This window comes from Gordonia insulae (assembly GCF_003855095.1).
In the GTDB taxonomy this organism is placed as follows: Bacteria; Actinomycetota; Actinomycetes; order Mycobacteriales; family Mycobacteriaceae; genus Gordonia; species Gordonia insulae.
On sequence record NZ_CP033972.1, the window covers coordinates 3962236 to 4192921 of the forward strand.

The window sequence follows — 230686 nt, forward strand, 5'->3', positions numbered from 1 at the left end:
CGCGGTACCCATCACCGCGGACGTCTGCGTCATCGTCGACGTCGAATCGCTCATCGCCCGGGCGATGCCGAAGTCCATCACCTTGACCGCGCCGGCCTTGTCGATCATCACGTTGGCCGGTTTCATGTCGCGGTGCACGATTCCGTTGCGATGGGAGAAGTCCATCGCGGCGGCGACGTCGGCCATCCACGTCATCGCCTGCCGCGGTGACACCGGGCCGTTCGACCGCAGGACATCGCGCAACGTCTCGCCGTCGACGTACTCCATCACGATGAACGGCAGCGGACCGTCGGGCGTCTCGGCCTCGCCGGTGTCGAAGACCTGCACGATCGTCGGATGGTTCAGCTTGGCGGCGTTCTGCGCCTCGCGCCGGAATCGCAGATAGAACGTGGGGTCGCGGGCCAGATCGGCGCGCAACACCTTGACCGCGACGTCACGATGCAGTCGGAGATCGCGCGCGAAATGCACCTCCGACATTCCGCCGAAGCCGAGTGTCTCGCCGAGCTCATAGCGATCGGACAGATGGTGGGGCGTCGACATCACCGTGCGCTCACCATCTTTCGCTGTTCCGATCGCGCATGGCGCCCGGCCACGCCGGACCGGGCCGTCTCTCGAACCGACACCTCACCCATTATCGCCAACTCATCCGCCCGGGAGACCGGGGATGGTGAACGTGGGGAACTGTGGCTGTTCGGCGGTCGGTGCGCCGGGGTCGGTGGTGTCCGGGACCTCGGTGGTCGTCGGCGCCTCCTCGGTCGTCGTCTCTTCCGTCGTGGTCTCCCGCGTGGTCGTGCGTTCGCGGGTCGTAGGTTCCGGCTGTTCCTCGGTGGTCTCCGGGGCCTGCGTGGTGGTCTCGGTGATCGTCGTCGTCGACGACGGTGCCGGCACCTCGGCGGGCGACGAGTTCAGGTTCAGCAGCCAATAGCCGATCAGGCCGAGCGCCGCGACCAGCAGCGCCGCGGCCACGCCGGCCAGCACCTTCTGTCCGGTGGTCCAGCTGTTGTCGTCGGCGGGTGGCACCGGCCGGCTGGGCGGACGGCTGGTGGTGCGCGCGGTCGACGGCCGTGACGCCGACGTCCCGGTCATCGCGCGGGTCGCCGACGGTCGCATCGCGGCGGCGGCCGCAGCCCCGCCCACGGCACCCGCGGCGGCGGCTCCGGCGATGGCACCCGGCCGTGGCGGACGATGACCTGCACGGATCGCGGCGACCGCGTCGGCGAACTCACCGCCGTTGGCGTAACGCTGACGCGGATCCTTCGACAGCGTGATGTCGATCAGCTCACGCACGTTCGCCGGAACCGTCGTCGGCAGCGGCGGTGGGGTCTCGCGGATGTGCTTCATCGCGACCGTGATGGCACCGTCGCCGAGGAACGGACGGCGGCCGGTAAGGGCCTCGTATCCGACCACACCGAGCGAGTAGACGTCCGACGCCGCGGTCGCCTCGTCGCCGGTCGCCTGCTCCGGCGAGATGTACTGCGCGGTGCCCATGACCATGCCGGTCTGGGTGACCGGCGCCGAGTCCACCGCCTTGGCGATGCCGAAGTCGGTGATCTTCACCTGTCCGGTCGGCGTGATCAAGATGTTGCCGGGCTTCACGTCGCGGTGCACCAGACCCTTGGTGTGCGCCGCCTGCAACGCACGTCCGGTCTGCTCGAGCATGTCGAGACTGTTGGTCAGTGAGAGCCGGCCCATCCGGGAGATCACCGAGTTCAGCGGCTCACCGTCGACGAGTTCCATGACCAGGTAGGCCAACGGCTCGCCGCCGCCGCGATCCGGCGTCTCGCCGTAGTCGAAGACGTTGGCGATACCCGGGTCGTTGAGCTTCGCGGTGGTCTGGGCCTCCGCGCGGAAACGTGCGGTGAATTCCGGGTCGTGCGAGTACTCGGCCTTGAGCACCTTCACGGCCACCCGCCGATTGAGCCGGGTGTCGAGTCCCTCCCACACCTGACCCATGCCACCGGTGGCGATGAGGCGCATCAGCCGGTAGCGGTCGGCGATGGTGGTGCCGCTCTGCAATGTCATCAGCTCGCACCTCCCACCAATGCGTTGATCACTGCTCGTCCGATCGGAGCCGCCACCGTACCCCCTGTCGATGCCGGTCCGGGATCCCCGTTCTCCACGATGACGGCGACCGCGATCTGTGCGTTCGACGACGGCCCGAACGCGATGTACCAGGAGTACGGCGTCTCGGACTCGACATCGGAGGTGGCCGAGTGTTCGGCCGTGCCGGTCTTGGACGCGATCGAGACGGGACCGCCGGCACCCTGGGTGCTGCGTTCGGACTCGATCATCATCGAGGTGAGGGTGGCGGCCTGATCCGAACTGATCGGCTCGTTGATGGTGGTCGGCTGGGTGGTCTGCAGGGTCCGCAGATCCGCCGCCTGCAGCTTGTCGACCAGGTAGGGCTGCATCCGGACGCCGCCGTTGGCGACCGTGGACGCGATCATCGCCATCTGCATCGGTGTCACCCGCACGTCGCGCTGACCGATGGAGGCCTGCCCGAGTGCCGCGCGATCGGGGATCTCTCCGACGGTCGAGCGCGAGACCGGCAGCGGGGTGTCGGGCTGCTTCTCGTCGAGGCCGAAGCGTTGCGCCGTCTCACGGAACACGGTGATCGGATCCTTCATCTTGCTCGTCGTGAGATCGACGAATGCGGTGTTGCACGAATACTTGAACGCCTGCACCAGCGACACCGTGCCGCCCGACGACCCGGGGCACGTCTGGCCGCCGTAGTTGGTCAGCGAGGTCTCCGTTCCCGGCAGCACGATCGACGGCGCCGCGGTGAGCCGGATGTCGGGAGAGATGTTGTCCCGCAACGCCGCGGCGGTGGTCACCACCTTGAACGTCGATCCCGGCGGATAGAGCTGGTTGATCGCCCGGTTCAGCATCGGGTTGTCCGTGTCACCCGGCTGATTCCAGGCCGCCCAGTTGCGTTCGCGCACATTCTGGTCGTGGCTCGCCAGTTTGTTCGGGTCGTAACTCGGTGTCGAGGCCATCGCGAGGATCTTGCCGGTGTTGGGCTGCAGGGCCACGACCGCGCCGCGGCAGCCACCCTGACATCCGTTGCGCAGTCCGTCGTAGGCGGCGCGTTGCAGCCGCGGGACGATCGTGCTGACCACGTTGCCGCCGCGCGGGTCCCGGCCGGAGAACATGTCCATGAACCGTTGGCCGAACAACCGGTCGTCGTTGCCGTTGAGGATCGAGTTCTCGTAGAGCTCCAGACCGGTACTGCCGTACTGGAACGAGTAATAGCCGGTCACCGGGGCGAACGCCTCGGCGCCGTTCGGCGGATACGTGCGCAGGAACTTGAGTCGGCTGTCGGTGGGCACCGAGACCGCCACCACGGAGCCGCCGTCGGCGGTGATCGACCCGCGTTGACGCGCGTACTCGTCGAGCAGCACCCGGTTGTTGCGGGGATCGGCACGCAGCGCATCGGCTTTGAACACTTGCACATAGGTGGCGTTGGCGAGGAGCGCGACGATCATCAGGATGACCGCCACGGACACGCGCTGGATCGGCTTGTTCATCGGGTCACCACCCGCGTGGGCGCCGAGTCGATGCTCTTGGGCGGCGGCCGTTTCCGCGTGGGGTCGGGTTCCCGGGCGGCGTTGGAGATGCGGATCAGCAACGCCAGCAGGATGTAGTTCGCCAGCAGCGACGACCCGCCGTAGGAGAGGAACGGTGTGGTGAGACCGGTCAGCGGGATGAGCTTGGTGACACCACCGACCACCACGAACACCTGCACCGCGATGGTGAACGAGAGCCCGGTGGCGAGCAGTTTCCCGAAGCTGTCGCGCACGGCGATCCCGGTACGCAGGCCGCGCATCACGAAGATCAGGTACAGCACCAGGATCGCGGCCAGCCCGACCAGACCCAGCTCCTCACCGATGGTCGCGATGATGAAGTCGGTGTTGGCGAACGGCACGATGTTGGGTCGACCGGAACCCAGACCGGTGCCGAACAGGCCGCCGGTGGCGAGCCCGAACAGGCTCTGTCCGATCTGGTAGCCGGCACCGTCGAAGTCGCTGAACGGATCCCGCCAGATCTCGACACGCACCTGCAGGTGCGCGAACAGCTGGTAGGCGAGCAACGCACCGACGACGAACAGTGTCACGCCGAGCACCAGCCAGCTCGCGCGTTCGGTGGCGACGTAGACCATGGTCAGCATCGTCGAGAAGATCAGCAGCGAGCTGCCCAGGTCCGACGAGTAGGCGAGCACGGCGATGGAGACGAACCAGGCGGCGAGCAGCGGTCCGAGGTCGCGGGCGCGCGGGAAGTCCATGCCCAGGAAGTGTTTTCCCGCGGTGGTGAACAGATCACGCTTGGACACCAGGAACGCCGCGGTGAAGATGATGATGAGGATCTTGGCGAACTCGCTGGGCTGGATGGAGAAGAACGGCGTGATGATCCAGTTCTTCGATCCGTTGATCTGCGACATCGACGACGGCAGGATCGCCGGGATGATCAGGAGGACAAGACCTCCCAGGCCCAGGGTGTATGCGTACCGCGACAGCGTCCGGTGGTCACGGATGAAGATCAGTACCGCGGCGAACACGATGATGCCCAGCACCGCCCACAGCAACTGCTGATCGGCATTGTGCGTGACGTCGGTCGTGTTGACGGTCTCGCCGGTGCGGCCGGTGCCCAGGTCGAGTCGGTGGATCAGCACCAGGCCCAGGCCGTTGAGCACGGCGACCACCGGCAGCAGCAGGGGATCGGCGTGCGGCGCGTATCGACGGACCACGAGGTGCGCCCCACCGAACAGGAGGATGTAGGCGGCAACGTATTTCGCGAGATCCCAGGTGATGCTCTGCCCCTGCGCGGCCTGCACGATGAGCAGGGCCACCGTCACCAGTCCGATGGCGAATCCGAGCAGCACGAGTTCCGCGGTCCGACCGGTCTGTTCCGGTGGCTGACGCGGTGGGGCGTGGACGGGACCCGACGGTTGGCTCATCTAGTGGCCTCGGCAGATCTTGTTGCCGTCGCTGTCGTACTGCGCGGGTGACTGCAGCGAGGTCGTGGTCGACCCGCTGGGGGAACTCGGCTGGGTCGGTCCGGTGCCGGGCGCCGGTGCGGTCGCGGGTGTACCGGGAGCGGGTGGCGTCGGCGATGCGGTCGCCGGGCTCGGTGCCGCGCCGGGTGCCGGGGCCGGTGCGGGTGCCGGCGCGGGCAGCGGATCCGGGCACAGCGGAAGGAAATTCAGCTGTTGTACCCGATTCTGCGCATCGGCGAGCGGCATGTTCCGGATCGAGTTCCCGGTGACGGCGTTGCGGTCGAGTTCGGCGAGGTCCGAGGTCTGCAACGGCGTGCAGGTGTCGGCGGCGTCGTGGTCGGCGAACTCGATCTGCGGGTCCGCCTGGTCGAGCCCGGTGACGCAGGCCAGCTGATTGGCCGAACTGAGGTCGAGGAACAGCACCTTGTCGGGTGATCCCTGATAGATGACCACGTCACCGTCACTGGCGCCGACGTAGTAGTTGTTGCGCACCATCGAGCGGGTGACGAAGAACCCGGCGATCAGCAGCGCGATCACCGAGACCGCGACCCCGCCCACGAGCCAGCGGCGGCGCGGATTCCGTGGCGGCGGCGTCTCATCGGCCATGATGGTGGGCCGCTGCGGCTCGGCCGCCGGCGGACGCAGCGCTGCCGCCCGTCCGGCCGCGGTGGACGGATTCGGGGTGTAGCCCTCGTCGTCCCCGCCGGCCGCACCGCCCACGATGGGCCGGGATTCCCCGTACTCGGTGTCGACCACGTCGGCGACGATGACCGTCACGTTGTCCGGACCGCCACCGCGCAGAGCGAGTTCGATGAGGCGGTCCGCGCACTCCTTGTGGTCCGGGATGGAACCGAGGGTGTCGGCGAGCGTCTCCTCGCTGACCACATCCGACAGCCCGTCGCTGCACAACAGGTAGCGGTCACCGGCGCGGGCTTCCCGGATGGTCAGGGTCGGCTCCACCTCCTGCCCCGTGAGCGCGCGCATGATCAGCGACCGCTGCGGGTGGGTGTGCGCCTGTTCGGCGGTGATGCGACCTTCGTCGACGAGGGTCTGGACGAACGTGTCGTCGCGGGTGATCTGGGCCAGCTGGCCGTCGCGGTAGAGGTAGCCACGCGAATCGCCGATGTGGCAGAGGCCGATCCGGCTCCCGGCGAACAGGATCGCGGTGAGGGTGGTGCCCATGCCGTCGAGCTCGGGGGAGTGTTCCACCTGGGCGGCGATGGCGGCGTTGCCGCTGTGGGTGGCCCGGTCGAGCTGTGCGAGCAGGTCGCCGCCGGGCTCGTCGTCGTCGAGGTTGCGCAACGCCTGGATCACCAGCTGGCTGGCGACCTCACCGGCCGCGTGACCACCCATGCCGTCGGCCAGGGCGAGCAGACGCGCGCCGGCGTAGACGGAGTCCTCGTTGTTCGAGCGCACCAGGCCCCGGTCGCTTCGCGCGATGTAGCGCAGCACGAGTGTCACGGGCGCAGCTCGATCACGGTCTTGCCGATGCGGATCGGCGTGCTGAGCGGGACCTTGACGGCCGTGGTGACCTTCGACCGGTCGAGGTACGTGCCGTTGGTGGATCCGAGGTCCTCGACGTACCAGTCGTCGCCGCGCCGCGACAGCCGTGCATGCCGCTCGGACGCGTAGTCGTCGGTGAGGACAAGTGTCGAATCGTCGGCGCGACCGAGCAGCACCGGCTGTGTGCCGAGGGTGATGCGGGTGTTGGCCAACGCGCCGTGCGTGACGACCAGATAGCGTGCCGACCCGCGGGCGGCACGCGCACCACCGGAACGCTGACGCTTCTCGCTGCGTGTGTAGCGCGCCAGACGCGAACCACCGGCCGTGGCAATGTCGGCGCGAAGGGTGCGGATGACGGCGTAGACGAACAGCCAGAGCAGCAGCAGGAACCCGATACGGGTCAGCTGCAGCACCAAGCCCTGCATTTAAGTGTTCACCTCCAGCGCCATCACGTCTCGCAGCCCGCCATGTTCCACCCCATGCGCCGGTCGTAGAAACGGACCCGACTGCATCTTATGGGCAGACCGTGCGTTCCCCGGCATTGAGATGTGACAGTTCAGTATCAACGCCCGGCCCCGACATGGGAGACCGGGCGGATGACCCTGGACTACTGGAACCGAACGGTGATGTCCGAGTGGCCGACGCGGATACGGTCGCCGTCGGCGAGCTCCCAGCTGCTGACCTGCAGGTCGTTGACCGTGGTGCCGTTGGTCGAGTTCAGATCGGTGAGCATCGCGGTGGTGCCGTCCCAGCGGATCTCCACGTGCCGGCGGGAGACGCCGGTGTCCGGGAGACGGAACTGGGCGTCCTGCCCACGGCCGATGATGTTCGATCCGTCACGCAGCTGGAAGGTGCGGTTGCTGCCGTCCTCGAGGAGCAAGGTGATCGACGCGGGAGCGTAGCCACCCGGCCGTCCGTAACCCTGGTCGTAGCCGCCCTGCCCGTAGCCGTAGCCGGGCTGCTGGGCGTAGCCCTGCTGGTAGTCGTAGCCGGGCTGCTGTGCATAGCCCTGCTGCTCGTAGCCGCCCTGCGGGTAGCCCTGCTCGTACCCCTGCTGGGCGTATCCCTGTTGGTCGTACCCGCCCTGGTAACCCTGGTCGTACCCGGGCTGTGCATAGCCCTGCTGGTCGTAGCCGCCCTGGTAGCCCTGGTCGTACCCCTGCTGGCCGTAACCGGGCTGTCCGTACCCCGGCTGTGCGTAGCCCTGGTCGTACGCCGGCTGTCCGGCGGGCGCTGCGGCGGGCTGACCGCGGTCGTAGCCGGCCTGCTGGTAGTCGTACCCACCCTGCTGGCCACCCTGGTCGTACGCCGGGTCGGTGCCCCTGCGCTGGTCGTATCTGGGGTTATTGGTCATCTCTGGGGCTCCTACTTGTCGTTGTGCACTTTGTGGGTGCTGCTCATGTGGTCGTTGCGGTCCGGGCGCGGCCGGCCGGGGCGTGGCGTCCGGGTTCACCGCGCCGCGGGTGCGGAACATCCCGGTGTGCAACGACGGCGACTGTTCGAACTCTACGACGACCCGCCCATATGTCTGCCAGCCGTTGTCCGAGATGAAGTTCTCCAGGTGTTTGGAGAACGTCTTGCGATTCAGCTCGTACTCCGCCGCGATGTGGTCGTAATCGGTGGGGCTGAACAACAACGTATAGCTGTTGGGAGCGAGAATTGCGCCGTCACCGAGATCCTCGAGCGCCTGCTCGGCCTCTCGTTGCAGACCGTTCTCGATCTCCTTGGGTGCGACCTCGCCCCCGAAGACACGTGCGAAGCCATCGTCGACGGCTCCTTCGAGTTTGCGTTCGATACGCTGCAGAATTCCCACCGGCGACCTCCCTTCGCGGCTTGGTGCACACGGCTCTTGGCGTGTCGCCGTGCGTATGGCCTTGATAGATGGTACCGAACATGCCCATTCGGCAGGGGATGATGTCAATGCAGCACCACGCGCAACATCACTCACCTGCGATGTCGTGCCGGCAATGCTACCCGTGTCGGAGTGTCTGACCTGCTGTTCTCGCTTCTTCGATCGCGTACCGGACGGCGGGCGGTGGGTGGCCGCCCGAGTGGGTTTTACTTCGGACGGCACGACTTGCTATCGTCTTCCAGTCTCATGCAGATGCAGACAGCCACGGGCGAGTGGCGGAATGGCAGACGCGCTGGCTTCAGGTGCCAGTGTCCTTCGGGACGTGGGGGTTCAAGTCCCCCTTCGCCCACCGAGTAACTGAACAACGAAGAAGCCCCGGCCGATGGTCGGGGCTTTTCTGTTCACCGGTCGACCCTGTTCCCCGGTCGACGGCGTGGCCGGATTCCCGATGCACCATCCACGGCTTGGTACCGTGCCGGTGCCCGACCACCGAGGAGTCCGATGCCGTCTATGTCCGCGACCAACACCATCATGGATCTGATGCAGCGTCGCACCCTGCTGCCGCCCGTCGTCGAGAACGCGGTGTCGGGCCGCGGTCGCGACGTCACCGGGCTCACCATCCTGATCACCGGCGCATCCGCGGGCATCGGCCGCCAGGCCACCCGGCAGCTCACCGGGCGCGGGGCGACGGTCATCGCCATCGCGCGGCGCGAGTCCGAGTTGCGCTCTCTCGCGGCGGAGACCGGATGCGAGTACCGCGTCTGCGACCTGTCCGATGAGGATGCGATCGCCGACTTGCTGGAGGATCTCGCCGGGCGTGAAGTCGATGTGCTCGTGAACAACGCCGGACACTCGATCCGACGTTCCGTTCTCGACTCCGCCGACCGGCTGCACGATTACCAGCGCACCATGCAGCTCAATTACTTTGCCGCAGTACAGCTCACACTGGGTCTGCTGCCGGGCATGGTCGAGCGCGGGCGCGGCCAGATCGTCAACATCTGCACCTGGGGGCTGATGGCCAACACGTTCCCACGGTTCTCCGCGTACGCCGCGTCCAAGAATGCGCTGGCCATCTTCGGGCGCAGCCTGAACGCCGAGAAACCTCATGCGGACGTACGCGCGACCAACGTCTACTACCCGTTGGTGCGCACCGAGATGATCGCTCCCACAGCCGAATACGACGGGGTCCACGCGCTGAGCGCGGACGAGGCCGGCCGATGGATTCTGCGTGCGGTCACCCATCAACCGACCGCGGTGGCGCCGGCAGCGCTGCGCGCGCTGCTACCGGCGATCGACTACTTCGCACCCACTGCGGCGGACAAGGCGATCGCGTCACTGACCTGACGCGCGCTCGGATCCGACACCCGCGCACGCGGAACGCTCGACCTCACACCGGGATGGCTTGACCCCGCACTGTCGACGGTGGCACAGCGGGATGACGCGGCCTCCGCCAACCACGAGCGGCGTTGCTCACGAAGGAGAAGTACAGGGGCACTCCGTCGGAGACAAACTGGTCGAGCTGTGTCCGGACGGAGGCGGGTGATCTCGCACGAGTGGCGAGTCGGGGTGAGGTCGAGCGTTCGCGCAACGGCAATCCGCGCTTACCAGAGGAAGTTTCCGACGGCTTTGAGGATGCCGGACACAAGTTCTGCGATCATCAACAACATAGGGAACACCTCCCTCCGACATCTGACGCATCGAAGACATCAGTGTAATCCAGATCACACTGACGGGTCGACGCTCTTGCTTCAACCGGATGACCCACGATCGTCGGAGAACTCACGATCGCCCGCCGGTTGCATCGTCGGAGGGAAGCGGTTCGTTACACCCCAATTCTTTAGTGCTGCAAACGAATTACATCAGCTCGCCGAATCAGCCCGCAGATGCGCCGACGACCGCGACCCGACCGGCTCGCTGCCGGACCGGATCGGGGTAGGGGACCGCCGCCAGCAGCGCGCGGGTGTACTCGTCTGCGGGCGCCGTCAGCACTGTGCGTGCATCGCCGGTCTCCACCAGCAGCCCGTCCCGAAGGACCGCGACGCGGTCGGCGACCCGTTCCACCACGGCGAGGTCGTGGCTGATGAACAGCGCCGCGAACCCGAGGTCGCGCTGCAACCGGGCGAAGAGTTCCAGGACTCGTGCCTGCACGGAGACATCGAGGGCACTGGTCGGCTCGTCGGCGATCAGGAGCTTCGGATCGACGGCGAGTGCGCGCGCGAGCGCGACGCGTTGGCGCTGCCCGCCGGAGAGTTCGTGTGGCAGCCGGGCGGCGAACGACCGCGGCAACTGCACGGCGTCGAGCAGATCGGCGACACGGGAGTTCTGCTCGTCGCGGGTGCCGATCCGATGGATCTCCAGCGGCTCGCGGACCGACTCCGCGACGGTGAAGCGTGGATCCAGCGACGCCGTGGGGTCCTGCGGCACGAAGGCGATGGAGCGCCGCAGCGCCCTGAGCTCTTTGCGGGACACCGCTGCGAGATCCTTGCCGTCCAGCAGGATCCGGCCCGACGTCGGGGTGATCAGGCCGCCGATCGTTCGCCCCAATGTCGTCTTGCCCGAACCGGATTCGCCGACCACGCCGACGACCTCGCCGGGGTGCACGGTCAGCGCCACCTTCGACAGCGCGGTGTGCGGGGCGTTGCCGAATCTCCCCGGGTACCGGACGGTGATGTCGTCGACACGGACAACGGCGGTGTCGGGCTCGGGTTCGTTGACCGTCGCGACGGCGGTGCCGGCCCCCGGCGACGGCAACGTGGGGACCGCCGCCAGCAGTTGCCGCGTGTAGGGCTGGGTCGGATTCGCGAAGATGTCGAACACGTCGCCGCGCTCGATCACCTCGCCGAGTTGGACCACGACGACCCGATCGGCGATGTCGGCCACGACACCGAGATTGTGGGTGATGAGGAGGATTCCGGCGTCGGTGCGCTCCCGCAGCCGCAGCAGGAGATCGAGGATCTCCCGTTGCACAGAGACGTCCAGCGCGGTCGTCGGCTCGTCCGCGAGCAGCAGCACCGGGTCATTCGCGAGCGCGAGTGCGATCACGACCCGCTGCTTCTGCCCGCCGGACAGCTGATGTGGGTAGTACCCGACGCGGGTCTGCGGATCCGGGATCTCGACGAGGCGCAGGAGTTCGATCGCCCGCTCCTGGGCGGCACGCCGGGACAACCGTTTGTGGGTCCGCAGGGCCTGGCGGAGTTGCCACCCGACGGTCTGCACCGGATTGAGGGCCGTCTGCGGTTCCTGGAAGATCATCGCCACGCGGGTGCCGCGCACGGCGTTGAGTTCCTTCTCCGATCTGTTCAGCACCTCGACGCCGTCGACCTTCACCGAGCCCGACGCCGCCGCGGTCTCGGGGAGCAGGCCGATCGCCGCCCGCGCGGTCATCGTCTTGCCCGAACCGGATTCGCCCACGAGTGCGAGGATCTGTCCGCGGTCCACACGCAGGCTGATCCCGGCGACGGCCGGACGCGGATAGTCGAAGGTGACCCGTAGGTCGGTGACCTCCAGCGCCGGGACGCCGGAGGCCTCGACGTCGGGGTCGGCAGCGGTCGGATCGGCTGGTGCGGACATCACTGCCTCCGGGTTCGTGAGATGGACTGTGCGATCAGGTAGAAGCCGAGGACCAGGGCCGAGATCACCACGAGCGGTCCGAGGGAGAACCACGGGTTGGTCTCCAGGTATCCGTTGCCGGCGGCCAGGATGGCACCGAGCGAGGGGGTGGGCGGCACGACGCCGATCCCCAGGTAGCTCATCGCGCCCTCGACGAAGACCGCGAGCGAGAGCGACAGCGCGAACTGGACACCCAGGGCCTCGACGGAGTTCGGCAGTACATGCCGGAGCAAAACATGTGTCGTGGTGGCACCCGAGACCCGTGCCGCCTCCACGTAGGGCATCTCGCGAACCTTGAGGACCGACGTCCGGGTGAGTCGCCCGAAGATCGGTATCTCCGCGAGCGCGATCACGATGACGATGGTCTGCGTGCCGGGGGACAGGACCGCGGTGAGCGCGATCCCCAACAGCAGCGCGGGGAACGCGAGGATCACGTCGAAGGTCCGCTGAGCCACGACGTCACTCCAGGGGTGGGTGACGGTGGCGAGACCGGCAGCGATGCCGAGTATGGCGCCGATCGGAACCGCGGTGAAGATGATCAGCAGGTCGATCCGGATTCCGTACAGCACGCGGGTGAGCAGGTCGCGGTTCAGATCGTCGGTGCCGAGCCAGTGTTCCCCGCTCGGAGGTAGCAGGTAGGCGCCGTCGATCTGCTGGTCCGGCCCGAAGGCGGTCAGCAGCGGGCCGAACACCCCGAGCAGTACGACGACCGCGACGAGAACCGTGCCGACCAGGCCGGACCCGCGGAAGAGGCTGTGCCACAGCGGTGGCCGTGTGCGGGCGCCGTCCTTGTCCGCCGGGAACTCCGGGAGCAGACCGGGTTCGACGTCCGGCACGGGGTCGACGCCGAAAGTGGCGGCGAGGGGATCGGAGGTCGTCGACGACGTCGTGGTCGTGTGTGTGGACATCACTGGCCTGCCAATCGGATTCGGGGGTCGAGCCACGCGTGCAGGACGTCGGCGGCCAACTGGAGGACGACGAACACCGTCACCGACAGCAGCACCAGCACCTGGACGAGGGGATAGTCGCGGGCGAAGATGCCCTCCTCGGTCAGCAGACCGAGGCCCGGCCAGCCGAAGATGGACTCCACCAGGATGGCGCCACCCAGCAGGCCACCGATGACGAGACCGAGTGCGGTCAGAGTGGGTGGCAATGCATTACGCAGCGCGTTGCGCACCACGATCGTGCGTCGGGGCACGCCGAGTGACCGCGCGGTGACCGCGTACGGCTGACGCAGCTCGGTGTGCAGCGCCTCGGTCAGGAACCGGGCGAGCACCGCACCGGCCGGGAGGCCGAGCGTCAACGCGGGCAGCAGGAGGTATTGGAGGCTGAACTGCAGGTTCTCCGTGTAGCCGCCGGGTGGTGTGCCACCCGCAGGCAACCACCGGAGCTGGACACCGAACACCAGGATCAGCACTGTGCCGATGACGAAGGTGGGGATCGCGATGGCGACCGCGTTGATGCCGACGAGAACGGCGTGTACCCACCGGTTCTCGGAGATCGTCGCGGCCAGGCTCAACGTGAGTGCCAGGGCCACCGCGATCACCAGTGCGGACAGGGTCAGCACCACGGTGTTGATCAGCCCGTACCCGATGAGGTCGCTGATGGCACCGCCCACCTGATAGCTCTGCCCGAAGTTCAACGTGAGAATCCCACCCAGCCAGGCGAAGTACTGCACCAGGAAGGGACGATCCAGGCCGAGGTCGTGGCGGATCGCGGCGAGCTGGTCAGGCGAGGCGTCGGGGCCGGCGAGTGCCGCCTCCGGGCCGCCGGGGATCAGTCGCAGGATCGAGAAGATGAGGATCGATGCGACCGCCAGCACGATGAGGGCGGTCGGGATCCGTCTGATCAGATAGCCGAGCATTACGAGTTCCGTCCGCTGGTGTCGAGGTAGGTGTCCTTGAGGTGCAGTTGGTTGCGGCGATCCCAGTCGACGTTGCCGACCGAGCTGGACGTCGCGATCTTCTGGAACACCACCCCGATCTCCACGAGGAACAGGTCGCGCAGCCAGATGTCGTCAAGCTTCTGATAGGCGGCGAGCGCAGCCGGTGACGATCCGTCGGCCACCGTCCACGCCGCGGTCGCGGCGGCGGCGTAGTCCGGGTTGATGTAGTTCGACGAGTTCTTGGCCGCGTTGAACGGGTACGCCGACACCGCCAGGGTCGACGGGGTGAACTGGGCGAAAGCGTGCTGCAACAGCCAGATTCCCTCGAACTTGCCGCCGATGAGCTTCGACGCCTGCTGGGTCTGGTCGTTGGGGATGAGGGTCACCGGGATGCCGACGTCCTTGAGATTGGACTGCACGATCTCGGCCACCACCCGGTCCACCCCCTGGGTCGAGTAGTCCAGCGGGATCGGCGGAACCGGCCCGTGTTCGGCGACGAGGGCCTTCGCCTTCTCGACGTCACGCCGGTACGTCGAGTTGGCGCCCGCGTCGTAGGCCGGGGACCACTTCGGCCACGGCAGGTTCACCACGTAGCCGCTCTGGCGGAAGACGTCGTTGATGATCCGTGGACGGTCGATCGCATACGCGATCGCGCGTCGCAGGCGCACGTCGGACAGCGCCGGATTGGTCACGTTGATGCCGACGTACTCCTGCGCCTCGGCACCGGTGAACGTCACGTCCTTGAACCCGTAACGTTGTGTGGCCAATTGCTGGTCGTGGTAGTTGAGTCCGTAGGCCACGTCGATCTGGCCGGTGCGGAGCCGGGTGTAGAGCGACTGCTGGTCGCGAATGATCGCGAAGGTCACCGCGTCGAGATTCGGCCGACCTCCCCAGTAGGAATCGTTGCGCACCAGACGCAGCGACGAATTGGGTTGCCAGGAATCGAATCTGAACGGACCGGTACCGACGTAGGCCTTACCCGCCTTCAGCGCAGGCAGTGTCTGTGCATCCAGGATGGGCGCGGAGTCGAGGAGGTCGAAGATGTTGCTGAGTGGGTGTGCGAAGCGCAACACCACCCGGTGCGGATCCCCGGTGTCATAGGAGGTGATCGCGGCTGCGGTCCGCTTGAACTGGGGCGTCCACGGGCCGGACAGGTAGGCCTTGAGGGATTGCTCGACGTCCGACGACACGAACGGTTTGCCGTTGTGGAAACGGACGTCGGAGCGCAGGTCGAGGGTGAGGGAGAGACCGTCTGGCGCCAGGCGCCACCCGGTGGCCAGGGACGGGCGGACGGTGAGATCGTCGCGGGAATAGCGGATCAGCGTGTCGAACACATTGCTGACCACCTGACCGGCCAGGTTGCCGGTACCGATCTGCAGGAACGTCTTCGGCGACATGTCGCCGAGCACGCCGACGCGCAGATCGCCGCCCTGCGGCGCGGCCTGGCCGGGGGCGAGTGACCGGGTGGCGGAATCCTGCTGCTGCGCGATCGCCGACTGACACCCGGCCACGAGGAGTACGGCGGCAAGCGCCAGGGTGAGTGCGCGCAGGGTGCGGGTACGTCGACGGGGCATGGTGGGGAACTCTTTCTTGCGCATCGGCTGAGGGGTCGGGCGTCACATCGGACGGCCGTCCCAGGTCACCACTGTGGGCAGAGAAACGGCCGATCGCCAAGCCGAGAGGGGGTTTGTGAAGGGCGTCGGCGAAACCCTTGACAGGCCGCTGTGATGTCTGAAAGGTGCTGTGACGCACGGTGTCACCAGCGCGATCACCCAGCCCGGTGTCGCGATGCGCCGGAAAGCGACGAAAGGTACAAGCCCATGCCGAAGTTCGACAGCCCACCCGACCATGCACGCGGTTACGCGGATTTCGGTGGGACCGTCGGCCGTACCTCGTCGGTGTCGGAGCCGTGGTGGCCGGCCGAGCGCACCGCCCCGCAGGGCGCGCCGAACATCGTGGTTGTCCTCATCGACGACATGGGCTACTCGGACATCGGGCCGTTCGGCGCGGAGATCGACACCCCGAACATCGACGCGCTCGCCGCGCGCGGGCTGCGGTTGAGCAACTATCACACCACCCCGGTGTGCTCGCCGGCGCGCGCCGCGTTGCTGACCGGTCTCAGCCCTCATCGTGCGGGTTACGGCAGCGTGGCCAACTCCGACCCCGGATTCCCGGGTCTGCGCCTCGAACTCGCCGACGATGTGCTCACGCTGCCGGAGATCCTGCGCGAGAGTGGTTACGCCACATACGCTGTCGGGAAATGGCATCTGGTCCGTGACGCGAACATGGGCCCGGGCCGCAGCCGGGACTCGTGGCCGCTCCAGCGCGGGTTCGACAGCTACTACGGATCACTCGAGGGGCTCAACTCGTTCTTCCACCCCAACCAGCTGATCGCCGACAACTCCGTCGTCGACGTCGACGAGTATCCCGACGACTACTACGTCACCGACGATCTCACCGATCGCGCCATCCGGCAGATCAAGTCGTTGCGGGCGCAGGATCGCGAGAAGCCGTTCTTCCTGTACTACGCGCACATCGCGATGCACGGCCCGCACCAGGTGAAGGACACCGATCTGGCGAAGTACCGCGGCCGGTACGCCGACGGGTGGGACACCATCCGACAGAACCGCTTCCGGCGCCAGGTGCAGGACGGGCTCTTCGATCCGGGCACGCCCATCGCCGAACGCAACACCGAACCCGGCTACGACGCACCCCCGTGGGAGTCACTGACGGACGACGAGAAGCAGCGCTACCAGCGCTACCAGGAGGTGTACGCGGCAATGGTCGACAGCGTCGACCAGAGCGTGGGCCGCATCGTCGACACGTTGACCGAACTGGGTGAACTCGACAACACGATCATCGTGTTCACCTCAGACAACGGCGGAACGGCCGAGGGTGGCCCGGTCGGGACACGCTCGTACTTCAGCCAGTTCGTGCACGGACCCGTGCCACCGGACTGGGAGCGCGACGTCCCGCACGACGAGGAGCTCATTGGATCGTCCGCGCTCGGCGTCCACTACCCACGCGGTTGGGGGCAGGCCTCGAACACGCCGTTCCGCTTCTACAAGGGACAGACGTTCGCCGGCGGCGTGCGCGTGCCGTTCGTCATCTCGTGGCCCGCCGGCCTGCCGCGCGCCGCCGAGGACAACGGCATCCGTCGTCAGTACTCCTACGTCACCGACGTGACACCCACCCTCCTTGACCTCGCGGGCATCTCGACGCCGACGGAGCGACTCGGCCGGCCGGCCCAGGACCGCGACGGCGTCAGCAGCGCGCCCTTCCTGCTCGACGGCGCGGCGAGCTCGGCACACATCGAGCAGTACGCCGAGTTCGGCGGACATCGCGGCTTCTACCGCGACGGATGGAAACTGGTCTCACTGCACACCGATCCGGCGCAGGTCGACGACCCGCGGTGGGAGCTGTACGACGTCACCGCGGACCCGGCGGAGACCACCGACCTCGCCGCGGAGCATCCCGATCGCGTCGCCGAACTCGCGCAGGCATGGGAGGACGCGGCCTGGCGCAACACCGTGTTCCCCCTCTACGACTCACCGGCCGACCAGGTGCGACGACGACCAGCCGAGGAGCGGCTGAGCGAACCGGTGCGGCTGCTCGCCGGTACGCCCACTCTCGAGCGCTACCGATCGAGCCGTCTGATCGCCTACCGGGACTTCGACGTCGAGGTCGAGCTCGACGGCTGGAGCAGCGAGGACGAGGGAGTTCTTGTCGCGCACGGTGATCCGCAAGGCGGCTACCTGCTCTACATCGAGGACGCATCCCTACATCTCGTCGTCAACAGTTATGGCAGATTCGCCCGCGTGTCGGCGCCACTCGCGCCCGGAACAACCGACGTCACCCTGCGTGCGGTGGCGACCCCGACGGTCCGCTGGGACTTCACGGTCGAGGCCACCGTCGACGGACAGGCCGCGGTGATCGCGAAGCTGCCCGACCAGTTCCAGCTGATCGGCATGGCGCCCTGGACGGGCATATCGGTGGGACTCGACGCCCGGGGGCCGGTCGATCCGGAGCTACGCGAGCGACGAGGAGTGTTCCGCTTCGGGCCGTCGCTGCGATCGGTGACCTACCGGCCGGGGCCGATCCGGGTGCCGGCATCGGTACGGCGTGCCATCGACGAGAGCGCTGAACATCACGCGGACTGACCCACGGCTTCTCCGGATCAGCGTGAGCACAAGTCTCGATTGCCGCACGCAATCGTGGGGCAATGGAATGAAGAGAACAGAAAGGATTGGCCAATGACATTGGCGCAGATCGAGCAGCGAGCCGATCGGGAGGCCCGCGCGCAGCAGGTCTACCGCAACGCCGGCATCACCGTCGACAAACTGGGCGAGCACATCGGCGCGAAGATCGGCAAGGTGCGCCTCGGCGGCGACCTGCCGGCCGAACAGGTGGAGGCGATCCGCCTGGCGCTGGTCACCAACAAGGTGGTGGTCTTCAGCGATCAGCAGCACCTCGACGACGATGCGCAGTACGCATTCGCGGAATTGCTCGGCGATCCGACTGCCCCGCACCCCACGGTCACGTCGCGCGGCTCCCAGTTGCTGACCATCGAGGGCGCCGCGAACAGCTGGCACACCGACGTCACGTTCGTCGACCGCATCCCGAAGGCGTCGATCCTGCGTGCGGTCACCCTGCCGCAGTACGGCGGCGCGACGACATGGGCGTCGACTGTCGCGGCGTATGAACAACTGCCGAAACCGCTGCGGGCGTTGACCGAGGAGCTGTGGGCCACCCACAGCAACCTCTACGACTACGTCGGGCTGAAGGAGCCGACCGGTGGCGTGGATGTCGCCGACAAGGCGGAGCACTACCAGGAGTTCACCAGCACCGAGTACCAGACGCTGCATCCGGTTGTCCGGGTCCATCCGGAGACCGGCGAGCGCAGCCTGCTGCTCGGACACTTCGCGAAGGAGTTCCGCGGCCTCAAGTCGTCGGAATTCGCGAGCCTGTACGAGCTGCTTCAGTCACGGATCATCAAGCTCGAGAACACCTTCCGGTGGAACTGGCGTCTCGGTGACGTCGCGATCTGGGACAACCGTGCCACCCAGCATTACGGCATCGCCGACTACGGCAACCAGAAACGCTCCCTTCACCGCATCACGCTGGCCGGCGATGTGCCGGTCGACGTGCGCGGTGAAAGGAGCCAGATCCTGCAGGGCGACGCCTCGCACTACTCAGTGGTCGAGGAGCCGAGCCGAATCCAGGTGTTCGCGGCCTGACGGCCCTATTGTCCTGAGGGTCTCAATTGTCCCGAGGGTCTCAACGTGGTGGGCGGCGTGCGTACTCAGTAGTAGTGCGCGCGACCGCCCACTGCGCGTCCGGTTGCACCGAGGATCGCCAGGATCGCACCGATGACGAGCAGGATGATGCCCAGGGTCCACAGGATCGGGATACCGAAGATGAAGCCGAGCACCAATAGGACGAGTCCGAGAATTATCATGTGTGCCTCCCCGCAATAGCGAGCCCGCACTCGACGCTGCTGCAAGTGCCTTCGGTGTCAGCCTAGTCCGACCGCGACGCAACAAGCGATTTCTTGATCACTTTGTGGTCCTAGGCAAACCCCGACGCCCGCCGACTTCCACCTTCCCCAAGCTCGCGTCCGCGCACCCGGACACTTGAACCTGAACGCAACTTCAAGTAGGTTCACACGAAATCCGACGGTGCAGAGGATGTGGTGATGCAGCTCGAGGGCAAGGTGGCCATCGTGACCGGCGGCGGGGGCGGCATCGGTGCCGCCATCGCCACAGCGCTGGTCGCACAGGGTGCGCGCGTGGTGCTGACCGATCTCGACGAGCGGTCGGTCACCGCTGCGGCGGCAGAGATCGAATCGACGACCCCGGGATCGGTGGCCTCGATCGCCGGCGATGCCGCGTCGAGCGCGCACATCGAGGCCGCCATCGACCTGGCCGAGTCGCGGTTCGGCCCGGTCGATCTGTACTTTGCCAACGCCGGAATCGGCGGCGCGCCCGGACTTCTCGCGAGTGACGAGGACTGGGCCAAGGTCGTCGAGGTGAATGTCATGGGACACGTCCGTGCCGCCCGACGGCTCGTCCCCGAATGGGTCGAGCGTGGCGGCGGCTACTTCATCGCGACGGCGTCCGCCGCCGGCCTTCTGACCCAGATCGGGTCGGCGACCTATTCCGTCACCAAGCACGCCGCCGTCGGGTTCGCCGAGTGGCTCGACGTCACCTACGGCGATCAGGGCGTTCGGGTGAGTTGCCTGTGCCCCATGGGCGTCGACACCAAGTTGCTGCGCCCGGACGACGCCCCCGCCGACGACGACGCGCTCCTGATGCAGCGTGCCGTCGAGACCGCGGGTCGGGTGCTGACCACCGCCGAGGCCGCCGACACGGTCATCGAGGCCTTGGGTGACGAGCGGTTCCTCATTCTGCCCCACCCCGAGGTCCTCGACATGTATCGGCAGAAGGGCGCCGACTACGACCGCTGGATCCGAGGCATGCGGCGATACCAACAGAGCCTCAAGCAAGAACCCGCTTCGTAAGGAGTCACCATGGATCTGCTCAACCCGTCCGAGCGCGCCGAACAGTACCGCGCGCAGCTGCTCGAGTTCATGGACACGCACGTGTATCCCAACGAGTCGGTCTACGACCAGCAGATGCGTGAGTCCGAGAACCCGCATGCCACACCTCCGGTCCTGCTCGAACTGAAGGCGAAGGCCAAAGAGGCCGGGCTGTGGAATCTCTTTCACCCCCATGCGGATTGGGGACCGGGGCTCAGCAACCTCGAGTACGCGCCGCTCGCCGAGATCATGGGCCGCGTCACCTGGGCATCCGAGGTCTTCAACTGCAATGCCCCGGACACCGGGAACATGGAGGTGTTCACCCTCTTCGGTACCGACGAGCACAAGGAGCGCTACCTCAAGCCGCTCCTCGACGGTGAGATCGCCTCGGCGTTCGCCATGACCGAACCCGAGGTCGCGAGCTCTGATGCCACCAACGTCGAGTTGTCCATGGTGCGCGACGGCGACGAGTACGTCCTCAACGGCCGGAAGTGGTTCGCGTCCAATGCGGTCCGTCCCGACTGCAAGGTTCTCATCGTCATGGGCAAGACCGATCCGACGGCGCCCACCCACCGCCAGCAGTCGATGATGGTGGTACCGACCGATGCTCCCGGGCTGACCATTCTGCGCAACCTTCCCGTGTTCGGCTATGTCGACCGGGAGAGCCATGGCGAGCTCGTCTTCGAGAACGTCCGGGTCCCGTCGAAAGACGTTCTCAAGGGTGAGGGCGAAGGCTTCGCCATCAGCCAGGCGCGTCTCGGACCGGGCCGCATCCACCACTGCATGCGGACCATCGGCATCGCCGAGCGTGCGCTCGAGTTGATGTGCGAGCGCGCGTCGCGGCGGGTGACGTTCGGGCAGCCGATCGCCGACCGTGCCAACATCCAGGACTGGATTGCCGAGGCGCGCATCGACATCGAGATGGTGCGGCTGCTCACTCTCAAGGCCGCCTACATGATGGACACCGTCGGCAACAAGGCGGCGGCCACCGAGATCGCCGCCATCAAGGTGGCCGCGCCGAACATCGCGCTGAAGATCATCGACCGCGCCATCCAGGTGCATGGTGGCGGCGGCGTCACCGACGACTTCCCGTTGGCGATGGCATACGCGCACATCCGCACCCTGCGCCTGGCCGACGGACCGGATGAGGTGCACAAGCGGGCCATCGCCCGACGTGAACTGCGCTCCTACCGGCAGGACGCCGCCGTCTCGGAAACGGTGGCCGGCGTGTCGGATCAGGCGCTCGTCTCTCGATGAGTCCGAACACCGCGCGGCCAGCCGCGACGATCCCGGACACCGACATGTCCGGGTTGGTCGGCTGGCTGCGCACCGTCGGTGTGCGCCCGGAGGGTGAGATCGGTTGCTCCCGAGTGGGTTTCGGGCAGTCCAACCTGACCTATGTGATCCATGACGAAATGGGTGGGCGCTGGGTGCTGCGTCGGCCCCCGGTCGGCCACCTGCTGGCCTCGGCGCACGACGTCGAGCGGGAGGCCCGGATTCTCGCCGGACTCGCGGGTACCGACGTCCCGGTGCCGCAGATCTACGGTGTGTGCACCGACGAGACGGTCAGCCCGGTGCCGGTGGTCGCGATGGAGTTCGTCGCGGGCACCGTGCTCACCGACCGGATCGCGGGCGAGTCGATCTCGCCGGACATTCGCCACGAGGTCGGGCAGTCGATGATCGACACCCTCGCGCACATCCACGCCGTCGACCTCGACGCCGTCGGACTGTCCGACCTGGCCAGCCACAAGCCCTACGCGGCACGGCAATTGAAGCGGTGGAGCGCGCAGTGGGAGCAATCCAAGTCTCGCGACATCCCCGAACTCGACGATCTCACGAGGCGTCTCGCCGCCAACATCCCCGAACAGCACGAGACGGCTCTGGTACACGGCGACTTCCACATCCGCAACGTGATGATCGACCCGACGTCGGGCGCGGTGACGGCGGCGCTGGATTGGGAGTTGGCCACGCTCGGCGACCCGCTCGCCGACATCGGCAGCACACTCGCGTACTGGCCGGCGGTCACCGACGTTCTCCTCGGAGAGCCCGTCGAGATCATGGACGGTTTCCCCACCCGTGCCGAGCTCGCAGATGCCTATCTCGCACGCACGGGGCGCGATCGCGACGCGCTCGCGTACTGGCAGACGCTCGGGCTCTGGAAGGTCGCGATCATCGCCGAGGGGGTGTTGCGTCGCGCGCAGGACAATCCGGCCAACCGCGCGGCGGCCGGGGTGCCGACACCCGCGCACGTGGACAACTTCGTGGCCCGGGCGGTCGCCGTGGCCGATGACGCGGGATTATGACCTCATGCCGAACACCTCCGACGACACCGTCCGATCCCGTCCGCTGACGGCGCGCGGGGCGCGGACGCGGGCGGCGCTGATCGTCGCGGCGCGAACGGTGTTCGAGCGTGACGGGTTCAACGATTCGCGGCTCACCGACATCACGGCGGAGGCCGGATGCGCGACCGGATCGTTCTACACCTATTTCGACAGCAAAGAGGACATCCTCGACGCCGTGCTCGAAGGAGCGCAGGAGGAGATGCTGCATCCGGGCATGCCCCACGTGCAGCCGGAGTCCGACGACGATCCGACCGCGGTCATCGAGGCGGCCAACCGTGCCTATTTCGAGGCGTACCGGCGCAACGCGCAATTGATGCTCGTCCGCGAGCAGGTGTCGGGTATCAGCCCCGAGTTCCGGGAGATCCGTCGTCGGCGCGGGCAGGTCTTCGCCGAACGCAACGCCAAACACATCCGCGACCTCCAGGCGCGGGGGCTCGCGGATCCCGATCTCGATCCGTTGCATGCCGCGCGCGCGTTGTCGGGCATGGTGTCCCGGATGGCCTACCACTGCTTCGGACTCGGCGACGACATCGACATGGACGAACTGGTGTTCACCGCAACTCGACTGTGGGTCAACGCGATCGGGTTGCGTAAGGAATGACCCCCGAACAGTGAGACGCTCGGCCACACCATGGATGGACGAGTACATCGCGTCAACGGGAGTCCGGGGGGGACCAACTCCCGACGTGCGATGGATTCGTTCAGATGGTGAGGCCGAGCGGCCACATGTCACGCGCGTACTAGACGCCCCAGAGTCCGGTGAGGAAACCGAGGGCAGTCTCGACGAAGGATTGCAGAATTGCGAACAGATCCATGCTGTTTCACCTCCTTTCCTGATCAATGCGGCCGTCATCAACCGAGCGAGGTACCGGTCGGCACCTCGGTCGGGCGATGTCTCCGATTCTTCGGAAGTCTTTGTGATCGCCTGTACTCGACGATCTCAATAGTGCTTTCGTTCGCGTGGATTCGATTGTTACACCGAACCGTACGGTTTGTTTCGCTGAATCTGAATCCGAGTGTACGACGACGAATCAGGGTGCGCGCGGAATTGGGACTCTTGACCGGAGTGATCGCCCAATGTTCACGAAAGGCCAGCTAAAGGCCACTTTCGGTTACCGGTGAATGCATATTGACAGCTCTCCAACATATGTTGAGAATTGGTTTCAACCATTGTTGAGTCGATTCTCCAACACGTGTTGAGAAAGCGCGCCGGAACAACCGGAGACCAGCAGGAATCGTCTGAAAATGCGAAGTCTCACAATTCTTCGCACACGATCAGTGCTCGATCCTACGCAGCGCGTCCCGATCGATCGCACGCTTGAGGATCTTGCCTGTCGCGCCCTTCGGCAGCGCATCGACGGTCTGGACGATGCGGGGGATCTTGTAGGCGCTGAGGCGCTCCCCCGCCCACTCCCGTAATCCATCGGCATCGAGTTGGGCGCCGGCCCGGGGTGTGATGACGGCGGCGATCTCCTCGCCGTAGTGATCGTCGGCGACGCCGACGACAGCCACCTCGACGATGTCGGGGTGTTCGTAGAGCACCTCTTCCACCTCGCGCGGGTACACGTTGTAACCGCCGCGGATGATGAGGTCTTTCGCGCGGTCGACGATGCGCAGGGCACCGTCGGCGTCCATGGTGCCCAGGTCGCCGGTGCGCAGCCAGCCGTCGGTGAGGTCGGCGGCGGTGGCATCGGGGCGGTTCCAGTACTCCTTCATCACCGTCGGGGCCTTGATGAAGATCTCCCCGATCACCTCGGGTGCCACGACTTCGCCGTCGGGATCACGCACCTCGATCGTGAAGCCGGGCAGGGCCGGGCCCACGGATCCGACGGCGCCGTCGGCGCCACGGAAGGTGGCGGCGCCGGAGGTCTCGGTGAGCCCGTACCCTTCCATGATCGCGCAGCCGAACCGCTCCTGGAAGGCGCGGATGACCTCGGCGGGCAGAGAGGCCCCGCCGGAACAGGCGAGACGCAGATCGGCGAAGTCCGATGGTGGATAGTCGCCGGTCACCTGGAGCATCGCATTCCACATCGTGGGCACGCCGCACGCGATGGTGATCCGCTCGTCGCGGAGGAGGTCCATGAACGCGGCGGGCGTGAACGGGCTCAGCAAGGACAGACTCCCGCCGGTCGACAACGCCCCGTTCATCACGATCGCCTGGCCGAACACGTGGAACAGCGGTAGCGCGGTCGCCCACCGTTCGGCCGATCCGAGATCGAGCACCTGCCGGAACGCGACGGGACACGCAGTGATGTTCCCGACGGTCAGCGCCGCACCTTTGGGGCGGCCCGTCGTGCCGGAGGTGTACAGGATCACTGCGACGTCATCGTCCGCACGATCGACGAACGACGTCACGGGAGCCGGACCGCCCTCCTCGTCGTCGAACGGTCCGATCTCGACGAACGGCAGGCCGGCGCTCTCGGCAACGGATCGGGCGTTCGTCGCGCACTCGTGCCACGCGACGATCAGTGACGTGCCGGAATCGCCCACGACATACTCGATCTCGGGCACGGTCGACATCACGTTCATGGTGATGATCGTCGCCCCGGCCGTCTGCAGACCGTAGTACGTGACCACGAACTCCGGCACCGACGGCGCGATGAACAGCACCCGATCCCCGATCTGCACGCCGAGTTCGGCACACCTCGCCGCGGAACCGGCGATGCGTTCGCGGAGCTCGCCGTAGGTCAGCGTCCTCGTTCCGCTGCCGACCGCCATCCGCTCCGGCGTCTCATCGGCGTTGCGCCACAGTTCCGCGACGATGCTTGCCATGGTGTCTCCCTCAGCTCACTCGAAGTACCGACGCGGGACGTCGACGAGCATCGTGTCGATGTCCTTGTCGCTGACCCCGCGTTCGCGCAGGGCGGGTAGCACGTCCTCGCTGATGTGCCGGTAGTTCCACTTCGGCACCGCCTGGCGTTTGGCCTCGGGGCCGAACCAATCGATGAAGCACGACGCGTCGTGTGCCAGCGCCATCCGGTCCGCGTACCCCTTCTCCACCAGCGCGACGACCGTGTTGATCCGGTCCTCGAACGGGAGCAGGACGTCGAGCCCGAAGCGATCCATGCCGAGGATCGAGCCGGCGTCGGCCAGCTTCATCAGATAGTCGAGGTCGGTGGAGTCGCCTGAGTGGCCGATGACCACCTTGGTGAGGTCGGCGCCTTCCTCCGAGAGCACCTGTTGCGCAACCAGTCCGGACTGCGTGTGCGGATTCGTGTGCACGGTGATGGGTGCACCGGTCTGCACGCTGGTCTGGCCGACCGCGCGCATCACCCGCTCCACGCCGGGCGTGAGTCCCTGTTCCTCGATCGCGCACTTGAGGAACGCCGCCTTCACCCCGGTGTCGGCGATCCCCTCGGTGAGGTCCTTCACGAAGAAGGTGACCAGCGGCTCGGACACGTCGAACAACAGCCCCGGGCCGGTGTAGTGGAACTGGAACGGGATGTCGTTGTACGTGTACAGACCGGTGGCGACGACGATGTTGAGGTCGATCTGTTCGGCGATCCGTTGAATCCTCGGGATGTAGCGCCCGAGGCCCAGCACCGTCGGATCCAGGATGGTGTCCATGCCGAGGCTCTTGAGTTCACGCAGATCGCGGGCCGCCTCCGCGATCTTCTCCTCCTCGTCCCAGTCGTACTGATAGTTCTCGCGGTATTCCTCACCCAGGACGAAGACGTGCTCGTGCACCAGGACGTTGCCCAGCTCGGCGGAATCGACGGGACCGGTGACGGTGTTGACGGTGCTCAAGGCGGCTCCTCCGGACAGTGCGGGTATGTGTTCTGGGTCACTCCGGCCAGACTGTATTTGAGGATGAGTTCAACTTCAAGAGCGGGTCGACCGCGCACCGCGCCGGGTTGCGCTCACGCTGATCGGAACTGTGTGACGAGCACGAGGTCGACGAGGCGCCGTTGTCATATCCGTGCAGGTGAGCGCGAGTCGTGCATGATGGACCAATGCCGACCACGCAATCCTTTGGCGCGGCAGGCGCTGAAGCGCAGAGCAGTGCAGCGCCGCGCGAGAACGTTCTGCTGATCCACTGGCACGACCTCGGTCGCCACCTCGCCTGCTACGGCAACGAGGGTGTGGACAGCCCGAACCTGGACGAACTCGCCGCGGACGGAATCCTGCTCACCGACGCCCACGCGACCGCGCCGCTGTGTTCACCCGCCCGGGGATCGCTCTTCACCGGCCGATATCCGCATCGCAACGGCCTGGTCGGCCTCGCCCACCACGGGTTCGAATACCGCGACGATGTCCGGACGCTGCCGGCCCTGCTGTCCGACGTCGGCTACCGGACCGTGCTGTTCGGGATGCAGCACGAGAGTGCCGACCCGACCAGCCTCGGATTCGACACCATCGACGTGTCCGACTCGCTGTGCGACTACGTGGTGGCCCGGTCTCAGGACTGGCTGCGCGATCATGTGCACGCCTCCGACGAACGCCCGTTCCTGCTGACCGCCGGATTCTTCGAGACCCATCGCCCGTATCCGGCGGATCAGTACAAGCACGCCGACCCCGCCTCGCTCGATGTGCCGAGCTTCCTGCCCGACACCGACGATGTCCGCGAGGATCTGGCCGGGTTGCACGGCAGCATCACCCAGGCCGACGCCGCGGTCGGTCGGCTGCTCGACACGGTCGCCGAGCTCGGCCTGGACGAGACGACGTGGATCGTCTTCTTCACCGACCACGGACTCGCCTTCCCCCGCGCGAAGTCGACGCTCTATGCCGAGGGCACCGGCATCGCATTCATCGTCCGGCCGCCGTCGCGGCGCGGCGTCGCCCCGCACACCTACAACGACCTGTTCTCCGGGGTGGATCTGACCCCGACGATCCTCGACCTGCTGTCGGTGCCCGCACCCACGGGGATCGACGGCGACTCGCATGCGAGCCAGTTGCTCGTCGACGACGCACCCCCGGTGCGCACGGAGGTCTTCACCGAGAAGACCTACCACGACGCCTTCGACCCGATACGTGCCGTGCGCACAAAGGAATTCAGCTACATCGAGAACTACGCCGAACGTCCGGGGCTGCTCCTGCCCCTCGACATCGCGGACAGTCTCTCGGCGAAGTCCCTGGATCCCGACCGCATCAGCGCCCCGCGACCCCGGCACGAACTCTACGACCTGACTGCCGATCCCGATGAGCGAAACAATCTCGCCGATGACCCGGCGTACGCGGCGACCCGCAGGCAACTCGAGCAACTCCTGTCCGAGTGGCGTTCGCGGACAGATGATGTGATCCCCGACGACCACGAGGGAACGGCGTTCGCGGAGCTCTTCATGTCGCAGTACTACGCGAAAGCCGAGGAAACCCGTCCGGACGAGGAGGCTCTGCCGTCTCGCCGACCGCGTGGCGAACGGCGCGAGCTCCACGGCGAGATCAGCACCCTCGGCAAGACCCGCCACCCCTGACGCCGGCCGCCAGCACACAACCATCGTATTGTAAATACTTTGCGCTGCCCTGACCGTAAATGCCCAGGTTGCGAGCGGTTTCCACGTGATTACACTGATCCGCGTGTCCGACGTCTCGAACTACCTCGTGTGCGCGAGTCAGCGCAGCGGCAGCACTCTGTTGGTGGAGTCGCTCGCCGCGTCCGGCGTCGCGGGTAAGCCGCAGGAGTTCTTCCAGTACTTCACGGCGTCGTCGCAGGCGCCGCAACCGCGGGAATGGTTCGCGGGTGTTCACGACCCCGAGATCCTGGACCTCCTCGCCCCGATCGACGACGGCATCGTCGACACCCGTGGCAGCGAGGAGTGGAAGGCCGACATCCTCGATCAGGGGCGGTCACCCAACGGGGTGTGGGGCGGGAAGCTGATGTGGAATCAGACTCCCCTGTTGATCGCCCGCAGCCGCGTGGCGTCGGGATCGTTGCGCACGGCCATCCGATCGATCTTCGACGGTGTGGACCCGGTGTACATCCACGTCTACCGGGAAGACGTGGTGCCGCAGGCGGTCTCGATGTGGCGGGCGGTGCAGACCCGGGTCTGGCGCGACGAGGCGGGCGTGCATTCCTCCGGTGAGGACGGCGCCGTCTACCACGCCGGCGGCATCGCGCACCTCGCCGGAATCCTCCTCGAGCAGGACCGCAACTGGCGTCGCTGGTTCGCCGCCGAATCGATCGAGCCGGTCGAGGTCGGCTTCGGTGATCTGGTGCGCAACCCCACCGACACCACGGCACGCGTGCTCTCGGCGATCGGCCAGGACCCCGACCTCGCGCCCCCGCCACCGCTCAAACCGCAGTCCAACGCCCGCTCCAAGGAATGGGCGGATCACTACCGCATCGACGCGACACGGAACGGATACCCACTATGAGTGCAGAACCGGTGGTCGACGACCTCACCGACGACCTCACCGACGACCAACGTGTCGACGATCAACCCGCCGAGGATGTCGATCACGTTGCCGCGCTGCGTGTTCTCGAGTCGGAGTCGGTCCACATCATCCGGGAGGTGGTCGCCGAACTCGAACGTCCCGTGCTGCTCTTCTCCGGTGGCAAGGACTCGATCGTGTTGCTTCGTCTGGCCGAGAAGGCCTTTCGTCCGCACCCGCTGCCGTTTCCGATCCTGCACGTGGACACCGGCCACAACTTCGACGAGGTCATCGAGTTCCGTGACCGCCGGGTCGCGCCGACGCCCGACAACCCCGGCGGCATCAGGCTGATCGTGGCGTCGGTGCAGGAATCGATCGACTCCGGTCGCGTCGCCGAGTCCACCGATCCGTCCGGCTCGCGCAATCGCCTGCAGACCCGCACCTTGCTCGACGCGTTGGAGGCGGGTGGCTTCGACGCCGCATTCGGCGGTGCCCGCCGCGACGAGGACCGCGCCCGCGCCAAGGAACGCGTGTTCAGCTTCCGCGACGAGTTCGGCCAATGGGATCCACGATCCCAGCGACCGGAGCCCTGGTCGATCTACAACGGCCGCATCCGGCGAGGGGAATCCGTCCGGGTGTTCCCGCTGTCCAACTGGACCGAGACCGACATCTGGCGCTATATCGAGATCGAGAACCTCGACCTCCCGCCGATCTACTATGCAAGCGAGCGTGAGGTTTTCGACCGCGACGGCATCCTGCTCGCCGTGTCACCGCACAGCCGGCCGCGCGATGGTGAACAGGTGAGCACGGAATGGGTGCGGTACCGCACCGTCGGCGACCTCACCATCACCGGAGCGGTGCGATCACGCGCCACCACCATCCCGGAGATCATCGCCGAGATCTCCGACGCCACCGTCTCCGAACGCGGCGAGACCCGCGCCGACGACCGCACGTCGTCGGCGGCCATGGAAGACCGGAAGCGCGAGGGATACTTCTGATGAGCACCACGATCGCACCGCAACGCTCCGGCCCCGCACCGGAATCCCGCCGACGGCAGATCCTGCGCCTGGCCACCGCCGGCAGTGTCGACGACGGCAAGTCCACGCTGATCGGGCGGCTGCTGCACGACACCGGCAGCCTCCCGACCGACCATCTCGATGCGGTCACCGACGACGAGGGGGTCGCCGACCTCGCCGCGCTGTCCGATGGTCTGCGCGCCGAACGTGAACAGGGCATCACCATCGATGTCGCGTACCGCTTCTTCTCCACCGCGAGCCGCAACTACGTGCTGGCCGACACCCCCGGACACGAGCGCTATACACGCAACACCTTCACCGGCGCGTCCAATGCCCACGTCGCGGTGTTACTGGTGGACGCGCGCAACGGATTACAGGTCCAGACCCGCCGCCACGCACGGATCGCGACCGTCCTCGGCGTGCCGCACGTGATCGCGGCCGTCAACAAGATCGATCTGGTCGACTACTCGGCAGAACGGTTCGCCGAGATCGAGGCGGACCTCGCGGAGCTCGCCACCCAGGTGGGCATCGACCATATTCTGGCGATCCCGGTGGCGGCCAAGGACGGCGACAATGTGGTGGACCGCTCGGTCAACACCCCCTGGTACACGGGGCCGACGCTGCTCGAGTACCTGGAGGGGGTGGAGCTGGTCGCGCCGTCACCGACCACCGACGAACTCCGGTTCCCGATCCAGTGGGTGTCACGACCGACGGATCTGCATCGTCGCCGCTACTACGGACGACTCGCCGCCGGTCGACTGCATGTCGGCGACTCGGTCACGATCCTCCCCTCCGGCAACAGCAGTGTGGTCACCGCCGTCGACACGCTCGACGACGACCGTGAGTTCGCCGTTGCGCCGCTGTCGATCTCGATCGAGCTGGCCGACGACATCGACGTCGGGCGCGGCGATGTCATCGTCAGCGCCGCGGAGACCGCGCACGCGCCGGTGCTGGCCCGCGAGCTCGACGCGACGGTCTGCTGGTTGTCGGACACGCCACTGCACGCCGGCGATCGGGTGGCGCTCAAACACGGCGCCGCCACGGTACGTGCCACCGTGCAGTCGTTGGAACGTCGGCTGGACCCCGAGACACTGATCGAGCAGGTGGGTCCGAGTTCGTTGGGCCTCAACGACATCGGCGTCATCACCTTGCGTACGTCGTCGGTGGTCGTGGCCGATACGTATCTCGAGAACCGCGACACAGGTGCGTTCATCCTGATCGACGAGTCGTCCAACGACACCGTCGGCGCGGGCACCATCACCCAGGCCCGAGAAGTGGTTCCCGGCAAGGCCACTCGCAACGACATCAAGTGGCATCCGAGTTCGCTGATCCGCTCCGAGCGCTGGCAGAAGACCGGCCAGCGAGGCGCGACGGTCTGGTTGACCGGGCTGCCCGCCTCCGGCAAGTCGACGGTTGCGGTCGCGCTCGAGCGGGAGTTGGTGAGCCGCGGCCGGGTCGCCTATCTGATCGACGGCGACAACATCCGCCATGGCATCTCCGACGATCTCGGATTCTCGCCCGGCGACCGCGCGGAGAACATCCGTCGCGTCGGACACCTGGCTCGCCTGTTCGGCGACGCCGGCGTGGTCTCGATCGCATCGATGGTGTCGCCGCTGCGGTCCGACCGGGAGATCGCCCGCCAACTCCATCACGCGGCCGACCTCGAGTTCATCGAGGTGCATGTCAGTACGCCGGTGACGGAGTGCGAGCGCCGCGATCCGAAGGGTCTCTACGAACGCGCGCGCCGCGGGGAGCTGAAGGGCCTCACCGGAGTCGATGCACCGTATGAGAAACCGGAGAACCCCGACCTGCGCTTCGACACGACCGGTGAGGACATCGAGGAGCTCGCAGGGCGTGTGCTCGCCGTGCTCGTGGAACGCGGCGTCCTCGACGGCTGACGTCTCACTCGGACGAGGCCGGGTCCTCGTCCTCGGACAGCGCGACGACGTCCGGGTCGTCGGCGAAGACGAGGGTCTGATCGTCGACCGCGATCCCCCACCGGCGTGGCTGCGCGCGGCGATGTTCGTCGATGCGCACGCTGCTGTCCCCGACCGGGATCATGTCGCTGAAGTCCTCCACGATTGTGCCGGTGACGGACTCACCCTCGGGCAGGTTCACCCGTACGCGGCTCGAAACGGCCAGGTCGTCGGGCGGCGGGTCGTGTTGTGGGTCTGATTCGGTAGACACGGTGCACCACAGTAAAGTGTCGATGCGCTATAGAGCAACAGTCGTTGACACATTCTGTGGCGATCACCACGTTGGCCGCGTCGGGCCGCGGCCCGATAGATTGCATCGTGTGACCAACGCCGAACCAGCCCCTACCGGAAGCGAACCCGCCGCCGGCCGCGGTCCGGTGTCGCCGCAACGCCCGGACATCGCAGCTGCGTTCTGGTGGGAATCCCAGCCGAACGACAAGCTGGACCGACTGGTGCATTACCTCCGCGAGGACGAGATCCTGTTGGGTGCCCGTAATGCGTGGTTTCGGCGGGCGTGGGGAATCATGGCCGTCACCACGCGCCGGATCCTCATGGTGAGCACGGCCGGGGACGGTTATGCCTTCGAGTTGCCCATCGACGCCGCACTGGAGATGACCGACGGCGGCGACGACGACGGGTATCGGATCTTCTATCTGCACGACTACGAGGCGTCGACGAAGCTCTTCTTCACCAACTCGCTGGTGGGCGATTCCGTGTACGACCGTCTTTACTGGTGCGTCTCCCGGTTGATGCTCGACCGACGTGACGGGGACCTCGATCAGGCCGACGACCAGGGTGTGATCGGTGAGTTCGACCGGTTCCGAAAAGTGAAGGACGCGTTCGAGGCCGGCGCGCTCGACGAGGAGGCGCTACGTAACGCGACGTTGCGGGTGTTCCTCGGGCCAGAGCGGCAACCGCCGCCACGGACTGTCTGACCGGACCAGCAGCGCATTCACCCAGTCGCCGGCGACCTGGGCCTTCTCGGCGGTGGTGCCGATGTCGGTGATCGCACTCCAGTACGCGCGACCGATCACGACGCCGTGCGCGAACTGGCGCCAGTTGGCGTAGTACCCACGCGCCGAGTCCAGTGCGGCGAAGAGCATCGGCCAGCACTCGTCCTCCTGCAGGTAGCCCGAGCGCAGGGCGGTCCGCACCACAAACGGCACCCGTCCGAGATCCCACGCGCGGATGTGCGTGGGAAAGTACTTGTCGGTCACCGAGTTCCGCAGGACCTTCGAGGTTCGCAGGGTGTAGAGGGCGTCGTAGTGGGTGATCCAGTAACCGGGCGATGAGCCGCGTGCCGCGGCCCGCGTGGCGAGGAACTCCCGGTGTGCTGAGGGATCGTGTCCGGCGGTCTTCTTCATCGCCTCGGCGACCAACGGTGCGATCACCTCGAAGGTCGAACTGTGCATGCCGTCGAGCAACTGGCCCACTGTCTTGCGGGCCGAGATCGCATCGGTGACGTCCCACCATTCGTGCAGGCGCCTGCGGGCGGACTCCGCGCTCTCGCCGATGGTGATCGAGTCGCAGGCGAACTGGTTCGGGATCCACATGTGGGCACCCACGTCGAGGGCGGCCTGCCGGCGTTCGGGCAACGGGGTGTCGGCCTGCCAGAGGAAGCGACGACCCAGCGACGACCTCTCCCCGAACGGGAACGGTGTGATCGGCGGGATGGGCACGGAGATCAGGGTAGCGGTCGGCGAATCCTGTCCGAACAGACAGGAGTACCACTCATCTGTTGGGTTGAACATATGTGTAGCCAGACAGGTAAGCTTGTGGCGAGTGTGACCTGGGGAACATCGTCGGAGGAGTACACCCCCGTCCGTCACAAGGAGTTTGACCCCATGGCAATCGAGTTGAACCAGATCTGGGACTTCCCCATCAAGGACTTCCATCCGTTCCCCAACGCGAAGATCGGCGTCGGGGCACACGACATGCTCGGCGTCGAGGCCAAGGAACTCGGCATGACCCGCGCGTTGCTGATGACCACGGGTCTGCGGGGCTCCGGGATCATCGAGGAGCTCATCGGCAAGATCGAGTACCAGGGCGTCGATGTCGTCCTCTACGACAAAGTGGAGTCCAACCCCAAGGACTACAACTGCATGGACGCGGCAGCGCTGTACCAGTCGGAGAAGTGTGACGGCATCATCTCCGTCGGCGGCGGATCGAGCCACGATGCCGCCAAGGGTGCCCGCATGGTCATCGCCCACGACGGACGCAACATCAACGAGTTCGAGGGCTTCTCCAAGGCGACGAACAAGGAGAACCCGAAGCACATCGCGGTGTCGACCACCGCGGGTACCGGGTCGGAGACATCGTGGGCGTACGTCATCACGGACACCTCGGACATGAACAAGCCGCACAAGTGGGTGGCCTTCGACGACACCTGCCTGGTCGATCTGGCGATGGACGATCCGCTGCTCTACTACTCGTGCCCCGAGCACTTCACCGCCTTTTGCGGATTCGACGTCCTCGCGCACGCCAGTGAGCCGTATGTATCGCGATTGGATTTCGCGCCGTCGCTGGGCAATGCCAAGTACTCGATCGAACTGATCCGCGATCACCTGCGCACCGCCGTCTACGAACCTCGCAACCTCGAGGCGCGCACCGGCATGATGCATGCCCAGTACATCGCGGCGCAGGCGTTCAACTCCGGCGGTCTCGGCCTCATCCATTCGCTGTCGCATGCGGTTTCGGCGTTCTACGACAGTCATCACGGACTGAACAACGCCATCGCGCTGCCCCGCGTGTGGGAGTACAACCTGCCGTCACGATACGAGCGTTACGCCGACATCGCGGCGTTGCTCGGTGTCGACACCACCAACATGACCAAGGTGCAGGCTGCCGACGCAGCGGTCGAGGAGGCCATCCGCCTGTCGAAGGATCTCGGCATCCCGGACAACTTCGGTCAGCTCAGTGTGAACAGCTACGAGAAGAACCGGATGAACAGCGGCAAGTACGAGGGCCGCGGCGACACCATGGACACCTCGGACAAGCAGATCCGGGCGATCGCCGAGCACATGATGGACGACTGGTGCACGCCGGGCAACCCGCGTGAGTGCACGGTGGAGTCCCTCATCCCGATGGTGACGCACGCGATGACCGGGAGCTACTGACGTCGGTAGTGGGTACTCCCGTGGGGACGACCCGGGCGAGGCTTGACCTCCTTCGCCCGGGTCGCACTCCGCAACATCATGTCTCACCTGTCCCGCAATCGTCCGTCCACAGCAGCCGAATCGAGGAGCCGATGCCGACCACGTCGACACTGCCGACACCGATCACCAACTTCGACACCGTCGAGGATCTGGTGGACGGTCTGGGCGGACAGGGATATCTGGCCGATGAGGACCTCGCCGTCGTCGTCCATCTGGCGACTCTGCTGGACCGGCCGTTGCTGCTCGAGGGACCGGCCGGCGTCGGGAAGACCGAGCTCGCCAAGGCGCTTGCCGCCGCGTCGGGCCGCGAGCTGATCCGCCTCCAGTGCTACGAGGGACTCGATGAGTCCCGTGCGCTGTACGAGTGGGACTACGCCCGTCAGCTGTTGCACGTGCAGATGCTGCGCGATCGGATCAGCGCCGAGCTGGCGTCGGAGCCCAGCCTGAGTTCGGCGTCGGCGGCGCTGGCGCGCACCGATGTCGGCGTGTACACCGAGGACTTCCTCGTGCCGCGTCCGCTGCTGGCGGCGATCATGTCGACGGTACCCACGGTTCTGCTCGTCGACGAGATCGACCGCACCGACGAGGCGATGGAAGCGGTGATGCTCGAGGTCCTCGCCGAACGTCAGGTCACCGTGCCCGAGCTGGGCACCTTCACCGCACGGTCGGCGCCGTGGGTCATCCTGACCTCCAACGACACCCGCGAACTGTCGCCCGCACTGAAGCGTCGATGCCTGCACTTCCAGGTGGAGTACCCCACTGCGGAACGCGAGCGGCGGATCGTCGCCGTCCGTGCGCCCGACGTCGAGGACAGCGTGGTCTCCGAGGTCGTCGACCTCGCACGGCGGCTGCGTGACCTCCCGCTGCGCAAGAGCCCCTCCATCGCCGAGGTGATCGACGCGGCACGGGCCGCATCCCATCTCCGGTCACGCCACGGCCTCGCGAAACCGGCTGATCGCGAACAGAGTTCGCTGGATCGGTCCCTGCTCGCGCTGCTGGTGAAATTCGGCAGTGACCTCGACATCGCCCGCCGCGCGCTCGACGGCCCGGCCACACCCGGCGGCATCGAACGCGGGATCGGCGTGGACGGGTCCACCGCGACCGGCTCGGTCACCGCCACGGCCTTCGGCGCCGGCCGGGCGCGCAGCACCACCCGACGGTAGGCGGCGAGGCCGTGCCCCCCACCCCGATCCCCATCGAGCGTGTGCAGCTCGCGGCCGACCGTGCCCGGTCCGTCGACACCCTCGACCTGCTCGCCGTCCTGTTCGGTCGCGTTCTTCGACAGCACGGCGTGGCCGCCTCACCCGCGGAGGTGATCGAGATCCGCCGCGCGCTGGCGATCGTCGGTGCCGGCGACGTCGCACGGCTACGCGCGGCCGTGCGCGCTGTGGCGGTCAAATACGTCTATGAGACAGCCGGTTTCGAGCGTGCCTTCGACCTCTTCTTCCTCGGCGCCGAGCCGGACGAGGACGACGAGCCGCTGCCCCGGCCCCGCGGCGCCGCGGCGGATCTCCCGGACGACGTGGTCTGGGACGACGACTTCGAAGGTGCGGCCCGGCGGATCGGCGCCGACGAACACACCGACGAGATCGGTGAACTGATGGCCGACGATCCCGATGCGGCCGAACGCCACGGGGAGAGTGCGCACCGCGAGGACAACGACTTCTCCGTGTCCGCCGGGGCCGAACAACTCGGCGTCGATCCGGATACCCAATCCGTATCCGGCGGAATCACCTACACGGTGGAGGTCGACGAGGCGGACTCGGCCACGGTCGGCGAACTCGTCGGCACGGCGACCCGGGTCAAGGGAACACCGTTGGGACTCAAGGGTGCCGCCGCCATCCTCGCCGCCCTCGACGCCTACGACGCGCGCCGCGCGTACGGCACCGACGGCGCCGAAGGACTCGACGACCTCCGGCGCGCCGAACTCGAACGCGCACTGGCGGCCTTTGTCGACGCGCTGTCGACCCGGCTCGAGGCGGACGCGGTGCTCGGCCCCACCGATCCCGACACGCAGGTCGTCTCCGATCAGGCCGATATCGATCGCGCCTGCCACCGGTTGGTGCAACGCATGCGCGGCGCTCCCCGGCGTGCGGTGCGCCGCGGCGACCACGGTGCGCTCGACATCCGTCGGACGATGCGGGCCGCGGTCACCACCGACGGTGTGCCGCTCACGTTGTGGCGGCGCGTGCACACGCCGGGTCCGGTCAGACTCCTCATCCTGGTGGATGTCTCGCTGTCGGTGCGTCCGGTCACCGGATTCATCTTGCGACTGGCCCAGACGCTGCATCGTGTGGGTGACCGATGTGAGGTGATCGCCTTCGTGGACAAGCCCGTCCGCGTGACGGATGCACTGCGCACGGCGTCGGCCGACACCGCGTTGGCCGCGGTGCTGGCCGCCGACGGACTGGATCTCGCGGCCACGAGCGACTACGGCACCATGTTGGCCGGCGTTCTCGACGACTTCGGTGACCTGCTCGGGCGCCGGACGTCGGTGTTGGTGGTCGGTGATGCCCGCAGCAACGGCTTCGACGCGCGCGTCGACCTGTTCGGCGAGATCTGCCGGAGGGCACACCGGGTGGCATGGGTGACACCGGAGCCGTCGCGATACTGGACCCAGACCGGCTGTGCTCTCGCCGATTACGCGGAGCACTGTGCCGGTGTGGTCATCGCACGCGATGGTGCCGAACTGGTCGGCCGCGCCGACGATCTGGGAGTCGCGCTGAGCTGACCCGACGTCCGGAACGGTCGGCCCGCAGCCGCTTCGTCGCTCGGCTGTTTGTTGTCCTCTGAGCACAACTGCCCGCCCGAAGTCTGGCCTGTCAGGCCGTTTCACCTGCGGTGTCGCACCCATAGTGTCGTAGCTCACAGCCACTTCTCACAGTTGCGCTGCCGACCACGACGAAAGGGTTTCACCGTGACCGCCTCCTACTTCGCCTGGGATCTCGCCGACCGGGGGGCTGCGCCGTGCGTGCGCGACGACGACTCGGAGTTGACGTATGCGGAGTTCGCGGAGCGGGTCGAGGGGTGCGCCGAACAACTGCACCGGCTCGGCATCGGTCGCGGTGACGTCGTCGCCACCTTCCTGCCCAATCGCGTCGAACTCCTCGTCACGCTGATGGCCGCGTGGCGCCTGGGCGCAGTCGCGACCCCTGTCAATCCGGGCTTCACCGGCCACGAGGCCGACTATCAACTGGGCGACTCGGGTGCCCGAGTGGTCATCGCCGCCGGCCACCCGCTGACATCGGGCCCGGACCGCATCGTTCTCGACGTCGCCGACCTAGCGACCAGTCCGTCGACGACCTGGCAGCCACCCACCACACCGGGCGCCGACGACGATGCGCTTCTCATCTACACGTCCGGTTCCACCGGGCGGCCCAAGGGTGTTCGACTCTCGCACGCGAATCTGCACTACATGGGCTCGGCGATGACGCGTCACTGTGCGCTCACCGCCCGCGACCACGCATTGCTGGTCCTGCCGCTGTTCCACGTCAACGCCATCTGCGTCAGCTTCCTCGCCCCGATTCTCGCCGGCGGTCAACTGTCCATCACGGGGAAGTTCTCGGTCTCCCGCTTCTTCGACGACGTGGCGCGACTGCGGCCCACCTACTTCTCCGCCGTGCCCACCATCTATGCGATGCTCGTGTCGCATCCCGACCTGAGCACCGAACAGCTTGCGTCCCTGCGGTTCGCGATCTGCGGCGCCGCGCCGATCTCGAAAGAACTCCTCGACCGCGTCGAGCAGACCTTCGGCATCCCGATCGTCGAGGGCTACGGCCTCACCGAAGGCACCTGCGCCTCCGCCTGCAACCCGATCGACGGAGTCCGCAAACTCGGCACGGTCGGCCCGGCGCTGCCCGGCCAACAGATCTCGATCGTGGACCCGGACGGCCGCGATCTTCCCGCCGGCGAGACCGGCGAGGTCGTCATCGGCGGGCCGAATGTCATGCAGGGCTACCTGAATCGGCCCGACGCGACGGCCACCGCCCTCGTCGACGGACGGCTCCGTACCGGCGATGTGGGGCGACTCGACGACGACGGCTACCTGACGCTCGTCGATCGCATCAAGGACATGATCATCCGGGGCGGAGAGAACCTCTACCCCAAGGAGATCGAGAACGCTCTGGCCACCCACCCCGGAGTACTCGAGTGCGCGGTCGTCGGCGCGCCCGATGAGCTCTACGGCGAGGTTCCGGTCGCGTTCGTCGTCCCTTATCCCGATCAGCAGGTGACAGCTGCGGTACTCGGAGCTCACCTGACCGAGCGGCTGGCGAAGGTCAAGCAGCCGAGCAACATTCACATCCTCGACCAACTCCCGCGCAACCCGGTCGGAAAGATCGACAAACCGACCCTCCGCACGCTTGCGCCGGTCGACTAGCCGCGACCCCGCCACCCCTCCGCTGGTCGAGTAGCCGCGACCCCCACCTGTCCGCTGGTCGAGTAGCCGCGACCCCGCAACCGTCCGCTGGTCGAGTAGCCGCGACCCCCATCTGTCCCGCTGGTCGAGTAGTCGCGACCCCGCAACCGTCCGCTGGTCGGGTAGCCACGACCCCCACCTGTCCGCTGGTCGAGTAGTCGCGAGCCCCCAAGGGCGAGCGGCGTATCGAGACCACTCCACCCACACCCACACCCCCACACCCCCGACCCGAAAAGGAGCCATTCCCATGGGATTCAAAGAAGCCGACTTCCCACCGGTCGATCCGCAGACCTTCCTCGACAAACCGTTCCTCGACCGACTCCGGGTCCTCGGCGCGCACTGGGCGGAGTACGGGTTCGGTTCACCCAAGATGGTGCACGTCATCTATCTGCTGAAGGTGTTCGTGTTCTACGCCGGCGTCGGCATCACCCTCGCCACCCTGACCTCCGGGCTCAATCCGCTGCACGTCTCCGAGTGGTGGAATCAGCCGATCGTCTATCAGAAGGCGGTCCTCTGGACCGTTCTGGTGGAGGTCCTGGGTATCGGAGGTTCCTGGGGGCCGCTGGCCGGCCACTTCAAGCCGATGACCGGAGGGCTGCTGTACTGGTTGCGGCCCAACACCATTCGTCTCCCACCATGGCCGGGTAAGGTGCCCTTCACCAAGGGCGACAGCCGCACCCCGTTCGACGTGATGGTGTATGCGTTGCTCCTGGCCAATCTGGTCGTCGCCGTCGTCCTGCCGGGCGTTTCGTCGACGTCGCTGGACGGCGCCCTGCCCGACAACCAGGGGCTCGTGAATCCGGTCCTCATGTACACCCTGATCGCGCTTCTCGTCCTGATGGGGCTGCGCGACAAGGTGATCTTCATCGCGGCGCGCTCCGAACAGTATCTGCCGGCGTTGATCTTCTTCGGCTTCCTGCCGTTCGTCGACATGATCCTGGCGCTCAAGCTGCTCATCGTGACGGTCTGGGTCGGGGCGGGCGTCTCCAAGCTGGGACACCACTTCTCGAACGTCATCCCGCCGATGCTGTCCAACACGCCGTGGCTGGGGAGCAAGGCGATCAAGCGGTCGCACTACCGAAACTTCCCCGTGGACATGCGCCCGTCCAAGCTGGCCGCCGGTGTCGGCCACGTGTTGGGGACGATCGTCGAGATCGTCACGCCGTTGGTGTTGCTGTTCTCCACCAACAAATGGCTCACGCTGGCCGCGGTCGCGTTGATGGTGTGCTTCCACCTGTTCATCCTCTCCACGTTCCCGCTCGCGGTTCCGCTGGAATGGAATCTGCTCTTCGCCTATGCCGCGATCTTCCTGTTCTGGGGATTCCCGAACTGGGACGGCTACGGACTGACCGACACGACGATGCCGTGGGCACTGGTCGCCATCGCGATCGCACTCTGCTTCTTCCCGGTGCTCGGCAATCTTCGGCCCGACCTCGTCTCGTTCCTGCCGTCCATGCGGCAGTACGCCGGCAACTGGGCATCTGCGACCTGGGCCTTCGCGCCGGGTGCGGAGGACAAGCTCGACAAGTTCGTGGTGCGCGGTGCCAAGAACACCCGTACGCAACTCCTCGCGTCCTATCCTCCGGAGGTCGCCGACGTCGTCATGCATCAGATGATGGCCTGGCGGTCGATGCACAGCCAGGGCCGCGCGCTGTTCTCCCTGATGCTGCGCCACCTGGGCGACGACATCAACACCTACACGCTGCGCGAGGCCGAGTTCTCCTGTAACTCGCTGGTGGCCTTCAACTTCGGTGACGGGCACCTGCACGACGAGAAGATGATCGCCGCGCTGCAGCGTCGCTGCGACTTCGCACCCGGCGAGTTCACCATCGCGTGGATCGAATCGCAGCCCATCCACAAGGGCACCCAGAGTTACAAGGTCATCGACGCCGCACTCGGCGTGATCGAAACCGGCACCTACCGCGTCAAGGACGCCGTCGAGGAGCAACCGTGGCTGCCCAACGGGCCGATCCCGTTCGAGGTCGACTGGACGCTGGACGTTGACGCGGCTCGCGCCCTGACGGATCCTGAGATCGTGCGGGAACCGAAGATGCGATCCGGCGCGGTGGGCGACGCCGCGCAGAACCAGGTGCAACAGTGACGACTGCGGTCGTCGTCGGCGGCGGGCCCAACGGGCTCGCCGCCGCCCTGCACCTCGCACGCAACGGCGTGGACGTGCAGGTCCTCGAGGCGGCGGACACCGTCGGGGGCGGCGCGCGGTCCGGTGAGCTCACCGTTCCCGGCGTCATCCACGACTACTGTTCGGCGTTCCATCCGCTCGGCGTCGGGTCGCCGTTCTGGTCGGAAGTCGGTCTCGAACGGTACGGGCTGACGTGGAAGTGGCCGGAGATCGACTGTGCGCACCCGCTGGACTCCGGCGATGCGGGCCTGCTCTACCAGTCCATCGAGACCACCGCGGCCGGCCTCGGGGCCGACGGCCGGCGCTGGGAGCTGGTCTTCGGGGACCTCGCCCGCAATTTCGACGACCTCGCGCATGATCTGCTGCGCCCGATCGTCAACATCCCCGCACACCCGTTCCGGCTCGCCGCCTTCGGGCCGCGCGCGTTGTTGCCCGCGACCGCACTCGCGCGTCTCTTCCGCACCGAACGCGGACGTGCCCTCTACGGAGGCATCGCCGCCCACCTCTTCGCACGCCTCGACCGACCGCTGACCGCGTCACTCGGCCTGATGATCGCCGCGAGCGGTCATCGGTACGGCTGGCCGGTCGCCGAGGGCGGCTCGGGCGCGATCACCTCCGCCGCGGCCGCCGCCGTCACCGACGCCGGTGGCAAGATCGAGACCGGTGTACGGGTCGGGTCCCGCGCCGACATCCCGCCGGCCGACCTCGTCCTCCTCGACCTGTCACCCGCGCAGGTGCTGGCCATCTACGGCGGCCAGATGCCGGCACGGATCCGGCGGGCCTATCAGCGCTACCGCGTCGGCTCGTCGGCGTTCAAGGTCGACTTCGCCATCGAGGGCGACATACCGTGGTCCAACCCGGACTGCGTGCGCGCCGGAACCGTGCACCTCGGTGGGGATTTCGACGAGGTCCGGGACACCGAGAAGCGGCGCGCCGCAGGGGTGATGGTGGAACGGCCGTTCGTGCTGCTCGGCCAGCAGTACGTTGCCGACCCGACACGCAGTAGCGGACCGATCAATCCGATCTACGCCTACGCCCACGTGCCTCGTGGCTACGACGGCGACGCGACCGAGGCCATCACCGCGCAGATCGAACGATTCGCGCCGGGTTTCCGCGACCGGATCGTCGCGACCGCGAGTGCGGGCACCGAGCAACTGTTGTCCTACAACCCGAATTTCGCGGCGGGTGACATCATCGGCGGCGCCAACGACGGTCTGCAGATGGTGCTGCGGCCGCGACTCGCCGTCGATCCCTATGCGATCGGCGTCGACGGTGTGTACATCTGCTCCCAGTCGGCTCCGCCGGGTGCGGGCATCCACGGCCTCTGCGGCTTCCATGCGGCGTCCTCGGCATTGGCCTCGCTCGGCGCCCGACGAGCATGACGATGTCCACCACCGCACCGGAGGTCGCGTCGGCGGTCGCCGTCGTCGCGAAGAGGTTGCGGGACAGCGAGTCCGCCCTCGTCACCGACATGGCGACGATGATGAAGAGCGAGATCGAGCACCTGGACTCCGATCCCAAGCTGGTGGAGCTCCTCGAGGCCAGCGTGCACGGCAACGTGTCCACGATCATCCATGTGCTGGCCAACGACATCCCTGTCGATCACCTGCAGCCGACCACCGCGGCCGTCGAGTACGCGCTGCGGCTCGCGCAGCGCGACGTGCCGTCGAACTCGCTGATGCGCGCCTATCTCATGGGCCAGAACAGCATGACCCGGCACTGTTTTCGACTGGTCGAGGAGATGGACCTGCCGGCGGACGACACGATGGCCGTGACCCGCCACATCTCCGACGTCCTGTTCGGCTACATCGAGTGGATCACGCTGTACGTCTTCCAGGCCTATGAGAACGAGCGCCGCCGCTGGCTGGGTGCCGAGGGCAACGTGCTCTCGTCGACGATCCATCAGCTCCTCGGTCCGGGAGACCCGGACGGGCGTGCGTTCGAGGCCGAGACCGGCTATCGACTTGCCCGCGTACACATCGCGGTGATCCTGTGGACCGCCGACGACGATGCGCGTGAGCTCAGTGTCCTCGATCGGGCGGCCCGCGACCTCGCGGGACGTCTGCGAACCGACGGTCCACCGATCGTCACCGCCATCGATCGCTCGACCGTGTGGGCGTGGATTCCGTTGGGAGAGGGCGGCCGCGGCGTGGCGACGGCCGAGGGCACGCCCGCGTTCGATCTGCCGAGCGGGGTCCGGGCAGCGGTGGGTCTACCCGCCGACGGTATTCGTGGCTTCCGGCGGTCCCACGAACAGGCGAAGGCCGCGTATGCCGTCGCGACCATGCCGGGGAGTTCGGCCTCGCCGATCGTCGGTTTCGGTGATCGGGGAGTGGCGGTGGTGTCGTTGCTCGCTCAGGATCTCGAGTCGACCCGCGCCTGGGTCCGAGAGGTGTTGGGTGGTCTCGCCGACGACACTCCGGGCACCGCCACGCTCCGTGAGACACTGGCCGTCTTCTTCGCCACCAAGGAAAGCCACCTCCACACGGCCGAACAGATGAACCTGCATCGCAACACGGTGAAGTACCGCGTCGGTAAGGCCCTCGCCGAGACGCCGTCGCATCGTGACCGTCTCGATCTCGCGCTGGCCCTGACGGTCTGCGAGTTCCTCGGCCCCGCCGTTCTCGCCGGCGAGTCCGCAACTCCCTGAGGACTACTCGTCGTCCTCGCGTGAGATGTCGGTCAAACGGACGACGCCGGGTGAGGCGTCGGTCGTTCGAACACTCGTGGTCTGCGGCCTGTCGGCCTAAGCTTGTTCCGTGCCTGCCACCTGGCCACTCGTGGAGCGTCGAGACGAGTTCGACGCCATCAACTCCACTCTGTCCGAGGTGCAGCGAGCGGCGCGACGACCCTGTTGCGGCACGGTTCTCACCGGGCCTGCCGGAGTCGGGAAGACGACACTGGCGCGGCAGGTCACCGCCGAGCACAACGGCGTCCGATGGATCGCCGGAACCGAGTCGGCACGCAGTATCCCGTTGGGGGCATTCGCGAACGTCGTCGCCCCGGCGGCCGCGCGCGACACGATCGGCGTGCTGTCTTCGGCACGGGAGTCACTGTTGTCACGCGGCTCGCTCGTCCTCGGCGTCGACGACGCGCATCTGCTCGATCCACTGTCCGCGACCCTCCTCCATCAACTCGCCATCGACGGGGACGCCCGCATCGTCGTGACGGTGCGCAGCGGTGAGACCCTCCCCGACGCCGTCATGTCGCTGTGGAAGGACGACTACCTCCGCCGGATCGAATTGTTCCCGTTCACCAAAGAGCAGAGTGTGCAGTTGGTGGAGCGTGCCCTGGGCGGTCACCTGGAAGGCCTTTCGGCCGAACTGATGTGGGAGGCGTCGGGCGGGAATGCGTTGTTCCTGCGCCACCTCGTCGACGGTGCGGTCGAGAGCGGGCACCTGCGCGAGGCAGACGGTGTGTGGCAGCTACGCGGAACCACCACGGTGACAGCCGAGTTCGCCACACTGCTGGATTCGCGCATCGAGGCGTTGCCCGATCCGGTGCGCCGGGTGCTGGACCTGGTGAGTCTGTGCGAACCCACCGAACTCGACCTGCTCTGCGGGCTCGCGGGCGAGGACGCCGTCGACGACGCCGAGATCCGTGAACTGATCCGGATATCCCGGGGCGGCAACCGCCTCGCCGCGCGCTTCACCCATCCGCTGTTCGGCGAGGTGGTGCGCAGCCGGCTCGGGCGGGCGCGGGCCCGTCGGCTGCGCGGGAAGCTCGTCGGTGCGATGCAGGAACGGGGCCTCGACACCGGCAACGACAAGATGCGCCTCGCCGAGTTGGCGGTGGAGAGCGACCAGGACATCGGTGTGGTGCCGCTGATCGAAGCCGCGCGCGTCGCCATCGGACTCTCGGATGTGGCGGCGGGGGAGAGGTTCTCGCGGGCGGGATTCGAGACGGCACCCACCATCGACACTGCGGACCTGTTGGCCCGGAGCCTGCTCTGGCAGGGGAAGCCCTACGAGGCCGAGCGCGTGATGTCGAGTGTGGCGACCGATGACCTCGATGAGATCGGGGTACTCCGATGGGGTATGACCCAGGTGTCCAACTACAGCTTCGCCATGGGCGACAACGCGCGGGCCTCGCAGATGCTGCAGATGCTGCGTGAGCGGATCACGATTCCCGACCTCGTGCTGATCGTCGACGGCATGGACGCGGTACTGGCCATGCACGCGAATCGCCTCGAGCCCGCCGTCGAGTTGGCCCGTGCGGTGCTGGCGACCACGGGTGCGTCGCCGACCGCACGCTTTTGGGCCGGATTTGCCGCCCAGCGGGCTCTGGCGTTGATGGGCCGGTCGACCGATGTCGCCGCGATCGCCGCCGACCTCAGGGTTCCGTCGAGTGTGGATGGTCTGCTGCGCTACTCGGCGGCGTTCGGAGAGGAACAGGCGCTCGTCAACGCCGGCGACTTCGAGGGTGCCGACAGGTGCGCGGCGAAGTACGCCGAGTTCAGCTCCCCGGGGCAGTATCTGGCCTGGGGTATGACGCAGACGCTCTCCGGCTTCGCGGCTGTCGCGCGGGGACGGTTTCCGGAGGCGATCATCCGTCTACAGGAGGCCACTGCCGCGCTCGCATCAGATGCCTTCTCGGCGTGGAGTTTTCCCGCACGCACCGCGTTGGTCCAGGCGAATGCCCTGCTGGGCCGGGTCGAGCCCGCCCGGGAGGTGGCGTGTGCCACCCGCGCCGCATTGAAACCGCACGTCGCGGTCTTCGAGCCGTCGCTCCGAGTGGCCGAAGGGTGGCTCGCCGTGGCGGAGGGCGTGACCGTGGAGGGACGTCGAGTGCTCGGGGAGGCGGCTGTCTCGGCGCGAGAATCCGGGCAGTATGCGGTGGAGACGGGGGCGTTGCATTCGCTCGCCCGGCTGGGTGACGGCTCCGTGAGCGGGAGACTGGGCGAGTTGGTCGATCGTGTCGACGGCGATCTCGCGCCCGTCTACGCCCGGCATGCCGCGGCGGTGGCGGCGAAAGACGCCGGCGTCCTCGAGAAATGTGGGATGGAGTTCGAGCAGATCGGTGCCATGCCGTCGGCGGCGGACGCTTTCGCGCAGGCGTCGGCGGCGTATGACCTCCGGGGAAACGGATCGAACTCGAGTCGGACGGCGAGAGCGGCACACCGGCTCGCGACGGACTGCGGGGGTCTGGTCACGCCGGCGCTGACCTCCATCGACGATCCGCTGCCACTGACTCCGCGCGAGCGCGAGATCGCGAACCTCGTCGCGGCAGGGTTGAGCAATCGCGAGATCGGCGAGCGGTTGACACTCTCAACACGCACCGTCGAGGGCCACATCTACCGCGCGTGCATCAAGCTCGACGTCACCGACCGCGGGGACCTCGGTGGCCGAGCCCGCGGTGAGCCCTGACCGAGGCTGGTTGGCATGCGCCGGCGGCGGGTGATCAACTGGTCGCATGGAACTCCTGCTCGTCCGTCACGCTCGACCGTTCCGGTCGAGTGATCCCGCCGGCGCGGATCCGGATCTGATGCCGGAGGGGCAGGAGCAGGCGCGACGTCTGGCCAAGGCTCTCGCCGACGGCCGCTACGGCCCGGTGAGTCGGCTCGTCAGCAGTCCCATGCGCCGAGCGACCCAGACCGCGGGGTTCGCTCGCGAATCCCTGTCGCTCGAACTCGCACTCGACCCCAGGCTGGTCGAGCTCTCGCACGGCTGGCCCGCGTACGGCATCGCGGAGGCCTACACCGACCGCCGACTCCTGCTGGACCACATGAATGCCGGTCGGCTGGGTGACAACACCTTCGACGTGGACCGGTTTCGCGCGCGGGTGGTCGACGGGATCGAGGCCCTCACCGATCGGGACGACGACTCGGCGACGGTGATCGTCTGTCACGGCGGCGTCGTCAATGCCTACCTCTCGCACGTCATCGGTGCTCCGAAGACGTTTTTCGTCGACCCGTTCTACACGTCGGTGTCGAGAGTGCTCGCGTTGCCCGGTGGCTATCGAGAGGTGTTGTCACTCAACGAGATCGATCATCTGCGGTGAGGTGCAGCGTCAACCGCCCTTCCTGAGTGTGACCGGTCGCTCGTCCCCGGCCGCGGACTCCCAGCGACCTCACAGGATCTGCGCAGGGTGGTGCAAGTCTGTGCCGGCATCGTGATGGGTGTTCGGATTCCACCGGGGAATCCCCGCACGAGAATGTGACATCATGCCAACCCAGCAGCGTCCCAATCGAATCCCGCAGACCCCCGCGCGCCGTCGGCGTCTGGTGCGGCGCTACGACGTCCGGGCGCATCGCTGGAACTGGATCTGGGAGTGACGTCGCGCGGCTGACTTCTCTCGGGTGATGCCGGCCGCCCGCCCTCAGTCCGCGCCGGCCGTGACGGTCAGCCAGATCGTCCGGGACAGCGCAGCGATCAGCTTGTCGTCCGAACCCTCCTGGCGGGGACCCAGGGCGTACTGGGTGACGCTGCGCTCGACCATCCAGGTCACCGCCGCCACCGACTCCGTGGTCACCGACGGGTCGACCCGACCGGCCGCCCGCCAACGCGCCACCTGCCCCGCGGCGAAGTCGATGAAGGTGTTGATGCGGCCGAACCAGAACTCGGCGACCTCGGTGTCGTATGCCGACACCTCGCCCAACGCCCGCATGAGCGTCCAGTGTTTGCGGAACTCGGCCACCATCGAGGCGATCGCCCGCTCCACCCCGGCAACACCGGCGTCGAGCGAGGCGTCGTCGGCAAACCATGAGGTCGGTGCCGCGAAGAACTCCGCCGACGCCACATCCGCGACCTGGATCAGCACCTGACTCTTGTTCGGGAAGTACTGATAGAAGTTGGTCCGCGACATCCCCGAATCCGCGGCGATGCGTTGCACCGGGATCTCCGTGAACCGTTCGCCCGTCGCGAGCAGTTCCTCCACCGCACCCAACACCCGTTCGACGACCTCGGCACGCCGTTCACGCGCGTGCACCGCCTGCGACCTGGTCACCGAACCCATGGCGCTGATGCTAGCCCATCCGGCGGTCGGCAGCGGGACCTTGACACCCCACCTGTACAGGCATAATGTCGGCCTGACACTGTGTCGGACGTCATGTCGGGCACTTTGGTCGGGGAGGCGCCCATGAGCTCGTCCGCCGAGCGGTTCGACGCGGTCATCGTCGGGGGGCGCTGTGCGGGTTCGGCGACTGCCGTCGCGCTCGCACAGCGCGGACTTCGTGTCCTCGTCATCGATTCGGCACGCTTTCCATCCGATACCCTGTCGACTCACCTGCTGTGGCCGACCACGATGGCCGAGATCGCCGCGATCGGCGCGTTGCCGGCCGTCGAGGCCATCGGCGCACCGCGCATGCCCCTCGCCGAGGCAGTTCTCGACGACGTCGGCTGGCGAACGACCTATTCACCTGTCTCCGGGGTCGACTACGCGATGTGTGTGCGCCGTATCCATCTCGACCAGGCCTTGGTGCAGACCGCTGTGGCGGCCGGTGTCGAATTCCGTGAACGTTGTACGGCAACAGGTCTCGTGTGGCGGGACGGTCGGGTGTCGGGTCTTCGCTACACCGACGACGAGGACGTCACCCATGAGGTGCACGCGTACATCGTGATCGGCGCCGACGGCCGCAAGAGCTTCGTCGCCGAGGCGGTTGGCGTCCGCACACCCACCCTGGTCGCTCCGAGTGGCCGTGCCTGCTACTACGCCTACTGGTCCGACGATCGAACCGATCTGCGCCACATCGCTTCTCAGTGGCGGATCGACCGTCTCCTCGGTACCGCGTTCCCCTGCGACGGCGGTGATCTGCTGTCGCTGCTACAGCCGCCGATCGAGATGGTCCCCGAGTTCAGCGGCCGCAAGGCACAGGATGCGTATCTCCGCGGCATCGAGGCGCTGCCGGGACTGGCACGTCGACTCGACGGCTGCGAGATGGTTTCGCGCGTCCGGTCCTGCACCGGCATCGAGTCCTACTTCCGCAGATCCCACGGGCCGGGGTGGGCGTTGCCCGGGGACGCCGGCCATTTCAAGGACCCGGTGACAGCGCAGGGGATCCGTGACGGCCTCCGCTACGGACGGCTGCTCGGTGAGGCGCTCGCCCCGGTCCTCGGCGGCCGCGACGGTGTCGACGCCGATGCGGTCGACACCACGACCGCGCGATGGGCCGCGCAACGTGAGCGCGACTGCATCGACGTGTTCCAGTGGACCAACCTCCTGGCCGCCGGGACCGCGCCGTCGCCGCTGGAATACGAGCTCTATCGCCGGGCGACCGATCGACCCGACTATGCCCGCATACTCAGCGACATCTACAACCGCGTGCAGAAGCCGTCCGCGATGATGCCGGTGACCACCGTGGCCGGGTCGGTGATGCGTGCGGTTCGGCGTCCGGACACCACGCCGCGCGAGATCCTGGCCGATCTGGGCGTCCAACAGCGGCGCATGCTCGATGACTGGCGGGAGAAGCGTCGCTTCCTCCGGGCGAGCAGCGCGGAACCACACCCGGCAACATCCCGGCCCGCGCCGAGAATCCCACAAGTCGTGTAGCGCAATCTCGATGGTGCCGTCTGCTCCGCTCCGCAGACCCGGCCCGAGCGCAGATGTCAGAAGTACCCGTTGGCGGGCAACGGCGTTCCGTTCACCAGGCGGTCGCCCAGCGCGATCGCCTTGTATGACGTGGGATTGTGCAGTGTGACGGTGCGGATGTTGCGCCAGTGCCGATCCAGATTCTTGGCACGGCTCGCCGACGACGCACCGCCGATGTCGAAGAGGTCGGTCGCAGCCTGCAACCCGACCCGATCGACGTGCACCTTGACCCGAGCCGCAGCGACCGACGCCCGCGCGAAGAGTTCCGGCTCGATCCGGCCCCGGCGGGCCGGCCCGAACGCGGCCTCGACGTCACGCGCCGCCGACAAGACGGCGGCCCGCGCCACGTGGGCCGCTGCGTCGATCTCGCCGACGGTCCGCAACAGGATCGGATCCTTGCGGGGAGATTCGTGTGGTGCGTGGTCGAATGTCCTCGAGCGAGAATGCAGCAATGAGGTCGCGTCGTCGGTCACCGAGAAGAGGATGCCGGTGATCAACGCTTGGAGATAGAGCTGCAGGAACGGCCCGTCGGTGGCCATCGGCCGGTCCGATGATCCTGACTCGCTGAGCTCGAGGACGTCTTCAGGCCGGACCCGCACGTCGTCCAGGTTCGTCGAGCCGGTCCCGGTCCGGTGCTGACCGATCCCGTCCCAGTCGTCCACGATGGTCACACCCTCGCGGTCCACCGGCAGCACGACCCGCGCGACCCGATCCTCCGACGAATCGGTGCCGCGGACCGTCGCGGTCACCGACACCCAGTCGGCGAAGGCGGTGCCGGTGCTGTAGAACTTCGCCCCGGTCAGCAGCCAGCCATCCTCGGTCGGGCGCAGCTCGGTCCGGAAGTCGCGGGTACCGGCGTTCCCGGTGCGCTCACTGGTCGCGTTGCCGAAGATCTTCCCGGCGCGCACCTCGGCGGCCCAGCGCTCGCGGACGGGACCCGCGGGGAGGCGCCGGACCTGCTCCACGAACCAGAAGTGGGCGCGCAGAATGTGCGCCACAATCGGATCCGCGCGTGCAAGGTCGATGAGGAACTCGAAGAACTCGACCACGTCGGCACCGTCTGCCGTCGCATCGTCGAGTGTCAACGCTGTCAGTCCGGTGTCGGCGAGCAACCGCACCTGCTCGTGCGGATCGGTGCCCGTCCGTTCGCGGACGGCCGCCTCGGCGGCGACCTCGGCGAGTACCTCGGCCGGGTCCGACGCGATCCGGGTGACCACGGCGGTCACACCGGCACCTCGGCGAACGCGCCGCGGTACCGGGCGGCCGGATGAGAGTCGGGCAGTCGATCGCGGCCGGTCAGCTTGCGCCGCACCGTGCCCGGGGCGTACTCACGTTGTGCCAGACCGCGATCCCGAAGCACCGGCAGCACGTGGTCGGCGAACTCGACGTAGCTGTTGGGGATCGTCGCGTTGATCACGTTGATGCCGTCCACGCCGGCGTCGCGCCATTGCTCGAGGCGGTCGGCGATCTGTTCCGGCGTCCCCACGACGCGCCCGCTCCGACTCCGCAGTTCGGCGAGATCCCGGACCGTCGGCTCACGATCGGGGACCGCCTCGCGCAGCCACAGCAGGGTGCTCTGTGTGCCCTCGGTCTTGATCTCACCGATAGGGGTGTCCAGGTCGTAGAAACCGAGATCGAAACCGAGCCCGCCCGCCGAATGCGCGATCATGGTGCTCGGATCGATGAACTCGTCGAGTTCCGCCGATTTGCGTCGCGCCTCCTCCTCGGTGCTGCCGATCACGAACGAAAGTCCTTGGAAGAACTGCAGATCCTGTGGGTCTCGGCCCGCCTCGGCGACCAGCCGGCGGGTGTCGTCCACCAGTCCGCGTGCGGCATCCGGAGTGGGCGAGACGATGAACTGCGCCTCGGCATTTCGCGCCGCGAACCGGCGGCCGGTGTGCGACGAGCCGGCCTGGAACAGGATCGGGGTGCGCTGTGGCGACGGCGCAGACAGGTGCGGACCCTCGACGCGGTACCGCTCGCCCACGTGGTTGATCTTGTGCACCTTGTCGAAGTCGGCGTGGATGCCACTGACCTTGTCCTGGATGAGGGCGTCGTCGTCCCAGGAGCCTTCCCACAACTTGTAGACCACGTCGACGTACTCGTCGGCCCAGGCATAGCGGTCATCGTGCCCGGTGATGCCGTCGTAGCCGAAGTTCCGCCACGCGTTCGACGACAGGCTCGTCACGATGTTCCACGCGACGCGCCCCTGCGACGCGTGATCGAGCGTGGAGATCTTTCGAGCGAAGTCGAACGGATGCTGCTGCAGGATCGAGCTCGTGATCGCGATGCCGAGGTTCTCGGTGTGTGACGCCAGCGCCGAGACCAGCACCAGCGGGTCGTTGCTGGGAATCTGCAGTCCGGAGTCGACGAACTTCTTCCAGTCGCCCTGGTAGTCGTCGTAGAGACCGACGACGTCGGCGAAGAACACGAAGTCGAACCGTGCGTCCTCCAGCGTTTTCGCCAGATCGATCCAATGGTTCAGCGAGTTGAAGTCCGTCTGCTCGGCCTCCGGAGTCCGCCACGCCCCATGCAGGATGTGGGATGTGGTGTTCATCACGAAGGCGGAGAAGCGCAAGGGCTTTGGGTGTGCCACTGGCCTGACGGTAGTCAGGCGGGTAGCGGCTGCGAGGTGTTGCGCTCAGCGTGAACGGAACGCCTGACTTCTGCGGCTGCGGTCGCTAGGTTTCTCGCCGAACCCGCCGTGTGTGCTGCCGCGTGCTCACCGCCGACCGACCGTCAGCGTCGGAATCCGAAGTCGAATCGAGGAGATCCACCGTGCCCAGATCCGTCCGCCCCGCGCGGGCTCGAGTGCTGATGGCCGTAGCACTGTCGGCGGCCGCGCTCCTGTCGGCCTGCGGGCAGCGACCCGAGACCGGTGACGGGACCTCGACGGGCGTCGCGGCGACCCCGGGGGAGTATGAGACCGGCGGGGTGATCGAGTACGGCCACGAGCAGGAGCCGCCCTGCGTGCACGGGGGTTGGGTGCAGAACGCCTACCTGGCGCGGCAGTACCTGGACAACCTGGTCTCGCTGGACGACGCCGGCACGCCGGTGCCCTGGCTGGCGACCAGCTGGGACATCTCACCCGATCGGCTCACCTACACCTTCCACCTCAAGCCGGACGTGAAGTTCAGCGACGGGACGACACTCGATGCGGCTGCGGTCAAGACGAACTTCGACGCCTACCTGAACCCGGACAGTCCCAACGGCACCGTCGCCGCCTACATCGGCCAGTACTACGCCGGCGGTGAGGCGCTCGACCGCACTACCTATGCACTGCATCTGAAGTCGCCGTACAGCCCGTTGCTGACGGTACTCACCCAGGGCTACTTCGGGATTCAGTCGCCCACGGCGTTGGCGCGGGGTGCGGAGGCCAACTGCTCGAAGCCGGTGGGCTCCGGGCCGTTCGTCATCGATCGGTGGGATCGCAACCGCAGCATCACCTTTGTGCGGAACCCGGACTACAACTCGGCGCCCGCCAACGCCAAGCATCAGGGACCGGCCTACGTCGACAAGGTGATCTGGAAGTTCCTCAAGGACCCGGTGCTCCGGTACGGGTCCTTGACCAGCGGGTCGTCGGACGTCATCTACAACGTTCCGCCGATCAACTGGGCCGACGCGACCGGACGCTTCCAGACGCGCCAGTACGTCACGCCGGGCCGGCCGAACGCGATCACGCTGAACGTCGACCACGCGCCGTTCGACGATGTGCGGGTGCGGCAGGCCTTCGCCTACTCGGCGGACCGTGAGAAGGCGGTGGAGACCGCCTATCTCGGTGTGGTGCCGTACAACCCGAACGGCGCGCTCAGCCAGAGCACCCCCGACTACGACGCCACCGCCGGTGCCTATGTCCGGGACCCGGCGAAGGCAGGCCGGCTGCTCGACGAGGCGGGATGGACACAGCGTGACGGCGACGGAATCCGGGTCAAGGACGGTCGTCGGCTGAGTGCTCGCGTCGTCTACGCGTCCGACGCGATCATCGGTCCGGAGGGCGCGGCGGTACTGCAGGACGTCGCATACCAGGCCCGCCAGGTCGGATTCGACATCGAGTTGGTGCCCGCCACCCAGAGCGAGTACTTCGGCGGACGGTACGCGAAAGCGGACACCTACGACGCCTACGTCGGCTATTGGACCAGCCCGACGCCGGGTCTGCTGTACATCAACTGGCGTCAGCGACTCGAGGACAACCCCAATCCCTACAACAACGCCTTCTACAACGATCCGTCGCTGCAGGGACTCATCGAGAAGGCCAACAGCTCAGCGGATCCGGCCGAGCAGCGGCGGTACTACAGCGAGGCGCAGAAGGTGATCGGCGACCAGGCGCTGGCCATCGGCCTGTACACGCAGACCACCTCCATCGCCGCACAGCCGAAACTGCACGACGTGTGGATCGAGAAGTCCCAAGGTGAACCGGTGTTCTCGGATGCGAGGTTTGTGCGATGACCACTCTGGTCGATCAGACGACGACCCCGGACGGCGGTGCGACACCGTCGACTCCACAACGCGGCCGGGGCACCTCGGCGGTGTGGTTGCGGTGGCTCGGCAAACTCGGGTCCGCGGTGTTCGTGCTGTGGGCCGCGGCGTCGGTGACCTTCCTGCTGCAGGTTCTCGCACCCGGTGACCGGGCGACGCTGCTGCTCAATCTCTCCTCCGGGCAGAGCCGCGAGCGCACACCGGACGAGATCGCCCCCGTCAACGAGCAGTACGGCTTCATCGACCCGATCTGGCAGCAGTACCTGCACTATCTGCAGGGGCTTCTGCACGGCGATCTCGGGACCTCCTATCAACTGCAACAACCGGTCACCGAGGTGATCGCCGAGCAGGTCGGCCCGACGCTCGTCCTGACGGTCAGCGCGTTGATCGTAGCCTGGCTGTTGGTGCTGGTGACCACCACACTGACGGCGGGTCGTCGAGGACCGCTCGGCGGTCTGGGTGCGCTGCTCGAGACCGTCAGCGCCGGCCTCCCGCAGTACTGGCTGGGATCGATCCTGCTGGTGGTGTTCGCCATCAACCTGGCCTGGTTCCCGGTGGAGAGCGGTACGGGCCTGCGCGGTTTGGTGTTGCCGGTGCTGACGCTCGCGATACCCTTGGCCGGCTTCCTCGGCAGCATCGCTCGAGATGAGTTCGCCCGGGCCCTCGACCAGCCGTTCGTCCTCACCGCGCGCAGCCGCGGACTCGGCGACCTCTCCGTGCGCGCCCGACATGTGCTGCGGCACTCCGTCATCCCCGCGGTGACCGTCTCCGGGTGGGCGATGGGCGCGTTGCTGTCCGGAGCGGTGATCGCCGAGACCGTCTTCGCGCGGGCCGGCATCGGACAGACGCTCGTCGCGGCCGCCAGTTCCCGCGACGTGCCGCTCGTGAGCGGCATCGTGGTGCTGGTCGCCGCGATCTACACCGTCGCGAACCTGCTGGTGGACTTTCTCTACACCGTCATCGACCCCCGGATCGAGGTCCCATGACCACCTTGTCGACACGTGGCCCGCAGTCGGGCACACCGGCGACAGCGCAGACGCCGGCACCGGTGGACCGGCGCCGTTGGCCGGTGCCGCCCACCGTGATAGCGGCCCTGGCCGTGTTGGTCCTGCTCGCCGTCGCCGTGGTGGCGCCAGGTGTGCTCGCCCCGTACGACCCGTTCGCGATCGATCTCGATGCCACTCTGTCGCCGCCGAGTTGGGCACACCTGTTCGGCACCGATCTCTCCGGCCGAGACCTGTTGAGTCGCGTCATCTTCGGCACACGCCAGTCGCTGGCCATCGGCCTCGGGGCCGTCGCGGTCGCGCTGGTGCTGGCCGTGGCGCTCGGCATCGCCGCCGGGTTGTCGGGACGTGTCGCCCAGGCGCTCGCCAACCGGTGGATCGAGGTGATGTTCGCGTTTCCGACGATCCTGCTCGGGCTGCTGCTGACGTCGGTGTTCGGGCCGGGACCGTACACGCTGATCTTCGCGATCGGGATCGGCATCGCACCGGGCTACGCGCGTATCGTGCGCGGGCAGGTCCTCAGCGTCCGCACCGCGCCCTACGTCGAGGCGGCCACCGCCCTGGGTCACTCCCGCCGCCGAATCCTGTTCCAGCACATCGGCCCGAACGCGCTGCGCCCGATGATCGTCACGGCGACTCTCGGCGTCGGGCAGGCCATCATCTGGGCATCGGGCCTGGCCTACCTGGGCCTCGGCGTCGCGCCGCCGGCACCCGAGTGGGGAGCACTGCTCGATGCCGGCCGCACCTACATCACCGAGGCGTGGTGGCTGGAGATCTTCCCGGGTCTGGTCATCGTGATCACCGCGCTCGCATTCACCACCGTCGGACGTCATCTCGGCGCCCGACTGGAAGGAAGCAACCGATGAGCACCCTGCTGAGCACCGAATCCGGCGTCGCCGGGTCCGGCACCGCGCCACTCGCCGAGGTCCGCGACCTGCACGTCGCCTTCGGCGGCCGTGAGGTCGTGAAGGGAGTCTCGTTCAGCGTGACGGCCGGCGAATGCCTCGCCATCGTGGGCGAGTCCGGATCGGGGAAATCCGTGACGGCGCGCACCCTCATGGGACTGACCGGAGAGGGCGCACGGATCACCGCAGACGCCATCACGTTCGACGGCCGGTCACTCGTGGGCCTCGACGACCGTGACTGGCGGCGACTCCGGGGCCGCGAGATCGGCTTCGTGCTGCAGGACGCGTTGGTGTCACTGGACCAGTTGCGGACGGTCGGCAGTGAGATCGGCGAGGCGTGGAGCGCGCACCATCCTGCCGGGTTCGGCGGGCGCCGACTGCGGCGAGCCGAACGCGAGGAGAAGGTGGTCGAACTCCTGACCCTGGTCGGGGTGCCCGAGCCGCGCGTGCGTGCCGGGCAGCGACCACACGAACTGTCCGGTGGACTCCGTCAGCGTGCGCTCATCGCGTCGGCGTTGGCGCAGGACCCGAAGTTGCTGATCGCGGACGAACCGACCACCGCACTCGATGCGACGGTGCAGGCGCAGATCCTCGACGTGCTGGCCGAGGCCAAGGAACGTGGCAACGCGGTCATCCTGATCTCGCACGACCTCGCCGTCGTCTCCCGGCTCGCCGACCGGGTGGCCGTGATGCGCGACGGTGAGATCGTCGAATACGGGTCCACCAGCGACGTTCTTTTGCGTCCCGAGCACGACTACACCCGCGGTCTGCTCGCGTCGGTGCCGTCGCGCACATCGAAGGGCACGCTGCTGACCAGCGGCGACACCGTGCCCGAACCTGCCGCGCCCACGGGCGATGCGCCGCCGGCCCTGCGTGTGCGGGATATCCGCAAGTCCTTCGCCGCCAAGGACAGATCCACGCGTGCCGCGGTCCGTGGCGTGAGCTTCGACCTCCAGCCCGGCCGCACCCTCGGGATCGTCGGCGAATCCGGATCGGGCAAGACCACCACGGCCCGGATCGTGCTCGGGCTCACCGATCCCGACGCGGGCACGGTCGAACTCAACGGGCGGCCCTGGAGCGCACTGAGCGACGCCGCGCGCCGGGCCGATCGCCACCAGATCTCGGTCATCTACCAGGACCCGCTCAGCTCGTTCGATCCGCGCTGGAACGTCGATCGAATCCTGCGGGACAGTCTGCGGTCCAGAGACTTACGTGGCTCCGACGTCGACCGACGGGTGTCCGAGCTGCTCGACCACGTGGGCCTCTCGGACGAGTTCCGGCACCGGCATCCGCTGCACCTGTCGGGAGGACAGCGGCAGCGGGTGGCGATCGCGCGGGCCCTGGCACCGGAGCCGACGGTGATCGTGTGCGACGAGCCGGTGTCGGCTCTCGACGTCTCCATCCAGGCCCGCATCCTCGACCTGCTCGCCCGGCTGCAGGCGGAAACCGGTGTCGCACTCGTGTTCATCTCGCACGACCTCGGCGTCATCCATCACGTCGCCGACGACATCCTGGTCATGCGCGACGGAGAGGTCGTCGAGTACGGCGACGCCGATCAGGTCTTCGGCGAGCCGGCGCACCCCTACACTCGGGAACTCCTCGCTGCCGTACCGGTCATCGACGAGAGTGAACTGGTCGCCTGACCTCCGCCGACGTCGGCAACTCTTTCCGCCGGCAGTCGCCTCTCCTCACCAACACCACCTTCGTCGCGAACGAAGGTGGTGTTGGCGTTTTCACTGATGGTGCTCTCGCGGCTGTCCACCGACAGCACGGATCGAGGCCATGTTAACTGGATTCGCCACTCAATTATTCCCCCGGTAACCACGCGGAAATACAACGGGCGTGAACTGAATCTCGTAGCGGAACACAGCTACTCAGTCCGATCCGCACGGATCGACACCCTCGTTCTGGGGCAGCGTCGCCTCGCCCATCCGTTCTGTGCTGCCGGCTTGCGCCCGGCTCATCCATCATAGGAGACGAAGTGCCTTCTTTCGACGAGACCATCACCGAGAACATCGCCAAGTCACTCGGTGAGATCCCGCACCCCTCCCTGCCGAAGGGTTCCAACATCTACGGCGGGACCAAGATCTTCCCCGACTACCAGGCCGAAGACGGCGAAACCTACTTCACCCTGGTCCACGGCATCGCGCACGAATCCTCGGTGTCGTTCGTCGCGGTTCTGCAGGCCACCCGCGCGCTGCGCAAGGGCTTCGAGTCCGCCGTCTACTTCTACGGCCCCGGCGCCATCAATTGCCTTGCCACACGCGGATTCCCGAAGACCGGTGATTCCGGATTCCCCGGTGAGCAGAACATCAACGACTCGCTGGAGACGTTCATCGCCGAGGGAGGCACCGTGTTCTGCTGCCGCTTCGGGCTCGCCCTGCACGGCGGCCGCGAGGAGGACCTCATCGAGGGAGTGATCCCGGCGCACCCGCTCGACGTGCAGGACGCCATCATCCACTACGCGCGCAAGGGCGCGATCATCAACTCCACCTACATGGTGTGACCGACCCCGAGGCATTCTCATGACCACTCTCGCAGCGGTCGCGGCCAATTTCACCCGCGATCTCGAACAGAACTACCAGACCATCGAAACGTATGTGGCGCAGGCCCGCGAGCGCGACGTCGACTTCCTGGTGTTCCCCGAAGCAGCAATCGGCGGATACCTGTCGTCGCTCGGCAACCACGGGGACACCGTCAAGACCACGTCACGCTCGCTACCGCCGGCCATCCGGCTCGACGGACCGGAAATCCAACGGGTGCAATCGATCGCAGGTGACCTCGTGATCGCCATCGGGTTCTGCGAGCTGGCCGAGGACGGGGAGACCCGTTACAACGCCGCCGCGGTGCTCGACGGCTCACGCATCTACGGCAGCTATCGCAAGGTGCATCAGCCACTGGGAGAGAACATGTCGTACTCCTCCGGCACCGATTACGGCGTCTTCGATACACCGATCGGCCGCGTCGGACTCCAGATCTGTTACGACAAGGCCTTTCCCGAGGCCGCGCGGGTGATGGCCCTCGACGGCGCCGAGATCATCGCCAGCCTGTCGGCCTGGCCGGCGGCGCGCACCGCGACCGCGGAGAACCTGCAGGAAGACCGGTGGACGTACCGCTTCAACCTGTTCGACACCGCCCGCGCCCTCGACAACCAGGTCTTCTGGATCGCCGCCAATCAGGCCGGCACATTCGGGTCGCTGCGCTACGTGGGGAACGCCAAGATCGTCGACCCGGGTGGCAACATCCTCGACTCGACGCTGCTCGACAGTGGCATGGCGGTCGCCGACGTCGACATCGCCGAGACGTTCACCGCCATGCGTGGGGGCATGTTCCACCTTCGTGATCGACGGCCCGACGCCTACGGGGTCCTCACCGAACTCGACGCCACCGGTGACGCGGGTTGGCGGGGACTCGCTCATGCCTGAGATGACCTTCGCGGTGCGGTGGCCCGACGGCGCCGTACAGAACTGCTACTCGCCGAGTCTCGTCATGCACGATCATCTCGACGTCGGCGCGAACTACACGGTCGCCGATTTCCGCACCCGCGCAACGAGTGCACTCGACGAGGCAGCCGAGCGCGTCCGCGCGAAGTTCGGATTCGCCTGCACCTCGGCAGCCGCCACCGCCGACGACATCGTCCGCAACGCCAACCGATACGAGGACGACGCGGTCGTCGAGGTCCTCACCATGCACCCACCACTGGAGACATCATGAGCACCACCGCTCATACCGCAGAACACCTCCCCGTCGTCATCGTCGGCGCCGGTCAGGCCGGCCTCTCGGTCAGCTGGTACCTCGGCCGCGCCGGCGTGGAACACCTCGTCGTCGAATCGGCGACCCCCACCCACGCCTGGGCCGACTCACGCTGGGACAACTTCACACTGGTCACACCGAACTGGCACTGCCGGCTGCCCGGCTACGCCTACGACGGTCCCGACCCCGACGGCTTCATGACGCGCGACGAGGTCGTCGAATGGCTCGCCGGCTGGCTCGACACCTTCACCCCACCCGTTCGTGATCACACCACCGTCACCCGACTCCGGCGGACCGGAGACGCCGGATTCGAACTCACCTTGACCGACGCCGACGGCGATGTCACCGTCACCTGTGACCAGGTGGTCATCGCCACCGGCGGCTACCCACTCCCGGTGATCCCGACCTATGCGGGCTCTCTGAATTCGGAAGTGGCGCAGATCCATTCCGAACAGTACTTCAACCCGGAGCAACTGCCCGACGGCGCCGTACTGGTTGTCGGCTCGGGACAGTCCGGTACCCAGATCGCCGAGGATCTGCATCTCGCCGGTCGCGACGTCCACCTGGCGATCGGCAACGCGCCCCGGGTGGCCCGCTTCTACCGGGGCCGTGACTGCATGACCTGGCTCGCCGACATGGGCCTCTACGACACTCCCGCTCAGGAGTATCCGGGAGGTAAGGCCGCACAGGAGAAGACGAATCACTATGTGACCGGGCGAGACGGCGGACGCGACGTCGATCTCCGGCAGTTCGCCGCCGAGGGAATGCACCTCTACGGCACGCTCACCGACGGCAAGGACTCGACCCTGCGGTTCGCGCCCACGCTCACCTCATCACTGGACAAGGCGGACTCGGTCTACAACTCCATCTGCTCCGACATCGACCGGCACATCGAGGCCAACGGCATCGACGCGCCGCCACCCTCGCGTTACGAGCCGACGTGGCACGCCGATGCGGACCCCACCGAGCTCGATCTCGCAGCTGCCGGGATCACCAGCATCATCTGGGCGATCGGCTTCCGTCCCGACTACCGGTGGATCGAGGCGAGCGCCTTCGACGGTGGCGGGCGGCCCATGCAGACCCGCGGCGTCACCCAGGTCCCGGGCCTCAGTTTCATCGGGCTGCCGTGGATGCACACCTGGGGATCGGGCCGATTCCTCGGGGTCGACCGCGACGCCCGCCACATCGCCGACACGATCGTCGCGGCGCTGGGCGAATCCCACCTGCGCCTCGCTTCCGGACAGTAGCGGAGCGACAACCATGACCCGACAACCGATCTCCGCGGTCTTCGCCGACCGCGCCCGGACGGCCCCCGAGGATGTGATCGTCGTCGACCGCACCGGCCCGGCGACAGCCGCGGAGATCGACACCCGGGCCACGCGAGTGGCGCGGTTGCTCCTCGACCGTGGCGTGCGACGCGACGATCGGGTGATCGTGTCGCTGCCCAACGAGATCGGCTTCGTGGTGGCCTGTGTGGCGATCTGGCGCGTCGGGGCGACTCCGATGCCGATGTCACCGGAGCTCCCCGACGACGAGCGTGCGCAGATCGAGGATATCGCCCGTCCGACAGCCGCTTTCGGCCGACGACCGGCCCGTGCGGAGATCGCATGGGTTGACGAGGATCACGCCGGTGCACTGTCGGACGACCGACTTCCCGATACCTGGGCGCACAGCTGGAAGGCGCCGACCTCGTCGGGGAGCACCGGCCGCCCGAAGGTCATCGCGAGTACTGCACCCGCTCTCGTCGACCCCGACGCAGCCGTCGCGTCCTTCGTCCCGCAGCACGCGATTCAACTGGTGTCATCGCCGCTGTGGCACTCGACAGCGTTCACCTACGCGTTCCGCGGCCTCACCGCGGGCCACCGGATCGTGCTCGAGCCCTCCTTCGACGAGCGTGCCTTCCTCGCCGCGGTCGAGCGTCATCGGGTGACCTGGGCGGTGTTGTCGCCACCGTCGGTCCGACGGTTGCTGCGGCTGCCGGAATCCGCACGGGCGGAGCGCGACCTGAGCTCACTGCAATCGATCCTGCATCTCGGTGGCCGCTGCCCGGCCCCCGACAAGTACGCGCTCCTCGACTGGCTCGGCCCGGGCCGGGTCGTCGAGGTCTATGCCGGAAGCGAATCCAACGGGCTCACCATGGTCACCGGTGGCGACTGGCTGTCCCGGCCGGGAACCGTGGGACGGCCGGTCGGCGGAACGGAGATCAGCATCCGGCACACGGACGCCACGCCCGCACAGACAGGTGACATCGGCACGATCTGGATGCGCCGCGGGATGTCCAGCGCCTACACCTACCTCGGTGCGCCGTCACGGCGCACCGACGACGGCTGGGACACCCTCGGCGACATCGGATATCTCGATGACGACGGCTACCTGTTCGTCATCGACCGGGCCGCCGACGTCATCCGATGTGGCGACGCCACCGTGTACCCCGCCGATGTCGAGCAGGCGTTCGAGGAGCATCCGATGGTGCGTGGTGCGGTGGCCGTCGGCGAGCCAGGACCGCATGGGGTCCACGGGCTGACCGTCGTAGTCGACGTCGCGGACGCGGAGGTCACCGCCGCCGCCCTGCACGCGTTCGCCAGGCGACGGCTCCCGGAGGTCGCCCGGCCACAACGTATCTGTCTCACCCACCGTCCCATCCGCAACGACGCGGGCAAGATCCGTCGACGTGCCCTTGCCGGCTGCAGCCGGTACGGCACCGAGCACACTCTCCTCCGAGCGAACGGAGCATCCGCGTGACTGTTTCCACCCGAGTCGACCTCGCCCTCCTGGGGATCCGCGGCACCCCGCCGGTCAACCGCACCGGCGGCGCCGGGCCCACCGACGACGGTCACCTCCTCGTCGACGGACTCAACGCGGCCATCCCACGGAACGAGAACAGCCCGTTCGTCTTCGACGGTGATCGTGTCCTCTACGACGGCGAGGACACCGGCCTGCAGATCGCGACGATCGCGCGACCTCGCTTCTACGATCTGCGTACCGACGAGGGTGTGCCGTTCGAGAAGATCGCCAAACTCCATGGCGCCGACGTCCTGGCGACGACGGTCGTGCAGACCTGCATCCGCTACGGCGAAGACCAGCGGTGCCGCTTCTGCTCCATCGAGGAATCTCTGCGGTCGGGCTCGACGGTCGCGGTCAAGCGGCCCGCCGACCTCGCTGCGGTCGCCCGCGCCGCCGTCGATCTCGACGGCGTGACGCAGATGGTGATGACCACCGGTACCTCTGCCGGAAAGGACCGGGGCGCCAAGCATCTCGCCCGCTGCGTCCGCGCGGTCAAGGACGCTGTACCGGAACTCCCCGTCCAGGTCCAGTGCGAGCCGCCGGGCGACCTGGCCACCATCACCGACCTGCGAGACGCCGGTGCGGATGCGATCGGCATCCACGTCGAAAGCCTCGACGACGACGTGCGCCGGCGATGGATGCCGGGCAAGTCCGCTGTCTCCCTGGACGAGTACCGCGCGGCATGGGCCGAGGCGGTGCGCGTGTTCGGACGCAACCAGGTGTCGACCTATCTGCTGGTCGGTCTGGGTGAGGACGCCGACGAGATGATCCGGGGCGCACGAGAGCTCATCGACATGGGGGTGTACCCGTTGGTCGTGCCGTTCCGGCCGCACGCCGGAACCCTGGCCGTCGACGTCGACGGCGCCGTCGCACCCCCGCCGGCGATCGTCGAGAAGATCAGTCGAGAAGTCGCACAGCATCTCCGGCTCGTCGGCATGAGCGGCTCCGATCAACGGGCCGGCTGTGCCGCGTGCGGGGCCTGCAGTGTGCTGCAGAACGTGGGAGGCTGAGGCGATGCTGGACGGCACGGTGATCCCTACGCGCACTCGGTCGACACGCCCGGGTGACCTCTCCATCCTCGCTGGAAAAGCCACTGCGGCAACAACTCCGCCGTATCTCATCACGGTCGCCGACACCGCGTCCACGCTCGTCGACTACCACGCGCTGCGACATGCCGAGTTCGTCGACCGGCAGGGCCTGTTCACCCGAACCGACCGCGACGACACCGACAGCGACCCGCGCACCGCCGTCCTGGTCGCCACGACCGCGGACGGGACCGTCATCGGCGGCGTCCGTGTCGCGCCGGCCACGACGGACGACATCGGTTGGTGGTCGGGAAGCCGACTGGTGGTCGCCGACCCGGCGCATGCCGCAGGCGTCGGCGCCGCCCTCGTCCGTGCGGCGTGCGCCCACGTCGAATCGCTCGGCGTCCTCCGGTTCGACGCGACGGTTCAGGACCGATACGTGGCTCTGTTCCGGTCACTCGGCTGGGAGGATCGAGGTCCCGCACCGACGATCAACCGGCGGGCGCATCGCCGCATGCTCTGGCCGATCCATCAGATCCAGTGCACCGCCGACAGCACCAAATCGATGCTCGCGGACATCCTGTCACCGCTCGGCCGTCAGCCGGGGGGCTTGGGGCCCAGTGGTTTCCGCGGGGACGACGGGGTGCCGTTGCCGGACTCCGACATCATCGCGGCCTGCGACGCGATCCTGCCGGCGATGGTCGAGCGCGATCCCGAGTGGGCCGGCTGGTGCGCGATCCTCGTGAACATGAACGATCTCACGGCGATGGGTGCGAGCCCGCTCGGATTCCTGGACGCAGTGGGTGCGCCGACCAGATCTCACCTGACCCGCATCGTCCGGGGTATCTCCGCCGCCGCACAGGCCTGGCGGACTCCCGTGCTCGGCGGGCACACGCAGGTCGGTGTGCACGCATCACTGTCGGTGACCGCGCTGGGCCGCGCCGCCGATCCGATCCCCGCCGGCGGCGGCCGCGTGGGCGACACGGTGTCGCTGATCGCGGACCTCGGCGGGTGCTGGCGGCCCGGCTATCACGGCAGGCAATGGGACAGCACCAGCTCCCGCTCGGCCGACGAACTGACCCGCATGGCCGGGCTCCTGCGCGAATTCCGTCCGGCCGCGGCCAAGGACGTCAGCATGGCCGGGATCGCCGGGACCCTCGGCATGCTGGCCGAGGCCTCGGGCACCGGCGCCGAACTCGACGTCACCGCCATCCCGCGACCACACGACGCGGAGATGGGTGCCTGGCTGACATGTTTCCCGGGCTACGCCATGCTTGTCGCCGACCGCGCACCCGTGCACGCCGCGCCCGGCCCGACCACGGCGTCGGCGTGTGGCAGGCTGACGGCCGATCCGGGCATCCGGCTACGGTGGCCCGACGGCGAGGTCACGACCGCGGTCGCCTCGGCGGTCACCGGCCTCGGCGCCGCGTGAGGGGCGCTTCGATGAGTAGAGTGCGATGACATGACCACGGTCACGCTCGGCGCTCTCGCAGCGCATTTCGGCCGCGACGTCGAGCGTGGTGTGTCCAAGGCGGTCGGCATCGTCGAGGCGGCGGCCCGCGACGGCGTGCAACTGCTGGTCTTCCCCGACGCGTCGATCGGCGGCTACATCGGCGACCTGCGTGCGCCCGACCCCGACGAACTACCACCCGCCCTCGATCCCGACGGTCCGGAACTCGCCGCTGTCGCGGCGGCTGCCGGCGACATGACCGTCTGCATCGGCTATACCGAGGCAGCCGGCGACGTGCGCTACAACACCGCGGTCTGCCTTTCGGGCGACGGTATCCTCGGCACGCACCGCAAGGTCCATCAACCGGCAGGCGAGTCCCTGGCGTATGCCGCAGGCGACTCGTTCCACGCCTTCGACAGCCCCGTCGGTCGTATCGGCATGCTGATCGACTACGACAAGACGTTCCCCGAATCCGCTCGCACCCTCGCACTCGACGGCGCCCGCATCATCGCCGCGCTGTCGGCGTGGCCGGCCAGCGTCACCGATCGGGCAGCCCGGCTCCCCGCCGATCGGCAGTCACGTCTCTTCGACCTCTACGACTGTGCGCGCGCCGCCGAGAATCAGGTGTTCGTGGTGTCATCCAATCTCACCGGCGTCACCGGATCGCTGCGATTCCTCGGCCAGGCCAAGGTCGTCGGACCAGGTGGCGACATCCTGTCCACCACCCGCTCCAAGGGCGGACTGGCCAAGGCCGATGTGGACGTCGACGCCGAGATAGCGCGAGCCAGAAGGGTTCTGAACCATCTCGCCGAGCTACGCCCCGACACCTACCATGCCGACGAGTCCATCGGGAAGGGGTGAGACCGTGCGCGTCGCGTTGCTGACGTACTCGACCAGGCCGCGTGGCGGCGTGGTGCACACCCTCAATCTCGCCGAGGCGCTGAGCCGAATCGGCGCCGACGTCACCGTGTGGAGCCTTGCGCGCGGCGGCGACGACGGATTCTTTCGCACTGTCGATCCCGGTGTGACACAACGACTCGTCCCGTTCGCCGACGTTCCCGACGAGACCATCACGGAGCGCATCGTGCGGTCCATCGACGCGCTCGGCTCGGCCTTCGAGCCGTCTGCCTTCGACATCGTCCATGCACAGGACTGCATCAGCGCCAATGCGGTCGGCACCTGCATCCGCACCATCCACCATCTCGACCAGTTCACGACGCCGATCCTGGTGGAGTGTCATGAGAAGGCGGTGGTGAACCCGTACGCGCGGATCTGCGTGTCGCGCGCAGTGGCCGACGAGGTGCGGGTCGGATGGGATCTCACGCCGACGGTCATCCCGAACGGTGTCGACCACGGACGATTTGCCGGGGCCGCCGCGGACACGCCGGAGGCCACGGAACTCCGACGGCAGTGGCGCGACAAGCTCGGCCCCTATGTCCTCGCCGTCGGCGGCATCGAACCGCGCAAGGGCAGCATCGACCTGCTCGAGGCGTTCGCCGCACTCCGCGCCGACGCACCCGATCTCTCACTGGTGTTCGCGGGAGGGGAGACGCTGTTCGACTACCGCGACTACCGTACCGAGTTCGAGAGGCGCCGTGACGTTCTCGGCATCGACCCGGTGGTGCTCGGTCCGGTCCCCGACGACGATCTCCCGTCGCTGGTCGCCGCCTGTGACGTCTTCGCGTTCCCGTCGACGAAGGAAGGCTTCGGCCTGGCCGCGATGGAAGCACTGTCCGCCGGCCGTCCCGTCGTCGCGCGGGAACTACCCATTCTGCGAGAAGTGTTCGGCGACACCGTCACCTACGCCGACAGCCCGTCATCGCTGGCCCGCGCACTTCTCGACGCCCGGACCCCGGACCCACACCGACGCGACGCCGGCCGCACGCTCGCGCAGTCGCTCACCTGGGACGCCGCCGCCCGCTCCCATCTCGACTTCTATGCCCGTCACCCCTACCCCCGCGCACACTGACCGAACCGCTGTCGACGCCCACAGCACCCCGCCGACCGGGTCCGGCGCGAAACCTCAACGCTCCCCGCTCATCGTGTTCATGATCGAGAACGTCACCTGGTCCGGCCGATAACGGTCATCGGAGTACTCGAACGGTTTGCCCTGCGGGTCGAAGCTGGTACGCCGTTCCCGGAGCAACGGCGCCGCCACCGGAATCTGCAGTGCTTCGGCGTCCGTGCCGTCCGCCGCGATGGCGTCGAGTTCGTGCCGCATGGAGGCGAACTCCACGCCGACGTCGACGAGATGGTCGGTGATGGAGCCCTTGTCGGCGTCGAACTCGAACAGACTCTGGCCCGTGTCGAGGGTGAATCTGCTGCGCTCGAGCAGCGCGGGTACGCCGTCGAGCGTCCTCAGTCGCACGACCTCGACGATGAACGCGCCCTCGTCGAGCTGGAGTCCGTCGGCGATCTCACCGTCGGCCCGCCGACGGGACACGCTCAGCGTGTGATTGCCCGGTTCGCGGCCGGACGTCAGTGCCCATTGCGAGAACGGGGTGAACGACGCGAGCGTCTGGGTCGGCTGGTGCGGGCGGCGAACGCGGGCCGGCCGGCCACGGGTGGTGTAGATCAGTCCCTCGGACCGGAGGTTGTACAAGGCCTGACGAATAGGTCCGCGACTGACCTTCCACTCCTCCATGAGGACCGTCTCCGGGGGCAGCTCGTCGCCGGGCTTGTAGTCGCCGTCGACGATCTGGGCACGTATCGCCTGGTAGATCTCCTGATGTCGAGGGGACAACCCGACCTCCGTGCCGTTGGGTACACCTGGGAACTTGTCTACCTACCCTAGCCGACGAGGAACGGGTGGCCGCCCGTGCGAGGGCGGCCACCCGGAGTGGATCGGTATCGGTCAGTCGGTGCTCGGCACCCGGTTCCAGTGCGGCAGCAGAATCAGCGCGGCCACGGCCGCCGCGCCTGCGAACCCGTAGAAGAGCGCCGTCGTGCCGAGGTAACCCGGCAGCAGCCCACCGAAGATGGCCCCGACCGAGCCGCATCCGTTGATGATCCCCGACGCGGCACCCGCATGCTTCGACGTGCCGAAGTCGACCGCCGACACGCACGACACCATCGCGTCGGCACCGTAGAGCGTCAGACCGATCACAAACAACACCGCGACCATGATCCAGACGTTCTGCATTGCGGTGAGCGGGGTGAACAGCACGAGCGCCGCGACGAGGATCACCAGCGAGATCACGCAGGCGGGGATGCGCTTGGCCTTGAACACGCGGTCGGAGATCTGGCCGAGCAGGATCGGTGCCAGCACGCCCGCGACACCGAACGCGATCGGGACGGTGATCGCGGTCAGGTTGCTCGCTCCGGTCAGCCTCTCGGCGACGATCACCGGTCCCCACAACAGGATCGCGTACCGTGCGGGCTTGAGGAGGAAGTACGTGAGGCCGAGGGTGATCACCATCTTGTTGCCGAGCACGGTCCGATACGTCTGCCACGCCGACGTCGTCGGCTGGGCCATGTCCCGATCCTCGTCGGTGACGTCGCCGACGGGTGCCGGCTCGTGCAGTTCGGCCCGGAACGCCTCGATCTCCGGAAGCCCGACATCCTTCGGTGAGTTCCGCTGGAACCGGAGGGTGATGAGGATGATCACGCCGACGACGGCAGCCCCGGTGAAGAATGCGACACGCCAGTCGTCGAACACGCTGTAGGCGATCCAACCGAGGAACGGGGCGGCCGCGAGTCCGCCGAAGGCGTAGTTGGTGCTCCACAACCCGAGGATTCGCCCGCGCTCGGAGATCGTGAAGAACTGGGCCATGTTCGTCAGCGTCCCCGACCATCCGGTCGACTGCGCGAGGCCCTGCAGGATCATCAACGGTGCGAGGAACACGAGGGCCGGCAGCAGACCCATCAGGAGAGCGACGACCGCCGATACCGCGAGGCCGCCCAACAGAACTCGGCGTGGGCCGAACCTGTCCGACATCGCGCCCCAGACGAATTGTCCGGCCGCGTATGCCGCCAGGTAGGCGGCATCGAGGTTGGCCAGGACGCTCTTGGAGAGAGTGGTCGACAGCACCGGGTCTTCGAGGATGCCCAGCTTGGCAACCGAGAACGCTTGACGCGTGAAGTAGAAGCCGGCGTAGATGATCCAGGTGACGGCGAAGGTCTGTACCCTCCACCGTCGGTAGAGGGGGACGATCTCGGCATCGCGGATGCCGTCGAGGGTGGGTGAGGTTGTCATGACGTCCTTCGATCTTCGGGGAAGAGTGCGAGAAATGCACGGGTTATCGAGACGCAGCGACGATGATGCGCGTGTGAGTGGCGAGAGGCCGGGCGCACGAGAGATGGGGGCGCCAGAACGGCGAGAAGGCGTGCGGGATCGTGTCCGGCGGGTTCGCGAGCCGTCACCAGGGTCGCTGGTGATCGGGTGGTTGACCGCGAACCCGCCCGATGGATCAGAGAGATGGTGCGGGAGGAGAGGGTTCGGAACTAGGGGAGGAGCGCCGCGAGGTCGACGACCCCGTCGACGACGTGGTGTGCGCCAGCGGCCGTGAGTTGGTCGCGATCATGTGCACCGCTGAGCACGCCGACGAGGACCCCGGCGCCCGCGCGGACTCCGCTCGTGATGTCGGAGGCGGTGTCCCCGACCACCATCATCGCGTCGACGGAAGTGGTCCGCGTGCGGATCAGGGCTTCGAGCGGCATGTCGGGGTGGGGCCGGCCGCGCAGTTCGTCGGTGGGGCACAGCACGACGTCGGCGACGTCCTGCCACCCGAGCGTCTCGAGGATGGCGTCCTGCGTCGGCTTGGCGAATCCCGTTGTCAGGGCGATCTTCACGCCTCGGTCCCGACAGCTCCGGAAGAGGTCCTCGGCGCCCGGCATGGCACTGCATCTGCCCTCGGCTACGAGGGAGGAGTACGTGCGCTCGAACTCCTTGTTGGCCGACTGTGCCTGCTCCTCGTTGCCCTTGCTGAGGTGGCGGAAGACGGTGATCTTGGACTGGCCCATCGTCTCCTGGACGTAGTCGAGCATCGCGGTGCGGTCGGCGTCGGACGCCGACAGACCGGCGTGCTCGTCGGCGGCGAGGAAGGAGGCGACGACGAGGCCTTCGTCGGCCACGGTCGTCCCGGCCATGTCGAAGACGACCAGCTCGATGGGAGTGGAGGTGGGGGTGGTGGTCATGTCTGTCAGTACCTTTCGGGTGGAGTCGATATCAGGAGAGGACGGTGGCGGAGCGGTCGAGGGCCTCGGCGACGCTCGCCTGGGCGAGACCCATGCTGGTGGTCATCCCGATGCCCGTGGTGACCGTGACGATGTGGGTTCGGGGGAACGGTTCGGTGCGCAGGAACTCGTGTCCGGCAGCGCTGCAGTACACGCCCTGCCACCGCTCGATGACGTCGATCGACGTGACCCCGAACAGCTCCTTGGTGACCTCGATCAGCGTGGTGAATCCCTCCTCGGACTGGAACGGCAACGGCGTCACCTCACGAATGTGGGTGTCCCCGATGAGAACTGTGCCGTCGGGCTGTGGTGTGTACATCTGGTGCAGGTCCAGAGCGGTGTGCTCGGGATACGTCGCATGGAGGCGATCGGCGACGACGCCGGTCGACGGCATGGCCTCGAATCCGCTGTAGCGCAGTAGCGACCATCCGGTGAACAGCGGACTCGTCATCGGAAACCGCAGGGGTACAGCGGCCTTGATCATGTGCAGGGCACACCGTCGGAGATCGATTCCCTCGGCGATTTCCGGGAACAGGCGGTCGATGTCGTGATTGACGGTGATGAAGGTGGTCGCGGCCCGCAGGTCGCCACGTGTCGTCCGGACCAGCCCGGGCTCGAATGACGTCGCGGATGTCCGCCAGAAGAACTGCACGCCTTCGGATTCCAGCCACCGGGCGATCATCGGCGCTGCCGACCGGGGATCGACCTGCAGGTCACGCGGCATGAACATGCCGCCGACGACACCGTGACCATCGGCCGGCACGCGGTCGAGGATCTCGGTGCGATCGAGGACGCGGGCCTCGGACGCCCCTCTGTCACTGGCGAACTGCTCCATCACGGCGAGTTCGTCGTCGTGCCGTGCGATGGCGACCGTGCCGGTCTCCGCTGCCCAGAACCCGGCTCGGCGCGACAGTTCGAGCCAGTGCTCCCGGCCGGCGCGGGCGTAGTCGAGCGCCTCGCCGGACTGGGCGGTGATGCATGCGTGGCCGAAGTTACGGACCGAGGCACCTGCGACCCGGTCGGCGTGATCGAGGATCGCGACCGACAGGCCGCGACGATGCGCGTGATATGCGTGCGCGAGGCCCACGATCCCGGCTCCCACGACGACGACGTCGAACTCGGTGTCTTTTGTGATCATGGTCATACTTTCCCGCTGATGAAGGCTGATGTCAATACTTACGAGAAAGAAAGCTATACAACTATGGTTGCGAGAAAGCTACGCTGGGTAAACACCCGGTTACACGTGAAACAAAGGCATACTTCGCGCGGGGAACATCAAGCCTTCTGCACCAGCAACGGCACCAACTGTTCCGCCGCCGACCACGCCCCGTGATGGCCGGGCATGTTCACCTCGGGCGCCGGATCGGTGAGCGAGCGGGTGAGAATCGACGTCCCTCGCGCGACGGCCACCAGGTCGCCGATCCGCTCGGCCACCACGTCGGTGACCTCGGCGCCGAACCATTGTTCGTCGAGCACCTGTTCGCGCGGAACCAGAAATGCGTTGTCGCCCAGCACATCCGTCCAGAATGCGCGCACATCGTCGCGGGCACCCGGCCGGGTGTAGACCTGGCGTACCCGCATCTCCCCGCCGACCGCCTCGACGCCCTTGAGCATCTCGTCGGTGGTGTCGATGTCGATCCGGTTGTCCGCCTCGATCATTCCGTGATCGCCGGTGACCACGAGGGTGGCGTCGCGCGGCAACTCCGAGGCGAGGTCGGCGACAAGCTTGTCCGCGATGGCCAACGTCTTCCGCCAGGCCGGTGAACCCGGTCCGAACAGGTGGCCGGCGGCGTCCAGGTCCGGCCAGTAGGCATAGACGAACCGGTGCCGAGGTGTGCGCGGCGTCAGCGTCTCGCCGACGCCCGCCAGGATCTCCGCGGGATTGTGGGCGCCGACATAGGTGCCCTCGACGCGAAAGGCGGCGCGGCTGAACCCGGTCCCGCGATACGCCAGCGGCATCACGTAGGTGACGTCGACGCCGCGACCCGCCATCTCCGCGAGGACCCCTCCGTTCGGTTGGATCTGTTCGGGCACGTACAGCCCCAGTGCGGATCGCCCGTGCGACGTGTTGAACGTCCACCGTAAGGCGTTGAGCGTGCGGCGTTTCGGGCCACGCGTCTCGTCGCGTTCGGTGCGAAACGAGTAGCCGATGATGCCGTGCGAGCCGCAGGGCGCACCGGCCATCAGACTGGTGATGCTCGTCGCGGTGGTCGCCGGGAAGCCGGCGCGGATCGTCGCGGCACGCATCGACGTCAAGGTCGGGGCCACGTCCGCGTGAGCGTCGAGCAGGGTCGCGCCCAGTCCGTCGATCAGCAGCAGCACGACGTCGCGGCTCGCGGGGATCGGCACGCTCGACGACGGGCTCCGGTCGAATGCGTCGTCGATCGCCGGCAGGACGTCGGCGAGTGTGGCGTAACTGCTCCACTGCAACGGGTGGAGTTCGTCCGACGGTGCACTCACATACGACACCGTAATCGGATTGTCTGTGGACAAGCCGCGCGCGTCGTCGTCGACGTCGGCGTCGGGTCCTAGCCTGTGTGCATGCCCGATCTCGATCCCTTCGCCGAGTCGGCGAGCGACCTGCTCGTCGACTTCGACGCGGGCACGGTCAGTCGGGGGTCGGATTACGCCGACGAGGGCCGGGTGTTCCGGATGGCCTGGTCAGACGACGAGCTGACCCTGGGCGGATTGTGCCGGGGCTCGGGCGGCCAGGTCTACGAGACCAGTGCGTCCTTCAGCGCGGTCGGGACGTCGCGGACGTTGGACTTCACCCAGTGCACCTGCCCGGTCGGGATCATGTGCAAGCACGGTGTGGCGCTGCTGCTGACCGCGCTCGAGGCCGAGGCGGCCGCCCTCGACGGCACACCCGGATCCGAACTCGCGCAGGTCACCCAGCTTCCCGCGCAGTGGCGCACGACGTTGGGCGCCTTCGTTCGCGATCAACCGGCGGTGGACCCGGTCCCGCTCGCCATCCTCGTCGAACTGCCCGCCGTACACCGGCTCATGCCGAACCCGGTGCCGACGCTGCGGCTGGTCAAGCAGGGTAGGGGCGGCACCTGGGTGAAGAAGGGAATCAACTGGCGATCGGTGGCGCGGCGGGCCGCGGGCCATCCGTCGGCCCCGGGACGTTCCGACTTCGAGCCGGCTCAGCTGCGGGCGGTCGTCGCCATGGCGCGCGCCTATCTGAACACCGGCATCGACGAAGACGCGATGTCACTGGGCTGGGCCCCGTCGGACATCTGGGAGTTGCTCGCGGCGGCGGATGAGGCCGGCGTGACGCTGCTCGCCGATCCGTCCACCGGCGCCACTCGCATCGACCTCTTCGCCGGTGCACGCATCGCATTCCGTGTCACACGCGCCGCCGACGGCGCATTCGTCGCGCCCTACCTCCAGGTCGACCACGACGACTGGCACGACTCGCCGGTCGGACTGGTCGGTGCGCCGGTACCGCACGGCGCCTTCACGGTCGACGACGGGACCCTGCTGATGGGCCCGTTCGACGCGACCTCGGATCGCCAGGCACTCGAGAAGCTCGCGTCGGCCGGCGGCATCCTCATCCCCGACGCCGACCTCGACGAGTTCGTCGCGGAGCTCCTGCCGGCGCTGGCCGCCACCGCTCCCGTCGACATCGAGGACGGGGCCATCACGCCGCCCACGATCGAGGGGCCGACCCCGTTGCTCACCATCCGCGTCGGGGACGAGTCGTCGCAGGTGGACTGGCGGATCAGCTATCGCATCAACGATCGCCGACGCACCTTCGATCGACACGAACCGGTCGCTGCGACCAGCATGCGCAATGCCGAGGACGAGACACAGGCCTGGAAGGACGCCCGCGGCGCGATGGAACTGGTCGCCCGCCGGTGCACGCGTTGGCAGACCCAGGCCACCCGCATCATCCACCAGTCGTTGCGGGGTGGCACGCGGGCCCTCGACGGCGACCTCGACGCCGTCGTCGCCGACGACACGGAGACCGCCGTTCAGCGGGCGAGCACCGACCTCCTGTGCCGGACCTTCACCTACTCACTGATCGATACCGCCGTCCTGATCGGCGAGCTGGTGCCCGAGCTCGGCGAGGACATCGAAGTCGAGATCATCGGCGACCCGGTCGACTTCCGCCCCGCCGAGGACGACCCGGAGATCAGCATCAGCGAGGACGAGAGCCCGGTCGGCAACGACTGGCTCAACCTTCGCATCACGGTCGAGGTCGACGGCCACGTCGTTCCGCTGGGCGCCATCATCCGGGCGCTCGCTGCCAACGCCACCCACCTGCTGTTGTCCGACGGCACCTACTTCTCGCTCGACAATCCCGAACTGCGACGACTGAGCGAGCTCATCCGGGAAGCGCAGGACCTCGGCGAGATCGAGAACGGACTCGTCCGCCGCAACACCTACAACGCGACCCTCTGGGAGGAGTTGCTCAGCCTCGGTGTCGTCGACGACCAGCTGGCCGAATGGCATTCGCGGGTCAACCGGCTCGCCAACGCCACCCTGCCGGCGCCCAGTGGACCGCCGGCGGGGCTACACGCCGACCTACGCGACTATCAGCGCACCGGCCTGGACTGGCTGAGATTCTTGTGGCAGAACAGGATCGGCGGCATTCTCGCCGACGACATGGGGCTCGGCAAGACGGTGCAGGCACTTGCGTTGATGGCCGAGGCCTCCGCGGAGATCCCGACCGGCTGCTTCCTGGTGGTCGCGCCGACCAGCGTGGTCGGCAACTGGGTCAGCGAGGCACAGAAGTTCGTGCCCGATCTCGAGGCGGTCGCGGTCACCGCCACCGAGGGCAAGAGCGGCATCAGCTTCGCCGAGCACGTGGGCGGCGCGCAGATCGTGGTGACCTCGTATACGTTGCTGCGCCTGCAGTTCGACGCGATCAACCAGTTCCGGTGGACCGGCGTCATCTTCGACGAGGCGCAGTTCGTGAAGAACCACAAGAGCAAGACGCACCAATGCGCCCGGCGACTCGGCGCCGAGATGAAGCTCGCGATCACCGGCACCCCGATGGAGAACAATCTGATGGAGCTGTGGTCGTTGCTCTCGCTGACCGCGCCCGGACTGTTCCCGTCGCCCATCGCGTTCGCCGACTACTACCGCAAGCCGATCGAGTCGGGTGAGAAGCCCGAACGCCTCGAGGGGCTGCGGCGACGTATCCGGCCGGTGATGTTGCGCCGCACCAAGGATCAGGTGGTCTCGGACCTTCCGGCCAAACAGGAACAGGTGCTCGCCATCGAGCTGGCCGCCAAGCACGAACGCATCTACCAGACCCGCCTCAATCGGGAGCGGCAGCGCGTCCTCGGGTTGCTGGGGGACTGGGAGGAGAACCGCTTCGCGATCTTCCGGTCGCTGACCATGATGCGGCAACTGAGCCTGCATGCCGGGCTGGTCGACGAGAAGGACATAGGTGTCGCCTCTGCAAAGATCGACTATCTCGCCGAGCAACTGCCCGAGCTGATCGCGGAAGGCCATGCCGCACTGGTGTTCAGCCAGTTCACCGGCTTCCTGGGGCTGATCCGCGAACGCCTCGACGACCTGGGGATCGACCACAGCTACCTCGATGGATCGATGAACGCGAAACAGCGCAAGACCGCCATCGACGAGTTCACCAGCGGCGCCTCGAAGGTGTTTCTCATCAGTCTCAAGGCCGGCGGATTCGGTCTCAACCTCACCGAGGCCGACTACTGCTTCGTCTGCGACCCCTGGTGGAATCCGGCGGCTGAGGCGCAGGCCGTCGACCGTGCCCACCGCATCGGCCAGACCCGTCCCGTCACCGTCTACCGGCTGGTGTCGAAAGGGACCATCGAGGAGAAGGTCGTCGGGCTGCAGGACAAGAAGAGGGCGTTGTTCGATGCCGTCGTCGACGACGGTGACCTGTTCGGCTCGGTCATCAGCCCCGACGACGTGCGCGCAATGCTGGGAGACATCTGAGCGGTCCACCGCCCCCGTTCTGGCCGCAGTTCCGTCATCTTGCCGCACCTTTCGCGCCAAGCCGGAAACCGAAAGTGCGGCCGGAACCGCCGCCTCCATCCCCATGCCTACCCCGCCAACAGTCGCAACCCCAACTCCTCCGCCACGTCGTACGAGCCGGGCACCACCGACATCCCGTAGGTCACCAGGGAACCCTCGTGCAGCAGCAGCAGCTGGTCGCCCACGGCGTCCGGATCGGTGACGCCGGCGTCGGTCGCGATCCGCGTGAACAATTCGAGCATCCAACGCTTCTGTCCGACGATGATCGGGTACGCGGGGTGGGTGGCGTCGTGGATCTCGGCGTGCGCGTTGATCATGCTGCAGCCATTGGGACTTCGCTCGACGGACCATTGCCGGGTGGCACCGAACACAGCGGACAGCTGCGCGGCCGGATCGTCGTCGGCGTCGTCGAGCCGCCGCTGCAGCAAGTCGCGCCAGGAACGGTCGCGTGCACGCAGGTACTCGACGACGAGCCGTTCCTTCGATCCGAATCGGTCGTACAGCGTGCGCTTGGTGACGCCGGCCCGCGCCGCAATCGCCTCGACGCCCACGGCGTGAATGCCCTGGTCGTAGAACAGTTCGGACGCGGCATCGAGGATCACCCGGGCCTTCGGCGTCCAGTCCACATCGGTACTCACATGACAAAGACTACACCGATCGGTAAAGTCGGCGACCATGCAGACTTCACCGATCGGTAAAACCCGGGGCTCGTGGGTGACCGCGTTGCTCGGCACGCTGTTCGTCGTGTGCTGGTCATCCGGCTTCATCGGCGCGAAACTGGGCGCCGCCGATGCCCCGGTCACCACCGTCCTGATGTGGCGGTTCGTGCCCATCGCCCTCGCACTGACTCTCGTCGCACTGGTGATCCACGGACGTCGCACGCCGGAGCGCTACAGCCGGCGCGAATGGGGTACGCAGATCCTGGTCGGCGCGCTGTCGCAGGCGGGCTACACGGTGACCGTGTTCTGGGCCATCGGGCTCGGCGTCAGTACCGGGACGACGGCGTTGATCGACGGCATCCAGCCTCTCGTGGTCGCCGCGCTCGCCGGACCTCTCCTCGGCGCGGCAACCCGCGGGCACCAATGGTGGGGCCTGCTGGTCGGAGCCGTCGGCGTACTGGTGGTGACCTGGACGGATGCGACCGCAGCCACGAGCAGCGCACCCCTGTGGGGCTACCTCGTACCGCTTGTCGGTATGGGCTGCCTCGTTGCTGCCACCTTCCTGGAACGGCGGTCGGCGCCGACGATGCCGCCCGTCCAGACGCTCGCGGTCCATTGTGCGACGTCGGCGGTCATCTTCACCGTGGCCTGCCTGGCGACCGGCACCGCGACACCGCCGGCGGATCTCGGGTTCTGGCTGGCCATGCTGTGGCTGATCGTGTTGTCCACCATCGGTGGCTACGGCCTCTATTGGGTCATGCTCCGGAGGGTCGGCGTCACATCGGTGAACACGCTGATGTTCCTGATGCCGCCGGTGACCGCGCTCTGGGGTACGGCGATGTACGGCGAACCGTTCACCTGGACAACGGCTCTGGGTCTCACGATGGCGCTGGGAGCGACCTGGGTGGTGAATCGGTCGCCTGCGGACGAGTCCTCGACCGGCCGGCGGTCGCCACAGCGGACCCTGACGCACTACGCTTAACCGTTGTTTACATCCATACGTTTGAGGTGCTCATGACCACCAAGCCGTCCACGGTTCGGCGACGACCGAAGGATCGCAAGGCGCAGATCCTCGAGGCGGCGCGCGCGTTGATCGTCGAGGTCGGGTACCCCAAAGTCTCCATGGCCATGATCGCCGACCGCGTCGGCATCACCGCAGGAGCGCTCTACCGGCACTTCGCGAACAAGTCGGTGTTGCTCGGCGCCGTGATCGAGCAGAGCTTCGCCGAGGTCACGCCCGCCTTCGGATCGACCACCACCCTCGACCAAGCCTTGGCGGAGAGCTGCGCGCACGCCGTCGCCCACCGCGACGTCGGGGTGCTGTGGTGGCGGGAGGCGCGCAATCTGCCGGACGACCGGCGTGATGATCTGCGCGACCGGCTGTATGCCACCAATCGGCAGTACCGCGGCCTCATCGCAGCCGAGCGCCCACAACTCCCTGACCAACAGACCGAAGAACTGGCGTGGGGGATTCAGGCCATCTTGGCCAGTCCCGGTTCGCACACCTCGCGGATCGGCGATCCGGAGTACGTCGAGCTGATGACCACGGCGGCTCGACGCATGTGCGCGGTGGAACTGAGTCCGCCGAGCGACCCGCCGTCCCCCGTGTCTTCCGCGCTGGAACCAGTCTCCAAACGGGAAGCGCTGCTCGGACACGCCATCGTCCTGTTCGGCCGAAACGGATACGAGGCGACGGGCCTCGACGACATCGGCGCGGCCGCCGGTGTCTCCGGGCCCAACCTCTACAGCTACTTCGAAAGCAAGGCCGTACTCCTGCAGGTCGCGGTCGAGCGCGGCACCAGCGCCCTCTGGTTGCTCCTACACCGAGTGCTGCGGGAGAACTCGGATCCGGCGCACGCACTCCCCGAACTCGTCCGTGGATACGCCGAATTGGCCTTGGACAGAACGATTCTCACATCACTCCTGCAGACCGAACAGGCCACCCTGGCCGCCGAGTCGCGCGCCCGCCAGCGCGAATACGTCGCAGAATGGACCGCTCTCCTGCAGGCCATCCGCCCCGACCTCGATGCGACGACGGCACGCATCCTGGTGCACACCGCGCTCAGCATCATCCACACCCTCGCCCAGCTCGATCACCTCCAGGTCAACGGATCGTTCCCGGATGATCTGACGGCGATGTGCATGGCGGTCCTGCTCTCGCACTGATCCCCCTCGACATCCCCTCCCACTACGCCCTTGCCTTGCAAAGTAAATCCCTGTTAAGGTGACTGGCATCACTCGGATCGAGAGGATGTGCAATGACCACCACCGTCCACGTCGCGGGCGTAGGAATGATCCCGTTCACCAAACCCGGCCGAAGCGGGTCATACGCCGAGATGGGCGAGACCGCAGCCAAGGCCGCACTGGCCGATGCGGGCATCGACTACACGCTCGTGCAGCAGGCCTATGTCGGCTATGTATACGGCGATTCAACATCGGGGCAGGCCGCGCTCTACGGCCTCGGGCTGACCGGCATCCCGATCGTCAACGTCAACAACAACTGCTCCACCGGGTCGTCGGCCCTGTGGCTCGCACGGCAGGCGGTGGAGAACGGCGTCGTCGATTGCGCCCTCGCTCTCGGCTTCGAGCAGATGGTGCCGGGCGCGCTGGGTTCGGTGTACAGCGATCGGCCCAGCCCGATGGCCCGGCAGGAGAGCCTTCGCGACGAGTTGCAGGGCACCGACCCGAACTCGCCGATGGCCGCCCAGTTCTTCGGCGGCGCGGGCCAGGCCTACGTCGACGAGTTCGGCGTCGACCCGGCGATCTTCGCGGAGATCTCGGTGAAGGCCCGCAAGCATGCGGCCAACAACCCGAATGCGGTCTTCCGTGACCTGCTGACCGTCGAGCAGGTACTCGAGTCGCCGGCGATCTACGGACCGCTCACCCGATTCCAGTGCTGCCCGCCCACCTGCGGCGCGGCCGCCGCGGTGATCTGTACGCCCGAGTTCGCCACGAAACACGGCATCAAGGCCGATGTCATCATCCGTGCGCAGAGCCTGACCACCGACACCGCAAGCACTTTCGAGTCGCGGGACATGCGCCAGGTGATCGGGTACGACATGGCCGCGGCCGCCGCGAACAATGTCTATGAGGCTGCCGGCATCGGACCCGAGGACATCCACGTCGTCGAACTGCACGACTGCTTCACCACCAACGAGTTCCTCACCTACGAGGCCCTCGGACTCACCCCCACCGGCACGGCGGAGAAGTTCATCCGCGACGGCGACAACACCTACGGCGGGCGCGTGGTCACCAACCCGTCGGGAGGATTGCTGTCCAAGGGGCATCCGCTCGGTGCCACCGGACTCGCGCAGTGCGCCGAACTCGTCTGGCAACTACGCGGCCAGGCCGACGCACGCCAGGTCGACGGTGTGAAACTCGCCCTGCAACACAACCTCGGACTCGGTGGCGCCTGCGTCGTCACCCTGTACCAGAAGGTGGACGCCCGATGAGTCTCGACACCACCGCGATCGGTCGGGAGTTCGAGCCGGTCTCACTGCTGATCACCCGCAGTCGGCTGCGCGCCTTCGCCGAGGCCACCGGTCAACGAGATCCCGTCTACACCGACGTCGATGCGGCGAAGCAGGCCGGCCATCGCGACCTGCCGGTGCCGCCGACGTTCATGTTCGGCATCGAGCTCGAGGCGCCGAATCCCTTCGCGTTCATGGCGGACCTCGGTGTCGATCTGCGGACCGTGCTGCACGGCGAGCAGCAGTTCGACTACCACGAGATGGCCTATGCAGGCGATGAGCTCACCGCGACCAGTCGCATCGCCGACATGTACGACAAGAAGGGCGGACTCCTCGACTTCATCGTCAAGGACACCACGGTGACCAACCAGGACGGCGCGACCGTCGCCGTACTGCGGGGCATCACCGTGGTGCAGAACCGAGCCGGGAAGGATACGAAATGACCACCCCCACAATGGACGTCGGCGCCGACCTCCCGGCTTTGGAGGTCGACCCGATCTCGCGGACCACCCTCGCGCTGTTCGCCGGTGCCTCGGGCGATCACAACCCGATCCACGTCGACCTCGACGTCGCGAAGAGCGCGGGCCTCGACGACGTGTTCGCCCACGGCATGCTGTCCATGGCCTATCTCGGTCGATTGCTCACCGATCTCGTTCCGCAGCAGCAACTCCGGTCATACAAGGTGCGGTTCGCCGCCATCACCCCCGTGCACGGACAACCCACCTGTACCGCCACTGTCACCTCGACCGACGACGTCAACGGGGAACGGATCGCGACGCTGGAGCTCAAGGTCACCCTCGCCGACGGCACCGTGACCCTCCTCGGCGAGGCGCTCGTCGCCCTCGACTGAACATCGACACCTCCACTCACACAGAAGGAAACACACATCACCATGGGAAAGCTCAACGGAAAGACGGCGATCGTCAGTGGTTCGGGACGCGGCATCGGCCGCTCCATCGCCCTCAAACTGGCTGCTGAAGGTGCCAACGTCGTGGTCAACGACCTCGACACCGACCCCGCGCAGGCGGTCGTCGACGAGATCACCGCGGCCGGCGGCAACGCCGTCATCTGCGCAGGCAACGTCACCGCCCCCGACTTCGGCGACCGCTTCGTCGGGACCGCCACCGGCGAGTTCGGTGGCCTCGACATCGTCGTCAACAACGCCGGTTACACCTGGGACACGGTCATCCAGAAGATGGGCGACGACCAGTGGGACGCCATCCTCGATGTCCACCTCAAGGCGCCGTTCCGCATCTTGCGGGCCGCGCAGCCGGTGATCAGCAAGGCGGCCAAGGCGGAGAAGGAATCCGGTATTCGGGTGCAGCGCAAGGTCGTCAACATCTCCTCGATCGCCGGCCTCTACGGCAACGCCGGTCAGGTGAACTACTCGTCGGCCAAGTCCGGGATCGTCGGTATGACGCGCACCCTTGCCAAGGAATGGGGTCGGTACAACGTCAACGTCAACGCGGTAGCGTTCGGATTCATCGAGACCCGTCTGACCGAGGTCGCCGCCGACGGCAACTAGACCATCGACATCGAGGGCCGCGAGATCAAGGTCGGCGTCAACCCGCATCTCCTGGAGGCGATGAAGCAGACCATCCCGCTCGGCCGCGCGGGGACCCCCGACGAGGCCGCCGGCTCCGTCGTGATGCTCACCTATCCCGAGGCGGACTACGTCAGCGGCCAGATCATGGTCACCGGCGGCGGATACGAGGGATAGGACGACCCGAATGCCCTCCACCACCTATCGGTCGCCCTGGCGGGACGACGAGACCACCGCACTCGGCGAACTCGCCGACAAGTTCTTCGCCCGCGAGATCATCCCGAACCGGGAGCGATTCGAACAGCAGCACTTCGTAGACCGCGACGTGTGGACCAAGGCCGGGGACATCGGACTGCTCTGCTGCTCCATCCCCGAGGAGTACGGCGGTGGTGGAGGGACATTCACCCACGACCTCGCAGTGTTCGAAGCCCAGGCCCGCGCGTTGGACACCGGATTCGGCAACGCGGTGCACAGCGGCATCGTCGCGCACTACATCCTGGCGTACGGCACCGAGGAGCAACGTCGTCGCTGGCTGCCTCGGATGGCGTCCGGAGACACCATCGCCGCGGTGGCGATGACCGAACCGGGTGCCGGTTCGGATCTGAAGAACATCAAGACGACGGCGATCCGCGACGGGGATCATTGCGTCGTCAACGGATCGAAGACGTTCATCTCCAACGGTTCCCAGGCGGACCTGATCGTCGTCGTCGCCAAGACCGACCCGTCCGCGGGGGCCAAAGGTGTCTCGCTGGTTGTTGTGGAAACCGCGGATGCGCCCGGATTCACCCGTGGTCGCATCCTCGACAAGGTGGGCCAGCAGGCCGCCGACACCTCCGAACTCTCCTTCGAGGACGTCCGGGTCCCGGCGGGCAACCTACTCGGAGGCGAGGAGGGTCGCGGATTCGGTCAGCTGATGACGCAGCTCGCACAGGAACGACTGATCATCGGTGTCACAGCGGTCGCGACGATGGAAGCGGCGGTCGCCGAGACCGTCGCCTACACCAAGTCGCGTAACGCCTTTGGGCAGACGATCTTCGACTTCCAGAACACGAAGTTCGTTCTCGCCGAATGCGAGACACTTGCGCACGCGTGTCGGGTGTTCATCGACTCCTGCATCGACCGCCACCTGAACGGACAGCTCGACGGCACGACCGCCGCGATGGCGAAATGGTGGCTCACCGAACAGCAGTGCCAGGTGATCGACCGATGTGTCCAGCTTTTCGGTGGCTACGGCTACATGCGCGAGTACCCGATAGCGCGTATGTATGCCGATGCACGCGTACAGAAGATCTACGGCGGCTCCAATGAGGTCATGAAGGATCTCATCGCGCGCGCCTTGTGATTCGTCCAGGACTCGACCCCGATTGAGGAGCCCCCATGTATCTCACCCAGCCACTCCACCGCAACGTCCAACTACAACCCGACGCCATCGCCACCATCTGCGGCGATCGCTCGTTCACCTTTGCCGAGATGTGTTCGCAGGTAGCTTCTCTCGCCGGCGGCGTACGTGAGCTGGGCGTCGAGTCGGGTGACCGCGTCGCGATCCTGTCGCTGAACTCGGATCGCTACATGCACATGATCGTGGCCGTCGCGTGGGCCGACGCGGTCATCGTGCCGGTGAACACGCGCTGGAGCACCAAGGAGATCGCCTACTCCCTGGTCGAGGCCGACGTGCGCGTTCTCGTGGTCGACGACGCGTTCAGCGAGTTGGTCGGTGAACTGCGGTCACAGTGTCCGGACCTGGACACGGTCGTCCACTGCGGTGACGGGGCGACACCCGCAGGCATGGTCTCCTATGCGCAGATCGCCGGGGCCGAACCGATTCCGGACGCGCGGCGCGGCGGCGACGAGCTGGCCGGGATCTTCTACACCGGTGGGACCACCGGATTTCCGAAGGGCGTCATGCTCAGCCATCGGAATCTCTTCGCGTCGGCCATGGGCTCGGCGGCCAGCGGCGCGTGGTCGACGAGGGGACGAGTGCTGCATGTCGCGCCGATGTTCCACCTCGCCGACCTGGCCTCCACCATCGGACACATGCTGCTCGGCGGCACGCACGTGATCATCCCGGGCTTTGATCCGGTGGCCACGATGACAGCGATCGCGGAGCAGGGGGTCACCGACGTCCTTCTGGTGCCGACGATGATCCAGATGACCGTCGACCACCCGCGGTTGGGGGATTTCGACCTGTCCGGCCTGCAGGTTCTGATGTACGGGGCGTCGCCGATCTCCGAGGCACTCCTCGAGCGCGCCCGCAGCGCCTTCCCGTCCGCCCGGTTCCTGCAGGCGTACGGCATGACCGAACTGTCACCGGTCGCGACCCTGCTGACCGACGACGATCACCGGGATCCGGTGCGTCGACGTTCCGCAGGCCAAGCGGCACCACAGTCGCTCGTGAAGATCTTCGACCTCGATGGAAACGAGGTCCCGCGAGGGGATTTCGGAGAGATCGTGGTGTCGGGCGAGCACGTGATGCTCGGCTACTGGAAGAAGCCGGACGAGACCGCAGGCGCAGTCCGCGACGGCTGGATGCACACCGGCGATGGCGGCATCATGGACGATGCCGGCTATGTCTTCGTCGCCGACCGGATCAAGGACATGATCATCTCTGGTGGCGAGAACGTCTACTCGATCGAGGTCGAGAACGTCATCGCCAAGCACCCGTCGGTTCTGCAGTGTGCGGTGATCGGGGTACCCGACGATCAGTGGGGCGAGCGCGTGCACGCTGTGGTGTCTCTCAAGCCCGGTGCCACACTGTCTCTCGACGAACTGCGTGAGCACAGCAAGGCCGAGATCGCCGGCTACAAGGTGCCTCGCAGCCTGGAGATCGTGGAGGCGTTCCCGATGTCGGGCGCCGGTAAGATCCTGAAACGCGAGCTACGCAAGGCCACGGTGTAACGGGCGCCATCAGGCGGGAGGCGCCGATGGGCGGTGATGGCGTCGGAGGACCCGAAGCCGTCGGGGCGCGATGGAACGACAAGTCGCGCAGGCGCCTTGAGCGTTCACGCGTCGGCCATCGGGCCGAGCGCGTAAGTTCGCACTCATGCTGGACCACGTCGCGCTGCAGTGTGCCGATCCCGCCGGCGCCGCCGAGTTCTACACGACTGTCTTCGCCGCCCTCGGGGTGCGCGAGGCCATGCGCTACGAGCGCGATGGGGGACCGGTGATCGGACTCTCCGGCGCCGACGGCTTTCCTCACCTCTGGGTCGGTCCACTCGACGACACGGGGGATCGCCCGATTCACCTTGCCCTCACCGCCCCGAGTCGTGCGGCCGTCGACGCGGTGCTCGCGGCGGCCCGCACCGCGGGCGCGACGATCCTCCACGAACCCCGGGTGTGGCCCGAGTATCACCCCACCTACTACGGGGTGTTCCTGCGCGACCCCGACGGCAACAACGTCGAGGCGGTGCATCACGGGTTCGACGGCTGAGTGAGGCTCAGCGCCTCGCAGCGAGCTCCCAGCAACGGTCGATCCGACCGCAAGGTTGGCCGGGCATTGTCAATGGTGTCAGAGCGAGCCGACACCGGCCGGACCAACACGAAGGGGCTACGATGCCGACAAACAACCGAAACACTCAGCGCACCAACAACAACCAGCCTCACCGCCGACGCCGCGTGCGCAAGTTCGATCAGCGCACCCGCCGCTGGAACTGGGTCTGGCAGTGATCTGATCCGGGACGGACGCACACACCTTCCCACCCGGCCCCGCCGCGACGACGCCGTCGTGGCGGGGCCGCGGTCCGTTCCGGGGGTCAGGGCCGCGGTCCGATGGTCTTCGGCTTCGGCGGCGTGAAGGATTCGTTGTCGGGCAGCGGCGTCTCGCCCTTCGCCTCGCCGACCTCCCGTACCGACTTCACCTCTGTCAGCGGCGAGGTCCCCTGACGGGCGAGCGAGTCGTCGTACCACTCGAACCAGGGGTGATCGTGCTTCCGGTACTCGGCGATGGTCAACGGCTGATGATGCGGCTCATGTCCGGTGAGTGCTTGCCACGCAGCGGAATTGACGATGTGCAGCACCGACGCCGCGTGGGCGCTCGGGTGCCAGTTGTCGCGCGATTCGATCGGCGTCGCGATCGATTGCTTGATGGAACCACCCGCACCCAACCCCATCCCCGGAGCCATCGCCACGGCCCGAGAGGTGAGGCCCGGCGGACCAGCGACTTCATCGCAAGTTGTTCGCATCCGTGACCTCTCATCCCAGATCTCCCCGCGCAGCGGGATCACCTCGATCCGGACACTCCCATCGTCAGCACCGGAGAGCTGCTCGGCCACCGAGTACCCCTGGCCCAGCGGGACCGCCACGAACTGCCGAACGGTGTGCGGGTCGGTACGGAATCCGTCGAGCCATGGTTGGATCGGCACCTCCACGTAGTCCTCGGTGGCGAAGTCGATGTCCGCCGAGAGCGGCTCACCGGTCACCGCGTTGATCCCACCGACCCCGATCCGGACGAGAAACGGATAGACGGCGGAGAAGTTGATCCATGACGCCTCGGACTGCCACATCGGCAGCACCACGTGACCGGCATCCCAGTGGGCCGGCGCACTCCGACAGTTCCCCGCTGCGACCAGCTCGAAGGAGCCGAGCCCCGGGGGCAGCCCGTAGGTGGTCTCGTCATCGGGCACGCGCAGGGTGCGGATGAACGAAATGGTCAGGTTGGCGTTGTCGTGGACCTCCGGAAACGAGAATGCGAGGCCACGTTGTGAGACGGCGACGGCCATGGCGGGCTCCTCACGAGTGGGACACCCATGGTAGGCCCGGGCTACGACAGCAGCGGCCGCAGAAACCGACCGGTCACCGACACCGCAGGTTCCGACGACCCGCCGCCCACCACGAGGGTCGCGAACGCGAGGTCGCCGACGATCCCGGCGAACCATCCGTGCGGATTCGTGTTGTCCCCGTACTCGGCGGTCCCGGTCTTGCCGCCCAACCCGGGCACATCGCGCAGCGCCGTGGCCGTTCCCGAGGTCACCGTCTGCCGCATCATGGAACGCAGATCATCGACGACATCGGGTGCGAGGCGTTCGGTCGGCGTGTCGGAGGTGGTCCGCTGACCGGAGATCAGCTGTGGTGTGACGGTCTCGCCGCGCGCGAGACTCGCCTCGGCGACGGCCAGGCCGAAAGGACTGACCGCCACGGTGCCCTGCCCGATGCCGTTCTCCACCCGGAGGGCAGGGGTGTCGGCGTCGGGCACACGACCCGTGACCGTGGTGATCCCGGGAATCACGTAGTCGACGCCGATGCCGAGTTCTCGAGCCGCCACCGGTAGCGCGTCGGCGGGCAGGCGATTCGCCAGGGCGCCCATCGTGGTGTTGCACGAGTGGGCGAACGCCGACGACAGCGGGATGCTGCCGAGGTCGAAATCGTCCTCGTTCGGGATGGTGCGGCCCTCGATGGTCGCCCGCCCCGGGCACGGCAGCGCGGTCTGGGGGCGAACGGTGCCGCGTGCGAGCCCGGCCGCCGTGGTGACGGTCTTGAACGTCGATCCCGGCGGATACAGCCCCGAAAGGGCGATCGCCCCGGATCGGTCTGCGGCCGGATTCTGGGCGACGGCCACGATCGCGCCCGTCGAGGGTGCGATCGCCACCAGCACCGCCGGTCGGCGTTCGGCATCGACGGCACGTTGCGCCCGGGTCTGGATGTCCCGGTCGAGCCCCGTGCGGACGGGCGGAGTCGGTTGCGGCGAAACCTGTTTCAGCAGGTCTGTCGGTGTACCGTCTGCATCGACGAGACTGACCGACCAGCCCGCGGTTCGCGTGATCGTCTCACGCCACACGTCCTCGAGGCCCGCCATCGCAGGCGAATGCAGCGCTCGGGTGGCGCTCAGCAGGGCTCCCTGGTCGGAGATGGTCACTCCGTCAATGGCTTTGAGTGACCTTTCGACGGCAGCGAGGTCGCGCGAGCGCAAGCGGATCACGGTCTGCACGGCGTCGGTCGACGCGGCGAACTGACGACGGATCCCGGCGCCGGTCATGCCGGGCTCGACTGTGCGGAGTACGGCGGCGACGCGGTCGGCGGAATCGACGTGGTCTCGGTGCAGCCCGATCAGTGACACGGGCTGCCAGGTCATGAGTGGCCGGCCGTTCCGGTCGAGGACCGGGGTCCGATAGTCCATGTCGTCGCTGTACGAGAAGGTCTGCCCGTTGCGCAGGGATGGATGCAGGACATCGGGCTGCCACCGGATGAGCCACGCCGAGTCCTGCTTCTCCAGTGCCGCAGTCGACTGGTATCGCACCGTCCGGTCGTCGCGGATCGTCCAACCGTAGTCGATGGTGCCGGTGACCTTCTTGTCGTCGATCATGCTGCCGGACGCGGTCAGCCGCGCGTGCTCGCCCATCCCGTCGAGCATGGACTGGATCGCCGGACGTGCGGCGCGGGAATCGGTGGTGAGGCCCGCCGCGGCCGCGACGTCACCGCGCGAGAGCGCGTCGGCGAACCCGGTCACCACGTCGTCCGGCGAATCCGACCGCAGGAAGCACCCCGTCGCCGCACCCAGCACCACGACACACACCACCACCAGTCCCACCCAACGACTCATGTCTGCAGCCAACCGTCTGACAACTGCGGGAACAAGGTCGCGACATGCCCGCGGCACATAGCGTTTTGCTATCACCGCAGGTGAGGCGCGGTGTGAATGGCTATGTCGGCAGGCGCAACTCGGTGACGACCGCGCGCGCCACTCGGCCGATGGCCCGATCCACCTCGGGCAGTGACGGATCGGACCGCGCGCTCTTGGTGAACACCGCGATCGCGACGGGATGCTCGCCGGGGAACTCGACGACGCCGATCTCGTTGCGGATTGCGGCCAGCGTGCCTGTCTTGCCGGCCACGGCGACGTGGCGGAACGGGAACCCGGATGCGAGTCGGGAGCGCAACACCTGCGCGCGCATCGTCGCGCGGATGAAGTCGCACGTCTCGGGCACCGCCACGTCATCTCGCCACAGTGCCGCGAGCAGTGAGGTGCAGTCTCGTGGTGTCGACGCACTCGAGTAGGCGGCGTCGTACGCCGACACGTCGGCGTCGACATCCGGATCAGACAGCGCGGCAAAGGCTTCGGCGACCGTGCTGGTCCCCGTCTCACTCTGCAGGCGCGCGTGGAGCTCCCGCATGCCGCCCACGATGCGGGTGTGCGCGAGGCGGAGGTCGGCGAGGTCGGCGAGAACCGTGTCGAGTCCCACGCGGGTGAGGATGACGTCGGCGGCCACGTTGTCCGACACGGTCATCATCGATGTCGCCAGATCCCGCCAGCTCATCCGCACCGGGTCGTGCAGCAGCGCCAGGCCGGTGGCTCCCGACGACCACTCGTCCGGGGCGACCTCGACCTGCTCCGACATGTCGAGCTCACCGCGATCCGACATGCGGCACAGCGAGATCATCAGCGGCAATTTGTACACCGAGGCGAGGACGACAGGGGCGTCCGCGCCCGCGCCGAACGCGTGATCGGGGCGGCCCAGCGACTCCGCGTGCACCCAACCCGCGCAGCCGGCGTCGGCCAGGATGGCCGTCACCTCGCGGGTCAGGCGATCATGAATCGTCCGGTTCATCCCGCGTACCCACTACCGGCGACGTGACTTCGCAGGGCCGACGTGAGTTCGCCGGTGAGCGCGGCATGGTCCGGGCTCCGGTGAATCACCTTGAGCCGCAACGCGGTGACATCGTCGGACATGGTGACACAGCGAACGGATGCCACAGCCGCGAACAGTTCCCGATGCGCGGTCAGCCCGAACGCGGAACCGCCGGTCACTGCCGCGACCAGTTCCGTGTCGGAGGCGATGGGCCGGGCAGCCGAGTCGAGTCCGTGTTCGCGGAGTCCGTCGAGCAGCTGATCGTGGGCCGGCGGATTCCACGCCCGCGGCGGCAGGCACAGTGACAGATCGGCCAGCTGACGAAGGCGCGGCCGGGCAGCGGAGGCGGCGGCGTGGTCGGCGGGGACCACCACCCACCGTGGCAGGCGGACCACCGTACCGGCCGTCAACGTGCCCGTGACGCAGGGATGATCGATGACGGCGACGTCAAGGCTCCCCGCGATCACCTGGGCCACCAGCCCGGATGCGGGTTCGGTGACCATGTCCTGATCGGTGGCCGTTGCGGCGACCTGCGCCGCGCACACCGCGGTGAGCGCGGCGCCCAACTGCGGAACAGCGCCCCAACGCAGGACGTCGGCGCGGTCTGCCAGGCGACGTGCCTCGGCCGTGAGGCGCCGGGCGTCGTCGACCAGAAGTCGGGCGCGCGGGAGGAGTTCGCGCCCGGCCGGCGTCAGATCCGCGCCACGCGAGGTGCGGCGGATCAATGCCACCCCGAGTTCCTTCTCCAGCCTGCGCAAGCCTTGCGAGACCGGCGGCTGCGTCATCTCGAGCCGCGCAGCCGCATCGCCGAAATGTCCCTCTTCGGCGACAGCGACAAAGAAATTCAGGTGCCTGACGAGATCCACGAGGTCAGCATGGCACGACCGGTGGTCAAGAATTCTCCGCCCGCCACGTCACCGTGACCGGCACCTGGTCATCCCATGGCTGCCTCGTGACGAGATCCGCGACATTCACGTAGCCGCGCTCGAACTCGCCGACGGCGGGATCGACCAACCGATACTCCTGGGTCTGTCGATGGATCGGCTGGGCATCGAGCAGGACGATCCGCACCTCACCGGGCTCGAACCGGCACCGGCGTTGCAGCGACTCGATGAGTTGCTCGTTGGAGAGGTGGCCGTCGCCGAAGTTCCATCCCATCGCTGTGCTGCAGATCCGCTCCCCGTCGGTGAGCACGTAGCCGCTCTCGTCGAACGGCGTCATCGCCCGATGCGCCAACGTGAACAGCGCCCGACCGTGACTGTTGAACGAGCGGAACGCATATCCCATGTACAGCGGGATCTGCGCCGCCTCGGGGCTGCCGTAGAACCGTTCGAGTTGTGCTGCGGGCATCGACGCGATCGCGACGATACCGTTCTCGATCTTCGCCGACGCCGACGGCTTGATGCACCAGAGTCCGGTGTCCCAATTGCCTGCGTAGTACCGCATCCCGGGCAGGAAGGACACCTTGCGCGGCATCAGGTTTCCGATGACGACCGTTCCGGCGGACACCACGAACAACAGCACCGGCCAGGGGGACGTCAGGTCGCCGAGCCCGATGTCGGCATGACCGACGAACACCGCGAGCACGCCGAACATCATGAAGACATTCCATTCCAGCGGCACACCCATCGGGATCGACGACAGGATGCCGAAGTGGAAGATGAGCATGATGGTCGCGGCGACGGCCGTCAGCCAACCGCCGCCGGAGAAGAACAGCACGATGGGCACACACATCTCGATGACGGTCGAGAAGTGTGCGATCCACCTCGACCGCCGACCGGGTCGGAGGTCATCGGGGAAGTGCTCGAAGAACTTCCGCTTGACGGCCGGTGAGCGCCAGATCGGGTTGTTCGACATCATCGTGGCGATGACGAAGGGGAAGTGCTTGTTCAGTTTCGACGTCGCCGCACCGACCCAGATGCACAGGAAGATCAACTTGGCGCCGATGATCATGTCGACGCCGGCGAACAGGAACGTCACCGTGAGCGCGCCGTAGACCTCGCCCCGGGCCGCCAGGAAAATCGTCTTGTCGCGCAACGCGAGTACGGCGAGGAGCGCGAGGATCGTCCAGATCTTCCACGTCGGCAGGAGACCGACGGTGGTGTCGAGGGCGGGGATCGCACCGGTTCCGGAACTGAACAGGGCGACCAGGATCATGACGAGGAACGCCGCGTAGAGCAGCGCGTCGAACGGTTGTCGGGTGTCGCCGGCGGTGAGGGGGATGCGCGGCCAGGGTGGTTGGCGAATCGTCTTGGGTCGCAGCCAGTAGAGGATCGAGCCGAGTGGTGGGAAGAACCGGTTGTTCAGCGGCCCGAACCCGCAGCCGAGTCCGACGACCTCGAACAGCATCGTGTAGAGCACGACCTTCTGGAAGACGATCGGCTCGTTGTACCAGGAGGTGACGTCGAAGAAGCCGTCGATGCCGGGCGTGGCGATCACGATGATCCACGCGAGCAGGATGTACAGCAGGATCTTGCCGACGTAGAACAGGTGCAGCGCGACCGGTGTCCCGAAACCCACCTCGGCCCAGTGCCGGGCCATCGGCCGGATCTTCTCCGCCCGCGTGCCCTGACTCCAGGTCGGGAAGTCGATCTCCGGCGTGTTCTGCTTCAGGAATCCCACCGTTGCGAAGCTAGCAAACCAAGCTAGTGCTTGGTAGGGGTTCGGCGTCGCGCAGGACCCGATGCCGGTGGTCCACAACCAGTCTGTGTGAGCCGACAAAATGCGGTTGACCGTCGCAAATACCCGCTTCATCCGTGCTTGGATATCCCGGACGGCGACATTGCTGTCGTGAACCCGCCATTGGCGGTACTCCGGAGGTGTTGAGGTGAAACGTGTGTTCGCGGCAATCGCCGCTCTGTTCGCCCTGTGTCTGATCGTGGCGGGCTGTTCCGGGTCGAGCGACTCTGCGGAGTCCTCGACGACATCGGCGAGCGTGCAGAGCGCCGGCGGTTCTTGGGACGCGGAAGGCAAACCGGTCAACGGTGGTCCGGCGGGTTCGGATGGGTCGACCGGGTCGAACCTGACCAAGGACTACTGCGCCCACAACAAGGATGCGAAGTGCCCGACCGGAAGCTATCTGGGCGCGCACGTCGCCGCGCATGCGAAGAGCGGATCGTGGGATGCCAACGGCAATCCGGTCAACGGTGGTCCCACCGGCGCGGACGGGTCGACCGGCAACAACAAGACCCAGGAGTATTGCGCCCGCAATCAGGATCCCGCCTGCCCCAAGGGCAGTTACGTGGCAGCAAATGCGGTCAAGAATCCTGACGGCAGCCACTCCTATGTGAAGTGCGAGGGCACGGTCTGCACGAATCCCAATCATGGTGGCGGCGAGGGCACCGGCGCCTGGGATGCCGACGGCAAGCCGGTCAACGGCGGCCCGCAGGGCGCCGACGGATCGACCGGCAACAACGTGACGCAGGCCTACTGCGCCCAGAACCAGGATCCGTCGTGCCCGCAGGGCACCTATGTCGCCCCGAACGCGATCCAGAGTCCCGATGGCGCCAACCGCTATGTGCCGTGCGAGGGTTCGATCTGCACCAACCCCAACCACGGCGCCGGCGACGACTCTCCCGCGACCGAGAACGCGCCCGCTCCCGACGACGCCCCGGCAACGACTGACGCACCCGACGGCGGTGACGGCGGCAACTGAGCGCACGTGCGTGTCGGCCGGCGACGTGCAGAGCGGGACGTCGCCGGCCGATGGCATGATTCGCTTCATCAACCACTCGCACTGATCAGGAACCGGAGCGATGACCACAGGTCCTCACCTGACAGCCATGCGCCCGCGCAACCCCGAGGAACCCGGCCGCACCGCGAGCACCTTGGAGCTGTTCTTCGACCTCGTCTTCGTGGTCGCCGTCAGCATCGCGGCCGTCCAACTGCATCACGCGCTGACCGAGAACCACATCGTTGACGGACTCACGTCATATGCGATCGTCTTCTTCGGAATCTGGTGGGCGTGGATGAACTTCACCTGGTTCGCCACGTCATTCGGCAGTGATGACTGGCTCTACCGGGTTCTGACATTCGTGCAGATGGCCGGGGTCCTCGTGCTGGCGGCGGGCGTCGAGCCGGCCTTCGTCGACCGGGATTTCAATCTGCTGGTCTACGGCTACGTCGTCATGCGCGTCGCGATGGTCGCGCAATGGCTCAGAGCGTCGCGTGCGGCCGGTGAACTACGACGGACCACGCAGTTCTATGCAGCCGGCATCGCGGGTGTGCAAGTGCTCTGGTTGCTGTGGCTCCTCATTCCCGCGGGGGTCGTCTCCACGATCGGACTGATCGTCTTGATTGCGGCCGAGCTTGCCGTGCCCGTGATATCCGAGCAATGTGGCACCACCCCGTGGCATCCCCACCACATCACCGAGCGCTACGGACTCTTCACCCTCATCCTGTTGGGAGAGAGTCTTCTCGCGTCGTCGAACGCGATCATCGAGGCGTTGCACAGCGACCAGGAACTCGCGCCGCTCATCTCGATCGCAATCCTCACCTTCATCGCCACGGCCGCACTCTGGTGGATCTACTTCTGGCCGCCGCACCATCGGGCGATCGGCTCACTCGGCCAATCCCTTCGCTACGGATATGTCCACTACTTCGTCTTCGCCGCGGCGGGAGCATTCTCCGCGGGAATCGAGGTCGAGATCGACGCCCTCACCCACCAGGGCGAACTGACCGAGACGCAGGCATCGTTCACCGTGACCATCCCGATCGCTGTGTTCATCCTCGGGATCTGGTGGATTGCCATCCGCGACAACGCCGATCGCGTCCTCAACATCGTCGTCCCGATCGGTGCGCTGCTCGTGCTGCTCGATCCTGTGATCCCCATCCCGTTCGCGCTGACCGCGGTGTTCCTGATCGCCATCGTCGTTGTCCTCGTGGTGCGTCCGCCGCTTCCGGACAGCAACCCGACAACGCCTTTGGATCGCAACGATTTATAGCCTCGGGTAGGTGGGCCCTGCGCCGCGACATCCCGGACCCGCCGTGGGGGTGGGGTTCGCCGGAGTCGACGGGTATGGTGGAGCCGGCTCGGAGCGGTGGCATCCCGTCGCGGTGAGCCGGACGCTGCGTCACACGCGTGGATCGCCGTCGCCCGCGATCAACGCCGACCGCACGTCGGAGTGTGTGTGCGGCAACCACATCGCCTGCACCGGCGCCAATGGTGGGTCGACGAAATCGATGGCCTTGACGGCGCCCCCCTGGATGTCGCCGGCCGGGTCTGTCACGAAAGCGCACGCGTGCGGGTAGCGCTGGACCGCGGTGAACGGCGGTGTGCCCTGGATCGGGTTCACGATCAACGTCGGCTCGAAACCCTTGCGCCGACAATACGACACGAGGAAATCGGTGTAGAACGATCGTCGCTCTAGTGCCCAGACGACGATCGGGGTGTCGGCGAGATCGGCGGCGGTCACCGAGTCCTTCCCGGCGAGTGGATGATCGGCGACGACTGCGATGCGCAACTCGTGGTAGGTGAACACCGCCGACGCGAGGTTTGGTGGTGAATCGACCCCACGACGCAACGCCACGTCGATCTCGTTGGCGAACAACAACTCCCGCAGCTGTCCGGGAAAGACCTGCCGTGCGGTGATCGGCTGATCCGGGTGGGCGGCGATGGCGGGTGTCAGCAGCCGATAGACCTCCTCGCCGGAGATGGCGGGGGAGTGGCCGACGACGAAGGGTTTGGGTGCACCCTGCGCGACCTCTCGCACGGTGCCGATCAGCGCGGCGTTGCCGGCGAGCAACGACTTGGCGCCCGCGTAAAGGGCGCCTCCCGCCTCGGTGAGATGCAACTTGCGACGACTCCGGTCGAAGATCGAGACGCCGATGTCGCGTTCGAGCTGGCGGATCGACGCCGACAACGCCTGCTGGGTGAGGAACAGCCGCTGCGCCGCAGCAGACAGCGTGCCCGACTCCACCGCCACCACGAACTGGTGCAACCGTCGGGTGTCGAGGATCGATGGGTCCGCGTCGGTCATGCCTCTCCTCGCAACCACACATCTCGCAACGACACGTCGATGAACAAGCGCAACTTGTGCTAACACCATACATAGTCGATTGACGTTTGTGAGTAGTGCTCGAAGACTGGAGTCATGACCACGAACGAGCAGAACGCAACCCAGACTCGACTCGACGGCAAGGCCGCGCTCGTTGCCGGCGGGGCCAAGAACCTCGGACGACTCGTCAGCCTCGACCTGGCCGGACGTGGCGCCAACGTATTCGTCCACTACAACAGCGACGCCACCAAGTCCGCTGCCGACGACACCGTCGCCGAACTCAAGGGCTTCGGCGTCGAAGCCGCCTCCTATCAGGCCGATCTGACCACCGCCGCGGCGGTGACCGACCTCTTCGATTCCGCAGCTAGGGAGTTCGGCGGGATCGACATCGCGGTGAACACCGTCGGCAAGGTGCTCCGCAAGCCCATCGTGGAGACCACCGAAGACGAGTACGACTCGATGTTCGCCATCAACTCCAAGGCCGCCTACTTCTTCATCAAGGAGGCGGGCAAGCATCTCGAGGACGGCGGAACGATCATCACCCTCGTCACCAGCTTGCTCGCCGCCTACACCGACGGCTACTCCACCTACGCCGGCGGCAAGAGCCCCGTCGAACACTTCAACCGCGCCGCCTCCAAGGAGTTCGCCGACCGAGACATCACGGTCAACGCCATCGGACCAGGCCCGATGGACACCCCGTTCTTCTATCCTCAGGAGACCCCGGAGCGGGTCGAGTTCCACAAGTCGCAAGCCATGGGTAACCGGCTCACGAAGATCGAGGACATCGCGCCGATCGTCACCTTCCTGTGCACCGACGGACGGTGGATCACCGGGCAGACCCTGCTCGCCAATGGCGGATACACCACCCGCTGACCGAAAGGACCTCACGATGAGCGAGACACCCACTCCCGTCCAGCGCCTCCTCGACGCCGTCAATGCCGGCGACACCCACGCCTTCCTCGCATCGTTCACCGAGGACGGGTTCGTCGACGACTGGGGACGCGTCTTCACCGGCGGCGACGCGATCAAGGGGTGGAGTGACAACGAGTTGATCGGCAAACAAGCCACATTGGCGCCCACGCAGGTGACTGGCGAGGGCGGCGCTGTCACCGTGATCGCCACCGTCGGCGGGAACGGATTCAACGGTCCGTCGACGTTCACGTTCGGTGTTCGTGGGGATCAGGTGAGCGGGATGACGATCCGGGAGTGACGGCTGACCGGTGGGCGCACACGAACCGGCCAATCGTCCCCCTGACGTCGTACCGAGGGACCATTCCGGCGGTGCTCGTTGGGGGACGATTCCGCCACCGCAGCAGAGCACCTTGCGCGCGTCGGGCCCATCGGGTTCGCCGTCGAGCCCTCACACCGCTGACGGCACAATCGAGGGATGACCGTCGACGACCACTGTGGCAGCCGCTCGGATGAGCGCGTCCTCGACAACCCGGCGTACGCCGCGCTCACCGGTCCGCAGGCCCATTTGGCCGAGCGCCGTGGTGACGTGTTGCGTTATCCGTCGGACATGTCGCCGTTCCTCACCATCCCCGAGCATGCGTCTGCTCAGGTCTGGGAGGACGTCGCCGCGCTCGTCGGCGCCGGAGGCGTCGTCCCGCTCGCGGCCATCTCGGTGCAGCCGCCCGATGATTGGGAGGTCGTGATGGACATCCCGGAGTGCAGTTGGTCGACGACGGTGTGCCGGCCGCCCCCGACCCTGACGCGGTCATCCTCACCGCGGACGACGTTCCCGAGATGCTGGATCTGGTCGCACGCACCCAACCAGGGCCCTTCCGCCGACGCACCATCGAACTCGGCACCTACCTCGGACATCGCTGCGACGGAAAGCTCGTCGCCATGGTCGGCGAGCGGATGCACCCGCCGGGATGGACGGAGATCAGTGCCGTCTGCACCGATCCCGCGTACCGTGGGCAGGGACTCGCCACGAGGCTGGTTCTCGCTCTTGCGCACGGTATCCGGGAGCGCGGAGAGGTGCCGTTCATGCACGCAGCCGCCGACAACACGCACGCGATCGAGCTCTACGTCTCGCTCGGGTTCCGTCTTCGGCGGCAGGTCACCTTCGCCGCCGTCCGCGTGCCGGGCTGACCCGCTCAGCTCTCCGAGCGGCTCGCCAGTTCGATCGCCTGTCGAAGTAGCCCACTCATGGCGTCGAAGAGTCGGAACATGTTGTCGTACAGCTCGATCTCGTCGTCGGGCTGACCGGGTCTGTCGGTCGAGGCCGACGCATGCCAGTCCGCAGCGGTCGTCTCGGCAGCCGCCAGGTACTCACGCAGCCGCTCGACTTTGCCGTTGGTCAGATGGACGATCCGGTCCGGGGTGAGCGGGTCGGCCAGATGCATCTCCACCAAGGTCTGTAATCCGACGGGCAGACCGTTGTGGTTGCAGTCGTGCGAGCCCGGGGGACCGGGATTGAGTTGACGGATCATCGATGGACCCGCCTCGTTCAGGAAGTGTCGCCAGTCGGTGAGCGCCGACGACACGATCCGCGGATGGAACACCGCGCAGTCGACGACGCGCTGCGCGTAGACGTGATCATGATTCACGGTGAAGGAGATGTCTTGCCAGACGGCCGAATGCTCGATGATGAACCGGCCGAGCAGTGCGGGGTCGATCAGTCGGTGAGTCAACGTCGTCGTGAAGACGAGCTTCAAGCCCTCGTCTGTCACAAAGATTCGAGATGGCGCAAAATCGATGTGCGGCAACTCGATCAATCCGTCTACGACGGCGACGTCTCGCTGCAAGTCTGTCGACACCACCGTGTACGCGAGATCCAGAAGGCCGTCGGCACAGCACGGAATGATCCCGATCTCGGTGGTCGGCGGTTCGTTGTCCGACTCGGCGTCGGTCGGCGCGTTCACACCGGTCACCGCCGCCAGCGGGCGCGGCGGGCGCTCGTTCGGGACGTCGACGGGCGGCTCGTCGGCAGGTAGGAACGGATCGTGAGTGGTCAGCTGTGACGGCTGGGAGATCCCGCAGGTCTCACGCAGGGTCCGAGTGACCAGAGCGGTGAGATCGTCCAGCGCACTGCGGCCGACGTCGCGGACATAGACCCACTTGCGCGGCAGATATCGCCAGCCCAACTCCTCGAGGGCCTCCCTGCGCTCCCGAATCGTCGCGACGTCGGCGATCGGGAACGCCTGTCCGCCGATGCTGCACCGAACACGACCGGACCCGGTGACCCGGAACTCCATCAGGGAGCGGAACGTCCCGGTGTCGGTCCGGGCGATCTCGACGAACTCGTTGCGCTGCAATCTCGTCAATCGGCCGGCCAACCGCGCCGCATACCCCTCCCAGGAGCCATCGGATGAGGGTTCGAACAGATTGCTGGACATGACAACTCCGATTCTCCGACCGACAGGTCGTGGTGTCGATCGCGGTCGACGACGCCACAGCACGAACCTTAGGCATCTGCGGAGACATCACGACGGTGTCGTCGGAGTTGTCCACAAGTGCCGTCCACCTGTGGAATACAGCGGGTCGATGCGCGGCGATCTCGGGCCACCCGACGGTCCCCGAGAATCTCGACGACCGTGTCCTACTCTTGGTCGAGCGTGCCCAACCCGGACCCGGTCGGCGAGTACTTGGACCCGGTCTGCGCGCGGGTCGGCACCGGCCGATGGCGATTCGCGATCGCGTGGTGGATCACCCCGTTCGCCTGCTCGATGACGTTGCTGAAGCTCGCGGCCCCCGTATCCCGCGCGCGGGCGACGTTCCCGGTGGTCGCGAGCTCGTCGGCGGCGTCATCTGCTGCAGACGTCGCGCCGACCATGAGCATCTCCGGCGCCCGGAACAGCACGGCCGAGCCCACGTCGATGGCGTCGAGAGCAGCTGCTTGCGCGGGGGTGGTCGGCGTCGCGAGTTGCGGAGGGTCGATGACGACGGGCGCGTGGAGTGCGTCGAGAATGCGGGAGCGCGCGGTGTCGAAGGCGCTGCTGACCGCTCCTGGTGCAGAGCCCGACTGCGCGGTGTCGGCGACGCGCAGCATCTCGACGACGGCCACCTCCAGCGCGTTCTGCGCGCGTGGCAGCACCAGGTTCAGGTCGTTGCCGATGATGCCGTTCATCGCTGAGTTGGCCGGGGCTGTCACCGACGCCAAGGCGATGCCGGCGGATCGGTCGACGGAGTGGGTGCGGGCCTGCGCGACGGTGAACACTCCGGGGGCCCGCACGACGGCGACCGGGACGTCGATCACGAAGTCGAGGATGTGCGGACAGATCAGCGAGCAGTAGGTGAACTGATTGGCGACGAAGGCTGCGGCGAGGGCGCCGGGTGGCGGCGGTATCGGCCGCTGGATGGCGGAGTGGTGAACGGTCACAATGGGAGTGGCGCGGGCAGCGGCCGGGACGGCGAGCACTCCGAGCACCGCGACCGAGATCGCGGTCGGTGCGCCGATTCGACGAGACCATGACATCTCCGACCTCCGGTGTCAGTGCGGGCTGGTTCGGTCCGAGTGTGCGCATCCAATGCTGAAGGTTGGCTGAATTGCTGGGAACCCGACGTCAGGAGGAACGCGGGTGTCGTCGGAATCCGGGCCGATGTCGGTCAGGTTCCCGATGATTGGACAGTGAAGCGGACCCGCAAACGACGAGGGATGGGTTTGGCAGAGACCTGGTGCTCAGAAAGACGCTGATTCGCTGCCTATCCAGGACCAACACCGGACTGTCCCAAAGGTTATGTCCGCTACTATAATTCCCACAATCAACTGCTAGACGTCAATGGGAAGCCCGCCGATCGAGGAGTCGTTTGAGTTCTCGAACGGGGTGATCGGCTGACGATCGACCCACGGACGGCGAGCCGCCCTGGCACCGCCGGACATTGTGGGCAGCAACGTTGCCGACGCGACGTACACCGATGATTTCGGCTGGTACATGACGTTCAGCAATGGCGGGAGAATCCATCTGATTCCGGATGGATCGGGGGTACGAGTCCTGGCATGTGACACCTCCTGACGAAGTGGTCATCGTGGGTTGAGCCCATATGCACCCCGCACGGGATCGCGACTCGGACCCGAAGTGCCGATCGGGCAGACCCTCCGATCATCGATCAGCCGCTCGCCCCCACATAGAAGTGGCGTTCGCATGCGCGCAGTAGCCCCACCGAATGAGTGCAGTGGGTCGGAAACCTGCACCGCGCACTAGGGTGACATCGTGAACTGGTCCTTTGAACGCCTCTCGCACGGGCTGTGGCAGCCAGATCTCGTCGGCGGCTACTTCGCCGACCGTGGACTGTGCGGAGCCTCGGGTAACAGCGGACTGCTCCGATTTCATGACGACCACACCGGAACGGTCGCGCAGGAATTCGTCGACATGGCGTTCGGCCCGCGAGGGGTGCGCGCGGAGGTATTCGCCTTCGACTGGCGCGCTACCCAATTCGCGATCAGTCGCAACATCGACATCGACGGAAACCTTGTCGACGACGGGCGGCCGGGCACCATCGTCACCCTGGACCCGTTCGACATGTCGGTGAGTCCGTGGGGCCTGGCCGTCGATACCTTCGAGGCTGCCCTGTCACTGCCGATTGTCGAGCAGTCCCTGAGGCCGGACCTGTTCGACGACTGGCGCAACGCGAAGGACGTTGACAGGCTGACCCTCACTCAGTGTGCGGGCGCGACGGTCCCGGCGTTTTACGGTGGGCAAGCGAGCATCGACAACTTCGCACTGAACGACGTCGAGGTCTACCTCTCATTTGTGGCGCAGGTATGGGCGTTCGGTCAGCAGCACCCGGGTGAGCCGGCGCCGCACTTGCGGACGCAGCGATGACCGACGAGCCGCCGCGCAACAGTTTGGGCGACAAGGACGGCCGCGAGCGTGTTCTCGTGATCGTGCTCGCCCTGGCCGGTGCGGTCTCGACCCTCGCGCTGTCGATGCTGCCGGTGATCGCGGGTGTGCCACACAATCCGGTGTTCGCCGCGCTGATCGGGGCGGTGAACACGATCGGCTATCTCGCGATCATCCTGATCGCCGCGCAGTCGCCGCTGCGCTGGTGGTTGGTCCGGCGGGTGTCGCTGGCGATGATCGGCGCGTCGGTGCTCGCGGCGATCGCGGCCGTGACGATCCTCGACGACAGCTCCGGCGGATCGGGCTTTCTGCTCGCGATGTCGGCGTTGATGGCGGTGGTCATCGTGGCGGTGAGCAACCTCAGGGACTCGTCACCCGGCGAGGAATCCTCGCCACCTCGCGAGCGTTGAACCTCTACGCAAGCAATGCCTTCGGTTGTGCACGGCATCAATGGAGATGCGTCACGCGGGAGGCCGGGAGGTGACCATGGCCACGTATGTCGATGAGGTATCCGCACAGACAGGTACCGATCCGCTACCACTCCCTACCCAGGACCCGTTCTACGACGCGCCAGCCGACCTCGACGGCATGCGCCCCGGTGAGATCATCCGATCCCGGCAGGTCGAGCTCAAGGACTATTGGGCTTCGCACCATCGCAGCGCGGCCCGCCAGCTGCTGTACCGGTCGACGGATCTCAACGACACCCCCGGCGTGGCCGCCACCACCGTCGTCCTGCCGCGCAAGCGTGCGCGTGACGGCGAGTTCCAGCTGCTGTCGTTCCAGTGCGCGATCGACGCCGTGACCTCGCAGTGTTTCCCGTCGTATGCGTTGCGTAAGGGCGCCGACTCGTCGAAGACGATCGCGCCGTTCGAGTTCCTGGTGGTTCGTCGCGCCCTGGCGAAAGGCTGGGCCGTGTCCATCCCGGACCATGAGGGCATGCTCGGCGCCTGGGGTGCCCCGCGCGAACCCGGCTACCGCACCCTCGACGGCATCCGCGCCGCCCTGGCCGTCGACGATCATGAACTGTCCGCCGAGACGCCGATCGGCCTCTGGGGTTACTCGGGCGGCGGGATGGCGACATCGTGGGCCGCGGAGATGGCAGCGGAGTACGCGCCGGAACTCAACATCATCGGCGCGGTCCTCGGCTCCCCGGTCGGCGACATGGCGTCGGCACTGATGCGGCTGAACGGCGGATTCCACGCCGGACTGCCGGTGATGGCCATCGAAGGACTTCGGCGGGTCTATCCCGAGTTGGACCGTGTGATCGTCGACCACGCCACCGACAGTGGGCGCCGCCATCTCGCGGAGATCGCCGCGATGCCCACACTGGATGCGTTGCGCCGCTTCAAGAGTCACGACATCGACGACTACCTCGACATCCCGCTCGCCGACGTCCTCGCGCGACCCGAGATCGTCGAGATGATGAACGACCTGCAACTCGGCACGCACGCGCCGACGATCCCGCTGCTGGTGGTGCAGGCTGTGCACGATGAGGTGATCAGCGTTGACGACATCGACGGCCAGGTCGACCGCTACCGCGATCAGGGTGCCGCGGTGACCTACGTGCGTGATCAGCTCAGCGAACACTATTCGTTGCTGCCGTTGTCCGGACCGCTCGCGGTGTCGTGGCTGGCGCACCGGCTCGAGGGCCGTCCGCACCGGAATCGGACGGTGACGGCGGTCGCCGGCCAGCGCGCGCCGCGATGGCCGAAACGACTGGTCGCCGGACGGACGTCGAGCGGGATGGCTGTCGACGACGGTGACGACGCGTCAGCAGCCTGAACAGATGTAGTCGATCGTCACGGTGACCGTTGCGTTCGACTACACCTGTCGGCGCCTACGCCCGCGGCGCACCTACACCCGCGTGACCTCCAACTCGCCATCGCTGTACTGCGACCGCAGCCGCTTCTTGTCGAACTTGCCGACGCTGGTCTTCGGGACCTCGTTGATGACCGTCCAGTTCTCCGGCAGCTGCCACTTGGCGACCTTGTCGGACAAGAACTCTCGTAGGGTATCGACCGTGGCGTCGGCACCGTCGCGAATCACCACGGCCACCAGCGGTCGTTCATCCCACTTCTGGTCCGGGACGCCGATGACCGCGGCCTCGATGACGTCCGGGTGGCCCATGACGGCGTTCTCGAGGTCGACCGAGGAGATCCATTCGCCGCCGGACTTGATGATGTCCTTGGTGCGGTCGGTGAGGGTGAGGTAGCCGTCGGGGGTGATGGATCCGACGTCACCGGTGCGCAGCCAGCCGTCCTGGAACTTGTCCGGCGCGTCGACGCCGTAGTACGAGCCGGCGATCCACGGACCACGAACCTCGAGTTCGCCGATGCTGTCGCCGTCGTTGGGGACCACCTCCCCGGCGTCGTCGACGAGACGGGCCTGCACCGATGCCGGGAATCGGCCCTGCGTGTAGCGGTAGTGCCACCGCTCGTCGCCCTCGGTGCCGGCGGGTGGACGAGCCACCGAACCGAGCGGCGACGTCTCGGTCATTCCCCACGCGTGCAGCACCTGCACGCCGTGGTCCTCCTCGAAGGTGTGCATCATCGACGGCGGTACGGCCGATCCGCCGATCAGCACGTCGTGCATACACGAGATGTCCTGCGGATGCTGCTCGAGGTAGAGGTGCAGACCCTGCCAGATGGTGGGGACGGCCGCGGACATGGTGGGCTGTTCGGCGGCGATGAAGGCGGCCAACGGTTCGGGCTGCAGGAACCGGTCCGGCATGAGCAGTGAGGCGCCTATCATGAACGCCGCATAGGGCAGGCCCCACGCCATCGCATGGAACTGCGGAACCACCGCCAGCGCACGATCACCCTGCTTGAGCGCAGGTCCATCGGTCATGCACACCTGCATGGAGTGCAGGTAGATCGACCGGTGCGAGTAGGCGACACCTTTCGGGTCGCCGGTGGTGCCGGACGTGTAACACATTGCGGCAGCGGAACGTTCGTCCACCTCGGGCCAGTCGAACTCGGTCGGCTGGCCGGCGATGAGTGCCTCGTAGGCGTGCACCTGCATGCCGTCGGGCACCTCGACGCCGTCGACGGAGTCCCCGGTCACGATCACATGTTTGACGGTCGTCAGCTGCGCAAGCTGCGGTGTGAGCAGGGGGATGAGCGTGGGGTCGACGATGACGACGTGGTCTTCGCCGTGGTTGGCGACGTGGATGAGTTGCTCGGGGAACAATCGGATGTTGAGTGTGTGCAGCACCGCGCCCATCGACGGCACCGCGAGGTAGGCCTCGAGGTGTTCGGCGTTGTTCCACATGAACGTCGCCACCCGCTCGTCGCCGGTCACGCCCAGGCCACGCAGTGCGTGCGCGAGTTGCGCGCAGCGGCGTCCGACCTCGGCGTAGCTGCGTCGTCGTGCCTCGGCTCCGGTCCATGTCACCACCTCGGCTCTGCCGTGCACGGTGCTGCCGTGTCGTAACACCTGTGCCACTGAGAGCGGGGCGTCCTGCATCGTGCTCAACATCGGGTACTCCTTGATTCTTGTTCGGCCAGGAGGGTCGCTTCTGAGCCTCGCACTCGAGCACCGATCGGGTGGGCGGGTTTCAGAAATGCGACGAAGTGGACCCAGGGAGACCCGTTCAGTCCTCCTCGACGAGGTCCGGCACCGCCCACAGGTGTCGGACCGGCCGCGCCGGGGGAGGGGCGGGAGCCTGCGCCTGCGGCCGCGGGCCGAACGGATCGTGGACACTGATGTCGGCCGGGTGCGTGAACTGCCAGATCTGTTGCAGGCTCAGCGCCATGAGTTCCGCGAGATCGTCGACTCGTCGACGACCGACCTCGTGGATCCACTCCAGTTTCCGGGGCAGCCACTGCCAGCCCAGGTCGGTGAGTTCGATCCGGGTCCCGTCCCACTGCTCCTTACTGCGCCACTTGATGGCCATGCCGCTGATGGTGCAGCGGACGCGCCCCGAACCGGTCACCGTGACCTCCAGCAGCGAGTGCCAACCCGTGCTGTCGGGCTGTGCGATCTCGAGGAACTGGCCCTGCTGGAGGTCGGCACAGCGTCCGGCGATCAACGCGCTGAACTCTTGCCAGGCGACGTCGGTGGTGTGGTCGAAACCATTGGTGGGCAAAGGGTATTCATTCCAATCGTGATGGGAGCGGCGAGAACGAGGTGAGCACCAGACTAGGGGAGTGTTGAGACAGTACGGGCGTCGTCGCGGAGTTGTCCACAACGTCCGGGAATGCGGTGCTCCCGACGCCTGAGCCCTAGGAGCGGCCCGGGTGCATACCCGCGCGGACGGTGAGTGCGAAGTCGGTCATGTCGTCGACCAGTCGCGTGCGTGCGCGGGGGCGAGTGCACCGTCGGCTCGGTCGAGGGCGTCGGCGATGAGGTCGAACAGTCCACCGGTCACCGCGATCGCCATGTGCTCGGCGGGCGCCTCGGTGGCAGCTTCGTCGAATCGTGACCACACGGCGCGGACGAGTTCGGCCGCCTGCCGGCGGTTGGCGCGCCGCTGCCGCTCGACGGTCGGCGAGATCCCACCCGATTGTCCGAAGGTCACCGCGCCGACGCGCGGGTCACCGGCCAACGCGTCGACGAAGCTCTCGAGCAACCGATGCGTGACGTCCGCCTCGGACCCGCTCGACTCCTCCATGGTGGCGTACACCCCGGCGAAGATTGTGTGGGTATTGCGTTGCAGCAGTTCGAGATAGCACGCTTCTTTGGTGGAGAAGTGTTCGTAGAACGCCTTGTTCCCGACGTAGGCCAGCTGGCAGATCGCCTCGATCGACGCGTTCGCGTACCCCTCCCGGGCGAACAGGTCGAGCGCTGCGTCGAGGATGAGCTCACGGCGCTGTTGGGCGCGCTCGCTCGCGTCGAGGCCTTTGATGCGGCGGCCGGCGGTGGCCTGTTTTCCCGCGGTTCGTGCTCTTCCGGTCACCTCACGAAGTGTAGATCCATTTTGAAACAAGAGCTCTTGTTCAAAACAAGGCCGTGTGCTGTACTGCTGTGACTGGCATCACCGACGATGGGGGTAAAGACGCGTGAATGGTCATCTCACGGATCCGGTTCGACCGACGGACCCGCGTGTCCGCCGACGTCTGCTGACGGTGGCGGTCGCCGCCATGCTGGCGGTGGGACTGCTCGCCGCCGGTCCGGCAGGCGCGAATCCGGCTTTCCCTCCGGCATTTCCGCCGAATCAGAACCAGCTGCCCCAGCTGCCGCGCGAACCCGACATCTATCGCGCGCTGCCGATAACCACGCCGGACAGCGATCCCTGGTACAACGATCCGCCGAACATCGCGGCGTACCGGCCCGGTCAGATCGTGCGTTCGCGTGTCGTCCAGACGCGGGTGCTCGGCATCCCGTTCCCCGTACACACCAAGCAGTTGCTGTACCGATCCGAGAACGCCCACGGGCAGCCGATCGTGACCGCCACGTCCGTGATCATCCCGGGCGTTCCGTGGTCCGGCAGCCCGCGACCTGTCGTCTCGTTCCAAGAGGCCATCGACTCCACCAGTTCGGCGTGCAATCCGTCGTACACCCTGCAGACCGGCACCTTCAAGGAGGCCACCCTCGCGACATCCTGGCTCGCCCAGGGTTTCGCGGTCAACGTCCCTGACTTCGACGGCAAGTTCAACACGTTCAGCACGTGGGACGAAGGCAAGATGGTGCTCGACAGTCTGCGCGCGATCAAGAACGACTCCTCACTCGGCCTGCGGCACTCCGGGATCGCGCTCTACGGGTACTCCGGCGGCGGGTCGGGTTCGATACGGGCGGCCGGTCTGCGCAAGACCTACGCCCCCGACGTCAAGATCCTCGGCACGGCCATGGGCGGCGCGCCCGCGGACCTCGCCGCCCAGGCCCACTACGCCACGACGGGCCAGCCCGGCGTCACCGGTATCAGCAACTTCACCATGTGGCTCGGATTCGCGGCCTTGTCCCGCGAGTATCCGCAGATCTTCGACGCGCGGAAGCTGCTGACTCCGGCGGGTCAGCAGATCGTCGCCGATCTCGGAGATCGCTGCGTCTACACCGCAGCCATGACCGGCATGTGGCGGCCGATCCGCGACTACTTCCAGCCCGGCAAGTCCCTGGCCACCTCACCCGGAGTGATGCCGTTGCTGCGAGACCTGAGTCTCGACAAGCACATTCCCGATACCCCGGTGCTGTGGTTCCACGGAATGTGGGATGAGCTCATCCCGCCGTCGAAGGTGGTGCTCCCTGTGGTCCGCAAGTACTGGGAGGCCGGCGCCGATCTGCGCTTCACCACCCTGCCGTTGCCCGAGCACGTCACCAATGCCGCGGTCGGCTGGGTTCCCGCGCAGGCCTGGGTCAGTGCGGTACTGCGTGGGGCGTCGCCTGGTCCGAGGTTCAAGCTCGACTATCCGGCGCCGCTGCCCAAGGGTTTTCCGGGGACCTGACTGCTGCGTGGTCAGGTCCGGTCGGGCGTGGTGAAGACACGGAACATGACCTCGCGCCGTACGTCGAAGCCCAACGCCGCATACAGTCGGATCGCGCCGACGTTGCGGGCGTCGGCATGCAGGATCGGGATGTCACCGCGCCGTCGGATGCCGTCGGCGAGGGCGAGCACGATCCGGCTCGCGAGCCCCTGGCCACGGGAGTCGGGATCGGTGCAGACCGCGCTGATCTCGGTCCACCCCGGAAGTCGTAGGCGCTCACCACCCATCGCGATCAGGCGACTGTCGCGGCGGATGCCGAGGTAGGTGCCCATCTCGATGGTGCGCGGTAGGAACGGGCCGGGTCTGGTGCGGCGCACCAAGTCCAGCATCTCCGGGACGTCGGTCGCCGACAGCACGACCGCTTCGTCGTCGGGGGCGCACTCGACGCCACCGTCGATCATCTGCACGCCGGGTAGCTGCATCGTGGTCTGCCAGACGGCCGGCGGTCGGACCGTCACGACGGGCAGGAACATCGATCCGCCCGGCCCGACAAGTGCCGCGGCGTCGGCCCAGTCTCCGGTCGACGGGTCGTCGGGCAGTGCCGCCATCGGGCACACGTCGGGGTGGTAGCGGACAGCGGTTCCGTGGTGTTCGGCGAGGTGTGCGTGTGGGCCGGTGAGGGCGGCGAGGGCAGGGTTGTCGAGCGGGTGGTGTTCGGCCATCGGTTACCGGCGCCCGCCCTCGGCCTCCGGCCCGATATCGGTGCGCAGCTTCCCGGTGATCTCGTCGATCTTGGCGCCGGTCGTCGGCGCGAACCGCGAGTCGTCGAAGCGCGGTTGGCCGTCGACGGTCAGCTGGTACCGGGCAAGCTGATCGCGCACAGGCGATTTCATTTCCGCGAAGATCAACGTGATGCCGTGGGAGCGGAGATAGTCGTCGAGCTCGACCAACTCGTCGACGGCGGTGGCGTCGATCTCGGTGATGGGTTCGGCGGCGAGGATCACGGTGTGCAGGGTACGTCCGCCTGCGCGTGCGGCGCGCACCTCGCCGCGGACGTAGTCGTCGAACATGCCGCCGTTGGCGAAGAACAGCGGGGCGTCGAAGCGCAGGATCAGCACGCCGGGGATGCGTTCGGCGGTCGGGTTGCGTGTGACGTCGTGGTAGCCGCGCATGCCGGGGACCCGGCCGAGTTCGGTGCGGTACGGCCGCCATGCCTGGTTGACAAAGGCGATGAAGGACAAGCCGATTGCCACCAGGATGCCTTGCAGCACGCCGATCAGCGCGACACCGAGGAACGCCGCGATCGACAGCGCGGCCTCCACCCAGTTGACCCGGAACAGTTCGACGACGCTGCGGATGTCGATCAACGACAACGCCGCCGAGATCACCACCGCGGCCAGCGCGGCCGACGGCAGGTACGCGGTGATGCCCGGCGCCACGAAGATGAACACCACGATGAGCACCGCGCCCACCAGGGGTGCGAGTTGTGTTCGCGCCCCGGCCTGTTCGGCGACCGGCGTTCGCGACGACGACGCCGAGATGGGAAACCCGCTGAGAAATCCGGTGGCCACGTTGGCGACGCCGACCGCGGCCATCTCCTGGCTGCCGTCGACGGTGGTGCCGGCGCGGGCGGCGAACGTGCGGGACAGCACGCTGGTGTCGGCGAAGGCGATGAGCGCGATGCCGACGGCGGGGCCGAGGAGGCTGACCACGTCGTCGAGGGTGATGCCCTCCAGGGATGGTGACGGGAAGCCACGCGGCATGGCGCCGGCCACCGAGAGATCGTCCTGCCAGCCGAACACGGCGACCGCGATGATCGACCCGGCCACGGCGACCAGCACACCGGGGATGGTTTTGCGCCAGTACTTGAGACCCAGGATGACCACCAGGCAGATGACGCCGATCGCGGTGGCCAGCCAGTCGATCTCTCCGTTGGCGATGCCCCTCACGATGGCGACGGCCTCGTCCAGGATGGAATCGCCCTCGATGCTGAAGCCGAGCAGCTTGGGTAGCTGACTGAGCAACACGACGAGGGCGATGCCGTTGAGGTAGCCGATGCGGATCGGTTTGGACAGCAGGTCGGTGACGAAGCCGAGGCGCAGCAGTCCGGCGATGACGAGAACGGCACCGACTTCGAGGGCCAATACCCCGGCCAGTGCGATGCGTTCCTCGTCGAAGGCGGCGAGCGGGATGATGGCGGCGGCGATGATCGGCGCGAGCGAGGAGTCGGGACCGAGGACCAGGATGCGAGACGGCCCGACGATGGCGTAGGCGATCAGAGGGATGATCGTCGCGTACAGGCCGGTCACGGGTGGTAGCCCGGCCACCTCGGCATACCCCATGCCCGCGGGGATGAGCAGAGCCGTGAGGACGATGCCGGCGACGATGTCGCCGCGCAACCAGCTGCGCTGATACGAGCGCAAGGTGGTGAGGCCGGGGAGGTAGCGGCTCACGGTACTGGGCTGTGGGGCCGGGGTGGGCATGGGGTGATTAGACCACTTAGCGCAGCTCGGAGCGGTGGTTCAGCGAGCAGACATCCGCGGGCGGAAACAAAGCTGGAAACACCCGGAACCGAAAGGGTCGCCCCTGCGTCCTATATTCAAGTGTGAGCCGAGTCGTCTCGGCGTCAGGATCTGGGGGCGGGGACTGAATGACTTCACCGAATGTCAGGGTTGATCCAAGCGAGCTGGAGGCCGCGGGTTCAGCCATTGCTGGTTTCGGGTCGTCCGTGCGTGAGTTGGGGTCGGGATCCCTCAGTTCGATGGCGTCGGTCATGCCGGGCATCTCGAGTCCGAATGCTGCGGCTGGAGGCCTGGCCGGTTTCGAGACCGCCGAGGCAGTCGGGCGTTCTGACGAAGCGGTCCGCCAGGCATTGTCGACGATCACTGGGCGTTGCGAGCAGTTCGCCGGCGCGCTGAAGGTCGGGGCGCACGTCATCGTGTCGTCCGAGGCCATCGCTGCGCGCCAACTACGGTCCGTCGGCGATCTGAACGAGCCCTCTGGGATCTGATCCATGACTCGAATGACGCGTGGCGTGGTCGAACGTGCTGACGTGAGCCAACTCGGCTCAGTGGCCGACTCGCTGAGTCCTGTGAGCGACGGAATTGGCCGGGCTGCGGACAACGTCCATCGGACCATCCACGGGCTCGACTGGACTGGGCAGGCCCGAGTGGAGGCCCTTGGTCGCGCCGACAGCGAGAAGTCGCAGATGCATCGAGTGAGTGGTGCTGTCACGAATCTGCGAACCGCACTGACAAACGGACAGTCGATCATGTCGCCAATGGTCGACGACCTCAAGACATCAGCACGAAATCTGGAAGCTGCAAACTACGACGTGGCGGATAACTGGACGGTGACCGACGCGTACAAGTACGGATTGGCGGAGGCTTTCGCGGCCGGTGACAAAGATGAACAAGCCCAGATCGAAGAGCTGAAGCGGCAGCGAGCCGAGGAGGCGCGCAACGCGACCGTACGTCTGACGCGACTCGCGCAGGACTTGGAGGCAGCGGATACCGCATGCGCGAACGCGGTCCGCGGCGCCAATGAGGAGATCACTGCGATGGCACCGATCGGAGCGGGGCTTGTCGGCGGCCAGGCCGCCGGAGATCTGAAGGCCATGCGGGCCGGAAGCATGACACCCGAACAGGCCGCAAGGCTCAGGGCTGCAACCACGCTGACACCCCAGCAACTCGAGGAGCTGCGAGAGGGGCGGCCCGCCTTCATGTCCTAGGGCCAGTTCGACTACCTCAAGTCGCTGATGGGTGAACTCGACGGTGTGAGTCTGCAGGAGATGAAGGACATCGGTGAGCGCAATCCAGGTGCTCTTGGGGATGCACTGAGGCTGATGTCGATACCCAATCTCCAAACCGTCGGAGGCGAGTCCGGAGGCATGAGTCGCCTTCCTGTCGGAGTGCGGACATTGCTGCAGGAAAAGGCATTTCGCACCGACACGACCGTGACGAACGGCCAGTTGAGAACATTCACCGATGTTCCTCGACTGGAGGACTTCAAGGCTCTGAATGGATTGCTCGGCGAAGGCAACCAAGGACTTCGACTTGGCGCCGACATCGATCGCGGACTACTGAAGCAGGCTGCCGAGATCGGCGGGAACATGTCCCCACGGGGAGCCGATACCAACTACGGAAACTACCACCACACCATCGACGCATCGGACCTCAGAGAAACTGTCGATGCGATGTTCCACAATGGTGCGGGCGACCACCAGGCCGTTGCGGACTTCCTCACCGGTGACAACATGGACGTGACTGTCACCGCGGGATCGCACTACAACGCGGATGATCACATCTGGGAAGTGATGACCACGAAATGGGAGCCGGACGAACTCGGAGCGAAATCTGTGATGAATTGGTTCGGGGATTCCGCCGGCGCGCCAGGACACGAAGGCGTCGCCGCCGGGCGGTCGATGGAAGCAGTGTCGGACTTCATCGTTCGGCATGAACACGAGCTGACGAAGTTGGACCTCGGTGACGACCAGTACACAACGTTCGGGCAACGAAACCCGGAGTTAGCTCAGACGATTGCTCGCAGCGCCGCACCGTTCATCGGCAATTACTTCGGACTGCCCGACGACATGCTCGTCAACCACACGGTCGGACCGCTCGGTAAGGAGAGTGACTTCTCCAGCTTGCTCTGTGTCCTCGGTACCGACGGAACGGCGGGCGAGATGATGGTACGTAGTTCGTCTGCGTGGGAGAACCACATCGCGCATGAGTTCGGCGACGACCCTCGCCAGTCAGGTCTGGGCGTCGCGGCTGGCCAGATGCACAGAGCTGTCGAAGCCGGTATCGCCGATCTCGACACTACTCTCACCGACAACCATCAGTGGAACGAGAACGTCGACTTCAACGCGCGCGGCGCGAAGATCGACGGGGTCCTGGCTCTTCTCCAGGGCAGCGGAGTGCCTGGCCTTTCAGACGCGGCGACGATCGCCGGCCCGGCGATCAAGGGTATGGAACTCGGTGACCCACCTGGAGATCCGGGGGAGATCAAGCCGTGGAGTTCGCAGATAGAGAACTACACGGATACTCATCAGCAACTGACCACAGGCGTGCCGAGGTCCTACCTGATGATGGAGCCGTTCTTGGTAGACCATCCTAAGTTAGTTGACAGGAATTGGAATGGCGACGGCAAAGGGCCGATCGACTTCTTCGACTCCAATGGCGAGTTGGATTGGAACACTGTTGTGGAGAACAGGTCTCGGTTTACAGCATTCTACGACCAGAATCTGGGTGTACTCGATGACAACTTCAACGAGAATACGACCTCATTGGTCGGTGGTTCGCAGATCGACTTGTCCAAGGAACCTGAGCCCAACGATGCACGCCGACCGCCGAGCTAACTCGATGCTTCGTATCATCAATATCGGAACAGCAGCTCTCTTAGCTGTCACGCTCACGAGCTGTTCATCAGGACCGGCGAGTGAGAAGGACCAGGTCCCGTCCTCCAGTTCGTCCGTGCAGCCGGATCAGGAGTCGAATCTTAAGCTGAGAACCTCATGGGATGGGGGATCGGCTAGAGTCGACTCACCCGACGCCACATTCCTGCGCGCCGCATTTGAATCCGACTATCGAGTGTGGATCAGCGGTGACTTCGCTGAAGCTTTTCCTGGCTACAGATCAGCTCTTGATGACACCAGGATTCTGAGCACCTACGACAGTGGTGGGGGGTATGACCTGGCATACTCCTACAGTCTTCGATTGCGGATTTCTCGCATCGATGCACAATCTGATGGTTCCGCTCTTGGACGTATCTGCACGATGGAGCGATTGCGCCTCCCAAATCCATCGAACAAGATCACCGAGTCAGGCCCTGGAATGGTGTTCATCCACTACGAGCGCGTCGGGGCTGTGCCTCCAGCACATCAACGCGGCCCAGCCGTGGTTCCCAGCGAGAACGTGTTTGGCGGCTGGAGGATCACAGAGGTCGAACGTTCTTGGGAAAACGGTGATCTGACCAAGCCCGACCCCGCCAAGAGTGCGGACCGATGGACCCGCCACCAGCTTCAGGCCCTTCGCGTCCTGGTTGGCCAGCCCTCGCTGGCAACTAGGGCGGCGTGACGCAGGTGGCAATCGCGCCCCGGCGTGAGCCGCCGTACCACCGCGATCGTCGAGCTATGGAACCAGAACGTATGCACCCGTGCCGTTTCCCTGCGCCACCCGCGGAAGGCCGACGGTGTACGGAATGACTGAGACGAGCGCCAGACCCGAGCCGGTCACGATGTCGCGAGTGACATTCTGCCCGGCCTGCCGCCCGAACGCAGCGAGGATCGGGGTCTGTTTCATAAAGCTGTTTCCGCTGGTCTGATTGATCACCAGCAGAACTCGGCAACGCGGGTTCGTCGTCCACGACGAGCCGTCACCCGTGAACCCGTGCGAGGTGAGCGATACGCGAACCACGCCACGTTTTCCTCTGGGCGCGAACATCTTCAGATTCGCTGCGCCACGACAGGATGCGTGATCTCCGAAGGTGCCGAAGTCCTCGCCGATGGTGGTGAACTTCGGAATCTGGGGTTGGGCCGACGACGAACCGGCGCCCGTCCACGTCATCGCGAGTGCAACAATCGATGTAAGAACGATAGGCAGAGCCCGTTTCATAGGTTCTCTTCTTCTTAGCGCAAACTTTCAGGGGAACCTAGCGGCCCGTTTCCTGTGGCCACGACACTTCACCGCCAGGCACCGCCGACTCGATCTGCCCGCTCCACTGCTTGGTCAAGGCGCGAGCAGAATCCTCACCCTGCTTTGCTGCGCCACTCAGAAGTCCATAGGGCGCCAGAGCCTGTTCGACACTCCACTTTGCCTTCATCCCACCGACATCGAGGCTGACATCGCCCCGTTTGTTCACGATGTACTCGACACCGGGCAGACCGGACTTGCGGGCATCGTCCGACGAGAGCTTGTACTCGAACCGATTGCCATCCGGATTGGGTAGCGGTTTGCTCTTGGGAGCGTTCGGATTTCCTTGCCTCCACGGCTCGCGCGGGTCTGCCCCTGGGTCCCCGGCGCCCAACGCATACGCGAGTGCTCCGCCCGCTGTTCCGCCGATTGCGGCTCCGAGCGTGGCCCCTGCTGCGCCTGCGCCTGCTGCGCCGATGGCGCCACCAGCAAGCAGGCCGATACCCGCTCCAGCGGCTGCGCCGGTACCAATGATGGGAAGCGCGAGTGAACCCCCGGATGCCACGATCAGCGATCCGAACACAACGCTGTTGTAGATCCCTCCGGCGATGGCTCCCACTCCGGTCCCGATCACCGCGCCCCCAGCTGCTCCCAGAACCGCCGCCGGAATCCCCAGTGTGACCGCCCCCGCGGTCCCGCCCGTCATCACACCGATGATCGTCGACGCCGCCTGTCGGGATGCCTCATCCGCCGGCACACCCACCGAGATCAAGCCCTGGGCGATCTTGGCCTCACCGTAGGCCGACCAGGCGTTGACGGAGTTGACGTCTTTGTCGGACATGCCTTTCGGGATGTCGGTGACGAAGTTGCCCACGCGGATCTTCTCCGGCGGAGGCGCGATCGGACGCACCGGGGCCGTCGGCTTCGGCGCGCTCAGCGGACGATTCGGCACTGGGTTGTAGGCGTTGTCGTACGAGGGTGCGGTGTAGGAACCCGGCTCCACATACGGCTGATAGGGCGCCTCCTGCGGCGGACCCGGAATCGAACCCGGCCCAGGCGAATAGATCGGCGCGACCTCGGGTTCGGGCGTGGGCGTGGTGCCGCCCTGTTCCGGCGAACCCGGAATCGGAGTCGGACTCGTGCCGCCCTGCTGCGGGGCGGTGTCACTCGGGCTCGTCCCACCCTGCTCGGGAACGGCATAGGCTGCGCCCGAGCCGACTCCGGCGGCGATGGACGCTGCGAGAGCTGCCGATGCAACGCTCACACGGATGGGGGTGCGACGTCCGGCCGCGTCTATGTGACGGTGTCGTGCTCGACTCTGTGAAGTCGCCATGCGGTCAGTACTTCCTTTGCTGCGGCTGGAGCGTGCTCTCGCCGATTGGGTCACGGAACAATCGTGTAGATCGACGACGCGAACGACTGCGGCGCACCTTTGCCGTCGTGCAGTGGCGCCGTGCCCACCGTCAGGTCGACCAGGCCGGAACCCGTGTACACCTCGCGAACGAACTTCTGTCCCGGCCTTGCTCGGAATGAGACTGGGACAGAGATCCAGCGATAGCCGACGGCGGCGCTGATGACGGCGTAGTTCAACCGGAATCGGCAGTTCGGGTCACGCTTCCAACCGGGACCATTGCCGGTGAACCCGAACGAGGTGACCGTCAGTCGGACGACGCCGCGTTTGCCCTTCGGCGCAACAGTGCCGAGGTTGAGCGAACCACGGCAGAAGTCATGATCACCAACTGTGCCGATGTTCTCGCTGTACTGGATAACCCTCGGCAACTGCGGCTCCGCCGCCACCCTCCCGGCCCCCAGCAGCGACAGACCAGCCGTCGCCATCACACTCGGACCCGAACTCGACACCCCGACACCCGCACCGAGTTGAACCCGCCACGTCAGGACGGATTCACGGGCGCGGTCGAAGCACGGACCTCCGGCGCCGAGGCGCACTGTCTGGCTGAGCTGGTGGTAACCCGGAGGAAGTTCGCCGCCGGTCCCGCCGACCTCCGGATACGTGAAAGGCGCGGCCCGCAGACGTGCTGCGGTGTCGCCGTCGAGCGGACGCCATCGTCGACCCATGTCGCGATTCAACCCCATTCCGCTGGAATGGTCATCCCGGCCTGGTCGTTGAAACGACCGTGGACGAGCCGGATACGGCTCCGGTCCGGAATCGAGGTGCAGAATGACCGCACAGCTGGAGACACCGATTGACGCAGTCGACAGCCACCTGATCCTTCCTGTCGACGACCCCTTCTACGACGCCCCGGACACCCTCGACTCGTTGCGTCCCCGGCGAGATCATCCGCACCCGCCAGGTAGAGCTCAAGGACTACTGGGCATCACAGCACCGCAGTCGAGCGTGGCAACTCCTGTATCGATCGTCGAACCTGAACGGCTTACCCGACGTGGCCACGACCACGCTGGTGCTTCCGCGAAAGCGTGCTCCCGAGAGCACCTTTCAGCTGTTGTCGTTCCAATGCGCGATCGATGCGGTCACCTCGCAGTGCTTCCCGTCGTACGCGCTCCGCAAGGGGGCCGACTCGGCGCGCACCATCGCGCCATTCGAGTTCCTCGTGGTACGACGCGCCCTTGCCAAGGGATGGGCGGTGTCCATTCCGGACCATGAGGGCATGGTGGGGGCTTGGGGCGTTCCGCGCGAACCCGGCTATCGCACCCTCGACGGCATCCGTGCAGCCTTCGCGTTCGACGACCTCGACGTCGCCGACGACACACCCGTCGGACTATGGGGCTACTCGGGTGGCGGAATGGCGACGTCCTGGGCAGCCGAGATGGCCCCGCAGTACGCCCCCGAACTCAATCTCATCGGCGCGGTCCTCGGATCACCCGTCGGCGACATGGCGTCGGCGCTGATGCGGCTCAACGGCGGCCTGCACGCCGGTCTCCCGATCATGGCGATCGCCGGGTTGCGGCGTGTGTATCCACAGCTTGACAGGGTGATCGACGAACATGCTAAGGACTCCGGACGCCGGCAACTCGATGAGATCGCCGCCCTGCCCACGCTCGACGCGATCCGCCGATTCCGGCACCACGACATCGACGATTTCCTCGATCTCCCGCTCGCCGACGTCCTCGCCCAACCCGAGATCGTCGAGATGATGGACGACCTGCAACTCGGCACCCACGCGCCCACCATCCCTTTGTTCGTGGTGCAGGCGGTGCACGACGAGGTGATCAGCGCCGACGACGTCGACGGACAGGTCGGACGGTATCGCGATCGCGGGGTGCCAATGACGTATGTGCGCGATCAGCTCAGCGAGCACTACTCGCTGTTGCCATTGTCGGGCCCGCTGGTGGTGTCGTGGCTGTCGCATCGGCTCGAGGGGCGGGCGGCGCGCGACCACACGGTCACCGCGGTCGCGGGACAGCGTCGGCCGCGGTGGGCGAAGCGGCTGACCGCCGGACGCACGTCGGGCGGGACGAACGTGGCCGCCAGCCGGGGCGACGTCTCAGCCGCCTGAACAGATGACGTGGATCGTAACGGTCACCGTTACGATCCACGTCATCTGCTGACTCCTACACCCAGGCGGCACCTACACCCGCGTGACCTCCAACTCCCCGTCGCTGTATTGCGACCGCAGCCGCTTCTTGTCGAACTTGCCGACGCTGGTCTTCGGGACCGCGTTGATCACCGTCCAGTTCTCCGGTAGCTGCCATTTCGCGACCTTGTCGGACAGGAACTCTCGGAGATCCTCGACGTTCGCGTCGGAACCTTCACGGAGCACGACAGCCACCAGCGGCCGTTCATCCCACTTCGCATCGGGCACACCGATCACCGCGGCCTCGATGACGTCTGGGTGGCCCATGACGGCGTTTTCGAGGTCGACCGAGGAGATCCATTCGCCGCCGGACTTGATGATGTCCTTGGTGCGGTCGGTGAGGGTGAGGTAACCGTCGGGGCTGATGGTGCCGACGTCGCCGGTGCGCAGCCATCCGTCATGGAATTTATCGGCGGCGTCGATGCCGTAGTACGAGCCGGTGATCCACGGGCCGCGAACCTCGACCTCGCCAATCGATTTGCCGTCGTTGGGAACCACGTCGCCGAGGTCGTCGACGAGCCGAGACTGCACGGATGCCGGGAACCGGCCCTGCGTGTAGCGGTACCGCCAGCGCTCTTCGCCCTCGGTGTGTGCCGGCGCTCGGGACACCGAGCCGAGCGGTGAGGTCTCCGTCATCCCCCAGCCCTGCAGGATCTGGATGCCATGGTCGGACTCGAAGGTGTGCATCATGGACGGTGGTACGGCCGATCCACCGATCAGCACGTCATGCATGCACGAGATGTCCTGCGGATGCTGTTCGAGGTACTGGTGGAGTCCCTGCCAAATCGTGGGCACCGCGGCGGAGAACGTGGGTTGCTCGGCTGCGATCAGCGCAGCAAGGGGTTCGGGCTGCAGGAACCGGTCGGGCATGAGAAGTGATGCGCCGATCATGAAGGCGGCGTACGGCAAACCCCATGCCATGGCGTGAAATTGGGGGACAATAGCCAGCGCGCGATCCCCTTGCTTGAGTGCCGGGCCTTCGGTCATGCACACCTGCATCGAGTGTAGGTGGATCGAACGATGTGAATAGGCAACACCTTTTGGGTCACCCGTGGTGCCGGATGTGTAGCACATCGCGGCGGCCGAGCGCTCGTCGACATCTGGCCACTCGAACTCCGTCGGCCGGTCAGCGATCAGCGTCTCGTAGGCGTGCACCCGAACACCGTCGGGCACCTCGATACCATCGGTCGAATCACCGGTGACGATGAGGTGTTTGACGGTGGTCAGCTGGGGCAGATGCGGCGTCAGCAACGGAAGCAGCGAGGGGTCGACGATGACGATCTGATCTTCGCCGTGGTTGGCGACGTGGATCAGTTGCTCGGGGAACAGTCGGATGTTGAGTGTGTGTAGTACCGCGCCCATCGACGGCACCGCGAGGTAGGCCTCGAGGTGTTCGGCGTTGTTCCACATGAACGTGCCCACCCGCTCGTCGCCGGTGACTCCGAGACCGCGCAAGGCGTGCGCGAGTTGCGCGCAGCGGCGTCCGACCTCGGCGTAGCTGCGCCGCCGTGCGCCGGCGTCGGTCCAGGTGACGACCTCGGCGGCGCCATGGACGGTGCTGCCGTGGCGGAGGAGCTGGGCGACAGAGAGTGGGGTGTCTTGCATAGTGCTGAGCATGGTTCTCCTTCATCGAACTGCGGCGTCAGCTGTGGTCCGCGCGCAGCGACTGCTCGGGATGTGATCGCCCGATCGTCGGATCGTTGCGTGGTCGGGATGACTTCCCAAGGTGTGGTGGGGGCCTGCGAAACTATTGATACCGAGTCACGGCCAATGCGGCGCCGAAGATCATCACCCCCTCGAAGCCGCCGGGGTTGACCCCTGTCAACGAGGCAACCCGGTGCAGTCGATTATTGATCGTATTGGGGTGCACTGCAAGCGCTCTGGCGGTTCGGCCACGGTCCATGTCGCAGCGTAGATAGCACTCGAGGAACTCGATCAACTCAGGAAACGGCTGGATCGGTTCGAGGACGTCGGCGAGGGGTGCGCGAGCGGGGCTTGGCCTGGTCAGCTGGTAGTCGAGCGCGACATCGGCGAGGCGGTAAACGGCCCCGTCGCCGTCACGCATCGCGGACAGTCGCAACACTTCTGACGCCAGTTGTCCGGCAGACGGAATCTCCGCGATGGGTACGGACTCGACGATACCGGCCCGAAGTGGAACCCCGACGGCCGAGCGGATTCGACCGACCAGATCACATGCGGTGTCGTAGGGCGATGTGTCCTCGTCCGTGTCGATCGGCAGGAGGATGTGACCGCCGGCGGGGCCGAGCGTAGTGATCAGCGCACGGGAGCGGCGAAAATCAGCCAGCTCGAGAATCTTTCGCATCTTCCGCCGACCGGCGACAAGGCGACCGGTCGTGTCGTCGACGGCTTCCTCCGGCATTGGTGCGATGTCGAGCGCCAGGACGCTGTACTGCGCGACGAGCTCGATCTGAAAGCGATCCGCGTACGGACGGGCATCCTGACCGTCGAGCACCATGCGTGCAACCAGATGTCCGGCGCCGCTCTTCTCGCTGCCGAGAACGACCTGTTCTTGTTCGTACGCCTCGACGAGCGTCGCCGTATACGTCCCGAACAGGGACAGCAGTGCCGTGCCCAGATACTCGACCTCGGCGGTCTCGTCGGCGAGCGCCACAGCGGTCGCCTCATCCCAGAGCCGTCGAAAACCGCGCTGCCAGTTTCGGATGACCAGCGAGAGTGGGACGCCCTCGTCAGCCCGCTGCACCGCGATCTCGCGTGCAGGCCGCAGATCTTCGTCACGAGGGCCGGCGTTCTCGGCTACGGCCCGGAGGATGACGGACAGATTCCGTCGTGTCACCGAAGGCAGCTCGGTCTGCCGGATCTCGGGTGGCAGGGAGCGCAGCATGTCGGTGTCGTCCAGCGCGGATTGCCGCACGAGTTCGGAGACGCGGGTCTGCACCCGTTTGAGGAGCTCGCCGGTTCGCGGCGGTGGCGCAGCGGTCGAGAGTGCTGCCACGTAATACACCTCCTGGTTGTGCGTTCGCACATTTGTCCGTCGGTCAGAGTGTGAAAAGACGCCATTGCGATGGTCGAATGCCCATCGTAGCGTGAAAAGCGTACCGAGAGTGTGATTGGTAACACATCGCTGGCGAGCGGTGATGGACCAGGCACGCGAACCCGACCCGACCCGACCCGCCGCGCCTCGTCCGAGAGGCAGGCCAACCGACTTCGTTCCGGCGACGGCAGTCGTCCTCGACCCTAGGACCTTTGATGGATCAACCGATCACTCAGCAACGCGGTGAGCCGACGGCGATAGCACCGGCGCCTGCGCCGGCGCGGGCGCGTCGAACCGGTCTTCGTGGTGCGCGGTTACCCGCGCCCGTCGTCGGGGGCACTCGCGCCTGGATGATCACCGCGATGTTGATGGTGTTGATGATGATCAACTTCGCGGACAAGGCAGTGCTGGGATTGTCCGCGACCAGCATTCGCGCCGAGTTCGGCATCTCTGCCCAGCAATACGGCACCATCTCGAGCGCGTTCTTCCTCTTGTTCAGCGTCGCAGCGCTCGTCGTCGGCCATCTCTCCGACCGATTCAGCACCAGCAAGGTGCTGCTCGTCCTCGCGCTGATCTGGTCCGTCTCGATGTTGCCGGTCATCGGGCCTGCCGGTTTCACCGTCCTGTTGGTGTCGCGAATCGTGTTGGGCGCGGCCGAGGGTCCCGCGTTCGGCGTTGCCCAGCACGCGCTGCACAAGTGGTTCGAGGACGCCGATCGCAGTATCCCGACGGCATTGCTCACCATCGCGACTTCGGTCGGGATCATCGTCGGCGCACCCGCGCTGTCGTGGATGATCGTCAACCACGGCTGGCGGTCGGCCTTCGTCCTCGTCGCCGTCATCGGGTTGGTGTGGAGTGCCCTGTGGGTTGTCATCGGTCGCGAGGGCCCCGTCGATGTCCACAGCGTCGCGGCCCGGCCGGAGCTCACCCGTCCCATCGATCGGGTTCACGTCCCGCTATGGCAGATCCTGACCTCACGGACCTGGCTCGGATGTGCGCTGAGTTCCTTCGCCGCGTACTGGTCGGTATCCCTGCTTATCGCCTGGCTGCCCGCCTTCCTGACCGATGATCTCGGCTACAGCAAGACCGAGACCGGATTCATCGCAACCCTGCCGTGGATCGTCGCGGTGATCACCCTTCTGGCCCAGGGCCTGGTGGTCCAGCGCCTGATGCACAGGGGCGTGTCGAGTCGCTGGGCACGGGGAGTCCTGCCCGGCATCATCCTGCTCACGTCGGGCATCTGCACCCTGGCATTTGTGTACCTGCCGCACAGCGGATTCACCATCGTCCTGGTGGCGCTGGGACTGGGTTTGTCCGGCGCCGTGTTCGCAGCCGCGACCACTGTCTGCGGCGAGATCGCGCCGATCGGCCAGCGCGGGGTGGTGCTGGGAGCCTTCGTGGCGGTGTACAGCCTGGCCGGGGTGATCGCACCATTCGTCGCCGGTGTGCTCGTCGGTGCGGCCGAGAGCGCCACCGACTCGGGCTACACAGCAGTCTTCGGCATCACCGGGCTCATCGTGATCTGCGGTGGCGTATTGGCGGTGACGATGATCCGCCCCGAACGCGACAAGGCCCGCCTGACCGCCGCCGGTGCAGCAACGAACTGACACCTGAACCTTTCCAACGTTTCACAACCACGAACGGAGACTCCGTGCGCAGCATCGCAAAACCAGCCACCCAACACACCATCACGGCCAACGCGAAGGTCGTTGATCAACTGCCCTTCCAGGATCGGCAGGCCTACGCCGACGCGCGACAGGGATTCATCGGCACGATCGACCCGTTGGTGATCACTGACGACTCCGGCCGGGTGGTGTGGGACCTCGAACAGTACGCATTTCTCCAGGACGAATCGCCGACGACGGTCAACCCCAGCCTCTGGCGAATCTCGCAACTCCACATGGCACACGGCTTGTTCAAGGTGACCGACCGGATCCACCAGATCCGAGGATTCGACATCTCCAACATGACCGTCATCGAGGGCGAGAGCGGCTACATCATCGTCGACCCCCTCACCTCCGTCGAATGCGCTCGAGCTGCAATCGAATTGGTGTACGACCATCTGGGGGAGCGACCGATCCGTGCGATCATCTACACCCACAGCCATGCCGACCATTTCGGTGGGGTCAAGGCTCTCATCGACGAGGACGACATCCACCCTGGCGGTGTTCGGGTGGTGGCACCCTCCGGGTTCATGGAACACACGGTGAGCGAGAACGTGTACGCAGGCAACGCCATGTACCGGCGCGCCCAGTACATGTATGGGCAGAATCTGTCCGTCGACCCGACCGGGATGGTCTCCACGGGACTGGGAATCGCATTGTCACAGGGTCAGATCAGCTTGATCGAGCCCACGGATCTGATCTCCGACAGCGGGCAAGAGCTCGTCCTCGACGGTGTCCGTATCGAGTTCCAGTTCACACCGGACTCCGAGGCGCCGGCCGAGATGCACTTCTACATTCCCGAAATGCGGGCATTGTGCATGGCCGAGAACGTGTCTCACCACATGCACAATCTGTACACACCGCGTGGAGCGCAGATCCGCGACGCGGCGGCGTGGAGTCGATACATCGACGAGGCGATGCGGCGTTACGGACACAAGTCTGATGTGATGTTCATCTGCCATCAGTGGCCGGTGTGGGGGACCGACTCGATCCGAGACTTCCTGACCGAGCAGCGCGACCTCTACCGCTACATCCACGACGAGACCCTCAGACTCGCCGCACATGGGCACACGATGGTCGAGATCGCCGAGATGATCGAGTTCCCTGAAGGACTCGCCACCACGTGGACGGCCCGCGGGTATTACGGAAGCCTCAACCACAACGCCAAGGCGGTCTACCAGAGGTATCTCGGCTTCTTCGACGGCAACCCGGCGAATCTGCACCCCCATCCGCCGGTCGAGTCTGCTCGCCGCTACGTCGACTTCATGGGTGGTGCGGAGGTGATTCTCGCCAAGGCGCGCAGGTCGTTCGACGACGGTGACTACCGCTGGGTCGCGCAGGTCGTGAACCACGTTGTGTTCGCCGATCCGGACAACACCTCGGCGCGCGAACTGCAGGCCGACGCATTGGAGCAGCTCGGCTATCAAGCTGAGTCGGCGCCATGGCGAAACTTCTACCTCACCGGAGCACAGGATCTTCGGGAGGGAGTGCGCACAGACGAGGCCACGCTCGGCACGTCCGACGTCCTGTCGGCAATGACCACCGACATGCTGTTCGACTACCTGGCCATTCGGCTCAACGGTCCCAAGGCGAGCGGACGCAACTTCACAGTGCTCGTGCATGTCACCGACACCGGCGAGACGCGACTTGCCGAACTGATACACGGAGTTCTCATCTGCACGCCGGTGGATGGCCACGCCGACGCCGACACCTCCGTGCGCCTCGACAAGCCGACACTGACCGGGTTGGCGCTGGGAGCGGCCACGCTCACCGACGCGGTGAGCGCGGGCGCGGTTGATCTGTCCGGGGACGACGAACTCGTGTACGACCTCTTCACCCTGTTCGACACCTTCAGCCGGAGTTTCGACATCGTCACACCGTGACGAGCATTCCCCCACAAACACTCTCACCCCGAATCACACTTCAGCGAGGAGCCCAGATGGAAACCAAGGCCGCAGTTCTGCGTGGCATCGACGAGGAATGGCAGATCGAGACGGTGGAACTGGCCGATCCGGTGCCCGGTGAGGTGCAGGTCCGCCTCGTTGCGAGCGGCATGTGCCACTCGGATCATCACCTGCGCACGGGTGCCAGCCCCGCACCGCTGCCCATCGTCGGTGGCCACGAGGGAGCCGGCGTCGTCACCAAGGTGGGCGCAGGCGTCACCGGATTCGCCGAGGGCGACCATGTGGTGACCGCGTTCATCCCGGCCTGTGGCACGTGCCGGCCGTGTTCGAGCGGCTTGCAGAACCTTTGCGACGAAGGTGCGCGGCTGCTGACCGGACAGGCGATCGCCGACGACGGATTCCGGGTCACCGCGAATGGACAGCCACTCGGCCAGATGTGTCTGTTGGGCACGTTCTCGCCGTACATCACCGTGCACCAGGCGTCGGTCGTGAAGATCGAGAAGGACATCCCGCTGGAGTCGGCTGCACTGCTGGGCTGCGGTGTCGCGACCGGATGGGGATCAGCCACCGTCGCGGGTGGGACAACAGTTGGCGACTCGGTTGTCGTCGTCGGCTGCGGCGGCGTCGGGATCAACGCGGTCCAAGGTGCTGCCGCCGCCGGCGCCCGCCACGTCATCGCCGTCGATCCGGTTGCCTTCAAGCGGGACAAAGCAATCGAATTCGGCGCCACCCACGCGTTCGAGTCCATGGAGGAGGCGCTGGAACCGGTCCGCGAACTCACCTGGGGGACACTCGCCGACGTCACCGTCATCACCGTCGGTGAGCTGGAGGGCGACATGATCGCACCCGCAATGGCGCTGACCGCCAAGGGTGGGAACGTTGTGGTGACAGGCATGGGACATTTCGAGGACGTCGCGGTCACACTGAGTCTGTTCGAACTCACCCTTCTGCAGAAGCGCCTGCAAGGAGCGATCTTCGGTGGAACAGGTCCGCGCACCCAGATACCGGCATTGCTCAACGAATACCGCAGCGGTGCACTCAAACTGGATGAACTCGTCACGACGACGTACAAGCTCGAAGAGATCAACCAAGGGTATGCCGACATGCTCGCCGGCAAGAATCTCCGCGGTGTCATCCGGTACACGGATGCCGACTACTGACTCGGATTCAGCGGCACTGACTCCAGCGATCCAGAAACGGAAACCAGCATGAAATCAGAACATTTCAGCGATCTCTACATCAACGGCACGTGGGTTGCCTCGGCGGGCACCGGCACCATCGACGTCGTCAACCCGGCGGACGAGAGCGTTCTCGCCGCCGTGCCCGACGGAACCCCGGCAGACGTCGACGCAGCCGTGAGCGCGGCCCGCGGTGCACTCTCGGCGTGGTCGAGCACCGCACCCGACAAGCGCGCAGCGTACCTGCGTGCCATCGCCCAAGGGATCGAGGATCGCGCCGAGGAGCTCATCCGGACGATCTCCGACGAGATGGGAACGCCGCACAGCTTTGCTGCAGAACTGCAGCTCCCGTTACCTGTCAACAGCTTTCGGCAGGCCGCAGACCTCGGAGAGAAGTACGCATACGAGCGGCCGGAGGGTCCGTCGCGGATCGTGCGCGAGCCCATCGGCGTCGTAGGGGCCATCACTCCGTGGAACTATCCACTGCACCAGCTCGCCGGCAAGGTGGCGTTCGCCCTGGCCGCGGGTAACACCGTGGTCGTGAAACCCAGTGAGGTTGCCCCGCTCAACGCGGTGATCCTCGCCGAGATCATCGACGCCGCGGGCCTGCCCGACGGTGTGTTCAACCTGATCAGCGGACGGGGACCCACCGTCGGCGAGGCGCTGGTGGCCCATCCCGACGTCGACATGATCTCGTTCACCGGCTCCACACCCGCCGGAAGGCGCGTCGGAGAACTCGCCGCCCAGACCGTCAAGCGGGTGGCCCTGGAACTCGGCGGCAAGAGCCCGAACATCATGCTCGACGACGCGGACCCTGCCGAGGTCGTTCCGCACGCTGTGCAGTGGGCATTTCTCAATTCCGGTCAGACCTGCTCAGCCTTGACGCGGTTGCTGGTGCCCCGCAGCAAGATCGGTGAGGTCGAGAGCATCGCCAGGCATGTGGCCGAATCATTCACCGTCGGCGCACCAGACGCTGAGGACACCGTGCTCGGTCCGCTGGTGTCCGAGGCGCAGTTGACGCGGGTGCGCGGTTACATCGAGAAGGGAGTCGCGGAGGGCGCCAAGCTGGTCACCGGTGGCGTCGAGCCTATCGCCGAACTGCCTGTCGGCTACTACGTCCGGCCGACGGTCTTCTCCGAGGTCACCACCGACATGTCGATTCATCGTGAGGAGATCTTCGGACCCGTGCTGTCGGTCATCCCGTATGACACCGAGGACGACGCGGTCCGCATCGCCAACGACACCGAATACGGGCTCGCAGCGTCGGTGTGGTCGGGCGACACTCACCGTGCCCGGGCCGTCGCCCGCCGCATCCGTGCGGGCCAGATCGCGATCAACGGCGCCGACTTCAACCCGAACGCGCCGTTCGGTGGACACAAGCAGTCGGGCAACGGACGCGAGTTCGGCATCCACGGGCTGGAAGAGTTTCTGGAGGTGAAGGCGATCCAGGGGTGACGGCGGTGGATCGGAGGGACCGTACGTCGAGCGCCGCGGAGGAGACAGAGACGGAAGGGGTGATAGCGGTGATCGATCAGGAACCCGACTACCGCTTCACCCTGGCCAACGAACGCACCTTCCTCGCGTGGGTCCGCACGGCGCTGGCCTTGCTGGCCGCAGGTGTCGCGGCAGGTGAATTGATCGGCGACACAGGCGAATTCCACCACGAGGTGCTCGCGGTGGCGTGTGTGGTGGTAGCCACCGTACTGTCGCTCGGCGCGTTTTATCGATGGCGACGTGTGCAGATGGCGATGCGTCGCGACGATCCGCTACCGCCGGCCGCCATCGTGCAGGTCACGGTCGGCGGTCTGTGCGCGATCGCGCTGGCCTGCCTGGTGATCGTGATCGCGTGAGGTCGGCTGTGCGGCGCGATCCGGGGCTGCAGCCCGAACGCACGCTGCTGGCCTGGCGTCGAACGACGTTGACCGCCGGCGGGGTCCTGTTGCTGTCCGGTCGTGCGCTCATGCTGGAGCACACAGTGATGCGCGGTGCAACGGTCGTCCTGTGCGGCGTCGTCGTGGCAGCGCTGTGCGGTGGAATGGCAGTGCGCCGTCGGCGCTATCGAGCAGACCCGGGATGCGGAAAGCAGATGCCCGCCAAGCTGTTGGTCGCGATCGTGCTCGCGATCGCTTGTGCGGGTGTGTCGATGGCGGTGGGCTAGCCCGGCAAGATCCTCGAGAAGGCGCCCGGGGGGATGCGGCTTCTGCGAGAACTCAGTGTGGACAGGCCGATTCCAGAGGTGACTTAGAATCGATGGGCCTCATTGCGCTCTGCAGTCCGCAAGCTTGTCCGGGATCCTCGTAGAGGCCGATCCGTGGATTGACTACAAGTCTTGGTTGCCAACTGTCGGGTGGCGCACCTCTGCATCACAGCCGCCGCAGTTAGAACCCCACGCACATGCTGCCGAAGTTCAGACCCTCGACGACGGTTACCTTGGTGGTAAGCGGCGGATACTGCTCGCCCTGTGATGCAAACAATGTCCAGTCTCCCGCGACTGGCGGCTGAAATCTGTTCGCGGCGGTCGCCCGGCCGTTAATCACTTGTGCATAGCCGATGAACACGGCGGGTTCGCCTGGCTTTGCAGCTTGGAAATAGACGGGTTCGGCACCGTCTGCCAAAGCGCTGATGGTATAGCTACAGCCTCGCACAATGCCGTACGCAGCACCATCGAGCTGAGGCCCTGGCGGCAGGACCGCGGCGCCGGCCGCGCCAGTCGAGGCGATCGCGGCGGTCATGGCGATGCCAGACACGAGAGCGGCGAGTGCGCTGCGAGATTTCACAGGGTTGGTTCCTTGCGAGGCAATGGTGAACCGGATGCTACGCCCATGCTGAAGGGAGTGTGGAGTATTGGATCACCACAATTGTTGGAGACGCAGACTGCTGTCCCTCCGTCCCCAAAGGATAATGGTCGGCAACGGAGTGCGATCTTGCTCCAACGTCGGAAGCTACGCTCACCAAGTCTTAGTCAGCTCAGCCGGCGGTCAGTCGTGGTGCTCGCGCTGCTCCTGTGCACGCCGGCAGTGGTGGCCGCGCCGGTGGCGTCGTGGCCAGCGGTCGTCGCATACGGCGGACTGTCGTTTGCTGCTGTCGCGAACTCGGCGGCATTCTGGGCCTTCCCCTCGTCGCCACTCCCATCGCACTCGGCGCGGTTGTCCTTGCGGCGTGCCATCACTTCCTGCCATTGTCGGGGAGTCGGCGCGCGCTCAGGCAGTGACCGACGCCGGTTCCACCATGGTGGGTGAGCGGGGAGTGGCCGTTGAGCATCGATGCGAAGCGCCGTCGATGGGCGTACGTCGTGGACACTGCGATTCCCGGTCTCGTTTTCCTCACCGGATGCGTTCTCGGCGTGTGCTTGCCGTTGTTGGCGTCGACGATCACTCCGCAACTGCCCGTGACCGGCGCAGGGGCATCCGCTCACTACAACTCAAGCATCTCAAACCCACCGCTCGTGTTCTGGCTGATCTGGGCACTCGTGCCGATCATTGTCTACGGAGTCGGCGGCCTGATGTTCGCCCGCGTCAAGACGTGCCGATGGTTCCTCGGTGCGTTCTGGGCGGGGTTCACACCGGTATTCATCGTGACGGCACCGATTGTCATGTTAATCGATGTGGGCGCGTTGGGCTCGAGCTGACCGAAGCCGACGCACGTCGGACCACCAACTGTGCTTTCGTGAACTGATGAGTCCGCTGTCGACCGCTCCCGCGAGCGCGTCGAGGCCTGCCCGCCGGTCCCCGCGAGACCACGGGCTCCTCCCAATTCTGTGCATCCTCACCACGCTGCTCCTGGCCGGCTGTGCGCCGTCGCCCGGCCCAGACTTATCACCGACGAACGGTTCGCCCGTCCTCTACGTCCTCGGCGACTCCTACGCCACAGGCTTCACCCACGGCGAGGACAACGCCTATCCCGAGGTCATCGAAGACCGCACGTGCTGGGACGTGGAGGTCGACGGTGAGGACGGCACCGGGTACGTCAATTCCGGCTCGCGCAAGAACGGACAGTCGACCTACCCCGAACGAGTGCCGCGCGCAGCCAGCGCGCATCCCCGCATTGTCCTGATCCAGGGCAGCGACAACGACATTCGATACCCACCCGAACAGATCACGCGCGCAGCCGAACGCACCTACGACGAAGTACGCACTGCCCTCCCGGACGCCCGCCTGGTTGCGGTCGGGCCGGTCCAGGTTCCGGCGATTCCGCTGCCTCAGCTCGAACGAGTACGCGACGCGCTGGAGCGGGCGACGGCGGCGAAGGATGTCCAATTCATCGACCCCATCGCACTGAACTGGATGTCAGACCCGCGGCTGTTCGAGTCCGACGGCGCGCACCCGACCCTGCGCGGACATCGACACCTCGCATCGGACATCATCCGACAACTGTGGGTTGGTGGCTCGCCGACGGAGTGCATTTCGACAAGTCCATCTCGCCGCTGATCGAGGGAACCAACCCGGAGGCGTCTGCGTCCAAGAGTCACGGGGAGCGCCACACGGGCTCCGCGTCGCCGTAACAGTACGTGGTGCCGTAACGGTGTCCCACTGGGGCGCGATAGCGTACGATATCACCAGGTAGGGAGGTTCCCGTGAGCGATATCCTGATTCGAGGCGTCCCCGATGACGTGGTGGCCGCAATCGATGCGCGCGCCGCGCGGTTGGGTCTTTCGCGGACCCAGTACCTGCGCCGTCGGCTTGCTCTCGATGCTGGTGCCGAGTCGACCTCCGTGACCGTCGAAGACCTGCAGTCGTTTGCCGACACGTTCTCCGCGCTCGCCGACGATCACCTGATGTCGCAAGCGTGGCAGTGACGAACTCGTGGCTGATCGATAAGTCGGCACTGGTTCGTCTTGCCGGCAGTCCGGACGCCCGTGAGTGGGCGCTACGAATTGAACGGGGGCTTGTCTGCATCGCGACGATGACCCGACTCGAGGTTGGCTACTCAGCCAGGAATGCGCACGATGCACGGACAGCTCTGCGGAGCTCCCCGCTATCGGCGATGCCCGTGGAATACGTCACGCCAGCGATCGAAGATAGAGCGCTAGAGGTCCAACTCCAGTTGGCCGAGCAGGGACACCATCGCGCGCCCTCGATACCAGACTTGATGATCGCGGCCACCGCAGAATTGGCCGGTCATTGTGTCCTGCACGTAGACAAGGATTTTGAGCATATTGCCGGGGTGACCGGCCAGCCCATCGAACGATTGTCGACGTGACTTCGTCATAGACTCTCAAGAAACTCCACCATCTTCGCATTCACCCGATCCGGCTCCTGCATCTGCACAAAATGACCAGCTCCCGGAATGAGCTCGACGTTGCGTAAATCGGGGACGAGCGAGGCCATGGCGGCGAGCGGATCACGGCCCATCATCGCGAGAACCGGGTCGCGGTCGCCCGCGATGAAAACGGTCGGCGCGAGGACCAGTTTGTCGTGCAGCTCGGCATTCTGTTCCCACACGAGGTCGGCGGCGCGGTACCAGTTGAGTCCACCGGTGAATCCGGTTCGCGTGAATTCGTCTACGTAGTAGTGGAATTCGTCGACCGAAAACCACTCCCACGGGAGTGGCGGAGCCGGTGGCAGCACATCGAGGTAGCCGTTGTCGACGGCGGGATGCTCCCAGCAGGTCAGGTAGCGGTCGGTGTCGCTCAAGGCCCAGAACACCCGTCGGAGGAACTCATCGACGTTGGTGTCGAGCTCTTCATCGGCGACACCGGGTTGCTGGAAGTAATGCATGTGGAAGAAGTGGTCGCGGGCGAGGAATGCGGAGATCTCGTTGGGCCGCATCGGTGCTCGTGGTGTCAGAGGAACACTCAGCTGGATCAGCCCGGCGACGCGCTCGGGAATCCAACGAGCCAGATCCCACACCAGATGGGCGCCGAAGTCGTGTCCGGCGAACACTGCACGCTCGACGTTCAGCGCGTCGAGCAGTCCTTCCATATCCGCGACGGTGGTCGCGCGGTCGTAGGCGCCGACGTCGGTCGGTCGGCTGCTGCGGCCGTAGCCGCGCATGTCGGGGGCGATGGCGTGCCACCCGGCGCCGGCGATCGCCGGGAGCTGGTGTCGCCAGGAGTAGCCGAGTCCGGGGAAGCCGTGACAGAGGATGACCGGATCGCCGTCGCCTTGCTCGGTGATAGCCAGGTCGATGCCGTTAACGTGCAGCGTTCTCGTCGACATTTGTGTGCTCATCTCCTCATCCCGGCCACTCGAAGTCCACCCGCGCCAACAGCCCAACCCGATTGCGCCCCTGCCACACTGGTGTGCTCGGCGGCTGTGTGGCGTAGAGACCGCGTCCGGCGGTCACGACGCGCTCATACTGGCTGGGCCAGTTGATCTCAGCGGCAAGCCCATCGAGCACCGGCCGCCCGCGATCAAGTGCTCGTCCGACGTGCTCCGGCGCGGGCAACAGATCGGACTTGCTCGAGTTGCAGCCCTGGCAGGCCAGCACCAGATTCGTCAGTCCGTCGATCCCGACCCGCGACCACGGGAGCACATGATCGACGTGCCGGCCGCTCCGGGTCGACGCGCTGCAGTAGAAGCACGTCGGTCCGAACCGCTCAGTCAGCGCGTCACCGGCACGCTGCAGCGATACCCTGTCGGCGCCGAACAGGTGGTGGGCGAGGTCGAGCCCGTCATCGAGCACAGACTTGTTCATGCGCCGTACGTCGTCGACCCAGGCGAGCTGGAATGCGGGCTTCAGGAGCGGCGCCAGGCGCGCGAGGGTCACACAGACGCCTGGAAACAGGGTGAGCGCGTTGCCGTGGTCGGCGATCACCCGCTTCGATGCGGTGCCCATCCACGAGTCGTCGTACAGAAAGCGCTCGTTCTCCGCGGTGGTGGTCAGATTCTGTAGCAGTTTCAGCGGATAGCGAACCAGCGTCTGCTTCACCGTGGCGTGCGCCACCAGGTACTCGCCCGATCCCTGTGCGACAACCAGATCCACCGACGGCGTGCGATGCGTGGCGGTGACGGAGGAGCGAAGGTTGGCGACGGCGTCGAAGATGACGCCGCGTCCATCGGAGGATTGCCGCAGTCGATGACCGTCGAGTGGTCGCATCTGTCGCCAATAGAGTTCGATGACGCGGGTGGTCAGGTCGTCGAGGTCGACGTCCACCGCAGCGTCCAGGTCGTCGGGCACGGACTCGACCGCGAGGTCCAGCAGCGCCATGAGCACTGCCAGCTTGTAGGTGGCGGTGCGACGGCCGCTCTCGAGCACCGCGACCAGCTTCTGGCCGAGCGTCAGCGGATCGGTGAGAGGCGGCATCAGGAGTTCAGCCTAGGCCAGCAAGAAGTACGGAACCAGACCGAACACCAATCCCAACAACATCATTCCGCCGACGACTCCGACGACGATCCCGAATCCGTTCCACGGTTGCGGACTCGGACCGAGCGCGCCACGACTGAATGTCCACACCGGTGCCCGGTACTCGACGACAGTCGGCTGCTGTGGGTGAACAGTGACGGATAGTTCTGCCGGCCCGACCCGCGACGGCAGGTAGTACGGCACGTAGACCTGCAGATGGTAGCGACCGGGCGGCACAGGGATGACGTTGTGGCCCCAGCGCGTGTGCGGGACCTCCCAACCGTTGACAAAGATCTTGGGACGGACGAAGGCGAAGAGGAACGCGAGCACAAAGTGTTGGGCGTCGACGACGATCGCCGACTGCGGTGCTGGACCGAAGTTGTAGCTCGGTGTCGTCATCCGATCCCGTCTCGATCAGCGCTCGTACAGACTGCCGATGAACGCAGCCACGTTCTGTTCGATGATCTCGTGCTGCCAGCCCGCGATGATGGGGAACAGCTCGATGTAGGTGATGTCCTGCGACGTGATGCTCTCGAACGGACCCGGCCGTCGGGTAGTTGGTGACGACGTGGGTGGTGGCGTCGAACAGTTCTTGCCGAAGGTGTCGCGGCGCTATCAGCAGGTCATCGTTGGCGACGTTCGCCTGGTGGATGTACCAGGCGGCGTGATCGGCGTCCATCATGGGATCGTCGGCGGCGTGCAGATTCCACAGGAGTGAAAGGGCTTGTGCCTGTCGAGAACCGAGGTGGCTTGTGTAGTCGGTGCAGGGGCGCGGGAACACATAGTCGGGGTGGAGGATCGGGAGCATGTGCCGCGGTCCGGTTAGAGGAGTGCCAGCATGGGTTCATCGCTCATCGTGCACGTCTGTCGAACATCGCGATCCCGAACGAGGACGCAAGCCAAGTCAGCGGAATCCACACGTAGCAGGACAGCGCGTACCAGAGGCTGACTACGGCGAAACTCGCGCCAAGGCCAGTAGCGCCGGGACCTCTGTGGGGCACTATGCCGATGCCCCAAAACGCAATCATGAAGAGGGCATAGCTGATCGGAATGGAGACCAGGAAGAGCTTGAGTGAGTATGGTCGCAGCAGGGGAGATCGCTCCTCGCGTTCGGCGTCAGTTGCCTCCAACGGACACCTCGTGATGGCCGGGGAGGTGTTTAGCGGGTCCCCATGGGTCTGATGGATCTGGCATGAACTTGTAGACGGGGGTGGTGGTGCCGGACTCGCTGTCGTTATAGACCTCCCAGGCTGGATAGTTCGGCAATTGACCGTCCAGTGCGGGTGCAGCTCCGTCAAACGGTTCTGTGATGAGAGTGCCCCGCACACTTGTGCCGACGGTGCTCGACGCCCATTGCCCGACTTTCTGGTCGTAGAACGGCATGTACGGATCCTTGGCCTCGAACGTCACCTGGACTCGATCTCCGTCTTGAGCTACCCCCATGGTCGGGGTGCCGACCTTGACCGCGCCCGAAGGGATCTCGACGGACGGGTTCTGCCGCATCACAACCACGCCGCGGTCGTAGTCGACGTAGATGGAGACACGGCTATCCTCTGGCCCTGCATTCGGATCGAATCCGCGTGCGTCTCCTCGATTCTGGTAGGGAATATTGTTCACGCTGTCGCGTGGAATGAATGCATTGATTCGTTGAAGGCCGCCCCCGGGCACTTTGTCGATAGTTTTGACCACGACTGACGAATCGACGCCCTTGTTGACGGGGTTGTATGTATTGGTGTCCAGAATCTCCGCAAGCTTCCAGTCGTTGTCGGTCCGTGGATCAAAACCGAATCGATCGTGAAATGCCTTTATCTGGTTCTTCTTTCGAGTGACGCTACTCGTGTTGGTGAGTGGGTCGACGTCCTCGACTGGAAGATCGCCATCTGCCCCATCGATCACAGCCGCGAGGTCGTCGTCTACCCGTCCGGCCTCGACAAGTAGTCGATCGAGTCGATCTTGGATAGCCTGCTTTTTCATCAAGTAATCGGTCTGCTGTGCGGTAGACCAGGTTGGCCAGAGCGGAGGGGTTGGGCCGGCGACTTTTCCGTCAGGCTGGACGGACAGCCCAAGTGAGTTCGCGTCCGATCGGATCGAAGCAAGCTTCGACTTCACGCTGTCGATATCGTCGGCGGCCTGTTTTGCGGCGAGACTGATCGTTGCAGCTTGGTCTCGGTGAGCGGAAAAATCTTTGATCGTTTGACTGATCGAATCTTTGGACGCTTCGGCAGTCTTCCCAGACCACGAATTGAACACGTCGAGATTGGTGAAGCGGGTAATGGTGGTATCGCAGTTTGCGATATTCGCCTGCGTCTGACGAAAGACTTCCCGCACCATCTCAGAGTTCCAGCGGTCGATATCCCCGACAGATACCATCTAGTCGAGCCTGAGTGATCGGTCGGACGCCGAGGGCCGGAGATCCTCGGCGTTCTCTAGTTCGACCTGCACAAAAGTCTCGTGTGCGATCCGAAGCTCTTCCGTATGGCGGTGAACCCTGTCTGCCAACCGCTGATGCTCGCGTTCCCACCGGCTCGCCAACTTGGCCATGGACTGCCCCGAACTGCCGGCCCATCCCGAGGAGATGCTGTCGCCGACCGCGCTTCCGAATCGGCTGAACTGATCGGCACAATCGCCATGCCAGGAAGTGATGCGGGCACGCGCCGCGATGAGCTCGGCGGGGTCGACTTCGAAGTCGGTCATGCGGTGCAGACTAGCAACTGGCCGTGCACACAGCAGTCGTGTCATTCATCCAGGCCACAGACGCTTGGTGTGTACCAGCCCGCCACGTTCATTGGGCCCGGCGGACCGCACAGCAAATTCGCTGGCTGATGCGTCGATCTCGGGTGGCTTTGGTGACATCGTTCGATGCGTCACGCGACGAGGCTTGAGCCAGAATCTGACGAGGACTTGTCCATACTGCAGACTGCGCTCCACTGCCCGGATTCGGGACGACCGCGCTGATAAGTGAGGGCACACAGGAGCCATGCCCTCACTTAGCCGCCAAGCGAGGGCATGCGTCAGTCGGACCCCCGACGCACCTCCCGACCCCACCCACCGCAGGGCATACTTGTTCCTGATTCGTGCACCTTTCGTCTGGAGGTTCCTGTGGCCGGTGGCCTCGTGGCTTTGTTGGATGACATCGCGGCCCTGACCAAGGTGGCCGCGGCGTCGATCGACGACATCGGCGCCGCAGCCGGTAAGGCCAGCATCAAGGCAGCAGGCGTGGTCGTCGACGACACGGCCGTGACACCGCGGTATGTCCACGGCTTCACCCCCGATCGTGAACTGCCGATCGTCCGCAAGATCGCCGTCGGCTCGATCCGTAACAAACTGCTGATCATCCTGCCGGTGGCGATGATCCTCAGTCAGTTCCTCCCGCAGGCGCTGCCGTATCTGCTGATCGCCGGCGGTCTGTTCCTGAGCTACGAGGGTGCCGAGAAGGTCTACGAGGCGCTCGGTGGCGGGCACGGGCACGACCACACCGACGAGGTGCCGGTGTCGGAGAAGGGGCCGGAGTTCGAGAAGTCGATGGTCAATGGTGCCATCCGCACCGACCTCATTCTGTCGGCGGAGATCATGGTGATCTCACTGTCGTCGGTCGAATCCGAACCGTTCCTCACCCGGCTGCTGGTGCTCATCGTCGTGGCGTTCCTCATCACCGCACTCGTCTACGGGGTGGTGGCGCTGATCGTCAAGATGGACGACGTCGGGCTCGCCTTGGCGCAACGGCAGTCGACGGTGAGCCAGAAGATCGGCCGCGGCTTGGTCAAAGCGATGCCGAAGATCATGTCCACCCTGACCGTGGTGGGCATCGCCGCGATGCTGTGGGTCGGCGGCCACATCCTGATCGTCAACGTCGGCGAGGCCGGATTCCATTGGCCCGCCGACCGACTGCACGACATCGAGCACTGGTTCGAGGAACTCTCCCACGGGTTCGGCGGCGTCCTGTCGTGGACGGCGGGCACCGTGGTCTCGGCGCTCGTGGGATTGGTGATCGGCGCGATCATCGTGGCGATCATGCACGTCATCCCGAAGCGTGGCGGCAGGAGAGAAGCAGCGGCTCAGTCACCGGAGTGAGTGGGATCGTCTCGGCGCCGTCCGCGGCTGCAGAGGCCAGCGCTGTTTGCGGACTCGGCGGCGCTCGTGATCGTGCTGTACTGGAGAAATGATCAAGCTCCTCGTGATTGTCGTCGTCGCGGCGGCGATCGCGATTGCGTTGGTCGTGATCGGTTCGTGGGTGGTCAGCGGTGTCCGATCGCTGGGAACCGGGATCGGCCGCCTGGTGCGCGGCGACGGCACGGCCGGCGATGACCGCCCCGAGTTGCCGGCGATTGACGCCAGTGCGGAGGTACCCGACGACCCCTTCGCCCAGCTCGCCGACGATCTGCGCGCGGCCCGCGCCCGCAGATGGTCGCGGTGCCGGGCGATCCAGGAGTTCGCCGAACCCACCGAGTCGCGGCGATACCTGGACCTCGCGGTCGACACCTGGACTGGCGGCTCGGATGACAGCGCTCAACTACGCAACGACCCGATCGGCGAGATCGCCATCTCCGCCGGCATGGTCGCCGACCGCGTGAGCGACTACCCGGCCTGGAAGCTCGCCTTCTTCGACCTGCACGGTGTCCGCGTGGACCTCGCGGCCGAGGTCGTCGCGCTCACGACGTCGGCGGCCCACGTCCATGAGCAGGTTGCGCTTCTCGGTGAGCCACCCACGCACCTGCGAGCCGACGAAGACGTCGTCGACACCTACACCGCGAAAGCTCTGTTGCTGTCGCGGCGGCTCGACGGGCTTGTCGAACGGCTCGGTGCGCTGGGCGAGTACCAGCAGATCGTCGCCGCCATCCAGCAACGACAGGACAAGCGGGACTGGCTCGACCGGGTCAGCGCAATCGACGAGTTCGAGAACGAGGTCGATGCCCAGTGGGACGTCTCCGAGGCCGACCGGATGCGCGCCACCGCCGACGAGTCGGAGATGCTCGCCTCAATCTACTTGGATGCGCTTGCGCCGCTGGCGAAGACGCTCGAGCACAGGGATGATGGGTAGCACTGTGAACGATGACAGGATCTTCGCCGCCATCGCCGACGAGCGTCGCCGTCTTGCTGATGTGGCCGGCAGGTTCACGGATGAACAGTGGGCGACGCCGTCGCTGTGCACCGGCTGGACGTGCCGCGACGTGTTCGCTCATCTCGTGGTGCCGCTGGTGGTGTCGATCCCCAGGTTCGGCCTGGCGATGGTGCGCGCTCGTGGCAATTTCGATCACGCCAACATTGCAATGGCAGCCAAGGTTGCACGCGTACATCCGGACCTTCCGAAGACGCTGCGCGACAACGCCGACAAGCGGTTCACCCCACCGGGCCAGGGGCCGCGCGCGCCACTCACCGATGTTCTGGTGCACGGCCTCGACATTCGCCGGCCGCTCGGTATCGCGGCGAACCTCGATCCCGACCGCACGCGGGTGGTGCTCGACTTTCTCGTCGGCACCGCCAGCGACGGCATGTTCGGGAAGGTGCCGACCACGGTGCGCTGGGTGGCGACCGACGTCGACTGGGCAGCCGGCGACGGGCCCATTGTCGAAGGCCCGACAGAGGCCCTGCTGCTGGTCCTCACAGGGCGGTCGGCCGGCATGGACGAGCTCGCCGGTGACGGTGCGGCACAACTCAGGCGGCGTGCTTGAGCAGTGTTAGTGCGAGGCGTGCTTCCACGGGCGAGATGTGTTGCGGCATCTCGCCGGGGTGCAGTTTCTCGTCGGGCTCGGGCGGTGGCGCCTCGACGTTGAGTGATGGGTGGATGCGGGCACGCGCCTGGTCGAGCTGCTGCCGATAGAGAACGGCGACATCGGGGCGACGGTTGAGGCGTTGAGGGTTCGGTGGTGCGCCGGGTCTGTTGTTGCGTCGCCACCAGGTTCGGCCCGCGTCTGGGCCGTCGCGGTGGACGCCGGTGGTGAAGTATCCGACGCGAGGGCCGACCATCCGGTTGTGGCGTGGGCAGGCCGGAGCGAGATCGACGATGTCGGTGAGTCCGCCGTCGGCGAAATCGCGAGCCGCATGGTGCATCTCGACGTGGGTGGCCGGTTGATCACAGTCTGGTGCCGAGCAGACCTCGCCGTCGGGGCGGGCGAAGGACACCAATCGTTGGGCTCGGGTGGCTAACCGTTTGGCCTGACCGAAGTACAGGGGCAATGCGGTGGCGTCGTCGAACACCGCCAGGTACTGCTGCGCCTGCCCGGCGAGACGGATCACGTCGGCGATCGGCAGGGGGGTGCCGGTGGCGGTGACCCCGACCCCGGCTTCGCGGATCAGGTCGTTGAGGTCGGCCTTCACGATCAACTGCACCGGCAACCCGCGATGCGACTTCCCGAGCAGCCCGTCTGTGAACACTGCCCGCAGCAACGCCGCCAACGCATCGTGGTTGCGTTGGGCTTGCGATCGGTTGTCGCGGTCGGCGGCGGCCTTGAGTGCGTCGGGATCGGCGTCGTCTTCGCCGCCACGCGGCGAGTCGGGGTCGTCGGGGTTGTTGAGGCCGGGTTTGGCCCATACCGCCAGCAGCATGTCCAGCAACGCACGGGTTTCCGGATCCAGATGCCCGGTCAGTTTCGACATCTTCTGCGCATCGGCCCGGTTGGCCCACAGGTTGCGGCGACGTCGACGGTCCCGCTCGTCGGTCACCTCGCCGTCGGGATCGAGATGGGCGAGCAGACGATGCCCGAGTGCGGTGATCTCGGTCGGGGTGTGCTCACCGGCCATCCCGGCCAGGGTGACCTCGGCGGCCACCTGCTGGTCATGCGGCAGCCGGTGGGGCAGGGCGTCGAGGAACTCGATGGTGGTGTCGAGGTGGGCCGGCCCCACCGCACCCGCGGCGAACGCGTCGGCCAGCGTGGGATACTTCGGTTCGGCCCGCTGCCCACCGAGTTGGCGGAACCGGGCGGTGGCCGTCATCTGCCTTCTGCGGCGGCCCGGATGTGACACCCGCAGTTCGGCGTTCATGAAGTTGCTCAGGCTCCGAAACCCCATCGCCCGCGGCACATCGCGATCCGACAGTTCCAGGATCTGTCGGTTGCCCTCGAACATCATCCGGTTGATCGCGCGTTCGTGGGCTTTGGCCACCGCCACCAACTCGGCGTCAGCACACTGCGTCACATCCGCCTCGGCCAACCGATCGAGCACAGCGTGTAGCTCGGCGAGCAGACCCGGCACCTCCGACTGCGGTTCACTCGACGGTGACGGCTCGGTCACGTCGTGAACGTTGTTGTTGTGCTCGGTCATACTCACCCCCGCGAGACCGTGCTTCGAATGTATGTTCGAGAATACGCCCGATTGCTGCGGCGTGCAACCCGCGAATTTCTGGTTGCGGGCAGGTGAGCTCGACCGGCCCTCACCAGGTCCGCGGCCCGCGCATCAACGGACCTGCTCGACAGCGTCACCGATGTCCTGAGACATCGCACTTCACGAGTTGACCACACGACGATCCACATCAGCTGCCGGTGGAAACGACAAATCCCATCGGATTGCTTAGGGTGGGGTGATCGAAGGAGCTGATCGTCATGGCGCAGCCGGGCCCGCACGACAACCCTAGAAGCGCGGCGCAATACTCGCCCGATCTCGCCGGGGCGCGTGCCAACGATCTTGCAGCTCTAGAAGCGGCCGCGAGGGCCGATCTGGGCGATCCAGACTTGTGGTTCGTGCCGACGGGCTATCGGAAGTCCTTGGCGTTATGCGTGATCGACGCCGTCTACGCGAGCGGCCAGGACGCGGCAGTGACCGCCGACGTCGTCAGCCATTACGTGGCCTACCGCCGAGCGGATGACGCTGACGCGGAGACCGACGGATTGCACGAGCTCCTGAAGAGCATCAAGCAGTTGGGCGGCGTACAGAACTGGGCAGAGAAGGTCAACGATCAGCAGGCCATGGGCGATGCAGGTGCATCCGTCAAGGCTTCGGCGGTACAGCAGGTGGCGCTGAAGTTCGCGACACGTGGTGTTGCCACTGTTGATCATCTCAGTGAAGCGATTGCCAGGGGCCGGGCGAGGGAGCTGCGGCGGATGTGGTGTGCGGCTCCGGGGCAGGAATCAGGGGTCACCTGGACCTATTTGTTGGCGCTGGCCGGCATCGGGGGTGCCAAGACCGACCCACTCGTCGCCGGCTATGTGGCGCGGGCGTTGGGTGTCACGTCAGTGAGTACCGAGTCCGCAGCTGAGCTGATGAACAGGCTGGCGATGCAGGTCGGCTGGGACCCCGTGGCGTTCCATCTGACCGTCTGGCAGTTCGAGTCCACGCGACGCTGAAGCCCGGCCCTAGAGGGGGCTCGGTGCGACCTCGTGCGATCGCGGCGCAGGGTTCGTCGGAGTGATAGCAGCGTCGTCAACAGGCGTGACGGGCTCGCGCACCGCCTCCCCGTCGGGCCCCTCGAACCGCCGCCCCCAGCCGGTGATGATGGAGAACGCCATCACCACCGACAGCACCAGCGGATAGAACGTGACGGCGAACAGCGCCAGCGCCGACACCTCGTTGGGACCTTCGGTCAGCATGCTGGCGATCAGCAGGAACGAACTGACCACCGGCACGACCGAACCGAGGCCGAGGACGTTGCAGTCCATCACGTTCGCCCGGCGATAGGGGTGCAGGCTGACGCGGGAGCCGATGCGGTCGACGAGCGGTCCGTAGAACATCATCGTGGGTCCGTTGACGCCGGCGAACAGCCCACCCGACACGATGGCGCCGACAGCGATGGTGGCCTCGGTGCCGCGCGGGGTCGCGGTGAATCGCGAGCTCGTCACCGCCTCGACGATGGCGTCGAATACGCCCGAGCCCTCGAGCACACCGATGATGGCGAACACGATGATGCCGAGCCCGATCAGCGGGAGGACATCGGTGATGCCGTCGACGAGGAAACCGGCCGCTGCATCGTCTTTGGCGGAGATGATGTCCGCGGGGGTGATGAGACCGAACGCCAGCCCGATGACCGTGCCGACGACCAGCCCGCACGTGGTGGCCAGGAACAGGTCACGCTTCCAGAACGCCACCGCGAGGAGCACCGCCACAGCGACGAGCATGATCAGCGGCTTCGGGCCGACGTCGGTGGGTGTGGTGATGGAACCCGAATCACTGGTGAGGACCAGTCCGACAACGACATACAGCACCAAGGCGATCGCAGCGGTGGTCAGCGAGTAGCGCATGCGGGAGCGCACCACACCCGCGATGTCGGCGACGCCCTCCTTGCGACGGAACCGCTGGGTCGCCGACGACACCACCGTCGAATCCGAGATCGGCGCGAGGTTATCGCCGAACAACGCTCCCGACAGGATGGCGCCGGCCAGCAGGAGCGGGTGGGCGCCGAGCGCGGTGCCGGCCGGGAAGATCACCGGGAACGCCGTGAACAGCGTGCCGATCGACGTTCCCGTCGACATCGACATCACACCCGCGATGACGAACGCGATCGCCGGGAACAGGCTCGGGGACACCCCGGCTTCCTGTGCCGCCCAGATCAATCCGTTCGCCGCACCCGAGGTGCTCAGCAGCATGGAGAACAGACTCACCGCCAGCAGGATCATCAGCAGCGTGCTGGCCGTCGGCGACGACAGTCCACGCAGCGCCGCATCCCAGTAGCTCGAGTACTTGCGGGCCAGGAGTGCGCCGAGGAGCAGACCCACCAGCCCGGACGCGGTGAGTGCGGACATGTCGAAGACGTTGAACGCGATGAAGTAGGAGATCACGCCGGCCAGGAAGATGACCGGTGCGACGAACGCGACGTACATGCCGCCGCGGAACTCGAGGCGGTCGGGTGTGGTGGTGGTTTCCATTAGGGACTCCGATGTCAGGGGCGGCGGTAGGCCGCGATCGCTGCGATGATGCGGTCGACGTCGTTGTCGGTGTTGTAGTAGTGGAATGAGATTCGTAGCCGTTTGCCGCGAGGTGCGGTGCTGATGCGATGTTCGGCGAGCAACCAGGCGGCGAGGGTGTCGGGGTCATCGTCGACGAGCGCCACCTGCGGGCCCGCGACCGCGAGATCCTCCGGGCGATCGATCTGCTCACCGAGCGCGCGCAGCTCGGTGGCGGTGCGCTCGGCCAGCCGTTGCACGTGCGCCCAGCCGGCGTCGGCGTCGACGGTGTCGAGAGCGTCGAGTCCGCCGAGTGCCGCATACACCGACGGGACGCCGGGAGTGCCGGTCTCGAACTTGGCTGCGGTGGAGGGGGTATCGATGTTCGCGGGGTCGAAGTTGAACGGATTCGTTCGGCCGAACCAGCCGGTGAGTCCCGGGTTGTCGAGCTCCTCGGGATTGCGGACGTAGAGGAAGGCGAGGCCGGGTAGGCCGAGCATGTACTTCAGGGTGCCGGTGACGAGGAAGTCGCAGCCGAGCTCGTCGACGGTGTAGGGGACGACGCCGCTGCCCTGGTAGGCGTCGACAAACATCTTGGCGCCTGCGGCATGTGCGGCGTCGGCGATGGCTCGGACCGGTGGCCTGGTGCCGTTGACGTAGGAGACGAGCGGAGCGGAAACGAGGCCGACGGTGTCGTCGATCTGCGCTGTCCAGGCTGAGGTGGTCAGCACGTCGTCGGCGGCCACGGACCGGATCGGGGTGCCGTCGGCGGAGGCGCGCCACACGTGGCCGACGGACGGGAACTCGTGGTCGCTGGTCAGCAGCGCCTTGCTGCCGCGGGCGTGGATGGTGGAGCGCACCTGGTAGGCGGCGATCGACGCGTTCGGTGCGATCGCGACCTGCTCGGGTGCGGCGCCTATGCGGGCGGCGAACCGGGCTCGCAGGGTCTCGACGAGTTCCATCCAGCGACCCCACGGTGCCGGATCGGCGATGAGGTCGTCCTGCATGTCCTGCAGGCGGCGCTGGAGATCGATCGAGAGCGCGCCCTGGCTGCAGCTGGCGAGGTGCGTGACGTCGTCGAGGTGCGGGAACCGGGCGCGGAACGCGGCAAGCTGCTCGGTCGCCGACGAGGTGGCTTCCTGGACTGTGGTCATGGAGTAATCCTGCGGCACGGTATTAACCCTGTCAATCGGAATATTAATCTGGGTCCACCCGTCGGTTCACTCGGTCGCCTGCAATGATGCTGGTGTGCTGGGGACGACGATTCGCGAGGTGCGCAAGGCGCGCGGGCTGACCATGGTGCAGCTCGCCGAGCAGGCGGGTGTCTCGCAGGGCCTGATCAGTCAGGTGGAGAACGGGCGGGCCGACCCGAGCCTGGAGACGCTGCGGCGCCTCGCCGAGGCGCTTGGTGTGCCGCTGTTCGACCTGTTCCAGGACGGGGCGCCGAGCCCGGTCAACGTGCTGCGCGCCGGCAGTCGGGTCTCGGTCACCACGCCCACCGGGTCGTTGACGTACGAGAAGCTGTCGCCGCCCAGTGCGACGCTGGAGGTTCTGCGGGGACGATTGGAGCCGAACGACGTGTCGAGTGCGGAGCCGCATGCGCATCCGGCCAGTGAGTGCGTCGTTGTGGAGAGTGGTGCGATGGTGGTCGAGGTTGCGGGGGAGCGGATTGAGCTCGGCGCGGGGGACAGTGCGATCTATGACTCGCGGCTGCCGCATCGGTATTTGAATGAATCTGGTTCGGTGGCAGTGTTTTTGGTGTTTGCGTCGCCGCCGAGTTTTTGAGAACCTGAGCCCCAGGTCGCTTGGCTTGCTGTGTAGGCTTCGACGGCGCGCGATGCTAGGCGTCGGAGGCTGCAGTGTTGCCAGCGCGGTCGGGAATCGATGGCGGTGCGCAACATCGCCGAATGCCGCGAGTGCCCCGATCAGCGCTCTTAGTCAAAGAAATAGTAAGCATTGTCAGGGTCGACGGCCGATTCCGATTTAGTTATCATTAACATCTTCTGCGACTCGGATAGTGAATGATGACTCCTTCGCCGCGCGGCACACTGTGATCGAGTTGCCGGACACCGAGTGGGGGGTCTTCCGACAACTATTCCGTGTCGAGATGTCGCTTCTATGGAGGCTTTCCAGGTGGCCGGAAGTCCACCTGTGTGGAGGCTCGCCAGGCGGAACATCTGTTTCCGCAGATCGGCATGAATCGCGATGGCAAACTGAGACCGTCAAATTCCAGCAGACTTCGCCAAATTGAATTCTCGAAAAGATATCAACGAAACGCCGAACCCTTCGACGAACGGGAAGCGACTTTGTCTGTGATTCGAGCTATCACCCGCTCTGGGTCCTTCCACTTCATCGCGAGCCGGTCGTGGTCCATCCCGTGCTGAGCCACAATGTCACGCAGTTGCTCCAGGTCCAGCTCCCCTAACCGCTTACGAAGCCCTGCTTCGCCAAGTTCGCTGAATACCGTGAATGGATCAATGACTCCCTGCTGCCGTCGTCGAGCACGTCTCGGGCGTGCGATTTGCTCGTCTTCGACGGACAGTGCCGTCTGTAGCGCAGTGGCGAACCGTCCCGTCCGATTGGCCTCGTTGGCAACGGCGACAACCAGTCTCGCCAGCACAGCGGCGAGTTCAGGTCGGGTGTCACTGAGACTGACGAGCGCAGCAGCCGCTTCCTGGCCGACTTCCTTCGCATCGATCTCTTTCATGCGATCTCATCTGCGGCGCTGATGAACTCCTTGGCCAAGGCGCGGAAGACTTCGTACCCGCCTTGGTACTGGTACTTCTGCCGCAATGTTGCTGTTGTCGAGTACTCAGCTGATGCGGCAATCGCGTTGCCTTCAGGTACCCAGGTGTCGAACACCGGCGGTAGGTCTTCACTGTCGACAAGTCGGTTGATCGTAGTCGCATGTACCGTCGATGCAGAACGATATTTGGTGATGACAATACCGAGCTCGTGAATGGTTTCACCAATGTTATCTGCGAACGACATCACCCGGGATTGGATCTGTGGGATTCCATATGTCGAGAGTACGTCCGGGATAGTTGGGATTATGTAGCCGTCCGCGATGCGGAGGCCGTTGAGGGTGACGATTCCGAGATTGGGAGGACAGTCAACCAACACATAGTCGTAGTTATTGAGTACGGGCTTGACGGCTCTGCGTAGGAGATCGGTTGGGTTGTCTGAGTAGAACTGGCCTGACGGCATGGAGGCGAGCCGGTCTTGGACATCGATCAGGTCGAGGGAAGATGGAAGCAGGTCGACGGTGCGGACCTCCTTCACTGGGCTGACCTGCCTCTGAAGTGATGCATCTAGGTCGAACGATGCATCCTCGCCGGCTCGTCGCAGCGCGTCCGTGAACAGCGATACGAGCGTTTGCCCGCGGTCGTTCAGTTCTCGCCATCGGTCTTCTCCGATCAAGACTGTTGTTGCATTGGTTTGTGGATCGAGATCGATGACCAGAACTTTCTTTCCGAACTCCGCCGACAAGAACTCGGCAAGGCCAATTGTTGTGGTTGTCTTGCCGACGCCGCCCTTGAGATTAATAGTTGCGATTACCTGTGCCACAGCCTTTTTCCTCCTCATAAGGTACTTGACAATGTCGTCGAAATCGAACACTGGCCCACTCCGCAAATCCGCGACCGGGGTGGGAAACCTGTTGTCGCGGGTTCTCCAATTCGATACGACGGTGCGGCTGACGTTGGCCAGATCCGCTACCTCCGCGAGACCGACCAGCTCTTGGCTCGACATACAGATCCTTCCGTGGACGTCGTTCACGGCGACGAATACAAGTGTGAATGTTGTTCACGAAGCTGTCAAGAGAGGCTGCCCTGTCCCGATTGGCCGTGTCGCGATCGCTAGCTCTAGCTGGTGTAGCTCTGGATGTATCGATAGAAGCTGATCAGCTCTCCAACTCCTTCACTAGACGGTCAGCTTCCGGCATGACGCTGAGCACAGCTCGGGCCGCGGCACGGCGCCCGACCTCCATTGTTGCTTCGTCATGTGGGTTTCCCGCTTTCTGAGCGTCTCGAGCGTCCTGATCGAGCACCAAGAGTGCCACCCCGACACCGACGGCGTACCGCTCACGGGACTTCTCCTTGCTCTCGTCGGTGAGCTCGGCAGCTCGAGCTTGTATGTAGTTCTTCAGAGGCGAGTACGTGCGGTTGAGAACAATGGTCGGAATCTCGCCGTCAACTTTGGCAAGCGGTGCGTACTCGGAGCGTTGGCCAGCAAGGTCTTTCGCGGGAACCATCTCGATCTCGCCGACGGTGGCGGCGGACCAGTTCTCGACGCCGTCGTCAGCCTCGCTCTTCCAGATCAAGGCGACGAGACCGCCGTCGCCCGGGCCGGAGGTCCCCGGATCCCTTCCGCCCTTCGGGCCGGTCGGTTTGGAGGGGGCCTCTTCGATGATGTCGATTTTGGTGGACCATTCGAACTTTGGCCCGAGGCCTCCGGAGGTTCTGGTCCATTCGGGGATCTCCACGTCGAGGTTGTACGTCCCGAGGTCGGCGTTGTCGGGGACGGCGATAGAGACGCGGACTCGTCCCGAGCGAAGCTCGCCGACCGTGATCTCTGCGGGGCCTATATCCGGATGGTCGCATGTGACCTGGAGAAATGCCCGTTGGGTGATGAATCCATCGGTGGCGTTAAGCTTAAAGTATGCCCCCTTGACCTTCCCGACCTGGGCTTCGATTGATTTGGGGCCCTCGAAGTGGGTCGGATCGTGATAGAGATCCTCGGGTCGGGTGGGTTCAGGCGGCTTGCGGCCACCTCCGCTACCGCCCATGCCGATCCCACCGAGTGAAAAGCCTTTGGCTTTGAAGGCTCGGGCGATCTGCTCGGCAACGGCGATCGTCGGTCGGTCGTTGTTGTCACCGGAGATGGCCTCACGGATCAGGGCGCTGTTTGCGTCGCGGAGTGCAGGCCAGTCGTTAAGGAAGGCCGCGATTTCTTTCTCCAACCGGATAGCGACGGCGCTACGAACGAGTTGGGCGCGATCGGCCGTGAACAGTTCCGTGCGAATCTCGATCGGAAGCTGATCGCTTGCGACGATGACGAGGACGCGGTCGTAGAGCTTGTTGAGCTTGGTTTTGAGTTTGAAGTCTTGCGGCGACCAGTGTGAGTGAACCTGGCCGTTAGAGGTCAGGAGCAGCGCATGGCCGTGAGCAACAAAGTTGCGTCTTTGTCCCCGACTGCCCGCCTTCGTGAAGAGCCGAAAGCGGATCGGGAGATGGTATGTGGTGCCGTCGTGGTTGAACGGCAGAGTGTCGAGGCCTTCGGTTCCAGCCTCTCCGGGATTGTCGTTGAGCCGACGCTCAAGTCCGTTCAGCGTTTCGGCCCGATCGGTGCGAGTGATGTTGTTTCGGTACTTGATCGGCAACACGGGGCGAAAGAGCCGCGTGTTCAGAATCGTGTCGAACGATTTCTCGTCGCCCGAACGCCGGCCCAGGCCTTCAGTGTCGTAGGCGATGAGCGCGACGTGGGTGCCTGGTTCAAAATCGGGGTAGTCGGCGGAGGGAACCGAGAACGGCACAGCCTTGGCCCACGTCGTCGGATCACCCTCGATCCAGGGCTCGGTCACGAGATAATAGGCATTGGCCGTCGTGTGCACGCGTTCGCGCTGAACGACGGCGATGCTGATTCGATCCTCGTCATCCGGTTCGAGAAGGTCGGGGTGGCGCCGAGTGACGACGACCACGGCGCCCGCGTTGAGGTAGGTGAGTGCGCCGCCTAGACCGTAGGTTCCCTGCTGCCAGTTAACCCCGTTCTTGTGGCCAGCGCCCACTTGGAAGATTGTGCGGGGAACTTCGTTGACGACAATGCCACAGCCGTGATCGCGCATGACCAGGGTGATTCGCTTCTTGTCGGAGCCGACCGCGGCCTTGTCGATCGTAACGGTGGCCAGCTCGGCTCGCTCTTTCTCTCCGAGCTCGCTGAGGAGCGTCGACGCAGCCTCATGGGGTGTGTTGAAGGGGACTGCACCCCGGGTGCCGTACGTCTGTAGTGCGTACAGCTCAATGACGGCGTCCTGCATGTTGGTGACAACTTCGAGGGACTTGTGGTCGTAACTAGCGCCGGACCCAGTCAAAATACCCTGGTTATTTCCCTTGTCTCCGAGGGGCCGCTGGTAGCGAGTCCCCAATGCTCTGGCGATGGATTGCTGAACAATCTCGGCCTCCTCGATGGAGCGTGCTGCGAGAGCGGCTTTCACGATCCTCTTGTTGTTACTCATTGCTTTCCTCCGGTCGAATGCTCGTGGCCTAGCGGGGTCAGGTGGTACTTGGATTTGGTTTGTTTGGGCTCGATGAGGCCCCACTCGCGAGCACGGGCGATGTAGCCCGCGGCGTTCGTAGAAACCTCGTTGTTGGTCCACGACGGCCATGCCTGGGCGACGTGCGCAAGCACATCCTGGCGCGACGCTCCACCGCTTCCGATCGCACTAATGATCTCGGTGAACCCACGCCAGTCTTCCGGGGCGAAATTGGCGAGGTGTTCAAAGAACACTCGCGCAGCGTTGTATGGGTGCGGCTCCTCGACAGATATGCCCGCGATGCCCCTGAGCAAATCCCAACCGGCGCCGGTGAGTCCGACGCGCGGTTCGTGGGATTCACCCATAGTGAGGCCGGCGACGCGCCACTCGTAAAGTGGCCCGTTGGTCGAGTAGACGTCCCCATCGACTCGGTAGTCGCCGAGTGCAAACGATCGGAAGCCAGTCTCGGCTGGCTTGCGTTTGTCTGAATTTGTCGGAAAGAGTGCGGTGCACTTTGCCCCGGTGTCTTTCTCGGTGGCGAGGAGGAGCTCGCCGAACCGCCACGCCTCCCGGAGTACGTCCGTGACGTAGTCCTCAACAGGGATCGGCCCCTCAGCGGCGAGGGCGGCAAGTTTGGTGAGCGCCCACAGTGAGGGGTAATCGCGGTTGTGCAGCCCGAACAACGCGCGAGACTCGGGTCGACTGAGGTCGCCTGCGGCAGGCACAACATAACCGGCCACCGGAGGAGACAGTACCGTCGTTGGCCGGTCCTTCCGACTCGTGACCGGGATAGTCTTACGCACAGTTGATTCGTACGGCTGGGCGCCGGGCTCCTCTTCCTGCCTTGGCGGAGGGCCAGCGTCCTCTGTTTCCTCCACCGATAGCTCTAGGATCCGCTCCTGGATGGCGTCGACGATGAACTCGGCGCGAGTTGCGTAGCCCCCGATGCCCTGGATGATGACGGCGTCCATCTCGCGGATCAGGGGAACGGGAAGCGGAATGCGCATTACGCGGTGATCGGTTGCTGCCATCTTGCGTACCCTAACGCTCGGTCCTCATGTGTTCACCATATAACAAATATAGTAAGAAAGCCAGCAAGTATCTAGGATATATAGCGCGTCTGCTCGGTACAGGCAATATACCTGCCTGCAGGTAGTCGTCCCCGGTGGCGTGTGAGCGCCTCCGTACGGCGTTGATCCCACCCCGCGCGACATCCATGTGTGGCACCGACCGCGGTATCGCCTCGGAGGGCGGATCGCTCCAGCCGCCGTAGGCCGCCTATTCGTCCGTCGTGACAATTGGCGATCGAACAAGTGCGCGGACGTTCGAAGTTCTTCGTGAGTCTTCTTCGCGCTGAACAACCCTGGCCTGCGATAAGTGCCGCCGTGTGCGTCGCTGGCCGATGGAAGCCGCATCGTCGGGCCGTCCGTGAAAGACCTCGTTCCGACGATGAAGGCGATGAATCTTTGACCGCCTGCAGCTCGCACTAGCCTGGTAGTCAACTGTCGTGAGGTCTCAAAGGTAGGTGTCTGTGAAAGGGCATGATTCAGGTGGACGGATCTTCAAATCATCTGTGCGGGAACTCGTGGTGGGTTTCTCGCGCGCATGAGCCTTGCTGTGGAGCTGATCCAAATCTCATTGCAGATGCAGCCGAGAGATGCTATCCGTGGCGGAGGCCACTATGAACGCTCGCCCCAAAGCCTCTTGTCAGAGTGTCAGTTCACGTATGAGCAAGCAGAAGCGGAGGGACACGGAAGCCGAGCTGCGCGTTCGACGCAATCTCCACGCGCGCGGCATTCGATTCAGGGTTGATGTGAAGCCAGAACCCGCTCTCCGGGCAAGAGGTGACATCGTGTGGCGCGGCATCAGGTTGATTGTGTTCATCGACGGGTGCTTCTGGCATGGATGCCCTCAGCACGCCACCCGCCCGCGGGCAAACGCAGAGTGGTGGGCTGAGAAGTTAGACAATAATATTCGGCGAGACAGACGAACGGACCTCGCCCTGATCGATCGTGGATGGACCGTCCTCCGGTTTTGGGAACACGAGGACTCCAAGGGGGTGGCCGATAGGATCGTCGCAAGGATCGAGGAGTTGAGGTCGGTGGACCTCTGACTCGCGTACGTTAGCTGAGGACCGCGACGCGTTCACCATATGGGTCAGCGGTGGCCAGCGACACTCCGCCGTTCTGCGAGACTTCCCATGGTTCGCGCACGGCCCGATTGAGAGCGTCGACGTCGATAAGCAGGTTGAGCGCAGCGGCCAAGACATGAACCGATAGGCGGGGCGGTATAGCGTTACCGATCTGCTGACCGACATCGCTTCCAGCCCAAGGATAGTCAGGAGGAAATGTCTGAAGACGACCCGCCTCTTGATGCGTGAAACGACTGAAGTCATCGTTCGAGAGCTGAAGACGGTTGCGCATGATCTTGCCTGTCACTGTCGCCGCCGGTTCGTCTGATTGCCGCTGGCCGCGCTTGCGAGGATCACCGCCACTTCCATAATTGGAGATGACCGTGAACGCCAGGTCGCGATCAAGCGCGTCCGCCATCGACACCCAGGGTTCACGATTGGCCATGCTTTGCCTGGGTACTCCTCGGCGGAATGCTTGATGTGTCGGCTTCGGCAGCCTGACATCCTCGTCGTCGAGTCGTGCCACAAGCACGGCGCGTCTACGAGTCTGCGGAACGCCGAACTCCTCGGTGCGGAGGATCCCGTAGTCGACCCCATAGCCGTATCGCTCGAGGACCTCCTGGAAAGCCGCCCAGATAGGTAGCACCTGCGGCACCTGCTCGAGAACGATGGCTTCGTAGGGTGTGTCCGCCCGCAACGCCTCGAGTACCCAGCGCATCGGTTCGAGGACCAACCCGGTTCGCTCGTCCTCGAGCACGGAGAGACTGTCAGCCGCGTCATCGCCGTCAGCCATCCTAGTCATGAGCGCGATGACGTCGTTCAATGCTTTGCGACCGGTTCCGGTGCCAGCCACCGTGAACGTCTGACATGGTGGGCCACCCGTGAGAATTGTGGCGTCGGGGAAATCAGCTGGCCCGAAATTTCGGACGTCTCCTGGTGTTGTGACGAGACCGGCGGCGGATCGTGTTGCGCAGGCGTTCCCATCGAGTTCGATGCCCTCCGCCGAGATTCCGAGCCATGCCGCCCCGACGTCTAGACCGCCAGGTCCGGCGAATAAGTCGACTATTCGCGGGCGATCTTTCGACGAGTCCAATCCCAACACCATGAATGAAATGGTAGCCGGCGCGACCCACAACGTCGCGCAGGCCAGAGCTGGCGCAGTCGATGGCCGTCGCGTGGCGTTCCTTCCGACGCTCGGCTTACTAGGTGCCCGAGCTGGCCGCCCTGTCGTGGGTATAGGGCCACGCGCGTTCCGCTGAGCCGTTGCCGCCGCTGATCGACGCAACGCTCGTGTCCGTGCATTCGGGCTCTATGGGTAGCGCATGTTCGGTGGCGCTATGAACGAGCGCAACCGAAACCTTAATCGTCGACCGAGTGAAGTGCGAATCGCACGAGCGACCTGCTCGCAATTGCCCCTTCAATAGCGGATCGCTCGGTCCGGTGGGGTCGTCGCCGTCAGCGACCACCTTCGCAGTGGTGTGGCGAAACGGCGTTGCTGCCGAGTCGTGTGATGCCGCCATTCCTGGACCGATCACCTCGCTGCCGAAGTTCTCCTGGCTGTCGAGCAAAACGGATGCAGCTCCGTGGTTGCGAAAGCCCGCGCTTCGGTTAGCGCATTTCGGAGGTGGGCCGAAGCGTCGCAAGTATCAGGTTTGAAAGCCAGGCATTGGTGCCACACGGGCAGCGGATGCTGCCGCCAGCCGAGAAGGTCTGAGGAATGGAACCATTCCACCGAGCGGCGGCTGCCCAGCACGCTTGCGCTCTGGTAAGGCGGCACGCGAGACCAAGGTAACCGATCGCAACTACATCGGGGTGGCCCGCCACTCTTTCCCGACTGCGTGCGCAAAGGGCCTCATCGTTGCGTTACTACGGTCTTTATTCATGTGGGATGATTGCGGGGCGTCGACGTTTAGGGTCACAAAAACAAGAGGTCAACGTAGCCGAGCCTCACCCACCCCGCCTCCCCGGCGAACCCGGCAACCCCGGAACACACGTCACCGCAAAGCAACCCGGATTGCCCTGGAGTGGCGCACGCAGCGGCTTCGACCCACACGCAATCACCGTGCAGTCCTTCGGCGCATACGGTCCGACGCCGAGCGCACCCAGCGCCACGTTCGGATCGGCGAACTGGACGGGATCGAAGTTCAGGTTCATTGTCGGCCGGTACGGCCCGGGATCGGGGAGTCGAGGAGCTCGGAATGCGGCGGCGAGTCGTCGGAAGAACTCGCGGTAGAGCTCGCTGTTGAGGCTCGCGCTCAGGACGGTGCCCGGGTCGGGGGAGACATCGCCGAGGAAACCGTTCCAGCTCACCAGCAGGCCGAGGCTCGGCACGATGAAGTTGTTCTGCTGCAGGAACCCGACCATCGCGTAGGCGTCCGACGGCAGGCCCGCGAGGGGTGCGAGGTTGGACGTCTGCCGCGACGGGAACGACGGCCCGGTACACGGAGAGCTGTTGACCCAGAACAGATATCCGTAGCACCGATTCGCCGACGACGGTGACCGCAACTGCCGAATGTATCCCGAATCGATGATCCGCTTGCCGTGCCACACACCGTCGTTGACCATCAGCAGCCCGAGCCGCGAGTAGTCGGCGGGCGGCATGAAGAGGAAGGCGTAGCCGTAGGTGTTGCCGCTGCGGTCACGGGTCCAGAAGTAGTCGCTCTTCTTGATACCCAACGGGCCGAACAGGTTCCGCTGGGCGAACGCCTGCAGATCCTCGCCGACGGCATGCTGCACCACGTACGCGAGGAGGTCGGGGCCGTGCTGGGTGTACTCGAAGAACGTGCCCGGACGATGCTCAACCGGGAGCGCGAGGGCTTCCTTGCCGATGTTGGGGTCGACGTCGAGGCCGGCGGTCAGGGCCTCGCTGATGATCGACTGCCGCAGCCCCGACGTCTGCGTCAGTAGATCGCGCACGGTGATCGCGGCGTGCGCCTTGTCGACCTCGCCCGCCGGGAGGTAGCGCGCGATCGAGGCGCCCAGATCGAGCTTGCCCTGCGTGTACGCGATCCCCGCGAGCATGGACACGACGCTCTTGGTGGAACTGAACAGATTCCACGGGGTGTTGCCGGTCAGCGAGTTGAGGGGTCCGGTCCCGACGAGACAGTTGTTGCGAAACACCTGGATGTGGGTGCGCATCCGCGACGCGGCGAACGCGATGGCGTCGTCGAGTCGCTTCTTGTCCAGGCCGACCGCCGATGGGGCAGCGGTCTGCGGGTTACCGGAGCCCGACGGTTCGGCGCACTGCTGCTGTTGCTGAGGATCGGCGGGGGCGGCGTGACTCTCACCCGGGGGCAGGCCGACGACCATGCCGACAGCCACGAGCAGCGACACGACGAGTGCCGCCAGAAGGCGACGGCCGGGAACACCCCGGCGACCAACGCGACCGACCATGAGACCCCCTCGATGCCGCGGTGCACCATCTCGGATGGTGGCACGTCAGCAGCGTCAGGGTCAGCAGTTCACGAGTATCGGCTGGTCAGAAGACCGCGATCAGTGAGCGCAGCATCACCGAGCCGCCTGCCGGATCACTCCCGCCACGGCCGCCGGATGCGAGACCAACGACGCGTGCGACGACGCGATCTCCGTCGTACGTGCACGTATCCGCTTGGCCGCATCGCGTTGGGCGGCAGGCGGGATCACCCGGTCGTTCGCCGACACCACGTACCAGCTCGGGGTTGTCGCCCACGACGGCCGACCGCTGAGTTCGACGTTGGCCGCCGCCGCGAACGACTTCTGATGAGCGAGCATCGTCTTGATCGTGGCCGGGCCGACGTCCTGCGCGAAGATCCGCGGGAATGCCGACGCCTCGATGTAGGCGTCGAGGTTGTATCCGCCGACACCCGTCGAGTCACGCACCACCTTGAGCTGCAACGCGGGCGGCAGCAGCTGGCTACCCGGGTACTGCAACGGGTTGATCGCCGAGGCGATCGGCTCGCCGGCGCCGGGGGCGAACGCGGCGACCTACACGAGACGCGTGACCTTCGGGTCGTGGATGTTGGTGATGACGGCGCCACCGTAGGAGTGACCGACCAGGACGACCGGACCGGGCAGGGTGCGGATGGTGCGGTCGACCACCGCCGCATCATGGGCCGGGCCGCGTAACGGATTGTCCACGGCCACCACGCGATAACCGTCTCGCCGGAGGATCGAGGCGACGCCGTCCCAACTGGTCTTGTCGGCGAACGCGCCATGCACCAGCACGATCGTCGGTCGCGGCGCCGCCTGCGCGGTCGGCACCGCACACGTGAGCGTGATGCCGATGGCGCACAGCGCGATGGTGAGCGTCACCAGCATGCGGCTCAGACGTCGGAACATGGCAGTCTCCTCGGATCGGTGATCGAGCTACGCCTTCGGATCGATGCTATGCGCTGTGAGGAAGCCGAGGGCGTCGGTCGCGAGTTCCTGCCAGCCGTGATCGGCGGAGAGGCTGTGCCCGCGGTCGGGGTAGAGCTTGAACTCGGTCGGCGACGCACTGCGCTTCTGCACTTTGTACCCAGCCTCGACGGTCGACGCCGGCACCGTGCGATCCTTCCCGCCTGCCATCATCAGCAGCGGACCTTCGCGGCCCTTGAGATCGATCGCCGCCGGACTGTGCCGCTGGAAGTTCGCAAACGCCGCCTCGAACAGCGGACGGCACGGCGACGGAATGGCGAACTCGGCGAACAAGGCGTCGGACTCCGCGCGGTCGACCGCACTGGTGAACCCCGCGTGAAAAGTGTCGGCGGTGTGCGCCCACGTCTTGTGCCGCAGGCCGGGGTGGGCGAGGACTGGCGACGCGGTCTTCACCTGAACAAGTGGCGGCGGCTTCTTGACGCCGCGGAAGGCCGCCGGTGCGATCGCCACGCACGCCCGCGCGAAACCGCTCGCATGCAACTTCTGTGCGATGAGCCCGCCGAACGAATGCCCGATCACCACCGGCGACGCCGGAAGTCCCGTGATGATCTCTTCGTAATGCTTGGTGATGGCCTCGATGCCGACATCGTCCTGCGTCGAAGCGTCCGCGCGGGTGTCCGCCGGAGTGGCCGCCTCTCCCGGCCAGCCCGGGGCGACGGGCGCAAATCCGGCATCGGCGAAGAACGTCACCCACGGGTCCCACGACGACGCGTGTAACCACAGGCCATGCACGAACACAACAGGTATGGCGTTCGGGGATGTCATCGCAACCTCCGGGGATGCTGAGCTCGACCGCCTCAGATGATCTGGGGACGTTACTCGCAAGCACCGGCATGCGCTGGGCGTATGGACGTCGTCCATCCCGCGTTACCACGCACAGAGCGTTGCCGCTAGACGCCCACCGCCCTTTCCCGATCCAGATACCTCAACCAACCGCCGAAGGTGCTGATCTCTTCCGCATCGTCCAGAGCCGATGGGCTGCAGGAGAATCCGACAACTCGGCGTCCGTCGGCATGAACAGTTGCGGCTGAACGATGGCGACCTCACTCTGTTTGTCGGCGGCACAGACCCCAACCCAGGTGCACGCCAGTTGCCTCATTCTCTGCGCTGCGCGTCGCCCTCGCAGCCCTCCAATGGAGTGCAAGGGTTAGAGGTGAACGTAAAGCGTGCTTATCCGGTTTGGTCCGAGCCGGCTATTGCAGATTTGTCTGTGCGGATAGGCCTCCGGTGGCATAGTTCGCAGTAAGACTGAGCCTCCGCTGGTGATGATCGTCTACGACGTCGCCTACGGTGCCGAGGTGCATCACTTCACCGCTGCAGACCAGCAGACAGTGGCCTTTCCCTACACCAACATCGCTGTCACTGCGGGTGGATTCGGTGCTAACTGTGTGACCGTGCGGTCGGTTGATGATCTCGGCGGGGCGGGATTGGCCCGACCATTGGTGATCGATCCAAAGTTCGCGAATGTCGGTGAGTTGTGGTGGCTTGTGGAGGCGTATGCGGGCTTTGAGGTGCGATGCTTCACAGTGTCCGCTATGAAGCGCGCTGGCCCAGCATCGATTGGAACAGAGCGAACTTCTTCTCCTCGTCGAAGTCGAGATCACTAGTATCTCGTGGAGCCAATTCGGCAAACTGATTCGTCAACTTGTCAGAGTCTCGCGTTGTCGTATAACTCCTTTCGGTCATCTCTTCAGCGAGGTCCGTCATCCATGAGCCGACCGTGATGAACTTCCCGCTGGCCCTATTAAGCAACCATGATCGCCAAGTCGCTCGAGTGCTTCCTGCCAAATCATCCACTCGGGCACAGGTGAGGCGCGAGTCTCTTTTGTGTTCTTCTTTCCGTAGGCGGACGTTCTGTAAACGACTCTTTCCGGCCCACGCGGCGATGCCCGTCCTTCCGGTGGCGCGAACGATGTATGCCTCTGCGGCCGAAATGTCCAGAGATCCGTCGAGATCCAAATCTCTTCGCAGTTGGAGCACTGTTTGCAAGAGAGGGTCATTGTGCAGCAGTCGTCGTCCCATCACTGTGATCCGCATTTCAGTGACATCTGAATATATTTCACTCGACAAGAACGAGAGAGGTAGCACAATACCTCCAATTATCGTGCAGTAAGTGATTAAGAATATACCTTCACCGACAAGTCCGTCACGCAAGGCAATTGCACCTGTCGCGATGCCGCCGCTGACTATCAATAGAGGGAAGATCCACGAAGCGAGTACAAGGATGAGTGCCAGGATCACAACGCCGGCTGCTGCTGGTCGGGGCCGAGTGGCCTGGTTGAGGGAGTCCATCGCTGCCAGCAATTTCACTCTGTCTACTGACGATCGATCTTCGAGGTCTAACTGCACACGCTCGGGAATCAGAGTGTGAAGCTCATTCCATTCATCGACATGAGTGCGCCGCCCTCGCCGGGTGGCGATGAGAGAACGGACGACACCGACGATCCATTGGATAGTGGTGGTGACGGCGAGGGCCGCTAGGAATATGAGCAGGCCATTCCAATTCGCAGTGACGATAATCTTCGATATCTCGGTGACCATGAGCGTGTGCCCCCAACAACTGTTGTCCGGAAGAGTTCTGCGGCTCATCGCCGCTTCGGTCGGCGATGACGACAGGGTGTCACAAGGCACCGACAACCTACGGTGCGGTCACCTCTGGCTCGTTGTGACGTCGATGCGGGTCCGGAAGAGACAATCGAAACTCTCGTTCCGTCACTCGAGAAGCGCATTAGCTGACTCCCTGCCGAACCGGAAAAGTGGAACTCTTGGTCGTCACACGCGTAGACGCAGGCCACATCCAAGGAGTCGCCCTACTCATGCGCTCCGACCTCGAGACCTTCGAGCTCATCTGAGCTGGCAGAATCGTCCTCACTCGACGAAGGAGGCCGGCAATGGCAGGGCATCGGATCTTCACCACCAGCTTCGCCAGCATCTACCCGCACTACGTGGCCAAGGCTGAGCGGAAGGGTCACACCAAGGACGAGGTCGACCAGGTGATCTCCTGGCTGACCGGCTACGACGACGCAGGTCTCGAGAAGGTGATCGCCGACGAGACCGACCTCGAGACGTTCTTCGCCGAGGCGCCCGACTTCAACCCGAACGCCGAGCTCATCACCGGTGTCATCTGCGGTCATCGCGTCGAGGACATCGAGGACCCGCTCATGCAGAAGATCCGCTACATGGACAAGCTCGTCGACGAGGTCGCCAAGGGGAAGAAGATGACGTCGATCCTGCGCGGGTGAATTGCCGGCCGCGTGCACGTCACACCGAGTCTGCGCCCACGAGTTCGGCGATCTCATCGGTCACGTTCCGCCGCGCCCGATCCTCCCACTGTGCAAGCCCGAACACGGTGTGAAAGATGCTCTGCTGGTTCAGAAGTCCTCGTAGGACGTCGGCGCGTCCGGGCCGGAAGTACTCGTCGGGCACGCGTGCGTACTCGTCCCGAATCTGGTGTCGATAGCGTGCGTAGTCTGCGGGCGGTGCAGCGAGGATGGACAAGTCGGCGTCGCACAGCGCCGCGGCGTTGTGGTCGCCGGGATCGACGTGGTGCGTGGCGGTAATGCGGACGAGTCGCGCCACCTCGTCGGCCAACCCTTGATCTGCGAGCATCGTCGACGCCAGCTCGGCTGAGCGAATCTCGTTGTCGTGGCCGGGAATATCGTAGACGGCGTCATGGAACCAGGCAGCCAGTCGCACAGATGTGGCATCGAAGTCGACGCCTGCGGTCTGGAGTTCCGCCAGCGACCGCAGGACTTGTCTGAGGTGGTCGACGGTGTGGTAGCGACGTTGCGATTCGCGCCATCTCGATAGCAGGTAGTCCCTTTGATCCTGGTCGAGGTGCGGTTCGACCAGGTCGGGGTCATTCATGGAACTGGCCCTTGGGCAACCGGGGTCGAGCGGTGTCGGGCCATCCGGCCTCGGGCGTGATCACTGTCCACGTATCCGGCGCGGTGGTGAAGTCCATCCAGCGGCCGTGTCCCAAATAGAGCGAGTACAGGGGCTCGTCGGGGAAATTGCCCAACCGGAGGTAGAGCGGCGTCGCTGGGCTGCCGCCGCGATACCAACCGGTGTCGTCAGGATCTGCCATAAAGCTCACCTGGGTGGCCAGTGCGACCTCGAGGTCAGGGACCGTCGTTGCGCGGGTAACCATTGAGAGCCTCCTCAGTCCTCGAGATGCGCGGACTTCACAGTCCGAAGCAGCGCGGACCAACGGTCCGCGGTCTCAGACGCCGTGGTGCCGGTGCATTGCAGTAGGTAGACAACGTTGCCCCGTTGATAGAGAACGTATTTGGTCACCGCGAAGAGCCACCCTGCGGTCTGGTCCCGGTAGGAGCCGGCCTGGATTGTGCCGCCTTCGTTGCGGTCGGTGATGGGAAATCGCTCGGCCTGCTGCTCAGTCCAGCCCGACAGCAGGCGCGCGTCGGTGAATGCTTCGTCGAGCGCGTCGTTGACGTCGACGCCGTGGTCCACGATGAAACGGGTGAGGACGAGGAAGATGTTGTCCCGGAACGGCGACAGCGGAGAGTCGGGTGCGACGAGCGTGGTGAAATAGCCGAGCTCCTTACCGCTCGGATCTTCCTGCCAATCCGTCTGTGCTGCGTCGATGCGGATGGTGCCGGCAATGGTGCGTGGTTCCACGACGCGCGCCGCCGCCACCGACATCAGCCGTACCCGTTCATATATCCCGATGTGGCTCAATCGAATAGCCCTCCAAGCTGTTTCCCGGCATGGCCACCGAGGAGGCCGCCCGCCAGACCGCCGATCACGGCACCGGCGGCGATGCCCACCGGACCGCCATACGCTCCCACCAATGCACCGTACTCGGCCCCTGCCCAAGCACCGGCCACAGCGCCGGTCCCGGAGCCGGCGGCTTCGGGGATCGACTCCGTGCCATCCTTGACCTGGGTGTATCCGTCATACACCTCGTAGGCAAGGGCAGCGGGCAGTGCGGCCTTGCCGATGACGCGGAGGGCGCCCCGACCGCCCTCCGGAACTGCATCGGCGGGTCCGGCGCGAGCGGACATCCTCGATTCGACTTCCCGTGGATCGGGCAGTTTGGGGTTGTCCGGGTCGACGCCGTAGGCGGCGTTGACGCTGCCGCGGCTCTCCGACGACGATCGAATGATGTCCTCGAGGGCCTGCTCCCGGTTCATCCCGTACTTGGTGGCCTTGTGCTCGATGAGCTCGTCCATCGACTTGTTCGGCTCTTGCTTGAACAGCTGCGCTGCCAGACCGCGATCAGCCATCAGGTCCCGCGCCTTTGTTCGGATCTCGTTTCGCAGATCCTGAGCTATCCGCGCGCGCTGCTCGACCGGTAGATCAGACTTGGCCAGCGTCTCGTTGAGAGCCTTGAGCCGCTTCTCGGCCTCGGTGTAGTAGTTCCGTGTCTCGGCCTCCGTCAACGAGCCGTCGGGATACTCGGGCATGCCGAGCGACGTGACGCCATACTTCCCGTGATAGGAACCGTCGAATGCCGTCGCGGGAAGATTCTCCGGCCGGATCTCACCATCTGCCGCCTGAATTGCCGCGGCCAACGCATCATCGGCTTCTTCCGCGTTGATGAGGAGCTGGTTCACGAGAACCTGGAGTGCGGCTCGGTCGGCCTCGCGCTCGTTGGCGGCTTCGACGGTCATCACGGTTTGCAGGATGGACCTGACGGTTCCATCGTTGTCGATGGCGAACATCTTGACTGCGGCCTCGGCCCGGAGGCGCTGGAGGTTGTCCTTGATGGCCTGGACCTTCGCCGCCGCGGCACTCGCGGCGCGTGCGATGGCTCCGACCTTCTCGCCGTGCTGGGTCAGATCGACCCTGGTCCGGCCCACCGACCGTTCGGCGGCGGCTGCCGAGTCGCCGTCCCACGTCGAGAAGGTCGAGAGATTGCGCAGCTGAGTCGCTTGATTGTCGCAATGTTCCTGCTGTGCTGCGCACACATTGAAGACCGCTTCGATATCGCCGACGTTCCACCGGTCGATATCGTCGATGCCGATCACAGGTTGAGGTGACTCGATGAGTCCGTCGGGCTGGTCGGGATGACCCGCGAGATAGTCTCGCCGGACGAGTCGTCCTGGCTTTCGAATTCGTGTGCGGAAAGGGTGAACTTTGTCGAATGGTCACCCAGGCGAGTCGTGACCGCCTCGGCGGAAGTACGAAGCGCATCAAGCCGCTCGCCCAGCGCGGCGGCCGAGGCCCCCACCCAGCCCGACGCAGCATCGCCGATCTGTGTGTGTTCGGTGTCAAACACCCGGGCAGTGTCGTCATGCCATCCACCGAGCTGATGTGCGCCGTAGCGCAGGTCGGCAGGGTCGACGTTGACGTGTTCCCCCATCAACAACCCCCTGGTATCCGAACCGCACGCCGCCCCATGACTGTGCGAAGCTGACGCTAGCACTGCTCATCTGCAGCGTCGCCTGCAAAACGTGGCGCCGACTACGCAAACCGGACATCGCGCCTCGCAAATCATTCGGTTGGAGGACGGGTGAGACCGTCGGGGCTCGTCGATCGCCGACCCGGTGCTGGGTCAGCAACCGAACATCGCGCGCACCTCACCGGCCCGGTCCCACAGGACTCCACGCCCACGCGCGCTGGGCATCACATCGAGGATCGCGGCAGGAACCTCCTCGGCCGGGTTCCCGAGGACGACCCCGTAGGCGACCGCGACACTGGGTGTCCGCTGATGTCCCGCAACACTGTGCAGCAGAACGGTTTTGCCCCCAGCCCTCGAGTCCATCAGGTGGGCCATCCAGCGCGATCGGAACGGCCACCACGGACGGCGAGCGTCGCGAGTGCGACGAGGTCGTGGGCGTCGCTGGGTCGCCCTTCGCGAGGCCACCCGTGGACGGCACGCCGCCACTGCCACGGCACCGCGCTCGCACCCCACCGGGCGCCGAGCAAGCCGCCGGCGATTGCCGCGACGGTGTCCGTGTCGTTGCCGATACGGATCGCGGTGTCGAGGGCGTGCTGCAGATGCAGGCACGCGGTGGTCTCCGGGATCGTCGTCTGCTGGATCGCGGCGGCTGCGGCCTGCAGCGCGGTCACTGTGAAACCGTTGGGTGTGAACACCTTCGGGTCCTTGATGCTCGCATCGTCGAGCCATGCACCCCACTGGTCGGCACGGTCGGCGGGAATAAGGTCGAGGCCGGCGCGGACGTCGATTCGGCCGTCGAGCACAGCTACCCGGATCGCCTCGCACCACAGCACACACGAGTCGCCGGCGAGCGGGTCGGCGTGTGTCAACGACGCAACCAGTCGTGCGGCAACTGCCAGTTGATCACGGTCGTCGAGATGCGCGAGCGCCACCGGCGCGGTGCGCATCAGCGCGCCATTGCCCGCAGAGCGCGGATGGGCCTCCGCGAATCGATCCGACTCCTCACGCATCACCCGACTGACACCGCGCTCGCCGGCGTCGAGTCGACGACGGGTGGCGCCGAGCACGGCGCGGGTCTGGTTGCCGACGTCGGGTGGGTTGCCGTCGTACCAGCGCAGGAAGTTCTCGGCGACCGCGTCGATCGCGTCGTCGGTGGTGAGGTCGGCCCCGGTCGACGCGACCAGTGCGACCGCCATCGCCATCGACGTGTCGTCGCTCCACTCGCCGGGCTCGAAGTTGCCGAGGCCGCCGCCAAGCATCTGCGGTGACTCGTCAGAGGGGAGTCGGCGGGACTCGAACTCGTAGGGGACTCCGAGGGCGTCGCCTACGGCGGTGCCCAGGAGAACGCCTGCGGCGCGGTCGAGTTGGGCGGTGGCGAGGTGAGGCACGATGGGTCCTTCCTTCATCCCGGTGTACGACCGGGCGGTACTTTTCGCGATTGTGAGAGTACTACTTTGCGCACTGATTAGCAAAGGGGTTGGCGGTGTCGAAGGAAGGGTGGTGCCAGAGTGTGAAGGCACGCATCGGCGGGATCATCCCGCGAGGAAGTAATCTGCTATCGACCTGCCGACCGTTGTTCAAGTCTCTGCGACCTGCAACTGGCAGGAACGATCATCGGACCGCCGTAGGTAGCGAGGACCATATGGATAACCAGGATCGAGCGACGAGCATTCGGCGGCGACAGCGTCAAGCGCTGATCGGCTACGCCGTTGCCATGTTCGTACTCTTCGTGCTGCTCGGGGTGACTGTATCGTGGCCGGTTGCCGCACTGATCATCGTTGTCGCCGCCATCTTTGGCGTGATCAAGTTCGGCGCCTGGTGGCGACCTCGCAGGTAGCCCGACGGCGAGGGGCGAAGTAGCCCTGACCGGCTACCGCGATCGTCAAGTGGTCGGCCACCTGAGGGCGGCCAGGGTTTCTGGACAGGCCTACGACGTTTCGACGGTCCGCGCCAGAATTCCCAGCGTCGCACGGAGCCCCGCCTCCGGGAGGATCGGGAACCGACCCCGGATATCCTCACGCACCACGCGACTCCAGTCGTAGTACGAGGTGACAAGTGTTCCGCCGTCGGCGGTTTCGAGCCGGTAGCCATATCGGTGGTCCAGTGGCGGGCGGACGGTGCCGGCGATGGTCCACTCGATGAGGCGGTCCTGCTCGAACTCGGTGATGATGACCTTGACGTCGTACTTGCCCATCGGCAGGTCGTTGAGCGATTCACGGTCCATGTGCACCAGGAACTCGTCGCCCACCGCCGCGACAGAGGCGCCGTCGGCGCTCTGCAGCATGCCGGAACTGTCGATCGTCACGTGGCCCTCGGGCGACGACAGTAAGGCGAAGATTGCCGCGGGATCGGCGTTGATCAGGCGTTGTACCTCGAACCGTTCGGTCATCGCTGCGTACTCCTTTGTCCGGCGAAAGCGGTCACCGCCCAGGCTAGTCGTCCAGGTGTCCTCCTTGGCCGCCGCCGGACGTGCCGGCGCGAATATTCGGATGACCGGCGAGGCGGCGCCTGCTACCGTGCACTCAGACCGCGAGAGTCAGGCGAAGGAGGTGGTACCCGTGAACGATTCAACCCAGTGGGTGCTCCCTTCGTCGAGCGGTCGATTCTGACATCAGGTGTCGCCGGGAGTGCCTCCACCTCAAGGCATTTCGAAAGGCACCACCATGCAGTTCACCAATGAAACCCTCACCGGGAACGGCGTCGTCGAGCGCGACTTCACCGTCGACGACATCCCCGGCGTCCTCTGGATGCCTCCCACCGTCCGCGAATCGAGGTCGCTGGTCCTGATGGGCCACGGCGGCGGCCTGAGTGCACGACACCCAGGTGTCGTCGCCCGCGCGCACCACTATGTGGAGCACTACGGACTGACGGTCGCGGCCGTCAACACACCCGGGCACGGCGGCAGGCCGTGGACGGACGAGGACCGCGGCTGGATCGACGCGTTACGGGCGGCCCGCGCGGCGGGCGAGTCCATTCGTCCGGTCGTCAGCGAGTTCAATCAGTCACTGGCCGAACGTGCCGTGCCCGAATGGCAGCGGGTCCTCGACGAGCTGCAGCAGGTACCCGAGATCGGCGTCGAGGCTCCCGTCGGCTACGCCGGCCTGACCCTGGGGACGGCCATCGGGATTCCGTTCACCGCCCGTGACCCGCGGATCTCGGCGGCGGTGTTCGGCGGCTATTACGACTACGAGTCACTTGTCGAGGCGGCCCGGCAGATCACCGTGCCGATCGAGCTCATCCTCTCGTGGGACGACACCGAGATCGACCGTGTTGCCGGGCTACGGCTGTTCGACGCGTTCGGCTCCCCGGACAAGACGATGCGGGCGCACGTCGGCGGGCACAAACGGATTCCGCCGATCGAGGCGGACAACACCGCGAGATTCTTTGCCCGGCAGTTGACGGGCGTACCAGCCTAGTGTCGCTCGGCTCCCGCCCGTAGGTACACCGACGCCCACGTCCGGAACGGGCGCCACAACTCCGACACCTCGGTGACTGAACGGTCCGGACCATACAACTCGGTGACCACAGCGTTCAGGCGCTTCTCGTGGGTCGGCACGGCATCGGGCGCGTTCGCCCCGCGCAGCACGATCAGCTCGGCGGCGAACGGCCCGATCCCGGTGATCGACTGCACCGACTCGATCGCGTCCTCCGGCGCCATCGCGCGGAGGCGGGCGGTGTCGAGTCGGCCGTCGAGCGCGGCGTCGGCGACCGCGTGCAGGTACTCGGCCTTGCGGCCGGGGAGTTCGAGGTCGAGGGTGGCGAGTCGTTCGGGCGTGGGGAAGGCTCCGTCATCTCCGTGGCTGTCGGTGATGCGCTGTCGTAGCGCTGCGGCCTGCGCCATCCGGATGCGCTGGGACAGCACCGACCACGCCGCCGCCTCGTACGCGGAGTGAAAACCGCAGGGCCGCAATCCGGGTAGCGCCTGCTGCGCTCGGCCGATCACCACGTCCCGGTCACCGACACCGGGCCAGTCCCGGGCGTCGACATCGAGAGCGAGGAATCGTGCGGTCTGTGCCGCTGCGGAGTCGAGGTCGCCGTCCCCGCTCAGCGACAGCTCGGCGACCGGCCCGCGCTGGGTCACCGTCACCTGTGCCGCCGACCAGTCGGCGTCGACGCGGAACACCGTCGACAGAGTGCCGGTCTTCTGTCCGGTGTCGAGCGCCGCCGGGGTGAAGCCCTCCCAGAACTCGCGGCTGGTGTCCAACGACCATGGGCCGAGAACCTCGCGTCGCACGGTGTGAGTGCTCATGGTGGTCCGATCTGTGAGGTGCAGTTTGTTCGACGGTACGTCGGCGCATCGACGCCTGCGGGAGACGACCGTTCATCCGAACGGCTGAATCAACATCGACCGAGGTCGAACCGTGTAATGGACGCCGACGACCGGCGTATACCCAGCGTAAGCACCTCCCGTGTGACAGAGCGCCCGTCATCCTGCGTCACCTGCTGTTCCAGGCGGCGGCCACCTCACGAAACGAGTTCGAGCATGTCTGAAACGCCCCACGTCCCGGCGAGCTCATCACCCGAGGACCAGCCTCCGGTCTTCCCGGCGGACCCGCCGCCGGTCGAGCAGCATGTGAACGGGGCGGTCGCACCGACCTCGCCGCCGCCGATGATTCCGACCGCGCCGGTCCCGGTCGCATCCGGGCTTGCGATGAAGCGTCGCAACCCGTTTGCCGTCTGGATCGGTTTGCCGCTCATCACTCTCGGCATCTACTTCTATGTCTGGTACTACAAGATCCACAAGGAGATGGCGGAGTTCGACCGCCGTCGGCAGATCCCCGTCGCCGGACCGCTGCTGGTGATGATCTTCCTGTTCTGGACCGTCATCGCCCCGCTGATCAGCTATCACAACGCGGGTGCGCGAATTCGTAACGCGCAGACCGCCGCCGGCCTTCCGGCCACCTGCTCGCCGACGTTGTGTTGGGTCCTCGCCTTTGTGTTCGGCACCAACCTGCTGTACATGCAGTTCGAACTGAACAAGGTGGTGGACCGTTACGCGGGGGCGCCTCCGCACACGACGGTTCCGCTGTTCGTGTGAGTTCTGAGTCGACGCGATTGCCTACGATTTGCGCCGGCAGTTCCGGAGCACCGGCAACGCATCTGCTCGACCCTTCGCGTCCGATCGCGCCTGTGACAACGTTGCGTGAAACGAATGGTCAGCGTTCTCAGCTAGGTTCAATGGCAGGTCGAGGCGATGGATGAGTTCCCGTTCGCAGAGCCACGGCGCAGTGTAGACAATGCACGACACACGGGCATGCTCCGACATCCAATCGCTCAGTACAGCCTCGTCGCATCCGAAATGACGTTTGCCGGCAGTGCCGACGCGACGCAGCTCCAAGCCAAGTTCGTCGGCTAGGAGACTCCCCAAGGACAACCGCAGAGTTGACGTTGCTGCCCGGCCCCTGCAGTGGGTGCAGACCCTTTTTCGAAGCGTCGGGGAACTAGGTTTTTCGGCATTGTGCGGCTTGCTCGGGCTGATGCCGACGTACAGCAGGGTCCACTCATCCCGCGTTTGGCAGCCACTCGCGTCGATGTGCGAACAGGGCATCCGGTCAAACCACCAGCCGTACAGCCCCGGTGCCGCAGGCACGGGGCACGGCGCGCTCAGCACCTCAGACCTCGTGTGGAGCGGTGCTGCGAGAAACTCGTCGTGCCAGTCGCTCATGAGACCAGCCTCTCACCGCGCGGATGCCGGGAACACGTTCGAGCGATCCTTGACACGGGGCGTTCCGGGCCCTGCGGTCTTCACCGCAAAGCCGCCAACACCACATCCACCCGCTGATCCAGCGGCCCGGCCAATTCGATCACACGCAGATCGCCCATCACCTCCAGATCATCGGCGTAGACCACCTCGATCAACGACTCGTTGACTGCTGCGCGCAAGCCGAGCATCTCGGGTTCCGGCAGGTCTTTCTCGGTTGCACCGGAGATCGGCACGAGGACAAGCAGATCGAGGCCGGCCATCGCGGCACGGACCGCATCCGCGTCCACTTCTTCGTCGAGGTCGGCACCGCACGCCGCCAGGTAGGCCAGGAAATCCATTGGTGTGCGATCGAATACGACGTTTTCATATGAATTGTTCAGCGCATCGATCGAGCGAGTCAGCTGCATCCGGTAGTCGGACGGCGACGGTGGGTGAGCGAACTCGTGGCCCTCGTCCTCGAGGAGGTGGTACGGCTCCTCCATCGCCACGTGGTCGCCCAGTGCGGTGCACAGGTCGTCGACCAATGTCGTCTTCCCGGTCCCGTGTGGCCCGGACACCCCGATTCGCATGTCGACCCTCTCCGTGTGGCTGTCGCAGAGTATGCCGTCAGTGAACTCTCCCGTCCGCGCGTCGCGCCGAGCATCCACCCACTTTCACCCCAATCTGGTCGATGATCAGTACATGCCCGGCACCCGCTCACCGAAGCGCCCTCTCCTCATCGCACTGGCCGTGGTCGTTGCCGTGCTCGCCGTTGTCGTCATCTGGCACGGCCGGTCGACGGTCGACGATCGAGGGGAACGCAAGGCAGAGGCGACGCAACGGTGCCAGGACGCGGTCCGTGACGACATCCGGGAACGCCTGACCGCGAGCGGCGACGGCGCGGCGCAGGAACAGACCGCCGACGCCGGGTTCAGCGACATCTCCACCCGAACCACGAGTGTCGGACCCGACGACGAGGCCGCGCTACGCAACGCCGGGCTGACCCGGGCGTCGGTGGCCACGGAGTGGACGGTGCAGGGCGCGGTCTCGATCCCGGGCGAATTGCCCGGTCCCGCGCGGCTCGGGCCCACCAACACCTTTGTCTGCAACGCCGTGGTCCTCACCGATGACTCGGTGATGGTGACCTACCGCAAACTCAACTGATCGACGTTCCGGCACACGGGGGACGAACACCAGTCAACGTGTCAGATGCCGCAGTCGGTCTGCGGGTCGCCGACGACGATGAGGTACACGAATCCTGCGATCGCGATCAGAGAGACGACGACTGCCGCGAACAACCGTAGGATGCGAAGGCGTTCGATGGCTCGGCGGCGTCGGATCGCTTGTGCCGCCACGAGAGTACCGAGGCCGATCATCACCACGCCGGTGCAGGTGAGGGTCCACTGCCAGCGAGCAGCATCGGCGTGGCGTTCGTCGACGCTCGAGTAGGAGGGGTCGCAGAAGTCGCCGCCGCCCTTGAGTGTCGCGAGCGTTGCCAGGACGACCACACCGGCGACGAACGGTGACGTGACGGCGAAGAGCCACGGCCAGACGTCAGGCGCAACGCGACGACGCCCGTTACCCGACGACATCGTCACCATCGGAATCCGAGTCAGGTGCCAGGTCCGCAAGCGATTGCGCCAGAAGCGTGTTCGTCGTCTCCGTGAGGGTGACCCGGGTGGCCGCGTCGGCCAGTGCGCGCAGCTGGATCAGCGTCAGCGTCGCCTCGGTGAGCCGACGCCCTCCGGCGTCGTCCGATGACGCAGTGCCGGTGAGTGTGTCGGCGGCGTCGACCATCGCCTGGCCGAGCGACTCGAATGCGGGCGCGACCTTCTCGATGACGTCGATGACCAGCGATGCGGGCCGCTTTTCGGTGACGAGCGGGAGGATCGCGTCGAGAAGTGCCGGCTCAGTGACGATCACGTCGTCGGGAGCGGTGATCCGGAGGATCTTGAGATGTTCGAGTCGCTCGGCGTCGTCGGCGGGGACACCGGCGCCGGCGAGATCGGCCAGGGTCGTCGAGCGTGTGGGCGGCGATTCCTCGATGTCGGCGAGCTCGGTCTCCAGGCCGAGGATGTCGCCGATCTGCCGACCCTCGTGCCAGGCGGTCATCAGTTCGTCGATGTGGGCGATCGTGTACCCCCGCGAGAGCATCGAACTGATCAGGGCGAGTCGTCGGACATGGGACTCGGAGTACAGCGCGATCCGGCCGACGCGATGGGGCGGCGCCAGCAGACCGCGCTCGCGGTACACGCGGATGTTGCGCGTCGTCACGCCGGACACGCGCGCGAGGTCGTCGATGCGGTACTGCGCGACGGGCGGCTGCCCGCGGGCCTGCCGCGTCGCGTTGGCGAGGAGTTTGGTCACCGAGATCTCGAGATCGCGGGACTGCCTGCCCACGTACGACGGCGTGGCCGACATGTGTTCGATCAGCGCGGCCACCTGCGCCAGGCGCGTCGACGATGCTCGGGCCACCCGGTCTTCTCCTCCATCGGCGATCGTGTTGTCCCAGCGTACTGCCTGGATTCTATTTCACCGACAACTGTGCCATTGACAGATGGCGCAATTGATGTTGCGATCGAGGTGTGACGCAGACCTCACGAGCCTCCCGTCGGGCGGCATGGGTGACGCGGCGGACCCTGCGTCCGTTCGCGGAGTTCCTGCCGGCCGGCCCACTGCAGATCCTCACGTCTCGGGCGCTCGTCGCCGCGGGAATGCTGATCGGCTGTCCGCCACCGCATCACGTCCGCATCGACAAACTCAGCACCGGGACCTTCCGCGGGGAGTGGGTCTATCCGCCCGAGACACGCGAGTCGCGGCAGGTGATCCTGTACGTGCACGGCAGCGGATATGCGATCTGCTCGGCACGGACCCATCGCGGCATTGTCGCCCGGCTCGCCCATCTGACGGGCATGCCCGCCTTCACCGTCGACTATCGGCTCGCCCCCGAGCATCCCTTCCCCGCGGCCGCCGACGACGTGGAAGCGGCCTACGCCTGGCTGCAGGACATCGGTTACCGCGCGGAGAACATCACCCTCGCCGGAGACTCCGCCGGCGGCCATTTGATCCTGGACCTGTTGGCGGAGAACGCGCGTCGGGGACGGCCGCAGCCGCGATCGGTGGTGATGATGTCGCCGCTCGTCGACCTGACCCTGGAACTGGCCCGACGCCGCGAACGTGAGGTCGCGCCGGATCCGCTCATCTCAGCGCGCGCTGCACGACGACTCGTCCGGCACTACACCGCCGATCATCCCGACGACCTCCCGCGGCTGAAACTGACGCTCGACCGCGCCGACGACCTGCCGCGCACCCTGATCCAGGCCGGCGGTGCGGAGATGCTCGTCGCCGACGCCGAGGAGGCACGACGAATGCTGGTCGACGCCGGCGCCGACTGCACGCTGGAGATCTGGCCGGGACAACTCCATGTGTTCCAAGCACTTCCGGCGTTGATCCCGGAGGCCACACCTGCGCTACGCGCCGTGGCGGCCTTCATCACCGAACCATTCACCGCCGAAGCATCCACTGCAACGGGGGAACCCGAGGACGTGTCGATCGATCAGAAGGGATATGCGAGCGCATGACAACCAGGAGATCTCACGACGCGCGGGCGGTGGTCACCGGCGCCGGCAGCGGCATCGGACGTGCCTTCGCCCTCGAACTGGCTCGCCGGGGCAGCCGAGTGCTGTGCGCCGACATCGACATCGACCGGGCATCCGAGACGGTCCGGATGATCGACGACGCCGGCCGTGGTGAGGCGACCGCGATCTTCTGCGACGTCGCCGACGTCGACGACCTGCGGACGCTTGCCGATCGCGCCCCCGACCTGCTCGGCGGCCCGACCAGCCTGATGATCAACAACGCAGGCGTCGGTATCGGTGGCAAGGCGGTGGGTGCCATCGGGCTCGACGACTGGCAGTGGGCGCTGGACATCAACCTCCGTGGCATGGTCTACGGCTCTGAACTGTTCCTGCCGCAACTACGTGAGTCCCGTCGGGGCGGGCTGATCAACGTGGCGTCGGCGGCGGCGTTCTCCGCGGCCCCCGGCATGGCCGCCTACAACGTGGGAAAGGCGGGGGTGCTCGCGTTGTCGGAGACGATCGCAGCCGAACTGTCCGGAACGGACCTGGCCGTCACCGTGCTGTGTCCGACCTTCGTGCAGACCAACGTCGCCGCCGACGGCCGAATCACCGGCGAGGCGATGAAGGTCGCCGAGGCGCTCATGCGCCGCACCGGACGATCCGCGGAACAGGTGGCGCGGCAGACGCTCGACGCCAACGACCGCGGGCGGCTCTACGTCGTCCCGCAGTTCGACGCCAAGGCGATCTGGCTTGCCAAACGACTCATGCCGCGTACGTACGCCTTCGGCGCCGGGCTTCTCCATCGCATCCAGCCGCAGTTGGCCGTCACCCGCTCGGTCACCGCAACCAGCACCGGCGCCGAGACGCCGACAACCACAGCGCGCAAGCGCATCCCGGAAGGAGTGTGACATGCCGATCATCCTCGAGGACGTGCTGCAGACCATCAAGGACCGTCAGTGGGCGCTCGCCGACATCGACTGGGAGGCACCCGGGGCCGAGCTGATCACCGACGAGCAGAAGCCGAAACTCAAGGCGTTCATGGCCGATCTGGTATGGATCGAGAACGTCGGTGCCCGTGGGTTCGCCGCACTCGCAAAGAAGGCCCCCGACGACACCCTCGCCGAGATCTACCGCTACTTCCACGCCGAGGAGCAGAAGCACGCCAACGCCGAACTCGCGCTGATGCGCCGGTGGGGGATGCTCGAGGACGACGAGGTGCCCGAGCCGAACGTCAACATCCGCCTCGCCATCGAATGGCTCGACACGTTCTCCGACCGGATGTCGTTGTCGGTGCTGGGCACGGTGATCCCCATGCTGGAGGTCGCGCTCGACGGCGCACTGCTCAAGTTCCTCCTCGAGGAGGTCAAGGATCCCGTATGCCACGAGGCGTTCCGCAAGATCAATGCCGACGAATCACGCCACCTCGCCGTCGATTTCCATGCACTCGACATGATCGGCAACTCGCGGCTGCGCAAACTCGTCATCGAGGCGGTCGGCACGGTCGCGTCGCCGGGCGTCATCATCGGCGCGCTGATGTACGTGCCGCTGCTGAACAAGATGCGCGACAACATCGTCGACATGGGTCTCCAGGAGGAGCGGCTCTACGAGGCGATGAAGCGCTTCAAGAAGAACGGCGAGCGCGGCAACGGGACGAAACTGCTGACGTACCAGGTGCTCAAGTATCACGCGGGATGGGTCATCAACCGGGACAGTCCGTATCACTACTTCGCCGATGCAATGGTCAAGCTGACCGATCACTATCCACGATCGCTGCTGCGGGCGCAGCCCACCTGGTCGAAGGAACTGACCTACGAGCCGGTCGCATGAGCGCCCCCACCGTCGACACGACGACCCTCATCATCGGCGCCGGATTCGCCGGTATCGGCACCGCGATCCGTCTCCTCCAAAAAGGTCACGACGACTTCATCATCCTCGAGCGAGACGTGCGGCCCGGCGGAACATGGCGCGACAACGTCTATCCGGGCGCCGCGTGCGACATCCCGTCTCGGTTGTACTCGTACTCGTTCGCACCGAATCCTGATTGGTCACACACCTATTCGGGCAGCAACGAGATTCTCGCGTACATCGATCGGATGGTCGCCGATCACGACCTCGAACGCTTCATCCGCTACTCCCACCTCGCGGTCGGCATCGAGTTCGACGAGGCGACCGGAACGTGGCGCATCGACATCGCCGACCGCGAGCCCATCGTCGCGCGGACCGTGGTCGTGGCGTCGGGACCGTTGTCGACGCCGGGGTATCCCGACATCACCGGTATCGACGACTACACCGGCCATCGGATGCACTCCGCGGCATGGGATCACAGCTACGACTTCACCGGCAAGAAGGTCGGCGTGATCGGTACCGGGGCCAGTGCGGTGCAGATCATCCCGAAGCTCGTGGACGCGGGTGCCGAGGTGACGGTCTATCAGCGCACCCCCGGATGGGTGCTCCCGCGTCTCGATCGGCGCATCACGTCGGCCACCCGCCAGATTTATCGGACGGTGCCGGGCACGCAGGCCGCCGCTCGTCGGCTGTGGTTCTGGGGCCATGAGTCCGTCGCCCTCGGAGCGGTATGGAACTCGCCGTTCACCCGGGTCATCGAGGGTGTCGCGAAACTGAATCTGCGTGCCCAGGTGGGTGATCCGTGGATGCGGCGGCAGCTGACACCGGATTTCCGCGCCGGCTGCAAGCGGCTGCTGATGACCAGCGACTACTACCCGGCACTGCAAGCCGACAACTGCAGGCTGATCACCTGGCCCATCGCCCGCATCTGCGAGCAGGGTGTGCGGACCGTCGAGGGGATCGAGCGGCACTTCGACTGCCTGGTGTTCGCGACCGGGTTCGAGATCGCCAAGCAGGGCACGCCCATTCCCATACGCGGACGCAACGGACGTGTGCTGGCCGATGAATGGTCCCGTGGAGCGTACGCATACAAGAGTTTCGCGGTGTCGGGTTACCCGAACCTGTACTTCACGTTCGGTCCGAACTCCGGTCCCGGCCACAACTCCGCGCTGGTCTACATGGAAGCGCAGATCGACGCGATCGTCACCGCCGTCTCCCTGGTCCGTGACCGCGGACTGAAGCTGCTCGACGTACACCGGCCGGCGCAGGACGCCTACAACCGCTCGATCCAGAAACGCCTGGAACGAACGACCTGGAACTCCGGCTGCCGCAGTTGGTATCTCACCGACGATGGCTTCAACGCCACCATGTTCCCCGGGTTCGCGACCCAGTTCATCGGGCAGATGCGGTCGGTCGACTTCACCCGTGATTTCCGGGCGGTGGCGGGTGATGAGGTGAGTGTCGAGGTGCGCTCACCGTCGCTTGCGTGAGGCGCGTCGACAGCATCCCCATCTGCCGGTGGGTCAATGGTGTCGACGGTACGTCCGTCGAGTGACAGGATCGATCGGTGTCGGATCTCTGGATGTTGGAAGATCTCGAACCGTGGCCTGACCACCCGGAATCCGGGGAGACCTGCGCCCCGACGACCTTCTGGGCGAGCCCGGACACGATGGAACTGCCTGCGACAGTGTGTACAACACTGACGGTTCGCGTCGAGGCCCGGCGGATCGGCGGTCGGATCGAACGTATCGCTCACCTCGGCGATGGATTCACCACAGTCGTCGGTGCCGGCGATGGAGAGACCGGGGAGGTGACGTTGACCGGCTGCCTGGTCTGGGATCGCTACCTGTGGATCGACTATCGCACGATCCCGGAAGGCAGCGTCCGGATCACGCGTCGCGGACATCTCGTCCAGCGGGAGGTCCTGACGCCGACGAGGCACGAAGGCTGGTTCAGCGTCGACTACAGCGGTCCGGTCGAGTATCGGCCGGCAGGCCAGGTGGAGCGTGGGTTCGGCATTCGATGGAATGCGCTGACCGTGGAGCTCGGTCGCATACCCGGTCATCAGATCGCGTGAATCGTCGGGGTTCCCCGATGGCGCCGGCGGGCGCCCGGCGTGTCCGAGTAGATCGACGATTCGCGAGTATCAGTTGTTCGCACAACCTGCGTAGCCGCCTACGCGTTACCCCGGCGCAGCCGGTGGACACGATCGACTGGTGCGGAGATCCCCGCCGCACAGTCACCCATCAGGAGTCATCATGTCCACCACCACCTCCACTTCATGGCGTCGGTCCCGCGCGACGGCCGCAGTGGCGACGTTCGCCGCGGCGGCAGGCGCCGCCACCCTCGTCCTGGCCGCGCCCGCATCGGCGCAGACCACCAGCGTCTCGGTGACCCCGGGACCCGGGGGCCGGATCGGCACCAGCTGCACCTACGACGTCGTGGCGCCTGTCACCGGACCCAACACGGTCCGCTTCTGGGACAACGGCGCACTCATCGCCGGCAGTCCTGTCCCCGTATCCGGAGGCGTGGCCACCATCAAGTGGACACCCACCACTCGGGGCACGCACACGATCAGCGCACAGCAGGGCACGGGTAACGGGCCGATCCGCTACACCACCGTCCAGGTTCGTCGCGGGATCAACACCGGCATCGTCTGCGTTGTCCTCTGACCATCGTGGCGAGGGTGGAGTCGGCGTCCCCCGGCCGACTCCACCCGCCGGTGTTCGGCCTGGTCAACATGGTTGGGAACATTCCCCGCACCCGGATGCATCCAACTCACGACAGCGCGAGAAACCGCCTCCCGCTCCAGACTCGTGAAGGACACCACCGATGCGTATCACCACCACCGCCAAGCGCACTGCCTCCGCCGGACTGCTCGCCGTTGCCGCCGGCGCATCACTGCTCGCCGTCCCAGCCGAGGCCAATGCCGACACCGGCCACATCTACGGAGCCATCGCCATCTCCCCGCGCACCGGCAACACCGCCTACGCCATCAACTACTCGTCCTCCATCGCGGCCAAGCGGGCGGCCGAGGCCAAGTGCCAGGCGTCCGACTGCCAGTGGGTGGTGCAGATGGACCGCAACTGCGGTGCCGTCACCCAGCAGCCGTCCAGCCGGCGCTGGGGCTGGGCCTACGCACCCACCCGCCGTGCCGCCGAGGTCACCGCTGCGAGCAAGTCGGGACCGGGCTCGCGCACCATCATCTGGGCATGCACCGCCGGGGCGTGAGCCGGGGGCGTTGCCTTACGGCGGCCACTCCGTTGAGATGGCACCATGATGTTCGTCTGGTGCCGTGCCCGCGAAGACGAGAAGCTGGTCTCGATCGAGCTGAGGCGTCGCCGGTGACCGCAGACGAGCAACGCTGGAGAGGAACGTCGCCCGCCGACCGAACCGAGGATCGTCGGCGACGACTCGTCGAGGCTGGATGCGAACTGCTCGGCCGCGAAGGAGAGACGGGCTTCTCGGTACGTGCGGTCTGTCGAACCGCGGCCGTCGGACCCCGCCACTTCTACGAAATTTTCGCCGATCTCGACGCGTTGCTCACCGCTTCTTACGACCATGCGGTGGGACTTCTCGCAGAGTCCGTGTCGACTGCGATAACTGCGGAGCAGAACCCGGCAGGACTGTCGTCGCGGGACCGTCTACGCCTGATCTTCTCCGCGGCGGTGTCGCATCTGGAGGCGCATCCCGACGTCGCACGGATCGTGTTCGGGATCGCCATGGCAAACGATGTCCTGCGAGTGCATGCCGCTGTAACCCTCACATCATTCGTCGACGGGGTTCGCGACAGCGTGGTCGACGACGGGCCGACGCGCGACGCGCTGCAGACCACGATGCTGTCGGGAGGTCTCGCGGCAGTGTTCTCCGGGTGGTTGTCGGGCGGACTGACCCGCTCGCGCGACGAGATCGTCGACTATTGCACCGATGTCAGCATGATGATCCTCGCAGGATGATCCGACTCGGCTGTTGACAGGAGCACAATTCATAGGAAACACTCGTTTCCTATGAATGGCGACTGCGGTTACTTCGGGCCCGACTCGATGTCATGGAGGGTGCTCACCGCGCCCGCTGTGCCACTCATGGTCGCGCAGATCACCAACCTCCTCGAGGTCCCGCACGTCGACTTCCAGTCCGTACTGCTCGACCACGACCCGCTCTACCCGACGAATGCCAAAAGGCAACGGGGATGGCCCCGTGGGGCCGGGCGAAAAGGCGGGCACTTTCACGATCGACTTCGTCGCACGGTGTCGGTTCCACTGCCGATTGTCTTGGGTGACAAAGCCGCAGCGAACAGGTGTGCCACTCGCCTGCGCAAGTATCACGAACCGATGCGAGGGGTCGGCGAAGACGGACATACGCCGTACTCGGCAACCTCTGCCGATGCGATGCTGTTCGCGGCGGTCACGATCACCCATGCTGCGCTGATCGCCTACGAGAGCTTTGTGCCGCGCAAAGGGATTCTGCCACAGCGTCTCTCACCGGAAGATCGAGACCGCTACTTCTCCGAGATGTCACACATGGCGTCGTTGATGGGTGCGGACCCCGGGGCGGTGCCGACGAGTGCCCAGGCGGTGGCTGACTACTACGACTCGATCTCGGCGAGCTTTCGGTTCAGATCGGGATGGTTCTCCGCGCAGATCCGAACCGCGACATCGCTCATGTGGCCCGCGAATCGCCACGATGTCGGCGCGACCCTGGCCGACCTGATCCTGATGGCATCCGCGGTCCTTGCACTCGCGGTCTTGCCGCGGCCGTCGCGTCGACTCAATGGCATTCCGGCTGTGTGTGATCCGGGGTTGCGGTTGCTGCACCTCGCGTGCGTGCCGGGCTGGGCACTTCTCCGGCTGGAACCCGTGCGACGGTGGGCACACCGATCGTTCCTCGGCGCCGACGACGCCGAAGTGGTCCAGCGGGCGGCGATGGAGGTCGACCGTGTTCGCGTCGCCGCGTGACGATCTGGCCCGCCGGACACCGACCACACTGCAGAAAGTGAACTTCGATGACTGAACTTCCCGCCGTCTTGACCGCGACCGGAGAACGGCATTGCAACGCCGACGATGTCACCGCCTACTTCGACTCCCTGCCGGCCTGTGACATCCAGATGCTGAAAGGGCGATTCGCCGGTCAGGAGATCTTGACCGGACATTCGCTCGACGGTTCCCTCGCTGCGGTGTCATGGTTCGGGAAGCAGTTCGATGCACCGGACAGGGTGCATCCACTCCTCGTCGCCGACAGTCGCGGTCGCGTCTTCCCGCTCCGGCCCGGCGTGATTCCCATGGCTGCGATGACCGGATCGATTCCGATTCCGCGGGTCTCCGCGTCGGCGGCGCCAGGTGCCTGGAGTTTCCTCGGTCCACTGGTACGCGCACGCCGCTACGGCGCCCGACTCGAGGAGCGTGACCATCGCGGGATTCGCACTGCGGCAATGCCCTACACCCACAAACCCATCGTCGATGTATTTCGCGCCATCGACGACGAGACAGTACTGGGGATGATGGAGTACCCCCAGATGACCCGACCATATTTCTTCACCTTGCGCCGCGAACGCCAGGAATACTAGAAGCGCTCTGCGACAAAGCAATCGAAAGGACTCAGATGTACAGTGAGGAAGCGTTCCAGGCGGCGTTGGCGCAACCGCGTCTGTCCAAGCCGGTGCCGGAGTTCTTGGACTCGAACCGTGCGGTACCGATCCGGGCGATCCCGGAGAAGGAACTCCAGGCGACCACCGTTGAGTGGTTCGACATGTTCGCGAAGAAACTCGACTACCTCAGCCGCCAGCACGATATGGATCTCGGTTGGATCATGACCTGGGCCAAGAAGTACTGGTGGAGCTTCCTCGTGAGGGACATGAGCATCAACGACGAGTTGTATGCGCCGGACATCCGGTACACGGACGTCACGACATTCGGTCGGACCATCGTCGGCATCCCGGAGTTCGTCAAGTACAACTTCGCCTTTTTCGACGCGATACCCGACTGGCGATACGACCCGCTGCCCGATCAGGTGTACATCGACGTGACACCCGAAGGCACTGTGCGCACGGTCATTCGCTATATCGGCAGCGGCCACTGGTCGGGTCCACTGCGTCTGCACCCCTACGATGACACGGCACCCGTCATCTACGGCACGGGCCGGTTCATCTAGTGCCCGGCGGTCGACCGGTACCACTTCAACAAGGATCAGGTCATGGAAGAGGGAGAGACCCTCTACGATTTCCTCGACGGCGTCCAGCGGGCCGGAATCCTGCCTCGCGACGACAGCTGGCCGTTCCGGACTCTCATGGCCGCGTCGAGAATTCCCGCGATCGCGCACCGCGTCGGGCAGCGATGGCGCCCGACCCGCTGAGCGAGTCTGCGCGACCCACGACCCTCGCGGTGGGAACGCCCTAGGGTGAGCTCATGTCCTCAGCCGACGACACCGACGACCTCACCCGCCGCCTCGACGACCTCGCCAGTATCGACGCCATCAAGCAACTCAAGCACCGCTACTGGCGGGCCTGTGATGGCAAGGACCCCAAGGCCTTCCGCGACTGCTTCATCGCCTCAGGAGCTCGTATCGATTACGGCCCGCTCGGCGCGTACGACGATGCCGAACCGTTGGCGACGATCTTCGGTCAGGTGGCGCTGCACAAGGTTGACGGCGAGTACGTCATCTTCGACATGCACCACGGCATGCACCCCGACATCACGCTGACCTCGGCCACCACCGCGATCGGCCGCTGGACACTGAAGTTCCGGCAGGTCAACCTCCTCGACCGCACCGAGACCCTCATGACCGGCGAATACGACGACGAGTACGTCGTCGAGGACGGCGAGTGGAAGATGTCGGCGAGCACGCTCACCGAGCGGTGGGCGCTGCACCGGCCACTCGGCGACGATGCGGTTGTGCGTCCCGGCACCTTCCTCGAGTAGGCGGACTATGCGACGGTCCGCCGGTCCGGCTCCACTTCTCGTCGTACATTCACCAGCGTCAGCGGACCGCTCAGCAGCGGGATCACCGCGCCGATGCGAGTACGGATCGTCAGGCCGCGACCGAGCAACGCTGTGACCGCAACGGTCAGATAGAACGCACCATGCACGGGGCCGAGAATGCTTGCGAGCGTTTCGTTGTGCACGGTCGCGACATTCACCAACAGTGCCACGACGCTGACCAGTTCTAGCAGTGACAGCGCACCCAGCGCGCGCAGCAGCGGGGTCACGGATAGCTCGATCCCGGACGCACGATCATCAGCACCACCACGACCGCCCACAGCAGATTGAAGATTCCGGTCAGCATGGCGAGGCGCCGCAGTTGGGAACCGTCGCCGGGGGAGTCGAGCGCCTCGTGTTGTCGCGGGGCGATCTGCAGTGCGAGGAGAGCACCCGCGATGGCGGTGAGCACCATCGCGACGACCACCCAGATCTCGGTGGTGCGTCCCTGGACAAGCGCGAGGAGCAGGCCGACGACCGGAACGGTGAGTGCGAGGACCCCATAGACACGGGTGACGCGATGCAGCACGCGGGCGGTGCCGAGGCTGCGCTCGACCCGCTCGTCGTCGGGGGATGCGGTGACCGGTGCATACCGGGGAAACAAGCTGGTCGTGACGGCGACCGGACCGACGAAGAGGATGCCCGCCAGCACATGGACAGACAGTAAGAACGATTTCACAACCTTCAGACTAGCTGAAGGTCTATCCGCCGCCCGACATGAGCTCCAGCATCTGCGCGCGCAGCGACTCGGTGAGATCGGGATGGCGGGCGGCGAACTCCGCGTCGAGCCGGCTGACCTCCTGCCCGGCCTCGGCCAATATCGACTCGCCCTTGGCGGTGACGCGCAGCTTCGAGGCGGATCCCGCATGTGCGGTGCCGTCGTCGACGAGCCCGGCCTCCATGAACGCCATCACGGCCGTGTGGGCGCTCTGTGCGGTGATGCGAGAACGACGCGCGAGCTCGCTGAACGAGATTCCGGGAGTGCCACGGATGTGGCCGAGCAGCCCGTACTTGCGGGTCGTCAACCCGAGCGGCTTGAGAGCGTCGGTGAGCGCCGCCTCCCACACCCGGCTGATCGTCAGCAGGGCGATGGTGGGGCTGAAGGGTGGCGGCTCGGGCATGGGTGAAGGTTACCCGTCGTTGCTACTCAACCAGCGGGCGTTGACAGTCGATTCAGCGCGGCCCGCGGATCGAGGGTGCCCGGCTCGAGGCCTTCGATCACCACGCGGGTCGTCTCCGCCTGCACCAGCTCGTTGACCGGAGTCGGCACACCGTGCAGCCGGCCGAGGAGGACGATTTCGCCTGTCAGGTAATCGATCTCGGACTCGCGGGCGCCGCGAGCCACGCTCTGCCAGGTGGAGCTCTCCAGGCTGTCCTCGCCGGTGTCGCGACGGACGATGAAGTCGCCGCGCCGTTCCTTGTCGATGGCGGTGCTGACCACGTCGATCCCGGCGGCCGCGAGCACGGCCTCACCCTCGTCCCGGGCGCGACGCATCAACTCGAGGTCGGCGTCTCCGTCGCGGTGGAACGTGGCGTCGATGCCGTTGCCGAGATTCAGCATGAGTTTGCGGTACTTCCAGGCCATGATGTCGTCGCGGGTCTGCGATTGGAAGGTCGCTCGGCGGAGGTGATCCGAGATCGATTCGGCCACTTCGTCACTCCCGCTGGGGAACCGTCCGACGTCGAGGATGCCCGGTGCTGCCGACGACCCCTGCACCACCACACCCGGCTCGAGGTGCAACGCCGGCAGCATCACGCAGATCGAGTAGGTGTTGCCGAAGCGGCGCAGGATCGCCGACTCGTTGGCGACACCGTTCTGCGCGGACACGATCGGCGTGGCCTGCGGGGCGTGGGCTTGGAGATCGTCGAGGGCGGCGGCCGTCTGTTGCGACTTCACGCAGAGCAGCACCACCGAGTCGTCCGTCCAGTCGACCTCGGACGCGTTCGCCGCAGCCGTCACGGCGCAGGTGTGTCGGCCGTCGGCGGTGTCGAGGACGAGCCCCTGCCCGCGGATCGCCTCGAGGTGTGCGCCGCGCGCAATCACCGTCGTCGGAATCCCCGCGCGGAACAGATGGGCACCGATGACTCCGCCGATCGCACCGGCGCCGAAGATGACGAAACGCATGGTTCCAGAGTAAGGACGTCCAGGAGTGGGCGTCACCGCGAGGCACCTTGACCTCAAGTGAACTTGAGCTCTTAACGTCGAGGCCATGAAACAGATGCAGCCACCGCTACAGCAGCCCATCGGATTCTGGACCGCGCGCGCCGGCGAGGCGATCCGAACCCGCACCCAATCGCGTCTCGCAGACGTGGCCGTCAGCCAGCCCGAGTGGTGGGTGCTGCACCAATTGTCCCTGCATACAGCCGGTATGGGCGAGCGGGAGATGCTCGCGACCATCGGACCGAATGCGACCGACGAGATCATCGCGCAGGCCATCGACGACGCGATCTCGAAAGGGTGGGTCGAGCGCGCTGACGGTGCGCTGACCTCGACCGCGGCTGGCCGTGAGCGGTTCGCGGTGGCCGCCGACGTTCAGCGCGAGCTGAACGCCGAACGTCGTCAGGGCATCTCCGACGCCGACTACGCCACGACGATCGAGGTGCTGCAGCGCACCATCCGCAACGTCGGGGGCGATGCCTGGCATTGGTGACGGGTTCCGGGGCGGCGCCACGTGACCATCCGCGAAGATGGAGTCGAACCCGCGTGACGCCCGACTGAATCGAGGAACCATGACCACTCCCAATCCCATCTCCACCTTCCTCGACGCCCTCGCCACCGGCACCCTCGAGGTGGTCGACCTGACCACCCCGTTGAGTGCCGCGACCCCGGCGCTGCGGCTGCCCGAACCGTTCGCGAATCTCATCGATTTCAGCCTGGAAGAGGTCAGCGCGTACAACGAGCCGGGGCCGTTCTGGCGGCACAACAACATCCACACCGGCGAGCACATCGGCACCCACCTCGACGCTCCGGTGCACTGGATCACCGGCCGCGACGGCGATGACGTCTCCGAGATCCCGGTACAGCGACTCATCGGGCCGGCCGCAGTGCTCGACCTCACCGCGAAGGTCGCGGCCGACCCCGACTACCTGTTGACCATCGGTGACGTCGAGGAGTGGGAGGCCACCAACGGGCGGCTGGCGACCGGCGCATGGTTGCTGCTGCGCACCGGGTGGGAATCGCGCGGCGGGTCCGAGGCGGAGTTCCTCAACACCGACGACACCGGCTCGCACACGCCGGGTGTGGCGGTCGACTGCGCCCAGTGGCTGGCGACCGCACGCGAGATCACCGGCCTCGGCGTGGAGACCGTTGGCGTCGATGCCGGCTTGGCCGGCGGATTCGATCCGGCATTCCCAGTGCACAACTACTTCCTCGGCAACGACAAGTACGGGCTCACCTCGCTGCGCAACCTCGGCCGACTGCCCGCCACCGGCGCGCTGTTGGTGGTCAGCCCGCTGCCGATCGTCGGCGGTACGGGGAGCCCGTCTCGGGTCCTGGCCGTCGTCGACGGAGCAGGTGCGTGACCACGTACGGCCCAACGGTTGCCGATGTCGTCGGACGGGTGCTCGCCGATCTCGGTGTCGGCCACTGCTTCGGGGTGGTCGGCAGCGGCAACTTCGTGATGACCAATGCGTTGCGTGCCGGTGGCGTGCCGTTCACCGCGGCACGTCATGAGGGCGGCGCCGCGACGATGGCCGACGCGTACTCGCGGATGTCGTCGCCGTCGCATTCGCTTCGCTCGCCCCTGACAGATTCCCCGTCGCTTCGCTCGCCCCTGCTGGGAGTTGTTTCGGTGCACCAGGGTTGCGGACTCACCAACGCGATGACGGGCATCACCGAAGCCGCGAAAAGTCGTACCCCGATGATCGTGTTGGCCGCCGACAGCCCGGCAGCCGCGTTGCGCTCCAACTTCCGCATCGAGCAGGACGCACTGGTCACCAGCGTCGGCGCGATCAGCGATCGGGTCTATTCACCGGCGACCGTGGTCGCCGACGTCGTCCGGGCCCATCGGACGGCCGTCACGCAGCGTCGCACTGTGGTGCTCAACGTTGCGATCGACGTCGCGGGCGCGGCGGCCTCGGTGGACGGTCCGATCGAGGCGGTGATCGAACCACCGCGGGTCAGGCCGACTGCCGAATCCGTGGCTCGGCTCGTGGACGCCATCCGCGGCGCGGAGCGACCGGTGTTCGTCGCCGGCCGGGGTGCACGCGGCGCCGGACCGGAGATCGCCGAACTGGCCTCGGCAAGTGGGGCATTGGTGGCGACGTCGGCGGTGGCGAACGGACTCTTCCGCGATGATGCATTCGCGCTGGGCATCTCCGGCGGGTTCTCGTCGCCGACCACGGCGGAACTGATCTCCGACGCCGACCTCATCGTCGGATGGGGCTGTGCCCTGAACATGTGGACGATGCGACACGGCCGCCTGATCGGGCCGCAGGCGACCGTCGTGCAGGTCGACGACGACGTAGATGCGATCGGCGCGCACCGACCGGTCGAGATCGGTGTGATCGGTGATTGTGGGCTCACCGCGGCGGACGTGCTGGCGGAGTTGGGCACCGCCGGGCCGGCGCGGTACCGGACCGACGATGTTCGATCGAGGATTGCGGAATCTGCTCGCTGGCGAGATGTTCCGGTCGACAAGGTGCCGTCGACCGACAAGATCAACCCCCGGGAACTGTCGATCGCACTGGACGAGATCCTGCCCGCAGACCGCATCGTGTCCATCGACTCCGGCAACTTCATGGGCTATCCGGCGACGCACCTGTCGGTTCCCGACCAGAACGGCTTCTGCTTCACCCAGGCGTATCAGTCCATCGGACTCGGTCTGTACACGGCGATCGGAGCCGCTGTCGCACAACCCCATCGGCTCCCGGTGCTCGGCACAGGCGACGGTGGGTTCCTGATGAGTATTTCCGAGCTCGACACCGCCGTGCGCCTGGGCTTACCGTTGGTCGCGATCGTCTACGATGACTCCGCCTACGGTGCGGAAGTGCATCACTTCACCGATGGTGACCACGACACGGTCACCTTCCCGGATACCGACATCGCCTCTATCGCACGGGGGTTCGGAGCGGAGGGAATCACCGTACGTACCGTCGAGGACCTCGCAGGAGTGCAGGCGTGGGTTGCTCGATACAGCAGTGGCGAGTCCGTTCCGCCGCTCGTGGTCGACGCGAAGATCGCCGACGACGGCGGATCGTGGTGGCTTGCGGAAGCCTTTGCGGGACACTGATTGGGAGAGAACGACATCCATCCGCCCGACATCGCGTGAAACAGCAGACCCCGCCCAACCGGGCGGGGTCTGCTGCGTTCGGGTCATCGACCGATGGTGGTCCGCATCACCACTGATCGAACCCGACGTTCACCATGGGGTAGCGGCTGCTGATGTTGTGGTTCATCCAGTAGTTCTGGGCATGCGGACCCCAGATGCCGCTCATCGCGGTGTTGGTGTTGCCCTTCATGTTCTCGATCTCGTAGTTGGCGGTGGGGCCGAAGAGTCCGATGCGGTACTGGGCGTTCGCGGTCAGCGAGTTCGCGAACGGCGCTACGGCCGTCACGGTCTCGCTGGCACCGGGGTAGAGCACTCGCTGCGGGGCGTTGACCCACTGACCGCCCTGGCCGGTGGTCGAGCCGAGCAGGTACTCGGGCTTGTCGGTGTGGTTGGTGATCGTCATCGCGATGGTCGGCTCACCGGGACGGGTGACCGGCATCGTGCCCGCGTTGGCGGCTCCGGCGAGGCCCAGTCCGATGCCGGCGGTGGCAGCGAGGGCGGCAATTCCGGCGGTGATGCGGCGAGTCGTGGTGTTCATTGCGGATCTCCTGGTGGGGGGCCGGAGCGCTTCTCGTTCCGGCGACACCAATGACTCTGCTCTGTTCGGATGCCCGGCAGTGCCCGCCGATCGGGTGATGCACCGGTGGAACGGGGGGTCCACCGATTGGGGGATGCGATCTCGATACGCCCTCCGCTGGCGCTCCGGGCTACTCGATCGGCGGTTGGAGGAAAGTCCTCCGCCGGCGCTCGTGGCGGGAGACGCTCACTTCTTGGTCCGCCGACTACCCCCGTGCCAGTCCTCCTGCACTCCGACCTCGGCGTCACTCACACCGAACGCCGTCAGCTGCGGCTTCTCGCGGAGGCTGCGCTTCAGTTCGGCGAATCCCGGGAAACGGGCCAGGCCGATCACGTGATCCCACAGGACCACCGCGTCCTCGTCGCTCGGCAATCGGCTGATGACCGGCCCGAAGAAGGCGACGCCTTCCGGCGGTTCGAAGTGGATGATGGGCGTGCCCACATCGCGTCCGGTCAACGCGAGAGCCTCGTCCGTCTCGGCCTGGATCTCGGCATCGAAGGACGAATCATCGAGCGCCGCGACGTGGTGATCGGGGAGGCCGAGCTCGGCGAGGACAGGTCCGAGGAAGTCCGCGGTACCGCGTAGGTCGGTGTTCTCGGCGGTGTAGGTCCCGGTGTGGGTGTCGAAGATGCGGGTGCCGAACGCGGCGTACAGCGGGTCGATGGCCTCGCGTCCGTGCTCACGTCGGATGCTTGCCGCGGCGCGCAGCAGCCGCAGGCCTGCGGTGTGGCCGGCTTCGTACTCCGGCGGGAAGTGCGCGTCGTAGTCGATGTGCGCGTTGAGGAGTCGCAGGGAGATGAACCGCCAGTCGACTGTGTAGTCCCGTTGCGCACGCACCTTGCGGACCCATTTACTGGTCATCCAGGCGAACGGGCACACCGGATCGAAGTAGAAGTTGATGTCGGCGTCGGCCATCAGGAGTCAGCTCTTCTCGGTTGCGGGTGTCTCGACCCCACGATAGCGCTGTCTCGTCGTGCCGTTGGGTGTGCGCAGATGACGGCGAACGTCACGCTGACCGATACGTTCGCCGTCATCTGTGGTCGGGTGGTGGTGCTGGGTGTGGTCTCGATACGCGTCGGGCTCACTACGTTCGCTCGTCGCTACTCGACCAGCGGTTGGGGGGACTGGACCATCGGTGGCTGGGACGGCGGGGCGTCGATCACCGCGAGGCCGTGCCGGATCTTCTCTTGCACTTCCTCGGCGATTCGCCGATGTCGTTCTGCCGCTGCATCATCGCCGAGTAGTTCGGCGAGCTCGGCGAGCACCACATCCATCGGGCCGAACGAGACGCTGGCCGAATCGAGGCCGGCGACGGTGCCGGACCAGTCCTTCAGGATCGCGTAGAGCCGTCGTGCGTCGTCGATCATGCCGAGGCGCACCAGAGCACGTGCGTGGAAGACCTCGATCGTCGTCCAGTAGTAGTCCCGGGTGACGTGGGGGTCGCTCTCGGCGATCGCGCGCGCCTCGTCCTCATGCCCGGCCTCCAGGAGTGCCAGCACGTAGACCCACGACACGGTGTCGGGCGCGCGCTCGTACCAGGCTGCGGCGTACTCGAGCACGAAGCCGATCGAGCCGCGCGCCCAGCCGATGGACAGCTCGCCGACTTTCTGCAGGTCCGTGCCCGACGGCAGGCCCGCGGCGGTCAGTTGCATACCGAGCAGGACATACGACTGTTCGGCAGCCTCGAGCCGTCCCCGCATCAGATCGAGGACGGCGTTGAACGACGACAGCACCACCACCAGCTCGCCGACCCGTCCGCTGGTGGCGCATTGCATCGCGCGGTCGACCTCGGCCACCGCGGCAGGCAGGTCGGTGCGGCTGGTGTGCACGAGGAACAGGAAGAACCGTGCCGCCGCCTCGTATTCGAGACTTCCGGCTTGCTGTGCGACGGCGACGAACTCGGTGGCCAGCGCGGGGTACTCCCCCCGACGGTCCGGACCGAGCGAGGTGTACACGCGAGCATTGAGTGCCGCGCAACGCAGTTCGAGGTCACCGAGCGCATCGGCGAGTTCGAGTGCCTCGGCGGCGTAGTCGCTGGCGCGCTGCTCCTGGTTCCCCTCGTACTCGAACACCGCCGTCACCAGCAGTCGGACGCGGTCGGCGCCGGTGCTCCCGGGGAGTGCCTCCTGCAGTGCGTCGGTCATGACCTCGTCCGGGATGCCCTTGACGCGTGTCGTCCAGATCGTCGGTGTGCGCCAACAGGTCAGGGCCGATCGGATCACGGCGAGGTCGCCGATCGATCGCGCCAACCGCACGGCTTCTTCTCTCCGGGTGCGGGCGAGGGAGATCTCGCCACGATGTGCGAGGGCCGTGACCAGATCGCCCAGCGCACCGACCAGCGCGACGCGCAGGGCCGTGTCGGCGCCATCCCGGTCATGCCCGGCCAGCAGATGAAGGTCGACGGCGTGCTGCCAGAGTTGGGCGGAGTCTGCGGCCAGATCGGAGTCGAGACGATGTCGTGCGGCGGACTCGACGACGTGCAGCGCGCGCTCGGCGGTCGAGCCCGATGCGCCCAGCGCGGCGTGTACGGCGAGTTCGTCGGCGGCGGTACGCGGGACGGATTCGAGATACTCCATTGTGCGCCAGTGCAGTCGACGTCTCCGGAGGGACGGGATGCTGTCGTAGACGGCGTCACGCATCAGGACGTGGTTGAACCACACACGGTCGACTTCGGCCGTCAGCAGTCCCGCGACGACGGCGGTGTCGATCGCGTCGAGCACGGCATCCTCGGCGTCGGCGGGGTCCGCCCAGAGCGCGACGAGGGTGTCGACGTCGGCGCCCCGGCCACAGACCGCGAGCAGACGGAGCATCGTGACGGTGTCGTCGGGGAGGCGTTCGACCCTGTGCAGCAGTACCTCTCGCACACCGCTGGGTACCGCGGTCTGCGCGTCACGCGAGCCCCGCGACGCCACCAACTTGGCCAGCTCGCGCACGAACAACGGGTTGCCGTCGGTGCGCGATCGCAACAGCGAGAGGGTCGCATCGTCGATCGGATCGAGCCCGACCTCGGCGGCCAGTGCCCGGATGCCGTCGTCGGACAGGCCGGCCAGCGTCAGGATGTCGGCAGTGACGGAGACGAGGGATGCACCCGTCGCCATGAGTTCGGTGCCCGCCTCCGAGGGTCGGTAGGTCGCGATCACCAACACCGGGCGATCAGACAACCAGGTCACCATCTGCCGCAGCACCTGCAGGGTCGCGCTGTCGGCGCGGTGGGCATCGTCGAGGACCACGACGGTCCCGGCATCTCCGGAAGGCCCACTCTCGCACAGGGCGCGCACCTGTCGGGCGATCAGGAACGGGTCGTCGAGTTCGTTGTCACCGCCGAGTTCGCCGACGATCTCCCGCCACGCCCAGGCGGTCGGCGCGCCCTCGACCTCGGGACAGTGCCCGACGGCCGATGCCCACCCCGCTGCCTGCAGACGACCTGCAGTCAGTTGCGCGAGTGTCGATTTGCCGCCGCCGGCCTCTGCGGTGATCCAGACGATCCGCAAGCCGGTTCGCAGCACGGAGTCCGCGTGAGTGGCGAGTTTCTCCAACTCGGTCTCGCGACCGGCGAACTCGTGGCCCCGGGGGGTCGTCGACGCCGCGCTCGCAGGTGTCGGCTGGGGTGAGGTGGCCGGGGCGGTCGGCTGCGGCAGTTGCAGGCCCGGATCCTGCTGCAGGATGGCGGCTTCCAGCTCGCGGATCGGCGCAGCGGGGTCGACGCCGAGTTCGTCGGCCAGGTACTCACGAACGGTCCGAAGGGTGTGCAGCGCATCCGCCTGCCGGCCGAGCCGGTACTGCGCCAGCGCGCGGAGCCGGAACAACTCCTCGCGGGCAGGATGACGCTCACACGGACCGGTCAGCGCGGACACCACCTCGGCGGGTCGGCCGAGATCCAGGGCCGCCGCGGCGCGGTGCTCGACACCGGTCAGATACAGCTCATCGAGACGGACCACTTCGGCGCGTGCCCACTCGTCGGTCGCGTGCGGGCCGAACGGTGCGCCCTGCCAGAGTGAGAGTGCCTCGCCGAGGCGGTCGTACCGGACATCGGGGTCACCGTCGGCGGGGGTCACCAGATCCTCGAACCGCCACAGATCCACGGCGTCGCGAGGCACGCGGAGTGCGTAACCGGGCGCTTCGCTGACCAAGATCCGAGCAGGCGAGCGCGGTGGGCGGCCGGGCTCCAGGATGCGGCGCAGATTCGAGATGTGGACCTGGAGTCCGCCGAGTGCCTTCGGCGGCGGCTCACCGTTCCACAGGTCGTCGATCAGACGGTCCGTCGACACGACGTGTCCGTCGGCGGCCACCAGCCGTGCCAGCACCGCCCGCTCACGACGCGACTTGACCTCAGCTGGTCGGCCGGCGACCTCGATGCCGACCGTGCCGGACATGGTGACCGACACAGCGGACGGTGGCTCGACGTCGCTCGACATCGCTCACCCTCCTCGTCATCGTCACCGGCGTTCGGCGCTCTGTCGAGAGGATAGCGGCTGCGTGCGACTCTTCGCCTGTCGTTCAGTCGGGCGGATCGGTGCAGGTGGGGCCGGGTGCGGTAGGTAGCGGATGATCCGCGGTGGATGGGGCGGCCGTCGTCGACATCAACGTACGCCTTCAGGCCCGGGGGTCGGGTGCGGGCGTAGCAGGGGTGGTCACGACGGTTCGGACATCTCGGTGCGAAACAGGTTGAGTTTGTAGGTGCGGACAGGCGGGAACCAGCTCAGCGCGCGCATCCCGTACCGATGCTTCGCCGGCCACCGACTCGCGACCTCGCGTTGCGGGGATGCGAAAGTGCGGGATTCGACGAGCGCCAGCCCGAACTGTTCCAGCGTTCTCGGGTCCTCGCAGACCCACTTCATCCGCGCAGGCACTTGTCGGAAATCCGGATTACGGTCCTGGTTGTTCATCATGATCGGACCGCCGGTGTCGAAGGCGAGGGGGGTCGACGGAAATGCCTGCGCCAGTTGACCCAACACCGCGTTGACCTCCTCGGGCGGAAAGTACAGCAGGACTGCCTCGCTGAGCAGGAACACCGGCCCCGAACGTTCCCGGACCTGCTCGTACCATTCCGTCGAGAACAACGACCCGGCGATCATCGTGTACCGAGTGGTGTCCTCGAAGAACTTGCGCCGCAACGCCATCGTGTCGTCGACATCGAGATCGAACCAGCGCACGCGGCCGTTGTCGAGCCTGTCGAAGCGGGTCGACAGGCCGCAGCCCAGATCCACGACCGTGCCATCGGGATGCTCGTCGAGGAAGTCGCGGACGTACTGGTCGAAGATCGACGCGCGCAGGACCGCGCCGCCGAGCGAGGGCCCGGTGAACTTGGCGAAGTCGTAGTCGATCTCCTCGACGAGCTTCACCGCCATGTCGTCACCCAAGATGCTGCGGGTGTCCCCGGCATCGCGGGCCCGTCCGTAGAGCGGAATCAGCAGAGTCTCTTGCACCTCACCCAGAGATACGGGTTCACCCATGGCGACCAGCGTAAGGAAGGGTTGCCTAAATCGCCAGTGTGACCGAGGCTCACTACGTGGTGAACAGTGTCGATACCGTGTCAGTATCGATGGCATCCACATTTGACTTGGACATGTATGGATGCACGGTCCTACCGTCGAAGCATGGCTCGGGTCGCGTCAGGTGATCCCCGACGCGACCGGAGCCGCACCACCTCGACCGCCGACCAAAGGATGGACGCAATGACCACCGCGCAATCAACTCAGGCGCCGGCGACCGCGACATTGACCGGACAGATGATCATCGCCGGTGAGTACGTCACCGGCACGGGCAGCGCGGTGCACGCCATCAACCCGGCCACCGACGAACGACTTCAGCCGGCCTACGCGCACGGCACCGCCGAAGACGTCGCCGCCGCCACGGCGGCCGCCGCGGCGGCGTTCGCCACTTACCGCAACACGTCCTCGGCGCAGCGTGCCGAGTTCCTGACCGCGATCGCCGACAACCTCGACGCCGCCGTCGACACCCTGGTGGCACGGGCCACCGCCGAGAGCGGACTGCCGGTTCCGCGTATCACCGGCGAGGTCGGCCGCACCAGCGGTCAGCTCCGCCTGTTCGCCTCGGTCCTGCGCGAGGGCAGCTGGCACGGCGCCCGCATCGACCCGGCGCAACCGGACCGGACGCCGTTGCCGCGCGCCGACATCCGGCAGCGCAAGATCGCCCTGGGACCCGTCGCGGTGTTCGGCGCCAGCAACTTCCCGCTCGCCTTCTCGGTGGCCGGCGGCGACACCGCCTCTGCGCTCGCCGCCGGCTGTCCGGTGGTCGTCAAGGCGCACGACGCCCACCCCGGCACGTCGGAACTCGTCGGTCGCGCCATCACCGAGGCCGTCGCCGCCACCGGCATGCCCGCCGGCACGTTCTCCCTGCTCTTCGGCAGCGGGCCGGAGCTGGGCATCGCGCTGGTCACCGACCCGAACATCAAGGCCGTCGGCTTCACCGGGTCCCGTTCCGGCGGAACGGCTCTCGTGCGTGCCGCCGCCACCCGTCCCGAGCCGATCCCGGTCTACGCCGAGATGAGCTCCATCAACCCGGTCTATCCGCTGCCGGGCGCGCTGCGTAGCCGGGCGGCCGATCTCGGCCGGGCCTTCGTCGGGTCGCTGACCATGGGGTCCGGTCAGTTCTGCACCAACCCCGGCCTGATCATCGCCGTCGACAGCCCTGATCTCGACACCTTCATCGACGCGGCCGCCGAGGCCGTGCGGGGATCCACCCCGACGCCGATGCTCACCCCGAACATCGCGCGGACTTTTGCGCAGGGCATCGACGAGTTCGACGGGGCCGCGACGGTGGTGGCCCGTGGCTCCGAGACGACGTCGCCGAACGCCTGCCGGGCGGCGTTGTTCAGCACCGACGCCGACACCTTCCTCGGCTCGGAACAGTTGCAGCAGGAGGTCTTCGGATCATCCAGCCTCGTCGTGAAGTGCCGGGACCAGCAGCAGGTCCGCGACGTCACCGCAAAGCTCGAGGGCCAGCTGACCGCGACCGTGCACGTCGACGACACCGATCATGACGACGCGGGTGCGCTGCTGGAACTGCTCGAACTGAAGGCCGGACGCATCCTGTTCAACGGCTGGCCGACCGGTGTCGAGGTCGGTCATGCGATGGTGCACGGCGGCCCGTACCCGTCGACCTCGGACAGCCGTACCACCTCGGTCGGTTCGCTTGCCATCGAACGATTCCTGCGGCCCGTCGCCTATCAGGACGTCCCGGCCGGACTGCTTCCGCCCGCCATCGCCGACGGCAACCCCGAACAGATCTGGCGCCGCGTCGACGGCGAACTCACCCGCGACTGATTCCCCTCGCTTCTCGTCACCTCACCCCTCCCAAGGAGTTCCAATGCTCAACGGCGTCCTGTTCTTTCCCGTCACCCCCTTCGACAGCAACGGCGAGGTCGACTACCAGCGTCTGGCCGAGCACATCGACCGTGGCGTCGCCGCCGGCCCGGGCGGAGTGTTCGTCGCCTGCGGTACCGGTGAGTTCCACGCCCTCGGACTGGCCGAGTTCGGCCGCATCGTGCAGTGCGCCGTCGACACCGTCGCCGGCCGTGTCCCGGTGTTCGCCGGTGCCGGTGGCTCCCTGGTGCAGGCACGCGAGTTCGCGGCCAGCGCGAAAGAGCATGGCGCCGATGGCATCCTGCTGCTCCCGCCGTATCTCGTGACGATGCCGCCTGCCGGTCTCGCGGAGTACACGCGTTCCGTCGCGGCCACCACCGACCTGCCGTTGATCGTGTACAACCGCGGGAACGCCGTCTTCGACGAAGCGGCCGCGATCGAGGTCGCCAAACTGCCCACCGTCATCGGATTCAAGGACGGCACCGGCGATCTCGACAACGTCTCACGCATCGTCATCTCCGTGAAGGAGGCACTGGCCGACTCCGGCAAGGAGTTCCTGTTCTTCAACGGCCTGCCCACCGCCGAGATCACCCAGCAGGCCTACCGGGCCATCGGCGTCACGCTGTACTCGTCGGCCACCTTCGCGTTCGCCCCTGAACTGGCACTGGCGTTCTACAACGCGCTCGAGACTGACGACGCCGAGCTCACCGACGCGCTGCTCCGCGACTTCTTCCACCCGCTCGTGCGACTGCGCAACAAGGTGCCCGGCTACGCGGTCTCGCTCGTCAAGCACGGTGTGACGATGGAGGGCATCGACGCCGGACCGGTCCGCGCGCCGCTGGTGGCGCTCACCGCCGAGCACCAGGCCGAACTCGAGCGCATCACCGCGGCCGGCCGCTCGGTGCTGGCGAGCTCGCTCGCCGCGAATGCGACCGCGTGATGCAGCCCACCACAATCACCGGGGTGACGGTCACCCCGGTCGCGTTCATCGACCCGCCACTGCTCAACACCGTCGGCGTGCATCAGCCGTACGCGCTGCGCGCGATCATCCGGATCGAGACCGACGGCGGTCTGCGCGGAGTGGGGGAGACCTACGCCGACACCGCTCACATCACCCGGATGGAGGCGGCGGCCGAGGCGATCATCGGGCTCGATGTGTTCGCACTCAACCGGATTCGTGACGCCATCGACCAGCGCGTGTCCCGGATGACGGTGACCGGCGGCGACGGGGTGGCCGGCATGATCACCACCGCCAGCACCACCGATCGGGTGTTCTCCCCGTTCGAGGTGGCCTGCCTCGACATCCAGGGCAAGGCGTTGGGCCGACCGGTCAGCGACCTGCTCGGTGGCGCCGTGCGCGACCGGGTCCCGTTCAGTGCCTACCTGTTCTACAAATGGGCAGGCCATCCCGGCGCGGCCGACGATGGCTGGGGCGAGGCGATCGATCCGGCCGGCCTGATCCGTCAGGCCCACCGGATGATCGACGAGTACGGGTTCACCGCGATCAAGCTCAAGGGTGGAGTGTTCCCGCCCGATGAGGAGGTAGCCGCCATCAAGGCGCTGCATGCCGAGTTCCCGAACATCCCGCTGCGCCTGGACCCGAACGCCGCGTGGACCGTCGACACCTCGGTGCGGGTGGCCGCCGAACTCGACGGCATCGTCGAGTATCTCGAGGATCCGACCCCGGGCCTCGACGGCATGGCCGAGGTCGCCGCCGAGGCGAAGATGCCGTTGGCCACCAACATGTGCGTCGTCGCCTTCGATCACCTCAAGCCCGCCGTGGTGAAGAACTCGGTGTCGGTGGTGTTGTCCGATCACCACTACTGGGGCGGACTGCAACGGTCGCGTCAGCTTGCTGCCATCTGCGACACGTTCGGCATGGGGCTGTCGATGCACTCCAACTCGCATCTGAGCATCAGCCTGGCCGCGATGGTGCATCTGGCCGCCGCGACACCGAATCTCACCTATGCCTGTGACACCCACTGGCCGTGGAAGACCGAGGACGTCGTGAAACCCGGTGTACTCGGCTTCTCCGACGGCGCGGTCCCGGTGCCGACGGGCCCCGGCCTGGGCGTCGAGATCGACGAGGACGCCCTCGAGCGGCTGCATCAGCAGTATCTCGACTGCGGCATCCGCGACCGCGACGACACCGGCTACATGCAGTCGATCGACGCGGGTTTCGAGAACACCAGTCCGCGTTGGTGAGGTGAGTTGCGGCAATCGTCCCCCCTCATAGGCCGCCGAGGAGAATAGACCCCGCTTCGGGGCGCGGTGCACTAGCGTGAGCTACCAACCGCCGCGTGATACCGAAAGTGGATCGATGTTCTCCCTGTCGCGCCTCTCGTGCTTCATCGCCGTCGCCGAGGAGCTGCACTTCGGCCGTGCCGCTGAACGCCTGCACATGACCCAGCCGCCGCTCAGCCGGCAGATCCAGCAGCTCGAACACGAGCTCGGCGTACAGCTGATCGAGCGCAGCAGCCGCGCCGTGTCGCTGACCGCGGCGGGTGCGGCCTTCCTGCCGGATGCCCGACGGATCGTTGCGTTGGCCGAGGGTGCCGCGCTCACCGTCCGCCGGGTGCCGGCCGGGGATCTGGGCACCGTCAACATCGGGTTCACCGGTGCGTCCGCCCGCGCGGTGCTGCCCAGGTTGATGCAGACCGCGCGTGAACGTCTGCCCGATGTGCGGCTGGTCCTGCGCGAGATGGTGACGGCGGCGCAGGTGGAGGCGCTGGCCGCAGGTGATCTCGACCTCGGCATCGTGCGACCGCCCATCTCACGCCCGGGTATCCACACACGGGCCCTGCACCACGAGCGTCTCGTCGCGGCACTGCCCGCCGATCATGAACTGGCCGGTGTCGAGCACCTGGCGATCGAGGACTTCGACGGCCAGCCGGTCATCATGTACTCGCCGACCGACGCCCGCTACTTCAACGAACTCCTCATCAGCAGCTTCACCGCGGTGGGCGCCTCGCCGCGGTACGTCCAGTACGTGACGCAGGTGCACACGATGCTGGTGCTGGTGCATTCCGGACTCGGGATGGCGCTGGTGCCGGAGTCGGCGATGACCATGCATCCGGATGGCGTCGTCTTCAAGGAGGTGACGGCCATCCGTGACCGGCCGGTCCAGATGAACGTCGCGTGGCGGGCGGACAATCCGAATCCCGCGCTGGCGCGCCTCATGAGAGACGTTCTGCCCGAGCGGGAGTGGATCTGACTCACACCGGGATGGGCGGCCTCAGACCGCCGCCCGCACCGGCGGCTTGATCGCGGCGACCGGGCACTGGGCGTCGAGTAGCACGCGTTGCATTGCGCTGCCGGTGAGGAGCTTGCCGACCGGGGAACGGCGCTTGAGGCCGATCACCAGCAGTTCGACCGCCTCGTCGTAGGACGCATCGATCAGTTGATCGGCGTGCGAGAGGGCGGGGTCGTTCTCCGCGACGCGATAGTCCACCCCGTCCGCCTCGGCGGTCGAACGTGCGTTCTCGAGATCGACGAGGAACTCCGGCGTCGCCGCACTCTCGCCGTCCGCGACCACCACGAGTTCGCTGCCCCGCATCCGCGCCTCGGCGAAGCCGAACGCGAGGGCGCCACGGCCCTCGGGGGTGGGGAGATAGCTCAGTACGACGCTCATCGGGCATCCTTTCCGCGCACGGCCGGATTCGGTACGACGACCGGCGTGACCAGATCCCCGGTCTGCAGGTAGGCGGTGAGGTTCCGGATCGTCAGGTCCTGCATCGCGGCACGTGTCTCGACGGTGCCACTGGCCAGATGGGGAAGCAGCACGACGTTGTCGAGCTCGATCAACTCGGCCGGAACCTGAGGTTCGTTCGCGAACACGTCGAGGCCGGCGCCGGCGAGGCGCCCGTCCTGCAGCAGCTCCACGAGGGCGTCCTCGTCGACCACGCTCCCGCGGGCGACGTTGATCAGGAACCCGTTGGGCCCGAGGGCTTCCAGTACCTGACGGTCGACCAGGTGACGTGTCCCGGAGCCGCCTGCGGCCGCGACGATGAGGACGTCGACGCTCGCTGCGAGTTCGGCCGGCGACGCCGCGTACCGGAACGGCGAACCGTCGACGGTCCGCCGATTGTGATACGAGATCTGGCACCCGAATGCGGACAGTCGGTCGGCGATGGCCGACCCGATCCGGCCGAGGCCCAGGATGCCGACCCGCGCGCCGGACACCTTGCGGGTCAACGGGACGTTCCCCTCGGCCGGCCACCGGCCGGCGCGTACGAAGCGGTCGGCCGCGGTGAAGCCGCGCATGGTGTCGAGGAGCAGCCCGACCGCGGTGTCGGCGACGCAGTCGGTGAGGACGTCGGGGGTGTTGCTGACGCCGATACCGAGCTCGGCGGCCCGATCGACGTCGGTCGTGTCATAGCCGACGCCGAAGTGCACGATCGCGCCGAGTCGGGGCAGCGCGGCCATCAGGTCGGCATCGACTCCCGTGCGTCCGGAGGTGACCACCGCGGTCACCTGATCGCCGTATTCGGCGAGGAAGGGCGCCCGCGCGTCGCCGTCGGGGAGGCGGACGGCGTGGAAGTCGGTGGTCAACTCCTGCTCGAGGGAGGGCTTCAACGGACCGACCCGGAGAACCTTGCCCGTCGCTGCCGGGAGTTCTTGTCCGGCAATGACTTCGGGTGATCCCGCGGTGGTGGTGAGGCTGCTGCGCATCGGTCCTCCTCGACCGGTCGGGACACAGAGATGTCCGGAGTGGATGAATCCACGGTAGGGCGGCCTGCGAATACCTGTCCAACACGCAAATAACATGGATCGATACCCAAACTGTATGGACGCGTCGGGCGTCGATTCGACGGATGTGTCGACCCGGTGGGAATCGTGAGGTCAGGACCGGTTTCGGGCCCGCGACACTGCTCGCCGTGGCCCGCCGTCGAGGCGCCGAAACCCGCGAAAAACGCTGTTTGCTGGGCTTTTGCGCTGTTGACGGCATCGTTCGGACGCTCTTAGCGTGTGTCTACCGTCACAAACCGCGGTCCCAGCCCCCAGGGTCACGCGCAGTGAGTCACCCGTAGTCCGTCTTCATCGGAGGTTCCCATGCAGATCGCATCTCTGCGATCCCCGCGACGCCGCATTGCCGGCGTCCTGGCCACCTCGGCGGTGGCACTGCTGACCGTCAGCGGCTGCAGTGTCGCCAACACGACCCAGAGCGAGAGCGCCAGCCCCGACACCCTCCGTATCGTGCTCCCGCAGGAGCCGCCGACCCTCGAGCCGTGCGACGCCTCGCTCACCGCCACCGGCGTCGTGGTCCGCTCGAACATCACCGAGCCGCTCATCGAGCGCAATCCCACCACCGGTGAGCTGCAGCCGCTGCTCGCGAGCGGGTGGAAGCAGGTCGAGCCGAATGTCTGGCGCTTCACCACCGTCTCCGGGGTCAAGTTCAGCAACGGAGCCACCTTCGACGCAGAGGACGCCGCGTTCTCCATCAAGCGCACCTTCAACGGCGCGATCGGTTGCGACGTCAACGGCTACGTCTTCGACGACAGCAAGACCGAGGTGAACGTCGTCGACCCGAACACCGTCGAGGTCCGCACCGAGGCGCCCGATCCGATCCTGCCGCTGCGCCTCTCCTTCATCGAGATGGTGCCGCGCACCACCGACCCCGACGCCAAGGTGCGCCAGCCGATCGGCACCGGGCCCTACATGGTCGACTTCTGGGACTCCGGGCAGCGGATCGCCCTCAAGGCCAACCCGAACTATCACGGCGACGCACCACAGTTCAATCGCGCCATCTACCAGTGGCGTGGTGAGGGCAGCGTGCGCGCGGCGATGGTCACCAACGACGAGGCCGACCTCGCCACCTCGCTCGGACCCGAGGACGGCGCCGGCGACCTGGGTACCGCCTACGTCAACAACGAGACCACCGCACTGCGTATGCAGGGCACCGACGCGCCGCTCGACGACATCCGGGTCCGTGAGGCGATCGCCTACTCCATCAACCGCGACGGCATCGTCGACGCACTCTTCCAGGGCCTCGGCAAGCCGGCAGGCCAACTCGTCGGCAAGGGCATCGTCGGCTACAACGACCAGGTGACGCCGACGGCCTACGACCTCGACCATGCGAAGAAGCTCATCGACGAGGCGCGCGCCGACGGTGTGCCCGTCGACCGCACGATCCGCCTCATCGGCCGTACCGGACAGTTCCCCAAGATCAACGAGACGATCGAGGCAATCCAGTTCTCGCTCAGCAAGATCGGTCTCGACGTCAAGATCGAGATGATGGACACCTCCGGTCAGATGCAGTACCAGACCCGGCCATTCGTGCCCGGTTCCGGGCCCGTGCTGCTGATGATCATGCACGGCAACCAAGCCGGTGACACCCAGTTCACCCTGGACCAGTACATGCTGAGCGACGGTTACCAGAGCACCTTCGGCACAACGGAATACGACGAGGAGATCCGCAAGGCCGAAGCGCTCACCGGTGACGCCCGCCAGAACGCGCTCGCCCAGGTGCTCGCCGACGAGCCCACCAAGATCCGCCAGTACGCCTACATAGCCCACATGGAAGCTGTCCTGGCCAAGTCCCCCAAGGTTGCGTACCAGCCCAATTCGGCCACCGGCGACGAGATGCGTCTCGCCGAGATGACCCACGCCACCTCATCCAACGACTGAAACAGAGGCGATGACCGATGTTCACCTTCCTCCGGCGCCGGATGTTCACCAGCTTGATCCCGCTGGTCATCGTCCTGTTCGGCGTCTTCTTCATGGCCCGACTGACCGGCGATCCCACCAACCTCTACCTACCGGTGTCGGCGACCCCCGACCAGCGCGCCGAGTTCGCGGCGGCGCACGGTCTGGACAAGCCGATCTGGCAGCAGATGTTCGACTACCTGTCCGGAGTGATCCACCTCGACTTCGGTGAATCACTCAAGACCGGCCAAGAGGCTGCGGGTATGGCGCTCAAAGCGTTTCCCGCCACACTGCAGCTGGCCTTCGTGACGCTGCTGCTGTCGATCCTGGGCTCGGTCATCATCGGCTGCTGGGCCGCCTACCGTCCCAACTCGATCGCCGACCGATTCTCCAGCCTGCTGTCGATGACCGCGGCCAGCGTCCCCGACTTCTGGTTCGCCATCACCGGCATCTGGATCTTCGCGGTTGTCGCCGGGTGGCTGCCCACCTCGGGTACCGGCGGTGTGTTGTCCTGGGTCCTGCCGATCGCGACATTGATGATCCGGCCGCTGGGCGTGCTCACCCAGGTGGTGCGCGGCGCGATGGTGTCGGCACTGTCGGCCCCGTACGTGAAGGTGGCCCGCAGCAAGGGCGCAGGCGATCTGCGGGTGGTCACCCACCACGCGCTGCGCAACGCGGCCGCCCCGGCCCTCACCGTCGCCGGCGACTTGGCCGTGGGCCTCATCAACGGCGCGGTCGTGGTGGAGGCGATCTTCGGCTGGCCCGGTATCGGCAAGCTGATGATCGACTCGATTCTCCAACGCGACTTCGCGGTCCTGCAGGCAGCCGTGCTGCTCACCGCCGTCAGCATCTTCATCCTGAACATCGTGATCGACGCGGGCCTGGCCCTGCTCGACCCGCGCGTTCGCGACAAGGCCACGGTCTAGAGGCGTAAGGAACACAGGAGAACATCATGTCGATAGTCACCGAACCCCTGGACGCCACCAGTCCCGTCGCGTCCACCGATCCCATGGGCGACTCGGTCGCGGCCAAGAAGGTCCCGTCCGGCCAACTCCCACTGTGGCGACTGCTGTTGCGCGACAAGTTCGCCACGGTCGCCGCCGCGATCCTCACCTTCGTGCTGCTGGTCGCCGTCTTCGGCCCGTGGCTCGTCGGCGACGCGGCCACCGACCAGAACCTCGACGAGTCCAATCTGGCACCGTTCAACCTCGACACCGGCTGGATGAACGTCCTCGGCACCGATCCGCTCGGCCGCAGCATGCTCGCCCGCCTCGTCGTCGCCTGCCAGACGACCCTGATGGTGTCGCTGCCCGCGGTGCTGATCTCCTGTGTCATCGGCACCGCGATCGGCATGTGGGCCGGCTATCACCGCGGATGGCGCGAGACCACCGCGATGCGCGTCGCCGACGTCATCATGAGCTTCCCGTCGCTGCTGCTCGCCGTCGTCGTGCTGTTCGTCTTCTCCCCGAGCGCTGCGAACATCGTTGCGGTACTGGCGATCACCCGAATCCCGATCTACTTGCGCACCGCTCGCGCGGAGTCGGCCGAACTGCAGAGCCGGGTGTTCGTCGACGCGGCCCGTACCTTCGGGGCGAGCAGCGGACAGATCCTGCGCGGACATGTGCTGCCCATCCTGCTGCCCACCATCCTCACCGTGGCCACCCTCGACTTCTGCTACGTGATGCTGGCCGAGTCGTCGCTGAGCTTCCTGGGCATCGGCATTCAGCCCCCGGACATCAGTTGGGGCCTGATGGTGTCGCAGGGCCGAACCTACCTGCAGACCGCCTGGTGGCTCTCGTTCTTCCCCGGCCTGGCCATCGTGATCACCACCGTGTCGGCGACCCTGCTGGCGGCGTGGGCGCGCATCGCGACCGATCCCGGCCAGCGGTGGCGCCTGACCACTCCCAAGGCCCGCACCTCCATCTTCTCGTCACGAAAGGCTGTGCGATGAGCGCCCCCACCCTCGATCGGCCCCCGACCGACACCGATGACCGTGTCGCCCTGGAGGTCTCGGATCTGACCGTCGACCTCCGAACCCCCACCGGGACCGTCCGGGCCGTCGACCACGTCTCCTTCCGCGCCCGACGCGGCGAAACCCTGGCACTGCTCGGCGAATCGGGTTGCGGCAAGTCGATGACCGCGCAGGCGCTCGTCGGACTGCTCGAGCCGATCGCCTCCATCACCGACGGATCGGTCACCCTCGACGACGTCGACCTGGTCACGGCCAAGGAATCGGTGCGCCGGCAGATGGCCGGCACCGAGCTCGCGATCGTCTTCCAGGACGCGCTGACCGCGTTGAATCCCGTGTATCCGGTGGGCACCCAGTTGGCCGAACCGTTCCGTATCCATCGCAAGATGTCGCGGAAGAAGGCACGCCACGAGGCCATCGAACTGATGCGGCACGTCGGTATCCCCGAGCCGGAGTCGCGCATCGACTCCTACCCGCATCAGTTCTCCGGCGGTATGCGGCAGCGTCTGCTGATCGCGATGGCGGTCGCGTTGAGCCCCAAGGTGTTGCTGGCCGACGAGCCGACCACCGCACTCGACGTCACGGTGCAGGCGCAGATCATGGCGCTGCTGCAACGGCTGCGGGAAGAGCACGACATGGCCGTCGTCCTCATCACCCACGACCTGGCGCTGGTCGCCGAGCAGGCCGACCGGGTGGCGATCATGTACGCCGGCAACGTCGTGGAGACCGGCCCGGTCGCCGAGGTGTTCGGCAATCCGAAACACCCGTACACCAAGGGACTCCTGGATTCGGTCCCGGTCAGCGCCGAGCGCGGGGCCGACCTCAAGTCGATCGGCGGTACCCCGCCGGACCTGCACTCCATCCCGTCCGGCTGCGTTTACCAGGCACGGTGCCCGCTGGCCCGCGCTGCCTGCATCGAACAGCGACCCACGCTCACGATCGTCGGCGAACACCGTGCCGCCGCCTGCCACTTCTCCGAGGAGATCAGCAATGTCTGAGTCAACCGCGCCCGATGCCACCCCGTCCGGCACCGACGAACCCCAGGTCCTCGAGGTCCGGGACGTCGGCAAGACCTTCTCGGTGTCCGGTAAGTCCGGGCGCAAGGAACTCCGGGCACTCGACGGGATCAACCTCGATCTGCGCCGCGGCGAGACGCTCGGACTGGTCGGCGAATCCGGTTGCGGCAAATCGACTCTCGCCCGCACCCTGATGATGCTCGAACGCCCCAACACCGGCACCGTCCGGTGGGACGGCACCGATCCGTACAAGCTCAAGGGCAAGGATCTGCTGGCGCTGCGCCGCAAGGTGCAGATGGTGTTCCAGGATCCGTATGCGTCGCTCAACAACCGGATGTCCGCGGCGGAGATCATCGCCGAGCCGTGGCGCACCCACCGGGACCTCTACCCGCGCAAGCGGGACCGCGCGGCCCGGGTCCGTGAACTGCTGCACCTGGTCGGTCTGCGGCCCAGCGACGAGAACCGCCGCCCGCAGGAGTTCTCCGGTGGTCAGCGTCAGCGGCTCGGCATCGCCCGTGCGCTCGCGCTGAACCCGGAGGTCATCATCTGCGACGAGCCGGTGTCCGCGCTCGACCTGTCGGTGCAGGCGCAGGTCCTGAACCTGCTCAACGAGTTGCAGCAGGAACTCGACATCTCCTACATCTTCATCTCGCACGACCTGTCGGTGGTGCGTCACGTCGCCGACCGGGTGGCGGTGATGTATCTGGGACGGATCGTCGAGACCGGCTCCACCGAAGCGGTGTTCGACCATCCCGCGCACCCGTACACCGAGGCCCTGATGTCTGCGGCTCCCACGTTGGATGTGGCGACCCGGCGGCAGCGCATCCTGCTCAGCGGCGAGGTACCGTCGCCGCTCAACCCGCCGTCGGGCTGCCGGTTCCGCACCCGCTGTGCCCATGCGACCGACATCTGTGCCACCGAGCTGCCGCCGACCGTCACCGACGATGCCGAGCCCGGCCACATCGCCGAGTGCTACCACCCGCGCGGGCGCGTCACTCTCGGCATGCCCGCCGTGGCGTGAGTGTCGTGGCCTTCGCCGTCATCGGCGTCGCCGTGTTCCTCGCGTCCTGCATGCAGGCGTCGATCGGCTTCGGGATGGGGATGCTGGCCGCGCCGGTCGTGGCGCTGATCGCACCGGCGCTGCTCCCCGGCACGTTGATCGCGTCGGCGACGGTTGTCACCCTGATGGTGGTGATCCGCGAGCGGGAGAGTCTCGATCTGCGTGGCACCGGGTGGGCGTTGATCGGCCGGGTCCCCGGCACCATCGCGGGGGCGCTGCTCCTCGTGTGGCTGCCGACGCGTGGCCTCTCGCTGCTACTTGCGGCAGTGGTCCTGGGTGGGGTGGCCGTCGCGTCCGTCGGCTGGCAGCCGGCCCGGATGCGGCGCAACCTGGCGACGGCCGGGGCCGCCTCCGGATTGCTGGGCACGGCGACATCGATCGGTGGCCCACCCATGGCGCTGGTGTACTCGGGCGAGGAGAACGCACATGTGCGCAGCAATCTGAGCGCCTTCTTCCTGGTGGGCAGCCTGATGTCGCTCGCCGCGTTGGCCGCCACCGGAAGTCTGCACACCGACATCATGTGGGCGTTCGTCGCGCTGACACCAGTCGTCGTGCTCGGTTTCGTGGCCTCGCGCTTCGTGAACCGCTTCCTGGACAAGGACCGGCTGCGCACGGTGTCGATCACGGTGTCCGGACTCGGCGCCGTGCTGCTCATCGGTCAACAGATCTTCTTCTGACCTTCTTCGAAAGGACCCATCATGACGACAATGACTCCGACGGTCACCGAGATGCGGGTGGTTCCGGTCGCCGGCCGTGACTCCATGCTGCTCAACCTCTCCGGTGCCCACGCGCCCTACTTCACCCGGAACCTGGTCATCCTCACCGATTCCGAGGGTCATCAGGGTGTGGGCGAGGTGCCCGGTGGCGAGCCGATCCGCACCACACTCTCCGACGCGCGGGCCATCGTCGAGGGCCGTGGCATCGGCGAGTACAACGCCGTGCTGCAGGACATCCGGCGGACCTTCGCCGATCGTGACAAGGGTGGCCGCGGCGACCAGACGTTCGACCAGCGGATCACCATCCACGCGGTCACCGCCGTCGAGTCGGCATTGCTCGACCTGCTCGGACAGCACCTGCAGGTGCCCGTCGCGGCGCTGCTGGGCGAAGGGCAGCAACGGGATCGGGTCGCCGCCCTCGGCTACCTGTTCTTCGTCGGCGACCGCACCAGGACCACCCTCGACTATGCCGACGGCTCCGGCGAGACCGACGACTGGTTCCGGCTGCGCCACCAGGAGGCGCTCGACGCCGATGGTGTCGTCGCGCTCGCCGAGGCAGCCCAGAAGCGTTACGGATTCGCCGATTTCAAGCTGAAGGGTGGCGTGCTCGCACCCGACGAAGAGGCCGAGGTCGTCACCGCCCTCGCCGATCGTTTCCCGACGGCGCGGGTCACCCTCGACCCCAACGGGGGGTGGCTGCTCGAGGAGGCGATCCGCATCGGTCGCCGGTTGCGCGACGTCGTCGCCTACGCAGAGGATCCGGTGGGGCCGGAGGGCCGCTTCTCCGGCCGCGAGATCATGGCCGAGTTCAAGCGGGCCACCGGCCTGCCGACCGCGACCAACATGATCGCGACCGACTGGCGGGAGATGGGGCACACCATCCGCACCAACGCCGTCGACATCCCCCTCGCCGATCCCCACTTCTGGACGATGGCCGGCTCGGTGCGCGTTGCCCAGATGTGCGACGCCTGGGGTCTGACCTGGGGTTCGCACTCCAACAACCACTTCGACGTCTCGTTGGCCATGTTCACCCATGTCGCGGCCGCGGCGCCGGGCGACATCACCGCGATCGACACCCACTGGATCTGGCAGGACGGGCAGCGGCTCACCGTCGATCCGTACGAGATCGTCGACGGTCACCTCACGGTGCCGGACCGGCCCGGCCTCGGTGTCGACCTCGACATGGACCAGGTGGAGAAGGCGCATCGCCTGTACCTCTCGGAGGGGCTCGGCGCCCGCGACGACGCGATCGGCATGCAGTTCCTCATCCCAGACTGGTCGTTCGACAGCAAGCGCCCGGCGCTCGTGCGGAGCTGAGCTCGTGAAGGTCGTCGTAGGCGAGCGGAACCTGTTGCCGCACCGTGAACTGCTGGTGTCCCTGATACCCGCCGACGTCACGCTGTCGTGGCATGAGCGGTTCGACGAGGAGGCGGTGGTCGCCGACCTCGGTGATGCCGACGTCTATGTCGGCGGTCGGGTGACGCCCGCGATGGCCCGGGCCGGCAGACGATTGCGGCTCGTGCACATCGGAGGTGTCGGTACCGACAAGGTGAGCTTCGCCGACCTCTCGTCGGACACTCGGGTGGCCAACACCTTTCATCACGAGGACTCGATCGCCGAGTACATCATGGCGGCCGCGGTGATGTTGCGGCGTGGGCTGATCGGCCAGGACGCCGCCCTGCGACAGGGCGTGTGGGCGACATCGGTGTATCAGGACGGTCCGCCGCAGCCGCCGACGATGCGGGGCGCGGTGGTCGGCTATGTCGGCTTCGGCCACATCGGACGTCGAACCGCGGATCTGTTCGGTGCACTGGGTGCCCGGGGGTGCGCGGTGACCGGATCGGGGCGGGTCGGCGACGCCGGCGGACTCGACTGGCACGCCGACACCACGGAACTCGGCCGCCTCATGAAAGAGGCCGACGTGGTGGTGGTGTCCGCGCCGTTGACCGACCGGACCGCGGGCATGATCGGGGATGCCGAACTGGAGGCGCTCGGTCCCAACGGCATCCTGATCAACGTCGGACGCGGTCCGCTGGTTGCGGAGGGTGCGCTGTTCGAGGCGTTGCGGGACGGCGTGATCGGCGGCGCGGCCATCGATGTCTGGTATCGGTATCCGAGCGGTGGGGACGCGGCAGATGCCGACCGGGCACGGCCGTCAGAGCTGCCCTTCGACGAGTTGCCCAATCTGTTGATGACCCCGCACACGTCGGGCGTCACCCGCGACACGTTCGTCGGGCGCGTTCACGACATCGCGGACAACATCTCCCGGTTGTCCGACGGACGGTCGCTGGACCGGGTGGTCTGGCCGGTCCGGTGAGACCGGACGCTCGGGCGCCACGGATCCGGTAGCAGCACGCCGGCGGCCGCCACGAGCAGCACCGAGATCAGCACATCGCTGGGGCGGTGCCAGCCTGCCGCGATGAGTTCGAGACCGATGATCGCGGCCCAGCCGCCCACGACGATCGTCGTCAGCACGCGCAGCCTCGGTGGTGTCGCCAGGACGAGCACCACCGCGACGGCGGCGACCGCCGCGGCATGACCGCTCGGCGCGGAGTTGGCGGTCTCCGCGATCCAGTCGTGTAGCTGCGGGCGGGTCAGCACGTGATCGCGTAGCACGCGGGCGCACAGGACGGCGACCGGCGGGAAGATGATCAACGCGGCGGTCACCGTCAAGGTGCGTCGCGCATCCGATCGGGCGCGGAACCGGCGGAGCTGGATCAGGACCACCACGACGGCTGCCACCGCGAGCCAGAGCAGTGGGCTGGAGACGACGTCGATCCGCAGAATCGGCGGAATGTCGGTCGCGGGGACCTGCCGGCCGAGTTCGAGGAGCCATTGGTCGATGCGCTGTCCGGTCGGCGTCCACACCGCCGCCAGGAAGACTCCCGCGGCGCTGAGGAGGAGTGCGACCGCAACCACCGCTGCGCGTGAGAGGGACTTGGGTCGCGGCGCAGCGACAGTTGCGGTCATGTTCCCGACGTTAGGGTGCGAATCTGGGAACGCCCTGCGGGAAACCTGAGGACAATCGATGTGCTGCAAGATCGTTATCTGTGACCGGAGACACAGACTCTGTGTACAGTTGTGCACAAGGGCTGGGAGGAGTCCCGTATGGATCTACTGAAGTGGAGCAAGCGGCCCGCAGTGGGGGTCGACGCAAAGAAACCCCAGGTCAACATCGTGCGTGGGTTGATCGCCCGTGCGACGACACCGTTGTTGCCCGACGATTACCTGCACCTCGTCAACCCGTTGTGGTCGGCGCGTGAGCTGCGGGGTCGGGTCATCGACGTGGTGCGGGAGACCGAGGACACGGCCACGGTCACGATCCGCACGGGGTGGGGATTTCCCGACTCGTACAAGCCGGGTCAGTACGTCGGCATCGGGCTCCAGGTGGCGGGGCGGTGGCATTGGCGCTCGTACTCGCTGACCTCGATCGGGGACGAGGTCGACAAGACGATTGCGATCACGGTCAAGGCCAACCCCGACGGGTTCCTGTCCGCCCACCTCGTCGAGGGCGTGTCACCGGGCACGATCATCCGGCTCGCGGCGCCGAAGGGCGACTTTCATCTGCCCGAGCCGTTGCCCGACGGTCTCCTCTTCATCACTGCGGGCAGCGGGATCACGCCGGTCATGTCGATGCTCCGGGCGCTGAGAGCGCGCGACCAGCAGCCCGACATCGTGCACGTGCATTCGGCGCCGACCCGCGACGACGTCATCTTTCTCGAGGAGATGGAGAAGATGGACGGCGACCTGCTGTCCTACGACCTCCAGTTGCAGCTGACCCGGGAGAAGGGCAAGTTCAACATCGATCAGCTCGATTCCGAGGTCCCCGACTGGCGCGATCGGTCGTGCTGGGCCTGCGGACCGGTCGCGATGCTCGATACGGTGGAGGAGCGTTACGCCGAGGAGGGGCTGCGCGAACAGCTCCACATCGAGCGCTTCGCGATCGCCCGTACCGACGTCGGCGGCGAAGGCGGCACGGTGACCTTCACCAAGTCGGACAAGAGCGTCGAGATCGACGGCGCGACCACCATCCTCGAGGCGGGCGAGGATCTCGGTATCCAGATGCCATTCGGATGCCGAATGGGGATCTGTCAGACCTGCGTTGTTCCACTCGCTGCGGGTTACGTGCGTGACCTGCGCAGCGGCGACGAACACCGCGAAGGAGAACGAATCCAGACCTGCATCAGCAGCGTGTCCGGAGAATGCACAATCGACCTCTAGGGGGCGGCATGGCCATCACCGATATCGATCAATATGCACATCTGACCGACGCCGACGTCGAGGCTCTGGGGGCCGAGCTCGACGCGATCAGACGCGACATCGAGGAGTCGCGCGGCGAGGCGGACGCCCGCTACATACGCCGGGCGATCACCGTGCAGCGCAGCCTCGCTGCCGGCGGCCGTGTCGTCCTGATGTTCAGCAACCGCAAGTCGGCCTGGGTGGCCGGCACCGCGATGCTGTCGCTGGCGAAGATCATCGAGAACATGGAACTCGGGCACAACGTGATGCACGGTCAGTGGGACTGGATGAACGACCCCGAGATCCACTCGTCGTCGTGGGAGTGGGACACCACGTGCCCGAGCGTGCAATGGAAGCACTCGCACAACTTCGTGCACCACAAGTACACCAACGTCGTCGGCATGGATGACGACGTGGGTTACGGGATTCTCCGGGTGACCCGCGATCAGCCGTGGGAATGGTGGAACGTCGGTAACCCGATCTACAACTTCACACTCGGAACGTTCTTCGAATACGGTGTGGCGCTGCATCATCTGGAGACGGAGAAGCTTCGGAAGAAGGAGAAGTCGTACCGGCAGGCGCTCAAGGATCTGCGGATCATCGGCCGCAAGGTCGGTAAACAGGCGGCCAAGGACTATCTCATCTTCCCGGCCTTGGCGGGGCCGAACTGGAAGTCGACGATCACGGCCAACTTCACCTCGAACATCGTCCGCAACTACTGGGCGTACATGGTCATCTTCTGCGGGCACTTCCCGGATGGAGCGGAGAAGTTCACGGTGGAGGAGTACGAGAACGAGGACCAGCCGCGCTGGTATCTGCGACAGATGTTGGGCTCGGCCAACTTCCGGGCGGGACCGCTCATGCGATTCATGAGCGGCAACCTCAGTCACCAGATCGAGCACCACCTGTTCCCCGACCTGCCGAGCAGTCGGTACGAGGAGATCGGTGTCCGCGTGCGTGAGCTGTGCGACAAGTACGATCTCCCCTACACGACGGGTTCGATTGTCCACCAGTACTTCCAGTCGTTCCGCACAATCACCAAGTTGGCATTGCCCAATGCACTGCTGAAGGCGACCACCGACGACGCGCCGGAGACCGCATCGGAATTGCGGTTCGCGGTGCGTGAAGGCGTACAGGATCACTTCGGTGTCGACCCGGCCACCGGACGGCGGCGCGGACTGCGAACTGCCCTGCGGGAGTTGAAGAAAGCGCCGGTGCGGGCAGCCGCGTAAGGGCGGACCCCAGCCCCCGCCGTTGATCCACGTCGATCAACGGCGGGGAGCCGTACCGTTTCACTCTATGGAGTTGTCAAGGGACGGTTGCGGTCCCGGCGGTGTGTCGGGTGCGTGGGTGTTTGTTGGGGTGGGTGTCAGGCGGCGGTGGGTAGGTTGTCGAGGGTCAGGGTGCGTCGGTTGTAGGCGGGTAGGGGTGTTCGTTGGGGGTCAACGGTGGCGGGTGGGATGAGCCAGGGGTGGTTGTCGGTGCCGATGATGACGTCCCAGCCGTTGTGGTGGATGTCGGCGTGGCAGGACGGGCAGAGTAGGCAGCCGTTGTCGAGGACGGTTGTGCCGTTGTGGGCCCAGTGTTGGATGTGGTGGCCGTGGGAGCGGGCGGCGGGTGCGCCGCATTTGATGCAGCACTGGTCGCGGATGTAGAGGGCGGTGCGGAGGTGTCCGGTGAAGAAGCGGTCGTTTTTGCTGAGCTGTAGGGGGACCTGTTGGTCGTCGATGATGACGGTGGTGACTGTCGCGTCACAGGACAACTGCTGCAGGGTGGTTTCGGTGAGTGATCCCATGAACTGCAGGGTGGCGGTGGTGGGGCGTTCGGCGGGCACGGTGATCAGCACTTGGGGTCGGGGTGTGGAGGTGGTCGTGTCGCCGCGGGCGGCGAGGTCCAAAACGGTTTCGAGGGCGTCGGCGTGGCGGCGGGCGGTGGAGCGGGCGTCGGGGGAGCCGTCGGGTTCGGGGCGGGGTGCGCCGAAGTGTTCGAGGGCGGCCTGAAGTTTTTCGCCGACTTCGGTGTCGAGGTCGGCGCGGATGTGGAGGCGTCCGTGGTCTTCGTGGTGGGTGAGGGTGTTGAGGGTGCGGTCTTCTCCGGCGGGTAACCCGCCGGCGGTGGTGGCGGCCAGGTCGTTGCCGAGTTGTTTGGCGCGGTGTGCGATCTGGGCGGGGGTGGCGCCGGAGAAGTAGTGGCCGAGCAGGTCGCTGACCTGGGTGTAGCGAGCCTCGCTGTCGACGGGTTGGGGTGATCGCTGCGCGATGTGGGTGATGCCGGTGGTGATGGCGTCGATGTGTTCGGCGGGGATGGCGCCGTCGGCGGCGTGGGCGTGCAGGGTCGGCAGGGTGGTGGTGGAGCCGGCGATGCGGATCAGGCGTGCGGCGACCGCGGGTGCGTAGCCCATGACGATCAACAGTTCTCGTGTTGTGCGGCCGTGGGTGGTGGCGACGCCCAGGCGGTCGAGGGTGGCGACCAGGTGTGCGGCGTGGTGGTCGATCAGGTTGCGTAGCGTAAGGATGGTGCGCATCGCGTTGAACGCGTCCCGGCCCGACAGGTCGTCGTCATCAACGTTGAGGTCGCGCAGGGTGTCGGTGAGGGTGGGAAGGTCTGACACGGTGGTCATGGCGGGGCCTTTCAGAGAACACGGTTACGGCTGTCAGGCGTCGTCATCGTTTCTCTGGGTGACAGAATCTGGCTGTCCTGTCACCCGGCTTCGCTGTCATCAAAAGATCTGTTCGGAACCAACCTATCGGTGGGTACCGACACATTCGTTCGCGTCGTCACAAGGTGTGCACATCGTCGAACTTCTCGGTCCCGCGGTGTGCGTCGTCATCTCGACCTTCTGGGAAGAGCATACCGGCAACCACCGGCAGGCTCGGAATCATCTGCAGGACAACACCACCGGAATCTCCGGCTGACAGAACTGGATGTCCTGTCAGCCAGCTTCGCTGTCATCATTGATCTGTTGGGGACCAAGCTACCGGCAACCACCGACAGAATCAGAAGCGGCCGCGGACACCCACCCGGATGGCCACGACGCCGGCGTCAGAAGCTCGCCGTCGGAGCTCCCATACCCGGATCGATCTGTACCGGACCGTCTTTCGACGGGCCGATGGGGAAATCGAAGATCGCGGTCGGGATGTACACCGTCGCACACGAATTGGGAATGTCGACCACGCCGGACAGCCTGCCCTCGATCGGCGCAGAGCCCAGGAGTAGGTACGCCTGCTCCGGGCTGTAGCCGAACTTGGTGAGGTAGTCGATCGCGTGCAGACAGGCGCGCTGATAGGAGAGGTCGGAGTCGAGATAGCGCTGCTCGCCGTCGAGGGTCACCGACGTTCCGGAGAACGCGATCCACTCCGAGTACTGCGGGTCGGTGTTGCCGGGCATGAAGATGGCGTTCTCGTGCACGCCGTATGTCTCCATCCCGCCTTTGATGAGATCGACATGCAGATCCATGAATCCGCCCATCTCGATCGCACCGCAGAAGGTGATCTCGCCGTCGCCCTGGGAGAAGTGGAGGTCGCCGAACGACAGCTTCGCCCCCGGGACGAACACCGGATAGAACACGCGGGTGCCCTTGGTGAGGTTCTTGATGTCCTGATTGCCGCCGTTCTCCCGCGGCGGAGCGGTACGCGCGGCTTCGCCTGCTACACGGTCGAATTCGGCCCCCGTGAGTGATCCGAGGATGGCGCCGTCCGGTTGCGGCGGCAGGGCCAGCGGTGGAACGCGATCGGGATCGGTGGCGATGAGGGCCGCCTCACGGGAGTTCCATCTGCCCAGGAGTTCGGTGGACGGCGCCGTGCCCATCAATCCGGGATGCACGATGCCGGTGTACGCGACGTGCGGTACATGCCGCGACGTCGCCCGCTGCCCGCTGAAGTCCCAGATCGCCTTGTAGGCATCGGGAAACTGCTCGGTGAGGAATCCGCCACCGTTACGGGTGGCGAAGATGCCCGTGTAGCCCCACCCCTGTCCGGCCAGCGGACCGGAGTCCTCCTGCGGTATCGGCCCGACGTCGAGGATGTCGACGATGAGGAGATCGCCGGGCTCGGCGCCCTCGATCTCGAACGGACCCGACAAGGTGTGCACATTGTTGAGCGGCGCGTTGAGGATGTCATCGGCGGAATCATCGTTGTGGATCGCGCCGTCGAACCATTCGCGGCAATGAGCGCGGAAGGAATCACCCGGTTTGACAGTCACGGCCGTCGGGATGTCGGGGTGCCAGCGATTGTGGCCGACGATCTGTTGATCGGTGAAACTCTTCGACGAATCCAACGGGAACAACAACTCGGGCACGGCAAACTCCCTCATCTCATCCGACGGGTGGTCCGTGGTCGAGTGTAGTGACGGCAGCCGACGCCGGCAGCGTCAACGATGCATCTGACTGTCGCCGAACGACTATGGTGTTGACATGCCGACCTACGTGTACCGCTGCGGCGACGGTTGCAGCGATTTCACCGAGCGCCACCCGATGGCGGCGATCCCGGATTCGGCGAACTGCCCCGGATGTGGAACAGGCGCCCGGCGGGTGATCGGGACGCCGGCACTGGGCGCGAGCGACCCGGCGGCGATGCGCCTGCATGATGCGACCCGGGCCACCGCGGAGACCCCGGCCGTGGTGTCGAACGTGCCCGGACGCCGCCGCCGCGCGACGCCGGTCTCGTCGAATCCATTGCATCGCAAGCTACCGAGACCCTGAGGCCCGCACGGGATCGTTCTCGGTGAGGGGATCGGGCCGACATCGGTGTGTTTCCGTGTCGTCCGGATGAAGGACTTTCGTCGTCAGGTCTGTGATCCGACGATGTGGTCGACCTACTGTCACCTCGAGACCATCCACCTATGACAGACGGGTCGAGACACATGAGATCTCCCGCGCGATTCTCCAGCCGCATGACCTCCTTGATCGGTGCGTGCATCACCGCGTTGGCGGTGATCCTCATCGGCTCCCTGCCCGTGACACAGGCCCTTGCCGCGTCGCCACGGAGCAGTGGAACGACCCAGTCGAACCCGGGTGCAGGTAAGAGCCAGAAGGCGAAGCCGCCGTCGTCGTCGAACCGGGGGCCCGAGGCCCACAAGATGAACCCGCGCCCTTCGCCCGGGACGTCGGGGCCGCGAAACACCTCGCCCTCCTCGCCCGGGACGTCGAGCTCCCCTGGCACGCAGCGTCCGTCGAATCCGGTGAGCCCGAAGAAGCCATCGACACCTCGCAAGTCGCCGGCGAAACCGGACCGCGATCCGCACAAGTTCTCCCCCGGGACGAAGGCTCCGAACGCCACCCAGCGCAACGACCGCGACAGCAGTAAGCGGGACCGTGACCGGAAGCAGGAGCGCGCCGACAGGTCCGATCTGGGCGACAAGCGATCCGGCCCATCGGCGAACCGTGGTCCGAACAAGAGCACCCCGAAGACCTCGGCGCGTCCGGATTCGTCGGCCGGCCAGAACTCGCACGGCCGGCCCGGAGACAACAAGAAGAACCGCTCGTCCGAGACGGACCGGCAGTCGGACCGGCGTGACCCGCCCGCGCGGATTCTGACCCCACCGTCGCCGCGCTCGCCGCGGGGAGACACCACGCCGGCCACGCCGATGGACAGCCCGGGGCTCGACGGCGTCGACAACAACCACGACGGCATCGTCGACAACGAGAACCCGTTCGTCGAGCTCCCGCCGGTCGAGATCCCCATCCCTCGCGGTGGTGGACTCCCCGGCTTCGGTGGTCCGAAGGGGGCACCGTCGGCACCGAAGGCGCCGAAGCCTGCCGAACCCGCGCCGAAACAGTCCGCACCCGGCGACAACGACCGGACCGATCGAGGCGACGGCCGCGATACTCGGGGCCGCTACTCGAAGGGCAACGACGGGCGGAGCGGCAAGGAGGCGGAGAAACGCGAGCTCGACAACCTCGAGAAGCGAACCGGCACGCCGATCATCCGGGACCAGAAGCGGGCGTCGATCGACGGCGTGCCCCGGGGACGCTACTACGACGGACTGATGCCCAACGGCGACGGAACGTACACCGGTATCGAGGTCAAGAGCGGCGGCGCGACCAAGGACGCATGGCAGAAGAAGTTCGACGACATGGTGAGTCCCGAGCGCCCGGCGCAGGTGACGCTCCCCGATGGCACCAAAGTTAAGATCACGAATGTCATCGACATCAAGGCACCGGAGTAGGCGACGATGAAACCGACTCATCTGTACGAGTTCTCGGACGGTACGACCGCCACGCTTGGACCCGACGAGCAGACCCGTCTGCTCACCCATCCCCTGACGGTTCTCGACGGTGGAGAGGAGAACCACGTCATCCTCTCCCGCCTCGTGCGCCAGGAATGGCCCGACGAGTTGACCGAGGCGGAGCGCGACGAATCGCTGTCGTCCTTCCTGCAGGCCGGTGGCAGCGCCGACGCGATGACACTCGAACTCCGTCGGCGCGAAGCCGACGGCAGCCACCGGCAGTACATCGTCGGACGACCGTCAGGCGACGCCGCCGAGCCCGACATCGGCATCGACGTCGGCGAACACACCTACCTGGTCACACCGAACGAGGTCTTCACGGCCGATGCGGCAGGCGAGGTGTTCGTCTACTACTTCCATCACCGCGACGTGCCCGAAGGGTTCACGCTGCGGGAGCTGTAGACCCACCTTAGTGCGATGGCGCGCAAAGGGCGGTCGTCGCGGCGACACGATCCCCTAGGGTGTGGGGTATGGCGAGGTCCGCGCGGAAGAGGTTGGCCGACTACCCACATCCGAATGTCGCCGTCGATCTCGCGGTGCTGACCGTGGTCGATCGTTCACTTCGCGTGGTCATCCTGCGGGACGAGGAGGGTCGGGCGGCGCTGCCCGGCCGATTCGTTCGGGAAGGGGAGCGGGTCGAGGACACGGTGCACGAGGTTCTACGCCAGAAGTTGGACCTACCGGCCGACGGCGTGGAGCCGCACCTGCAAGCCGTGTTCAGCAAGCCCGACCGCGATCCGCGCGGGTGGACGATCTCCATCGCGCACGCGGTGACCCTACCGGCCGCACAGTTGACCACCACCCGGGGCGAACTGGCGGCGGTGACCGCGGACGGGACGTTGGCGTCCGGCGAGCGCCTCCTGTACGACCACGACGAGATCCTTTCGAGGGCCATTGTCGGACTGCGTGAACGGTACGAGGATCGGCCGGACCCCGAGCGACTGCTGGAGTCGCCGTTCACCCTCAGCGACCTGCGGGCGACCCATGAGGCGGTATTGGGTCGGCGGTTGATGCGTGATTCGTTCAATCGCCGGGTGGAGCCGTTGTTGGAGGTCGAGATCGACGACGACGGGAACCCGGTGACCAGAGTCGGAGGCGGCCGCCCGGCCCGGTTGTTCCGATTGCCGGACACGACGTCGAGCTTCGGATGGCGGCTGCCGAGTCACTGATCCGACCAGACGGGCAGATCAGACGAGGGCCCCGCGGTCCCACCAGTGCTCGCCCGAGCGACGAGTTCCGGCTGGAACACCGGATTGGCCGGGGTTCGTCGTGACGTCGAATCGGCGGCGGCCGCGATGAGCAGGTCGACCGCCGTCGCACCGATGCGGGTCGTCGGCTGGCGGATCGACGACAGTGGGACGACCGCGGAACGCGCGAAGTCGATGTCGTCGTAGCCGATCAGCGCGATGTCGTCGGGGACCCGGATGTCGCCGAGCATCGTGAACGCCTGCAGCACGCCCATCGCCAGGAGGTCGTTGGCGCAGAACACGCCGTCGGGGCGGTCGCGACTGCCTCTGCGCCGCAACGACTCTCCGACGTGGCGCCCGGCGAGCACACTCAGCGCCGGCGTGTCGATCACCTCCAGCGTGGCCCCCGGCACCTCGGATACCGCGGATGCCGCACCGCGACGTCGATCCGTGACCTGCCGCAACGTCGCCGGGCCACCGACAAAGGCGACGCGCCGACAGCCCGTGTCGAGGAGATGGGACACCGCCAGACGCCCGCCGGCGAAGTCGTCGACGGCGACCGAATCGAACGGGGTGCCGGTGCCGTCGCGGTCGACCAGGACCACCGGGGTACCTCGGCGGCGCAGCGAGTCGAGGCGGTCGAGATCGTCCCCGACGGGAGAGACGAGCAGGCCGAACACCCGTTGCTCGTCGAAGGCGTCGATGTAGGTGCGTTCCCGGGTGGGGTCGTCGTCGGAGGTGCCGAGCAGGATGGTCAGGTCGTGATCCCCGGCTCGACGTTCCGCGGAACGCGCGATGTCGGTGAAGAACGGGTTCCCGACGTCGAGGACCACCAGACCCACACAGCGGGACCGGCCCGCGCGGAGCTGGCGGGCGGCGTCGTTGCGGACGAACCCGAGCTCGTCGATCGCGGCCTGCACGCGCGTCACCGTCGCCGGTGCCACCTTGCCGGGCGTGTTGAGCACGTTGGACACCGTGCCGACCGACACACCGGCCACCGCGGCGACGTCTCGCATGCTCACACCCACCGCTCCATCACACCAGATCGTCCGTGGAATGACCGGCGCGGCGGGCTCGTTCGGCGGGAAATCCGCGCGGTTCGACGTCAGGTCGAGGCGAGGACGGCGTCTCCGGCCATCGTCCGCGACGTCCGGGGGTGGAACACGTGGGGCGGGAACTGCGCGGCGACGAGCGTGCGCATCGCCTGCAGATCACCCTCGATCAGTCCGTGCGCGCGGGCCGAGATCAGCACATTGCCCAGCGCGGTCGCCTCCACGGGCCCGGCGAGGACCGGCAGCCCCAGACGATCAGCGGTGAGTTGGCAGAGCAGCCGGTTCTGCGAGCCGCCACCGACCATGTGAACGCGCTGCACCGGGGTGTCGGACAGCTCGGCGGCTTGCCGCACTCCGTCGGCGAAAGCGGCGGCCAGGCTCTCGACGATGACCCGGACGGTCTCCGCACGGGTCTCCGGCGGCCGCAGCCCCCGCTCGTCGTACCAGGACCGGATGCGGGCCGGCATGTCGCCCGGTGCGAGGAAGGTCTGATCGTCGGTGTCGAAGACGTCGAACGGGGTGGTCACCTCGGCGGCCTGGGCGAGTAGCTCTGCCAGATCCGCGCGATAGCCGTCCCGCTCGTACTGTCGGAGCGTCTCGCTGAGCAGCCAGAGGCCCATGACGTTGTGCAGGAATCGGATTCGACCGTCGGCTCCGACCTCGTTGGTGAAGTTGGCCTTCCAGCCCGCCCGTGACACCACCGGCGCCGGGAGTTCCACGCCGACCAATCCCCAGGTGCCACAGGAGATGTAGGCCGCCGACTCGGGATCCATCGGGATCGCCGCGACGGCGGCAGCGGTGTCGTGCGAGGCGACCGATGTCACCGTGGTCGCCGGGCTCAGTCCGAGATGCTCGGCCACCGCCGGCAGCAGCGGTCCCAGGGTGCTGCCGGTCTCGACAATGTCCGGGAACAGGTCGGCCGGGAGGCCCAGTTGCTCGAGCATCGCCGTATCCCACCGACCGTCGGTGCGCAGCAGGCCGGTGGTCGACGCGTTGGTGCGTTCGGTGCCACGTTCACCGGTCAACCAGTAGCCGATGAGGTCGGGGATCAGCAGCGCCGAGTCGGCGACGTCGAGCAGGCCCGACGCCTTCTCTGCCGCGAGCTGATAGATCGTGGTGAACGGGAGGAACTGTAAACCGTTGCGCAGGTACAGATCCACCGGACTGAGCTGCTCGTGTACGGCGTCGACGCCGACCGCGGTGCGCTCGTCGCGATAGTGATGGGGGAGGCCGAGCAGCCGCCCCTCACGCAGCATCGCGTAGTCGACCGCCCACGAATCCACTCCGACACCGACCAGGTTGTCGCACTGCCGGCCTGCCTCGGCGAGGCCGGCGCACGCGCTGTTGTACAGCCCGGGAAGATCCCAATGCAGCGCGGTCCGACGTCCATCCCAGATCTGGACCGGGTCGTTGGCGAACCGGGCGACCTGCTCCAACTCGAGCCGGCCCGGCCCGATATCGGCGACCATGACCCGGCCGCTGGTGGCGCCGAGATCGATCGCCGCCACCTGGCCGGAGCGGATTCGGGTGGTCATCGCAGGAAGGCGGCGGCCACGCCGGCGTCGACCGGCACGTGCAGTCCGGTGGTGTGCGAGAAGTCGGAACTGCACAGCGCGAAGGCGGCATTGGCGATGTTCTCCGGTAGCACCTCACGCTTGAGCAGGGTGCGCTGCGCATAGAACTTGCCGAGATCCTTCTCCTCGACGCCGTACACTGCGGCGCGCTTGGCACCCCAGCCCCCGGCGAAGATGCCCGAACCACGCACCACACCATCGGGATTGATGCCGTTGACCTTGACGCCGTGTTCGCCGAGCTCCGCGGCGAGCAGTCGGACCTGGTGTGCCTGGTCGGCCTTGGTGGCCGAGTAGGCGATGTTGTTGGGTCCGGCGAACACCGAGTTCTTCGACGAGATGTAGAGGATGTCGCCACCGAGCTTCTGGTCGATCAGCGCGCGCGCCGCAGCCTTGGACACGAGGAACGAGCCGCGGGCCATCACGTTGTGCTGCAGATCCCAGTCCGCGGCGGTGGTGTCCAGCAACGACTTCGAGAGCGAGAGCCCGGCGTTGTTCACCACGAGGTCGATGCCACCGAACGCGAGGACGGTGGCGTCGATCGCGGACTGGACCGCGGCCTCATCGGTGACGTCCGCGGCCACGCCGATCGCGACGTCGGAGGAGCCGATCTCCTCGGCGGTGGCCTGGGCCTTGGCGGCGTCCAGGTCGGCGATGACCACGCAGGCACCTTCGGCGGCCAGACGCTGGGCGATCGCCTTGCCGATGCCCGATGCCGCACCGGTGACCAGCGCGATGCGGGTCGCGAGCGGCTTCGGCTTCGGCATGCGCGCGAGTTTCGCCTCCTCCAGGGCCCAGTATTCGATGCGGAACTTCTCCGACTCGTCGATCGGGGCGTAAGTCGAGACGGCCTCGGCACCGCGCATCACGTTGATGGCGTTGAGGTAGAACTCGCCTGCCACACGCGCGGTCTGCTTGTCCTTGCCGTAGCTGAACATCCCGACGCCGGGAACGAGGACGATGGCCGGATCGGCACCGCGCATGTCCGGGCTGTCGGCGGTGGCGTGACGCTCGTAGTAGTCGCGGTAGTCGGCGCGGTAGGCCTCGTGCAGCTCGGCGAGACGCTCCTTGCATTCGTCGATCGTCGCGCCGGCCGGGAGGTCGAGCACGAGTGGCTTGACCTTGGTGCGCAGGAAGTGGTCCGGGCAGCTGGTGCCGAGCTCGGCGAGGCGAGGATGTTCACTGCCGGAAAGGAACTCGAGCACGGCGGGGGTGTCGGTGAAGTGTCCGACCTGCGGCTTGTCCATCGACGCCAACCCGCGGATGAACGGGGCGAGGGCGGCGGCCTTGGCGCGTCGGGCGGGCTCCGACAACGCGCCGAAACCGTCGAGCGGTGTACCGAACGGTTGGGGCCTGCCGTTGGCGGCGATGAACTTCTCGGCGGTCTCGATGATCTCCAGCGAGTGGGCCTGCGCCTCCTCCGACGAATCTCCCCACGCGGTGATGCCGTGCCCGCCGAGGATGCAGCCGATGGCCTGGGGGTTGGCCGACTTGATCGCGGAGATGTCCAGCCCGAGCTGGAAACCGGGACGACGCCACGGTACCCACACAACCCGGTCGCCGAAGATCTTCTGCGTCAACGCCTCACCGTCGGCCGACGTCGCGATCGCGATACCGGAGTCCGGGTGCAGATGATCGACGTGTGCGGCGTCGACGAGCCCGTGCATGGCGGTGTCGATAGACGGTGCCGCGCCGCCCCTGCCGTGCAGGCAGTAGTCGAATGCGGCGACCATCTCGTCTTCGCGGTCGAGGCCGGGATAGACGTCGACCAACGCGCGCATGCGGTCGAGACGCAGGACGGCGAGGCCGCCCTCGGTCAGGGTGCCGAGATCTCCGCCGGAACCCTTGACCCACAACAGGTCGACGTCCTCGCCGGTGACCGGGTCGACGTCGGTGCCCTTGGCGGAGGTGTTGCCACCGGCGTAGTTGGTGTTCTTGGGGTCCGCGCCGAGTCGGTTGGAACGCGCGATGAGAGCGGCGACCGTGGGATTGGTGGTCATGTCTGGATCTCCTTGGTATCGAGGGGTATCGGGCTCAGGCGCCCCAGGACGACTGGGTTCCGCCGACGCGCTCGGCGGCGATCGTCTCGGCGTGACCGGACGCGGCGTAGGCGGCCATCGGGTCGGCCGGCAGGCCGCGCTCCTCGCGATGTGCGGCGAGGATCGGGCGAACGTCGGTGTAGAACGCATCCATGAAGACGGCGTTGGCGCCCAGCACGTCTCCGGTCTCCTGCGCGGCGGTGAGCGCGTCGACATCGACGAGCAGCGCGCGGGTGGTCATCTCCTGCACGTTGAGCACGGATCGCAGCTGGCCGGGGATCTTCTCCTCGACGTTGTGGCACTGGTCGAGCATCAGCGCGACGTCGGAGCCGGCGTCGAGGCCGCCGCCCCGGATGACCTCGAACATGATGCGGAACAACTGAAACGGGTCGGCAGCGCCGACGATCAGGTCGTCGTCGGCGTAGAAGCGGGAGTTGAAATCGAACGACCCGAGCTTTCCGAGGCGCAGCAGCTGGGCGACGATGAACTCGATGTTGGTGCCGGGGGCGTGGTGTCCAGTGTCCAGGCACACCGCGGCGCGCTCGCCGAGTGCGGTCACCTGCGCGTAGGAGGTGCCCCAGTCGGGCACGTCGGTCATGTACATGGCGGGCTCGAAGAACTTGTACTCCAACACGAGTCGCTGATCGTCACCGATGTGCTGATAGATGGTGGCCAACGACTCGGCGAGACGGTCCTGCCGGCCCCGGATGTCGCCCTGCCCGGGGTAGTTGGTGCCGTCGGCGAGCCAGATCTTCAGGTCCCGCGACCCGGTCTCGCCCATGATGTCGATGCACTTCAGGTGATGGTCGATGGCCTTCTGCCGCACCGTCTTGTCGGTGTGGGTGAGGCTGCCGAACTTGTAGTCGTCGTCTTGGAAGGTGTTGGAATTGACGGTCCCCAGGGCGACCCCGTGATCGCCGGCGAACGAACCGAGCGCGGCGAAGTCGTCGACGATGTCCCACGGGATGTGCAGTGCGACCTTGGGTGCCAACCCGGTGAGGCGGTGCACGACGGCCGCGTCGGCGATCTTCTCCTGGACGGTGCGCGGGGTGCCGGGAGTGCCGAACACCTTGAACCGGGTGCCGGAGTTCCCGAACGCCCATGACGGCAGTTCGATCGCGAGGTTGTCGAGGATGGCGGTGTCGATGGTGGTCATCGGAGAAGTCCTTCGGTGGTGGGGTTTCACCCGGGGTGACGGCGGGGGGCGGCATCACCCCGGGTGAAACGTTTCAAGCCGGCTGGGCTCGAAGTCGGATCAGACGACGGTGCGTGCCGGGGTCGGCATACCGGAAACGTTCTCCGTCGCTGCGCTCGCCTCGGAAACACTCCCCGTCGCTGCGCTCGCCTCGGCGGCCGAAGGTGCGACCGCCTCGGGTGAGATCGGAGTGCCGTAGCGCTCGACCTCGATCTCCTGCAGCGTCTTGCCCTGGGTCTTCGGTGCGAACACCGCGCCGATGATCAGTGCGACGGTGAGCAGGCCGACCAGCAGGCTTCCGACGACGGGCAGCCCGGTGGCGGCCAGAAGGGTCGGGAAGAAGTAGCTGAGCAGTCCGGTGGCGGTGCGGACGACGAAGAACATGACACCCTGCGCGCTCGCCCGGTACGGCGTCGCGAACAGCTCACTGGCCCACAGGCTGTAGAACGCCTGGGCACCGATACCGCTGGAGATGCCCCAGAGCACGGCGAACGCCAGCATGGTGGGGATGCCGCTGCTGGTGAACGCCACCAGGATGATCCAGCCGGCGATGCCGAGTGCCGCGCCGATCACGTAGAGCAGGCGCTGGGACATCCGGTCGGCGTAACGCATGAAGCCGAAGTACGTCGCCGCGACCGTGCAGCCCCAGACCAGGACCTGCAGCAGATTCTGCTGGACCGGGCTGTGCAGGCCGGCGGTGTCGTAGACGCGGGGCATGAAGATCCCGGCCTGGCCGGCAACGGTGTTCCAGAAGAGGTAGATGCCGCCGAGGAACAGCAGGGCGGTGATGTTGACCTTGCGAGAGAACAGGCCGCGGAGTCCGCGTGCGCCGACCGACGAGCTCATCTCGCGTGTTTCGTCGCGACCCTCGTCCTTCCAGATCTGCGACTCCTGCAGTCCCTGGCGAATCCACCAGACGACGGCGGCGACGACGAACAGGTGCAGGAAGATCAGCCGTGAGCCGAGCAGGCCCAGCGGGGCCAGCGCGGCGGCGAGTGCGAATCCGATCAGTGGGCCGATCGACCAGGCCAGCTGCGCGGTGCCGACGTGCTTCGCGCGTTCGGTCATCGGCGCCTGCTCGGCGATGTACGTCCACGACGCGGGCACTCCGGCCCCGACGGCGATGCCGGTGATGATGAACGCGGCCAGCAACATGGTGAAGTTGAGCGCGAACGCTGCCATCAGGACGCCGGCCATGTAGACGAGGAGATCGTAGGTGTAGATCGCCTTGCGGCCGAAGCGATCACACAGCGGACCGCCGAGCGCGGCGCCGATCGCCGCCCCGAAGGCGTTGGCGCTCAGCGCGGCCAGCAGGCCGACCGCGAAGTTGCTGATGCCGAAGGCATCCTGCCAGAAGGCGAGGCTGGTGGCGATCGCGATGATCGATCCGGCCTCGATGTAGTTGGACATCGCAACCGAGATGGTCGCGCGCCATCCGGTGGTGGAGCGTGCTCCTACTTTCATGGGGTCTTCCTCGGGTTCGGTTCTCAGTAGAGAGTGTGGGCGTTGCCGTGGTCAAGGGGCCGAGCGGTCTGGAGGATGGGTCACCTGCCTCACTCGAGGTGGAAATACTCGACGAGTTGATTGCGGATGGTGTCGGGATCGGCGCCATCCGCGGAGTCGGTGGGGTCGGCCGGCCGGAAATACTCGGACATCTGGGACTGCCACTTCGCGTTGATCGCGCTCGCGGTCATCGCCGCGGAGGCACGCTCGAAGTCGTCGGTCTCGAGGTAGCCGACGACGAGGCCGTCGTCGGGACGCAGGAACAGCGAGTAGTTGTGCCAGCCGGTCTCCCGGAGGGCGTCGAGCATCTCCGGCCAGACCTCCGTGTGGGCCTCGAGGTAGTCGTCGACTCGCTCGGGCTTGAGATGCATCAGGAAGCACACGCGCTGGTGGGTGGGCATCGGGAACGCTCCTCGGCTCGGCTGGTCTGCTCCACGAGTTGAAACGTTTCAATTCGTGATTGGAGCCACATTAGGTCATCCGATGTGACCGGGTCAAGGGGATCGCCACGATTCGACCGGACGTTGCGCGGCCCACCGACAGCACGAACGCCCAGACCCCTGCCTGCTTCCCGGAGTGCGCGATGGGAAGTGACAGGGGTCTGGGCGTCGATCAAACGCTGCCGCGGATCAGGCCGACGGCATCAACATCAGGCCGGCGGCATCAACACGGTGTCGACGAGGTAGACCGTGGCGTTGGCGGTCTTGACGCCACCACACACGACGCCCGCCGAGTCGTTGACCTTCAGGTCATCGCCCGAGCCGGTGACGGTGAGGTTCTGACCCTCGAGGGTCTTGTGGTCACCGGCGATCGCGTCCGGTGCGGTCTGTCCCGAAACCACATGGTAGGTCAGGATTTTCGTGAGCAACGCGGAATCGGTCTTCAGTTGCTCGACGGTCTCCGGCGGCAGCTTGGCGAACGCATCGTCGGTGGGGGCGAACACGGTGTACTGCCCGTTGTTCAGCGTATCCACCAGATTGACCTGCGGATTCAGCTGTCCGGATACGGCCTGGGTGAGGGTCTTGAGCATCGGGTTCGCTGCGGCGGCGGTGGCCACCGGGGCCATCGCCATGCCGTCAACCGATCCCGGTCCCGACGGGTTGGCCTCGGCGTACGCCGCGCAGCCCGGGCCGACCATTGCGGCCGGAGCCATGGAGGGCGAGGCACTTTCGGACATCATGCCACTCATCGGGGCCATGCTGGACGCGGCCGAGTCGGACGAGGAGGTGCTGTCATCGGAGGAGCAGCCGGCAATCAGGCCGATGGCCAGTGCGGCACCTGCCGTTGCGGTCAGGGCACGTTGAATTCCCTTGAGGGCCATGATCGATCCAATCTGTTCGGAATGAACCCGACGCGTGACGGGTCTCACTGAGGCATTCGGTGACGGGGTGGGACCGGATGGGTCGAAGATTTCTCGGGCTGTCCCACTTGGTGTTTCGCGACGTCATCGCGCCGTACCCATCCAAGGTGGTGCCGGACGCGAATAGATCGTGAGGCCCAACCCGGGGCGAGGAGCAGAACAGCAGGTCGGCGTACCTCCTGTTGAGGAAGGAGGCCGTCATGCGAGTGCGGGCAGAGACAGCACTGCGTGGGGTGTTCTCCGGATTCGTCGCGGTCGGTGCGGGGGTGGCCGCAGGTGAACTCGTGGCCCTGCCGATCTCACGTTTCGCATCGCCCTACCAGGCGGTGGCGGCCTTCCTGGTCGACCATTCGCCGGCCTTCGCCCGCGAGTGGGCGATCGAGACCTTCGGTACCGGCGACAAGCAGGCCCTCATGATCGGCATGTCCGCGATCATCGTGTTGCTGGCCGCACTGGCCGGTCTCGTGCAGGTCTGGCGTCCGCCGCTGGGACTGGTGGTGGTCGCCGCGTTCGCCGGCCTCGGCGTCCTCGCGGCGGCCACCAGACCGACGATGCAACCCCTCTATGTGGTGCCGCCGATCGTCTCCGGGGTCGTGGCGGGCGCGGTACTGATCTTGCTGTGTCGGGGGTCGTCGCCGCGGACCGCCGACGACCCGGAGCAGGGCTGGAGTCGTCGACAATTCGTGGTGGCCGTCGGCGTCATCGCGGCGGCATCCGCCGTATCGGGGCTGGTGGCGCGGCAGGTCTCCCGCGCCGGCGACATCCTCGCCGAGCGCATGGGGCTGCGGCTGCCGACGCCGACGTCGACGGCCCCGGCGATCCCACCGGGCGCCGACCTCGACGTCGAGGGCGCGACCTCGTTCATGACCGACAACGCGACCTTCTACCGGATCGACACCGCACTGCAGGTCCCGCAACTGAGTACCGACGACTGGCAGTTGCGCATCCACGGCATGGTCGACAAGGAAGTGACCCTCACGTGGGACGACCTCATGGCGATGGGTGCCCGGGAACGCATCGTGACGCTGACCTGTGTGTCCAACGAGGTGGGCGGAGATCTGGCCGGTACCGCGCGATGGCTCGGATTCCCCATGACGGACATTCTCGACCAGGTCGGGGTCGGCGCCGATGCGGACATGCTCCTGTCGACCAGCGTCGACGGCTGGACCTCGGGATCACCCCTGTCGGCGATCACCGACGGGCGCGACGCGATGCTCGTCATCGGGATGAACGGTGAACCGCTGCCCCTGGAGCACGGCTATCCGGTGCGTCAGGTGATCCCCGGTCTCTACGGGTATGTGTCGGCGTGCAAATGGGTGGTCGACTGGGAGATCACCAGGTTCGATCGCGCACAGGCATATTGGACCAAGCGTGGTTGGGGTGTGCGCGGACCCATCAAGACGGCGTCCCGCATCGATCGCCCGGCTCCGTTGTCGGTGCAGCCGCCCGGAAAGGTGATCGTCGCGGGCACCGCCTGGGCGCAGCATCGCGGCATCGACCGCGTCGAGGTCCGGGTCGACGACGGGCCCTGGCAGCAAGCCGAACTCGCCCCCGAATACTCGATCGACACATGGCGGCAATGGTTCTGGGAGTGGGACGCCCCCGCCGGTCAGCACACCCTCTATTGCCGGGCCACCGACAAGGCCGGCCGGACCCAACCCGAGCAGCGGGTGGCACCGATCCCCGACGGTGCCACCGGATGGCACAGCAGGGTTCTGCGGATCGAGGCGTGACGGTCGATCAGACGGCTGCTGGCGCCCGTCCGAACACCATCGAGTCCTCGACGTCGTCGAGTCGGTGATCGATGGCGTCGCGGTAGTAGTTGTGCCGGACCCGCCAGTGTCCGTGGGTGCCCGACTTCGGCAGTGCCTCGGGCGAACGTTCGACATAGCCGGCCTTGAGATCCCACACCGGTTGCGCCGACATGGACACCTCGCCCAAATGCGGATACGCGTGTGTGTAGCCATGAGAGCGCATGTAGCGCAGCAACTTCGCGACAGCACGCGCCGTCATGTCGGCCCGCAGTGTCCAGGATGCATTGGTGTATCCGACCGACCAGGCGAGGTTGGGCACATCCTCGAGCAGATGACTCTTGAAGACGAACCGGTCGTGCGGCTTCACCTCGGCGTCGTCGACCCGGATTCGGATGCCGCCGAAGCCGAGGAGCTGCAGCCCCGTCGCGGTGACCACGACATCGGCGTCGAGGTGGCGACCCGATTTCAGGGTGATACCGGTCGCGTCGAACCGATCGACGTGATCGGTCACCATCTCCACCTTGCCGGTCGTGATGGCCGCGAACAGATCGCCGTCGGGCACCATGCACATGCGCTGATCCCACGGGTCATAGGTCGGGTTGAAGTGCACGTCGACCGGGTAATCCTCCGGGAGTTCCTTCGCGACGCCCGACGTGAGGAGCTTGCGGCCGATCCTGGGGAAACGGTGCAGCCCGTGCACCATGGCGGCCGTCTGCGCGGCATAGCGTGCCCGGATCACCCGGTGAGCGGCCTTGGCGGGCAGGACTTTCCGGATGAGTGGGCTGAGCCGCTGGGTCTGGGACATGGATGCGATGTAGGACGGTGACCGTTGCAGCATGGTGACGTGGTCCGCCGTGGCTGCCAGCGACGGGATGAGGCTGACCGCGGTCGCGCCGCTACCGATCACCACGATCCGCTTGCCGGAGTGATCGAGATCCTCGGGCCAATGTTGCGGGTGCACGACCGTGCCGGTGTAGTCGTCGAGCCCGGCGAACTGCGGAGTGTAGGGCTCGTCGTAGTCGTAATAGCCGGTCGCGAAGTACACGAATCGGCAGTGATGGGTCTGCTCGCCCTGATCTCCCTCGACCGTGATCGTCCAGGTGTCGGTGCGCGAGTCCCAGTCGGCGGTCTGCACGTGCTGCCCGAACCGGATGTGGTCGGTGATGCCGTGTTTGCGTGCGGTCGCGGTGACATACTCCCGGATGTCCGGTCCCTGGGCGAGCGCTTCGGGGCGCTGCCACGGCTCGAACGGGAAGCTCAGGGTGAAGATGTCGCTGTCCGAACGGATTCCCGGGTAGCGGAAGAGATCCCAGGTTCCCCCGATGCGCTCCCGGCGCTCGAGGATCAGGTAGCGCAGGGAGGGGTTCTCCTCGCGCAGTCGGTAGGCGGCGTCGATGCCGGACAAACCGGCCCCGATGATGATCACATCGTAGGTCTCGCTCACCTGGGAACCTCCTCGTCGAGTTCCGTCCAGCTGGTGCTGGGGAAGGGCGCCGTGTCAATCACGTACGTAGGCAAGTACGTTCGTGACCGCCTGCTGCGCGCTGCCGGCCGCGGCCTCCATCGTCGACGGAAGCCCGGTGTCGGTCCAGTCGCCGGCCAGGAACAGGCCGTCGACCGGGGTCCGTGTTGGCAACCGTAGTTCCTCGAAGCCCGGTTGGGCGGAGAATGTGGCTTGTGGCTGGTGGATGACATGGGTGCGCAGTACGTCGGCATCGGCGAACGCGGGATAGTGCCTGCGCAACGAGTCCAGTGCCGCGTCGATGAACTCGTCGCGACGGGCGTGCACCACGTCCCAGGCCGCACTCACCGCCAGGGCGTAGCAGTGATCGTCACGACCCTGCATCCGACCGGTGTCGAAGACCCATTCGATGGTGCAGTCACGCAGGTTCTCGGCCAGGCGGACGTTGCCCAGGGGGCGGTCCAGCCATACGTAGACCGACGAGATGGGGGCCGCCTCGATCTTGCGGGTCGGAGAGAAATGGTCGTACGAGCCCAACACCCCGCGGTCGAGCAGCGTGGTGAGCGACCACGGGGGCAGGGCCAGCACCACCGCCGACGCCGGCCGGAACGTGCCGTCGGCGAGGTGCACCCCGGTCGCCCGCCCGTCGACGATCTCCACATCGGTCACCGCATTACCGATCACGACGGTGTGGTCGCGGTCCAACAGGTACTCAACGGCCGGTGAGACGAACAGGTCGTCGAGCGGCACCCGAGGCCAGACCGCATCCATGCTGCGCGGGTTGCCGGCCACGGCACGCCGCAGGCCGACGTGCAGTGTCTGGACGAAGGTGTACGCCGACACCCGGTCGGGCTTCTCGTTGAGCAGGCCGATCACCAGTTGATCGAGGTGGATCCGGCGCAGTGATCGCGGCACGCGGATCCGGGTGAACCAGGCATCGACGGTGAGGTCGTCGAGGGTGATGTCCGGGAAGACGGCCGCCCGAGCGACCCGCAGCATGGCGATCGCCGCGGCCGGGCGGTCCCGCAGCGGGATCGGCAACCGGGCCATCCACAGGGCGCCGAGCGAGCGGCGGATGCGTAACGGCAACCACGACGGCCCGCCGTCGAAATCCAGCAGACGATCCGGGCCGGTGCGGATGGCGAACGGCGGCACGTCCCACAGCAGTTTCTCGCGGCTGCCGATGGTGTCGACATAGGCCAGGAGTGCGTCATAGAAGCCGGCGAACAGATGTGGCCCGTTGTCCACGAGTTCGTCGACGCCGGGCACCTCGAAGGACATCGTGCGCCCGCCCAGGCGCCCGCGCTTCTCGACGACGGTGACGGGTACGCCGTCACGCGCGAGCCAGACGGCGGTGGCGAGTCCGGCGAGCCCTCCACCGGCGACGATGACCGGATCACCGGCATCCGGATCGTCCTGGCTGGTGAACTGCTGCGTAGCTGTCATGCGGCCCCGACCCCTGCAGGAAAGCGTTGTGGACTGCCACCGTCGCCGACAAAGTGCGACATCGATGTTGCATGTACGCTAAGCCGGTGACTGCGGACGCGCAAGTACGTGCAGACGTCGAACGCAACCGCGCGGCAATCATCGAGGGTGCGATCACCCTGCTCGGCCAGTCGCCCAGTTCCTCGATGCAGCAGATAGCCGAGGCGGTCGGGGTGAACCGCGCGACGCTGTATCGCCACTTCACCAACCGGGAACAGCTGCTGACGGCCCTGCACCATGCTGTCCTGGCCGACACCGCCGCGCTGTCGGAGCAGTTGCCGACCGAAGGTCCGGTGGTGCCCGCGTTGCGCGGCTACCTCGACGATGCGATCACCATCGGTGAGCGTTACCGGTTCATCCTGATGTATCGGCGCACGGACCCCGGGATGTTCGAGATGGAGGCGGCCGCGACCCTGCCGGTCGTCCGGACCATCCGGCGCGGTCAGAGCCAGGGTGAGATCGACGTGCGGTTGGACCCCGTGTTCGCCGCCGGCCAGATGGCGATGCTGGTCGTCGGTGCGGTCGGCCTGGTCGAGCGTGACGCGATGACCCTCGACGCCGCGCGGTCGCAGGCGCAGATCGCCTTCGGCAACGCGGTGGTGCCCGCGC

The 230686-nt window shown here is 66.2% G+C and carries 206 protein-coding genes, 1 tRNA gene and 7 pseudogenes (2 of these 214 running past the window's edge); 117 read left to right on the forward strand and 97 right to left on the reverse strand.

The genetic code is table 11. The annotated features are described in order from the left end of the window. The 7 genes from pknB to D7316_RS18040 form a co-directional block, all read right to left on the reverse strand. A protein-coding gene (gene pknB, locus D7316_RS18010) for a Stk1 family PASTA domain-containing Ser/Thr kinase (RefSeq protein WP_124709474.1) crosses the window boundary here: on the reverse strand, positions 1–540 show its beginning. 1380 nt of this gene lie to the left of the window's left edge; the window shows 540 of its 1920 coding nt (coding positions 1–540); it begins with the start codon at positions 538–540; its stop codon lies off the left edge, out of view. A 102-nt stretch (positions 541–642) separates the two neighbouring features. Continuing rightward, positions 643–2022, reverse strand: coding sequence for a serine/threonine-protein kinase (locus tag D7316_RS18015; RefSeq protein ID WP_124709475.1), 1380 nt, complete (start codon positions 2020–2022; stop codon positions 643–645). Next, positions 2022–3527 carry a peptidoglycan D,D-transpeptidase FtsI family protein gene (locus tag D7316_RS18020; protein ID WP_124709476.1) on the reverse strand — a complete coding sequence of 502 codons (1506 nt, stop codon included), beginning with the start codon at positions 3525–3527 and terminating at the stop codon, positions 2022–2024. Before D7316_RS18020 ends, D7316_RS18015 begins: the two co-directional genes overlap by 1 nt. Then, positions 3524–4954, reverse strand: coding sequence for an FtsW/RodA/SpoVE family cell cycle protein (locus D7316_RS18025; RefSeq protein ID WP_124709477.1), 1431 nt, complete (start codon positions 4952–4954; stop codon positions 3524–3526). The genes D7316_RS18020 and D7316_RS18025 overlap by 4 nt, the downstream gene beginning before the upstream one ends. Beyond that, entirely contained in the window at positions 4955–6454 is a 1500-nt protein-coding gene (locus D7316_RS18030; RefSeq protein WP_124709478.1) for a PP2C family protein-serine/threonine phosphatase, read from the reverse strand. Further along, on the reverse strand, positions 6451–6921 hold the full coding sequence (locus D7316_RS18035) for an FHA domain-containing protein FhaB/FipA (protein ID WP_124709479.1): 471 nt from the start codon (positions 6919–6921) through the stop codon (positions 6451–6453). The genes D7316_RS18030 and D7316_RS18035 overlap by 4 nt, the downstream gene beginning before the upstream one ends. Positions 6922–7103: 182 nt before the next feature. After that, complete coding sequence (locus D7316_RS18040) at positions 7104–8309, reverse strand: DUF3662 and FHA domain-containing protein (protein ID WP_124709480.1); 1206 nt, start codon at positions 8307–8309, stop codon at positions 7104–7106. 305 nt (positions 8310–8614) lie between these two features. On the opposite strand from D7316_RS18040, the gene D7316_RS18045 reads away from it, so the two are divergent. Together D7316_RS18045 and D7316_RS18050 are read left to right on the forward strand one after the other, a co-directional pair. Next, positions 8615–8697, forward strand: a tRNA-Leu gene (locus D7316_RS18045). Between the two features lie 161 nt (positions 8698–8858). Continuing rightward, the gene (locus D7316_RS18050; protein ID WP_124709481.1) at positions 8859–9692 is read left to right on the forward strand and encodes an SDR family NAD(P)-dependent oxidoreductase; all 834 of its coding nucleotides are present in this window, start codon (positions 8859–8861) and stop codon (positions 9690–9692) included. Between the two features lie 528 nt (positions 9693–10220). On the opposite strand, the gene D7316_RS18055 is transcribed toward D7316_RS18050, so the two are convergent. From D7316_RS18055 to D7316_RS18070, 4 genes are read right to left on the reverse strand one after another with little or no spacing between them, the layout of a single operon-like run. Continuing rightward, the gene (locus D7316_RS18055; protein ID WP_124709482.1) at positions 10221–11918 is read right to left on the reverse strand and encodes a dipeptide ABC transporter ATP-binding protein; all 1698 of its coding nucleotides are present in this window, start codon (positions 11916–11918) and stop codon (positions 10221–10223) included. After that, complete coding sequence (locus D7316_RS18060) at positions 11918–12865, reverse strand: ABC transporter permease (protein ID WP_124709483.1); 948 nt, start codon at positions 12863–12865, stop codon at positions 11918–11920. Before D7316_RS18060 ends, D7316_RS18055 begins: the two co-directional genes overlap by 1 nt. Continuing rightward, a complete protein-coding gene (locus tag D7316_RS18065) occupies positions 12865–13821 on the reverse strand; it encodes an ABC transporter permease (RefSeq protein ID WP_124709484.1) in 957 nt (318 codons plus the stop codon). The genes D7316_RS18060 and D7316_RS18065 overlap by 1 nt, the downstream gene beginning before the upstream one ends. Beyond that, entirely contained in the window at positions 13821–15440 is a 1620-nt protein-coding gene (locus D7316_RS18070) for an ABC transporter substrate-binding protein (protein WP_232016961.1), read from the reverse strand. Before D7316_RS18070 ends, D7316_RS18065 begins: the two co-directional genes overlap by 1 nt. 222 nt (positions 15441–15662) lie before the next feature. Here D7316_RS18070 and D7316_RS18075 point away from each other — a divergent pair, with 222 nt between their 5' ends. Continuing rightward, positions 15663–18002, forward strand: coding sequence for a sulfatase-like hydrolase/transferase (locus D7316_RS18075; protein ID WP_124709485.1), 2340 nt, complete (start codon positions 15663–15665; stop codon positions 18000–18002). 93 nt (positions 18003–18095) lie between these two features. After that, positions 18096–19079 (forward strand): TauD/TfdA dioxygenase family protein, encoded by a 984-nt coding sequence (locus D7316_RS18080; RefSeq protein WP_124709486.1) that lies wholly within the window; start codon positions 18096–18098, stop codon positions 19077–19079. Between the two features lie 65 nt (positions 19080–19144). Here the strand turns inward: D7316_RS18080 and D7316_RS27190 are convergent, their stop codons facing one another. Continuing rightward, complete coding sequence (locus D7316_RS27190; protein ID WP_164473813.1) at positions 19145–19300, reverse strand: DUF6131 family protein; 156 nt, start codon at positions 19298–19300, stop codon at positions 19145–19147. Positions 19301–19537: 237 nt separating this feature from the next. Here D7316_RS27190 and D7316_RS18085 point away from each other — a divergent pair, with 237 nt between their 5' ends. Genes D7316_RS18085 through D7316_RS18100 form a run of 4 tightly spaced genes read left to right on the forward strand, consistent with a single transcriptional unit; the run spans position 19538 to position 23323 of the window. Beyond that, positions 19538–20362 carry an SDR family oxidoreductase gene (locus tag D7316_RS18085; RefSeq protein WP_124709487.1) on the forward strand — a complete coding sequence of 275 codons (825 nt, stop codon included), beginning with the start codon at positions 19538–19540 and terminating at the stop codon, positions 20360–20362. Positions 20363–20371: 9 nt separating this feature from the next. Further along, positions 20372–21637, forward strand: a complete 1266-nt coding sequence (locus D7316_RS18090; RefSeq protein WP_124709488.1) for an acyl-CoA dehydrogenase family protein — start codon at positions 20372–20374, stop codon at positions 21635–21637. After that, a complete protein-coding gene (locus tag D7316_RS18095) occupies positions 21634–22683 on the forward strand; it encodes a phosphotransferase family protein (RefSeq protein WP_124709489.1) in 1050 nt (349 codons plus the stop codon). The genes D7316_RS18090 and D7316_RS18095 overlap by 4 nt, the downstream gene beginning before the upstream one ends. A 4-nt stretch (positions 22684–22687) precedes the next feature. After that, on the forward strand, positions 22688–23323 hold the full coding sequence (locus tag D7316_RS18100) for a TetR/AcrR family transcriptional regulator (protein WP_124709490.1): 636 nt from the start codon (positions 22688–22690) through the stop codon (positions 23321–23323). A gap of 674 nt (positions 23324–23997) precedes the next feature. Here D7316_RS18100 and D7316_RS18105 read toward each other — a convergent pair. Then, positions 23998–25494 carry a class I adenylate-forming enzyme family protein gene (locus tag D7316_RS18105; RefSeq protein WP_124709491.1) on the reverse strand — a complete coding sequence of 499 codons (1497 nt, stop codon included), beginning with the start codon at positions 25492–25494 and terminating at the stop codon, positions 23998–24000. Between the two features lie 15 nt (positions 25495–25509). Beyond that, a complete protein-coding gene (locus tag D7316_RS18110) occupies positions 25510–26469 on the reverse strand; it encodes a phosphotriesterase family protein (RefSeq protein ID WP_124709492.1) in 960 nt (319 codons plus the stop codon). 206 nt (positions 26470–26675) lie between these two features. On the opposite strand from D7316_RS18110, the gene D7316_RS18115 reads away from it, so the two are divergent. The 4 genes from D7316_RS18115 (at position 26676) to cysC (ending at position 31945) form a co-directional block, all read left to right on the forward strand. Continuing rightward, positions 26676–28133 (forward strand): sulfatase family protein, encoded by a 1458-nt coding sequence (locus D7316_RS18115; protein WP_124709493.1) that lies wholly within the window; start codon positions 26676–26678, stop codon positions 28131–28133. Positions 28134–28236: 103 nt separating this feature from the next. Further along, complete coding sequence (stf0, locus tag D7316_RS18120; RefSeq protein ID WP_124709494.1) at positions 28237–29034, forward strand: trehalose 2-sulfotransferase; 798 nt, start codon at positions 28237–28239, stop codon at positions 29032–29034. Continuing rightward, the gene (cysD, locus tag D7316_RS18125; protein WP_232016962.1) at positions 29031–30029 is read left to right on the forward strand and encodes a sulfate adenylyltransferase subunit CysD; all 999 of its coding nucleotides are present in this window, start codon (positions 29031–29033) and stop codon (positions 30027–30029) included. Before stf0 ends, cysD begins: the two co-directional genes overlap by 4 nt. Then, on the forward strand, positions 30029–31945 hold the full coding sequence (gene cysC, locus D7316_RS18130; RefSeq protein WP_124709495.1) for an adenylyl-sulfate kinase: 1917 nt from the start codon (positions 30029–30031) through the stop codon (positions 31943–31945). The genes cysD and cysC overlap by 1 nt, the downstream gene beginning before the upstream one ends. Before the next feature lie 4 nt (positions 31946–31949). On the opposite strand, the gene D7316_RS18135 is transcribed toward cysC, so the two are convergent. Next, a complete protein-coding gene (locus D7316_RS18135; protein WP_124709496.1) occupies positions 31950–32234 on the reverse strand; it encodes a hypothetical protein in 285 nt (94 codons plus the stop codon). A gap of 109 nt (positions 32235–32343) precedes the next feature. On the opposite strand from D7316_RS18135, the gene D7316_RS18140 reads away from it, so the two are divergent. After that, positions 32344–32958, forward strand: coding sequence for a hypothetical protein (locus tag D7316_RS18140; protein WP_124709497.1), 615 nt, complete (start codon positions 32344–32346; stop codon positions 32956–32958). Here the strand turns inward: D7316_RS18140 and D7316_RS18145 are convergent. Further along, positions 32893–33702 carry a DUF1266 domain-containing protein gene (locus tag D7316_RS18145; RefSeq protein WP_124709498.1) on the reverse strand — a complete coding sequence of 270 codons (810 nt, stop codon included), beginning with the start codon at positions 33700–33702 and terminating at the stop codon, positions 32893–32895. The two genes, D7316_RS18140 and D7316_RS18145, sit on opposite strands and share 66 nt — an antisense overlap. A gap of 165 nt (positions 33703–33867) precedes the next feature. On the opposite strand from D7316_RS18145, the gene mdo reads away from it, so the two are divergent. From mdo to D7316_RS18190, 9 genes are all read left to right on the forward strand, one after another. After that, a complete protein-coding gene (gene mdo / locus D7316_RS18150) occupies positions 33868–35139 on the forward strand; it encodes an NDMA-dependent methanol dehydrogenase (RefSeq protein ID WP_124709499.1) in 1272 nt (423 codons plus the stop codon). 131 nt (positions 35140–35270) lie between these two features. Then, the gene (locus D7316_RS18155; protein WP_124709500.1) at positions 35271–36341 is read left to right on the forward strand and encodes a MadB family AAA-type ATPase; all 1071 of its coding nucleotides are present in this window, start codon (positions 35271–35273) and stop codon (positions 36339–36341) included. Positions 36342–36382: 41 nt separating this feature from the next. After that, positions 36383–37909, forward strand: a complete 1527-nt coding sequence (gene madC / locus D7316_RS18160; RefSeq protein ID WP_232017202.1) for a MadC family VWA domain-containing protein — start codon at positions 36383–36385, stop codon at positions 37907–37909. Positions 37910–38095: 186 nt separating this feature from the next. Further along, the gene (locus D7316_RS18165; RefSeq protein ID WP_124709501.1) at positions 38096–39556 is read left to right on the forward strand and encodes a class I adenylate-forming enzyme family protein; all 1461 of its coding nucleotides are present in this window, start codon (positions 38096–38098) and stop codon (positions 39554–39556) included. A gap of 286 nt (positions 39557–39842) precedes the next feature. Next, positions 39843–41696, forward strand: coding sequence for a DUF3556 domain-containing protein (locus D7316_RS18170; RefSeq protein ID WP_124709502.1), 1854 nt, complete (start codon positions 39843–39845; stop codon positions 41694–41696). Next, complete coding sequence (locus tag D7316_RS18175) at positions 41693–43117, forward strand: phytoene desaturase family protein (RefSeq protein ID WP_124709503.1); 1425 nt, start codon at positions 41693–41695, stop codon at positions 43115–43117. The genes D7316_RS18170 and D7316_RS18175 overlap by 4 nt, the downstream gene beginning before the upstream one ends. Positions 43118–43119: 2 nt before the next feature. Then, complete coding sequence (locus D7316_RS18180; protein ID WP_232016963.1) at positions 43120–44385, forward strand: PucR family transcriptional regulator; 1266 nt, start codon at positions 43120–43122, stop codon at positions 44383–44385. A gap of 109 nt (positions 44386–44494) precedes the next feature. Then, positions 44495–47101, forward strand: coding sequence for a helix-turn-helix transcriptional regulator (locus D7316_RS27645; RefSeq protein WP_269462500.1), 2607 nt, complete (start codon positions 44495–44497; stop codon positions 47099–47101). A 46-nt stretch (positions 47102–47147) separates the two neighbouring features. Beyond that, positions 47148–47735, forward strand: coding sequence for a histidine phosphatase family protein (locus tag D7316_RS18190; protein WP_124709505.1), 588 nt, complete (start codon positions 47148–47150; stop codon positions 47733–47735). Positions 47736–48053: 318 nt separating this feature from the next. Here D7316_RS18190 and D7316_RS18195 read toward each other — a convergent pair whose 3' ends face one another. Beyond that, the gene (locus D7316_RS18195; protein WP_124709506.1) at positions 48054–48689 is read right to left on the reverse strand and encodes a TetR/AcrR family transcriptional regulator; all 636 of its coding nucleotides are present in this window, start codon (positions 48687–48689) and stop codon (positions 48054–48056) included. 123 nt (positions 48690–48812) lie between these two features. On the opposite strand from D7316_RS18195, the gene D7316_RS18200 reads away from it, so the two are divergent. Further along, a complete protein-coding gene (locus tag D7316_RS18200) occupies positions 48813–50222 on the forward strand; it encodes an NAD(P)/FAD-dependent oxidoreductase (RefSeq protein ID WP_124709507.1) in 1410 nt (469 codons plus the stop codon). Between the two features lie 56 nt (positions 50223–50278). Here D7316_RS18200 and D7316_RS18205 read toward each other — a convergent pair whose 3' ends face one another. Both D7316_RS18205 and D7316_RS18210 read right to left on the reverse strand, forming a co-directional pair. Then, a complete protein-coding gene (locus D7316_RS18205; protein ID WP_197718260.1) occupies positions 50279–51487 on the reverse strand; it encodes an acyl-CoA dehydrogenase family protein in 1209 nt (402 codons plus the stop codon). Further along, positions 51484–52857, reverse strand: coding sequence for an LLM class flavin-dependent oxidoreductase (locus D7316_RS18210; RefSeq protein ID WP_124709508.1), 1374 nt, complete (start codon positions 52855–52857; stop codon positions 51484–51486). Before D7316_RS18210 ends, D7316_RS18205 begins: the two co-directional genes overlap by 4 nt. 182 nt (positions 52858–53039) lie before the next feature. Here D7316_RS18210 and D7316_RS18215 point away from each other — a divergent pair, with 182 nt between their 5' ends. The 13 genes from D7316_RS18215 (at position 53040) to D7316_RS18275 (ending at position 67627) form a co-directional block, all read left to right on the forward strand. Then, complete coding sequence (locus D7316_RS18215; RefSeq protein ID WP_124709509.1) at positions 53040–54707, forward strand: ABC transporter substrate-binding protein; 1668 nt, start codon at positions 53040–53042, stop codon at positions 54705–54707. Next, positions 54704–55723, forward strand: a complete 1020-nt coding sequence (locus tag D7316_RS18220) for an ABC transporter permease (RefSeq protein ID WP_232016964.1) — start codon at positions 54704–54706, stop codon at positions 55721–55723. The genes D7316_RS18215 and D7316_RS18220 overlap by 4 nt, the downstream gene beginning before the upstream one ends. Further along, a complete protein-coding gene (locus tag D7316_RS18225) occupies positions 55720–56607 on the forward strand; it encodes an ABC transporter permease (RefSeq protein ID WP_197718261.1) in 888 nt (295 codons plus the stop codon). Before D7316_RS18220 ends, D7316_RS18225 begins: the two co-directional genes overlap by 4 nt. Next, positions 56604–58289 (forward strand): dipeptide ABC transporter ATP-binding protein, encoded by a 1686-nt coding sequence (locus D7316_RS18230; RefSeq protein ID WP_124709510.1) that lies wholly within the window; start codon positions 56604–56606, stop codon positions 58287–58289. Before D7316_RS18225 ends, D7316_RS18230 begins: the two co-directional genes overlap by 4 nt. 338 nt (positions 58290–58627) lie before the next feature. Then, positions 58628–59152 carry an MSMEG_0572/Sll0783 family nitrogen starvation response protein gene (locus D7316_RS18235; protein ID WP_124709511.1) on the forward strand — a complete coding sequence of 175 codons (525 nt, stop codon included), beginning with the start codon at positions 58628–58630 and terminating at the stop codon, positions 59150–59152. A 19-nt stretch (positions 59153–59171) separates the two neighbouring features. Then, on the forward strand, positions 59172–60071 hold the full coding sequence (locus D7316_RS18240; protein ID WP_124709512.1) for a carbon-nitrogen hydrolase family protein: 900 nt from the start codon (positions 59172–59174) through the stop codon (positions 60069–60071). Beyond that, positions 60064–60360: an MSMEG_0570 family nitrogen starvation response protein gene (locus tag D7316_RS18245; RefSeq protein ID WP_124709513.1), complete on the forward strand. Its 297-nt coding sequence runs from the start codon at positions 60064–60066 to the stop codon at positions 60358–60360. The genes D7316_RS18240 and D7316_RS18245 overlap by 8 nt, the downstream gene beginning before the upstream one ends. Further along, positions 60357–61646, forward strand: a complete 1290-nt coding sequence (locus D7316_RS18250; RefSeq protein ID WP_124709514.1) for an MSMEG_0569 family flavin-dependent oxidoreductase — start codon at positions 60357–60359, stop codon at positions 61644–61646. Before D7316_RS18245 ends, D7316_RS18250 begins: the two co-directional genes overlap by 4 nt. 13 nt (positions 61647–61659) lie before the next feature. Then, positions 61660–63141, forward strand: coding sequence for an AMP-binding protein (locus D7316_RS18255; protein ID WP_124709515.1), 1482 nt, complete (start codon positions 61660–61662; stop codon positions 63139–63141). Next, positions 63138–64193, forward strand: a complete 1056-nt coding sequence (locus D7316_RS18260) for an MSMEG_0568 family radical SAM protein (RefSeq protein WP_124709516.1) — start codon at positions 63138–63140, stop codon at positions 64191–64193. Before D7316_RS18255 ends, D7316_RS18260 begins: the two co-directional genes overlap by 4 nt. Before the next feature lie 4 nt (positions 64194–64197). Further along, the gene (locus D7316_RS18265; RefSeq protein WP_124709517.1) at positions 64198–65640 is read left to right on the forward strand and encodes an MSMEG_0567/sll0787 family protein; all 1443 of its coding nucleotides are present in this window, start codon (positions 64198–64200) and stop codon (positions 65638–65640) included. Between the two features lie 30 nt (positions 65641–65670). Beyond that, a complete protein-coding gene (locus tag D7316_RS18270) occupies positions 65671–66519 on the forward strand; it encodes a carbon-nitrogen hydrolase family protein (RefSeq protein ID WP_124709518.1) in 849 nt (282 codons plus the stop codon). A 4-nt stretch (positions 66520–66523) separates the two neighbouring features. Further along, on the forward strand, positions 66524–67627 hold the full coding sequence (locus D7316_RS18275; protein WP_124709519.1) for an MSMEG_0565 family glycosyltransferase: 1104 nt from the start codon (positions 66524–66526) through the stop codon (positions 67625–67627). 54 nt (positions 67628–67681) lie between these two features. On the opposite strand, the gene D7316_RS18280 is transcribed toward D7316_RS18275, so the two are convergent. The 5 genes from D7316_RS18280 to D7316_RS18300 all read right to left on the reverse strand — a co-directional run bounded on the left by D7316_RS18280 (position 67682) and on the right by D7316_RS18300 (position 73293). Then, positions 67682–68401 (reverse strand): GntR family transcriptional regulator, encoded by a 720-nt coding sequence (locus D7316_RS18280; RefSeq protein ID WP_124709520.1) that lies wholly within the window; start codon positions 68399–68401, stop codon positions 67682–67684. Positions 68402–68512: 111 nt separating this feature from the next. Continuing rightward, positions 68513–69853, reverse strand: a complete 1341-nt coding sequence (locus D7316_RS18285) for an MFS transporter (RefSeq protein ID WP_124709521.1) — start codon at positions 69851–69853, stop codon at positions 68513–68515. Between the two features lie 248 nt (positions 69854–70101). Continuing rightward, positions 70102–70794, reverse strand: a complete 693-nt coding sequence (locus D7316_RS18290) for a phosphonatase-like hydrolase (protein WP_124709522.1) — start codon at positions 70792–70794, stop codon at positions 70102–70104. Between the two features lie 31 nt (positions 70795–70825). Next, the gene (locus tag D7316_RS18295; RefSeq protein WP_408610023.1) at positions 70826–71971 is read right to left on the reverse strand and encodes a TIGR03364 family FAD-dependent oxidoreductase; all 1146 of its coding nucleotides are present in this window, start codon (positions 71969–71971) and stop codon (positions 70826–70828) included. 137 nt (positions 71972–72108) lie between these two features. Continuing rightward, complete coding sequence (locus D7316_RS18300; RefSeq protein WP_124709524.1) at positions 72109–73293, reverse strand: alkaline phosphatase family protein; 1185 nt, start codon at positions 73291–73293, stop codon at positions 72109–72111. An 81-nt stretch (positions 73294–73374) separates the two neighbouring features. Between D7316_RS18300 and D7316_RS18305 the strand changes: the two genes are divergently transcribed. Then, positions 73375–76758, forward strand: a complete 3384-nt coding sequence (locus D7316_RS18305; RefSeq protein WP_124709525.1) for a DEAD/DEAH box helicase — start codon at positions 73375–73377, stop codon at positions 76756–76758. 107 nt (positions 76759–76865) lie between these two features. Here the strand turns inward: D7316_RS18305 and D7316_RS18310 are convergent, their stop codons facing one another. Beyond that, positions 76866–77435, reverse strand: a complete 570-nt coding sequence (locus tag D7316_RS18310) for a TetR/AcrR family transcriptional regulator (RefSeq protein ID WP_232016965.1) — start codon at positions 77433–77435, stop codon at positions 76866–76868. Positions 77436–77472: 37 nt separating this feature from the next. Between D7316_RS18310 and D7316_RS18315 the strand changes: the two genes are divergently transcribed. The 9 genes and pseudogenes from D7316_RS18315 (at position 77473) to D7316_RS18355 (ending at position 85896) form a co-directional block, all read left to right on the forward strand. Then, positions 77473–78438, forward strand: coding sequence for a DMT family transporter (locus D7316_RS18315; protein WP_124709527.1), 966 nt, complete (start codon positions 77473–77475; stop codon positions 78436–78438). Between the two features lie 32 nt (positions 78439–78470). Further along, complete coding sequence (locus tag D7316_RS18320) at positions 78471–79622, forward strand: TetR/AcrR family transcriptional regulator (RefSeq protein ID WP_124709528.1); 1152 nt, start codon at positions 78471–78473, stop codon at positions 79620–79622. Between the two features lie 92 nt (positions 79623–79714). Continuing rightward, positions 79715–80908 carry a lipid-transfer protein gene (locus tag D7316_RS18325; protein ID WP_124709529.1) on the forward strand — a complete coding sequence of 398 codons (1194 nt, stop codon included), beginning with the start codon at positions 79715–79717 and terminating at the stop codon, positions 80906–80908. Continuing rightward, the gene (locus tag D7316_RS18330) at positions 80905–81369 is read left to right on the forward strand and encodes a MaoC family dehydratase N-terminal domain-containing protein (RefSeq protein ID WP_124709530.1); all 465 of its coding nucleotides are present in this window, start codon (positions 80905–80907) and stop codon (positions 81367–81369) included. The genes D7316_RS18325 and D7316_RS18330 overlap by 4 nt, the downstream gene beginning before the upstream one ends. Next, on the forward strand, positions 81366–81776 hold the full coding sequence (locus D7316_RS18335) for a MaoC/PaaZ C-terminal domain-containing protein (protein WP_124709531.1): 411 nt from the start codon (positions 81366–81368) through the stop codon (positions 81774–81776). Before D7316_RS18330 ends, D7316_RS18335 begins: the two co-directional genes overlap by 4 nt. A 42-nt stretch (positions 81777–81818) precedes the next feature. Next, positions 81819–82646 (forward strand): annotated as a pseudogene (locus D7316_RS18340) (SDR family NAD(P)-dependent oxidoreductase). A 10-nt stretch (positions 82647–82656) separates the two neighbouring features. Further along, positions 82657–83811, forward strand: a complete 1155-nt coding sequence (locus D7316_RS18345) for an acyl-CoA dehydrogenase family protein (RefSeq protein ID WP_124709532.1) — start codon at positions 82657–82659, stop codon at positions 83809–83811. Between the two features lie 35 nt (positions 83812–83846). Beyond that, positions 83847–85364 carry an acyl-CoA synthetase gene (locus D7316_RS18350; protein ID WP_124709533.1) on the forward strand — a complete coding sequence of 506 codons (1518 nt, stop codon included), beginning with the start codon at positions 83847–83849 and terminating at the stop codon, positions 85362–85364. 145 nt (positions 85365–85509) lie between these two features. Next, on the forward strand, positions 85510–85896 hold the full coding sequence (locus D7316_RS18355; RefSeq protein ID WP_124709534.1) for a VOC family protein: 387 nt from the start codon (positions 85510–85512) through the stop codon (positions 85894–85896). Positions 85897–86218: 322 nt separating this feature from the next. On the opposite strand, the gene D7316_RS18360 is transcribed toward D7316_RS18355, so the two are convergent. The 5 genes from D7316_RS18360 to D7316_RS18380 all read right to left on the reverse strand — a co-directional run bounded on the left by D7316_RS18360 (position 86219) and on the right by D7316_RS18380 (position 92650). After that, a complete protein-coding gene (locus tag D7316_RS18360) occupies positions 86219–87184 on the reverse strand; it encodes a hypothetical protein (RefSeq protein ID WP_124709535.1) in 966 nt (321 codons plus the stop codon). 41 nt (positions 87185–87225) lie between these two features. Next, entirely contained in the window at positions 87226–89001 is a 1776-nt protein-coding gene (locus D7316_RS18365) for a penicillin-binding transpeptidase domain-containing protein (protein WP_124709536.1), read from the reverse strand. A 100-nt stretch (positions 89002–89101) separates the two neighbouring features. Next, complete coding sequence (locus D7316_RS18370; RefSeq protein ID WP_124709537.1) at positions 89102–90007, reverse strand: serine hydrolase; 906 nt, start codon at positions 90005–90007, stop codon at positions 89102–89104. Beyond that, positions 90004–90894 carry a LysR family transcriptional regulator gene (locus tag D7316_RS18375; RefSeq protein ID WP_124709538.1) on the reverse strand — a complete coding sequence of 297 codons (891 nt, stop codon included), beginning with the start codon at positions 90892–90894 and terminating at the stop codon, positions 90004–90006. Before D7316_RS18375 ends, D7316_RS18370 begins: the two co-directional genes overlap by 4 nt. 25 nt (positions 90895–90919) lie before the next feature. Further along, positions 90920–92650, reverse strand: a complete 1731-nt coding sequence (locus D7316_RS18380) for a DUF3556 domain-containing protein (RefSeq protein WP_124709539.1) — start codon at positions 92648–92650, stop codon at positions 90920–90922. Between the two features lie 205 nt (positions 92651–92855). On the opposite strand from D7316_RS18380, the gene D7316_RS18385 reads away from it, so the two are divergent. Continuing rightward, entirely contained in the window at positions 92856–93683 is an 828-nt protein-coding gene (locus D7316_RS18385; protein ID WP_232016966.1) for a Mesocentin, read from the forward strand. Positions 93684–93783: 100 nt separating this feature from the next. After that, the gene (locus D7316_RS18390) at positions 93784–94971 is read left to right on the forward strand and encodes a low temperature requirement protein A (protein ID WP_124709540.1); all 1188 of its coding nucleotides are present in this window, start codon (positions 93784–93786) and stop codon (positions 94969–94971) included. An 85-nt stretch (positions 94972–95056) separates the two neighbouring features. Here the strand turns inward: D7316_RS18390 and D7316_RS18395 are convergent. Beyond that, positions 95057–96006: pseudogene (locus D7316_RS18395) on the reverse strand (LysR family transcriptional regulator); the annotation flags it as partial. Between the two features lie 114 nt (positions 96007–96120). Between D7316_RS18395 and D7316_RS18400 the strand changes: the two are divergent. The 3 genes and pseudogenes from D7316_RS18400 (at position 96121) to D7316_RS18410 (ending at position 98121) form a co-directional block, all read left to right on the forward strand. Then, positions 96121–96897, forward strand: coding sequence for an SDR family oxidoreductase (locus tag D7316_RS18400; RefSeq protein ID WP_124709542.1), 777 nt, complete (start codon positions 96121–96123; stop codon positions 96895–96897). Positions 96898–96913: 16 nt separating this feature from the next. Next, a complete protein-coding gene (locus tag D7316_RS18405; protein ID WP_124709543.1) occupies positions 96914–97234 on the forward strand; it encodes a nuclear transport factor 2 family protein in 321 nt (106 codons plus the stop codon). Positions 97235–97411: 177 nt separating this feature from the next. Then, positions 97412–98121, forward strand: a pseudogene (locus D7316_RS18410) (GNAT family N-acetyltransferase). Positions 98122–98126: 5 nt separating this feature from the next. On the opposite strand, the gene D7316_RS18415 reads toward D7316_RS18410, so the two are convergent. Both D7316_RS18415 and D7316_RS18420 read right to left on the reverse strand, forming a co-directional pair. Then, a complete protein-coding gene (locus D7316_RS18415) occupies positions 98127–99368 on the reverse strand; it encodes a TY-Chap domain-containing protein (protein WP_124709544.1) in 1242 nt (413 codons plus the stop codon). Between the two features lie 203 nt (positions 99369–99571). Beyond that, a complete protein-coding gene (locus D7316_RS18420; protein ID WP_124709545.1) occupies positions 99572–100447 on the reverse strand; it encodes a hypothetical protein in 876 nt (291 codons plus the stop codon). A 736-nt stretch (positions 100448–101183) separates the two neighbouring features. Between D7316_RS18420 and D7316_RS18425 the strand changes: the two genes are divergently transcribed. The 3 genes from D7316_RS18425 to D7316_RS18435 all read left to right on the forward strand — a co-directional run bounded on the left by D7316_RS18425 (position 101184) and on the right by D7316_RS18435 (position 103595). Beyond that, complete coding sequence (locus D7316_RS18425; protein WP_232016967.1) at positions 101184–101795, forward strand: hypothetical protein; 612 nt, start codon at positions 101184–101186, stop codon at positions 101793–101795. Further along, positions 101792–102223: an MFS transporter gene (locus tag D7316_RS18430; protein WP_124709547.1), complete on the forward strand. Its 432-nt coding sequence runs from the start codon at positions 101792–101794 to the stop codon at positions 102221–102223. The genes D7316_RS18425 and D7316_RS18430 overlap by 4 nt, the downstream gene beginning before the upstream one ends. Before the next feature lie 76 nt (positions 102224–102299). Next, a complete protein-coding gene (locus D7316_RS18435; protein ID WP_124709548.1) occupies positions 102300–103595 on the forward strand; it encodes a lipase family protein in 1296 nt (431 codons plus the stop codon). Positions 103596–103667: 72 nt separating this feature from the next. Here the strand turns inward: D7316_RS18435 and D7316_RS18440 are convergent, their stop codons facing one another. From D7316_RS18440 to D7316_RS18450, 3 genes are all read right to left on the reverse strand, one after another. Beyond that, positions 103668–105290, reverse strand: coding sequence for a long-chain fatty acid--CoA ligase (locus D7316_RS18440; protein WP_124709549.1), 1623 nt, complete (start codon positions 105288–105290; stop codon positions 103668–103670). 115 nt (positions 105291–105405) lie between these two features. Then, positions 105406–105900 (reverse strand): TY-Chap domain-containing protein, encoded by a 495-nt coding sequence (locus D7316_RS18445; protein WP_124709550.1) that lies wholly within the window; start codon positions 105898–105900, stop codon positions 105406–105408. A gap of 186 nt (positions 105901–106086) precedes the next feature. Further along, on the reverse strand, positions 106087–106710 hold the full coding sequence (locus tag D7316_RS18450) for a TetR/AcrR family transcriptional regulator (protein WP_232016968.1): 624 nt from the start codon (positions 106708–106710) through the stop codon (positions 106087–106089). A 184-nt stretch (positions 106711–106894) separates the two neighbouring features. On the opposite strand from D7316_RS18450, the gene D7316_RS18455 reads away from it, so the two are divergent. Beyond that, on the forward strand, positions 106895–108193 hold the full coding sequence (locus D7316_RS18455) for a lipase family protein (RefSeq protein WP_124711430.1): 1299 nt from the start codon (positions 106895–106897) through the stop codon (positions 108191–108193). A gap of 11 nt (positions 108194–108204) precedes the next feature. Here the strand turns inward: D7316_RS18455 and D7316_RS18460 are convergent, their stop codons facing one another. Together D7316_RS18460 and D7316_RS18465 are read right to left on the reverse strand one after the other, a co-directional pair. Further along, positions 108205–108894 (reverse strand): GNAT family N-acetyltransferase, encoded by a 690-nt coding sequence (locus D7316_RS18460; protein WP_124709551.1) that lies wholly within the window; start codon positions 108892–108894, stop codon positions 108205–108207. Between the two features lie 3 nt (positions 108895–108897). Further along, entirely contained in the window at positions 108898–110655 is a 1758-nt protein-coding gene (locus D7316_RS18465; RefSeq protein ID WP_124709552.1) for a SulP family inorganic anion transporter, read from the reverse strand. Positions 110656–110933: 278 nt separating this feature from the next. On the opposite strand from D7316_RS18465, the gene D7316_RS18470 reads away from it, so the two are divergent. From D7316_RS18470 to D7316_RS18480, 3 genes and pseudogenes are all read left to right on the forward strand, one after another. Further along, positions 110934–111182: a hypothetical protein gene (locus D7316_RS18470; protein WP_124709553.1), complete on the forward strand. Its 249-nt coding sequence runs from the start codon at positions 110934–110936 to the stop codon at positions 111180–111182. A 3-nt stretch (positions 111183–111185) separates the two neighbouring features. Then, positions 111186–111902, forward strand: coding sequence for a hypothetical protein (locus tag D7316_RS18475; RefSeq protein WP_124709554.1), 717 nt, complete (start codon positions 111186–111188; stop codon positions 111900–111902). A 12-nt stretch (positions 111903–111914) separates the two neighbouring features. After that, positions 111915–113531: pseudogene (locus tag D7316_RS18480) on the forward strand (TPR repeat region-containing protein); the annotation flags it as partial. 772 nt (positions 113532–114303) lie between these two features. Here the strand turns inward: D7316_RS18480 and D7316_RS18485 are convergent. From D7316_RS18485 to D7316_RS18495, 3 genes are read right to left on the reverse strand one after another with little or no spacing between them, the layout of a single operon-like run. Beyond that, positions 114304–114786: an enoyl-CoA hydratase gene (locus D7316_RS18485; RefSeq protein ID WP_124709556.1), complete on the reverse strand. Its 483-nt coding sequence runs from the start codon at positions 114784–114786 to the stop codon at positions 114304–114306. 37 nt (positions 114787–114823) lie between these two features. Next, a complete protein-coding gene (locus tag D7316_RS18490) occupies positions 114824–116137 on the reverse strand; it encodes a hypothetical protein (RefSeq protein ID WP_164473814.1) in 1314 nt (437 codons plus the stop codon). Positions 116138–116187: 50 nt separating this feature from the next. After that, positions 116188–116880: a DUF1990 family protein gene (locus D7316_RS18495; RefSeq protein WP_164473815.1), complete on the reverse strand. Its 693-nt coding sequence runs from the start codon at positions 116878–116880 to the stop codon at positions 116188–116190. Between the two features lie 103 nt (positions 116881–116983). On the opposite strand from D7316_RS18495, the pseudogene D7316_RS18500 reads away from it, so the two are divergent. Next, positions 116984–118280 (forward strand): annotated as a pseudogene (locus tag D7316_RS18500) (lipase family protein). Between the two features lie 72 nt (positions 118281–118352). On the opposite strand, the gene D7316_RS18505 reads toward D7316_RS18500, so the two are convergent. Then, positions 118353–119975, reverse strand: a complete 1623-nt coding sequence (locus tag D7316_RS18505; RefSeq protein WP_124709558.1) for a long-chain fatty acid--CoA ligase — start codon at positions 119973–119975, stop codon at positions 118353–118355. 130 nt (positions 119976–120105) lie between these two features. Beyond that, positions 120106–121332, reverse strand: coding sequence for a PucR family transcriptional regulator (locus tag D7316_RS18510; RefSeq protein ID WP_124709559.1), 1227 nt, complete (start codon positions 121330–121332; stop codon positions 120106–120108). 254 nt (positions 121333–121586) lie between these two features. On the opposite strand from D7316_RS18510, the gene D7316_RS18515 reads away from it, so the two are divergent. From D7316_RS18515 to D7316_RS18540, 6 genes are read left to right on the forward strand one after another with little or no spacing between them, the layout of a single operon-like run. Continuing rightward, positions 121587–122978 carry an MFS transporter gene (locus D7316_RS18515; protein WP_124709560.1) on the forward strand — a complete coding sequence of 464 codons (1392 nt, stop codon included), beginning with the start codon at positions 121587–121589 and terminating at the stop codon, positions 122976–122978. Between the two features lie 44 nt (positions 122979–123022). Further along, entirely contained in the window at positions 123023–124918 is a 1896-nt protein-coding gene (locus tag D7316_RS18520; RefSeq protein ID WP_124709561.1) for an alkyl/aryl-sulfatase, read from the forward strand. Between the two features lie 56 nt (positions 124919–124974). After that, positions 124975–126099 carry an NDMA-dependent alcohol dehydrogenase gene (locus D7316_RS18525; protein WP_124709562.1) on the forward strand — a complete coding sequence of 375 codons (1125 nt, stop codon included), beginning with the start codon at positions 124975–124977 and terminating at the stop codon, positions 126097–126099. Positions 126100–126147: 48 nt separating this feature from the next. Then, positions 126148–127572, forward strand: a complete 1425-nt coding sequence (locus tag D7316_RS18530; protein WP_124709563.1) for an aldehyde dehydrogenase family protein — start codon at positions 126148–126150, stop codon at positions 127570–127572. A 5-nt stretch (positions 127573–127577) separates the two neighbouring features. Next, positions 127578–127967, forward strand: a complete 390-nt coding sequence (locus D7316_RS18535) for a YidH family protein (protein WP_232016969.1) — start codon at positions 127578–127580, stop codon at positions 127965–127967. Beyond that, positions 127964–128275, forward strand: coding sequence for a DUF202 domain-containing protein (locus D7316_RS18540; RefSeq protein WP_197718263.1), 312 nt, complete (start codon positions 127964–127966; stop codon positions 128273–128275). Before D7316_RS18535 ends, D7316_RS18540 begins: the two co-directional genes overlap by 4 nt. A 220-nt stretch (positions 128276–128495) precedes the next feature. Here the strand turns inward: D7316_RS18540 and D7316_RS18545 are convergent, their stop codons facing one another. Next, positions 128496–128894 carry a hypothetical protein gene (locus D7316_RS18545; RefSeq protein ID WP_124709565.1) on the reverse strand — a complete coding sequence of 133 codons (399 nt, stop codon included), beginning with the start codon at positions 128892–128894 and terminating at the stop codon, positions 128496–128498. 476 nt (positions 128895–129370) lie between these two features. On the opposite strand from D7316_RS18545, the gene D7316_RS18550 reads away from it, so the two are divergent. The 4 genes from D7316_RS18550 to D7316_RS18565 all read left to right on the forward strand — a co-directional run bounded on the left by D7316_RS18550 (position 129371) and on the right by D7316_RS18565 (position 131316). Further along, complete coding sequence (locus D7316_RS18550; protein WP_124709566.1) at positions 129371–129745, forward strand: hypothetical protein; 375 nt, start codon at positions 129371–129373, stop codon at positions 129743–129745. A 46-nt stretch (positions 129746–129791) separates the two neighbouring features. After that, positions 129792–130544, forward strand: coding sequence for an SGNH/GDSL hydrolase family protein (locus D7316_RS18555; RefSeq protein ID WP_164473816.1), 753 nt, complete (start codon positions 129792–129794; stop codon positions 130542–130544). A 146-nt stretch (positions 130545–130690) separates the two neighbouring features. Beyond that, positions 130691–130912, forward strand: coding sequence for a type II toxin-antitoxin system VapB family antitoxin (gene vapB / locus D7316_RS27685; protein WP_124709568.1), 222 nt, complete (start codon positions 130691–130693; stop codon positions 130910–130912). Continuing rightward, positions 130903–131316 (forward strand): PIN domain nuclease, encoded by a 414-nt coding sequence (locus D7316_RS18565; protein ID WP_124709569.1) that lies wholly within the window; start codon positions 130903–130905, stop codon positions 131314–131316. Before vapB ends, D7316_RS18565 begins: the two co-directional genes overlap by 10 nt. 5 nt (positions 131317–131321) lie before the next feature. Here the strand turns inward: D7316_RS18565 and D7316_RS18570 are convergent, their stop codons facing one another. The 3 genes from D7316_RS18570 to D7316_RS18580 are packed head-to-tail and all read right to left on the reverse strand — an operon-like array spanning position 131322 to position 133800. Continuing rightward, the gene (locus tag D7316_RS18570) at positions 131322–132287 is read right to left on the reverse strand and encodes an alpha/beta fold hydrolase (RefSeq protein ID WP_124709570.1); all 966 of its coding nucleotides are present in this window, start codon (positions 132285–132287) and stop codon (positions 131322–131324) included. Positions 132288–132291: 4 nt separating this feature from the next. Beyond that, positions 132292–133362, reverse strand: coding sequence for an HNH endonuclease (locus D7316_RS18575; protein ID WP_124709571.1), 1071 nt, complete (start codon positions 133360–133362; stop codon positions 132292–132294). A gap of 12 nt (positions 133363–133374) precedes the next feature. Then, entirely contained in the window at positions 133375–133800 is a 426-nt protein-coding gene (locus D7316_RS18580; RefSeq protein WP_124709572.1) for a hypothetical protein, read from the reverse strand. 112 nt (positions 133801–133912) lie between these two features. Here D7316_RS18580 and D7316_RS18585 point away from each other — a divergent pair, with 112 nt between their 5' ends. After that, on the forward strand, positions 133913–134119 hold the full coding sequence (locus D7316_RS18585; RefSeq protein WP_124709573.1) for a hypothetical protein: 207 nt from the start codon (positions 133913–133915) through the stop codon (positions 134117–134119). 398 nt (positions 134120–134517) lie between these two features. Here D7316_RS18585 and D7316_RS18590 read toward each other — a convergent pair whose 3' ends face one another. Beyond that, complete coding sequence (locus D7316_RS18590) at positions 134518–135771, reverse strand: BAR domain-containing protein (RefSeq protein WP_124709574.1); 1254 nt, start codon at positions 135769–135771, stop codon at positions 134518–134520. Further along, entirely contained in the window at positions 135772–136095 is a 324-nt protein-coding gene (locus D7316_RS18595; protein ID WP_164473817.1) for a WXG100 family type VII secretion target, read from the reverse strand. 405 nt (positions 136096–136500) lie between these two features. On the opposite strand from D7316_RS18595, the gene D7316_RS18600 reads away from it, so the two are divergent. From D7316_RS18600 to D7316_RS18610, 3 genes are all read left to right on the forward strand, one after another. Beyond that, positions 136501–137472 (forward strand): DUF808 domain-containing protein, encoded by a 972-nt coding sequence (locus D7316_RS18600; protein ID WP_124709576.1) that lies wholly within the window; start codon positions 136501–136503, stop codon positions 137470–137472. Between the two features lie 88 nt (positions 137473–137560). Beyond that, the gene (locus D7316_RS18605; RefSeq protein ID WP_124709577.1) at positions 137561–138439 is read left to right on the forward strand and encodes a hypothetical protein; all 879 of its coding nucleotides are present in this window, start codon (positions 137561–137563) and stop codon (positions 138437–138439) included. Beyond that, positions 138390–139070: a maleylpyruvate isomerase family mycothiol-dependent enzyme gene (locus D7316_RS18610; protein WP_232016970.1), complete on the forward strand. Its 681-nt coding sequence runs from the start codon at positions 138390–138392 to the stop codon at positions 139068–139070. Before D7316_RS18605 ends, D7316_RS18610 begins: the two co-directional genes overlap by 50 nt. On the opposite strand, the gene D7316_RS18615 is transcribed toward D7316_RS18610, so the two are convergent. Continuing rightward, a complete protein-coding gene (locus D7316_RS18615) occupies positions 139054–140658 on the reverse strand; it encodes an HNH endonuclease signature motif containing protein (protein ID WP_124709578.1) in 1605 nt (534 codons plus the stop codon). The genes D7316_RS18610 and D7316_RS18615 overlap by 17 nt on opposite strands. Positions 140659–140936: 278 nt before the next feature. On the opposite strand from D7316_RS18615, the gene D7316_RS18620 reads away from it, so the two are divergent. Beyond that, a complete protein-coding gene (locus D7316_RS18620) occupies positions 140937–141677 on the forward strand; it encodes a heme peroxidase (RefSeq protein WP_124709579.1) in 741 nt (246 codons plus the stop codon). Positions 141678–141686: 9 nt separating this feature from the next. Here D7316_RS18620 and D7316_RS18625 read toward each other — a convergent pair whose 3' ends face one another. Then, positions 141687–143192, reverse strand: a complete 1506-nt coding sequence (locus D7316_RS18625) for a Na+/H+ antiporter NhaC family protein (protein ID WP_124709580.1) — start codon at positions 143190–143192, stop codon at positions 141687–141689. 14 nt (positions 143193–143206) lie between these two features. Continuing rightward, positions 143207–144364, reverse strand: coding sequence for an aminotransferase class V-fold PLP-dependent enzyme (locus tag D7316_RS18630; protein ID WP_124709581.1), 1158 nt, complete (start codon positions 144362–144364; stop codon positions 143207–143209). 94 nt (positions 144365–144458) lie between these two features. Here D7316_RS18630 and D7316_RS18635 point away from each other — a divergent pair, with 94 nt between their 5' ends. Next, complete coding sequence (locus D7316_RS18635) at positions 144459–144995, forward strand: XRE family transcriptional regulator (protein ID WP_124709582.1); 537 nt, start codon at positions 144459–144461, stop codon at positions 144993–144995. A gap of 481 nt (positions 144996–145476) precedes the next feature. Here D7316_RS18635 and D7316_RS18640 read toward each other — a convergent pair whose 3' ends face one another. The 4 genes from D7316_RS18640 to D7316_RS18655 form a co-directional block, all read right to left on the reverse strand. Continuing rightward, the gene (locus D7316_RS18640) at positions 145477–145917 is read right to left on the reverse strand and encodes a hypothetical protein (RefSeq protein ID WP_124709583.1); all 441 of its coding nucleotides are present in this window, start codon (positions 145915–145917) and stop codon (positions 145477–145479) included. Beyond that, entirely contained in the window at positions 145914–146777 is an 864-nt protein-coding gene (locus D7316_RS18645; protein WP_124711434.1) for a ParA family protein, read from the reverse strand. The genes D7316_RS18640 and D7316_RS18645 overlap by 4 nt, the downstream gene beginning before the upstream one ends. Positions 146778–147111: 334 nt before the next feature. Next, positions 147112–149442: a hypothetical protein gene (locus tag D7316_RS18650; RefSeq protein ID WP_124709584.1), complete on the reverse strand. Its 2331-nt coding sequence runs from the start codon at positions 149440–149442 to the stop codon at positions 147112–147114. Continuing rightward, entirely contained in the window at positions 149439–150491 is a 1053-nt protein-coding gene (locus D7316_RS18655) for a ribbon-helix-helix domain-containing protein (RefSeq protein WP_124709585.1), read from the reverse strand. Before D7316_RS18655 ends, D7316_RS18650 begins: the two co-directional genes overlap by 4 nt. A 650-nt stretch (positions 150492–151141) precedes the next feature. Between D7316_RS18655 and D7316_RS18660 the strand changes: the two genes are divergently transcribed. Beyond that, a complete protein-coding gene (locus tag D7316_RS18660) occupies positions 151142–151573 on the forward strand; it encodes a very short patch repair endonuclease (protein WP_124709586.1) in 432 nt (143 codons plus the stop codon). Positions 151574–151583: 10 nt separating this feature from the next. On the opposite strand, the gene D7316_RS18665 is transcribed toward D7316_RS18660, so the two are convergent. The 6 genes and pseudogenes from D7316_RS18665 to D7316_RS18685 form a co-directional block, all read right to left on the reverse strand. Then, complete coding sequence (locus D7316_RS18665) at positions 151584–152696, reverse strand: DNA cytosine methyltransferase (RefSeq protein ID WP_124709587.1); 1113 nt, start codon at positions 152694–152696, stop codon at positions 151584–151586. Positions 152697–153538: 842 nt separating this feature from the next. Further along, a complete protein-coding gene (locus D7316_RS18670; RefSeq protein WP_124709588.1) occupies positions 153539–154984 on the reverse strand; it encodes a serine hydrolase domain-containing protein in 1446 nt (481 codons plus the stop codon). A 114-nt stretch (positions 154985–155098) separates the two neighbouring features. Next, positions 155099–155908 (reverse strand): annotated as a pseudogene (locus D7316_RS18675) (alpha/beta fold hydrolase). Between the two features lie 27 nt (positions 155909–155935). Beyond that, entirely contained in the window at positions 155936–156751 is an 816-nt protein-coding gene (locus D7316_RS18680) for an alpha/beta hydrolase (RefSeq protein ID WP_124709589.1), read from the reverse strand. Between the two features lie 125 nt (positions 156752–156876). Continuing rightward, positions 156877–156987 (reverse strand): annotated as a pseudogene (locus D7316_RS27735) (hypothetical protein); the annotation flags it as partial. A 532-nt stretch (positions 156988–157519) separates the two neighbouring features. Then, positions 157520–158527 (reverse strand): hypothetical protein, encoded by a 1008-nt coding sequence (locus D7316_RS18685; protein WP_164473818.1) that lies wholly within the window; start codon positions 158525–158527, stop codon positions 157520–157522. A gap of 350 nt (positions 158528–158877) precedes the next feature. Between D7316_RS18685 and D7316_RS18690 the strand changes: the two genes are divergently transcribed. Next, on the forward strand, positions 158878–159228 hold the full coding sequence (locus D7316_RS18690; protein ID WP_124709591.1) for a DUF2200 domain-containing protein: 351 nt from the start codon (positions 158878–158880) through the stop codon (positions 159226–159228). Positions 159229–159247: 19 nt separating this feature from the next. On the opposite strand, the gene D7316_RS18695 is transcribed toward D7316_RS18690, so the two are convergent. From D7316_RS18695 to D7316_RS18725, 7 genes are all read right to left on the reverse strand, one after another. After that, on the reverse strand, positions 159248–159853 hold the full coding sequence (locus D7316_RS18695; protein WP_124709592.1) for an HD domain-containing protein: 606 nt from the start codon (positions 159851–159853) through the stop codon (positions 159248–159250). Next, positions 159846–160136 (reverse strand): hypothetical protein, encoded by a 291-nt coding sequence (locus D7316_RS18700; RefSeq protein WP_124709593.1) that lies wholly within the window; start codon positions 160134–160136, stop codon positions 159846–159848. Before D7316_RS18700 ends, D7316_RS18695 begins: the two co-directional genes overlap by 8 nt. An 11-nt stretch (positions 160137–160147) precedes the next feature. After that, entirely contained in the window at positions 160148–160648 is a 501-nt protein-coding gene (locus tag D7316_RS18705) for an LpqN/LpqT family lipoprotein (RefSeq protein ID WP_124709594.1), read from the reverse strand. Between the two features lie 32 nt (positions 160649–160680). Beyond that, positions 160681–161976 carry a phage head morphogenesis protein gene (locus D7316_RS18710; protein WP_124709595.1) on the reverse strand — a complete coding sequence of 432 codons (1296 nt, stop codon included), beginning with the start codon at positions 161974–161976 and terminating at the stop codon, positions 160681–160683. Next, positions 161973–162311, reverse strand: coding sequence for a WXG100 family type VII secretion target (locus tag D7316_RS18715; protein WP_124709596.1), 339 nt, complete (start codon positions 162309–162311; stop codon positions 161973–161975). The genes D7316_RS18710 and D7316_RS18715 overlap by 4 nt, the downstream gene beginning before the upstream one ends. A gap of 192 nt (positions 162312–162503) precedes the next feature. Next, entirely contained in the window at positions 162504–162713 is a 210-nt protein-coding gene (locus D7316_RS18720) for a hypothetical protein (RefSeq protein ID WP_124709597.1), read from the reverse strand. Next, complete coding sequence (locus tag D7316_RS18725; protein ID WP_124709598.1) at positions 162713–163756, reverse strand: ADP-ribosylglycohydrolase family protein; 1044 nt, start codon at positions 163754–163756, stop codon at positions 162713–162715. The genes D7316_RS18720 and D7316_RS18725 overlap by 1 nt, the downstream gene beginning before the upstream one ends. A gap of 236 nt (positions 163757–163992) precedes the next feature. On the opposite strand from D7316_RS18725, the gene D7316_RS18730 reads away from it, so the two are divergent. After that, on the forward strand, positions 163993–164187 hold the full coding sequence (locus tag D7316_RS18730) for a hypothetical protein (RefSeq protein ID WP_124709599.1): 195 nt from the start codon (positions 163993–163995) through the stop codon (positions 164185–164187). A 90-nt stretch (positions 164188–164277) separates the two neighbouring features. Here D7316_RS18730 and D7316_RS18735 read toward each other — a convergent pair whose 3' ends face one another. Next, entirely contained in the window at positions 164278–164739 is a 462-nt protein-coding gene (locus D7316_RS18735; protein WP_124709600.1) for an SRPBCC family protein, read from the reverse strand. Between the two features lie 274 nt (positions 164740–165013). On the opposite strand from D7316_RS18735, the gene D7316_RS18740 reads away from it, so the two are divergent. Further along, positions 165014–165766 carry an alpha/beta fold hydrolase gene (locus D7316_RS18740; RefSeq protein WP_124709601.1) on the forward strand — a complete coding sequence of 251 codons (753 nt, stop codon included), beginning with the start codon at positions 165014–165016 and terminating at the stop codon, positions 165764–165766. Here the strand turns inward: D7316_RS18740 and D7316_RS18745 are convergent. Next, a complete protein-coding gene (locus D7316_RS18745) occupies positions 165763–166599 on the reverse strand; it encodes a DNA-3-methyladenine glycosylase family protein (RefSeq protein ID WP_124709602.1) in 837 nt (278 codons plus the stop codon). The two genes, D7316_RS18740 and D7316_RS18745, sit on opposite strands and share 4 nt — an antisense overlap. A gap of 234 nt (positions 166600–166833) precedes the next feature. On the opposite strand from D7316_RS18745, the gene D7316_RS18750 reads away from it, so the two are divergent. After that, on the forward strand, positions 166834–167388 hold the full coding sequence (locus tag D7316_RS18750; protein WP_124709603.1) for a DUF4234 domain-containing protein: 555 nt from the start codon (positions 166834–166836) through the stop codon (positions 167386–167388). A 21-nt stretch (positions 167389–167409) separates the two neighbouring features. Here D7316_RS18750 and D7316_RS27690 read toward each other — a convergent pair whose 3' ends face one another. Continuing rightward, positions 167410–168015, reverse strand: a complete 606-nt coding sequence (locus tag D7316_RS27690; protein WP_124709604.1) for a GIY-YIG nuclease family protein — start codon at positions 168013–168015, stop codon at positions 167410–167412. 80 nt (positions 168016–168095) lie between these two features. Further along, the gene (locus D7316_RS18760; RefSeq protein WP_124709605.1) at positions 168096–168623 is read right to left on the reverse strand and encodes an AAA family ATPase; all 528 of its coding nucleotides are present in this window, start codon (positions 168621–168623) and stop codon (positions 168096–168098) included. Between the two features lie 40 nt (positions 168624–168663). On the opposite strand from D7316_RS18760, the gene D7316_RS18765 reads away from it, so the two are divergent. Next, positions 168664–169197, forward strand: a complete 534-nt coding sequence (locus D7316_RS18765; RefSeq protein ID WP_124709606.1) for a hypothetical protein — start codon at positions 168664–168666, stop codon at positions 169195–169197. A 41-nt stretch (positions 169198–169238) separates the two neighbouring features. On the opposite strand, the gene D7316_RS18770 is transcribed toward D7316_RS18765, so the two are convergent. Continuing rightward, positions 169239–169625, reverse strand: coding sequence for a hypothetical protein (locus D7316_RS18770; RefSeq protein ID WP_124709607.1), 387 nt, complete (start codon positions 169623–169625; stop codon positions 169239–169241). Then, a complete protein-coding gene (locus tag D7316_RS18775) occupies positions 169612–170508 on the reverse strand; it encodes a MerR family transcriptional regulator (protein ID WP_124709608.1) in 897 nt (298 codons plus the stop codon). Before D7316_RS18775 ends, D7316_RS18770 begins: the two co-directional genes overlap by 14 nt. Before the next feature lie 149 nt (positions 170509–170657). On the opposite strand from D7316_RS18775, the gene D7316_RS18780 reads away from it, so the two are divergent. The 13 genes from D7316_RS18780 to D7316_RS18835 all read left to right on the forward strand — a co-directional run bounded on the left by D7316_RS18780 (position 170658) and on the right by D7316_RS18835 (position 180370). Further along, positions 170658–171614, forward strand: coding sequence for an alpha/beta hydrolase (locus tag D7316_RS18780; protein WP_232016973.1), 957 nt, complete (start codon positions 170658–170660; stop codon positions 171612–171614). Beyond that, a complete protein-coding gene (locus tag D7316_RS18785; protein WP_124709610.1) occupies positions 171611–172519 on the forward strand; it encodes an SDR family NAD(P)-dependent oxidoreductase in 909 nt (302 codons plus the stop codon). The genes D7316_RS18780 and D7316_RS18785 overlap by 4 nt, the downstream gene beginning before the upstream one ends. A 1-nt stretch (position 172520) precedes the next feature. After that, positions 172521–173438, forward strand: a complete 918-nt coding sequence (locus tag D7316_RS18790) for a ferritin family protein (protein ID WP_124709611.1) — start codon at positions 172521–172523, stop codon at positions 173436–173438. Continuing rightward, positions 173435–174946 (forward strand): flavin-containing monooxygenase, encoded by a 1512-nt coding sequence (locus D7316_RS18795; protein ID WP_124709612.1) that lies wholly within the window; start codon positions 173435–173437, stop codon positions 174944–174946. Before D7316_RS18790 ends, D7316_RS18795 begins: the two co-directional genes overlap by 4 nt. A 92-nt stretch (positions 174947–175038) precedes the next feature. Further along, on the forward strand, positions 175039–175533 hold the full coding sequence (locus tag D7316_RS18800) for a hypothetical protein (RefSeq protein ID WP_232016974.1): 495 nt from the start codon (positions 175039–175041) through the stop codon (positions 175531–175533). A 181-nt stretch (positions 175534–175714) separates the two neighbouring features. Further along, on the forward strand, positions 175715–176128 hold the full coding sequence (locus tag D7316_RS18805) for a hypothetical protein (RefSeq protein ID WP_124709614.1): 414 nt from the start codon (positions 175715–175717) through the stop codon (positions 176126–176128). A 160-nt stretch (positions 176129–176288) separates the two neighbouring features. Next, positions 176289–176687, forward strand: a complete 399-nt coding sequence (locus tag D7316_RS18810; protein ID WP_232016975.1) for a DUF4189 domain-containing protein — start codon at positions 176289–176291, stop codon at positions 176685–176687. 113 nt (positions 176688–176800) lie between these two features. Then, positions 176801–177412 carry a TetR/AcrR family transcriptional regulator gene (locus tag D7316_RS18815; RefSeq protein ID WP_124709615.1) on the forward strand — a complete coding sequence of 204 codons (612 nt, stop codon included), beginning with the start codon at positions 176801–176803 and terminating at the stop codon, positions 177410–177412. 87 nt (positions 177413–177499) lie between these two features. Further along, positions 177500–178411, forward strand: a complete 912-nt coding sequence (locus D7316_RS18820; protein ID WP_164473819.1) for an oxygenase MpaB family protein — start codon at positions 177500–177502, stop codon at positions 178409–178411. Between the two features lie 47 nt (positions 178412–178458). Next, entirely contained in the window at positions 178459–179019 is a 561-nt protein-coding gene (locus D7316_RS18825; RefSeq protein WP_124709617.1) for a GXWXG domain-containing protein, read from the forward strand. Positions 179020–179054: 35 nt separating this feature from the next. Then, on the forward strand, positions 179055–179603 hold the full coding sequence (locus D7316_RS18830; RefSeq protein WP_232016976.1) for a nuclear transport factor 2 family protein: 549 nt from the start codon (positions 179055–179057) through the stop codon (positions 179601–179603). Positions 179604–179645: 42 nt separating this feature from the next. Next, a complete protein-coding gene (locus D7316_RS27510; RefSeq protein WP_232016977.1) occupies positions 179646–179804 on the forward strand; it encodes a hypothetical protein in 159 nt (52 codons plus the stop codon). Positions 179805–179857: 53 nt separating this feature from the next. Further along, entirely contained in the window at positions 179858–180370 is a 513-nt protein-coding gene (locus tag D7316_RS18835) for a nuclear transport factor 2 family protein (protein WP_124709618.1), read from the forward strand. Between the two features lie 5 nt (positions 180371–180375). Here D7316_RS18835 and D7316_RS18840 read toward each other — a convergent pair whose 3' ends face one another. The 4 genes from D7316_RS18840 to D7316_RS18855 are packed head-to-tail and all read right to left on the reverse strand — an operon-like array spanning position 180376 to position 182552. Next, complete coding sequence (locus D7316_RS18840; protein ID WP_124709619.1) at positions 180376–180657, reverse strand: hypothetical protein; 282 nt, start codon at positions 180655–180657, stop codon at positions 180376–180378. After that, complete coding sequence (locus D7316_RS18845; RefSeq protein ID WP_124709620.1) at positions 180654–181106, reverse strand: hypothetical protein; 453 nt, start codon at positions 181104–181106, stop codon at positions 180654–180656. Before D7316_RS18845 ends, D7316_RS18840 begins: the two co-directional genes overlap by 4 nt. A 22-nt stretch (positions 181107–181128) precedes the next feature. Beyond that, entirely contained in the window at positions 181129–181548 is a 420-nt protein-coding gene (locus D7316_RS18850) for a MarR family winged helix-turn-helix transcriptional regulator (RefSeq protein ID WP_124709621.1), read from the reverse strand. A 26-nt stretch (positions 181549–181574) separates the two neighbouring features. Continuing rightward, positions 181575–182552: a ketopantoate reductase family protein gene (locus D7316_RS18855; RefSeq protein ID WP_124709622.1), complete on the reverse strand. Its 978-nt coding sequence runs from the start codon at positions 182550–182552 to the stop codon at positions 181575–181577. Between the two features lie 85 nt (positions 182553–182637). Between D7316_RS18855 and D7316_RS18860 the strand changes: the two genes are divergently transcribed. The 3 genes from D7316_RS18860 to D7316_RS18870 all read left to right on the forward strand — a co-directional run bounded on the left by D7316_RS18860 (position 182638) and on the right by D7316_RS18870 (position 185658). Further along, positions 182638–183078 carry a MarR family winged helix-turn-helix transcriptional regulator gene (locus D7316_RS18860; RefSeq protein WP_124709623.1) on the forward strand — a complete coding sequence of 147 codons (441 nt, stop codon included), beginning with the start codon at positions 182638–182640 and terminating at the stop codon, positions 183076–183078. Positions 183079–183157: 79 nt separating this feature from the next. After that, positions 183158–183949 (forward strand): cyclase family protein, encoded by a 792-nt coding sequence (locus D7316_RS18865; RefSeq protein WP_124709624.1) that lies wholly within the window; start codon positions 183158–183160, stop codon positions 183947–183949. Continuing rightward, positions 183946–185658: a thiamine pyrophosphate-binding protein gene (locus tag D7316_RS18870; RefSeq protein ID WP_124709625.1), complete on the forward strand. Its 1713-nt coding sequence runs from the start codon at positions 183946–183948 to the stop codon at positions 185656–185658. Before D7316_RS18865 ends, D7316_RS18870 begins: the two co-directional genes overlap by 4 nt. Positions 185659–185764: 106 nt before the next feature. Here D7316_RS18870 and D7316_RS18875 read toward each other — a convergent pair whose 3' ends face one another. The 4 genes from D7316_RS18875 to D7316_RS18890 form a co-directional block, all read right to left on the reverse strand. Further along, positions 185765–186235: a WS/DGAT domain-containing protein gene (locus tag D7316_RS18875; protein WP_124709626.1), complete on the reverse strand. Its 471-nt coding sequence runs from the start codon at positions 186233–186235 to the stop codon at positions 185765–185767. 225 nt (positions 186236–186460) lie between these two features. After that, positions 186461–187189, reverse strand: a complete 729-nt coding sequence (locus D7316_RS18880) for a mycothiol-dependent nitroreductase Rv2466c family protein (RefSeq protein ID WP_124709627.1) — start codon at positions 187187–187189, stop codon at positions 186461–186463. A gap of 185 nt (positions 187190–187374) precedes the next feature. Further along, the gene (locus D7316_RS18885) at positions 187375–190689 is read right to left on the reverse strand and encodes a BTAD domain-containing putative transcriptional regulator (protein WP_124709628.1); all 3315 of its coding nucleotides are present in this window, start codon (positions 190687–190689) and stop codon (positions 187375–187377) included. Between the two features lie 216 nt (positions 190690–190905). Then, positions 190906–191727: a class I SAM-dependent methyltransferase gene (locus D7316_RS18890; RefSeq protein WP_124709629.1), complete on the reverse strand. Its 822-nt coding sequence runs from the start codon at positions 191725–191727 to the stop codon at positions 190906–190908. A gap of 222 nt (positions 191728–191949) precedes the next feature. On the opposite strand from D7316_RS18890, the gene D7316_RS18895 reads away from it, so the two are divergent. The 4 genes from D7316_RS18895 (at position 191950) to D7316_RS18910 (ending at position 196813) form a co-directional block, all read left to right on the forward strand. Further along, positions 191950–193560 (forward strand): aldehyde dehydrogenase (NADP(+)), encoded by a 1611-nt coding sequence (locus D7316_RS18895; protein WP_124709630.1) that lies wholly within the window; start codon positions 191950–191952, stop codon positions 193558–193560. Between the two features lie 43 nt (positions 193561–193603). Further along, positions 193604–194539: a 5-dehydro-4-deoxyglucarate dehydratase gene (locus D7316_RS18900; protein WP_124709631.1), complete on the forward strand. Its 936-nt coding sequence runs from the start codon at positions 193604–193606 to the stop codon at positions 194537–194539. Continuing rightward, positions 194539–195804 (forward strand): glucarate dehydratase family protein, encoded by a 1266-nt coding sequence (locus tag D7316_RS18905; protein ID WP_124709632.1) that lies wholly within the window; start codon positions 194539–194541, stop codon positions 195802–195804. The genes D7316_RS18900 and D7316_RS18905 overlap by 1 nt, the downstream gene beginning before the upstream one ends. 115 nt (positions 195805–195919) lie before the next feature. Beyond that, positions 195920–196813 carry a LysR substrate-binding domain-containing protein gene (locus D7316_RS18910; RefSeq protein WP_124709633.1) on the forward strand — a complete coding sequence of 298 codons (894 nt, stop codon included), beginning with the start codon at positions 195920–195922 and terminating at the stop codon, positions 196811–196813. 21 nt (positions 196814–196834) lie between these two features. Here D7316_RS18910 and D7316_RS18915 read toward each other — a convergent pair whose 3' ends face one another. Both D7316_RS18915 and D7316_RS18920 read right to left on the reverse strand, forming a co-directional pair. After that, complete coding sequence (locus D7316_RS18915) at positions 196835–197230, reverse strand: universal stress protein (protein WP_124709634.1); 396 nt, start codon at positions 197228–197230, stop codon at positions 196835–196837. Continuing rightward, the gene (locus D7316_RS18920) at positions 197227–198270 is read right to left on the reverse strand and encodes a 2-hydroxyacid dehydrogenase (protein ID WP_124709635.1); all 1044 of its coding nucleotides are present in this window, start codon (positions 198268–198270) and stop codon (positions 197227–197229) included. Before D7316_RS18920 ends, D7316_RS18915 begins: the two co-directional genes overlap by 4 nt. 381 nt (positions 198271–198651) lie before the next feature. On the opposite strand from D7316_RS18920, the gene D7316_RS18925 reads away from it, so the two are divergent. The 8 genes from D7316_RS18925 to D7316_RS18960 are packed head-to-tail and all read left to right on the forward strand — an operon-like array spanning position 198652 to position 207322. Next, positions 198652–200226 (forward strand): ABC transporter substrate-binding protein, encoded by a 1575-nt coding sequence (locus tag D7316_RS18925; RefSeq protein ID WP_124709636.1) that lies wholly within the window; start codon positions 198652–198654, stop codon positions 200224–200226. Between the two features lie 17 nt (positions 200227–200243). After that, the gene (locus D7316_RS18930; RefSeq protein ID WP_124709637.1) at positions 200244–201170 is read left to right on the forward strand and encodes an ABC transporter permease; all 927 of its coding nucleotides are present in this window, start codon (positions 200244–200246) and stop codon (positions 201168–201170) included. A gap of 26 nt (positions 201171–201196) precedes the next feature. Continuing rightward, positions 201197–202195, forward strand: coding sequence for an ABC transporter permease (locus tag D7316_RS18935; RefSeq protein WP_124709638.1), 999 nt, complete (start codon positions 201197–201199; stop codon positions 202193–202195). After that, positions 202192–203211 (forward strand): ABC transporter ATP-binding protein, encoded by a 1020-nt coding sequence (locus tag D7316_RS18940; protein ID WP_124709639.1) that lies wholly within the window; start codon positions 202192–202194, stop codon positions 203209–203211. Before D7316_RS18935 ends, D7316_RS18940 begins: the two co-directional genes overlap by 4 nt. After that, positions 203204–204250, forward strand: a complete 1047-nt coding sequence (locus D7316_RS18945) for an ABC transporter ATP-binding protein (RefSeq protein WP_124709640.1) — start codon at positions 203204–203206, stop codon at positions 204248–204250. Before D7316_RS18940 ends, D7316_RS18945 begins: the two co-directional genes overlap by 8 nt. After that, positions 204247–204966: a sulfite exporter TauE/SafE family protein gene (locus tag D7316_RS18950; protein WP_124709641.1), complete on the forward strand. Its 720-nt coding sequence runs from the start codon at positions 204247–204249 to the stop codon at positions 204964–204966. Before D7316_RS18945 ends, D7316_RS18950 begins: the two co-directional genes overlap by 4 nt. Positions 204967–204987: 21 nt before the next feature. Further along, entirely contained in the window at positions 204988–206322 is a 1335-nt protein-coding gene (gene gudD, locus D7316_RS18955) for a glucarate dehydratase (RefSeq protein ID WP_124709642.1), read from the forward strand. A gap of 4 nt (positions 206323–206326) precedes the next feature. Continuing rightward, positions 206327–207322: a 2-hydroxyacid dehydrogenase gene (locus tag D7316_RS18960; protein ID WP_124709643.1), complete on the forward strand. Its 996-nt coding sequence runs from the start codon at positions 206327–206329 to the stop codon at positions 207320–207322. Here the strand turns inward: D7316_RS18960 and D7316_RS18965 are convergent. Then, the gene (locus D7316_RS18965) at positions 207247–207975 is read right to left on the reverse strand and encodes a phosphatase PAP2 family protein (RefSeq protein WP_124709644.1); all 729 of its coding nucleotides are present in this window, start codon (positions 207973–207975) and stop codon (positions 207247–207249) included. The genes D7316_RS18960 and D7316_RS18965 overlap by 76 nt on opposite strands. Before the next feature lie 138 nt (positions 207976–208113). Between D7316_RS18965 and D7316_RS18970 the strand changes: the two genes are divergently transcribed. Continuing rightward, the gene (locus D7316_RS18970) at positions 208114–209226 is read left to right on the forward strand and encodes a ferredoxin reductase (RefSeq protein WP_124709645.1); all 1113 of its coding nucleotides are present in this window, start codon (positions 208114–208116) and stop codon (positions 209224–209226) included. An 8-nt stretch (positions 209227–209234) separates the two neighbouring features. Next, entirely contained in the window at positions 209235–210476 is a 1242-nt protein-coding gene (locus tag D7316_RS18975) for a fatty acid desaturase family protein (RefSeq protein ID WP_124709646.1), read from the forward strand. Between the two features lie 137 nt (positions 210477–210613). Here the strand turns inward: D7316_RS18975 and D7316_RS18980 are convergent, their stop codons facing one another. Then, a complete protein-coding gene (locus tag D7316_RS18980) occupies positions 210614–211864 on the reverse strand; it encodes an HNH endonuclease (RefSeq protein WP_124709647.1) in 1251 nt (416 codons plus the stop codon). 422 nt (positions 211865–212286) lie between these two features. Further along, complete coding sequence (gene fmdA / locus D7316_RS18985; protein ID WP_124709648.1) at positions 212287–213540, reverse strand: formamidase; 1254 nt, start codon at positions 213538–213540, stop codon at positions 212287–212289. A gap of 115 nt (positions 213541–213655) precedes the next feature. Between fmdA and D7316_RS18990 the strand changes: the two genes are divergently transcribed. The 4 genes from D7316_RS18990 to D7316_RS19005 all read left to right on the forward strand — a co-directional run bounded on the left by D7316_RS18990 (position 213656) and on the right by D7316_RS19005 (position 216638). Next, the gene (locus D7316_RS18990) at positions 213656–213943 is read left to right on the forward strand and encodes an FmdB family zinc ribbon protein (RefSeq protein ID WP_124709649.1); all 288 of its coding nucleotides are present in this window, start codon (positions 213656–213658) and stop codon (positions 213941–213943) included. Between the two features lie 191 nt (positions 213944–214134). Beyond that, positions 214135–215409 (forward strand): hypothetical protein, encoded by a 1275-nt coding sequence (locus D7316_RS18995; RefSeq protein ID WP_124709650.1) that lies wholly within the window; start codon positions 214135–214137, stop codon positions 215407–215409. Between the two features lie 6 nt (positions 215410–215415). Continuing rightward, on the forward strand, positions 215416–215871 hold the full coding sequence (locus D7316_RS19000) for a hypothetical protein (RefSeq protein WP_124709651.1): 456 nt from the start codon (positions 215416–215418) through the stop codon (positions 215869–215871). A 68-nt stretch (positions 215872–215939) separates the two neighbouring features. Then, on the forward strand, positions 215940–216638 hold the full coding sequence (locus tag D7316_RS19005; RefSeq protein ID WP_124709652.1) for an NrtR DNA-binding winged helix domain-containing protein: 699 nt from the start codon (positions 215940–215942) through the stop codon (positions 216636–216638). On the opposite strand, the gene D7316_RS19010 is transcribed toward D7316_RS19005, so the two are convergent. From D7316_RS19010 to D7316_RS19040, 7 genes are all read right to left on the reverse strand, one after another. Beyond that, positions 216632–217672, reverse strand: a complete 1041-nt coding sequence (locus D7316_RS19010; RefSeq protein WP_124711436.1) for a LacI family DNA-binding transcriptional regulator — start codon at positions 217670–217672, stop codon at positions 216632–216634. The genes D7316_RS19005 and D7316_RS19010 overlap by 7 nt on opposite strands. An 89-nt stretch (positions 217673–217761) precedes the next feature. After that, positions 217762–219243: a rhamnulokinase gene (locus D7316_RS19015; protein WP_124709653.1), complete on the reverse strand. Its 1482-nt coding sequence runs from the start codon at positions 219241–219243 to the stop codon at positions 217762–217764. Beyond that, a complete protein-coding gene (locus tag D7316_RS19020; protein WP_124709654.1) occupies positions 219240–221279 on the reverse strand; it encodes a bifunctional aldolase/short-chain dehydrogenase in 2040 nt (679 codons plus the stop codon). Before D7316_RS19020 ends, D7316_RS19015 begins: the two co-directional genes overlap by 4 nt. Positions 221280–221313: 34 nt before the next feature. Beyond that, on the reverse strand, positions 221314–222474 hold the full coding sequence (gene rhaI / locus D7316_RS19025; protein WP_124709655.1) for an L-rhamnose isomerase: 1161 nt from the start codon (positions 222472–222474) through the stop codon (positions 221314–221316). 99 nt (positions 222475–222573) lie between these two features. After that, positions 222574–223977 (reverse strand): MFS transporter, encoded by a 1404-nt coding sequence (locus D7316_RS19030; RefSeq protein ID WP_232016978.1) that lies wholly within the window; start codon positions 223975–223977, stop codon positions 222574–222576. Between the two features lie 89 nt (positions 223978–224066). Then, positions 224067–224417, reverse strand: coding sequence for an L-rhamnose mutarotase (locus D7316_RS19035; protein WP_124709656.1), 351 nt, complete (start codon positions 224415–224417; stop codon positions 224067–224069). A gap of 248 nt (positions 224418–224665) precedes the next feature. Beyond that, positions 224666–225337, reverse strand: a complete 672-nt coding sequence (locus tag D7316_RS19040; RefSeq protein WP_124709657.1) for a fasciclin domain-containing protein — start codon at positions 225335–225337, stop codon at positions 224666–224668. 239 nt (positions 225338–225576) lie between these two features. Here D7316_RS19040 and D7316_RS19045 point away from each other — a divergent pair, with 239 nt between their 5' ends. After that, positions 225577–227109: a molybdopterin-dependent oxidoreductase gene (locus D7316_RS19045; protein WP_124709658.1), complete on the forward strand. Its 1533-nt coding sequence runs from the start codon at positions 225577–225579 to the stop codon at positions 227107–227109. Between the two features lie 7 nt (positions 227110–227116). On the opposite strand, the gene D7316_RS19050 is transcribed toward D7316_RS19045, so the two are convergent. Both D7316_RS19050 and hpnE read right to left on the reverse strand, forming a co-directional pair. Beyond that, a complete protein-coding gene (locus D7316_RS19050) occupies positions 227117–228574 on the reverse strand; it encodes a flavin-containing monooxygenase (protein ID WP_232016979.1) in 1458 nt (485 codons plus the stop codon). A gap of 54 nt (positions 228575–228628) precedes the next feature. Beyond that, the gene (hpnE, locus tag D7316_RS19055) at positions 228629–230038 is read right to left on the reverse strand and encodes a hydroxysqualene dehydroxylase HpnE (RefSeq protein ID WP_124709660.1); all 1410 of its coding nucleotides are present in this window, start codon (positions 230036–230038) and stop codon (positions 228629–228631) included. Positions 230039–230124: 86 nt separating this feature from the next. On the opposite strand from hpnE, the gene D7316_RS19060 reads away from it, so the two are divergent. Beyond that, positions 230125–230686 carry the 5' portion of a TetR/AcrR family transcriptional regulator gene (locus tag D7316_RS19060; RefSeq protein ID WP_232016980.1) on the forward strand. 8 nt of this gene lie beyond the right edge of the window, so 562 of the gene's 570 nt are visible here — the first part of the coding sequence; the start codon lies at positions 230125–230127; the stop codon falls past the right edge of the window.

What these genes read in the sequence shown, in the direction of transcription:
- D7316_RS27690 (WP_124709604.1), bottom strand. Translation starts at nt 168,015, where the DNA reads ATGAGCGACTGGCACGACGAGTTTCTCGCAGCACCGCTCCACACGAGG.
- D7316_RS18830 (WP_232016976.1), top strand. Translation starts at nt 179,055, where the DNA reads ATGTACAGTGAGGAAGCGTTCCAGGCGGCGTTGGCGCAACCGCGTCTG.
- D7316_RS18325 (WP_124709529.1), top strand. Translation starts at nt 79,715, where the DNA reads ATGACCACCACCGTCCACGTCGCGGGCGTAGGAATGATCCCGTTCACC.
- D7316_RS18440 (WP_124709549.1), bottom strand. Translation starts at nt 105,290, where the DNA reads ATGTTGAGCACGATGCAGGACGCCCCGCTCTCAGTGGCACAGGTGTTA.
- D7316_RS18690 (WP_124709591.1), top strand. Translation starts at nt 158,878, where the DNA reads ATGGCAGGGCATCGGATCTTCACCACCAGCTTCGCCAGCATCTACCCG.
- gudD (WP_124709642.1), top strand. Translation starts at nt 204,988, where the DNA reads ATGACGACAATGACTCCGACGGTCACCGAGATGCGGGTGGTTCCGGTC.
- D7316_RS18650 (WP_124709584.1), bottom strand. Translation starts at nt 149,442, where the DNA reads ATGAGTAACAACAAGAGGATCGTGAAAGCCGCTCTCGCAGCACGCTCC.
- D7316_RS18430 (WP_124709547.1), top strand. Translation starts at nt 101,792, where the DNA reads ATGACCGACGAGCCGCCGCGCAACAGTTTGGGCGACAAGGACGGCCGC.
- D7316_RS18415 (WP_124709544.1), bottom strand. Translation starts at nt 99,368, where the DNA reads ATGTCCAGCAATCTGTTCGAACCCTCATCCGATGGCTCCTGGGAGGGG.
- D7316_RS18850 (WP_124709621.1), bottom strand. Translation starts at nt 181,548, where the DNA reads ATGCCCGAGCCGCCACCCTTCAGCCCCACCATCGCCCTGCTGACGATC.
- D7316_RS18785 (WP_124709610.1), top strand. Translation starts at nt 171,611, where the DNA reads ATGACAACCAGGAGATCTCACGACGCGCGGGCGGTGGTCACCGGCGCC.
- D7316_RS18625 (WP_124709580.1), bottom strand. Translation starts at nt 143,192, where the DNA reads ATGGAAACCACCACCACACCCGACCGCCTCGAGTTCCGCGGCGGCATG.
- D7316_RS18090 (WP_124709488.1), top strand. Translation starts at nt 20,372, where the DNA reads ATGGATCTGCTCAACCCGTCCGAGCGCGCCGAACAGTACCGCGCGCAG.
- D7316_RS18995 (WP_124709650.1), top strand. Translation starts at nt 214,135, where the DNA reads ATGACCTCCTTGATCGGTGCGTGCATCACCGCGTTGGCGGTGATCCTC.
- D7316_RS18615 (WP_124709578.1), bottom strand. Translation starts at nt 140,658, where the DNA reads ATGACCGAGCACAACAACAACGTTCACGACGTGACCGAGCCGTCACCG.
- D7316_RS18085 (WP_124709487.1), top strand. Translation starts at nt 19,538, where the DNA reads ATGCAGCTCGAGGGCAAGGTGGCCATCGTGACCGGCGGCGGGGGCGGC.
- D7316_RS18885 (WP_124709628.1), bottom strand. Translation starts at nt 190,689, where the DNA reads ATGTCGAGCGACGTCGAGCCACCGTCCGCTGTGTCGGTCACCATGTCC.
- D7316_RS18420 (WP_124709545.1), bottom strand. Translation starts at nt 100,447, where the DNA reads ATGTCATGGTCTCGTCGAATCGGCGCACCGACCGCGATCTCGGTCGCG.
- D7316_RS18100 (WP_124709490.1), top strand. Translation starts at nt 22,688, where the DNA reads ATGCCGAACACCTCCGACGACACCGTCCGATCCCGTCCGCTGACGGCG.
- D7316_RS18525 (WP_124709562.1), top strand. Translation starts at nt 124,975, where the DNA reads ATGGAAACCAAGGCCGCAGTTCTGCGTGGCATCGACGAGGAATGGCAG.
- D7316_RS18285 (WP_124709521.1), bottom strand. Translation starts at nt 69,853, where the DNA reads ATGACAACCTCACCCACCCTCGACGGCATCCGCGATGCCGAGATCGTC.
- D7316_RS18680 (WP_124709589.1), bottom strand. Translation starts at nt 156,751, where the DNA reads ATGACATCCCCGAACGCCATACCTGTTGTGTTCGTGCATGGCCTGTGG.
- D7316_RS18855 (WP_124709622.1), bottom strand. Translation starts at nt 182,552, where the DNA reads ATGCGTTTCGTCATCTTCGGCGCCGGTGCGATCGGCGGAGTCATCGGT.
- D7316_RS18970 (WP_124709645.1), top strand. Translation starts at nt 208,114, where the DNA reads ATGGATCTACTGAAGTGGAGCAAGCGGCCCGCAGTGGGGGTCGACGCA.
- D7316_RS18790 (WP_124709611.1), top strand. Translation starts at nt 172,521, where the DNA reads ATGCCGATCATCCTCGAGGACGTGCTGCAGACCATCAAGGACCGTCAG.
- D7316_RS19000 (WP_124709651.1), top strand. Translation starts at nt 215,416, where the DNA reads ATGAAACCGACTCATCTGTACGAGTTCTCGGACGGTACGACCGCCACG.
- D7316_RS18895 (WP_124709630.1), top strand. Translation starts at nt 191,950, where the DNA reads ATGACCACCGCGCAATCAACTCAGGCGCCGGCGACCGCGACATTGACC.
- D7316_RS18705 (WP_124709594.1), bottom strand. Translation starts at nt 160,648, where the DNA reads ATGTCGGTGGCGGCGGCGCGCGTCGTGGAACCACGCACCATTGCCGGC.
- D7316_RS18475 (WP_124709554.1), top strand. Translation starts at nt 111,186, where the DNA reads ATGACTCGAATGACGCGTGGCGTGGTCGAACGTGCTGACGTGAGCCAA.
- D7316_RS18595 (WP_164473817.1), bottom strand. Translation starts at nt 136,095, where the DNA reads ATGACCGACTTCGAAGTCGACCCCGCCGAGCTCATCGCGGCGCGTGCC.
- D7316_RS18515 (WP_124709560.1), top strand. Translation starts at nt 121,587, where the DNA reads ATGGATCAACCGATCACTCAGCAACGCGGTGAGCCGACGGCGATAGCA.
- D7316_RS18270 (WP_124709518.1), top strand. Translation starts at nt 65,671, where the DNA reads ATGACCACGGTCACGCTCGGCGCTCTCGCAGCGCATTTCGGCCGCGAC.
- D7316_RS18980 (WP_124709647.1), bottom strand. Translation starts at nt 211,864, where the DNA reads ATGACCACCGTGTCAGACCTTCCCACCCTCACCGACACCCTGCGCGAC.
- D7316_RS18610 (WP_232016970.1), top strand. Translation starts at nt 138,390, where the DNA reads ATGCGCTTGCGCCGCTGGCGAAGACGCTCGAGCACAGGGATGATGGGT.
- D7316_RS18665 (WP_124709587.1), bottom strand. Translation starts at nt 152,696, where the DNA reads ATGGTGTTGGGATTGGACTCGTCGAAAGATCGCCCGCGAATAGTCGAC.
- D7316_RS18070 (WP_232016961.1), bottom strand. Translation starts at nt 15,440, where the DNA reads ATGCGCAAGAAAGAGTTCCCCACCATGCCCCGTCGACGTACCCGCACC.
- D7316_RS18695 (WP_124709592.1), bottom strand. Translation starts at nt 159,853, where the DNA reads ATGAATGACCCCGACCTGGTCGAACCGCACCTCGACCAGGATCAAAGG.
- D7316_RS18200 (WP_124709507.1), top strand. Translation starts at nt 48,813, where the DNA reads ATGAGCTCGTCCGCCGAGCGGTTCGACGCGGTCATCGTCGGGGGGCGC.
- D7316_RS18435 (WP_124709548.1), top strand. Translation starts at nt 102,300, where the DNA reads ATGGCCACGTATGTCGATGAGGTATCCGCACAGACAGGTACCGATCCG.
- D7316_RS18925 (WP_124709636.1), top strand. Translation starts at nt 198,652, where the DNA reads ATGCAGATCGCATCTCTGCGATCCCCGCGACGCCGCATTGCCGGCGTC.
- D7316_RS18365 (WP_124709536.1), bottom strand. Translation starts at nt 89,001, where the DNA reads ATGAGTCGTTGGGTGGGACTGGTGGTGGTGTGTGTCGTGGTGCTGGGT.
- D7316_RS18105 (WP_124709491.1), bottom strand. Translation starts at nt 25,494, where the DNA reads ATGGCAAGCATCGTCGCGGAACTGTGGCGCAACGCCGATGAGACGCCG.
- D7316_RS18485 (WP_124709556.1), bottom strand. Translation starts at nt 114,786, where the DNA reads ATGAAACGGGCTCTGCCTATCGTTCTTACATCGATTGTTGCACTCGCG.
- D7316_RS18670 (WP_124709588.1), bottom strand. Translation starts at nt 154,984, where the DNA reads ATGGTCGGTCGCGTTGGTCGCCGGGGTGTTCCCGGCCGTCGCCTTCTG.
- D7316_RS18345 (WP_124709532.1), top strand. Translation starts at nt 82,657, where the DNA reads ATGCCCTCCACCACCTATCGGTCGCCCTGGCGGGACGACGAGACCACC.
- D7316_RS18035 (WP_124709479.1), bottom strand. Translation starts at nt 6,921, where the DNA reads ATGCAGGGCTTGGTGCTGCAGCTGACCCGTATCGGGTTCCTGCTGCTG.
- D7316_RS18295 (WP_408610023.1), bottom strand. Translation starts at nt 71,971, where the DNA reads ATGATCACAAAAGACACCGAGTTCGACGTCGTCGTCGTGGGAGCCGGG.
- D7316_RS18685 (WP_164473818.1), bottom strand. Translation starts at nt 158,527, where the DNA reads ATGGTCACCGAGATATCGAAGATTATCGTCACTGCGAATTGGAATGGC.
- D7316_RS18605 (WP_124709577.1), top strand. Translation starts at nt 137,561, where the DNA reads ATGATCAAGCTCCTCGTGATTGTCGTCGTCGCGGCGGCGATCGCGATT.
- D7316_RS19020 (WP_124709654.1), bottom strand. Translation starts at nt 221,279, where the DNA reads ATGACCACCAATCCCACGGTCGCCGCTCTCATCGCGCGTTCCAACCGA.
- D7316_RS18405 (WP_124709543.1), top strand. Translation starts at nt 96,914, where the DNA reads ATGAGCGAGACACCCACTCCCGTCCAGCGCCTCCTCGACGCCGTCAAT.
- D7316_RS18920 (WP_124709635.1), bottom strand. Translation starts at nt 198,270, where the DNA reads ATGCGCAGCAGCCTCACCACCACCGCGGGATCACCCGAAGTCATTGCC.
- D7316_RS18290 (WP_124709522.1), bottom strand. Translation starts at nt 70,794, where the DNA reads ATGACCACCACCCCCACCTCCACTCCCATCGAGCTGGTCGTCTTCGAC.
- D7316_RS18795 (WP_124709612.1), top strand. Translation starts at nt 173,435, where the DNA reads ATGAGCGCCCCCACCGTCGACACGACGACCCTCATCATCGGCGCCGGA.
- D7316_RS18660 (WP_124709586.1), top strand. Translation starts at nt 151,142, where the DNA reads ATGAACGCTCGCCCCAAAGCCTCTTGTCAGAGTGTCAGTTCACGTATG.
- D7316_RS18655 (WP_124709585.1), bottom strand. Translation starts at nt 150,491, where the DNA reads ATGGCAGCAACCGATCACCGCGTAATGCGCATTCCGCTTCCCGTTCCC.
- D7316_RS18915 (WP_124709634.1), bottom strand. Translation starts at nt 197,230, where the DNA reads ATGAGCGTCGTACTGAGCTATCTCCCCACCCCCGAGGGCCGTGGCGCC.
- D7316_RS18230 (WP_124709510.1), top strand. Translation starts at nt 56,604, where the DNA reads ATGAGCACCCTGCTGAGCACCGAATCCGGCGTCGCCGGGTCCGGCACC.
- D7316_RS18240 (WP_124709512.1), top strand. Translation starts at nt 59,172, where the DNA reads ATGACCACTCTCGCAGCGGTCGCGGCCAATTTCACCCGCGATCTCGAA.
- rhaI (WP_124709655.1), bottom strand. Translation starts at nt 222,474, where the DNA reads ATGACCACCATCGACACCGCCATCCTCGACAACCTCGCGATCGAACTG.
- D7316_RS18720 (WP_124709597.1), bottom strand. Translation starts at nt 162,713, where the DNA reads ATGGACTCGAGGGCTGGGGGCAAAACCGTTCTGCTGCACAGTGTTGCG.
- D7316_RS18945 (WP_124709640.1), top strand. Translation starts at nt 203,204, where the DNA reads ATGTCTGAGTCAACCGCGCCCGATGCCACCCCGTCCGGCACCGACGAA.
- D7316_RS18760 (WP_124709605.1), bottom strand. Translation starts at nt 168,623, where the DNA reads ATGCGAATCGGGGTGTCCGGGCCACACGGGACCGGGAAGACGACATTG.
- D7316_RS18155 (WP_124709500.1), top strand. Translation starts at nt 35,271, where the DNA reads ATGCCGACCACGTCGACACTGCCGACACCGATCACCAACTTCGACACC.
- D7316_RS18825 (WP_124709617.1), top strand. Translation starts at nt 178,459, where the DNA reads ATGACTGAACTTCCCGCCGTCTTGACCGCGACCGGAGAACGGCATTGC.
- D7316_RS18805 (WP_124709614.1), top strand. Translation starts at nt 175,715, where the DNA reads ATGTCCACCACCACCTCCACTTCATGGCGTCGGTCCCGCGCGACGGCC.
- D7316_RS18265 (WP_124709517.1), top strand. Translation starts at nt 64,198, where the DNA reads ATGCTGGACGGCACGGTGATCCCTACGCGCACTCGGTCGACACGCCCG.
- D7316_RS18990 (WP_124709649.1), top strand. Translation starts at nt 213,656, where the DNA reads ATGCCGACCTACGTGTACCGCTGCGGCGACGGTTGCAGCGATTTCACC.
- D7316_RS18965 (WP_124709644.1), bottom strand. Translation starts at nt 207,975, where the DNA reads ATGACCGCAACTGTCGCTGCGCCGCGACCCAAGTCCCTCTCACGCGCA.
- D7316_RS18745 (WP_124709602.1), bottom strand. Translation starts at nt 166,599, where the DNA reads ATGAGCACTCACACCGTGCGACGCGAGGTTCTCGGCCCATGGTCGTTG.
- D7316_RS18015 (WP_124709475.1), bottom strand. Translation starts at nt 2,022, where the DNA reads ATGACATTGCAGAGCGGCACCACCATCGCCGACCGCTACCGGCTGATG.
- D7316_RS18730 (WP_124709599.1), top strand. Translation starts at nt 163,993, where the DNA reads ATGGATAACCAGGATCGAGCGACGAGCATTCGGCGGCGACAGCGTCAA.
- D7316_RS18355 (WP_124709534.1), top strand. Translation starts at nt 85,510, where the DNA reads ATGCTGGACCACGTCGCGCTGCAGTGTGCCGATCCCGCCGGCGCCGCC.
- D7316_RS27190 (WP_164473813.1), bottom strand. Translation starts at nt 19,300, where the DNA reads ATGATAATTCTCGGACTCGTCCTATTGGTGCTCGGCTTCATCTTCGGT.
- D7316_RS18170 (WP_124709502.1), top strand. Translation starts at nt 39,843, where the DNA reads ATGGGATTCAAAGAAGCCGACTTCCCACCGGTCGATCCGCAGACCTTC.
- mdo (WP_124709499.1), top strand. Translation starts at nt 33,868, where the DNA reads ATGGCAATCGAGTTGAACCAGATCTGGGACTTCCCCATCAAGGACTTC.
- D7316_RS18740 (WP_124709601.1), top strand. Translation starts at nt 165,014, where the DNA reads ATGCAGTTCACCAATGAAACCCTCACCGGGAACGGCGTCGTCGAGCGC.
- D7316_RS18930 (WP_124709637.1), top strand. Translation starts at nt 200,244, where the DNA reads ATGTTCACCTTCCTCCGGCGCCGGATGTTCACCAGCTTGATCCCGCTG.
- D7316_RS18620 (WP_124709579.1), top strand. Translation starts at nt 140,937, where the DNA reads ATGGCGCAGCCGGGCCCGCACGACAACCCTAGAAGCGCGGCGCAATAC.
- D7316_RS18400 (WP_124709542.1), top strand. Translation starts at nt 96,121, where the DNA reads ATGACCACGAACGAGCAGAACGCAACCCAGACTCGACTCGACGGCAAG.
- cysD (WP_232016962.1), top strand. Translation starts at nt 29,031, where the DNA reads ATGAGTGCAGAACCGGTGGTCGACGACCTCACCGACGACCTCACCGAC.
- D7316_RS18050 (WP_124709481.1), top strand. Translation starts at nt 8,859, where the DNA reads ATGTCCGCGACCAACACCATCATGGATCTGATGCAGCGTCGCACCCTG.
- D7316_RS18900 (WP_124709631.1), top strand. Translation starts at nt 193,604, where the DNA reads ATGCTCAACGGCGTCCTGTTCTTTCCCGTCACCCCCTTCGACAGCAAC.
- D7316_RS18320 (WP_124709528.1), top strand. Translation starts at nt 78,471, where the DNA reads ATGACCACCAAGCCGTCCACGGTTCGGCGACGACCGAAGGATCGCAAG.
- D7316_RS18820 (WP_164473819.1), top strand. Translation starts at nt 177,500, where the DNA reads ATGTCATGGAGGGTGCTCACCGCGCCCGCTGTGCCACTCATGGTCGCG.
- D7316_RS18460 (WP_124709551.1), bottom strand. Translation starts at nt 108,894, where the DNA reads ATGGCCGAACACCACCCGCTCGACAACCCTGCCCTCGCCGCCCTCACC.
- D7316_RS18715 (WP_124709596.1), bottom strand. Translation starts at nt 162,311, where the DNA reads ATGGGGGAACACGTCAACGTCGACCCTGCCGACCTGCGCTACGGCGCA.
- D7316_RS18195 (WP_124709506.1), bottom strand. Translation starts at nt 48,689, where the DNA reads ATGGGTTCGGTGACCAGGTCGCAGGCGGTGCACGCGCGTGAACGGCGT.
- D7316_RS18025 (WP_124709477.1), bottom strand. Translation starts at nt 4,954, where the DNA reads ATGAGCCAACCGTCGGGTCCCGTCCACGCCCCACCGCGTCAGCCACCG.
- D7316_RS18935 (WP_124709638.1), top strand. Translation starts at nt 201,197, where the DNA reads ATGTCGATAGTCACCGAACCCCTGGACGCCACCAGTCCCGTCGCGTCC.
- D7316_RS19015 (WP_124709653.1), bottom strand. Translation starts at nt 219,243, where the DNA reads ATGACCACCCGAATCCGCTCCGGCCAGGTGGCGGCGATCGATCTCGGC.
- D7316_RS18455 (WP_124711430.1), top strand. Translation starts at nt 106,895, where the DNA reads ATGCTGGCGGTGGGACTGCTCGCCGCCGGTCCGGCAGGCGCGAATCCG.
- D7316_RS18700 (WP_124709593.1), bottom strand. Translation starts at nt 160,136, where the DNA reads ATGGTTACCCGCGCAACGACGGTCCCTGACCTCGAGGTCGCACTGGCC.
- D7316_RS18065 (WP_124709484.1), bottom strand. Translation starts at nt 13,821, where the DNA reads ATGCTCGGCTATCTGATCAGACGGATCCCGACCGCCCTCATCGTGCTG.
- D7316_RS18630 (WP_124709581.1), bottom strand. Translation starts at nt 144,364, where the DNA reads ATGACCACAGTCCAGGAAGCCACCTCGTCGGCGACCGAGCAGCTTGCC.
- D7316_RS18575 (WP_124709571.1), bottom strand. Translation starts at nt 133,362, where the DNA reads ATGCCGCCTCTCACCGATCCGCTGACGCTCGGCCAGAAGCTGGTCGCG.
- D7316_RS18390 (WP_124709540.1), top strand. Translation starts at nt 93,784, where the DNA reads ATGACCACAGGTCCTCACCTGACAGCCATGCGCCCGCGCAACCCCGAG.
- D7316_RS18245 (WP_124709513.1), top strand. Translation starts at nt 60,064, where the DNA reads ATGCCTGAGATGACCTTCGCGGTGCGGTGGCCCGACGGCGCCGTACAG.
- D7316_RS18220 (WP_232016964.1), top strand. Translation starts at nt 54,704, where the DNA reads ATGACCACTCTGGTCGATCAGACGACGACCCCGGACGGCGGTGCGACA.
- D7316_RS19035 (WP_124709656.1), bottom strand. Translation starts at nt 224,417, where the DNA reads ATGCCCACCCACCAGCGCGTGTGCTTCCTGATGCATCTCAAGCCCGAG.
- hpnE (WP_124709660.1), bottom strand. Translation starts at nt 230,038, where the DNA reads ATGACAGCTACGCAGCAGTTCACCAGCCAGGACGATCCGGATGCCGGT.
- D7316_RS18640 (WP_124709583.1), bottom strand. Translation starts at nt 145,917, where the DNA reads ATGAAAGAGATCGATGCGAAGGAAGTCGGCCAGGAAGCGGCTGCTGCG.
- D7316_RS18315 (WP_124709527.1), top strand. Translation starts at nt 77,473, where the DNA reads ATGCAGACTTCACCGATCGGTAAAACCCGGGGCTCGTGGGTGACCGCG.
- D7316_RS18305 (WP_124709525.1), top strand. Translation starts at nt 73,375, where the DNA reads ATGCCCGATCTCGATCCCTTCGCCGAGTCGGCGAGCGACCTGCTCGTC.
- D7316_RS18910 (WP_124709633.1), top strand. Translation starts at nt 195,920, where the DNA reads ATGTTCTCCCTGTCGCGCCTCTCGTGCTTCATCGCCGTCGCCGAGGAG.
- D7316_RS18255 (WP_124709515.1), top strand. Translation starts at nt 61,660, where the DNA reads ATGACCCGACAACCGATCTCCGCGGTCTTCGCCGACCGCGCCCGGACG.
- D7316_RS18975 (WP_124709646.1), top strand. Translation starts at nt 209,235, where the DNA reads ATGGCCATCACCGATATCGATCAATATGCACATCTGACCGACGCCGAC.
- D7316_RS18940 (WP_124709639.1), top strand. Translation starts at nt 202,192, where the DNA reads ATGAGCGCCCCCACCCTCGATCGGCCCCCGACCGACACCGATGACCGT.
- D7316_RS19040 (WP_124709657.1), bottom strand. Translation starts at nt 225,337, where the DNA reads ATGGCCCTCAAGGGAATTCAACGTGCCCTGACCGCAACGGCAGGTGCC.
- D7316_RS18060 (WP_124709483.1), bottom strand. Translation starts at nt 12,865, where the DNA reads ATGTCCACACACACGACCACGACGTCGTCGACGACCTCCGATCCCCTC.
- D7316_RS18180 (WP_232016963.1), top strand. Translation starts at nt 43,120, where the DNA reads ATGTCCACCACCGCACCGGAGGTCGCGTCGGCGGTCGCCGTCGTCGCG.
- D7316_RS18080 (WP_124709486.1), top strand. Translation starts at nt 18,096, where the DNA reads ATGACATTGGCGCAGATCGAGCAGCGAGCCGATCGGGAGGCCCGCGCG.
- D7316_RS27510 (WP_232016977.1), top strand. Translation starts at nt 179,646, where the DNA reads ATGGAAGAGGGAGAGACCCTCTACGATTTCCTCGACGGCGTCCAGCGG.
- D7316_RS18590 (WP_124709574.1), bottom strand. Translation starts at nt 135,771, where the DNA reads ATGGTATCTGTCGGGGATATCGACCGCTGGAACTCTGAGATGGTGCGG.
- D7316_RS18350 (WP_124709533.1), top strand. Translation starts at nt 83,847, where the DNA reads ATGTATCTCACCCAGCCACTCCACCGCAACGTCCAACTACAACCCGAC.
- D7316_RS18810 (WP_232016975.1), top strand. Translation starts at nt 176,289, where the DNA reads ATGCGTATCACCACCACCGCCAAGCGCACTGCCTCCGCCGGACTGCTC.
- D7316_RS18075 (WP_124709485.1), top strand. Translation starts at nt 15,663, where the DNA reads ATGCCGAAGTTCGACAGCCCACCCGACCATGCACGCGGTTACGCGGAT.
- D7316_RS18735 (WP_124709600.1), bottom strand. Translation starts at nt 164,739, where the DNA reads ATGACCGAACGGTTCGAGGTACAACGCCTGATCAACGCCGATCCCGCG.
- cysC (WP_124709495.1), top strand. Translation starts at nt 30,029, where the DNA reads ATGAGCACCACGATCGCACCGCAACGCTCCGGCCCCGCACCGGAATCC.
- D7316_RS18750 (WP_124709603.1), top strand. Translation starts at nt 166,834, where the DNA reads ATGTCTGAAACGCCCCACGTCCCGGCGAGCTCATCACCCGAGGACCAG.
- D7316_RS18890 (WP_124709629.1), bottom strand. Translation starts at nt 191,727, where the DNA reads ATGGGTGAACCCGTATCTCTGGGTGAGGTGCAAGAGACTCTGCTGATT.
- D7316_RS19030 (WP_232016978.1), bottom strand. Translation starts at nt 223,977, where the DNA reads ATGAAAGTAGGAGCACGCTCCACCACCGGATGGCGCGCGACCATCTCG.
- D7316_RS18055 (WP_124709482.1), bottom strand. Translation starts at nt 11,918, where the DNA reads ATGTCCGCACCAGCCGATCCGACCGCTGCCGACCCCGACGTCGAGGCC.
- D7316_RS18860 (WP_124709623.1), top strand. Translation starts at nt 182,638, where the DNA reads ATGAAACAGATGCAGCCACCGCTACAGCAGCCCATCGGATTCTGGACC.
- D7316_RS18225 (WP_197718261.1), top strand. Translation starts at nt 55,720, where the DNA reads ATGACCACCTTGTCGACACGTGGCCCGCAGTCGGGCACACCGGCGACA.
- D7316_RS18330 (WP_124709530.1), top strand. Translation starts at nt 80,905, where the DNA reads ATGAGTCTCGACACCACCGCGATCGGTCGGGAGTTCGAGCCGGTCTCA.
- D7316_RS18020 (WP_124709476.1), bottom strand. Translation starts at nt 3,527, where the DNA reads ATGAACAAGCCGATCCAGCGCGTGTCCGTGGCGGTCATCCTGATGATC.
- D7316_RS19005 (WP_124709652.1), top strand. Translation starts at nt 215,940, where the DNA reads ATGGCGAGGTCCGCGCGGAAGAGGTTGGCCGACTACCCACATCCGAAT.
- D7316_RS18875 (WP_124709626.1), bottom strand. Translation starts at nt 186,235, where the DNA reads ATGAACACCACGACTCGCCGCATCACCGCCGGAATTGCCGCCCTCGCT.
- D7316_RS18835 (WP_124709618.1), top strand. Translation starts at nt 179,858, where the DNA reads ATGTCCTCAGCCGACGACACCGACGACCTCACCCGCCGCCTCGACGAC.
- D7316_RS18190 (WP_124709505.1), top strand. Translation starts at nt 47,148, where the DNA reads ATGGAACTCCTGCTCGTCCGTCACGCTCGACCGTTCCGGTCGAGTGAT.
- D7316_RS18800 (WP_232016974.1), top strand. Translation starts at nt 175,039, where the DNA reads ATGTTGGAAGATCTCGAACCGTGGCCTGACCACCCGGAATCCGGGGAG.
- D7316_RS19010 (WP_124711436.1), bottom strand. Translation starts at nt 217,672, where the DNA reads ATGCGAGACGTCGCCGCGGTGGCCGGTGTGTCGGTCGGCACGGTGTCC.
- D7316_RS18570 (WP_124709570.1), bottom strand. Translation starts at nt 132,287, where the DNA reads ATGAGCACACAAATGTCGACGAGAACGCTGCACGTTAACGGCATCGAC.
- D7316_RS18115 (WP_124709493.1), top strand. Translation starts at nt 26,676, where the DNA reads ATGCCGACCACGCAATCCTTTGGCGCGGCAGGCGCTGAAGCGCAGAGC.
- D7316_RS18360 (WP_124709535.1), bottom strand. Translation starts at nt 87,184, where the DNA reads ATGGCCGTCGCCGTCTCACAACGTGGCCTCGCATTCTCGTTTCCGGAG.
- D7316_RS18865 (WP_124709624.1), top strand. Translation starts at nt 183,158, where the DNA reads ATGACCACTCCCAATCCCATCTCCACCTTCCTCGACGCCCTCGCCACC.
- D7316_RS18530 (WP_124709563.1), top strand. Translation starts at nt 126,148, where the DNA reads ATGAAATCAGAACATTTCAGCGATCTCTACATCAACGGCACGTGGGTT.
- D7316_RS18580 (WP_124709572.1), bottom strand. Translation starts at nt 133,800, where the DNA reads ATGACGACACCGAGCTACAACTTCGGTCCAGCACCGCAGTCGGCGATC.
- D7316_RS18495 (WP_164473815.1), bottom strand. Translation starts at nt 116,880, where the DNA reads ATGGGTCGACGATGGCGTCCGCTCGACGGCGACACCGCAGCACGTCTG.
- D7316_RS18370 (WP_124709537.1), bottom strand. Translation starts at nt 90,007, where the DNA reads ATGAACCGGACGATTCATGATCGCCTGACCCGCGAGGTGACGGCCATC.
- D7316_RS18470 (WP_124709553.1), top strand. Translation starts at nt 110,934, where the DNA reads ATGGCGTCGGTCATGCCGGGCATCTCGAGTCCGAATGCTGCGGCTGGA.
- D7316_RS18880 (WP_124709627.1), bottom strand. Translation starts at nt 187,189, where the DNA reads ATGGCCGACGCCGACATCAACTTCTACTTCGATCCGGTGTGCCCGTTC.
- D7316_RS18505 (WP_124709558.1), bottom strand. Translation starts at nt 119,975, where the DNA reads ATGCTCAGCACTATGCAAGACACCCCACTCTCTGTCGCCCAGCTCCTC.
- D7316_RS18490 (WP_164473814.1), bottom strand. Translation starts at nt 116,137, where the DNA reads ATGGCGACTTCACAGAGTCGAGCACGACACCGTCACATAGACGCGGCC.
- D7316_RS18770 (WP_124709607.1), bottom strand. Translation starts at nt 169,625, where the DNA reads ATGTCGTCGGGTAACGGGCGTCGTCGCGTTGCGCCTGACGTCTGGCCG.
- D7316_RS18555 (WP_164473816.1), top strand. Translation starts at nt 129,792, where the DNA reads ATGAGTCCGCTGTCGACCGCTCCCGCGAGCGCGTCGAGGCCTGCCCGC.
- D7316_RS18725 (WP_124709598.1), bottom strand. Translation starts at nt 163,756, where the DNA reads ATGAAGGAAGGACCCATCGTGCCTCACCTCGCCACCGCCCAACTCGAC.
- D7316_RS18250 (WP_124709514.1), top strand. Translation starts at nt 60,357, where the DNA reads ATGAGCACCACCGCTCATACCGCAGAACACCTCCCCGTCGTCATCGTC.
- D7316_RS18905 (WP_124709632.1), top strand. Translation starts at nt 194,539, where the DNA reads ATGCAGCCCACCACAATCACCGGGGTGACGGTCACCCCGGTCGCGTTC.
- D7316_RS19045 (WP_124709658.1), top strand. Translation starts at nt 225,577, where the DNA reads ATGCGAGTGCGGGCAGAGACAGCACTGCGTGGGGTGTTCTCCGGATTC.
- D7316_RS18095 (WP_124709489.1), top strand. Translation starts at nt 21,634, where the DNA reads ATGAGTCCGAACACCGCGCGGCCAGCCGCGACGATCCCGGACACCGAC.
- D7316_RS18335 (WP_124709531.1), top strand. Translation starts at nt 81,366, where the DNA reads ATGACCACCCCCACAATGGACGTCGGCGCCGACCTCCCGGCTTTGGAG.
- D7316_RS18465 (WP_124709552.1), bottom strand. Translation starts at nt 110,655, where the DNA reads ATGCCCACCCCGGCCCCACAGCCCAGTACCGTGAGCCGCTACCTCCCC.
- D7316_RS18585 (WP_124709573.1), top strand. Translation starts at nt 133,913, where the DNA reads ATGTCCTGCGACGTGATGCTCTCGAACGGACCCGGCCGTCGGGTAGTT.